231 protein-coding genes, 3 tRNA genes and 4 pseudogenes (1 of these 238 only partly in view) are annotated in these 230,686 nt (G+C 33.2%); 129 read left to right on the top strand and 109 right to left on the bottom strand.

What is annotated here, in order from left to right:
• The first annotated feature begins 200 nt into the window (after window positions 1-200).
• From cfrA to DQN38_RS08040, 3 genes are all read left to right on the top strand, one after another.
• Window positions 201-2,291 (top strand): TonB-dependent ferric enterobactin receptor CfrA, encoded by a 2,091-nt coding sequence (gene cfrA, locus DQN38_RS08045; protein ID WP_011732299.1) that lies wholly within the window; start codon window positions 201-203, stop codon window positions 2,289-2,291.
• 121 nt (window positions 2,292-2,412) lie between these two features.
• Entirely contained in the window at window positions 2,413-2,577 is a 165-nt protein-coding gene (locus DQN38_RS08955) for a hypothetical protein (protein WP_002850726.1), read from the top strand.
• A gap of 10 nt (window positions 2,578-2,587) precedes the next feature.
• On the top strand, window positions 2,588-4,087 hold the full coding sequence (locus DQN38_RS08040) for a disulfide bond formation protein B (protein ID WP_002850725.1): 1,500 nt from the start codon (window positions 2,588-2,590) through the stop codon (window positions 4,085-4,087).
• 70 nt (window positions 4,088-4,157) lie between these two features.
• Here the strand turns inward: DQN38_RS08040 and DQN38_RS08035 are convergent, their stop codons facing one another.
• The 6 genes from DQN38_RS08035 to DQN38_RS08010 all read right to left on the bottom strand — a co-directional run bounded on the left by DQN38_RS08035 (window position 4,158) and on the right by DQN38_RS08010 (window position 12,281).
• A complete protein-coding gene (locus DQN38_RS08035) occupies window positions 4,158-5,795 on the bottom strand; it encodes a methyl-accepting chemotaxis protein (RefSeq protein ID WP_011732298.1) in 1,638 nt (545 codons plus the stop codon).
• A 343-nt stretch (window positions 5,796-6,138) separates the two neighbouring features.
• The gene (locus tag DQN38_RS08030) at window positions 6,139-7,476 is read right to left on the bottom strand and encodes an anaerobic C4-dicarboxylate transporter (RefSeq protein ID WP_002850723.1); all 1,338 of its coding nucleotides are present in this window, start codon (window positions 7,474-7,476) and stop codon (window positions 6,139-6,141) included.
• A gap of 141 nt (window positions 7,477-7,617) precedes the next feature.
• The gene (gene aspA / locus DQN38_RS08025; protein ID WP_011732296.1) at window positions 7,618-9,042 is read right to left on the bottom strand and encodes an aspartate ammonia-lyase; all 1,425 of its coding nucleotides are present in this window, start codon (window positions 9,040-9,042) and stop codon (window positions 7,618-7,620) included.
• Window positions 9,043-9,294: 252 nt separating this feature from the next.
• Window positions 9,295-9,945, bottom strand: a complete 651-nt coding sequence (locus DQN38_RS08020; RefSeq protein ID WP_002850721.1) for a potassium channel family protein — start codon at window positions 9,943-9,945, stop codon at window positions 9,295-9,297.
• Window positions 9,942-11,270 carry a TrkH family potassium uptake protein gene (locus DQN38_RS08015; RefSeq protein ID WP_011732295.1) on the bottom strand — a complete coding sequence of 443 codons (1,329 nt, stop codon included), beginning with the start codon at window positions 11,268-11,270 and terminating at the stop codon, window positions 9,942-9,944. The genes DQN38_RS08020 and DQN38_RS08015 overlap by 4 nt, the downstream gene beginning before the upstream one ends.
• The gene (locus DQN38_RS08010) at window positions 11,271-12,281 is read right to left on the bottom strand and encodes an AI-2E family transporter (protein ID WP_002850719.1); all 1,011 of its coding nucleotides are present in this window, start codon (window positions 12,279-12,281) and stop codon (window positions 11,271-11,273) included.
• Window positions 12,282-12,428: 147 nt separating this feature from the next.
• On the opposite strand from DQN38_RS08010, the gene DQN38_RS08005 reads away from it, so the two are divergent.
• From DQN38_RS08005 to DQN38_RS07985, 5 genes are all read left to right on the top strand, one after another.
• The gene (locus tag DQN38_RS08005) at window positions 12,429-13,103 is read left to right on the top strand and encodes a hypothetical protein (protein ID WP_011732294.1); all 675 of its coding nucleotides are present in this window, start codon (window positions 12,429-12,431) and stop codon (window positions 13,101-13,103) included.
• Window positions 13,104-13,193: 90 nt separating this feature from the next.
• The gene (locus tag DQN38_RS08000; RefSeq protein ID WP_111738242.1) at window positions 13,194-15,179 is read left to right on the top strand and encodes a motility associated factor glycosyltransferase family protein; all 1,986 of its coding nucleotides are present in this window, start codon (window positions 13,194-13,196) and stop codon (window positions 15,177-15,179) included.
• 13 nt (window positions 15,180-15,192) lie between these two features.
• Entirely contained in the window at window positions 15,193-16,758 is a 1,566-nt protein-coding gene (locus DQN38_RS07995) for a class I SAM-dependent methyltransferase (protein WP_065844020.1), read from the top strand.
• Between the two features lie 197 nt (window positions 16,759-16,955).
• Entirely contained in the window at window positions 16,956-18,512 is a 1,557-nt protein-coding gene (locus DQN38_RS07990; RefSeq protein ID WP_111738241.1) for a flagellin B, read from the top strand.
• Between the two features lie 198 nt (window positions 18,513-18,710).
• Window positions 18,711-20,270 carry a flagellin B gene (locus DQN38_RS07985; RefSeq protein WP_011732290.1) on the top strand — a complete coding sequence of 520 codons (1,560 nt, stop codon included), beginning with the start codon at window positions 18,711-18,713 and terminating at the stop codon, window positions 20,268-20,270.
• Between the two features lie 196 nt (window positions 20,271-20,466).
• Here DQN38_RS07985 and pseH read toward each other — a convergent pair whose 3' ends face one another.
• From pseH to DQN38_RS07750, 49 genes and pseudogenes are all read right to left on the bottom strand, one after another.
• A complete protein-coding gene (pseH, locus tag DQN38_RS07980) occupies window positions 20,467-20,916 on the bottom strand; it encodes a UDP-4-amino-4,6-dideoxy-N-acetyl-beta-L-altrosamine N-acetyltransferase (protein ID WP_002850707.1) in 450 nt (149 codons plus the stop codon).
• Between the two features lie 34 nt (window positions 20,917-20,950).
• Window positions 20,951-21,946, bottom strand: a complete 996-nt coding sequence (gene pseB, locus DQN38_RS07975; RefSeq protein WP_002850705.1) for a UDP-N-acetylglucosamine 4,6-dehydratase (inverting) — start codon at window positions 21,944-21,946, stop codon at window positions 20,951-20,953.
• A 40-nt stretch (window positions 21,947-21,986) separates the two neighbouring features.
• Window positions 21,987-22,730, bottom strand: coding sequence for a phosphocholine cytidylyltransferase family protein (locus DQN38_RS07970; RefSeq protein ID WP_065844067.1), 744 nt, complete (start codon window positions 22,728-22,730; stop codon window positions 21,987-21,989).
• Window positions 22,727-23,311 (bottom strand): gamma-glutamyl-gamma-aminobutyrate hydrolase family protein, encoded by a 585-nt coding sequence (locus tag DQN38_RS07965; RefSeq protein WP_065844068.1) that lies wholly within the window; start codon window positions 23,309-23,311, stop codon window positions 22,727-22,729. The genes DQN38_RS07970 and DQN38_RS07965 overlap by 4 nt, the downstream gene beginning before the upstream one ends.
• Complete coding sequence (locus tag DQN38_RS07960; protein WP_065844069.1) at window positions 23,308-25,572, bottom strand: PEP-utilizing enzyme; 2,265 nt, start codon at window positions 25,570-25,572, stop codon at window positions 23,308-23,310. The genes DQN38_RS07965 and DQN38_RS07960 overlap by 4 nt, the downstream gene beginning before the upstream one ends.
• Window positions 25,569-26,344: pseudogene (locus tag DQN38_RS07955) on the bottom strand (class I SAM-dependent methyltransferase). Before DQN38_RS07955 ends, DQN38_RS07960 begins: the two are co-directional and overlap by 4 nt.
• Window positions 26,345-26,468: 124 nt before the next feature.
• Window positions 26,469-27,230, bottom strand: a complete 762-nt coding sequence (locus tag DQN38_RS07950; protein WP_065844070.1) for a class I SAM-dependent methyltransferase — start codon at window positions 27,228-27,230, stop codon at window positions 26,469-26,471.
• A gap of 22 nt (window positions 27,231-27,252) precedes the next feature.
• A pseudogene (locus DQN38_RS07945) lies at window positions 27,253-27,771 on the bottom strand (adenylyl-sulfate kinase); the annotation flags it as partial.
• 20 nt (window positions 27,772-27,791) lie between these two features.
• A complete protein-coding gene (locus tag DQN38_RS07940; RefSeq protein ID WP_228600391.1) occupies window positions 27,792-28,976 on the bottom strand; it encodes a hypothetical protein in 1,185 nt (394 codons plus the stop codon).
• A 20-nt stretch (window positions 28,977-28,996) separates the two neighbouring features.
• Entirely contained in the window at window positions 28,997-29,152 is a 156-nt protein-coding gene (locus DQN38_RS08950) for a hypothetical protein (protein ID WP_164468612.1), read from the bottom strand.
• Window positions 29,153-29,161: 9 nt separating this feature from the next.
• A complete protein-coding gene (locus tag DQN38_RS07935; protein WP_111738240.1) occupies window positions 29,162-30,508 on the bottom strand; it encodes a hypothetical protein in 1,347 nt (448 codons plus the stop codon).
• Window positions 30,505-31,869 (bottom strand): hypothetical protein, encoded by a 1,365-nt coding sequence (locus DQN38_RS07930; protein ID WP_002850692.1) that lies wholly within the window; start codon window positions 31,867-31,869, stop codon window positions 30,505-30,507. Before DQN38_RS07930 ends, DQN38_RS07935 begins: the two co-directional genes overlap by 4 nt.
• A complete protein-coding gene (locus DQN38_RS07925; RefSeq protein WP_025370400.1) occupies window positions 31,866-33,224 on the bottom strand; it encodes an SGNH/GDSL hydrolase family protein in 1,359 nt (452 codons plus the stop codon). Before DQN38_RS07925 ends, DQN38_RS07930 begins: the two co-directional genes overlap by 4 nt.
• A 10-nt stretch (window positions 33,225-33,234) precedes the next feature.
• A complete protein-coding gene (locus tag DQN38_RS07920; protein WP_042960238.1) occupies window positions 33,235-34,470 on the bottom strand; it encodes a hypothetical protein in 1,236 nt (411 codons plus the stop codon).
• Window positions 34,463-34,633 (bottom strand): hypothetical protein, encoded by a 171-nt coding sequence (locus DQN38_RS08945; protein WP_170117950.1) that lies wholly within the window; start codon window positions 34,631-34,633, stop codon window positions 34,463-34,465. The genes DQN38_RS07920 and DQN38_RS08945 overlap by 8 nt, the downstream gene beginning before the upstream one ends.
• Window positions 34,630-36,075 carry a hypothetical protein gene (locus DQN38_RS07915; protein ID WP_065844035.1) on the bottom strand — a complete coding sequence of 482 codons (1,446 nt, stop codon included), beginning with the start codon at window positions 36,073-36,075 and terminating at the stop codon, window positions 34,630-34,632. Before DQN38_RS07915 ends, DQN38_RS08945 begins: the two co-directional genes overlap by 4 nt.
• A complete protein-coding gene (locus tag DQN38_RS07910) occupies window positions 36,068-37,456 on the bottom strand; it encodes a hypothetical protein (RefSeq protein ID WP_011732281.1) in 1,389 nt (462 codons plus the stop codon). The genes DQN38_RS07915 and DQN38_RS07910 overlap by 8 nt, the downstream gene beginning before the upstream one ends.
• On the bottom strand, window positions 37,447-38,100 hold the full coding sequence (locus tag DQN38_RS07905) for an O-methyltransferase (protein ID WP_002850689.1): 654 nt from the start codon (window positions 38,098-38,100) through the stop codon (window positions 37,447-37,449). Before DQN38_RS07905 ends, DQN38_RS07910 begins: the two co-directional genes overlap by 10 nt.
• The gene (locus tag DQN38_RS07900; protein ID WP_038454205.1) at window positions 38,087-39,157 is read right to left on the bottom strand and encodes a DUF354 domain-containing protein; all 1,071 of its coding nucleotides are present in this window, start codon (window positions 39,155-39,157) and stop codon (window positions 38,087-38,089) included. Before DQN38_RS07900 ends, DQN38_RS07905 begins: the two co-directional genes overlap by 14 nt.
• The gene (asnB, locus tag DQN38_RS07895) at window positions 39,154-40,905 is read right to left on the bottom strand and encodes an asparagine synthase (glutamine-hydrolyzing) (protein WP_057040817.1); all 1,752 of its coding nucleotides are present in this window, start codon (window positions 40,903-40,905) and stop codon (window positions 39,154-39,156) included. Before asnB (DQN38_RS07895) ends, DQN38_RS07900 begins: the two co-directional genes overlap by 4 nt.
• Entirely contained in the window at window positions 40,893-41,969 is a 1,077-nt protein-coding gene (locus tag DQN38_RS07890; protein ID WP_065844034.1) for a glycosyltransferase, read from the bottom strand. Before DQN38_RS07890 ends, asnB (DQN38_RS07895) begins: the two co-directional genes overlap by 13 nt.
• Entirely contained in the window at window positions 41,966-42,691 is a 726-nt protein-coding gene (locus tag DQN38_RS07885; RefSeq protein ID WP_002850681.1) for a methyltransferase domain-containing protein, read from the bottom strand. Before DQN38_RS07885 ends, DQN38_RS07890 begins: the two co-directional genes overlap by 4 nt.
• Complete coding sequence (locus DQN38_RS07880; RefSeq protein WP_065844033.1) at window positions 42,691-43,299, bottom strand: hypothetical protein; 609 nt, start codon at window positions 43,297-43,299, stop codon at window positions 42,691-42,693. Before DQN38_RS07880 ends, DQN38_RS07885 begins: the two co-directional genes overlap by 1 nt.
• Window positions 43,296-44,708: a hypothetical protein gene (locus DQN38_RS07875; RefSeq protein WP_035169327.1), complete on the bottom strand. Its 1,413-nt coding sequence runs from the start codon at window positions 44,706-44,708 to the stop codon at window positions 43,296-43,298. The genes DQN38_RS07880 and DQN38_RS07875 overlap by 4 nt, the downstream gene beginning before the upstream one ends.
• Entirely contained in the window at window positions 44,708-46,114 is a 1,407-nt protein-coding gene (locus tag DQN38_RS07870) for a hypothetical protein (protein ID WP_143297891.1), read from the bottom strand. Before DQN38_RS07870 ends, DQN38_RS07875 begins: the two co-directional genes overlap by 1 nt.
• Window positions 46,115-46,158: 44 nt before the next feature.
• Window positions 46,159-47,265, bottom strand: coding sequence for a glycosyltransferase (locus tag DQN38_RS07865; protein ID WP_111738238.1), 1,107 nt, complete (start codon window positions 47,263-47,265; stop codon window positions 46,159-46,161).
• Window positions 47,262-49,064, bottom strand: coding sequence for an asparagine synthase (glutamine-hydrolyzing) (gene asnB, locus DQN38_RS07860; RefSeq protein WP_002850679.1), 1,803 nt, complete (start codon window positions 49,062-49,064; stop codon window positions 47,262-47,264). Before asnB (DQN38_RS07860) ends, DQN38_RS07865 begins: the two co-directional genes overlap by 4 nt.
• Complete coding sequence (locus DQN38_RS07855) at window positions 49,057-49,920, bottom strand: class I SAM-dependent methyltransferase (RefSeq protein WP_024305311.1); 864 nt, start codon at window positions 49,918-49,920, stop codon at window positions 49,057-49,059. Before DQN38_RS07855 ends, asnB (DQN38_RS07860) begins: the two co-directional genes overlap by 8 nt.
• Entirely contained in the window at window positions 49,917-51,149 is a 1,233-nt protein-coding gene (locus DQN38_RS07850; protein WP_002850677.1) for a glycosyltransferase family 2 protein, read from the bottom strand. Before DQN38_RS07850 ends, DQN38_RS07855 begins: the two co-directional genes overlap by 4 nt.
• 3 nt (window positions 51,150-51,152) lie before the next feature.
• The gene (locus DQN38_RS07845; protein WP_038454184.1) at window positions 51,153-52,010 is read right to left on the bottom strand and encodes a glycosyltransferase family 9 protein; all 858 of its coding nucleotides are present in this window, start codon (window positions 52,008-52,010) and stop codon (window positions 51,153-51,155) included.
• Window positions 52,011-52,103: 93 nt separating this feature from the next.
• On the bottom strand, window positions 52,104-53,438 hold the full coding sequence (locus DQN38_RS07840; RefSeq protein ID WP_111738237.1) for a hypothetical protein: 1,335 nt from the start codon (window positions 53,436-53,438) through the stop codon (window positions 52,104-52,106).
• 93 nt (window positions 53,439-53,531) lie between these two features.
• Entirely contained in the window at window positions 53,532-54,515 is a 984-nt protein-coding gene (locus DQN38_RS07835; protein ID WP_002850654.1) for a radical SAM/SPASM domain-containing protein, read from the bottom strand.
• A 26-nt stretch (window positions 54,516-54,541) separates the two neighbouring features.
• Window positions 54,542-54,994: an acyltransferase gene (locus tag DQN38_RS07830; RefSeq protein ID WP_002850652.1), complete on the bottom strand. Its 453-nt coding sequence runs from the start codon at window positions 54,992-54,994 to the stop codon at window positions 54,542-54,544.
• Window positions 54,995-55,068: 74 nt separating this feature from the next.
• Window positions 55,069-56,004 (bottom strand): formyltransferase family protein, encoded by a 936-nt coding sequence (locus tag DQN38_RS07825; protein WP_065843964.1) that lies wholly within the window; start codon window positions 56,002-56,004, stop codon window positions 55,069-55,071.
• Window positions 55,989-57,056, bottom strand: coding sequence for a DegT/DnrJ/EryC1/StrS family aminotransferase (locus DQN38_RS07820; RefSeq protein WP_065843963.1), 1,068 nt, complete (start codon window positions 57,054-57,056; stop codon window positions 55,989-55,991). The genes DQN38_RS07825 and DQN38_RS07820 overlap by 16 nt, the downstream gene beginning before the upstream one ends.
• 2 nt (window positions 57,057-57,058) lie before the next feature.
• Entirely contained in the window at window positions 57,059-58,330 is a 1,272-nt protein-coding gene (locus tag DQN38_RS07815) for a class I SAM-dependent methyltransferase (RefSeq protein WP_111738236.1), read from the bottom strand.
• An 8-nt stretch (window positions 58,331-58,338) separates the two neighbouring features.
• Window positions 58,339-58,785, bottom strand: a complete 447-nt coding sequence (locus tag DQN38_RS07810) for a WbuC family cupin fold metalloprotein (RefSeq protein ID WP_065843961.1) — start codon at window positions 58,783-58,785, stop codon at window positions 58,339-58,341.
• A 55-nt stretch (window positions 58,786-58,840) separates the two neighbouring features.
• Complete coding sequence (locus DQN38_RS07805) at window positions 58,841-59,800, bottom strand: radical SAM/SPASM domain-containing protein (RefSeq protein ID WP_002850644.1); 960 nt, start codon at window positions 59,798-59,800, stop codon at window positions 58,841-58,843.
• The gene (locus DQN38_RS09165; RefSeq protein WP_080582783.1) at window positions 59,787-60,119 is read right to left on the bottom strand and encodes an SDR family oxidoreductase; all 333 of its coding nucleotides are present in this window, start codon (window positions 60,117-60,119) and stop codon (window positions 59,787-59,789) included. The genes DQN38_RS07805 and DQN38_RS09165 overlap by 14 nt, the downstream gene beginning before the upstream one ends.
• A gap of 10 nt (window positions 60,120-60,129) precedes the next feature.
• Window positions 60,130-60,501 (bottom strand): SDR family NAD(P)-dependent oxidoreductase, encoded by a 372-nt coding sequence (locus DQN38_RS09160; RefSeq protein ID WP_050981968.1) that lies wholly within the window; start codon window positions 60,499-60,501, stop codon window positions 60,130-60,132.
• A complete protein-coding gene (locus tag DQN38_RS07790) occupies window positions 60,501-61,562 on the bottom strand; it encodes a radical SAM/SPASM domain-containing protein (RefSeq protein WP_024305316.1) in 1,062 nt (353 codons plus the stop codon). Before DQN38_RS07790 ends, DQN38_RS09160 begins: the two co-directional genes overlap by 1 nt.
• Before the next feature lie 53 nt (window positions 61,563-61,615).
• Window positions 61,616-62,275 carry a class I SAM-dependent methyltransferase gene (locus DQN38_RS07785; protein WP_011732257.1) on the bottom strand — a complete coding sequence of 220 codons (660 nt, stop codon included), beginning with the start codon at window positions 62,273-62,275 and terminating at the stop codon, window positions 61,616-61,618.
• Entirely contained in the window at window positions 62,272-63,138 is an 867-nt protein-coding gene (locus tag DQN38_RS07780; protein ID WP_065843960.1) for a transketolase family protein, read from the bottom strand. Before DQN38_RS07780 ends, DQN38_RS07785 begins: the two co-directional genes overlap by 4 nt.
• Complete coding sequence (locus DQN38_RS07775; protein WP_065843959.1) at window positions 63,135-63,896, bottom strand: transketolase; 762 nt, start codon at window positions 63,894-63,896, stop codon at window positions 63,135-63,137. Before DQN38_RS07775 ends, DQN38_RS07780 begins: the two co-directional genes overlap by 4 nt.
• A gap of 8 nt (window positions 63,897-63,904) precedes the next feature.
• On the bottom strand, window positions 63,905-64,999 hold the full coding sequence (locus DQN38_RS07770) for a radical SAM/SPASM domain-containing protein (protein WP_024305318.1): 1,095 nt from the start codon (window positions 64,997-64,999) through the stop codon (window positions 63,905-63,907).
• A gap of 30 nt (window positions 65,000-65,029) precedes the next feature.
• The gene (locus tag DQN38_RS07765; protein ID WP_025370394.1) at window positions 65,030-66,100 is read right to left on the bottom strand and encodes a radical SAM protein; all 1,071 of its coding nucleotides are present in this window, start codon (window positions 66,098-66,100) and stop codon (window positions 65,030-65,032) included.
• Window positions 66,097-67,029 carry a radical SAM protein gene (locus DQN38_RS07760; protein WP_002850638.1) on the bottom strand — a complete coding sequence of 311 codons (933 nt, stop codon included), beginning with the start codon at window positions 67,027-67,029 and terminating at the stop codon, window positions 66,097-66,099. The genes DQN38_RS07765 and DQN38_RS07760 overlap by 4 nt, the downstream gene beginning before the upstream one ends.
• On the bottom strand, window positions 67,017-69,239 hold the full coding sequence (locus DQN38_RS07755) for a tetratricopeptide repeat protein (RefSeq protein ID WP_011732252.1): 2,223 nt from the start codon (window positions 69,237-69,239) through the stop codon (window positions 67,017-67,019). The genes DQN38_RS07760 and DQN38_RS07755 overlap by 13 nt, the downstream gene beginning before the upstream one ends.
• Before the next feature lie 68 nt (window positions 69,240-69,307).
• A complete protein-coding gene (locus DQN38_RS07750) occupies window positions 69,308-69,754 on the bottom strand; it encodes a copper chaperone PCu(A)C (RefSeq protein ID WP_002850636.1) in 447 nt (148 codons plus the stop codon).
• Between the two features lie 281 nt (window positions 69,755-70,035).
• On the opposite strand from DQN38_RS07750, the pseudogene DQN38_RS07745 reads away from it, so the two are divergent.
• The 3 genes and pseudogenes from DQN38_RS07745 (at window position 70,036) to DQN38_RS07735 (ending at window position 72,126) form a co-directional block, all read left to right on the top strand.
• A pseudogene (locus tag DQN38_RS07745) lies at window positions 70,036-70,847 on the top strand (L,D-transpeptidase family protein).
• A 12-nt stretch (window positions 70,848-70,859) separates the two neighbouring features.
• On the top strand, window positions 70,860-71,120 hold the full coding sequence (gene cmeU, locus DQN38_RS07740; RefSeq protein ID WP_002850634.1) for a CmeU family protein: 261 nt from the start codon (window positions 70,860-70,862) through the stop codon (window positions 71,118-71,120).
• A complete protein-coding gene (locus DQN38_RS07735; protein ID WP_065844180.1) occupies window positions 71,113-72,126 on the top strand; it encodes an alanine racemase in 1,014 nt (337 codons plus the stop codon). The genes cmeU and DQN38_RS07735 overlap by 8 nt, the downstream gene beginning before the upstream one ends.
• Window positions 72,127-72,135: 9 nt before the next feature.
• Here DQN38_RS07735 and htpX read toward each other — a convergent pair whose 3' ends face one another.
• Genes htpX through ribA form a run of 5 tightly spaced genes read right to left on the bottom strand, consistent with a single transcriptional unit; the run spans window position 72,136 to window position 74,620 of the window.
• Window positions 72,136-73,002 (bottom strand): zinc metalloprotease HtpX, encoded by an 867-nt coding sequence (gene htpX / locus DQN38_RS07730; protein WP_065844179.1) that lies wholly within the window; start codon window positions 73,000-73,002, stop codon window positions 72,136-72,138.
• Complete coding sequence (locus DQN38_RS07725; protein ID WP_002850622.1) at window positions 73,002-73,316, bottom strand: hypothetical protein; 315 nt, start codon at window positions 73,314-73,316, stop codon at window positions 73,002-73,004. The genes htpX and DQN38_RS07725 overlap by 1 nt, the downstream gene beginning before the upstream one ends.
• Window positions 73,313-73,507 (bottom strand): PP0621 family protein, encoded by a 195-nt coding sequence (locus tag DQN38_RS07720; protein WP_065844178.1) that lies wholly within the window; start codon window positions 73,505-73,507, stop codon window positions 73,313-73,315. The genes DQN38_RS07725 and DQN38_RS07720 overlap by 4 nt, the downstream gene beginning before the upstream one ends.
• Window positions 73,501-74,049, bottom strand: coding sequence for a 16S rRNA (guanine(527)-N(7))-methyltransferase RsmG (gene rsmG / locus DQN38_RS07715; protein WP_065844177.1), 549 nt, complete (start codon window positions 74,047-74,049; stop codon window positions 73,501-73,503). The genes DQN38_RS07720 and rsmG overlap by 7 nt, the downstream gene beginning before the upstream one ends.
• Window positions 74,033-74,620, bottom strand: coding sequence for a GTP cyclohydrolase II (ribA, locus tag DQN38_RS07710; protein WP_065844176.1), 588 nt, complete (start codon window positions 74,618-74,620; stop codon window positions 74,033-74,035). Before ribA ends, rsmG begins: the two co-directional genes overlap by 17 nt.
• Window positions 74,621-74,731: 111 nt before the next feature.
• Between ribA and hemB the strand changes: the two genes are divergently transcribed.
• The 7 genes from hemB to DQN38_RS07675 are packed head-to-tail and all read left to right on the top strand — an operon-like array spanning window position 74,732 to window position 81,289.
• Entirely contained in the window at window positions 74,732-75,709 is a 978-nt protein-coding gene (hemB, locus tag DQN38_RS07705; protein ID WP_111738235.1) for a porphobilinogen synthase, read from the top strand.
• Window positions 75,710-75,717: 8 nt separating this feature from the next.
• On the top strand, window positions 75,718-76,647 hold the full coding sequence (gene argF / locus DQN38_RS07700; protein ID WP_002850612.1) for an ornithine carbamoyltransferase: 930 nt from the start codon (window positions 75,718-75,720) through the stop codon (window positions 76,645-76,647).
• The gene (locus DQN38_RS07695) at window positions 76,640-77,077 is read left to right on the top strand and encodes a DUF2603 domain-containing protein (RefSeq protein WP_038454159.1); all 438 of its coding nucleotides are present in this window, start codon (window positions 76,640-76,642) and stop codon (window positions 77,075-77,077) included. The genes argF and DQN38_RS07695 overlap by 8 nt, the downstream gene beginning before the upstream one ends.
• The gene (hemN, locus tag DQN38_RS07690) at window positions 77,077-78,438 is read left to right on the top strand and encodes an oxygen-independent coproporphyrinogen III oxidase (protein WP_002850606.1); all 1,362 of its coding nucleotides are present in this window, start codon (window positions 77,077-77,079) and stop codon (window positions 78,436-78,438) included. Before DQN38_RS07695 ends, hemN begins: the two co-directional genes overlap by 1 nt.
• A 20-nt stretch (window positions 78,439-78,458) precedes the next feature.
• Window positions 78,459-79,283: a DUF5718 family protein gene (locus DQN38_RS07685; protein ID WP_002850604.1), complete on the top strand. Its 825-nt coding sequence runs from the start codon at window positions 78,459-78,461 to the stop codon at window positions 79,281-79,283.
• Window positions 79,280-80,026 (top strand): pyrroline-5-carboxylate reductase, encoded by a 747-nt coding sequence (locus tag DQN38_RS07680; protein ID WP_065843786.1) that lies wholly within the window; start codon window positions 79,280-79,282, stop codon window positions 80,024-80,026. Before DQN38_RS07685 ends, DQN38_RS07680 begins: the two co-directional genes overlap by 4 nt.
• The gene (locus tag DQN38_RS07675; RefSeq protein ID WP_002850600.1) at window positions 80,027-81,289 is read left to right on the top strand and encodes a (Fe-S)-binding protein; all 1,263 of its coding nucleotides are present in this window, start codon (window positions 80,027-80,029) and stop codon (window positions 81,287-81,289) included.
• 63 nt (window positions 81,290-81,352) lie between these two features.
• Here the strand turns inward: DQN38_RS07675 and pseC are convergent, their stop codons facing one another.
• Window positions 81,353-82,474: a UDP-4-amino-4,6-dideoxy-N-acetyl-beta-L-altrosamine transaminase gene (gene pseC, locus DQN38_RS07670; protein ID WP_065843785.1), complete on the bottom strand. Its 1,122-nt coding sequence runs from the start codon at window positions 82,472-82,474 to the stop codon at window positions 81,353-81,355.
• A 7-nt stretch (window positions 82,475-82,481) separates the two neighbouring features.
• Window positions 82,482-83,042 (bottom strand): dCTP deaminase, encoded by a 561-nt coding sequence (dcd, locus tag DQN38_RS07665; protein ID WP_002850597.1) that lies wholly within the window; start codon window positions 83,040-83,042, stop codon window positions 82,482-82,484.
• A gap of 295 nt (window positions 83,043-83,337) precedes the next feature.
• On the opposite strand from dcd, the gene accB reads away from it, so the two are divergent.
• A complete protein-coding gene (accB, locus tag DQN38_RS07660) occupies window positions 83,338-83,790 on the top strand; it encodes an acetyl-CoA carboxylase biotin carboxyl carrier protein (protein ID WP_002850595.1) in 453 nt (150 codons plus the stop codon).
• Window positions 83,787-85,124, top strand: coding sequence for an acetyl-CoA carboxylase biotin carboxylase subunit (locus DQN38_RS07655; protein WP_002850590.1), 1,338 nt, complete (start codon window positions 83,787-83,789; stop codon window positions 85,122-85,124). Before accB ends, DQN38_RS07655 begins: the two co-directional genes overlap by 4 nt.
• A gap of 38 nt (window positions 85,125-85,162) precedes the next feature.
• Here DQN38_RS07655 and DQN38_RS07650 read toward each other — a convergent pair whose 3' ends face one another.
• On the bottom strand, window positions 85,163-85,990 hold the full coding sequence (locus DQN38_RS07650) for a peptidylprolyl isomerase (RefSeq protein WP_002850588.1): 828 nt from the start codon (window positions 85,988-85,990) through the stop codon (window positions 85,163-85,165).
• A 73-nt stretch (window positions 85,991-86,063) separates the two neighbouring features.
• Here DQN38_RS07650 and gltX point away from each other — a divergent pair, with 73 nt between their 5' ends.
• The 6 genes from gltX to gdhA all read left to right on the top strand — a co-directional run bounded on the left by gltX (window position 86,064) and on the right by gdhA (window position 92,688).
• Complete coding sequence (gene gltX, locus DQN38_RS07645) at window positions 86,064-87,446, top strand: glutamate--tRNA ligase (protein ID WP_038454139.1); 1,383 nt, start codon at window positions 86,064-86,066, stop codon at window positions 87,444-87,446.
• A gap of 135 nt (window positions 87,447-87,581) precedes the next feature.
• A complete protein-coding gene (locus DQN38_RS07640) occupies window positions 87,582-88,013 on the top strand; it encodes a MarR family winged helix-turn-helix transcriptional regulator (protein WP_065843784.1) in 432 nt (143 codons plus the stop codon).
• Window positions 88,014-88,261: 248 nt separating this feature from the next.
• The gene (locus tag DQN38_RS07635; protein ID WP_011732242.1) at window positions 88,262-89,509 is read left to right on the top strand and encodes a malic enzyme-like NAD(P)-binding protein; all 1,248 of its coding nucleotides are present in this window, start codon (window positions 88,262-88,264) and stop codon (window positions 89,507-89,509) included.
• A 386-nt stretch (window positions 89,510-89,895) separates the two neighbouring features.
• Window positions 89,896-90,525, top strand: coding sequence for a uracil phosphoribosyltransferase (gene upp, locus DQN38_RS07630; protein ID WP_065843783.1), 630 nt, complete (start codon window positions 89,896-89,898; stop codon window positions 90,523-90,525).
• Window positions 90,526-90,532: 7 nt separating this feature from the next.
• A complete protein-coding gene (locus tag DQN38_RS07625; RefSeq protein ID WP_002850579.1) occupies window positions 90,533-91,216 on the top strand; it encodes an MqnA/MqnD/SBP family protein in 684 nt (227 codons plus the stop codon).
• 107 nt (window positions 91,217-91,323) lie between these two features.
• Window positions 91,324-92,688: an NADP-specific glutamate dehydrogenase gene (gene gdhA, locus DQN38_RS07620; protein WP_002850577.1), complete on the top strand. Its 1,365-nt coding sequence runs from the start codon at window positions 91,324-91,326 to the stop codon at window positions 92,686-92,688.
• 54 nt (window positions 92,689-92,742) lie between these two features.
• On the opposite strand, the gene pseI is transcribed toward gdhA, so the two are convergent.
• The 10 genes from pseI to selA form a co-directional block, all read right to left on the bottom strand.
• Window positions 92,743-93,765, bottom strand: coding sequence for a pseudaminic acid synthase (gene pseI, locus DQN38_RS07615; RefSeq protein WP_002850575.1), 1,023 nt, complete (start codon window positions 93,763-93,765; stop codon window positions 92,743-92,745).
• Entirely contained in the window at window positions 93,728-94,414 is a 687-nt protein-coding gene (locus DQN38_RS07610) for a class I SAM-dependent methyltransferase (protein WP_011732241.1), read from the bottom strand. Before DQN38_RS07610 ends, pseI begins: the two co-directional genes overlap by 38 nt.
• Window positions 94,415-94,423: 9 nt before the next feature.
• Window positions 94,424-95,107 carry a class I SAM-dependent methyltransferase gene (locus tag DQN38_RS07605; RefSeq protein WP_065843782.1) on the bottom strand — a complete coding sequence of 228 codons (684 nt, stop codon included), beginning with the start codon at window positions 95,105-95,107 and terminating at the stop codon, window positions 94,424-94,426.
• Window positions 95,104-95,907: an ATP-grasp domain-containing protein gene (locus tag DQN38_RS07600; RefSeq protein ID WP_002850573.1), complete on the bottom strand. Its 804-nt coding sequence runs from the start codon at window positions 95,905-95,907 to the stop codon at window positions 95,104-95,106. Before DQN38_RS07600 ends, DQN38_RS07605 begins: the two co-directional genes overlap by 4 nt.
• A gap of 190 nt (window positions 95,908-96,097) precedes the next feature.
• A complete protein-coding gene (locus tag DQN38_RS07595; RefSeq protein WP_011732238.1) occupies window positions 96,098-96,307 on the bottom strand; it encodes a phosphoribosylglycinamide formyltransferase 2 in 210 nt (69 codons plus the stop codon).
• A complete protein-coding gene (locus DQN38_RS07590; protein ID WP_170117949.1) occupies window positions 96,304-97,080 on the bottom strand; it encodes a TIM barrel protein in 777 nt (258 codons plus the stop codon). The genes DQN38_RS07595 and DQN38_RS07590 overlap by 4 nt, the downstream gene beginning before the upstream one ends.
• Complete coding sequence (gene pseF, locus DQN38_RS07585) at window positions 97,070-97,747, bottom strand: pseudaminic acid cytidylyltransferase (RefSeq protein ID WP_002850570.1); 678 nt, start codon at window positions 97,745-97,747, stop codon at window positions 97,070-97,072. Before pseF ends, DQN38_RS07590 begins: the two co-directional genes overlap by 11 nt.
• Window positions 97,748-97,816: 69 nt before the next feature.
• Window positions 97,817-98,557, bottom strand: coding sequence for a thioredoxin domain-containing protein (locus DQN38_RS07580; RefSeq protein WP_002850568.1), 741 nt, complete (start codon window positions 98,555-98,557; stop codon window positions 97,817-97,819).
• A gap of 45 nt (window positions 98,558-98,602) precedes the next feature.
• Window positions 98,603-100,408 carry a selenocysteine-specific translation elongation factor gene (selB, locus tag DQN38_RS07575; protein ID WP_065843780.1) on the bottom strand — a complete coding sequence of 602 codons (1,806 nt, stop codon included), beginning with the start codon at window positions 100,406-100,408 and terminating at the stop codon, window positions 98,603-98,605.
• A complete protein-coding gene (gene selA, locus DQN38_RS07570) occupies window positions 100,401-101,729 on the bottom strand; it encodes an L-seryl-tRNA(Sec) selenium transferase (RefSeq protein WP_002850566.1) in 1,329 nt (442 codons plus the stop codon). The genes selB and selA overlap by 8 nt, the downstream gene beginning before the upstream one ends.
• A 131-nt stretch (window positions 101,730-101,860) precedes the next feature.
• On the opposite strand from selA, the gene DQN38_RS07565 reads away from it, so the two are divergent.
• From DQN38_RS07565 to DQN38_RS07415, 31 genes are all read left to right on the top strand, one after another.
• Window positions 101,861-103,522: a 4Fe-4S dicluster domain-containing protein gene (locus DQN38_RS07565; protein WP_065843779.1), complete on the top strand. Its 1,662-nt coding sequence runs from the start codon at window positions 101,861-101,863 to the stop codon at window positions 103,520-103,522.
• Window positions 103,519-104,196 (top strand): molecular chaperone TorD family protein, encoded by a 678-nt coding sequence (locus DQN38_RS07560; RefSeq protein WP_065843778.1) that lies wholly within the window; start codon window positions 103,519-103,521, stop codon window positions 104,194-104,196. Before DQN38_RS07565 ends, DQN38_RS07560 begins: the two co-directional genes overlap by 4 nt.
• Window positions 104,197-104,325: 129 nt before the next feature.
• Window positions 104,326-104,529 carry a twin-arginine translocation signal domain-containing protein gene (locus DQN38_RS07555; RefSeq protein ID WP_002850560.1) on the top strand — a complete coding sequence of 68 codons (204 nt, stop codon included), beginning with the start codon at window positions 104,326-104,328 and terminating at the stop codon, window positions 104,527-104,529.
• A gap of 10 nt (window positions 104,530-104,539) precedes the next feature.
• Window positions 104,540-107,497 (top strand): formate dehydrogenase subunit alpha, encoded by a 2,958-nt coding sequence (locus DQN38_RS07550; RefSeq protein WP_080512724.1) that lies wholly within the window; start codon window positions 104,540-104,542, stop codon window positions 107,495-107,497.
• Between the two features lie 14 nt (window positions 107,498-107,511).
• A complete protein-coding gene (gene fdh3B / locus DQN38_RS07545) occupies window positions 107,512-108,066 on the top strand; it encodes a formate dehydrogenase FDH3 subunit beta (protein ID WP_002850557.1) in 555 nt (184 codons plus the stop codon).
• A 408-nt stretch (window positions 108,067-108,474) separates the two neighbouring features.
• Window positions 108,475-109,509, top strand: coding sequence for a cytochrome-c peroxidase (locus DQN38_RS07540; RefSeq protein ID WP_038454119.1), 1,035 nt, complete (start codon window positions 108,475-108,477; stop codon window positions 109,507-109,509).
• A 208-nt stretch (window positions 109,510-109,717) separates the two neighbouring features.
• A complete protein-coding gene (gene rplU / locus DQN38_RS07535; protein ID WP_010402549.1) occupies window positions 109,718-110,026 on the top strand; it encodes a 50S ribosomal protein L21 in 309 nt (102 codons plus the stop codon).
• Window positions 110,027-110,036: 10 nt separating this feature from the next.
• A complete protein-coding gene (gene rpmA / locus DQN38_RS07530) occupies window positions 110,037-110,294 on the top strand; it encodes a 50S ribosomal protein L27 (RefSeq protein ID WP_002850554.1) in 258 nt (85 codons plus the stop codon).
• A gap of 85 nt (window positions 110,295-110,379) precedes the next feature.
• Window positions 110,380-111,414 carry a GTPase ObgE gene (gene obgE, locus DQN38_RS07525; RefSeq protein ID WP_002850553.1) on the top strand — a complete coding sequence of 345 codons (1,035 nt, stop codon included), beginning with the start codon at window positions 110,380-110,382 and terminating at the stop codon, window positions 111,412-111,414.
• Between the two features lie 166 nt (window positions 111,415-111,580).
• Window positions 111,581-112,345 (top strand): glutamate 5-kinase, encoded by a 765-nt coding sequence (gene proB, locus DQN38_RS07520; RefSeq protein ID WP_065844172.1) that lies wholly within the window; start codon window positions 111,581-111,583, stop codon window positions 112,343-112,345.
• On the top strand, window positions 112,342-113,256 hold the full coding sequence (gene fmt, locus DQN38_RS07515) for a methionyl-tRNA formyltransferase (RefSeq protein WP_002850551.1): 915 nt from the start codon (window positions 112,342-112,344) through the stop codon (window positions 113,254-113,256). The genes proB and fmt overlap by 4 nt, the downstream gene beginning before the upstream one ends.
• Window positions 113,237-113,872 carry a biotin--[acetyl-CoA-carboxylase] ligase gene (locus tag DQN38_RS07510; RefSeq protein ID WP_002850550.1) on the top strand — a complete coding sequence of 212 codons (636 nt, stop codon included), beginning with the start codon at window positions 113,237-113,239 and terminating at the stop codon, window positions 113,870-113,872. Before fmt ends, DQN38_RS07510 begins: the two co-directional genes overlap by 20 nt.
• The gene (locus DQN38_RS07505; RefSeq protein ID WP_002850548.1) at window positions 113,869-114,651 is read left to right on the top strand and encodes a ParA family protein; all 783 of its coding nucleotides are present in this window, start codon (window positions 113,869-113,871) and stop codon (window positions 114,649-114,651) included. Before DQN38_RS07510 ends, DQN38_RS07505 begins: the two co-directional genes overlap by 4 nt.
• A 2-nt stretch (window positions 114,652-114,653) precedes the next feature.
• On the top strand, window positions 114,654-115,499 hold the full coding sequence (locus DQN38_RS07500; protein WP_065844051.1) for a ParB/RepB/Spo0J family partition protein: 846 nt from the start codon (window positions 114,654-114,656) through the stop codon (window positions 115,497-115,499).
• A 73-nt stretch (window positions 115,500-115,572) separates the two neighbouring features.
• Complete coding sequence (locus DQN38_RS07495; protein ID WP_002850545.1) at window positions 115,573-115,995, top strand: FoF1 ATP synthase subunit B'; 423 nt, start codon at window positions 115,573-115,575, stop codon at window positions 115,993-115,995.
• Between the two features lie 9 nt (window positions 115,996-116,004).
• Window positions 116,005-116,523 (top strand): F0F1 ATP synthase subunit B, encoded by a 519-nt coding sequence (locus DQN38_RS07490; protein WP_002850544.1) that lies wholly within the window; start codon window positions 116,005-116,007, stop codon window positions 116,521-116,523.
• Complete coding sequence (locus DQN38_RS07485) at window positions 116,523-117,053, top strand: F0F1 ATP synthase subunit delta (protein ID WP_065844052.1); 531 nt, start codon at window positions 116,523-116,525, stop codon at window positions 117,051-117,053. Before DQN38_RS07490 ends, DQN38_RS07485 begins: the two co-directional genes overlap by 1 nt.
• A gap of 14 nt (window positions 117,054-117,067) precedes the next feature.
• A complete protein-coding gene (atpA, locus tag DQN38_RS07480; RefSeq protein ID WP_002850542.1) occupies window positions 117,068-118,585 on the top strand; it encodes a F0F1 ATP synthase subunit alpha in 1,518 nt (505 codons plus the stop codon).
• Between the two features lie 9 nt (window positions 118,586-118,594).
• A complete protein-coding gene (gene atpG, locus DQN38_RS07475) occupies window positions 118,595-119,482 on the top strand; it encodes an ATP synthase F1 subunit gamma (RefSeq protein ID WP_002850541.1) in 888 nt (295 codons plus the stop codon).
• Window positions 119,483-119,499: 17 nt separating this feature from the next.
• The gene (atpD, locus tag DQN38_RS07470; RefSeq protein WP_002850540.1) at window positions 119,500-120,897 is read left to right on the top strand and encodes a F0F1 ATP synthase subunit beta; all 1,398 of its coding nucleotides are present in this window, start codon (window positions 119,500-119,502) and stop codon (window positions 120,895-120,897) included.
• Window positions 120,898-120,914: 17 nt separating this feature from the next.
• On the top strand, window positions 120,915-121,304 hold the full coding sequence (gene atpC, locus DQN38_RS07465; RefSeq protein WP_002850539.1) for an ATP synthase F1 subunit epsilon: 390 nt from the start codon (window positions 120,915-120,917) through the stop codon (window positions 121,302-121,304).
• Window positions 121,305-121,904 carry a MotA/TolQ/ExbB proton channel family protein gene (locus tag DQN38_RS07460; RefSeq protein ID WP_011732235.1) on the top strand — a complete coding sequence of 200 codons (600 nt, stop codon included), beginning with the start codon at window positions 121,305-121,307 and terminating at the stop codon, window positions 121,902-121,904. It abuts the gene before it with no gap.
• The gene (locus tag DQN38_RS07455) at window positions 121,891-122,283 is read left to right on the top strand and encodes a biopolymer transporter ExbD (protein WP_002850537.1); all 393 of its coding nucleotides are present in this window, start codon (window positions 121,891-121,893) and stop codon (window positions 122,281-122,283) included. The genes DQN38_RS07460 and DQN38_RS07455 overlap by 14 nt, the downstream gene beginning before the upstream one ends.
• Before the next feature lies 1 nt (window position 122,284).
• On the top strand, window positions 122,285-123,097 hold the full coding sequence (locus DQN38_RS07450) for a TonB C-terminal domain-containing protein (RefSeq protein WP_002850534.1): 813 nt from the start codon (window positions 122,285-122,287) through the stop codon (window positions 123,095-123,097).
• Window positions 123,094-124,359: a Tol-Pal system protein TolB gene (tolB, locus tag DQN38_RS07445; protein ID WP_002850531.1), complete on the top strand. Its 1,266-nt coding sequence runs from the start codon at window positions 123,094-123,096 to the stop codon at window positions 124,357-124,359. Before DQN38_RS07450 ends, tolB begins: the two co-directional genes overlap by 4 nt.
• An 86-nt stretch (window positions 124,360-124,445) precedes the next feature.
• Window positions 124,446-124,967, top strand: coding sequence for an OmpA family protein (locus DQN38_RS07440; protein WP_002850529.1), 522 nt, complete (start codon window positions 124,446-124,448; stop codon window positions 124,965-124,967).
• A 3-nt stretch (window positions 124,968-124,970) separates the two neighbouring features.
• Entirely contained in the window at window positions 124,971-125,852 is an 882-nt protein-coding gene (locus DQN38_RS07435) for a tetratricopeptide repeat protein (protein WP_002850527.1), read from the top strand.
• A gap of 20 nt (window positions 125,853-125,872) precedes the next feature.
• Window positions 125,873-126,445 carry an FKBP-type peptidyl-prolyl cis-trans isomerase gene (locus tag DQN38_RS07430; RefSeq protein ID WP_011732234.1) on the top strand — a complete coding sequence of 191 codons (573 nt, stop codon included), beginning with the start codon at window positions 125,873-125,875 and terminating at the stop codon, window positions 126,443-126,445.
• 8 nt (window positions 126,446-126,453) lie between these two features.
• The gene (gene fabD, locus DQN38_RS07425) at window positions 126,454-127,371 is read left to right on the top strand and encodes an ACP S-malonyltransferase (protein ID WP_002850523.1); all 918 of its coding nucleotides are present in this window, start codon (window positions 126,454-126,456) and stop codon (window positions 127,369-127,371) included.
• A complete protein-coding gene (locus tag DQN38_RS07420) occupies window positions 127,368-128,054 on the top strand; it encodes a 5'-methylthioadenosine/adenosylhomocysteine nucleosidase (protein WP_065843787.1) in 687 nt (228 codons plus the stop codon). The genes fabD and DQN38_RS07420 overlap by 4 nt, the downstream gene beginning before the upstream one ends.
• Complete coding sequence (locus tag DQN38_RS07415; RefSeq protein ID WP_002850519.1) at window positions 128,051-128,803, top strand: tRNA lysidine(34) synthetase; 753 nt, start codon at window positions 128,051-128,053, stop codon at window positions 128,801-128,803. The genes DQN38_RS07420 and DQN38_RS07415 overlap by 4 nt, the downstream gene beginning before the upstream one ends.
• Window positions 128,804-128,875: 72 nt before the next feature.
• Here the strand turns inward: DQN38_RS07415 and fliY are convergent, their stop codons facing one another.
• The 9 genes from fliY to aroQ are packed head-to-tail and all read right to left on the bottom strand — an operon-like array spanning window position 128,876 to window position 135,961.
• Window positions 128,876-129,706 (bottom strand): flagellar motor switch protein FliY, encoded by an 831-nt coding sequence (gene fliY, locus DQN38_RS07410; RefSeq protein ID WP_065843788.1) that lies wholly within the window; start codon window positions 129,704-129,706, stop codon window positions 128,876-128,878.
• Entirely contained in the window at window positions 129,699-130,790 is a 1,092-nt protein-coding gene (gene fliM, locus DQN38_RS07405; protein WP_002850515.1) for a flagellar motor switch protein FliM, read from the bottom strand. Before fliM ends, fliY begins: the two co-directional genes overlap by 8 nt.
• On the bottom strand, window positions 130,790-131,494 hold the full coding sequence (locus DQN38_RS07400) for an RNA polymerase sigma factor FliA (protein ID WP_002850513.1): 705 nt from the start codon (window positions 131,492-131,494) through the stop codon (window positions 130,790-130,792). The genes fliM and DQN38_RS07400 overlap by 1 nt, the downstream gene beginning before the upstream one ends.
• Window positions 131,466-131,816: a membrane protein gene (locus DQN38_RS07395; RefSeq protein ID WP_002850511.1), complete on the bottom strand. Its 351-nt coding sequence runs from the start codon at window positions 131,814-131,816 to the stop codon at window positions 131,466-131,468. The genes DQN38_RS07400 and DQN38_RS07395 overlap by 29 nt, the downstream gene beginning before the upstream one ends.
• A 13-nt stretch (window positions 131,817-131,829) precedes the next feature.
• Complete coding sequence (locus DQN38_RS07390; RefSeq protein ID WP_011732233.1) at window positions 131,830-132,693, bottom strand: P-loop NTPase; 864 nt, start codon at window positions 132,691-132,693, stop codon at window positions 131,830-131,832.
• A complete protein-coding gene (gene flhF / locus DQN38_RS07385) occupies window positions 132,677-133,984 on the bottom strand; it encodes a flagellar biosynthesis GTPase FlhF (protein WP_010400968.1) in 1,308 nt (435 codons plus the stop codon). The genes DQN38_RS07390 and flhF overlap by 17 nt, the downstream gene beginning before the upstream one ends.
• Window positions 133,984-134,475: a 2-amino-4-hydroxy-6-hydroxymethyldihydropteridine diphosphokinase gene (folK, locus tag DQN38_RS07380; protein ID WP_065843789.1), complete on the bottom strand. Its 492-nt coding sequence runs from the start codon at window positions 134,473-134,475 to the stop codon at window positions 133,984-133,986. Before folK ends, flhF begins: the two co-directional genes overlap by 1 nt.
• Before the next feature lie 3 nt (window positions 134,476-134,478).
• Window positions 134,479-135,501 carry a M24 family metallopeptidase gene (locus DQN38_RS07375; protein WP_002850507.1) on the bottom strand — a complete coding sequence of 341 codons (1,023 nt, stop codon included), beginning with the start codon at window positions 135,499-135,501 and terminating at the stop codon, window positions 134,479-134,481.
• Window positions 135,494-135,961 carry a type II 3-dehydroquinate dehydratase gene (gene aroQ, locus DQN38_RS07370; RefSeq protein WP_161780550.1) on the bottom strand — a complete coding sequence of 156 codons (468 nt, stop codon included), beginning with the start codon at window positions 135,959-135,961 and terminating at the stop codon, window positions 135,494-135,496. The genes DQN38_RS07375 and aroQ overlap by 8 nt, the downstream gene beginning before the upstream one ends.
• Before the next feature lie 100 nt (window positions 135,962-136,061).
• Here aroQ and mqnF point away from each other — a divergent pair, with 100 nt between their 5' ends.
• From mqnF to DQN38_RS07355, 3 genes are read left to right on the top strand one after another with little or no spacing between them, the layout of a single operon-like run.
• Window positions 136,062-137,282: an aminofutalosine deaminase family hydrolase gene (gene mqnF, locus DQN38_RS07365; RefSeq protein ID WP_065843790.1), complete on the top strand. Its 1,221-nt coding sequence runs from the start codon at window positions 136,062-136,064 to the stop codon at window positions 137,280-137,282.
• Complete coding sequence (sppA, locus tag DQN38_RS07360) at window positions 137,270-138,133, top strand: signal peptide peptidase SppA (RefSeq protein WP_002850501.1); 864 nt, start codon at window positions 137,270-137,272, stop codon at window positions 138,131-138,133. Before mqnF ends, sppA begins: the two co-directional genes overlap by 13 nt.
• Window positions 138,134-138,799 (top strand): MOSC domain-containing protein, encoded by a 666-nt coding sequence (locus DQN38_RS07355; RefSeq protein ID WP_002850500.1) that lies wholly within the window; start codon window positions 138,134-138,136, stop codon window positions 138,797-138,799. It abuts the gene before it with no gap.
• A 27-nt stretch (window positions 138,800-138,826) separates the two neighbouring features.
• Here DQN38_RS07355 and bamA read toward each other — a convergent pair whose 3' ends face one another.
• Complete coding sequence (gene bamA / locus DQN38_RS07350; protein ID WP_065843791.1) at window positions 138,827-141,100, bottom strand: outer membrane protein assembly factor BamA; 2,274 nt, start codon at window positions 141,098-141,100, stop codon at window positions 138,827-138,829.
• Between the two features lie 172 nt (window positions 141,101-141,272).
• Here bamA and DQN38_RS07345 point away from each other — a divergent pair, with 172 nt between their 5' ends.
• The 10 genes from DQN38_RS07345 to rimP all read left to right on the top strand — a co-directional run bounded on the left by DQN38_RS07345 (window position 141,273) and on the right by rimP (window position 150,335).
• The gene (locus DQN38_RS07345; RefSeq protein ID WP_002850498.1) at window positions 141,273-142,103 is read left to right on the top strand and encodes a prephenate dehydrogenase; all 831 of its coding nucleotides are present in this window, start codon (window positions 141,273-141,275) and stop codon (window positions 142,101-142,103) included.
• Window positions 142,104-142,163: 60 nt separating this feature from the next.
• Window positions 142,164-143,534, top strand: a complete 1,371-nt coding sequence (gene pgp6, locus DQN38_RS07340) for a peptidoglycan metallopeptidase Pgp6 (protein ID WP_002850497.1) — start codon at window positions 142,164-142,166, stop codon at window positions 143,532-143,534.
• Window positions 143,535-143,588: 54 nt separating this feature from the next.
• Window positions 143,589-144,491: a PhzF family isomerase gene (locus tag DQN38_RS07335; RefSeq protein ID WP_065843792.1), complete on the top strand. Its 903-nt coding sequence runs from the start codon at window positions 143,589-143,591 to the stop codon at window positions 144,489-144,491.
• Window positions 144,492-144,563: 72 nt separating this feature from the next.
• Window positions 144,564-145,448, top strand: a complete 885-nt coding sequence (lpxC, locus tag DQN38_RS07330; RefSeq protein WP_065843793.1) for a UDP-3-O-acyl-N-acetylglucosamine deacetylase — start codon at window positions 144,564-144,566, stop codon at window positions 145,446-145,448.
• 38 nt (window positions 145,449-145,486) lie between these two features.
• Window positions 145,487-145,891: a hypothetical protein gene (locus tag DQN38_RS07325; RefSeq protein ID WP_002850492.1), complete on the top strand. Its 405-nt coding sequence runs from the start codon at window positions 145,487-145,489 to the stop codon at window positions 145,889-145,891.
• Between the two features lie 8 nt (window positions 145,892-145,899).
• Window positions 145,900-146,781, top strand: coding sequence for a homoserine kinase (thrB, locus tag DQN38_RS07320; protein ID WP_011732230.1), 882 nt, complete (start codon window positions 145,900-145,902; stop codon window positions 146,779-146,781).
• Window positions 146,782-146,805: 24 nt separating this feature from the next.
• Window positions 146,806-147,048: a DUF448 domain-containing protein gene (locus DQN38_RS07315; RefSeq protein WP_023385890.1), complete on the top strand. Its 243-nt coding sequence runs from the start codon at window positions 146,806-146,808 to the stop codon at window positions 147,046-147,048.
• The gene (gene infB / locus DQN38_RS07310) at window positions 147,035-149,551 is read left to right on the top strand and encodes a translation initiation factor IF-2 (protein ID WP_065843794.1); all 2,517 of its coding nucleotides are present in this window, start codon (window positions 147,035-147,037) and stop codon (window positions 149,549-149,551) included. The genes DQN38_RS07315 and infB overlap by 14 nt, the downstream gene beginning before the upstream one ends.
• Entirely contained in the window at window positions 149,548-149,916 is a 369-nt protein-coding gene (gene rbfA / locus DQN38_RS07305) for a 30S ribosome-binding factor RbfA (protein WP_002850488.1), read from the top strand. The genes infB and rbfA overlap by 4 nt, the downstream gene beginning before the upstream one ends.
• Window positions 149,913-150,335 (top strand): ribosome maturation factor RimP, encoded by a 423-nt coding sequence (gene rimP, locus DQN38_RS07300; RefSeq protein ID WP_002850487.1) that lies wholly within the window; start codon window positions 149,913-149,915, stop codon window positions 150,333-150,335. The genes rbfA and rimP overlap by 4 nt, the downstream gene beginning before the upstream one ends.
• 1 nt (window position 150,336) lies before the next feature.
• Here the strand turns inward: rimP and DQN38_RS07295 are convergent, their stop codons facing one another.
• Window positions 150,337-150,588 carry a hypothetical protein gene (locus DQN38_RS07295; protein WP_034959798.1) on the bottom strand — a complete coding sequence of 84 codons (252 nt, stop codon included), beginning with the start codon at window positions 150,586-150,588 and terminating at the stop codon, window positions 150,337-150,339.
• 171 nt (window positions 150,589-150,759) lie between these two features.
• On the opposite strand from DQN38_RS07295, the gene DQN38_RS07290 reads away from it, so the two are divergent.
• From DQN38_RS07290 to DQN38_RS07265, 6 genes are all read left to right on the top strand, one after another.
• Complete coding sequence (locus tag DQN38_RS07290) at window positions 150,760-150,966, top strand: hypothetical protein (RefSeq protein ID WP_002850481.1); 207 nt, start codon at window positions 150,760-150,762, stop codon at window positions 150,964-150,966.
• 56 nt (window positions 150,967-151,022) lie between these two features.
• Window positions 151,023-152,033 carry a bifunctional diaminohydroxyphosphoribosylaminopyrimidine deaminase/5-amino-6-(5-phosphoribosylamino)uracil reductase RibD gene (ribD, locus tag DQN38_RS07285; protein WP_065843795.1) on the top strand — a complete coding sequence of 337 codons (1,011 nt, stop codon included), beginning with the start codon at window positions 151,023-151,025 and terminating at the stop codon, window positions 152,031-152,033.
• A 138-nt stretch (window positions 152,034-152,171) separates the two neighbouring features.
• Entirely contained in the window at window positions 152,172-156,569 is a 4,398-nt protein-coding gene (gene gltB / locus DQN38_RS07280) for a glutamate synthase large subunit (protein WP_111738234.1), read from the top strand.
• A 1-nt stretch (window position 156,570) separates the two neighbouring features.
• Window positions 156,571-157,929: a glutamate synthase subunit beta gene (locus tag DQN38_RS07275; protein ID WP_065844157.1), complete on the top strand. Its 1,359-nt coding sequence runs from the start codon at window positions 156,571-156,573 to the stop codon at window positions 157,927-157,929.
• Window positions 157,930-158,030: 101 nt separating this feature from the next.
• Entirely contained in the window at window positions 158,031-158,558 is a 528-nt protein-coding gene (locus DQN38_RS07270; protein WP_065844158.1) for an LOG family protein, read from the top strand.
• A gap of 56 nt (window positions 158,559-158,614) precedes the next feature.
• A complete protein-coding gene (locus DQN38_RS07265) occupies window positions 158,615-159,127 on the top strand; it encodes a hypothetical protein (protein ID WP_011732226.1) in 513 nt (170 codons plus the stop codon).
• 60 nt (window positions 159,128-159,187) lie between these two features.
• On the opposite strand, the gene DQN38_RS07260 is transcribed toward DQN38_RS07265, so the two are convergent.
• Window positions 159,188-160,141 (bottom strand): formate dehydrogenase subunit gamma, encoded by a 954-nt coding sequence (locus DQN38_RS07260; RefSeq protein ID WP_002850470.1) that lies wholly within the window; start codon window positions 160,139-160,141, stop codon window positions 159,188-159,190.
• A gap of 272 nt (window positions 160,142-160,413) precedes the next feature.
• Here DQN38_RS07260 and mnmA point away from each other — a divergent pair, with 272 nt between their 5' ends.
• Window positions 160,414-161,430 carry a tRNA 2-thiouridine(34) synthase MnmA gene (gene mnmA / locus DQN38_RS07255; RefSeq protein WP_002850468.1) on the top strand — a complete coding sequence of 339 codons (1,017 nt, stop codon included), beginning with the start codon at window positions 160,414-160,416 and terminating at the stop codon, window positions 161,428-161,430.
• 140 nt (window positions 161,431-161,570) lie between these two features.
• On the opposite strand, the gene DQN38_RS07250 is transcribed toward mnmA, so the two are convergent.
• The 4 genes from DQN38_RS07250 to DQN38_RS09090 all read right to left on the bottom strand — a co-directional run bounded on the left by DQN38_RS07250 (window position 161,571) and on the right by DQN38_RS09090 (window position 163,322).
• Window positions 161,571-161,903, bottom strand: a complete 333-nt coding sequence (locus tag DQN38_RS07250) for a hypothetical protein (protein ID WP_170117948.1) — start codon at window positions 161,901-161,903, stop codon at window positions 161,571-161,573.
• Complete coding sequence (locus DQN38_RS07245) at window positions 161,879-162,109, bottom strand: prepilin-type N-terminal cleavage/methylation domain-containing protein (protein ID WP_052121984.1); 231 nt, start codon at window positions 162,107-162,109, stop codon at window positions 161,879-161,881. The genes DQN38_RS07250 and DQN38_RS07245 overlap by 25 nt, the downstream gene beginning before the upstream one ends.
• Window positions 162,110-162,131: 22 nt before the next feature.
• Complete coding sequence (locus tag DQN38_RS07240) at window positions 162,132-162,608, bottom strand: hypothetical protein (protein WP_065844159.1); 477 nt, start codon at window positions 162,606-162,608, stop codon at window positions 162,132-162,134.
• 195 nt (window positions 162,609-162,803) lie between these two features.
• Entirely contained in the window at window positions 162,804-163,322 is a 519-nt protein-coding gene (locus tag DQN38_RS09090) for a type II secretion system protein (RefSeq protein ID WP_111738233.1), read from the bottom strand.
• A 428-nt stretch (window positions 163,323-163,750) separates the two neighbouring features.
• Between DQN38_RS09090 and DQN38_RS09085 the strand changes: the two genes are divergently transcribed.
• Entirely contained in the window at window positions 163,751-164,251 is a 501-nt protein-coding gene (locus DQN38_RS09085) for a type II secretion system GspH family protein (protein WP_081303797.1), read from the top strand.
• Window positions 164,252-164,365: 114 nt separating this feature from the next.
• On the opposite strand, the gene DQN38_RS07225 is transcribed toward DQN38_RS09085, so the two are convergent.
• Both DQN38_RS07225 and DQN38_RS07220 read right to left on the bottom strand, forming a co-directional pair.
• Window positions 164,366-165,646 (bottom strand): dihydroorotase, encoded by a 1,281-nt coding sequence (locus DQN38_RS07225; protein WP_038454053.1) that lies wholly within the window; start codon window positions 165,644-165,646, stop codon window positions 164,366-164,368.
• A gap of 3 nt (window positions 165,647-165,649) precedes the next feature.
• Window positions 165,650-166,582 carry an aspartate carbamoyltransferase catalytic subunit gene (locus tag DQN38_RS07220; RefSeq protein WP_002850456.1) on the bottom strand — a complete coding sequence of 311 codons (933 nt, stop codon included), beginning with the start codon at window positions 166,580-166,582 and terminating at the stop codon, window positions 165,650-165,652.
• Window positions 166,583-166,693: 111 nt separating this feature from the next.
• Here DQN38_RS07220 and DQN38_RS07215 point away from each other — a divergent pair, with 111 nt between their 5' ends.
• From DQN38_RS07215 to DQN38_RS07100, 23 genes and pseudogenes are all read left to right on the top strand, one after another.
• Entirely contained in the window at window positions 166,694-167,623 is a 930-nt protein-coding gene (locus DQN38_RS07215) for a ribose-phosphate pyrophosphokinase (RefSeq protein WP_002850454.1), read from the top strand.
• A 211-nt stretch (window positions 167,624-167,834) separates the two neighbouring features.
• The gene (lepA, locus tag DQN38_RS07210; RefSeq protein ID WP_011732221.1) at window positions 167,835-169,625 is read left to right on the top strand and encodes a translation elongation factor 4; all 1,791 of its coding nucleotides are present in this window, start codon (window positions 167,835-167,837) and stop codon (window positions 169,623-169,625) included.
• Window positions 169,626-169,655: 30 nt separating this feature from the next.
• Complete coding sequence (locus DQN38_RS07205; RefSeq protein WP_002850445.1) at window positions 169,656-169,871, top strand: tautomerase family protein; 216 nt, start codon at window positions 169,656-169,658, stop codon at window positions 169,869-169,871.
• Window positions 169,868-170,539, top strand: a complete 672-nt coding sequence (locus DQN38_RS07200; protein WP_002850443.1) for a hypothetical protein — start codon at window positions 169,868-169,870, stop codon at window positions 170,537-170,539. Before DQN38_RS07205 ends, DQN38_RS07200 begins: the two co-directional genes overlap by 4 nt.
• Before the next feature lie 9 nt (window positions 170,540-170,548).
• Complete coding sequence (locus DQN38_RS07195) at window positions 170,549-171,097, top strand: YajG family lipoprotein (RefSeq protein WP_002850441.1); 549 nt, start codon at window positions 170,549-170,551, stop codon at window positions 171,095-171,097.
• The gene (locus tag DQN38_RS07190) at window positions 171,097-171,666 is read left to right on the top strand and encodes a ComF family protein (RefSeq protein WP_011732219.1); all 570 of its coding nucleotides are present in this window, start codon (window positions 171,097-171,099) and stop codon (window positions 171,664-171,666) included. The genes DQN38_RS07195 and DQN38_RS07190 overlap by 1 nt, the downstream gene beginning before the upstream one ends.
• A gap of 9 nt (window positions 171,667-171,675) precedes the next feature.
• Window positions 171,676-172,951: pseudogene (locus DQN38_RS07185) on the top strand (DUF4910 domain-containing protein).
• Window positions 172,948-174,432, top strand: coding sequence for an amino acid adenylation domain-containing protein (locus tag DQN38_RS07180; protein ID WP_065843882.1), 1,485 nt, complete (start codon window positions 172,948-172,950; stop codon window positions 174,430-174,432). Before DQN38_RS07185 ends, DQN38_RS07180 begins: the two are co-directional and overlap by 4 nt.
• Window positions 174,419-175,156 (top strand): GNAT family N-acetyltransferase, encoded by a 738-nt coding sequence (locus tag DQN38_RS07175; protein WP_002850435.1) that lies wholly within the window; start codon window positions 174,419-174,421, stop codon window positions 175,154-175,156. The genes DQN38_RS07180 and DQN38_RS07175 overlap by 14 nt, the downstream gene beginning before the upstream one ends.
• 137 nt (window positions 175,157-175,293) lie before the next feature.
• Entirely contained in the window at window positions 175,294-175,518 is a 225-nt protein-coding gene (locus tag DQN38_RS07170) for an acyl carrier protein (RefSeq protein WP_065843881.1), read from the top strand.
• Window positions 175,515-176,297 (top strand): AAC(3) family N-acetyltransferase, encoded by a 783-nt coding sequence (locus tag DQN38_RS07165; RefSeq protein ID WP_011732216.1) that lies wholly within the window; start codon window positions 175,515-175,517, stop codon window positions 176,295-176,297. Before DQN38_RS07170 ends, DQN38_RS07165 begins: the two co-directional genes overlap by 4 nt.
• Window positions 176,298-176,411: 114 nt before the next feature.
• Window positions 176,412-179,000, top strand: coding sequence for a DNA gyrase subunit A (gene gyrA / locus DQN38_RS07160; protein ID WP_011732215.1), 2,589 nt, complete (start codon window positions 176,412-176,414; stop codon window positions 178,998-179,000).
• A 41-nt stretch (window positions 179,001-179,041) separates the two neighbouring features.
• A complete protein-coding gene (locus tag DQN38_RS07155) occupies window positions 179,042-179,527 on the top strand; it encodes an LPP20 family lipoprotein (protein WP_002850428.1) in 486 nt (161 codons plus the stop codon).
• Window positions 179,503-179,892, top strand: coding sequence for a hypothetical protein (locus tag DQN38_RS07150; protein WP_010398974.1), 390 nt, complete (start codon window positions 179,503-179,505; stop codon window positions 179,890-179,892). The genes DQN38_RS07155 and DQN38_RS07150 overlap by 25 nt, the downstream gene beginning before the upstream one ends.
• A 4-nt stretch (window positions 179,893-179,896) precedes the next feature.
• The gene (locus DQN38_RS07145; RefSeq protein ID WP_011732213.1) at window positions 179,897-181,039 is read left to right on the top strand and encodes a sigma-54-dependent transcriptional regulator; all 1,143 of its coding nucleotides are present in this window, start codon (window positions 179,897-179,899) and stop codon (window positions 181,037-181,039) included.
• A gap of 64 nt (window positions 181,040-181,103) precedes the next feature.
• Window positions 181,104-182,138: an aspartate-semialdehyde dehydrogenase gene (locus tag DQN38_RS07140; RefSeq protein WP_011732212.1), complete on the top strand. Its 1,035-nt coding sequence runs from the start codon at window positions 181,104-181,106 to the stop codon at window positions 182,136-182,138.
• 74 nt (window positions 182,139-182,212) lie between these two features.
• Complete coding sequence (locus DQN38_RS07135) at window positions 182,213-182,722, top strand: YqhA family protein (protein WP_002850421.1); 510 nt, start codon at window positions 182,213-182,215, stop codon at window positions 182,720-182,722.
• A 20-nt stretch (window positions 182,723-182,742) separates the two neighbouring features.
• The gene (gene hemE, locus DQN38_RS07130) at window positions 182,743-183,774 is read left to right on the top strand and encodes a uroporphyrinogen decarboxylase (protein WP_002850419.1); all 1,032 of its coding nucleotides are present in this window, start codon (window positions 182,743-182,745) and stop codon (window positions 183,772-183,774) included.
• On the top strand, window positions 183,771-184,697 hold the full coding sequence (locus DQN38_RS07125) for a radical SAM protein (protein ID WP_002850418.1): 927 nt from the start codon (window positions 183,771-183,773) through the stop codon (window positions 184,695-184,697). Before hemE ends, DQN38_RS07125 begins: the two co-directional genes overlap by 4 nt.
• 200 nt (window positions 184,698-184,897) lie before the next feature.
• Window positions 184,898-184,972 (top strand) — tRNA-Asn (locus DQN38_RS07120).
• 626 nt (window positions 184,973-185,598) lie between these two features.
• On the top strand, window positions 185,599-185,820 hold the full coding sequence (locus tag DQN38_RS07110) for a hypothetical protein (RefSeq protein WP_038454038.1): 222 nt from the start codon (window positions 185,599-185,601) through the stop codon (window positions 185,818-185,820).
• A gap of 225 nt (window positions 185,821-186,045) precedes the next feature.
• Entirely contained in the window at window positions 186,046-187,308 is a 1,263-nt protein-coding gene (locus DQN38_RS07105; RefSeq protein ID WP_189376015.1) for a replication endonuclease, read from the top strand.
• Entirely contained in the window at window positions 187,265-188,191 is a 927-nt protein-coding gene (locus DQN38_RS07100; RefSeq protein WP_223261854.1) for a tyrosine-type recombinase/integrase, read from the top strand. The genes DQN38_RS07105 and DQN38_RS07100 overlap by 44 nt, the downstream gene beginning before the upstream one ends.
• A 14-nt stretch (window positions 188,192-188,205) precedes the next feature.
• On the opposite strand, the gene DQN38_RS07095 is transcribed toward DQN38_RS07100, so the two are convergent.
• Window positions 188,206-188,280, bottom strand: a tRNA-Met gene (locus DQN38_RS07095).
• Between the two features lie 12 nt (window positions 188,281-188,292).
• Window positions 188,293-188,367: transfer RNA gene (locus tag DQN38_RS07090), tRNA-Gln, on the bottom strand.
• Window positions 188,368-188,800: 433 nt separating this feature from the next.
• On the opposite strand from DQN38_RS07090, the gene DQN38_RS07085 reads away from it, so the two are divergent.
• Window positions 188,801-189,508 (top strand): hypothetical protein, encoded by a 708-nt coding sequence (locus DQN38_RS07085; protein WP_111738231.1) that lies wholly within the window; start codon window positions 188,801-188,803, stop codon window positions 189,506-189,508.
• A gap of 92 nt (window positions 189,509-189,600) precedes the next feature.
• Here DQN38_RS07085 and DQN38_RS07080 read toward each other — a convergent pair whose 3' ends face one another.
• From DQN38_RS07080 to mnmG, 4 genes are all read right to left on the bottom strand, one after another.
• The gene (locus DQN38_RS07080) at window positions 189,601-190,626 is read right to left on the bottom strand and encodes a c-type cytochrome (RefSeq protein ID WP_065843833.1); all 1,026 of its coding nucleotides are present in this window, start codon (window positions 190,624-190,626) and stop codon (window positions 189,601-189,603) included.
• The gene (locus DQN38_RS07075) at window positions 190,623-191,870 is read right to left on the bottom strand and encodes a cytochrome b (protein WP_002850415.1); all 1,248 of its coding nucleotides are present in this window, start codon (window positions 191,868-191,870) and stop codon (window positions 190,623-190,625) included. Before DQN38_RS07075 ends, DQN38_RS07080 begins: the two co-directional genes overlap by 4 nt.
• Before the next feature lie 10 nt (window positions 191,871-191,880).
• Window positions 191,881-192,387, bottom strand: a complete 507-nt coding sequence (petA, locus tag DQN38_RS07070) for a ubiquinol-cytochrome c reductase iron-sulfur subunit (RefSeq protein WP_002850414.1) — start codon at window positions 192,385-192,387, stop codon at window positions 191,881-191,883.
• Between the two features lie 384 nt (window positions 192,388-192,771).
• Complete coding sequence (gene mnmG / locus DQN38_RS07065; protein WP_065843834.1) at window positions 192,772-194,637, bottom strand: tRNA uridine-5-carboxymethylaminomethyl(34) synthesis enzyme MnmG; 1,866 nt, start codon at window positions 194,635-194,637, stop codon at window positions 192,772-192,774.
• Between the two features lie 102 nt (window positions 194,638-194,739).
• Here mnmG and DQN38_RS07060 point away from each other — a divergent pair, with 102 nt between their 5' ends.
• From DQN38_RS07060 to DQN38_RS07035, 6 genes are all read left to right on the top strand, one after another.
• Complete coding sequence (locus DQN38_RS07060) at window positions 194,740-195,363, top strand: riboflavin synthase (protein ID WP_065843835.1); 624 nt, start codon at window positions 194,740-194,742, stop codon at window positions 195,361-195,363.
• Window positions 195,347-196,036 carry a peptidoglycan editing factor PgeF gene (gene pgeF / locus DQN38_RS07055; protein WP_002850407.1) on the top strand — a complete coding sequence of 230 codons (690 nt, stop codon included), beginning with the start codon at window positions 195,347-195,349 and terminating at the stop codon, window positions 196,034-196,036. Before DQN38_RS07060 ends, pgeF begins: the two co-directional genes overlap by 17 nt.
• Window positions 196,033-196,254, top strand: coding sequence for a hypothetical protein (locus DQN38_RS07050; RefSeq protein ID WP_002850405.1), 222 nt, complete (start codon window positions 196,033-196,035; stop codon window positions 196,252-196,254). The genes pgeF and DQN38_RS07050 overlap by 4 nt, the downstream gene beginning before the upstream one ends.
• 152 nt (window positions 196,255-196,406) lie before the next feature.
• Complete coding sequence (gene rpsB, locus DQN38_RS07045; protein ID WP_111738230.1) at window positions 196,407-197,183, top strand: 30S ribosomal protein S2; 777 nt, start codon at window positions 196,407-196,409, stop codon at window positions 197,181-197,183.
• On the top strand, window positions 197,183-198,247 hold the full coding sequence (tsf, locus tag DQN38_RS07040) for a translation elongation factor Ts (RefSeq protein ID WP_011732208.1): 1,065 nt from the start codon (window positions 197,183-197,185) through the stop codon (window positions 198,245-198,247). Before rpsB ends, tsf begins: the two co-directional genes overlap by 1 nt.
• Before the next feature lie 2 nt (window positions 198,248-198,249).
• Window positions 198,250-198,894: an ABC transporter ATP-binding protein gene (locus DQN38_RS07035; RefSeq protein ID WP_065843836.1), complete on the top strand. Its 645-nt coding sequence runs from the start codon at window positions 198,250-198,252 to the stop codon at window positions 198,892-198,894.
• A gap of 36 nt (window positions 198,895-198,930) precedes the next feature.
• On the opposite strand, the gene DQN38_RS07030 is transcribed toward DQN38_RS07035, so the two are convergent.
• Entirely contained in the window at window positions 198,931-200,997 is a 2,067-nt protein-coding gene (locus tag DQN38_RS07030) for a TonB-dependent receptor (protein WP_065843837.1), read from the bottom strand.
• Window positions 200,998-201,181: 184 nt separating this feature from the next.
• Between DQN38_RS07030 and fliR the strand changes: the two genes are divergently transcribed.
• The 5 genes from fliR (at window position 201,182) to argS (ending at window position 206,154) form a co-directional block, all read left to right on the top strand.
• Window positions 201,182-201,955, top strand: a complete 774-nt coding sequence (gene fliR / locus DQN38_RS07025; RefSeq protein WP_038454022.1) for a flagellar biosynthetic protein FliR — start codon at window positions 201,182-201,184, stop codon at window positions 201,953-201,955.
• A 63-nt stretch (window positions 201,956-202,018) separates the two neighbouring features.
• Window positions 202,019-203,692, top strand: a complete 1,674-nt coding sequence (locus DQN38_RS07020; RefSeq protein WP_065843838.1) for a hypothetical protein — start codon at window positions 202,019-202,021, stop codon at window positions 203,690-203,692.
• The gene (gene gmk / locus DQN38_RS07015; protein ID WP_011732205.1) at window positions 203,689-204,300 is read left to right on the top strand and encodes a guanylate kinase; all 612 of its coding nucleotides are present in this window, start codon (window positions 203,689-203,691) and stop codon (window positions 204,298-204,300) included. The genes DQN38_RS07020 and gmk overlap by 4 nt, the downstream gene beginning before the upstream one ends.
• Before the next feature lie 43 nt (window positions 204,301-204,343).
• Window positions 204,344-204,559, top strand: a complete 216-nt coding sequence (gene tatA / locus DQN38_RS07010; RefSeq protein WP_002850316.1) for a twin-arginine translocase TatA/TatE family subunit — start codon at window positions 204,344-204,346, stop codon at window positions 204,557-204,559.
• Window positions 204,559-206,154 carry an arginine--tRNA ligase gene (argS, locus tag DQN38_RS07005; RefSeq protein ID WP_065843839.1) on the top strand — a complete coding sequence of 532 codons (1,596 nt, stop codon included), beginning with the start codon at window positions 204,559-204,561 and terminating at the stop codon, window positions 206,152-206,154. The genes tatA and argS overlap by 1 nt, the downstream gene beginning before the upstream one ends.
• On the opposite strand, the gene DQN38_RS07000 is transcribed toward argS, so the two are convergent.
• Window positions 206,126-207,007, bottom strand: coding sequence for a LysR family transcriptional regulator (locus DQN38_RS07000; protein ID WP_002850312.1), 882 nt, complete (start codon window positions 207,005-207,007; stop codon window positions 206,126-206,128). The two genes, argS and DQN38_RS07000, sit on opposite strands and share 29 nt — an antisense overlap.
• A 99-nt stretch (window positions 207,008-207,106) precedes the next feature.
• Here DQN38_RS07000 and DQN38_RS06995 point away from each other — a divergent pair, with 99 nt between their 5' ends.
• On the top strand, window positions 207,107-208,135 hold the full coding sequence (locus DQN38_RS06995; protein WP_065843840.1) for a YeiH family protein: 1,029 nt from the start codon (window positions 207,107-207,109) through the stop codon (window positions 208,133-208,135).
• Between the two features lie 22 nt (window positions 208,136-208,157).
• On the opposite strand, the gene rsfS is transcribed toward DQN38_RS06995, so the two are convergent.
• Both rsfS and nadD read right to left on the bottom strand, forming a co-directional pair.
• A complete protein-coding gene (gene rsfS / locus DQN38_RS06990) occupies window positions 208,158-208,475 on the bottom strand; it encodes a ribosome silencing factor (RefSeq protein ID WP_002850309.1) in 318 nt (105 codons plus the stop codon).
• Window positions 208,465-209,010, bottom strand: a complete 546-nt coding sequence (gene nadD / locus DQN38_RS06985) for a nicotinate (nicotinamide) nucleotide adenylyltransferase (RefSeq protein ID WP_010399947.1) — start codon at window positions 209,008-209,010, stop codon at window positions 208,465-208,467. Before nadD ends, rsfS begins: the two co-directional genes overlap by 11 nt.
• 59 nt (window positions 209,011-209,069) lie before the next feature.
• Between nadD and gap the strand changes: the two genes are divergently transcribed.
• From gap to fabI, 4 genes are all read left to right on the top strand, one after another.
• Window positions 209,070-210,062, top strand: coding sequence for a type I glyceraldehyde-3-phosphate dehydrogenase (gene gap / locus DQN38_RS06980; RefSeq protein ID WP_011732203.1), 993 nt, complete (start codon window positions 209,070-209,072; stop codon window positions 210,060-210,062).
• Window position 210,063: 1 nt separating this feature from the next.
• A complete protein-coding gene (locus tag DQN38_RS06975) occupies window positions 210,064-211,269 on the top strand; it encodes a phosphoglycerate kinase (protein WP_011732202.1) in 1,206 nt (401 codons plus the stop codon).
• 114 nt (window positions 211,270-211,383) lie between these two features.
• Entirely contained in the window at window positions 211,384-212,052 is a 669-nt protein-coding gene (locus tag DQN38_RS06970; RefSeq protein WP_111738229.1) for a triose-phosphate isomerase, read from the top strand.
• Window positions 212,053-212,069: 17 nt separating this feature from the next.
• The gene (fabI, locus tag DQN38_RS06965; protein ID WP_011732201.1) at window positions 212,070-212,894 is read left to right on the top strand and encodes an enoyl-ACP reductase FabI; all 825 of its coding nucleotides are present in this window, start codon (window positions 212,070-212,072) and stop codon (window positions 212,892-212,894) included.
• Between the two features lie 64 nt (window positions 212,895-212,958).
• On the opposite strand, the gene DQN38_RS06960 is transcribed toward fabI, so the two are convergent.
• Window positions 212,959-213,210, bottom strand: a complete 252-nt coding sequence (locus DQN38_RS06960; RefSeq protein ID WP_002850301.1) for a helix-turn-helix domain-containing protein — start codon at window positions 213,208-213,210, stop codon at window positions 212,959-212,961.
• A gap of 104 nt (window positions 213,211-213,314) precedes the next feature.
• Between DQN38_RS06960 and DQN38_RS06955 the strand changes: the two genes are divergently transcribed.
• Genes DQN38_RS06955 through DQN38_RS08930 form a run of 3 tightly spaced genes read left to right on the top strand, consistent with a single transcriptional unit; the run spans window position 213,315 to window position 214,503 of the window.
• Window positions 213,315-213,725: a hypothetical protein gene (locus DQN38_RS06955; protein ID WP_065843842.1), complete on the top strand. Its 411-nt coding sequence runs from the start codon at window positions 213,315-213,317 to the stop codon at window positions 213,723-213,725.
• A complete protein-coding gene (locus tag DQN38_RS06950; RefSeq protein ID WP_065843843.1) occupies window positions 213,722-214,150 on the top strand; it encodes a hypothetical protein in 429 nt (142 codons plus the stop codon). Before DQN38_RS06955 ends, DQN38_RS06950 begins: the two co-directional genes overlap by 4 nt.
• On the top strand, window positions 214,120-214,503 hold the full coding sequence (locus DQN38_RS08930; protein ID WP_035169262.1) for a hypothetical protein: 384 nt from the start codon (window positions 214,120-214,122) through the stop codon (window positions 214,501-214,503). Before DQN38_RS06950 ends, DQN38_RS08930 begins: the two co-directional genes overlap by 31 nt.
• On the opposite strand, the gene DQN38_RS06940 is transcribed toward DQN38_RS08930, so the two are convergent.
• The 3 genes from DQN38_RS06940 to DQN38_RS06930 all read right to left on the bottom strand — a co-directional run bounded on the left by DQN38_RS06940 (window position 214,500) and on the right by DQN38_RS06930 (window position 218,052).
• Entirely contained in the window at window positions 214,500-216,113 is a 1,614-nt protein-coding gene (locus DQN38_RS06940; protein WP_065843844.1) for a DNA polymerase III subunit gamma/tau, read from the bottom strand. The two genes, DQN38_RS08930 and DQN38_RS06940, sit on opposite strands and share 4 nt — an antisense overlap.
• 9 nt (window positions 216,114-216,122) lie before the next feature.
• Entirely contained in the window at window positions 216,123-217,457 is a 1,335-nt protein-coding gene (rho, locus tag DQN38_RS06935) for a transcription termination factor Rho (protein WP_002850294.1), read from the bottom strand.
• A gap of 484 nt (window positions 217,458-217,941) precedes the next feature.
• Window positions 217,942-218,052, bottom strand: a complete 111-nt coding sequence (locus DQN38_RS06930) for an SEL1-like repeat protein (protein ID WP_144686099.1) — start codon at window positions 218,050-218,052, stop codon at window positions 217,942-217,944.
• 442 nt (window positions 218,053-218,494) lie between these two features.
• On the opposite strand from DQN38_RS06930, the gene DQN38_RS06920 reads away from it, so the two are divergent.
• Together DQN38_RS06920 and ccoS are read left to right on the top strand one after the other, a co-directional pair.
• Window positions 218,495-220,864 (top strand): heavy metal translocating P-type ATPase, encoded by a 2,370-nt coding sequence (locus DQN38_RS06920; RefSeq protein ID WP_002850290.1) that lies wholly within the window; start codon window positions 218,495-218,497, stop codon window positions 220,862-220,864.
• A gap of 2 nt (window positions 220,865-220,866) precedes the next feature.
• The gene (gene ccoS, locus DQN38_RS06915) at window positions 220,867-221,097 is read left to right on the top strand and encodes a cbb3-type cytochrome oxidase assembly protein CcoS (RefSeq protein WP_010390783.1); all 231 of its coding nucleotides are present in this window, start codon (window positions 220,867-220,869) and stop codon (window positions 221,095-221,097) included.
• Window positions 221,098-221,100: 3 nt separating this feature from the next.
• On the opposite strand, the gene DQN38_RS06910 is transcribed toward ccoS, so the two are convergent.
• A complete protein-coding gene (locus tag DQN38_RS06910) occupies window positions 221,101-221,415 on the bottom strand; it encodes a c-type cytochrome (protein ID WP_002850288.1) in 315 nt (104 codons plus the stop codon).
• 227 nt (window positions 221,416-221,642) lie between these two features.
• On the opposite strand from DQN38_RS06910, the gene DQN38_RS06905 reads away from it, so the two are divergent.
• On the top strand, window positions 221,643-225,131 hold the full coding sequence (locus DQN38_RS06905) for a S8 family serine peptidase (protein ID WP_111738228.1): 3,489 nt from the start codon (window positions 221,643-221,645) through the stop codon (window positions 225,129-225,131).
• A 62-nt stretch (window positions 225,132-225,193) separates the two neighbouring features.
• Here DQN38_RS06905 and DQN38_RS06900 read toward each other — a convergent pair whose 3' ends face one another.
• Complete coding sequence (locus tag DQN38_RS06900; protein WP_002850286.1) at window positions 225,194-225,508, bottom strand: c-type cytochrome; 315 nt, start codon at window positions 225,506-225,508, stop codon at window positions 225,194-225,196.
• A gap of 130 nt (window positions 225,509-225,638) precedes the next feature.
• On the opposite strand from DQN38_RS06900, the gene gmhB reads away from it, so the two are divergent.
• From gmhB to gmhA, 5 genes are read left to right on the top strand one after another with little or no spacing between them, the layout of a single operon-like run.
• Window positions 225,639-226,145 (top strand): D-glycero-beta-D-manno-heptose 1,7-bisphosphate 7-phosphatase, encoded by a 507-nt coding sequence (gene gmhB, locus DQN38_RS06895; RefSeq protein WP_010404164.1) that lies wholly within the window; start codon window positions 225,639-225,641, stop codon window positions 226,143-226,145.
• Complete coding sequence (gene rfaD, locus DQN38_RS06890) at window positions 226,142-227,110, top strand: ADP-glyceromanno-heptose 6-epimerase (RefSeq protein ID WP_002850283.1); 969 nt, start codon at window positions 226,142-226,144, stop codon at window positions 227,108-227,110. Before gmhB ends, rfaD begins: the two co-directional genes overlap by 4 nt.
• A complete protein-coding gene (gene rfaE1 / locus DQN38_RS06885; RefSeq protein WP_011732197.1) occupies window positions 227,103-228,479 on the top strand; it encodes a D-glycero-beta-D-manno-heptose-7-phosphate kinase in 1,377 nt (458 codons plus the stop codon). The genes rfaD and rfaE1 overlap by 8 nt, the downstream gene beginning before the upstream one ends.
• Before the next feature lie 5 nt (window positions 228,480-228,484).
• Window positions 228,485-229,174, top strand: a complete 690-nt coding sequence (locus DQN38_RS06880; protein ID WP_011732196.1) for an aspartate/glutamate racemase family protein — start codon at window positions 228,485-228,487, stop codon at window positions 229,172-229,174.
• Window positions 229,175-229,183: 9 nt separating this feature from the next.
• Window positions 229,184-229,744, top strand: coding sequence for a D-sedoheptulose 7-phosphate isomerase (gmhA, locus tag DQN38_RS06875; RefSeq protein ID WP_002850280.1), 561 nt, complete (start codon window positions 229,184-229,186; stop codon window positions 229,742-229,744).
• Here gmhA and waaF read toward each other — a convergent pair.
• Both waaF and DQN38_RS06865 read right to left on the bottom strand, forming a co-directional pair.
• A complete protein-coding gene (waaF, locus tag DQN38_RS06870; RefSeq protein ID WP_002850278.1) occupies window positions 229,710-230,654 on the bottom strand; it encodes a lipopolysaccharide heptosyltransferase II in 945 nt (314 codons plus the stop codon). The two genes, gmhA and waaF, sit on opposite strands and share 35 nt — an antisense overlap.
• On the bottom strand, window positions 230,638-230,686 hold the 3' portion of the coding sequence (locus tag DQN38_RS06865) for a glycosyltransferase family 4 protein (protein ID WP_002850277.1). It continues 983 nt past the right edge of the window; only the last 49 of its 1,032 coding nucleotides appear in the window; its start codon lies off the right edge, out of view — the gene reads right to left on this strand; the stop codon is at window positions 230,638-230,640. The genes waaF and DQN38_RS06865 overlap by 17 nt, the downstream gene beginning before the upstream one ends.

Genomic DNA, 230,686 nt, shown 5'->3' with positions numbered 1-230,686 from the left:
ATATTTTTTGTAATTCGAGCATTATAATAAAAACAAACTAAATTTATAATTAATATCATTATATTATATATAGGCATAATTTTGATTTTATTTTTATAGTAAATTAATTTTAATATTTATTATTGTAATTAAGTATAAATTAATAGATATTTTTATAATATTATATTCTTATTTAATTAATTTTATAATAAAGGATATATATGCAAAAAACCATATTGAGTTTTTGTGTTGCTGCTTATCTATGTAATTCTCTAATAGCAGATGATATAAAAGAATTAGAACATTCTATTATTAGTGCTTCTGGATTTTCCCAAGATATCAAAGAAGCGCCGGCTACTATAAACGTTATTGATAAAAAAGCACTACAAAGCAAACCGTATCGTGATATCGCCGAAGTTATATCGGATATTCCGGGAGTTGATCTATATGCTAGTAAAGGTAAAACCGGAGCTTATAATATCACTATGCGCGGGATAACTGGCTATACGTTAGTTCTCATAAACGGCAGACGTCAAAGCGTTGGCGGCGAGATAGGTCCAAATGGTTTTAGTGAAGTTTCAAATGCTCTTTTACCGCCGCTTTCTAGTATAGAAAGAATCGAAGTCATAAAAGGTCCTATGTCTACTTTATATGGATCTGAGGCTCTTGGCGGCGTTGTAAATATAATTACAAAAAAAGTAGGCGATAAGTGGGGAGCATCTTTTAGCCTAGATACTATGATAAATGAAGATAGTAGCTGGGGAAATACTTATGGAACCGGTATTTATGCTAGTGGTCCATTATTAGATAATAAATTAGGATTAGATCTTCGTTTTAGAAACTCATATAGAGAGCAGTCAAAGGTTGAATTTACAAACGGTTCTGGTCAAAGAGTAGCAGGAGATCAAGCTCAAAGTCCTACTAGGGCAAATACATTTAATATAGGAGCTAAATTTAACTATTTAGTGGACGATAGAAATAGTATTATATGGGATATAGACTACTCTAAAAATCACTATAATAATAAAAATAGTGAAATAGGAACTCTCACGAAAAAAAATCCAAACGGAAGCCTTACTGGCGGATATACGCCTACTATGGATATATCAAAGATAGTTACATATCTTGCTCACGAAGGCATATATGATGCATTTACTTTAAATTCGGCTGTGCAGTATAATCGCGTTACAAATGACGGAAGAGAGGTTGTGGGTCAGCCAACTCAAGCGTTTCTCGGTCAAAATAGAGATATAAAAGCCGAAGATTTTATGCTAGATACTAAAGCAGTTGTTCCTATAGGAAATAGAAATATATTAAGTGTCGGCGCCGAGTATCGCCTTGAAAAAATGCATGATAAAATAGCAAATCCAACGAGTTTTGATCAATATATGCTCGCTGTTTATGCAGAAGATGAGATAACAATCTTAGAAAATTTGCTTTTAACTTTAGGCGGTAGATATAACCATCATGAAATATTTGGCAATAACATATCTCCAAGAGCATATCTAGTTTATAACGCTACTGATAATTTAACGTTAAAAGGCGGCGTTTCTACTGGTTTTAAAGCTCCATATGCAAATAGACTAATTGCCGGAGAGTATAACTTTAGCGGTCAAGGAAAATATCCCGTATATGGAAATCCGAATTTAAAAGAGGAAACTTCTGTAAATTATGAATTTGGTGCAATTTATGATACTGGAATATTCAGCACGTCTTTAACCGGATTTTTAACCACGTTTGAAGATAAAATTTCAAGTAAAACTTATAAAACAGGTCAATCCGTTCCTAGTATAGGAGTGTGTGGCGCGGCTCGCTGCTTACAAGCTATAAATCACGGTGAAGTAGAGTACAAAGGTTTAGAGTTTGCAGCAGGAGTAAAGCCGATAAAAGATTTAAACATTGATCTTTCATGGACATATACAGACAGCGAAGTTAAAGATAGCATAGATAGTACCAGCATAGGAAAACCAGAGATCAACAGTCTAAAACACAATATAGTCGCAAAAGCATCTTATATGATATTTAATAAATTTACGCCTTGGATAAAAGGCGAATATCAAATAGACAGATATATGGGAGATTCAAATTTAAATCGAGAATATTATAAAAATATATTTTTAGCTTCGGCAGGTATGCGTTATGATATAAATAAAAATTGGAATGTAAATTTAGGTATTTATAATCTGCTAGATAAAGATTTTACGGATAGTTACGAGTCTTATACTAGTGCAAATACGCAAACGTGGGTAAATACTTATAATAGAATAGAAGAAGGCAGAAGATTTTATCTATCTTTAAACGGTAATTTCTAGATTTTGCGTTATTAAAATTATATTAAATCAGACATGTTTGGCTTGTTGTTAAATTTAAGCCAAACTTTTATTGAATTTAAAAAGTGTAATTATGATAATATCTAAACATAAGGAGAAAGTAATGGAATTTCTAGGACTCATTCTAGCATTTATTGCTGTATTTTTGATCTACAAAAAACCGCAAAAAGAGAAATTCGCTTTTGGAATTTTTGTTGTTGCTTGGGCTATGGCTGCTATTATGTATATAGCTCATGTTTCGAGTATTTTACCAAATATTAATCTCTAAAGGAGCAACTATGCGAAATACAAAAACATTTTATCTGCTATTTTCATTAGCGGCAATAGGTATTTTAGCGCTTCCGGTCGGGATTGCTAATTTTATTTTCGGATATATTCTTGGCGATTCGCCTTGCACACTTTGTTGGGGTCAGCGTCAAAGCATGATATATATCTCGGTTGCGGCTTTGTTTGTTTTGAGATATGGATTTAAGCCAAAATATTTAGCTATGATACTTATTATCACTGCAGTTGGTTTATGGGAGAGTTTTTATCATTTAGGAAATCACGCATTAGAAGATGTTGGACAGGGATTTGGCGTAGCGATTTTAGGTTTGCATACGCAGTTTTGGGCTGAAGTTGTATTTTGGGCTGTAGTGTTTTTGTTGGGAGTTATATTATTTTTCGCTCCAAATTTAAAAGAATTTGAAGATGAAGCCTATAAATTTAGAAAATTAACAAGTGCAAACATAGTCGCCTTTTGGGTATTTTTTATAGTTATCGTTTCAAATATCGTGCAAGCATTTATTTCTACAGGACCGCCGCCGTTTTTAGGTCAAGGAGATCCGGTTCGATATAGTTGGAATAGCAAATATACAATTTGGTCTGCCGATGGATGGAAAGATATGAGATTCCCGACTAATTTTCTTGGAAAAAGAGATGTCAATTTTCCTGATCTCGCTCTTGACGCATCTGAGGATTTTGAATTTGATAGCGACTACTCAAATTCGCCTCTTGTTGTAGAAGAGGAGTTAGAAATCATCGATAAAAAAATCAGCTCTTTAAATTTAAACTCACCTATAAGTGATTTAAATTATCAAAATGATAATATGCTCGTATCTACAGAAGAATACGGTTTATATATAACAGATAAAGATCTTGCGAATATAAGCTCGCATTTAGTTCTAGATAAATATTTTTCTGCTACTGTTGAGAAATTTGCCGGAGCAAATTTCGTAGGCGATAATATACGCATTATGGGAATAAACAAAACCAGCGTTGATGTCAAGCCAAATCCATCTGCAAATAAAGTAGCAAATTTTCGATATTTTTTAGAAGGAGCAGATAAATTTGATGAAATCAGTAGATATAGACTCAAAACTAGCAGAGCTAAAAACTACTATGTGTTAACATCTAGAAGTGATAAAAAACATACGTACATGATAACTGTGCCAAATAACAAGTATAAAGAACTAATAGTTGTTTCCGCTTTAAATAGCGATAAAGGATTATCTGCTGAGTTCATTCCCGAGCTTGGAGATAATGTGAAATTAAAAGATGCAAGAAGCTTAGGTGAGCTCTATATTTCGGCATTAGCCATAAAAGACGATATGCTTTACGCCGCAAGTAAAGCTTACAATACTTTGTTGTTAATAGACCCAAAAGATCAGATCATAACTAAAGCTTATGGTTTTCCAAAAGATATTTTAAATATCCGTGCTATGACGTTTGTAGATGATAAAATTTTGATTTCAAGTTATGAAAACGGTAAAGATGTTCTTTATACGTTGGAGTTTTGATCTCTGATAAGATTAAGAGATAAAACCGGATAATAAATTTGAGCTTAATAAAAGCTCAAATTTAACTCGGTTAGAATTTCTTTTTATTGACTTCGTTAAATACTTCGTTTGCTATACTCTCCACCTCATTAGTTATCTTATTACTATTTTGAGCTATAGTGACATTTTGTTTAGTCTGCTCATCTACTGTAGCAACAGCTTCATTTATCTGGTTAATTGCTTCAGTTTGCTCATTTATGCTTTGACTCATCTCATTGATTCCTTGAGATAATATGTTTACGTTTGCTTCAATTTCTGCTAGAGATTTTCCGGTTCTTTCAGCTAGTTGTCTTACTTCATCTGCAACAACAGCAAATCCTCTACCGTGCTCTCCGGCTCTGGCTGCTTCTATAGCTGCATTTAATGCTAGTAAGTTTGTTTGATCTGCTATATCTCTGATTATTGTTATAATACTTTTTATATCTTCTGATTGTTTTATAACATCTCCTGCTCTTTCATTGATAGAACTCATAGAACTACTCATCTCTTCAACGGCTGCTGCACTTTCTTGAAGTGAGTTAGCTTGAGAGCTTGCGCTTTCATTTAGATTTTCTACGTATCCTTTTAGGCTATTTGCTTTTTCTTTAAGATTATTAGCTTGAGCTAGATTATCTTTTAACATCTTAGCTATCTCATCTCCTAAAAGATTTGTTACTCTTTCGACTTCACCTTTAGCGTTTGGAATTCTTGATGTAAAATCTAACTCTTTGAAACTATCAAATGTTTGTTGAATAACATTTATATCGCTTCCTATTTTTCTTTCTAACGTATCTAACATCTTATTTAATACTTGTCTTAACTTCTCAAGTCCAGGTGAAGATGGTATAGTATTTATCCTAGCTTTTAAATTTCCATTCTCAACTTCATTTGCTTTTTCTAAAGACTCTTTTACTGCTTTATTGTCTTGTTCCATAGAATCTTTTATATTAGATGTATTATCGTTTATAAGTTTAGCCATAACTCCAAACTCATCATTAGATTTTAAGCTTATAGCTTTAGGATTATCATTTTTATGGTTTAAGAAGTCAAAGAAGTCTTTGAGACCGTTTTCTATAGATTTAATAGCTTTTAGAAGATATGATTTGCTAATTAATAGTATCAAACTTGAAAGTATGATGATAGTGATGATAAATACGGTAAATCCCATAGTAAGTACATTAACATCATTAGCAAAACTATCTGATGTACTTTTATCTCTAATCACCAAACTAGCTAGCTGTTTTTCTAGCAGATCTCTATATTCTCTCCATATAGGCGTTATTTCTTGGACGTCTTCTATGGTAATGTTTTGGTTATTTTTTGCTTTATTTATAGAACTTCTATAAAACGACGTTAATTTGCTAAAAATTTCATCTGTTTGCAGCTTAGTAGTACCTAATAATTTTTTATATTCTTCTCTGTTTGTAACTAGATCATTAACGCTATTTTCTAGTATTGTCAAGGTATTTTTATCTTCAGGAATAATATATAAATTCCTTATATTAAGTCCCGCTCTTTCACCATCGATAATATTTTTATATATTAAAACATATTCGTTCTTGGTCTCTTCTGACTCGTTAAACGATGCATTTACTTTAGAAATAAAAATTTCAACTACGACAAAACATGCGATTAGCATTGCCATTATAATGGCGATAATCGCCATAACCTTACTATTTATAGATTTCAACATACATCCTTTTTTTATTAATTTTTTTAATCTTTATATTTAAAAATAATTATACATATAATATAATTCTATATAAAATTATTAATAATGATTATAACAAAATATTTATAAATATCGCTTAAATATTAAAAAATTCGCTATATAGTTAGCATCTGGTAATAAATTTAAAATATCTTGTATTAAATTTATTACCAATTTATTTTTTGGATATATTTTAATAATTATGAATAATTTATAACGCAGTATATATAAAATCGTAATATTTTATTATTTTTAAATTTAGAAAAATGGTGGATAAATTTAATATATTTAGATAGTCCGACTTGTTGTCGGACTAAGAAAATTAAAGCATCATAGGAGCAACGATAAATCCAAGAGCTACTGATATAGCTATGGCTAAAATTCCAGGAACTAAGAAAGCGTGGTTGAATATATATTTTCCTATTCTTGTTGTACCTGTATCGTCCATTTGAACAGCACCTAACAATGTTGGATAAGTAGGGAGGACAAATAGAGCTGAAACTGCTGCAAATGAAGCTACAACGATATAAATTTGACCGCTGTTTTCAGGAGTAATTCCTAGAGCTAAAATAACTGCAGGGATGATCGCTTTTGCGGTTGCTGCTTGAGAATAAAGTAACATTGAAGCAAAAAATAGTGCAACTGAAAGCAAGAACGGATATTTACCGACTAGCTCAGAAGCAAATCCTTTAATTCCTTCAATGTGTCCACTAACAAAAGTATCGCCAAGCCAAGCCACACCAAGTACGCACACGCAAGCTACCATACCTGATTTAAATACGCTTGATTGAACTAAAGTATCTGTTCTAACTTTGCAAATTATAACAATAAGCGTAGCTATAGTAAGCATAAAGCTGATGATAGCGTGATCTCTACCAAGTATAACAGGGTCGATTAATCCTACGTTTTTTGATATAGCAGTTGCATAGAAAACTACTGCTAAAACGCCGATTAAAAATATAGCAACTGAAGTTTTGGCAGATTTTGATATCTCTTTATACTCAGCACCTTTTACTTCTTTGACAAGACCGTCTTTTAATCTTTGTTGATATACGGGATCTTTGTCAAGGTCAAGATTCCAAAATGTACTAACGATAAACGAAGTAATCATACAACCGATGAATGTTGTAGGAATACAAATAGCTAAAAGCATAGGATATGAGCAGCCAAGTGGTTCAAGTACGCCGCTCATAAATACAACCGCAGCCGAAACCGGACTTGCTGTGATAGCGATTTGGCTTGCAACAACTGCTATACTAAGAGGTGCTGCAGGTTTTATATTTTGACCTTTTGCAACTTCAACAATAACTGGTATCATAGAAAATGCAGTGTGACCTGTACCGGCAAATATAGTTAAAAAGTAAGTAACTGTAGGAGCTAAATAGTTGATATATTTTGGATTTTTTCTTAATAATTTCTCAGCTATTTGAACTAAATAATCAAGTCCACCTGCCATTTGCATCGCTGTGATAGCCGCGATAACCGACATAATTATAAGTATAACATCCCATGGAATACTACCTGGCTTCATACCTAAAACAAGGGCTAAAACAACAACACCAAGACCTCCGGCGTAGCCTATACCCATACCTCCGAGCTTAACACCCAAGAATATCGCTCCAAATAGAACGATAACTTGTAGAATAATCATAATGTCCATAAAAAGATCCTTTTTATTTTTTATGCTTTATGACGACTGTTTAAAGTCACCTAAAGCAACAAATACCAAAATTACTACCTTGCAAAAGCAAGGTAAATTCAATACTTTTAGCGTAAAATCGCTATTTTAAAATTTAAAAAATTAGTTTTTAAATTTGCTTTTATCTTCATTTGTCATATGAGGATTTAGCATATTTTCCGGACGTAAAATATCATCTATTTGATCTTGAGTTAAAAGTCCTCTTTCAAGTGCGATAGATGCTACGCTCTTTCCTGTACTTAAAGCTTCTTTTGCTATGCTAGCACTGTTTTCATAACCGATATATGGGTTAAATGCTGTAACGATACCGATTGAGTTATAAACAAAATCAGAACAAACTTTCTCATTTGCAGTGATGCCGTCAACGCATTTTGTAGCTAGAGTACGGCAAGCTTTTTTAAGCATTGCGATAGAGTTAAACAGACTATAAGCGATAACTGGTTCAAATACGTTTAGTTGAAGTTGTCCGCCTTCGCTAGCTAGAGTTACAGTTACGTCATTACCGATAACTGCGAAACAAACTTGATTTACTACTTCAGGGATAACAGGATTTACTTTGCCTGGCATAATGCTTGAGCCCGGTTGCATTTTTGGTAAGTTTATCTCGTTTAGTCCGCATCTTGGGCCGCTGCTTAAAAGTCTTAAGTCATTACAAATTTTGCTTAGTTTTGTACTAACTCTTTTTAAAACGCCTGAAATTTGAACATAAGCGCCTGTGTCTTGAGTAGCTTCTATAAGGTTACCAGCAGTGATGAATGGACGTTTTGTTACTTCTTGAAGTTTTGTCTCGACTACTTTTGGATAGTCTGGGTGAGAGTTGATACCTGTACCGATAGCTGTTCCGCCTAGGTTTATCTCGCGTACTAAGTTTCTAGCTTCTCTTACACGGTCGATATCTTCGCCAAGCATGATAGCAAAAGTTTTAAACTCTTGACCTAAAGTCATAGGAACTGCGTCTTGAAGTTGAGTTCTGCCCATTTTTAAAACGTCTTTAAACTCTTCTGCTTTTTTTTCAAAGCTGTCTTTTAAGAGATGCATAGCTTCTGTTAATTCACAAAGTCTTTCATAAATAGCAACTCTTAAAGCTGTTGGATAAGCATCGTTTGTACTTTGACTTAAATTTACGTGATCGTTTGGATGGCAGTATTGATACTCGCCTTTTTTGTGTCCCATAAGCTCAAGTGCGATGTTAGCTATAACTTCGTTTGCGTTCATATTTGTACTTGTTCCCGCGCCGCCTTGTATCATATCTACTACAAATTGATTGTTGTATTTTCCACTAGCAACAAGGTCGCAAGCCTCACAAATAGCATTTTTGATCTTTGCATCAAGTAAACCAAGATCGAAGTTTGCAAGTGCTGCTGCTTTTTTAACTTGAGCAAGAGCTACTATAAAATTTGGAAAGTTGCAAATGCGTTCGTGAGTAATATTGAAGTTCTCTACAGCTCTAAATGTTTGAACTCCATAATAAACGTCTTCTGCTATTTCTAGCTCGCCTATGAAGTCGTGTTCTTTTCTTGTACCCATGATATGTCTCCTATATTTTTTTTATCAATGACATTATAATGTTGATTGAATGAATTTAATCTTAAATATTAAAAAACATAGTAAAAGCGCGACAGATTCATAGTTATGTATTATTATTTAATGTTTTAAAAGCAGGTTGTTCATAAACTTTAAATATCGAAAATAGGGCTTTTGATAAACAATTTAATATTAAATTTATAAATAAAATCTTAAATATATAACATAAATTCATAATTTAAATTACAAAATTATCTATATATTTGAGACAAATATTTCAAGTTCTTTTGAATTACCAAAAAGCAAAACTACATCATCATTTTTTAAAACTAAAAACTCGCCTATTTCATATTCCCATCTATTTTCTCGTTTAAAGGCTATTATTTTTAGATCTGATTTTGATCTGCTTAAAAGATCGCCGGCGGCTATATTTGCGTATTGCGCGGTAATTTTAAATCTAGCTATTTTCATAGTATTTGTTACGTCTATGACTTCAAATTTAGGATTTAAAGAGAAGCTTTTTACAAGCCTTTTTGCTGCGTCCCTTTCAGGATAAATAACTCTATCCGTGCCTATTTTGGATAGAATTTTGCCGTGAATTAGAGTGTATGCTTTTGCGATAACCTCTTTTACTCCTATTTCTTTTAAAGCCATAACGCTTAGTATAGAAGCTTCTATGTTTTTTCCTATACTTACTATGGCTGTATCTACTTCTGCGATACCTGCGTCTTTTAAAGAATTTATATCGGTAGTGTCGATGATAAATAAATTCTCGCAAATTCCTCTAAATTCTTTTATGCTATCTTCATTTTTATCTACGGCTATGACTTGCTCACCGTTTTCTATAAGTCCTTTTGCCACGTGCGATCCAAATTTACCAAGGCCGATAACAGCGTAAGTTTTCATAATACCACTCCTTCTTCTGGATATTTAATACTATTATTTTTACTTTTTCTAAAAAGAGCCATGCTAAAAACCAACACCCCGACTCTTCCCATAAACATCAAGACTATTATATAAAACTTACCAAAATCACTAAATTTAGCCGATAACGATAAGCTTTCGCCATCTCCGGTGCTTACTCCAACAGTGCCAAATGCAGAGCAAATTTCAAATAATAAAGGCAAAAAATATCTATTTTCTTTATCATCTGTAGTACTTAGTATGATCGTAGAAATAATAATATAAAATACCGCTATAATGAAGATCAAAAATGATTTTTTTACGATATTTTCCGGAATAGTTCTTTGAAATATAACAGTTTCTTTATCTCTTAAAGAGCAGTAAGCATATATAAGAAGCACTGCAACCGTAGTTATCTTTATACCTCCAGCAGTACCTCCTGGAGCTGCTCCTATGATCATCAACAAAGATGAGAAAAATAGACTTTGATCATGCAAAGAGCCAAGATCTATCGTATTAAATCCTGATGTTCTAAGATTTACCGATACAAAAAACGAACTAAGTAGCTTATGAAACCAGTTTAAAGAGCCTATGCTTTTTGAATTTTCCCATTCAAATATCAGCAATACAGCCATACCGAGCAATATGCAAATAATAGTTGCTATTAAAACTATTCTTGTATGTATGCTTATCCTAGAACTCTTTTTATAGTAGTTAAAACACTCGCTAAGCACTAAAAATCCAAGTCCGCCTAGTATAACTAAAAAGCATATTGTGATATTTAGTACAAAATTATCTCTGTACTCTGCAAGATTGTATTCAAATATACTAAATCCGGCATTATTAAACGCTGAAATGGAGTGAAATACTCCTGCCCAAACCGCTTTTTTGAACGGCATATCAAGCATAAAATTTAAAGTAAGAATCACGGCCCCTATGATTTCTATGCAAGCAGTAAAAACAAAAATCTTTTTTAGATATTTTATAATACCTTGCATATTTGGGTAGTCAAGCGACTCTTTTAGCAGCATTTTACCTTTGAAATCAACTTTTTTACCTATAAGTAAAAATAAAAATCCGGCTAAACTCATATAGCCAAAACCGCCTGCTTGTATCAAAGCTAGTATAATCCCTTGTCCGTATCCGCTAAAATCTGTCGCGGTATTTGCAGTTATAAGACCTGTTACGCAGACTGCAGAAGTAGCCGTAAAAAGTAGATCTATAAATGATATAGGTTTTAAACGCATGATATCAAAACTCAGAATTATAGCTCCTATAAAAGCTAAGAGTATGTAGCTTGCTAAAATAGTGCTAAATATTTTATTCACTTACTGCGCCTTATCGCTGAGTAGCACCGCTATAAATTTAGTTTTAGGACTTTCGTTTAGGGCTATTTTTATGCTCATAGTAAGAGGAACTGCCAAAAACATTCCGCCGATACCGAGCAAAAATCCCCAAAAAAGTAGACTTAAAATTACTACAAGAGTTGATATCCCAAGTCCGGCGCCTAGAAATTTCGGCTCTATAAAGTTACCTATGGATATATTTACTACTAAATATATAATACTAAGCCACAATGTATCGCTTAAATCATTTACTAAAAGCGACATTAAAATAGCAGGAATCGCCGCTATAATAGATCCTATAGTAGGAATATAGTTAAATATAAACGCCAAAACAGCCCACAAAGGTGCGTAAGGTACTCCAAAATATACTAAAAACAGCCACAAAATAAGACCAGTAGCGATAGAAGATATGGTTTTTATAGCAAGGTATTTTTTTAAATTTGAAATAAAGCTATTTGCTATATTGTGCATAGACATATGTTTTTTGGCAAAATACTCAACTTTATCTTTAAAAACTTGAGTTTCTACGAGCATAAAAACTACTAGCAAAAAGACCAAAAACGACTTTGTGACTATTTCGCTAGTTTGTCTTAAGATAGTACTTGTTGTAGAAAATATCTTATTTGTATCTATGCTTTCTAACACAAAACTATTTATTTTTATTATTTCATACGAGTTTAGCCACTCTACTGTTTTATCTATAAATATCCTAAATTGCATTTGATACTCAGGCAGTGAGCTGCTAAATCCGTTTAGCGCACTTGATACCACATTTCCCAAAAACCATAAAATTCCTATAAATATAGCTATAAGCAGTATAAATGAGATTGTTCGGCGTATCTTTAATCTTTGCATAAACTCAAGTACGGGCGAAATAGCTATAGCTATAAAAACAGCAAGAAAAAACGGCACTACGATGGCACTTGCTGCTGCAAGACCCGTTGCTATTATTACAAAGCTTGCTATAGATATTAATGTTAGCTGGTATTTCAAATTTTATTCCTTTAAAAATGCAAAAATCCTACCTGCATTTAGCTTAAGAAATAATTAATACATTAAGGCGGCGTTTGTCTATTTTAAAAGCATTACATAAACATTTTTAGATATAATTAGATAAATTGCCATATTATAAGGAATAGCATGAAAGTTCTTAGTTTAGCAAGTATTCTATCATTTCAAGCACCAAATTTGCTAGAAACTTTTAAAAATGATGATATTTTAGTTATTAGTCCATTAGACGATGATATAAACGCTAAGTTTGTTAAGTGCGAGATAGGAAGCCTTAGTTATGTTTTAGCACTTATTTGCAAAGACTTGTTTGACGATGAGTTTTTTGACTCTCTTGATGAGGGTTATTTAAGCGGCGAGAGTAACGTCGGGGAAGAGGAACTTCCTAGTATTTGCGATTTTATAAAAAATTGTAGAGTCATCATCGTTTCGCCAGAGGTTTTAAATAGTATAAATTCTCAACAAATACGAGCTATGTTAAATTTGTTAAGCAGTTCTTTTGGCATTAGAATTATAAATTTAAATGGCGATGATTTGAATTTAGACGGCGTTTTAAATGAATTTGATGAGCTTTCTAATTTTGATGGAGCCGTGATTTTTACTCATTCTAAATTTAATGAGTTTAGAGGCGGAGAGTATTTTAAAGTAGCCGCAAAGTTGCGCGATGGCGATAGCATAACTGTAAAAACGATTAAAAAAGATGTAAAAACTCAGTTTAGATTAGATAAAAATATCAAAGGTACGGTTGGATTTTTAGGAAGCGATGGGCTTGATTATTCTTATGAAATTTTAAATATTACAAAATAATTTTCAAAAGATCTGTTTTAAGGAAAAACTATATAGCCGATATAGGGCTTAATATAGCATAAATTTATATACACAAATTTAAGGAAAACTATGAAAGATAAAGAGCTAAATCAAGATGAAAAACAGTTTCTAAAGCTAAACGATAAATTGGCAGGTCAAATCACTGAGCGCAAGGAAATAACAACTTTTGATAGAAATATAGTAGCTATTATGAGTTATAGTCCACGTCTTGCTCAGATGCTTTTTGACCTAAAAGAGAATAAAAAATTCGGCGTATTTATGGGAAAAGATCCTCTTGATATAAATATCATAAATTTGGAAACCAAAAAATATCTTTATGAAAGTCCGGCAAAAGAGGTTGAAGAGAAAATTATTAGTTTTGAAGAGGATCATAGTCGTTATAAAGCTCTTTTCTTCTACGGTATAGGAAATGGAATATTTTTAAAGTCTCTTTTGGGTAATCCGTCTCACACTAGAATTATAGTTTTTGAACCTGAGATTGAGATACTTTTTATAACTCTTAGTCTTATAGATTTTTCTCAAGATATTTACAGTGAACGATTTATAATATTTTATCCCAATCTCGTGAGATTTATAGAGCTTTATACTTTATCTAAATTCGGAGATGTTATGACGAGTTCAAGACTTTATAATCTTCATATCACAAATAACTTTTATAACCAAAGCCATTATGCGAATGATATTATAAAAATAAATAAAGAAATGATAAAAGCGATAAAACAGGTATTTTTAGAACAAGGAAATGATTCTAGAGATACTCTTATAGGAATAAAACATACTACAAAACATATACCTATAGTATTTGATAGTTTTCCTATAAAAAATGTGATAAAAAAAAGAAAATCTAAAGTAAAAACAGCTGTTATAGTAGCTACCGGTCCGTCTCTTTTTAAACAGCTCAAAACTCTTAAAAAAATCGCTCCATACGTAACTATCATATCTATAGATGCTTCTTATCCTATACTTAAAAAGCATGGCATAAAGCCGGATTACGTCTCTTCTATAGAACGCGTAGAGCTTACATCTAAATTTTTTAAAGATCCAGTAAGTGAATTTGATGATGGAATTTTATTTGTTACTGCATCTTTAACGCATGAAAAAACAATTGAAAATTTAAAAGGTAGAGATACTTCTTATGTATTTAGACCTTTGCACTATGAAAAAGGATTTAAGGACGAAACATTTGGCTATATTGGCGGTGGACCAAGTGCAGCTCACTTAGCTTTTGATATAGCCCTTACTTTAAATCATGAAAATATCGTTCTTATAGGTCAAGATTTAGCTTTTGGAGATGATGGAACTAGCCATTCAAAAGGTCATATATTTAGGACAACCGAGATAGACCCATGTGATACAAATGCTGAATTAGCGCCAAAATATGGTGGAGTCGGCGAGGTGATTACGACTACCGTTTGGAATCTTTTTAGAAATTACTTTGAACACTTTATACAATCAGCATCAAGAGCGGCTAAATTTACGGTTTATAATTGTACAGAAGGCGGTGCAAGGATAGTGGGTACAGTGGAAACTCCATTTAATGAAATAGCAGATATAGTTTTAAAAGAGGGTATAAAAAAGAAATTTATTCCAATTTACAAATTAAATGAGATTGCCAAAGAGCGTCATTTAAAGAAAGCTAGAAAACATATATATGCTATTATAAACTATGGAGAAAGATTGCAAAAAAAATCCGAAAAACTATTTTTAAAGATAGCTAAAGAGGTAGAAAAAGCAAAAAAATTAAAAGCAAAAAATCAAGCAGATAAGATAAACTATACAAAAATGCAAAATCTCTCTTTTGCTTTAGACGAGCTTAAAACAAATCTTAATGATGAGATATTTTTATCAGCTTTTTATGGATGTTGCGGAGCAGTACTTTTGCATCAAGAACTGGAATTAACAGTTATTGCAGTTAAAAGAGCTGACACCGAAGAAGAAAAAAAAGATAAGCTTTTTGAATGGATTTCATCTCAAAGCTACTGGTTATTTAGTTTAGCAGGAAATATCAACTTAGAGTTAGAAGAGATTAAAAAATCAGCCAAAGAGTGGCTATAACCAAAGGAATTTAATGATAAACGATCTTATAAAAGCATCTTATGATGAGGTTTTATACCGTTCAAATTCATACAATATGACTTGCATAGATAGGCTTTATGAATTAGCCAAAATGCATGGACTCTCACCTAGAAATCCAGACAATGCTAGAGTTTTGGAGATCGGCTGCGCATCTGGAGGAAATATCATGGGTCAAGCTATAAATCATCCTAATTCGCACTTTATAGGTATCGATCTAAGCGATGAGCAAGTAAAGATAGGCAAAGAGGCTATTTGCTCAATAGGCATAAAAAATATCGAGCTTATCACTATGGATATCTGTGATCTTATAAGTATTTATAAAGACAAATTGAGTTTTGATTATATTATAGTTCATGGGGTTTATAGTTGGGTGCCAAATGAGGTAAGAGCTGCTATTTTAGAGAGTTCGCGCGAACTTTTAGATGATGATGGCGTTGCGCTTATTAGTTATAATACATATCCTGGTTGGAAGATAAATGAGATAACAAGAGATTTTATGCGTTTTTCAGCTGTAAATTCAGATAAACAAGATAAACTTCAAGCTGCTTTAAACGCTCTTAAATTTGAAAAAGCAGCATATGCTAGTACTAAAATATCTCCCGAACAAACTTATCAGATTCTAACAAGAGAGTTGAAATTAGACACTATAAACCAAATAGAAGAAACTAAAGACAAAGCCTATTTATACCACGAATATCTTGAGATTTTCAATCAGCCGTTTTATCTTAGTGATTTTGTGGCTGATTTAGAGGATTTTTCGCTCTGTTATATAGCAGATATGCAGTTTCACTTCTCATATGATGAATTTGTAAACCAAAGCGTAAAGGAGTATGCTAAATTGGCATATCCCGATCGTATATCAAAAGATCAGATGTTTGATTTTCTAAATTCAACCAAATTTCGCTCATCTCTTATCACAAAGAAGCAAAATGAGCAAAAACTTGTATTTGACGATGATAGTATTTTGAAAAATATATCTGATTTTCATTTGGTGTTAACTTCACAAGCTCCGCAATTAGCAGATAGAGCTAAAGGTCTTAGCCTTGAACCATTTGCAAAGACATTAGTAGAATCTTATCCAGGTAGTATTAGCGTAAAAGATGCCTTAAATCTTGTTGCGCCCAGTGAACTTATAAGGCACATATATGATATTATAGCTGTCACAAATTCTCTCATTGTTTCGCATAAGAGTATCTGTGATATATATTATAAGCCTGGAATTTCAAAGTTAAAAGAGGAATATATTGCGTATATTGGCTATTTTATAAATACTAATAGCGAAGCTTTATCATGCGCTACTCCTATGAATTTTATTTTAGGATTAAACAATATAGAAATGGAAATTTTGTTAATGTTCGATGGTAAAAATAGCCTTAAAGATATAACTAAATTTTTGAGTTCTAAATTTAAAAAGTTGAAATTAGTCCCTACCATAGAAAAAGATGGAATTACAAAAACTTTAAAGGAATCCAAAGAACAAGAACAATACTTTAAAGATGCAGTAGAAGCATTGGCGAAATATGCTAGAACAAACTATTTGCTAGAGAATATTTTATAATAACAATACAATAGCGAGTTTGTAACAATAATATTAATAAGTACATTTTGCCGGTTCTTTTTGTTGCTCGTAGTCGTAAAGCTTTTTACATAAAAATAAAAATTATTTAAAAGCTATAAACTTTTTAAGCCAAAGTGCGATATAGTTATTGAAGTTTTAGCAAGGACGCTAAAAATATTTAACTAAAAGGATTTAAGATGAGTTTTAGAATTAACACCAACATTGCCGCTATGAATGCCCATGCGAATGCAGTAGGAAACAACAGAGATTTATCAGGTTCATTAGGAAAACTTAGTTCAGGTTTAAGAATTCAAACTGCGGCTGATGACGCTTCAGGTATGACTATCGCCGATTCTCTAAGAAGTCAAGCTAATGCATTAGGTCAATCTATAAAAAATGGTAATGATGCTATCGGTATCGTTCAAACAGCAGATAAAGCTATGGATGAGCAGATCAAAATTCTTGATACTATCAAAACCAAAGCTGTACAAGCGGCTCAAGACGGTCAAAATGCAGACTCTAGACGTGCGCTTCAAAGTGACATAACTAGACTTCTTGAAGAGCTAGATAACATAGCAAACACAACTGCGTTTAACGGTCAACAACTACTAAACGGTAGTTTTAGTAACAAAAATTTCCAAATCGGTGCTTACTCAAATGAGACAGCAAAAGTAAGTATAGGTGCGACTAATTCAAATACTATAGGTCATACTAGATTTGAAACAAGCTCTAACGTAGTTTACACAAAAAATCTTGCTATAAGCGGTAATTCAGGTAGCTTTGTTTTCACTTTAAAAGGTATTGACGGTATAGCAGGAGGCGAGTATAAGTTTCAAGCTATAAGTTCTGGTACCTTTGCTTCTCAAGGTCTTGCAGCCGTAGCTGAACAGGTAAATGCTATTGCAGATAAAACAGGCGTAAAAGCTAGTGTAAATAATACACAAGTATTTAATGGAACTAAAGGTGTCGGTATCCAATCTGCAGCCGTAACAGATCTAAAGATAAACGGTGTTTCTATAGGTAATATAAAAGTTTCAAATTTAGATGCTGATAATGTTTTAATCGGTGCTATAAATAAAGTAAAAGAACAAACCGGAGTAGAAGCTAGTAAAGAAAACGGTAAATTGACTCTTACTGCTAGGGATGGTAGAGCTATACAAATTAACGGCGGTAATATATCAAGATTAGGTATAACACAGGCTAAAGGCGGTGCTAACGTATCATTTTTAGGTCAAATTTCATTTACTAGACAAGATGCTAGAGATATAATTATGACTTTTAGTGCTACTGGCGGACAAGCTAATACAAATGGGCTATCTGTTGCATTGTCTGCAAACCATATCAAAGAAGCTAGCGTTAGTTTAAAAACTATAAACGATAGCGTAATTTCAAGTAGTGTTGCAGCTGCTATGGGCTTTTTCAATGCCGGTGAGACTCAAGTGGATCAAAGAAACTCTGGTGTAAGCACTTACGCTGGTGCTCAAGCTATGATGAGCATTGCTGAATCAGCTAGAAAAACTCTAGATAGCATTAGATCTGACCTGGGTTCTGTGCAAAATCAACTAGTTAGTACTATAAACAACATTACTGTTACTCAAGTAAATGTTAAGTCGGCAGAAAGTCAAATCAGAGATGTCGATTTCGCTGAAGAGAGCGCAAACTTTTCTAAGTTCAACATCCTTGCTCAAAGCGGTAGTTACGCTATGAGTCAAGCTAACGCTGCGCAACAAAATGTTTTGAGATTGTTACAATAATCTCAAGCATTTCCTTGAAATATTCTTAGACTACTTCGATAGTTTAAGCTTATCTCTTCTAGGGAGGTTTCTCCCTAGATTCTATCAATTATTCTAAACAAGTACTTTTTATACTCTTTTACCGCTCTCGATTATACATATAAATTTTTGGAACGCATTTTGCTTTAATAGTCCAAACTAATTTTAAAAGGACTAAAAATGAGTTTTAGAATAAACACTAATATCGCAGCTATGAATGCTCACACAAATGCTGTGGTAAATGACAGATCTCTATCGGGTTCGCTCGGTAGGCTTAGTTCTGGTCTTAGGATCCAAACTGCGGCTGATGACGCTTCTGGTATGAGTATCGCAGATAGCCTTCGAGCTCAAGCTGCTGGTTTAGGTCAATCTATAAAAAATGCAAATGATGCCATCGGTATCGTTCAAACAGCAGATAAAGCTATGGATGAGCAGATCAAAATTCTTGATACTATCAAAACTAAAGCTATCCAAGCAGCCCAAGACGGTCAAACATCTGATTCAAGACGTGCGCTTCAAAGCGATATAATTAGACTTCTTGAAGAGCTAGATAACATAGCAAATACTACAAGTTTTAACGGTCAGCAACTACTAAACGGTAGTTTTAGCAATAAAGAATTTCAAATCGGTGCATATTCAAATGAAACGGTTAAAGTAAGTGTTGGTGCGACTAATTCAAACACTATAGGTCATACTAGATTTGAAACAAGCTCTAACGTAGTTTATTCAAAAGGTCTTGCACTAAGTGGAAATTCGGGCGGATTTACTTTTACATTAAAAGGTATTGACGGTATAGCAGGAGGCGAGTATAAGTTTCAAACTATAAGTTCTGGAGTATTTGCTTCTCAAGGTCTTGCCGCATTAGCCGCTCAAGTAAATACCGTAGCGGACAAAACAGGCGTAAAAGCCAGTATAAATAATACTCAATTATTTAATGGCGTTGATGGAAAAGGTATACTATCTGCTTCTATTACAGATCTAAAGATAAATGGAGTTCCGATAGGTGATTTGGCTATAAAAAATGGCGATTCTGATAAAGTATTGATCGGTGCTATAAATAAAGTAAAAGAACAAACCGGAGTAGAAGCTAGTCTAGAAAACGGTAAATTGACTCTTACTGCTAGGGATGGTAGAGCTATACAGATAAATGGAGGCGGTATATCTAGGATAGGTATAACTCAAGCTAAAGGCGGTGCTAACGTATCATTTTTAGGTCAAATTTCATTTACTAGACAAGATGCTAGAGACATAGTGATGGTTATGTCTGTTGCGGGAGTTGGACAAGCTATCACAAATGGTATATCTATGGCTTTGTCTAATAATCATGTTAGACAAGCTAGTGTTAGTTTAAAAACTATAAACGATAGCGTAATTTCAAGTAGTGTTGCAGCTGCTATGGGCTTCTTTCATGCTGGCGAAACTGCAGTAGATCAAAGAAACTCTGGTGTAAGCACTTACGCTGGTGCTCAAGCTATGATGAGCATTGCCGAAGCTGCTAGAAAAACTCTAGATAGCATTAGATCTGACCTGGGTTCTGTGCAAAATCAGCTAGTTAGCACGATAAATAATATTAGCGTTACTCAAGTAAATGTTAAGTCGGCAGAAAGTCAAATCAGAGATGTCGATTTCGCTGAAGAGAGCGCGAATTTCTCTAAATATAATATATTAGCTCAAAGCGGTAGTTACGCTATGAGTCAAGCTAATGCTGTTCAGCAAAATGTACTTAAATTATTACAATAATATAAGTCGTTTTTTGAGAAACTTTTTTAAGTTATTTGAGTAATTTATTTGAAGTATAGCGCATTTGTAGTCTCGTAAATATAACTCTAAAGTGGTATGTAAGTTCATTTTAGGGTTTGAGCATATTAAACTTACAAAACTCATTTAGAATTTCTAAAGTCCTTTTATCCCCATTTTATGGGGATATTTTGGTATTTTAATCTATAATGCGCTTTATATAAAATATCTCTTTATCTTCGTAGTAAATTTCAAAACCAAACTCTTTATATAAATTTATCGCTTTAAGATTATGCTTCAAAACTTTAGCTTTTATGGTTTTTAAATTTAAAGAATAAGCTAGTTTTATCATCTGATTCATTAGAACTTTCCCTACGCTTTTCGTACCTGGAGTTTTGTATAATCCAAACTCTGCTTGATTAGCGCTTATATCTACAAACGATATTACTGCGATAAAACTCTCATCATCGTATATCATAAAATACGCTTTGTCGTTTCTGAATTTCAAAGAACGCACAAAACTCAAGTGTTCATCAAAATTAAAATTGTTTCTTATGCAAAAAGCAGTAGTTCGTGGATCTGTGCGAGCTTTGAAAACAGCTAAAATTTCATCATTATTTAAATTTATAAAGTTTTTAACCCAGATCATAAATAGTCTTTAAGCGCATGTTTAAACAAAAAGTTCATTGTACGCTTTCTAACATCGTGTTTAGCCCATTAGCATCTAGCCACGCTTCATTTTTATCTGAACTATACTCAAACTCATCATCGACTTTTATGCCTTTTTCAAGAATTAAATTTTGACTGAAATTCGGTTCTGTTAAAAATTGTATAGATGGAGTAATCACATAATGATCGCTAAATTCATAAGTCAAGTGAGCATCGTCTTTGCTTATCATAGTTTCATGTAACTTTTCACCAGGCCTTATCCCGATAACTTTGATGTCTAAATTTGGAGCCAAAGCTTTAGCTAAATCGATCATTTTCATAGATGGAATTTTAGGTATAAATAATTCTCCGCCTTGCATTCTCTCAAAGTTTTTCAGTACGAATTTTACGCCATTTTCAAGAGTGATCCAAAATCTAGTCATTCTTGTATCTGTTATGGGAAGTTCTTTTGCGCCGTTCTTTATCAGTTTTTTAAATAACGGCACGACTGAGCCGCGTGATCCAACCACATTTCCGTAACGAACGACACTAAAACGAGTCGGTTTACTTCCTGCTATGTTATTTGCAGCGATAAATAGTTTGTCACTTGCAAGTTTTGTCGCTCCGTATAAATTTACCGGATTGCAAGCTTTATCTGTACTAAGAGCAATGACTTTTTGAACACCGCATTCAAGGCTCGAGTTTATAACGTTTTGCGCTCCGCTTATGTTTGTTTTGATACATTCCATAGGATTGTACTCAGCTATAGGAACATGTTTCATAGCAGCAGCGTGAATAACGTAATCCACACCGTTCATCGCAGTTTTAAGGCGTTTTTCATCTCTTACGTCTCCGATAAAGTAGCGCATGCATTTTTGACCAAATTCACTTGCCATTTCGTACTGTTTTAGTTCGTCTCGTGAGTAGATTATTATTTTATTTGGTTTGTAATTTTGTAGCAATATTTGCGTATATTTTTTGCCAAAACTTCCGGTTCCGCCAGTTATCAAAATATTTTTGCCATTAAACATTTTTATTCCTTTATTTCATTATATCAAATTTAGAATTAAATTAAAAAATATCTATTTCAAGGTCAGTTTTTTGGTCGATTTCCAGCCAATTTTTAGGAGCAAATATTGCTTTGGCGTTATCAAATTTGTTTATAATTTCTGTTAAAAAAGATGTCATATATATATTTTTCCAATTTTTAGAATCATAATATCTATTTTTATCAAGATTGTCCCAAACGTCAAAAACACTGCTCAAAAAACTTTTGTTAAATTTAAAAAGTCCTATGTACTGAGCATCTATTTTATCTATATGCGTTACTTTTTTACCAAGCTCTTTTATAAATCCATCTTGTATTTCCATACTTTCAGCGTCGCTTAAAGGGTCGCTAAATCTCTGTTTCCAAAGTTCCAGCCAATTTTTATCCACCATAACAGAAAGTTCGTTTTTGCATGCTTTTAAAAGCTCTATAAACTCATAATCATAAATTATATCCGAGTAGCTTATAATTGTATCATCATCCATAAATTCCCTAGCACAAAACATTGTATAGGTCATATTTGAACTAGCAAAATCCGTATTTTCATAGAGTTTTACTTTTTTAAAATTTGCATTTAAATAGTTTTTCAAAACTTCAAATTTATACCCTCCAACAACAGCTATATCGTTTATTCCGGCTTTTAAAAACGCGTTTAGTTGATAGCTTATAAGAGGCATATTTTTATATTCTACCAAACATTTTGGCTTATCTTTTGTTAGTTCTTCTAATCTGCTACCGAGTCCTGCTGCAAGAATAATCGCTTTCATTTAAGCTCCTTAAATATTTTAAAAATTTCCTTACTAGCCGCACTTAGAGTCTCTTCTCTCTCAAAATGCCACATGGCGCCGATTATTTTTTTATCGTTATTTATAAATGCTTCTACCGTATTGTCGCTACTTGTTGCGAGTATTTCACCGTTTAAGTTATATTCTATAGCCCAGTTGTGATATGAATTTACTTCAAATTTTTTTCCGTTTCGCCATAAAATTTCATGGACTCCTACGTGATTATCTATTTTTTTAAATTTAGCTCCTAATATATTTGCTAAACTTTGAGCACCTTTGCAAATGCCTAAAATAGGTAAATTTAGTTTCAAACACTCATTTAAAACTATTGTTTCAAACTCATCTCTAGCGGCGTTTATATCGTTTGATATCAAGCTATTTAAGTCATTTCCGCCACTTATTATAACTGCGTCAAGCTCTTTTAAATTCGGAGTTTTTCCATATATAAACAAATTAGTTTTAAAACCGTTTTGTTCCAAAATAGGGCAAAATCTTAAATCTATAGCTTGCATAGTTTCGCCGTAACTGCTTTTTATAAGTTTTGAAATTACGCCTACTTTCATACTATTATCCTTTTATTCAGACAATCTAGCGTTATAATTTTTGCTTTTTTATATATGTTAAATCTATCCTCGCCGACTCCTATCGCCGCGGGTAACCCGAATTCATTTGATCGTACCGCCATATGTGAGTTTGCTCCTCCATAAGCTGTAATCAGGCCGGCTATTCCTTTACTAAATATAAAGTCATATCCGGGATCGGCTGAATTTATACAGACGATTTTACCGTTTAGATCACTATCATTTATTGAAGCGGTCATTGCTTGTACGCTCTTTTGAGTTATAAAATTTGGCTCATTTTCACCTAGAATAAATTCATAAATATCATCTTTATTGCAAATGAGCGGAGGCAAGTTAAGTGATTTTGTTATTTCAAATTCGGCTTTGTTTTTAGCGATGTTTGATAGTATTAGCTCTTTTGCAGACAAACTCTCAAGAGTCGTATAAAATCCAAGCAGTGTTTTTATATCTAAAAATGCAGCATCATCATTGCTAATTCCTAGTTTTAAAGCGTACTGCTTTATCTCATTTAGTGCAAGGCTGAGTGCTTTAGTAAATATAAACTTAGAACTCTCTCTGCTTGTTATAGCAAGAGCTAAGAACTCAAAAAGTTCATTGGCGTCTATGTTAAATCCATGCTCTTTAAGCAAGGTATTTAGCGGCTTTGTATTTTTTAATTTAAACGGTTTTTTCTTTGAGACATTTTGGTTTGTTATTTTACTGTTTTTTGTAAAATACTCATCAAAACTCTCATCATATCTAGGGCTCGTGATATCATACGTATTTACTCTAAGATGCCCGTAGATTTTTAAAAAATCATCTTTTGTAAGTAAATTTATATCTCTTGCTAGACTGCTGCTTACCGTGCTAAGCGAGTTCAAGAACTCGTTTTTTTCACGTTGCGATATAGCTCCTACTCTAGCTATGGAGTTCAAAACAGAAGTTGCTATAAATGCAGCGCGCGCTATACCGGCAAAACTAAGAGTTCCGTATCTTTTGCATTCTTCAATAAGCCAATAAATTTTATCTATACTTGCTAAATTTGAGCTTTTAAGCTCTTTTACTCTTTTGTCTAGTTCATTTATGCGCTCTAAATCTTTGTAAAATCTACTTTTTGGGCTTATTATATCAATCGTAAGATTTTTTAGAGAGTTTTTGATTTTTGTCTTTTCATCTGCCGAGAAATTATCCATATCTTTAAGTTTTTCATCTATATCGAATTCGTATGAGCTTAAAATAACCTCAAATTCGATTTTATCATGGTTTTGCGGACTGTTTTCTAACTTTTTTAACCAGTGATTTACTAGTTTTTCGCCTAGTTTATCGTCTATACTTTTTGGTAAAAATGAGTTAAAGCTAACTCTTGTATCTATATAGCAAAGTCCCGCAAAATCTATCATTAACGGAAATGAACGTAGATTTTTATAGCCGTAATTGTCTCTACCGTATGCCCAGATATTATCAGTGATAAGCTCCTTATAAAGGCTGATAGCAAGGCGTTTTGGGCGGAGTCCTAGGATTTCGGCCGGATTCCAATCTGGCATAATGCCAAAAATAGTTTTATCTCCTAGCAAATGAGGGCGTTTTAAGCTAAGTTTTTCAAATTTTTTAGCTATCATATCATGGATCAAGGTTAAATCATGCAAATTTTTGCTTTCATTTTTGACTATAGGACGTACTTGCAAAAGATAAAGCTCGTTTTTGCTAAAAGCAATTTCGATATCTATAAAAGCGTTATTATATAGATTTTCAAGTTCGTTTATCAAACAGATTATTTTTTTAAATTTAGGATTTTTGCTTACGTGGGATTTTAATATAACGGCCGTTCTAAAAAGTCCGTTGCCGTTTGTTAAATTTTTACTATCGCCGCTCTCATCATAGCTTATAGTGATGTAATTTGCATAGTTTAAAGCGCTCATGCAAACTGCAAAAAATTCTATATTTTCTAGCATCGGCTGGATAAAAATTTCATCATCATCATTTAAATAGCTAGATACGTCTAAAAGAGCAGTTTTTAAATTTGAAGCAGTAACGTTTTGGAGAGTTTCAAACTCTCCTGCGTGAGACGAGCTGCTGCTATCTTCTAAACAAGATGAACTTCTTACGATCAATTTTGTGTTAAATTTAGATAAAATTTCATTCATAACAAAATCTAAATTTGACATTATATACTTCTTCTTGTAGATTATAAGCGGAAGTATTTTAGCTGATTTTAAAATCGGTTTTAGGATCTCTAAATTTCTAGCTTTGGTTTGAAATTTCATCTTACTTTTGTTACGCTCCAAGCTCTTGTAGTATAGCGTATGTCAAACTCTTTTGGAAGTTCGCTTCTAAGTTTAGAGCAGATGCGTTCAAATAGTTCGCTTCCTTCTTTTGTTTCTAAATCCCAAAAGCTATTTTTTACGCTTTTCCATGCTAAGATATAGTTTTCTATGCTTTGATGAAAGTAGAAGTCTTGCTCTATGTAAAATATATCTTTAAAAAGCTTAGAATGGGCTTCTAAAATCGGTCTTTGATCTTCACGCCTAACTCCGCCGCTATAATCTTTGATAAAGTTTTTTATAATATCTTGCGCTATTTTTTGTATAGGGTCATTTAGATCTCTGTGATTCCACATGGCGCTCATAACTCCGTCTTTTTTTAGGATTCTGTGTGCTTCTTTTAGTGCTATGTTTCTGTCCATAACATTAAAGCTAGATCCAAAAGTAACCCAATCAAATTTATCTTCCATTAGCGTCGTATCGGTGCCGTTTGCTCTTACCCACGTTACATTTGGCAGACGTTGTTCGCCTATACTTCTCATGGCGTCATTTGGTTCTACTGCAGTCACTTTTAGTCCTATTTCATCTAACATAAGACTTAAATTTCCGCTTCCAGCACCGATATCAGCTACGCTCATATTTCCATACCCCCCCCATTTTGGCACGCATAAAATGCTAAAATATCAATTGCTTGTTTTGCGTAATTTGGTCTATATGAGTAGAATTCTGCGTGTTTTGTATAATCCCAATTTTGTTCTATTAGATCTTTTTGCATATTTTTTCCTTTTTTTATTTTTATTTGCTTTAAACTATATTTTAAACTCGTCCAAAGCAGACTGTTTTGATATATGCGGAACATAATACCAAGGGCAAATTTGCCTAAATTTTCATTAATTCCGTTATTTGGTACTTTTTGCTAGATAGGCTTTGATAGTGTATTTTACTTTTAATTCATCTAAGCCTGAGATTTTATCTTCTATCATTTTTAATATCTCATTCCACTTAGACTCTCCTCCAGCTTGCGCTTGTATATCATTTACACTTTGCCAAGCTCCTATATAGCGTTCTTTACTCATATTTTCTATATAAGGCATCGCCATGTACATACAATTTTTGAAATCTTTTGTGCTTTGTATAACTTCTATCCAATTTTTACTGTTTTGAGTGCCTGAGCTAACACGATTTAGATTTGGTAGTATATTTTTTATCTCGCACTCTATCTCATCAAAAACGGTTCCTTTTTCTATCTCTCTAGGATTCCATAGCGCACAAAAATATCCATCTTTTTTAAGTATGCGTTTAAACTCAGGAAGACTAAGAGTAGGGTCGGTCCAGTGAAAACTGCTAGCCATAAATAGTATATCTGCGCTATCGTTTTGTAGCTTTGTATCTTCACCGCTTCCTTTTATCCAAGTTACGTTTTCTACGGTTTTTTGTCCTATATCTCTCATCTCATCGTTTGGCTCTACTGCGACTATTTTTGCTTTTGGCGCTAACTCTTTTAAAATAGCAGTTAATTTTCCTGTTCCGGCTCCTACTTCTGCGATACAAAAATCATCTTTGAAATTCGCACATTTTAATATATTTTTGATAAGTTCATAGTTGTAAGCCGGTCTATTGTGATAGAACTTTGCTACTTCGCTAAAATCTCCTTGTTTCAATACTAATCCTTTAATTTAACGGTTAATTACTTTGTAATTTTTCACTTTTTTGACGTTTTAGTAAAGTTAATATTTTATCTAAATTCGCCTGCAAATTTGAAAAATCTGAACTGTCCAGCGTAATATCGGCATTTGGCTCATCATACTTGATATCTACGCCGACTACGTTTTTTATCTGTTTGCTAAGCGCACCGGTATAAAGCCCTTTTTGATCGCGTTTTACTAGTTCCTCAAATTCACATTTTAAATAAATTTCGATATATTTTTCATCTAAGCGTCGGTTGAAATTATAATTTTGCTCAAACATAGAAATAGCAGTGCAGATTACCGTAAATCCTTGTTTTGATAGCGCATTTGCGAGTCTTGCTTTTTGCATTGCGATTTTGATACGAGAATCTTTATCATAATTAACGCTTCCAAATACCTCTCTAAATTCGTCACCGTCTATATAAATGGAGTTTTGCAGTCGATTACGCAACTCTTTTGCCAAAGTCGTTTTTCCGCTGCCTGCTAATCCCATTATCCAGATAATCACCGGTTCTCCTTTGTTTTTATACTATTTTATGGTTTTATTTTATCAAGTATAAACTGAGCAATAGCTTCACTTGAGTGCCCAAGGTTGTAAATTTCACTATTTCTGTAGTTTAAAATACGCTCCTTCCATTCATCTAAATTTAGATTTTCTATGTTTTGTATCAGTTCATCTGCGGTTCTAGATACTATATGCAAGTTTTTATCTGCCAAACTCAGTGTTTTACCATTTATGGTTTCTATTTCAAATTTATCTCCCATTATATCTGTTGGATAAAATAACAAACAAGGTCTAAGCGTGGTAAACGGAAAACTAAATATGGTTGATGAATAGTCCCCTATAGCGCACATAGATTTTTGTAGAGTTTGGTTGGATATTTTTGGATCGGTATCGTAGGTAAAGTTTTTGCGACCTAAAAAGTGGTTTTTTATTTCTAAATTGTCGCTATTGTTTTCAAAGGTCGGGACAGGGCGAAATATAACTTCATATCCTAAATTTAAAAGTTTGTCCATAACTTCAATGATTTTTTCGTACGCTTTAGAATGTCTAAATAGCACCAAAACACACTTTTGAGGATTATTCGGAATGTATGATTTTATCTGTTCATCAATACTCGGATAGCCTAAGTTTAAAAGTTTAGCTTTGCTATTTAGGGCATTAAAGTATTTGTGATCGCTTTTCATCATCGCCACGTAGTAGCAATCCACTGCACTGCCAAAAGTATCTATACTCTCTTGTTTTGAGATATAGCAAATTTTATGCGTGAAAATAAAACTTCTAAGCATGGTAAGATGATGCGAAAATACCATTGCAAATGAGTTTTTATGAGTAAAACATACGTTTTGATAGCTTAGATTTACGCTTGAAAGAACGATTTTAAATTTATAGTATTTTAGAGAGTTGGTCGGTATCAAAATGTTTGAAAGCCCCATAAATCCTTTGTCGTTTTTATAATTTTGTATGTAGCTATTTACTATGAAGGTATTTACTTTATTTTTTAACAAAATATCAAAAATACTGCCGTAGTGTCTATTTTTAAATAGCGCTGTAGTAAGGATCGCCACGCTATTTTCTAAGTTTATATTTTCAAATTTTAAAAGTTCATCTGCTATAAACTCAAATCCGTCAGCCCATTTTATATTTAGATTTTCTAAATTTGAAATGAGTTTTTTTCTAACGGCTCTAGTCTTATGTGAGCAACTATCGCAAGCCAAAAGAACAGGGCTATTTTGCTCTATACCCCCCCATTGGCTTTTATGAATTTCAAATTTGATTCTAAACTCATAGAATCTTTAAAATCATCCAAAAAAGTATATGAATGACCTAACAGATCAAGATTGTGAGCGAGCATTTTTGAATGTCCACCGTTTGGGTATATGAAATAGTGCATTTGTCTCCTTTAATCTAATAAATTTTTTCTTAGTTTTAACTGCTTTAGATGATAGTTTTGTATGAATTCTAGTATATCATCATAAGAGTACATTTCATTTTGTATGTAGTATTCTATCATTTTTTTATGTAATTTTTGAACATTGCTATCATTTTGTAAAATTTTTACCATTTGTAAAGCGCTGTTTAGATCGGTTAATTCGATATGTAGGTTTTTATTATAAAAGTTGTTTTTTAAGTTTGTTCTATTTTTAGTTATACTAGGCGGAATCAATAATATACTAGGTTTTTTAGTTATCAGCGCGTATGTGTAATTCAAGCTGCTTCTAAATTCAACTAAAGTTATACTTCGTTTAAGCTCATCAAGACTTAGATGCGGTTTTGTGTATAGAACGAAGTTTTGATATTCGCTAAGATTTTGTATATCTTTTTCATATGTATTTAAAAGTTCTTTATGCTGATAGTGAGCTTTAAAAAGAACTCTAAATCCGTTTTCTAAAAGTATTTTGGCAAATTTTACTAACATATCTTTAAAACCATAACGTTTATTTTCAGTAATAGGAATGATGATTGTATCTGTATGTTGCGTCCAAGAGTAATTTTTCATATCGTTTTCTATACTTTTATACCCTAATTTCAGCAACCCCCCCCCATTGTTAAATTTAGAAAAAGCAGGCTTTAGAGTTTCGTAAAATTCTTTAGCGTGAGCTAGCGTAAAGCTGTCCATTCTACTAGCCATAAATCCTATTTTTTCATAAATATCTTCTTTGCTATGATAAAAATCATGAAATGCTCCAACATAATAATAGTTTCCAAGAACAAATGTTTTAACATCTGGCATATTGTATCCAAGTTGATAATCACTAGATATATAGCATGTTACAAAATCAAAATATGAAAGCCACCAAGAGCTAGCCATAACTACATTTTTAAATCGCTTTTTAGCTTCTTTATATGCTGTTTGATTTTGGGTAAAATATACTATTTGCGAGTTTAGCTCATATCCGTTATATGGGATATTTAGGTATTTGTCATTGATATTTTTTTCAAGAATTACTCCTATAGAGTATCCAAACTTATTTTTATAAATTTCATTTAGCTTTTTGGCTATAAGAGATATACCATCACAGTAGTTTGCGATAGCAAATTTTTCTAAATTTGATATAAGGTTTTGCTCATGAGTTTTACTAGCTAGCAAAATAATATCATCTTTTTTAATAATTTTTTTTCTATTTTCTAGACTAGTTTCATAATCACTGTCATCTATAAAAATAGGCTGTTTATTATATAATTTTTCTATATGGAATGCTAGAATTTTAGCGTTTATGCCGCTTGGATAGATAAAAATTTTACTCAATTTATCTCCGATGTTTTTAAGCGTTTTATTATTACTTTAGAAATTTTTTCATTTGCATACTTTGTGCAGTGCAGCCAATGGTCATAAAAACAGATTTCAGACTCATCTTTTATAATCTCATTTAGATCCGTATAATTTTTTAAATTTAAACTTGTTTTGTTAAACTCATCTATAAAATTATTTGTTGTTTTTAAAATTTCATTTTCTATGCTATGTGGTTTATTTAGCTCTTGCTCACTAGACGTTAAATACTTTTTCTTACTTAAAAACGGTTGTAAAAATCCTAAAAATAATCCACCATTTGCATTTACCACACTATAAAATTGAACATATCTATCATAAAGCGCATTGCAAATTTCTTTTAAATTTGGTGGCTCTTTAACTAATTTTTTAAGACTATAAGTATAATCCAGATATAGAGGTAAGCTACTTTTAAATAGTTCTTTAGTATCTACTTCGCTGATACTTGTGTTGTAGATGATAGAATGATTTTTTAACAGTATTTCATCTCCTAACATAGCATGAAAGTAGTCCGTACCTCCAAAAAAACTCATGACCACATCAGGTTTGAGCTTATAAAATAGAGCATTATAAACAAGCAGTTGTTCGTATAAAGTTGCACCATGTATCGCAGCGTTGATCACTATTTGGTTTTTTAAATTTACTTTTATAAAATCACTAATTCCACCTTTGTCCGTTTTTAGCCAGTCATGTCTTATAAAGCTATTTCCAAACAGCACAATTAGTTTTTTATCTCTATTTTGCAGCTTTTCAAAGTCTATTTTATCCTTAAAATAAAAGCTTCTGCTATCACAATTAGCATTATAAGATACGCTAAATCCCGGATAATTTATATTAAAAGTTTTTGTATTTATAGATGATGTTTTGTAGAGTTTTCCAAATATATCTAGATCTGCATATTTTTCATCTATTGATTTTCTTTTATTTAACATCTCTTTATCGAAATTTGCTCTAAATTCAAAATAGATAGTTTTTAGTTCTTTGAGTCTATTTTGTATCTTTTCTAAGTCGAAATTTTTTATCAAATTCAGATCAAATTTATTTGAAATAAAGTTTAAAAACAGATCGCTCGGTTTTTCCATAAAAATAGGTGCAAAATGTATGATATTTTCAGGAAATATTTCGCTGAGATTATCTTTGATATTTTTATAAGTATTTTTATTTGCCACGCTTACTAATATAGAATCAAATTTACTGTTTTTGAGTGTTTTGATAAACTGTTTTTGATAGTTTAACTCACTTAACATATCATCGTACACATAAACTTCATCAACAAATTGTTTCATAAATTCGTAGTTATTTTTGCCTATAAATCCATATGCGTATATCAAAATTCTCATTTTATTTCCTCAATTTTTTTGCTTATAAATTTAGCTATTTTTTCGCTTGCATATGGAGTATAATGCAAAGATGTACCATAAAAACATCTATTGATTTCATCACATAAGCATTTATTTAGATCAAAATAGTATGATAGGTTTTTGGTTGTTTTATTAAATTCATCGATGAATTCATCTGCTTCTCTAGCTATTATTTCATCTAAGCTATCTTTAAGTAGTATAGTTTTTTCATCTTCGTCTAAATTAATTTTTTTAATGGCAAATGGTTGCAACAAAGCGATAAATTTACCGTTATTGCTATTGACTATATTATAAAATTGAATCAGTCTTTCATACAATGCTTTGCATATTGCCGAATTTTCTGGATTAAACCTTTTTTTTATCGTATAAACAAAGTCAGAATGTATAGGAAGATCGCTTTTATACAACTCTTTTGCGGTTGTCTCATTGTTCATAGCAGCGTAAATGATAGAGTGACGTTTTAACAATATTTGATCTTGAACAAAAGCTTCTATATATTCTGCGCCTCCAAAAACCGTAAGAACAAATTCCGGTTTAATTGTATAAAATAGTGCATTATATATATTTATTTGTTCAAATAATGTAGATCCGTTGATTCCAAGATTTAAAACAGTATAGTTTGGCAGGTATTTTTGTAAATATTGTACAATATTTCCGCCTCCGATTTCATCTAAATAATCAGCTCTTAACCCGCAGTTGCCAAACACTATCACTAATTTTTTATCTCTATTTTGCAGTTTTTCAAAGTCTATTTTATCCTTAAAATAAAAGCTTCTCTCATCGCATCCAGATGAGAACATTACATTAAATCCCGGATATGAGATTGTTTTGCATTTTGGGAGTATTTTTCCTGTTTTGTAAATTTTTTGAAATATATCTAAATTCGGGCATTTTAAATCAAAATCTTCTCTTTTTTGCAGTGCGGATCGATCAAAATTTATCCTAAATTCACGATATTGATCTTTTAATTGCTCTATGTGCTTTATAATGTTATCTAAATTATAATTTTCAATAAGTTTTTTGTCAAATTTATCGGCGATAAAGTTTAAAAACAGATCGCTCGGTTTAGTAAGGATTATGGGCGCAAACTTTATTATATTTGATTCAAAATGCGCAGATAACTTATTTTTGATATTTTTATAAAGTTTTTTATCTGCTACGCTTACTAAAATTATATCAAATTTTATTTCACTGTCTAAATTTTTGATAAAATGTTTTGACAATCCTGACATATTTAACATATCATCATACACGTAAACTTCATCAAAAAATTGTTTCATAAATTCGTAGTTATTTTTGCCTATAAATCCATATGCGTATATCAAAATTCTCATTTTATCTCCTTTATAAATTTGTTATAAACTCAGCTATAAATTTGCTCGAGTTTTTTATATTGTATATCTCATCATTTCTATAATCTAAAATTTTCTTTTCCCACTCTTCTAAATTTAGATTTTGCACGGCATCTAAAACTTCATTACCCGTCTTTGCTACTATGTGCAATCTATCGTCGTTAAATTTATATATTTTATTATTTATTTTTTCTTCTAAGCATTTTTGTAAAATGGTATCTGGATAAAATAGTATTGCTGGGCGAAGGTTTGTAATCGGCAAAGTATAGGCAAAAGAAGAATAATCAGTTACGATACATATCATTTTGCTTAGTGTGTCCATAGAAAATTTACTCTGCTTTATGCCTTTGTAATTCATATCTATTGTAAAATTTTCTATGTTTTCAAACTCAGAAGCAAAATCTTGAAATTCTTTATGACCGCAGTCTTGAGGATGGGGTCTAAAATGCAGCTTATATCCTAAATTTAATAGTTTTGAAGCAACTGGTTTTAGCAGATGCAAAACTCTTTTGCTTCTAGTTGCAAGAAGAATAGTGTCTGGCGTCTGTTTTTTAATCGCTTCATAGTTTTTTATATTTTCATCAAGAGGCGGATAACCGGCTTTTATAAATTTATTTGTCTCGTATCCATAAAGCTCTTTAAAATAATCCATGGCCATTTGATAATTTGTTTTTGATGAGACGAGTATGTACGGCATATTCTCGTTTATGTTGAATTTAATAGCGCATTTTTTATATTTGCTATTTATATCATCGTATGCTAAATAACCGTTTGGAAATGTGTATGCATGAGCCATTACGATAATCTTATGATTGAGAGAAAGTAAAATTTTACCATCAGAAGTTTTATTAGTTGTAGATAGTATAATCTGCAAGCTGTTAAGATATTTTATATGTTCAAAAGGCATAGCGAATGTATTGTTTAAAGATTTGTTATTATTTAATTCGTCATAGGTAGAAAAAATATAAACGATATTTAATTTGCCCGATATACTGTTAAGATATAAGCTTGAGTATCGTTTGTCTACCCTTCCATACATATGCAAACCAAGAGTTTTATTTTTAGGATTTGTAGCGCTTTTTATATATGAATTTAGCTCATCCATGATATATATAAAACCATCTTCGCATGCCAAACCAAGGTTTTCCACTTTCGTTCTTAGTTTATCTTTTAGCTCTATAGACTCTTGACAAAGTGAGTCACAAGCTAGAAGTATCGGATTACTCATCGACCCCCCCCCCATTGTCTTTTATGAATTTTAAATTTGATTCTAAACTCATAGACTCTTTAAAATCATCCAAAAAAGTATATGAATGGCCTAACAGATCAAGATTGTGAGCGAGCATTTTTGAATGTCCGCCGTTTGGATATATGAAATAATGTTTTGTCATCTGTTTTCCTTGATTTTTCGTGTTATAAACTCAGCTATAAATTTGCTCGAGTTTTGGTAATTATACATTTCATCTTTTATATATTTATCTACTAGACTATTATCAAACTCAAAAGCTTTTCTAGCGGATTTAACCATATCTCCATTATATAAAATATGTAGTCTTTTGTCAAAAAAACTGATATCTTCATATTTTTGCGTCTGTTGTACGCATAAAATAACTGGATTTTTAAACGTTATCGCATACGTATAAGATAGACTCGAAGTATCGCTAAAACAGCAAAAAGTACTATTGGTGAGAGGATTTATGACATTTTTGTTATCGTCATAAAAGAAGTTTGGATGATTTTCTAATTCTTTTTTTAAATTTAAAAACTCTTTGTCAAAAATTTGAGCAGGATGAGGTCGCAAAATAACTTGAAATTTATTTAATAATTTTTCTACCTGCACTTTAAATGTATATAAAAATTCTGTATTATTTATAGCCAAGAGTATTTTATTTTTTGGATCTTGAGTTTTTGAATTTAAGTTGGGTAATAGATCAAACATAGGATATCCGGCTTTTAAACATCGATTTTTAAAAGCAGTTTTTAGAATTTTATAGTTAGATTTTGTGCTTGCGCAGACAATCAGATTGTTATTTCTAGCTAGTTTGTTAAAAAAATGTTCATCAAGAGGTCGTTTTCTCTGCGCCAAACTAGCAATCGGGTATATAAAAGCATGTGGAACTATGAGCTTTTTATGTGAACTTTTCAGTGACATACAAACCGTGTGGGTAGATATGAAAATTTTGCAGATATTCGTATTTAACATATAGTAAAACGGTGCTATAATCGGGTTTAAATTTTTAAACATACCCCCCCCCGAAGCGTCATTTTCATCTACAAAATAAGCTATTTTCAACCCGTTTTGTTTCATAAATTTATCTATATTGCCAAGATGTTTCGAGTTCGCAAACGAGCTTAAAAAATATATGACGTCCGGTTTTTCGCCTAGCATTTTTATATAGTAGCTGCTTAGTTTTGAGACCAAGTTTTCTAAGTTTGCATTTAGCATTTTATATGCATTTGATCTATTTTTAAAAAACGAGATAAAAAATAGGGCAAGTCGTAAAACGCTTGATTTCAGCAGATAATTAATATCATTTAGCTCATTTAAATTTAAAATTTTATTAAAAAATGAGCTTATAAATGTTGTAAAATCATATCTTTTAAAGCCTTTTGCATTATCAAAAAGCTTTTTAAAAAGAACTTTATCAAAACAAGATATCAATATAAAGCTGTTTTTATTAGGTGAGATTTTACTTATCTCGTGACCTGGTATATTGTCATCCAAAATACTTATAAATTCAGCTTTTAAACCATATTCATCTATAAGCTCAGTGAGTATATATTTAGCATAAAAAGCATCTTCATTGTTTGGATAGATGTAAATTTTATTCAATAGTTAAACCTTCTATCTCTTTTGCGATTGCTTCTGAGCTTTTTCCAAGATTATAAATTACCGTTTTTAGATAGTTTTTTATCTTTTTGGTATCGGCATATTTTGCTTCTTGAACGGCTTTTAATCCAGTATCTAGATCATACGCTATTAAATGCAAATTTTTATTATAAAATGGATTGCTTGATTTTAAGTAATATTTTTTTGGATCAAAGATTAAAGCTGGTCTATTTGTGGCAAATGCGAATGTAAATAGCATCGATCCATAATCGCTAATTAGTAAAAAACAGTTTAGTAATTCATCCATATCTACAACGTCTTTACGGTCTATTATAAAATTAGTATATTTTTTAAATTTTGATATAAAATTTGTATTTAGATTATTACTAATGTGTTGTGGTTTGGGTCGGAATATTATAGTTTCGTTGTTGTCTAATAGACTTTTTATGAGAGGCTCTATGCTTTCATATATAAGCGCATTGTTATCTATGCTTAAAAATATATTTTTAGGATTTTTCGGTATATTTTTTATCTGAGATAATTTACAATCCAAACTCGGATACCCAACTTTAGCTAGTTTAACCTTGTATTTATCAAGCCCGTACTTTTTTAAATATTCTAAAGCTATAGTGCTGCTGATGCTTAATGTACATTCAAGTTTTTTAAAACATTCCGGGTTCATTCCGCTCAAAAAAGCATGACTGATAAAGAACTTTTTTGAGTTACCTCTTGTAAATACTCCTGCGCTTGGCGTTACAAAAACTTTACAAATCGATAAATGATGCAGTATATGCCACGGCAAACAAACTTTAGGATTTAAACTTTTGTACTCATCCGGACAGCTTCCATCAATGCTGCTTATGCAGTAAATTATTTTTAAATTTAATTTATTTATATTGTCAGCGATACCATAAGTATGGCTTTTGTAATCTCTTTTGTGATATAAAATTCCCACGTCAAATATCTTTTTACCCATTTTATTTATGTAGTGGCTGTTTATTTTATTTAAGGCATTATCGCAAATACGCATAAGTTTTTTAAATTTAGGCTTTTTGGGCTGGAAAATTTCACTAAAGAATAGGCTTATTTGTAGGGCTTTATTAAACGCTAAATCCTCATCTTTATAGTCATCTATATTATCTTTTTTAAGGGTACTTAAGAGAAGTTTTATTGTAAATAGATGCGCATTTTTCAAATTTATATTTTTCAAATTCGGTTTTTTATCTATATATAGTATAAAAGCTGTTTTATCTATAATTTCACTAGATTTATTTATATATCCCAGCAATATTATATTATTATAAATATCGCTAAGCCATTTTAAGACATAATGTAGATTTTGTTCATAATATCCGTTTTTGTAGATATAGACTTTTATAGCCATATAATCCCTATTTTACCGTCATCTTTACTATTTTTATTTTGTTTTATAACATCCCATGCTCTAGTCATATTTCTATTATAATTTATATCATCGAATGCTATTACTGAGCCTTCATTCATAAATGGTAAAATTTGTTCAAAATACCCTATAGTAGCATTTTTATCGTGATGACCATCTATAAATGCAAAGTCTATTTTGTCTATTTTTGGAAGCAGTTTAGGCAAAGTGTCGCTAAATTTACCTACAACTATTTTTATATCGTTAAATTTAAAAAAATCAAAGTTTTCTTTAGCAAAATTCGCTAAGTTCAGATCTCCTTCAAGAGTATAAATACTTGCTTTATTAAACGCAGCTTTAAATAAAATACTAGAAAATCCAAGACAGCATCCAAGCTCCAAAATGATCTTTGGTTTTAAATCTCTAATTGTGTCAAAAAGCAGTTTTGCATTCTCATTTTTTACACCGATATATGCAAAATCTTTTAGTGTTTTTGTGCATTTCACACCTATATCCATCATTTCAGGACTTCTATTTTCATCTCTTGCCCCGGCACCATAATCATTAAACACAAACTCATCGGCGCGAACAAAAAGCTCGTCTCTCCTAGCATTTATTTGTTGCAAAATATCTTCAAATAGAGTCATCTAAAATAGCCTTTGAAATTTGATCTATATTGAATTGCATATCACCAAATATCGCCTTAGATGTTTCATTTCTTTTAGACGTTATGCTAAGTGCGATATTTACTAGTTCATTTACCGAATCCGCTTTTTGCATAAGACCCTTATCCATCAGCCATTTATCGTAGTGGCTTATAAAACTTCTAGTTGATATCGTAGGCGTTCCAAAGTAACAGCTTTCTGAGTTAAGTGTTCCGCCTCCGCCTATGAAAAGATCACTAAATGCCAGCAGATGCTGAACTTCTATCTTTTTATCGATCACGCAAGCATACGGAAACATATCTTTTAAAGGCAGACTTTCGTAACGGGGAATTATAATTATATTTGCATTTATTTTATCTTTTATACTATCTAATCCGTCATAAAGTATAGGAAATTTTGCTTTTACATATGATGCTTTAAACTCCTCTTCTCTTACTACGATAGTTGGTAAATTTATATCAAGTCCATGCGAATTTAAAAAATTATCAAAAAATTCTCTATCTGGCTTAAAATCTTTTAACCACGCTACGACATCTAAAAACGGATATTCAAAAATCTGTTTATCCTCAAGCCCAAATCGTAAAAATATCTCGTTTGGCACCATAAATGGACGAAATGCACGATTTGATAGAGGTAAAGTAAGACGAGCTTGAGGAAGAGCTTTTGTAAAGTCTGTGTTATAGTCAGATAGCGGAATATCATAAAAATTTATTATCGGAATACCAAGCCCAAATGCTACGCGGTTAGCATCTACGCTACAAAGGCAGACTAATTTTTCTATATTTTTCTCTGCTATAAACTCCATAAGTTCATTTTGCCTATTTAAACTAGCTTTTAGTTTTCCATGCAGACTTTCACCACCAAAGCCTCCTCGATTTGTGAATTTAATACCATGCAGCCTTAAAAGTGCCGCTACTTCATCATATCCCAAACTTTCTCTAGCGGTGATTAATACTTCGCGCCCCATGCTTTCAAATTTTTTTATAAGCGGTTTAAAAAACATAACCGATTTTGGGGTAACAAGATCAAACCATATCATATTTTGTACCTTTTTTTTAGCCAAATAGCAAGATGTAAAAGTGTCCATAAATGCTGTTTAAATCTACCGCCAATGGCTTTTTGGTAGAGTATTTTAACAAAATCTTCATTAAATAAAGGTATAAATTTATTTATGCTTAAAATTTCATTTACTATATTATCACCCATTTCGTCTATTACCCACTCTATAAATGGAGAGCTAAAACCTTTTTTCTTGCGTTCTATAGTCTCTTTTGGAAGATAATTGTATGCGATAGATTTTAGAATTTCTTTATTTGTTGTTTTAAATTTGATCCTATCTGGTATGCTAAGACTAAATTTGACTAAGTTTATATCGAGAAACGGTGAGCGAATTTCAAGAGAATTTGCCATGCTGGCTCGATCGATTTTAGTAGTTAAAACCTCACTAACCCATATTTTAAAATCAATATAACTCATCTGTTTTAGACCATCATAGCCGTTTTTATAATAAGAAAGTTGTTCGTAAATAGTTTGATTTTTCAACAAGTTTTCTTTTTGGTATTTCGTAAAAACCTCTCCGGCTGAGCCGTAAATAGGCAAGTTTAACTCTTTTCTGCGCAGGTATTCATAATCTTTACTGATAAGCGGATAACTCTCTTTGTTGAGATTTTTTTGGTAAAACTCAAGAACTCTAAAATATAGATCATATCCCATAAAACACTCATCGCTACCCTCGCCACTCAATGCTACTTTGTATCCATTTTCATGTATTTTTTTGCTCAAAAAATATGTCGGGATAGTCGCAGAGTCAGCCAAAGGCTCATCAACAAAATCGTAAAATTTCTCAAATATATCAAAAAAATCTTTTTTCCCAAGCTCGATTCTATGATGATTAGAACCTATATATTTGGCTACGTTATTTGCCCAGCTTGTCTCATCGTAAGTCTTGTACTCATTAAATCCAAGGCTAAATGTATCAAAATTATTGCCGTACTCTTTTGCATATAGAGCACATAGAAGTGAGCTATCAAGTCCTCCTGAGAGCAAAAACGATACAGGAACATCACTTCTAAGTCGAATTTCAAGTGAAGTTTTAAGTAAATTTAAAACTTTATTTTTAGCTTCATCAAAATTTATATTTTGCGTTTTAATGTCATCTAACGTTTCAAATTTATAACTATTTAACTCGCCGTTTTTGTATGTAAATGCGCTTCCTGCTTCTATCTTAAATATATTTTTATAAAAAGTTTGTGTTTTAGTTGGACTCATAAAACTAAGATAGCTATCAATCGCATCCAAATTTGGCTCCGGAGTAAAATCAAGCAGTTCTAAAATAGCATTTATACGGCTGGAAAATATAAAATTCCCGCCATAATTATAATAAAACAGAGGTTTTTTACCGAATGTATCTCTGGCACCAAAAAAGCTATTATCGCGCTCATCATATATCACAAAAGCAAACATTCCATTTAGTTTATTTAAAAATCCTTTTCCATACTTTTGATACATATGAAGCAAGATTTGCGTATCGCTTGTAATACTTATATTTTCACTATTTGCCAATTCTTTGTAGTTGTAAATTTCACCGTTAAAAACTATGGTTAAGTTATCTTTTTTCATCGGCTGAGATCCACAAGAGCTAAGGTCGATTATACTAAGTCTTGTGTGACCTAAAGTAGCATTTTTTGCTCTGTAAATTCCGCTGTTATCAGGACCTCTGTCTTTGAGTAAATTCAGAGCCTTTTGCAAGTTTTTATTTTTAGAGTTTATACCGATTATTCCGCACATTTTAAGACTTTGGCTATTAAATTTTCGTATTGTTGCATTGTAGTTTTTATATCGAATTCCTTTACTTTTTCCCACTGTTTAGTTTCTAAATCGTTTAAAATTTGAGGCGAGTTTAAAATTTCTTTTAATTTTAATGATAATGCAGCTATATCGCCTTTTTTTATCAAATCATTTTTATCAAATATCTCATCTGCGCCGTCATAATCATACGCCAAAACGGCTTTTTTTGCAGCCATTATCTCTAAAACTGAGTTTGAAAATCCTTCATAATAGCTTGGCATTATCGCCATTTTGCACTCATTTATGTAGTCTTTTGGGTTGATAAAACCTGTTAATTTCACTCTGTTTTCTAAATTTAGACTTTGGATTAAGCTTTGCAGCTCTAGCTTTAGTACACCGTCACCTATTATAAAAAGGTCCTCTTTTATATCGTCTTTTATGAGTGAGTAAGCTTTTATAAGATCTTTTTGACCTTTTTGAGGATGTAGACGACCTAAGTTTATGATGAAGTTCTTCTTGGGATTGTTTATTTTTGGATTTATAGTAATTCCATTGTAAATATGATAAGCTTTTATACCTAAATCCATCAACTCTTTTTGTATAAATTTGCTTACGCATATGACATAATCGGCATTTGAATAGAGATTTTTTATATTTTTTATATAGAAATTTTTATCTAAAAGATGAATTTTGTTGTTATAATTACCTGAAAAACTAACTCTCGAAGAGATAACCTTTTTGCATTTAAATTTAGTTTTTAAAGCGATTATATTATTATAATCCTCAAACGATATAAGCAAATCCGGTTTTAATTTTGATAGTATTTTATCAAGTTCATTGGTTCTGTATTCAATAAGCCACTGCCCGATACTAGACTTATTAATATCTATTTTTACGCTATTTATCTTTAAAATATTTTCAAATTTATAAAATTCGTCTTTGTCGCTTTCGCATAAAATAATAACTATTTTAAATATATTTTTAAAATGATTCGCTAATGTTATAACCGATTTTTGAACGCCTCCAGCACTTAGATTTTGCGTAAATATAGCTACGGTTCTCATATGCCGCAAACCGCATAAATTTCGGCCGAATTTCTTGGAAGCAGTGAGCTAAGTGAGCTTAAGGCATCTTTAAATTCCGGCTTAAATGCTGTAAGTTGAGAATCGGTAAGCGGTTTTAGCTGTACTCCTTCCATACTGATTAGTTTTAACCCTGATTTTAAAATATCGCTTTTTAAAGTATCAAAGTCATACACTTTTTCATGGCCGCTTGAAATATCGTTTTCATTGAATTCATAAGGAGAATTTAAAAAACCCATTTTTACACCGATTAGCCTATGTAAGGAAAGCGCATTTGGAACTACAATGTGTAAAAATCCATCCGAACTTAGCCAATTTTTAATGATAGATAGCAGCTCACTACCATCTTTTATATGTTCTAAACTATCAGTGAGTAGTATATCGCTATATAAATTTTGCGGCTTGAAATCTTGCCAAAGAGATTTTATAAATTTAGCTTTTTTAAGATACGGATCTTCTTCTATCAGATGTGAAATTTTGTCATTCATATCCACTATATCGAGATTTTCACTCCATCTAGCCAAGATCGCCGATGTAGCAGCTCCGTCACTGCCTAGCTCTAGAACATTTTTGCCCTTGAAGTTTTTTAGTATCATTTCATAGGCGTATTTTTTTGTACGTAAGTACTCGCAGTAGGCGGGTCTTGAGCTATGTTTTTTCATATATTCGGTGATGCAAATTTCTAAAATTTCTCTTTTATCCACTACTTTTCCTTTAACTTTTCTAATATAAAATTCGCTATAAACTCACTTGAATGCCCGAGATTATAAACTTCATTGTTTCTATAAGATCTAATTTTTTCTTGCTCATATAAATCATCTTTTTTGGCTTCTAACTCTTTTAAATTTAATAATATTTCATCAAAATTTGTAGCTTTAAGATGTAAATTTTCATCAAAAAATGTTTTACCATAAATTTCTTTATCTAAAATACTGTTAGGCATAAATAAAATAGCTTTTCTAAGCGTAGTTAAAGGGTAGGTGTGAGCTATACTAGAATAATCTGTTATAAGAGTAAAAGAGTTTTCAAATGAATGAATTACGTCATCTGAGCCGTCATCGTATATTATGCTTTTATTATCAAGCTCACTATAACATTTAAAGTCATTTTCTCCCGGTTTTAGTCTTATAATGATCATATATCTGTTCTTGATCAAGAATTTAACTAACTTTATAGTATCTTTGGCTACTGCATTGCTTTGAAAAAATGATATTAGTATATATTTTGGGTTTTGTTTGTGTTTGTATTTATCTATATTTTTATCTAAACTCGGATAACCGGCTTTTATAATTTTCATATTAAAATTACTCATTCCCCCCCCCATTTGCCAAGTATAAATCCAGCTATAAACTCACTTGAATGCCCGAGATTATAAACTTCATTGTTTCTATAAGATCTAATTTTTTCTTGCTCATATAAATCATCTTTTTTGGCTTCTAACTCTTTTAAATTTAATAATATTTCATCAAAATTTGTAGCTTTAAGATGTAAATTTTCATCAAAAAATGTTTTACCATAAATTTCTTTATCTAAAATACTGTTAGGCATAAATAAAATAGCTTTTCTAAGCGTAGTTAAAGGGTAGGTGTGAGCTAGACTTGAGTGATTTGTGATAACAGTAAAAGAGTTTTTAAATGACTCTATAGGCGAACTAGATCCATCAAAAATAAAATTTAAATTTGATATTGAATATAGTTTTTTCATATTTTCTTTGAAAGCTGGATGAACTCTTGCTATGACTTTATATCCATTTTCTAGTAGTACTTTTGCAAGATTAAACGCACTGTTTTCATCTATTGCGTCATCAACAAAGGCTATCATAACCCACTCTTTTTTACAGTCGTTGCTGTAGTTCTCTAAGTTTTTATCTATGCTTGGATAACCAGCTTTGACGATAATTGAATTATATATTTTTTCGCATATTTCATAATCTTGCTTATTTCCTATTAAATTTATATTATTTTTATTTTTTAGTAAATATCCATTTAGCTCTTGCTTTGGATTATCAGATATTATAGGTAAAACTCTGGGCGTACAATAGGCGTGCTCTATAAAATAAAGTTTTGTATTGTTGGATACTTTCATATTTGCCGATGATAGTATATTTGGTAAGAAATCTAAAAAATGCCATAGATAGTAGTTTAATATTATAATAAATTTTTTATTCGGATCTTCTTTGTAGTATTTTGTCTGGAAAATATATATCAAATTTAGCCCATTTTGTTCCAAAATAGATGGTATTTTGTATAAGTGTTTCATATTTGAAAAGCTAACATCTATTCCGCCCCATATTTTTATATTTTTGAATTTATTTTTATAGTAGTTGTTTATAAAATTTCCATATTGATTAAAAAATTTGACAAATTCGGATCTTGAAGTACTATTTTGATCTAGACAGTTTGTTATTCCAAATAATTCAGCTAGAATGTCTTCATAACTATGATTTGGTTTATCAAATTTAAACTCAGTTTTTAGTATATCCAAACAGTATAAAACGCCATCTATGTGATTAAAATTACCTTTTAAATTTAATTTGTCTATTATTTGATTTGGGTTTTTTGCTATGCATATCAATACTATATCGTTTTTGCTATCTATATTAGTGTGATTTAAAGAAATTTTATTATTACTATCATCTATAATGTCATATTGTAAATTAAATAATTTTAAGCATTTTTCTATGCTTTTGCCAAAATTTCCATATGGATAGATATATATCACTACTTTTCCTTTAACTTTTCTAATATAAAATTCGCTATAAACTCACTTGAATGCCCGAGATTATAAACACTTTTATCACGGTAAATTTCTAAACTTTTTTCATTGCTACTTTGCATAAGATCCGCTATATTTTCCACTAAGCTCTCTTTAGTAAAGCATTCTATTTGATAAGAAGTATCTGGCCAGCTCACGCTATACCCCCCCCCATTAAAATATCTGCCAAATGGAGCAAAAATAACACTTTTTCTAAGATATGTTAGAGAAAAAGTGTGAGATATGCTAGATAGATCGCTTACTAAAACTTTTGTTTTGTTTAGAATATCGTAATTTGTCATATCGTCTATTAACAGATTAAATTTTAATTTTAATTTATTCAGCTTTTGCATCATATTATGATTTTTATAGTATGCGTGATATCGGAGCGCAACTTTTAAATTTCGCTTTTTGAGATCATTTAAAATCCATTCCAGGTCGCTATGATTTAATAAATCATCTAAAAAACTATAAGCGAATAGAACTATATCTGCATTTTTGCTTGTTTTTTTATTTGCAATATTAAAATCAAGACTAGGATATCCGGCTTTTACTACTTTTTGTAATTGGTCAAAACTATCATTTAAATTATCTTTTAAAATCTCATTTTCCAAATTTGAGCTAATAAATATATAATCCAAATCTCTAAAATATACGTTTTGTATATACTGTTTATAGCTATCGTTACTTCTGAAAAATCTAGTTGCTACTAAAAATGGGTGAAAAGAGTGTGGTAAAAATGCTACAGTACTTTTATAAGTGCGAAAACTAGGGTAGTTGAGAGTAAGTATAAAGTCGCTATTTGCTACTAGTTCAGTAAGTACGCTAGGCACTATTAGACCGTTTTTTATGGAGTCTTTATTTGTTTCGTAATCTTTTTGCGAGTTAAAAATATATAAAATATCTATGAATTTATTATCAATATTTCCTAGATGCTTGTTTTTTTTGCTAAAGCATAAATTTATACTTAGTTTTCTTTTTGGTAAAGGAGATTTGAAAGATTTAAATTTGGAGTCAAAACTTGTATGTAAAATCGTCAATATTTGATTATTTAAAAACATTGAGTAAGTTATGTAAAACTCGTCAAATAGCGTTATAACAGGATTTGGCTTGAGTTTGATAATGTTTTGCTCTTCTATAAACTCAAGCTTCGTATTTTTAAGATTATTTGCTATAAATTTGGCAAAATACAAAAAAGCGTTTTCGTAGTTTGTTATACCACATTTTTTTACGTTTTTTTCTAAAATATCATATATTTCACCATTGCAAATTAATAAAAGATTATTTTTTATATTTTTTTGCATAGATATTAAGCTAGTTTTTGGATCGCTATCATCAATAGCTGTAAACTCAAACTCAAATTCTTTCAGCATTGAAATTAATTTTTTAGTGTAGTAACCGTTGGGATATATATAGATCATTTAAATATTCCTAACAGTGTTTTTTCAAAGTTTTCTATACTAAATTTAGTTAAATTAGGATTAAATTTAGTAGAGTTTTCATTTAATTTTCTTATAGAGTTGCTAAGAGATGTTATATCTTTACACGGCACATAGCAGGCATCTAAATTGTAAATTTCTCTATTTTGCGGGATATCGCTAAGAATAGCTGGAACACCAAGCGCGTAGCTTTCTAAAACGGAGTTTGATGAGCCTTCAAATAGACTTGTTTGAATGAAAAATTTTGCATTTGCAAGATATGTTATTACGTTTTTTTTGTATCCTAAAAATTCTATATTCGCTCCTTTGGCTAGTTCTAATAGAGAATTTTTCAGATCGCCTTCTCCAAGAATTATCAATTTTAGGTCTTTACAGTTTGCTTTTTTAAATGCTTTTATCATAGTTTCGTAGTCTTTTTCTTTGCTTAATCTTCCTACTGCTAAAGCGTAATTTTTATTTAAATTTAGATTGTTTTCTATATGTTTTGGTAATATTATAGGATTATTGAGTAATAATGGGTTTTTTATCCCAAATTCAAGTAGTTCTTTTTGACATTCGATACTGTTTGCTACTACTTTATCTGCTCTAGAAAGGCTGAGTTTAGCTAAGTCTAAATTTAGCTCTTTCAAAGCAAAGCTTTGAGATAGGAAAGAGAGCTTGTTACGCACAAAACAGATCAGTTTTTGGTCTGTTTTGTGCGTAACAAGCTCTCTTGACTCAAGAGCTTGCTTCGCATTTGCGTTTTTGCTAACGCAAAAACAGTTTAGTTCAATAGCCAATGCAACATAATAAGTTGTGATAAAATCTATAAATGTACAAACTATATCAAATTCACGCATCAAATTTCTTAATTTTTCTAATATAATAAATGAGTTCGGAAGTAGTTTATCATCTTCATTTAATACGTAATGCACTCTAAACTCGCTAAAATCAAGCTCTTTATTCGATCGTTTGAGTACTATTAGTTCAGTTTCAAATCCATTTTTTTTAAGTGTTTGCATAGCGATTTTTAGTACTTTTTGAGCGCCGCCTCCACCTTTTATAAGGTCGATTACAAATAGCACTTTTTTGCCGTTTTTTATCATATGTTCCACCTTTTTTTCCACATCAAAAATAGTAAAATATGCCAAATTTTAGCAAAATTTACTCTCTTTTTATCTCTAAAATCTTGAACTAAATTTAAAATATATTGCTTATCAAAAAAATCTTGATTTGTTAAATATTCATCTAAAAGATATCCCAAATCAGTATGAAACCACTCTTCAATAGGAAGAGCAAATCCCATTTTTGGTCTCATTACAAGCTCTTTTGGAAGATGTTTTAAAAGATATGCTTTAAATAAAGCTTTATTTTTACGTAAATTAGGATCTGCTTTTATCATAAAATCCACAAATTTATAGCTCAAAAGCGGCTCTCTCACTTCTAAGCTCACGCTCATTGCCGCGCGATCGGTTTTAACAAAAATATCATCACTTAAATATGTTGAAATATCACTAAAACTCATACTTTCATATTCATTTTCTAGTTCAAACTCACTTAGGTTGGGTTCATTTGAAATTCCTAAAAGTTTTGCTTCGTCATTTTTAAAATGTCTAAATTCAAGAGCATATAATTCCATGAATTTATTGGTTTTAAAACTATCTTTAATACGGTAATATCTGTCTACACCTAATGTTTTTGAATTTAACTCAAATGCTTTTTTTAAAAGAGGGTAGGGCAAATTTAAAAATATATGTTTTAAAAACGAGAATTTTTTATAAAATTTATATCGTTGATAATTTAAATCATACCTTGCATAGCCAAAGTTTATCTCATCTCCGCCATCGCTAGATAGCGCAACCTTTGATAAACTCCTTGCTTTTTGGCATAAAAATAGAGTAGGTATCGCCGAACTATCTCCAAAAGGCTCATCATATACGCTTGGTAGTTGTAAAATTATATCTTTGGCGATTTTTGGAGTAAGAGTGTAATTTATGTGCTCCAAACCTAAGTTTTTTGCAACTGCGGCAGCATAATCGCTCTCATTGAATTTATCGGATTCAAATCCTATTGAAATAGTTTTAAACTTAAATCCGTTTTTAGCCAACACCGTAGCCGTAACACTACTATCAAGACCACCGCTTAAAAATGAGCTAAACTCGACGTCGCTTATTGTTCGTGATATGATGCTGTTTTCTAGCTCATTTTCAAATTTAGTTAAATCGACACTTTTTTTAGTATTGAATTTAGATCGCAAGTCGTAGTATTTTGTGATTTTTAACTCTTTTTTTACGTTGGAAAACTCTAAGAAATGTGCAGGGGGCAGCTTTTTTATAAATTTAAAAATACTTTGTTCGCCTGGCATATATCCTGAGTTTAGATAGTGTGAGAAAGCTGTTTGATCTATACTTTTATCAAAGTTATCGTAAGCAAAAAATGCTTTTAACTCACTTGCAAATATAAATTTATCATCTTTAAAATAGTAATAAAGAGGTTTCACGCCTAGTCTGTCTCTAGCTAGAAATATGCTTTTTTCAAATTTGTCATAAATACAAAATGCAAACATTCCATCAAGTTTATCTAAGCAACTTTTACCCCATTTGCTATATGCTGCTAGCAAAACCAATGTGTCGCTGTTTTTAAATTTATCATCTAATTCAAGATCTCGCGCGATCTCTTTGTAGTTGTAAATTTCTCCGTTAAAACAGAGTACGAAACGCTCATTTTGCACCGGTTGATCTGCATTATGGCTAAGGTCTATTATGGCTAATCTATTATGAGAAAGTGCAAAATTTTGATCAAAATAAAACCTAGCTTCATTTTCACCGCCATTTCTTAAGGCATAGGCAATTTGTTTGATCTTGTCTTTTAGATCTGTAGCAAAACCGCCCGCTATTCTACACATTTTTACTCTTAAATACAAACTCATTGCAGCCGGTTCCTACTTGTTTTAGATACACAAAATATTTATAAAAAAAGCTTTTTGGATAGATCGGCTCACGGTATTTTGTAGGAGCAAATTTTGTGCATTCAAAACCTAGTTTACCCCAAAAATCATTAATTTCATTAGCAGTTGCGGGCTCATAAGGATATCCGCCCAACCAGTCGATAACATCTGTAATTTTATGCATTCCTCTGCTTTTGTCTTTCATATTTAGTCCGCGTCCTTTTCTGATATCTTCAAATGTTAAAAATATCGTATAAGCGCTTACCATAAGGAATTTCATAATTATATTCGTACTATTATAAAATTTTTTTATTTTTAACCAAAAAGGACTAGCTTCTGTTTTATTATAAATTGCTATGTATGCCATACCCCCCCCTAATTTGGCTAAGTTTGCAGCATTTAACATAGCCGAGTTTAGATCATCGGTATGATGTAAAACTCCCCATGAATATACTATAATTTGTTCATTTTTTAATGCTAATTCTAAATTTTTTAAAAAATTTAAATCCAAAATGGAGCCTTGTAAAATATCCCAATTTGTGCTATCGGGAGCAAATTTTTGCTTACATAAATTTGCCGCTTGTACTGAGTTAAGGTCCATGTCAAAACTTATAACTTTTTTTGCCCCCAACCTTAATGCGCAAAGTGAAAACAGACCGCTTCCGCATCCGATATCTATAAAAATTTTATTTTTAAATTCGCTATTAGAAATAAATTTAGTTAGTGAATTTGATGCGTTTTGGATAATATCCTCATTTAATATATATTTTACATATCTAAGCCAGTTTTTTCCAAATGAAAACGTTTTTTTCATAGTGAATCATCCTTTTCGTGCAGAGTTAAAACTTTGCCTTTGTATGGTTGCAGATTGTTTATTAAATCGCTCATGAGTTTCGGTTTTCCGGTAGCTATAAATACAAAATCCGGCTCTAAACCGCTTTTCAAAAATTCAGCGCAACTCATGGAATTAGCGTCATCTATAAATCCCAAGCACTCCAAACCTTGTTTTATAAACTGCTCTTTTATCTGTTTCCCCCATTCGTTTTGGCAGTATATCATAAATGTTTTTGAGTTTTTTATAATGTCATTTCTTTCCTCGTATGTGTATAATTTTGAGTTTAATTTATGATATGTTTCGTCAAATGAGGGTTGAAAGCTATCTTTCATAAATGTTGCGAATTTATCCAAGATATCATAAAAATTATCTTGATCTATAAATCTAGAAAGGTATTCAACCACAACATTTGCTGGAAATGCATCAAATGATGATAGAAAATTTCCTTCACAGTTTATTCTTAGTAATAAGTTTGATTTAAATATATTTTTAGCTTCTTTTTTATTGTTTATAAAATTAATTTCTCTGTAACAAAGTTCGCCTAAAGCCATTATGTAGTTTTTAATATCTAAATATTTTTCCCTATTTTCACTTGATATATCAAATATATATATTATATTTTTTGAATAACCTATTTTTTTATTTTGATACATTTTATAGTACGGTACTTCATATGTTGCTGTTTGATTATAATCATACATGTCTGTTTTATAGTTTAGATTATTATGATACATAAAGCGATATTTTGACAATGCTTTATGCGAATTTTGATCACTGAACTCAAAGTATTCGGAAGTAGAGCCATCATCCGGACTTTGTACTATTATATCGCCGTAATTAAATGATATTTTGCATAAAATTACATCTATGTGTCCGTATTTATTGATGAGGTTATATGATTCTAATAGAGAATTTTTATCTAAAAAATCATCATCTGACATATACAATATATATTCATACTTATTTAATTTTTGCTTGACTATGTATTCGTTGAATATTAAATTGCTACTGCCATAGTTTGACTCTGCTTTAAAATACATAAATTTACTATCGTTTGTGTATTCTTTAACCATCTCGCTTGTATCATCACTAGAGCAATCATCCAAAATTAAAACCTCGTATCGGTTAAAAGTCTGATTTTTTATGCTATCTAGACATCTTTTTAGAAGCTTTGATCTATTATAAGTAGTTATAACTATAGAAAACATTTTTTAACCTTTGATTAAATTTAAAATATCTTGCAAATTCAAACTATCCATGCTCGGATTTTTATAGCTCCAATCCACATTTATGATATCTGTTTGCCCATATGGGTAAATTTCCATATAGTTTGTAGGCCCAAACAGAGCTATTACTCTTTTGTCTAATGCCATAGCTATGTGCATTCCAAGGCTATCTTGCGTTATGATAGTTTCGCATGAGTTTATCCATTCAATATACTCTTTTAAATTTTCTTTTCCTTCTTGCCAGGAAAAATTTATATTTAGCTTATTAAGAATATTTGCTAATTCATTCCATTTTATTAAACTCATAGCTTTTGTCGGCCATTTACTACCTACTAAATAATTAAGCCCAACTTCGTGCAAAATACCATTTTTTGGTTTATAACCAAGATTATACTTTTGGTTTTGCCATTTTAAACCAAGCATATCAAATATAAGTTCCTGCCAAACTCTGCAGCTACCGCTTTCTTTTATATATTTTAAAATTTTATCGTTTTTCGGACTTATATTTAAGCAGTTATTTTCTTTGATAAATCCAACTATTTGTTTAGATTTTATACGTTTTAGCAGCTCAAAAATTTCATCGAATTTCTCCAAATTTATAACCATATCAAACTCGCCGCTAAATTTATCATTATAAATTATTGTTTCACTTAAAAATTTAGCGCCGTTTATAAGCGTAAAAGCCTCTTGGCTAGTTAGCCAACTGATCTTTGCATTATTATATTTTTGATGCAGAGCTTCTATGATAGGAGTTGCTCTTAGCACGTCTCCTAAACTAACCACGCGCGAATTGTCGTCTATAAATGTTTCTGAGTACCCAAGCTTTATGATAAGAATTTTCATAAGCTTACTTTATGTGTTAATTTTTTTTCCATATATTAGTATACTTTAATTTCAATTAAAAATTTATAGTATATCGTTCAATAGATATATTTTTTAATGTTTTAGTCTGATTATTTCATCTATAAAATTTGCTATTTTTTTAGACGTACTGTCTTGAGAGCCTATATCGTTATAAATATTTTTGGATCTAAAAGACGATATATCGCTTTTAAAGATATCTTGATTATTGTATATTTTGTTTATTAATTCAATACATTCGCTTGGATTTTTGGCATGAATTTGAATAGGATTTCTTACAATTTCATCAATATTTTGATAAAAATTAGACTCATCATCTATATATATGATAGCTGGTTTTAGCGTTGTAAGCGGAAATGTGTGAGCCATGGAACTCACATCTGATATTATAGTCGTAACTTTTGATTTTAGTTCATTTGAGAATTTTACAGTACTATCAAATATAAAATTTCTATCATTTTCATACCTATTTTTAATATATATTGAAATACTATGTTCTTTTAAAACAGGATGAGGTCTAAAATATACCTCTATATCTTTTTGCAAAAGAGCGTCTATAAGTTTGATAATGGAATTTGGATTTTCATATGTAATGATGTTGAACGATAATAATACGACTTTTTTCTCTGTTTTTTTGAAATCTCCGTAAGATAATATGCTTTGTTCTAGACTCGGATTTCCAAACTTAAGTAGCTTGTGTGACATATCTTCGCTTCCAAATATCTCTTTTGAGAGATTTTGTATATAATCATAGTCTTGTTTTGATGAAATGACTATAAAGTCGGAGTTCATCATATACCTATAAAATTGTGATTTATAAATTTTTGGATTTAAAAAATTATTTTCTGCTAAAGATATGGTGTGCGCTATATAAAAAGTTGTAACTCCTGGAGCAAAAGTTTCTCCGCATTCAGTTATAGCTAAGCTTATTGAATTTAAGTATTTAAATATCTCTCTTTCATAAAGCCACATTACCCATTCGTTTTGTATTTGATCTTTTGAGTCGTTAATTTGTTGTTTGCTAGAAGCAAAGAAAAATAGCTTATACCCCCCCCCGCCTTTAATTAAGTTATTAAGTACGCTTCCTCGGTGTTTATTTCCGGCAGGACCTGCTAATATTACCCCGATATTTTTATTCATAGGGCTAATTGTAAGTATAAATTTATTTAAAATATCAGCCGCAAATTTTATTCCATTTGTATATTTCAAATCAAATTTAGTGCATTTTTTTGCTATATCAAAGTAGTATTTTTGCGATGATATGAGAACTATTCCATCTTGCATTTCTTTATGGTTGTTCTTTACAAATTCATCATTTACTTCTATAAATTCTTTATCAAAACCTGTTTTTTCAAGTATTCTTTTTATATCTTGTCCAACTTTACCGTTTGGGTATATGTAATATTTCAAGTATCTACCTTTATTTAACATAAAATTGTATATATAGTTTTAATTATATCAAATTATGTAAAGTTTTTTATCTATATAAAATATTTTTTAATTTTACTTTTTATTTGTATTATTTGATGTGTAGCTCTTGTCCCAAATCATGCATCCTTTGCATATATTTATTTTATTTCTTTCATTATTTAAATGCATTTCTCTAATTGTTTCATATTTTTTGCTAGTCCAGATATCATTTATCGTTTTCTCATTTATATTGCCTAAATCGAATATAGAATTGAAATCAGAACAACACAATACGACTCTTCCATCATAGTCTATCGACATACTGGAAAATAGATAGCTGCATGCTTTGTTGCTCATAAACTCTATTTTTGATTGTGTTTCATTAAATAGTCTATTTCCCCATGTAAGCAGAGGCATTGTATATACTTTATCATTTTTATCTGTTTTGCTTGTCCAAAAATTTATCCAATCGTCAATTTCATGAAGATTTTGCTCTTGTTGAGTTAACCTTACTCTTATAGATGTGCGATACCCCCCCCCATCTCTCATATTTATAAATTGAATAGTGTTTTTATATACATTTTCATGTTTAAGACCTATTCTTATGCCTTCATATACTTCTTTGCTTAGCCCGTCTATGGATACGTTTAATTCATCTAACCCAGAATCTAAAAGTTTTTTCGATATGTTTTCATTTAGAAGAGAAGCATTTGTAGTTATACTTACATTTTTTATATTTAACTTTTTTAGATCTTTAATTCTATCTTGGATTTTAAAATCCAACAAAGGTTCTCCCAGTTTAGTTAAAGAAATTTTTTCTATCCATTGTGAGTATGGTGTTATGTATTGTACAAATTTACTCCATGTATCATCACTCATAATTCTTTTAAATTTATTTTTATCTCGATATCCTTCCCAATGTTCTATACTGCACATTTTACAATGAGCATTACATGCATTGACGGTTTCTACCTCAAAATATTTTGGAAATTTGATATAATCATTGAAATTTTTTAGTGAAAATCTGTTTTTGATAATTTCTTTTTTTGCATCTAAATCTTTATTGTCTATTTTCATATATTTAGATATCTCCTGTATGTGTATTATTCATAATTATACATTTTATTACTTGATGTTAACTTTAATTTTCTAATGACTTTTGCCGGAACTCCTACTGCTATAGAAAAATCATCTACATCTTTTGTGACTATAGATCCTGCTCCTATAATGCAAAATTTGCCTATTTTTACTCCGGGTAATATAGTGGTATTAGCTCCTATCCATGTGTCATCCCCGATTGTGATAGTTGATTTTTTAATCAAATTTTCTTTTACATATGAAATTTCTTTTAAATTTACAGAAAAGCTAGGTTCGCTGCAGCACACAAACGTTGCTCCAGCAGCTATTGATACATTTTTGCCTATTATGAGTTGGCATTTTTCATTATCAGAGTCGTCTATAACATGCATTCCCATTGCCGCTTCTGAGTTGTCGCCTATTTGCACTCTTGAAATTTTCCAAAAATGCAACCTTACATCTTTGTTAGGATAATGCATTGCTATCCATCTTCTATATCGTATACATATATGGTTGCTAAATTTTATTAAAAGGTATGATATAAATTTTTCCATTATATCATACCTTTTTTTGACAAATTCGAGCTATAGTTTGATGGAATATTTTTGGATATAAAAACTTGGAGTTTGTATCCACCCCCCCCCATATAACTATATTTTGATCCACTTTCTAAAGATAGTTTAATCACGCTATCGCTGCATTGAAAAATTATAAAATTAGTACTTTCTTTTAAGATTTTTCCGTAGCCTAATTTATCTCCTTTTTCAATTAAACAGCATTTTTTTATATTTAAAATTTGATTTTCTACTATTAGCTTAGCGCATGGATATGGACTAGTAAATGACCTTACTATGCGGTCTATTGTTTTATACTCCATTCTAGGATCTATTAAGCAGTCATGTATATTTCTAGCTCTTAGATAGTTTGTATTGCCGCTTTGAGCTATCTCTTTCATTTTATTGCGAGATAGAAGTTTATTAATTCCAGTTTTTGCTAATTTTTCTATTTTGTGATTTAATGAATTTATATCATCATATTTTGAAATAGCATATTTTAGTTGAAGCAGTAAATTTCCGCTATCTACGTTTTTATCCATTTTAAAGAAGCTTAGTTTAGATTTTTTAATACCTCTTATTATATTCCAGTGAAGCGGATGTCTGCCTCTATCTTTTGGTAGGTTGGTTGGATGAGTTCCTATAACATAAGCTAAATTCAAAATTTCATTTTTAATAATTTTTGGCCATGATGATACTATGAAATTAGGATTTATCTTTTTTATCAAATTTATAGCTTCTGCTGAATTTATATCTTCGAATTCATAATATTTAATCCCAAACTTATTGCAAATTTTTTTTAGATCATATGGGTTATTAGGCTTACTAGTATCAGGCATAGAAATGACGCAAGATACTTCATTTAAGCTATCTATAATACCGTATATGAGACTCGCTGTAAATTTGCTAGTTCCTAAAACTATACACCTAGCCACTCTAAAACCTTATTTGCTACTTTATTTATATCTGATATTTTTTGACTAGGACCAGATGGAAGTATCAAAAGCTCTTTATGGAATTTATTGCTTATAGGATATTTTCCACTTATATTTAAATGCGGACATAGATTAAGAGAAGGTGCATCAAGAGAAGAACCGATACCTTGATTCATAAGCCATTCTTTCAATTCTTGATTTCTTTGATGCAATACCAAAAATCTCATAGGCATAGTTGATTCTAAGTTACATTGAACATAGTTGATTTTTCCATCTAACTTCTCTTTATAAGTTTGATAAATATCTTTGCATGTTTCTATTTTTTCATTAATTTTTGAAAGTTGAGCTAGACCTATTGCGGCTTGCATATCATTGAATTTAAAGTTAAATGCTTTAATACCATAGTTTTGCTCTTTTCTTACATCAAATACGCCTTGATTTCGTATTTTTTGTAATAGCTTATAGTCTTCTTCGTTATTAGCCGTTACAACTCCGCCTTGTCCAGTACTAAGAACTTTGGCTATACCCAAAGAAAAACATCCGAATCTGCCAAATGTGCCTAAGAATTTTCCGTTATATTTTGATCCAAAAGCTTGACAAGCATCTTCAACTATTGTTATTTTATTATCATCTGCAATTTTGCTTATAGCTTCCATATCGTTTGCTATCCCATTTAAATGCACCGGAACTATAAGTTTAGTTTTATTTGTAATTTTGTTTTCAATTAAATTATAATCTATGCTCATATCGTCTTTTACATCTACTGCAACTATTTTAGCGCCAAGTATTAAACCGGCGTGAGCCGTGCCTATAAAAGTTCTATTTGATGTTATGATTTCATCGCCATATTCGATTCCGCACGCCATAAAGCTAAGTGTTATGGCTTGAGTTCCGTTTGGCACACATATGCAGTATGGAACTTGTAAAAATTTTGCCAGTTCTTTTTCGAATTTGTCTGTTATATCTCCTTGAGAGATGCATTTTGATAATATGGCATCACTCACAGCTTTTATCTCTTTTTCATCAAAATTATTGCTCCACCAGTTAATCATTTTTATACCTTATCGATCTTTAGATTTTTTAAATTTATATTATAAATTGTACCGCCATTTTCTAAAAATTTTTTATTTTTTTGTTTTATAGGCTCACAAAAACGCCATGCTAAATTTATTACATTTTTTACTCCTGATTGCAGTAAAAACTCACTTGATTTTACTTCTATAGCTCGGCTAGGACTAAATTTCCCTATCTTAAGTTCATTGTCATCTATGAGATAATCTATCTTTTCTCCAAGCTCAAACTGCTCTATCATAACTATACAGCCTATACTAGCCCCATAAACTAAGAGTTTTTCTTTATCTTTTATCTGTTTAGCTAAATTCTTTACCTCTACTTTAAATTTACTCAATCTGTTTAGGAAGTCTTTGAATATATTTTGGTTTGAAAAAAAGTTATTTTCCATATCCATTATTATTTGCACGCTATTTTCCAAAGCTATTTTGGCCTCATTTTTGCATACCCATACGCGCAATGCACCCCCTTTAGCAGTAGTATTTTCGGCTCTAAATATACGCAGTCCAAACTTTTCTAAATACTTTTTTAAAGAGCTTAAACTATAGTAGTTTAGATGTTCTGGGTATATCGTATCTATAAGATTAAATCTTAATATATCGCATAAATATCCAGTTTCAAAAACAAAAACACCATCTTTATCTAACAGTTCATTTATAGACTTAGCTATAGAGTACATATCTGATATATTTGCCATAACAAAATTTGCTACTATTAGGTCTGCTTTGCCTTTTTCTAAGCTGATTTTTTTAGCTAAATCTTGATTAAAATAATCATTTATAGTAGGAATACCTTTTTGATTAGCCATTTTTGCCGCCATAGGGCTGGGATCTATACCTAGTATTTCCCATGTTTTTGTAATACCCCCCCCCATAGATGTTCTTGTTAGTTCTTCATTGATTAGTTCTAAAAGTAGTCCTTCATTGCTACCAAATTCAACTATAAATGCATGTTCTTTTTTTAATTCATTTACTAGTTTTCCGCTTAATGCTTTATAATGATTTTGTAAATCAACTGATGTGCTAGAGATATATATATAATCTTTATAAATATTACTTGTCGGATCTATTGATATTTGCACATTATTGCACTGTTTGCAATGCAGTAAATTATATTCGCATATTGTTAGTTTGGCTGCTTCTTTTTTTGTATCTTTAAAAATATCGCCTATTGGGCTAGGAGATAACTGTACAACTTCTTGCATTTTTTCTCCGCATAACCTACAAATATCTGTTTTATATGGTTTTTCTGACATATTATTCCTTAAATAATTATTTGATTTTCTCTTTTAAAAGGCCCATTTCTAATTTCTATGAAAAGCAGTTGATCGCTTATCATTTCCATTTTGTAGAATGTATTTTTTGGTATTCTTACTGTTTTATTTAATTTTTTATTTAATACAAATTCTTTATTTATACTCATATCATCATTATATAGAGTAATGCTGAAATTCCCATCCAGCGCCATATATATTGAAGATTGTTCTATAAATTTTTGGCATTTGATATCTTTTTTATAGGGATGAAAAATTAACATATATTGCAATAAATCCGTACTATCAGAAAATAGATTAAGTCTTGCTGTGGTGTTATTTTTCAAAGCATATTTTTTTAGTTCATTAATATTTTGCTCGGATATAGAGCCGCATTCACCAATAAAAAATGTTGGAGTTTTTGCATTTTTATCTGCCGTTTTTTCCGAAAGTATCAAGATCTTACCCTCTGTTTTTTTGGCTGATTATATCAAAAACTATCTTTTATAGCAATTATTTTTTATATACTCTATCCCAAAGATTGCAGCCTTTGCATAGTTCATAAGCATTTCTATTAGAGTTTAAATGATTAGATCGTATAGCACTGAATATTTCACCGCGCCAAATTTCTTCTATGCTATTTAAATTTAAATCCCCTGTTTTGTATTTGCAGTTAAAATCTACGCCGCACATTCCAACTCTTCCATCAAAATGTATAGCCATTGATGAAAAAGGCGATATGCATGCTTTTTTACCCCACTCTTTAACTTTTTCTTCATTTTCTTTTATAAGTTGATTTCCCCAGCTATGGAGCGCCATTGAATATACTTGATCGCTGCTTCTTGTATTATTTTTCCAAAATTTAATAAAATTATCTATCTCTTTCATATTTTCTTTTTGTTCTATTAGCCTAATTCTCATTGTCGTGTTAACACCTAGCTTTTCTCTTATTTTGATAAAATTTAATGTGTTTTGAAGTACTTTTTCATATTTTAATCCTATTCTTATACTTTCATAGGTCTGTTTCGTAAAACCGTCTATAGAGATCATTATTTCATCTAATCCAGAGTTCAATAGCTCTATACTTTTTTTCTGGCTTAGTAAAGATGCATTGGTTACAATTACTACTTGTTTGATACCCGCCTTTTTAAGCTCATTTATACGATGTGCAATTTTGCTATCCAAAAGAGTTTCACCATCTCTTGTAAGCGTAATTTTTTCTATCCATTTGCTGTACGGTTGTACGTTTTTAACAAATTTATTCCATAACTCGTCGCTAACCACTCTTTTAAATTTGTCCTTTTGATCGTATCCATCCCACTGAGTCACGGTACACATTTTGCATCTTGCATTACATGCATTGACTGTTTCGAACTCAAAGTATTTTGGAAATTTGATATAATCTTCAAATTTATTAAAATTAAAACGTTCTTTTATCTCTTTTTTCTTTTGTTCTAAATTATTCTCCGCCATTTATGATAAATTCTCCGCCATTTATAAATTTATTATTGCTGTTTAACATACTTAATACGAAATTTGCTATATGATTAGGTGTTGCAAATTCTTTAAATATGCTATTTTGTAGTTTTTGATTGAATGTATTTGGATCGGTTTGTTTTTTCTTATCCCATGCGCTATTTTTAAAATATACGATGCCCGGTAAAACACTAAAAAATACTATATTATCTTTAGCATAATACCTTGCGCAGGATTTCATATATGCATTTAATGCTGCTTTGCTAGCTACGTACGCCGGAGCGGCTCTACCGTTTTTAGCACTATCTGAAGAGATAAATACTACACTACCCCCCCCCTATGGAAGAATTTTGTATTTTAGGTATTAAAAGGCTATTTATATCTACTGCTATTCCTAAATTAAAATGAATGCTGTTTTTTAGTGCCTGACTAGTTAGGGGTTGATTATCTTCGTTAATTTTTCCGCCAAGATTATGAATTATGGTATTTATATCATAGTCTTTTATCTGTGCTTTTAGCTCATCTATTGCACTATTTTTCATAAGATCTAAGCTTATGCATTTTTGATTTTGCATTGTTTTTGTATCATTGTCAAAATTTCTAGCTATCGATATAACATAATAACCTCTATTTAAAAGTTCATTTGCTATAGCTCTTCCTATGCCCCTGCTGGCTCCTGTAACTATTGCTGTTTTCATTATACAAATCCTAGATGTTCTTTGTCCGCGCCTAAATACTCAAGCAAGATCTTGTTTTTTTCATTTGATACGCAGTGATGATTGCATACTTCACACGGTTTGATTTTGTAAAAACTACTTTTGTCTGCACTCCATGCCTCTTTAAAGCTTCTATTTTTTATGCTAAATAATAGTCCGCTATCAAGATTATAAGCCTTATCTTGGCATGCATATACGTTTTGATCTGCTCCTATAACCATAAGAATTTGCAGCATTGGGCACCAGTCGTAATCTTTTTTAAATTTAGTATCTAAAAGGTGGTATGAATTGTAAATTTCAAAGTTGCCGTCGGTTAAATTCATAGACTTATATATCTCTTTTTGAACATTATCAAATATTTTACTATGATATTCATTATTTTTAGCAGCATCATTTGATACTATGCAAGGACTTAATTTCACGCTTCTTACGCCTATATCTTTAAATAAGTGTAAAACATCATATATATGAGAGTAGTTTTTGTCGTCTATTATGAAAGACACTCCTAATAAACATTTCCCCCCTAACTTACTAAACTCGCTCATATTTTTAATTACTTTACTAAACTCTCCGACTTTTACATTTCTATATTTTGCATAGCTCTCATCATCAAATCCGTCTATGCTTACTCTCAACCAAGTTCCGAATTTAGAAAATAGATTTGCTATATCTCCATTTAGTTTTGAACCGTTTGTTAGGCTTGCAAATTTGATATTTGTTTTGCTTAATTTTTCTAAAGTTTCAGTCATATATCTATAAGATAGAGGCTCTCCACCTCCGCTAAAAGTTATACTTTTTACACCCATACTATCAAGATCATCTATTATTTCAAACATCTTATCTTTTGGTATATAGTCTTTAACTATCATATCTTTTCCGAGTTGAAGATTGCTAGCTTTATATGCACAGTACCAACAATCATGATTGCAAGCATTGGTAGGTTTGATTCTTACTTGAAGAGGAGGCAATATCTCATCCGTATTCAAAGAGTCAATCTTTTTTGGATAGTGGAACATTTTGTATTTTGTATATAATAAACCCATTAATTTACTCTCTTTAGGCTGCTATTATTTTTCATAATTTTATTATTAAATTCCTACTCAAAATATATAAATTCATAATCGCCATTATAGCCGAATTCTTTAAATAACCATTCCCACTCGTCTTTGCTAAAAAAGCTTTGACAAGTTAGCGCCCAGCATTCAAGATTAAAAAGTTCTTTTTCATTTCGGTAACTTTCTACTACTATAAATTTATTTTTTGCGACTAAATTTATGTTTTGTAGCGCATTTTTAAGATCGTAAATTTTAAGATTATGCAAAGTTGTCAACGAAATAGCAAGATCAAATTCTTCTTGTTTAAAAGGAAAATCATCTTTTGCATCATGGTAAAATAAACAGTCTTTTACCTCTTCTTTTGCATTTTTTAATGCGTATTTTGATATATCAAATCCGGTAATTTGTAAATTTGGAAGCAGCTTTTTTAACTCATATAATAAAAATGCTTTTCCGCATCCAACATCAAGCACTTTATCTGAATCTTTTAATCCGTAAATTTCTATTAATTTTTTAGCTACTGCTTCCCACCTACCATCGTATTTGTAGCCTCCATAGCCAAATTTTCTATCTCCATCCCAAAAATCAGCTTCAAATTCTTTAGCTTTTATCATACAATTTACTTTATCATCGCACATTCTAGGAAGATATTCTCTACTGGTTTTTTTATGTAAATTTGTGAAAATATCAAGTTCTTTCATATATTCTCCTTTATTTGCTTTTCTATAGCGCTTTTGTCCAAACCATATAATTTTCTTAAGAATTTTCTATCTCCTATGTCATGAATATAATGGTTTTTCAGTCCTATTGAATGAATTTTTTTATCTGTTTTGCTTTGCAAAAATGTAGCTAGACCTCCAAATTTAAAATGCTCTTCGACTACAAAAATATTTCTAAATTTAGATATTTGATCTATAATATTCTTATTTGCAGAGTTTATAAAAGGTGCGGTTGCAACGCTTACATTAGAGATACCCAAGCATTCATTTACTATGCTTCCGTGCGCTATTATCAGATCTTCTCCGCCGATTTGAATAAAATTTAAATCTGTTATATCTATATTATTTTTATGTATTTCTACCTCGCCAGATTTTTCTATTCTTATATAGCTTGGATTTTTTGATTTTAGAGCATTTTCAAATGCTAATTTTGCCTCAAGAGGACTAGCTGGCGAGTATATATCTAAATTCGGTAAAGATAATGCAAGAGCTATATCCTCAACGCTATAGTGCGTCATACCAGATGGAGCGTATGTTATCCCGGCTCCAGTACCTACTAAAATCACGGGCAATTCTTGATAACAAATATCGTTTCTTACTTGCTCGAAAGGACGCATTATCACAAATGGAGCTATATTATAATATACTACTTTTTTCCCGCTTAGTGCCATTCCAGCAGCCATTCCTACGCATAATGCTTCATTTATCCCGGGATTTATAAATTGATTAGGAAGCTCTTTTTGATATTCATCCCATACGCCAAGCCCAGCATCTCCGCTTATTAGAAAAAAATCTTTATTTTTGGTGGCGTATTTATAAATTTCATTTGCTAATGTATTTCTCATTTTAGCACCTTTAATGCGCTGTTTAAAATCTCATCCATAACAATGTAATAATGCCATTTTAGTTCATTTTCCATAAACTCTACGCCTTTTCCTTTGATAGTTTTGCATACTATGCAAAGCGGCTTATCTGTTTTTATGCTCATGGCCTTTTGCAAAGCTTGTACATCATGGCCATCTACTATGACGCATTCCCAGCCAAAACTCTCCCATTTTTTATCTATGGGCTCAAAACTTGTTATTTCCCTAGCTCTACCATATCCTTGAAGATTGTTATAATCTATCAAAACACAAAGATTATTTAAATTTAGTTTAGGAGCTAGCATCGCTGCTTCCCAAATGCTACCTTCTTGCGTTTCTCCATCTCCGATTAAAACATATACTTTTCGATTTTCATTTTTTATGCTCATTGCCATTCCTACTGACATAGGAAGTGCATGCCCAAGGCTTCCTGCCGAGATCTCCACATACGGGCTACTAAATCTATCTGTGTGTGCAGGTAATGTACCGTTATTTTGATAATATCCTAGTATTTCTTCATTGCTCATAAATCCTTTTGCGTTTAAAGTAGCGTAAAGAGCCATTGCCGCGTGCGCTTTTGAGAGTAAGAAAATATCTCTTTGTTCATAGTTTTCAAGTTTTAAAATTTTAAAATACAACGTATATAAAATATCAACGCAAGATAGAGCCGAGCCTATATGCGGACTTTTGGCTCTATTTGCCATTTTAAGTATATTTTTTCTTATCTCTGCTTGAGTCATAATAGTTCCTAAATAAAATTTACATGTTCATTTGGATTTTTAAGTTCCCAAAGGTATGAGTTGATAAAATCCATTCTGCAATTAACTCTGCATTGACTGATGTTAAGAGAGTTTTGAACAAAATCTATATTTTGCTTTCTTTTATCGCTCTGCCAAAGTTCACGGAAACTTTTATCATTTATGTTACCAAATTTAAACTTATCATCTCCTAAGTAGCAACTGCAAGAGTACAAATCCCCATTACTTGACACATATGCCCAAAAGTATGGTGTTGAGTAACATTTTTTATACTCATGTTTGTTAGAATCTTTTTTTTGCATAGTTTTATATCGAAAAATAATTGAAAAATTATCATTTTGCAACTCATCTAAACTATTTGCTAGCGACTCTAAATTTATGTATTGAAATGCATTATGCTCTTTTGTTATGCTAAAAAGATGTTGTGAATACGGCTTAATGACAAAATAATCAACATTTATATCTCTTAATATTTTAGCCAAGTCTAAAACATAGTCTATATTTTCTTTTAGCAGCAGTAGTTGAACTCCGATTGAGCATTTAAATTTATTTTCTTTTCTTATTTTTACGGCTTCTTTTAGATTATTTATTACTTTGTCAAAATCGCTTGCCTTAGTTTTGTGGATCATAGCATAGTTTTGCGCATTTGCACCATTTAGACTAACTTTTATCCAAGTAAAATTTTTAAGCAAAGACTTGGAAATATCAGTGTTTGTTAGTGCAAAATTTGTAGTAAGTCCAAGATCTATTCCTTGCATTTTTGCAAACTCTGCCATTAATGGCAGATCTTTATGAAGTAGTGGCTCACCTTCTCCTGCGAACATTATGCTTTTTACACCGCATTTTGCCATATCTTTAGATGTTTTTTTAAACACATCTAGACTGATTTTTATATTTTTATATCCCATATAGTCCAAACCGCAAAATGTGCATCTGTGATTGCATGCCCCGCATGGACTAAACTCAACATAGATCGGGTATATCTCTTTTTCTTTTTCCCAGTTTCCAAATGCATCTAAGAAATTAGATACTCTTTTGGGATGAAAAATTAGTTTATGTGAATCAATTCTAAATTTATCTTTCATAATATCTCCATAGCCCGCTAGGCTATAGAACTATATGAAATTTATGTGTTTTACATCGGGATTTAAAATCTCATTTAAAAACTCATTAATAGCATTTGGCCTACAGTTTGGCGGGCAATTTTTTGTGTTTATCTTATTTTCTAACAACTCTTTTACGCGCTTACGTCTAACCCCCCCCCATATCGCTTCAAAACTTTGTTCATTTATATTTCCATAAACAAACTCTTTTTTATCCCAATATGGCAAGCAACTAGCCAAATCTCCAGCTGAGTTTAACACGGTTATAAAGCTGCATCCGTAGCAGTGAGAGTAGTCTCTTTGACCGTATTTAAAAAAAGCGTTTTGCCTAAAAATCACTTTAAAATCATCACTCTCATAACTTTTAGCTTCATTTATAAGTGTTTCAAGCTGATCTGTTTCAAATTTAGAGTTATTTTTATATAGTTGATTTTCATTTTGTAACACAAACGGTTTTACGCTAATGTAATCCACGCCGCACTCTTTCATAGTTTTTACTGCATTAATAAGAGAGTTTTTATTTTCTTTTAAAAGAACGAACTGAGATCCAAGATCAACTTTCAAGTTCTGCTCTTTTCTGTAATCATTCGCAAATTTGATATTTTCTACCACTTTTTCAAAATCACTTGATTTTTTGTGCGAAGTATGAATTTTAGAGTAAGTTTGACTATCTCCGGCGTTAAATGAAAACCTTAAAAAAGTTAAATTCGGAAGCAGTTTTTTAGCCAGATCGGCTTTTAAAAGTGCTGCGTTACTAAACATTCCGCAGTCGATGCCGCACTGTTTTGCGTGAGCCACCATTTTATCTATGTCATTATGTATCAAAGGCTCGCCTTCACCTGCAAATAGCATGGATTTTAACCCGGCTTTTGCTACTTCTGTGGTAAATTTGATAAAATTATCGGTATCGAGTTTTCTATTTGGATAAGCTATATAATCATACGCACAAAACAGACATCTGTGATTGCATGATCCGCACGGACTTACTTCCATATAAATGGGCGCACAATCCCCTGTTTGTTTAAATTCTAAAACTCTATCTAAATGGTGGTGGAGCTTGTGTGCGTCGAGGCTAAATTTCATAAATTTAAAGCTCCTTTAAAATCGCTGTTTTCGAGTAAAATCCGCTCTTTTTCGTTTAATTCTCTGATATTTTTTATCTCAACAGACGTATGACCGAAATTCTGAAATCTATTTGTTTTGACTTTGATATCGCATGGATTGCAGTGTCCATAAACTATGCAAGGTCTGTAAATATCTTCAAATTTATAGTTTGGATCACTTATATCTGCTACTTCGGCTCTTTTTTCATAGAGATCTGAGTGGCAGCGATATACTAGACCTGCTGGGCTGATTAGTAATTCTGTTGTTTTGCAATCACAGTATTTATTAACATTTCCGCTTATAGCTTCTGGAAATTTATAGCTTCCGTGCCACTTTTGCCCATCAAATCCAAGATACTCTTTAACTCTAAAATCAATTCCTAAATCTTTGCATTTTTTCATTACTTCTTCTATATGAGATTTATTCTGAGGGGTTAAAACAGAGTAAATTCCTACGTAAAATCCTGCATCTTTCATCTTATCATGTTTTTTTATAAGCGTATTTATGTCATTTTGATTTGGGTGATAGCTTACTCTTATGGCTGCATATTTCGCATCGCGTGTAAATTTTGAAGGATTTATACGTCTTATAAACTCATCCTCGTCAAACATAAAGTTTGTAAGCAGATCTAGTTTAAATTTATCGTCTATACCATTTACAAGTTCGTAAAAGTACGGATACAAAGTTGGTTCGCCGCCTTGAAGAGTAAGTGGTAAATCATCACTTTTTATATCTAAGCGGTTTATGAAATTTAGCCAAATATCTGGTTTTATAACGCCCCTAACAACACTTTTTCTACTAGCTCCGTTTTCATTTAAATTTATACAATACGGACATTTTAAGTTGCAAGACAGCGTTAAAAACAGAGCTATGTAATTATAATGATCTGGTATGGTTATTTTTTGCATATTATATTCTCAAAATCCTTAAGTATATTTTTACTAGTAATCTCTTTACAAGCATTTAGATAAACCGAGTTGAACTTTTTTAACTGAGCTCTTACTTTTTGGTTTTTTATTAGCATAGTTGCTTTTTTTATGTATTCATTTGTATTAAACGCCGTAAAATATCCATATATATGGTCGTTTTCATTTATGAGACAAATATCTTTATTTTGTAATATCCAAGTGCATATTTCATAATCCCTCTCATACCAAGCGTTTTCTTTGAAAAACGGCTTATATATGAAAAATTTACCATCATACCCTATTATTTTTCCATCTTCTATACGCACTCTAACATCATATGCCGATTTATCGCCTATTATAGATTTTGCTTTTAAAATGCTATCTTTTATCGGTTTATCATTTAAAATTATATAGTACGGATCAGAGATAAACTCATCATAGCCTTCGGTCTGTTTATCAAAATCCTCTATGTTTTCTATATAAACTAGCAGCTTTGAGCTGTCGTATTTGATTTGTTTAATGTTTTCATCATCTATATCAAAGATTTGCGGCTCATAATATCCTAATATAGCACCGCCTTTTGACATATACTCATTTGCGCTTTCGCCTTGAACGTGGGGTGGAAATGTATTTAGCCAAAGATCTATTATGTGACCATAAATATGCGGATTTATCATCCCTGTAAAGTAAAATCTATCTAAAACTCCAAATTCATCTAATTTTGCTTTTATTCGATTGATATTTCCGCCGTCTCCACAAGCTAAATATATAGCTTTTGGATTTTGTTTTAAAATTTCACTTATTGAGTGAAGATAACGATCATCGTCTATCTTTACTAGTCTGCTAATTACGCCTAAAATGAAAGCATCTTTTGGATATTTGCTTCGTTCATTTATGATCAATTGCTGGTCGATAGGGGGATTGTAGAATTTATTATCCATAGGCACGCTTATAATTTTATATTCGCTAGTAGGCTGAAAGTGACTGACTTTTAAATCGATCGATTTGATATCGTATTCTGTATTTCCATGTGACCAGTATATCTGCTTTTTAGCAGATCTTGTTACAAATAAAAACTCAGCTAGAGGATTGCTCCCGGTAAAATCTATCAAAATATCTATTTCGTCTCTTATTATTTTATCTCTAATCAAAAGTGATTTTTCTAAATATGAATAGTAAAATCCTTGAGCTCTAAACTGTTCAAAAGAAGGAGCTTCGACTTTCACCCCTAAATTCAAAAGTTCTTGAACCGTATAATCATCGTCTAAAGCTTTTTCGGTCGTCGAAAACGAGTATATATAAATTTGATATTTTTTTCTAAAATCATCATTTTGCATAAGTGCTTTTATAAGTGAATATTCAACTTTATACGGTGAGTTTGCAACTATACGATCTTTTAAAAATCCTATGCGTTTTTTAGTATGTCTTTTTGTATGGTACGTCGGTATATTTACATGATTTAAAAATCTTTGATACATAGATTCAAGAGGAACTATGATATCATTTTGTATGTTTCCGCCGCCTTGATTGGTATTTGAATAAAAATGTATCATACTAAGTGTTATGTGCATAGCTTTTTCATATTTATCGTTTTGGACAAAATAGTTGAAAATTTTTAGCATAAGATCATATATTTTTATAATTTGTCTATTTACAAATACGTTTGTAAATTTCCAAAATATTATGAGATTATTATTTAAAATATTTCTTTGCTGAGCATTATCAAGCTTTAGATAGTAATCGGGATCAAAAAGCTTTTTGCATACGTCATAATACAACTCAAAACTAATATCTTTGCAGTATTTTTCAAAAAACTCAAGATAGTTGGCTAAATTTGGAATCTCAGAGCAATTAAGCAATGCAAAGTTCAGTATATAGTATTCCATAGCCTCTTTTGTCTTAGAGTTTAGTATCAAACAAGTTGTTTTTAAATGCACCAATAGAAGTTTTTGATTTATGTCATCACAAGAATCAAGGTAGTTGTCGGCTGTTTTTATATAGTTTTCAAACTCTTTTTTATCTTCTAAATTTAAGTCTTTAAAAACTTTTATAAGCCAAAGATACTCTTTTGGAGGCAGATCGTTTTTATTTAAAACAAAGTCGTAAAATGCGTTTCTAAGTTCCAAAAGCTCATCACGGCTCAACTTTGGTATATCTCCAGAAGCTATTTTTTTGACTAAAATATCTATATCAATCTTACTTTTGAACAAAGTTATCCTCAATGATTATTAATTTAAAGTAAAAGCCCTAAATTAGGGCTAAATTTTGTAATAGCGGCTTACATCGACCCTTGAGGTTTCATCATGGGTGCTAGTTTTTTGACCTCGACGTCTTTTAGGTCTATTTTACTAGAGTCGCTAAACTCAAGAGTTAAATCGACTTTATCTGTGATTTCTAAAGGTTTATTTATATCAATTAGCATTATATGAAGTCCGCCTGGTTTTAATTCAACGCTGCTGTTTGCAGGGATATCTATTTTTGGAATTCTAACCATTTTTTTCATTCCGTTTTCATTTAAATGAGTATGAATTTCGAAAACCTTACTCGCATTGCTGTTTCCAGATACTAAAGATACATCTTTGTTTGTGTTATTTTTGATAACCATAAATGCGGCGCTGGTTTTAGCATTTGGAGGTGTAGCCTTTACGAAAGGAGACTCTATATCGATGTTTGCAGCTAAACATAGCGAACTTAGTAAAGCGCATGAAAGAGTAAATTTAAACACTGTAAATCCTTTATGGTTTAATGTAACAAAGATTGTATAGCAATTTTGATAAAAGATAACTGAAAATTTAAAAATCTTAGGCTATAATAACGCCTTAAAAATACTAAAAATTAAGGGTCAAAACATTGAAAAAGTTTCTAATTTTTGTTTTGTGTTTTTTGAGTTTTTTATATTCAAAAGACCTCGAAAAAATCTATTTAGAAAGTGGTATCGAAGCGGTACAAAAAGCTATAGAGGCAAATTTGCAAAGTAAAGATTATTGGCAAAAACATTTAAGCCAAATGGACTTAAAGTATGGCTATTACGATAGTGATATATTTATCGTAGTTGTGGATAAAAAGGCGAAAAACTTCTATTTAAACGAGTATAAAGATGGAAAGTTGGACTCTAAAGCAGATCATAAAGTTTTAACTGGTCTCATGGGCGATAAGCTTTTAGAAGGAGATCTAAAAACTCCGGTTGGAGTATATGAGATAACAAGGCGTTTTGTGCCTGAAGATACTTATTATGGACCAGTTGCGTTCAATCTTTCATATCCAAATCTTTTTGATAAGCTACGAGATAGAACTGGCGGGGGTATCTGGATACATGGATTTCCTCTAAATGGAAATATTAGAGAAGACGTATATAAAACAAAAGGCTGTGTTGTAATGCCAAATGACTTGCTGTTAAATTTAGAAAGCATTTTAAAGGATAATGGCGGTATGGTTTTGATAAATGAAAGCGGTATTTTAGAAGCTAAAAATGAAGATATAGCTCTTATATTTGCAGAATTATTTAAATGGAAAGAGGCTTGGACAAATAGTGATATCGATAGATATCTTAATTTTTATGATAAGAAATTTAAAAGATACGACGGAGTAGGTTTTGATAAATTTAAAGAGATGAAAAAAATATTTTTTCTAGAAAAGAGAACAAATTTATACAATTTACTAAATTTAGTATAACTCCGTATCCTACGATCGATGATGAGAATATTTTTAGAGTTAGTTTTATGGAGAAATATCGTGCTTCGGCTTATAAATTTGATGGTATTAAAACTCTTTATGTTAAACTAGATGGCGGCAAGATGAAAATCTTAGTAGAGCAATAATAAGGAAAAATTATGCAAAATACAGACGTTACGGAAGAAGAAAAAGAGTTTATAAAATCTCAGATTGAAGAGCTTTTAAAGGCCAGAGACGGTTTTTTTGAAGTTTTAGATGCAAACGTACCGAAAAAAGGAAATACAAACGTTTTTGATTTTGACGCTTGCAAAGATAAGAGTTTAAAAGAGCTTTATGCTAAGTTCTACTCATATGACTACTCTATAAGAAAAATACTTCCTTATATTTATAAAAGATTTGGCGTAAATTTCAGTGTCTAAGATAGTTTTGAGCAAAACAGCTTATATCCATAATTTAACCCAAATTTCAAGTAAAATAGGATCAAAAGATCGAATTATAGCGGTTTTAAAAGATGATGCTTATGGGCACGGAGCTGTTTTGATGGCAGGTATAGCAAGTGGTTTTGGTATAAAATGGGCTTGCGTAAAAAGCATAGACGAAGCTATAGAAATATCCCCCTTTTTTAAAAATATTATTATTTTATCTCATATACCAAACGGTAAGGAGAATGACGAGTTTATTTATGCTATAAATGATCTTAGCGGTTTAGATGTTATAAAAAGCGGAATTAGCGTTCATCTTGCTATTGACACTATGATGCACAGAAACGGTATTGGCATCGACGAGATTGAAACTGCTTTTAATATAGCAAAAAACCGTTCTATAAGAATATGCGGCGCTTATACTCATTTTAGAAGTAGCGACGAGATAAGCGGAGATTACTACGTACAAAAAGCTAATTTTTTAAAAGCTAAGATCAAACTTAAATCATTATTTAAAAAAAATGGCGTTGATAAACCTATGTTTCATTCGCATAATTCAGCCGCCATCGAAAGAACAAACGGTTTTGACGATGAGTTTGTACGCGCCGGTATAGTTCAGTTTGGTTATTCACAGTTTGATGAGAGTTTAAATTTAAAAAAAGTTTTGAGTCTCTGGGCGGATAGAATCAGCAAAAGAGTATTAAAAGCAGGTCAAAGCGTAGGCTATGGCGGAGCTTTCACGGCTAAAAAAGATATAAATATCGCAACGTATGATTTAGGATACGGAGATGGACTTTTAAGATATAACGGTAAAGGCGATCTGCGCTTAGCAAACGGTGAAAAAATACTTGGCAAAATGTCTATGGATAGCTTTAGTTGCGCTGATTCGGGTGATCAGATATGTGTTTTTGATGATGCTAGAGTATGGGCTAAGTTTTTCGATACGATAAGTTATGATATTTTAGTTAAGTTAAGTTCAAAGATTAAGAGAGTTGTTGTTTGATTTTTGAACTTAACTATTAAAATATCTGTAAGCCGCGCTTTGTGAGCGTTCTTTTAAATTTAAAAGCCTATCTATTCTCTGTTTTGTAGATGGATGTGTACGGAATAAATTTGAAATACCGCTTTTTACGGAACTAAATGGATTTATGATAAACATATGCGCTGTTTGTTCATCCGCGTTTTTTAATACGCTTTTTGAGGCGTAACCTTCTAGTTTTGAAAGAGCGTTGACAAGATAAATAGGGTCTGTTAAATTAGCTGAAAATCTATCTGCTTCAAATTCTCTTGAGCGAGATATGCTCATTTGTATTATTGTAGCGGCTAATGGCATAATTATGGCTAAAATTATTACTATAACAATATTTGCTTTATTTTCGTTTTTATTTAGTCCGACTCCGAAATGAGCAAAATTTGCTAAAATTGCTATAGCTCCGGCAAAAATAGCTACTATAGATCCAGTAAGTATATCATAATGTCTTATATGACCTAGTTCATGAGCGATTACCGCTTTTATCTCATTTTCATCAAGTAAATTTAAAAGTCCGTTTGTTAAAGCTACCGCCGAGTTATGCGGGTTTCTGCCAGTAGCAAACGCATTTGGAGTATTATCCGATATAATATATATTTTTGGTATAGGAATATTTGCTTTTTTACATAACTCACTTACTATCTTATAAAGCGTGTTTGAGGGCTCTACAAGCTGAGCGTTATAATGTTTTAATATAAGTTTATCACTATAAAAATAGCTAAAAAAATTAAGACCTAAGGCTATTAGAAATGCTATGATCATTCCATTCAAACCACCTATATATCCTCCCACGCTTATAAATAGCAACATTAAAATAACCATTAAACTAACAGTTTTTAAAAGCTCCATCAAAATCCTCTTATTACACTTTTATATATGCTAGCGTCTATTCTAGCGTCTATAGCAGCTTCTAACTCAAAGTCGTCACATATCAAAACTGCTATTTTAGAATCAAATATATAGTCATTTGCTAGTGCTTGTAATTGTCTTGCAAAATTCAAATTATCGCAAACTATAAATTTAACTCCGTTGGCGTTGGCAAAAATAGCCTCTTTTTTTGATTTTACCCTTAAAAAATCCGGCTTTTTTTGCAAACTGTAACCGCTAAAATCCTCTAAAACAACCTCATCATAAGGTACGAACTCACTGCCAAAAACTATCATTTTAGACACTCCTTGCAAATATATTTTCCATTTCTTAACATGGTTTCATTTATACTTACAAATGTATTGCACTTATCGCATTCAACGAAGTTTTCGCTACTGTTTGAAGTTTTATTTTTTCTAAATTTAGGAAGTATAAAAAAGTATATCGCGGCTATAATAAGAGCAAATATTATGATTTTTCCTAGCATTTTACACCTTTTAAAAATAGATAATTTCTTTTTCCGGAGCTTATTATACTATTTTTGCATTTTAAATTTGAGATTTCTTCTTTAGCTCCGTCTCCTTTATATAATAAAAATGTTGTATTTTCGTCGTAAAATCCCCTGCAAATTTCTATAAGAAATAGAGTTTTACTAAGTGCTCTTGAAGTTATAAGATCAGCTTTTATTTTTTGACAAGACTCTATTTTGGAGGGATGAACGGTTATGTTTTTTAAATTTAAAGCTGCGCCTACGTATGATAAAAAGCTTGATTTTTTCGCGATCGGCTCATAGAGATGAAATTCGCTGGAATTTAAAATCAAACTTAAAAAAATAGCCGGAAATCCGGCTCCACTACCTACGTCAATTACAATTTTTGGATTAAAATCCAAAAACTCGAGAGGTTTTATACTATCTTCTACGACAGGTTTTATATCGCGGTAATTTGTAAGACTATGTATTTTATTAAATTGTTTTAAAATAATTTCAAATTCGCTTACTTTATTCCAAAAATTATCTGGTAAATTCATCTAACATATGCCCCATCTGCTCTTTTTTCACCTTTAAATAATCTTTATTAAATTCATTAGATTCTATCTCTATGGGAATTCTTTTTTCTATATTTACGCAAGTAAGACTAGCTAGTTTTAGAGGATTATTGGTGAGTAAATTTATACTTTTTATACCAAAATCTTTTAGTATAAAATCTACTATTTCGTACGTTCTTTCATCGGCTTTAAAGCCTAATTGATGATTTGCTTCTATTGTATCAAGTCCATTATCTTGCAAAGCGTAAGCATTTATTTTATTTAAAAGCCCTATATTTCTACCTTCTTGACGTAGATAAATTACCATTCCTCCGTGTTTGTTTATATATTTTAAACTAGCTTCTAGTTGGTCGCGGCAGTCGCATTTTAAACTTCCTATAGCGTCTCCGGTTAAGCATTCTGAGTGAATTCTGACATTTACTGTCTTTGTTACGTCTAAATTCGGAGAAAATATAGTCAAATGCTCTTTGCAGCAGCCTTCTTTGTATGATTTTATTTGAAATTTGCCAAATCTGCTAGGTAGGTTTGCGATATTTGATTTTATTATTTCCATAATTGTTTTCCTTTGGAGTAAAGTTTATCAAAAATCTTTAAATTTTAAAGAAATAGATATATTTTTAATTAACTTAAATTTAGATATAATTGCTCAAAATAAGGAGTTAATATGTTTAAAAGATATAGAAGACTTAGGATAAATCCGGCTATTCGTGATATGGTAAGAGAAAATAAATTAAATATAGAAGATTTTATATATCCACTTTTTGTAGTTGAGGGAAGCGGTGTAAAAAAAGAGATAAGCTCGATGCCAGGCGTATTTCAGCTAAGTATTGATGAAATTTTAAAAGAGTGTGAAGAAGTCGTAAACTTAGGTATCAAATCCATACTTTTGTTCGGCATTCCAAATTTAAAAGATAGTATAGGTAGTGACGCGCTTGATGAAAATGGACTTATAGCAAGATCTTTAAGAGCTATAAAAGCTAAATTTCCGAATTTAGTTATTGTGACTGATCTTTGCTTTTGCGAATATACGGATCACGGACATTGTGGTATACTTGATCATGTTCATGAAACAGTCGATAATGACGCTACGCTTGAGATCTCCGCTAGACAAGCTTTAGTTCATGCAAGAGCAGGTGCAGATATGATAGCTCCAAGCGGTATGATGGACGGCATCATAGAAACTTTAAGAAACGCGCTTGATGAAAATGGATACGAAAATCTTCCGATTATGGCGTATTCGACTAAATTTGCTTCTGCGTATTACGGACCGTTTCGCGACGTAGCCCAGAGTTCGCCAAGCTTTGGAGATAGAAGAAGTTACCAAATGGATTGTGCAAACCGCTTTGAAGCCATAAACGAAAGTCTTGAAGATGAAGCACAAGGTGCAGATATTTTGATGGTAAAACCGGCTTTGGCTTATCTTGATATCATTAGAGATATAAAAGAAAGAACTCTTCTTCCTCTTTGCGTTTATAATGTAAGTGGTGAGTACGCTATGTTAAAAGCATCCGCAAAAGCTGGAGTAATAGACTATGAAAGAGTTATGATAGAAACTATGATGAGCTTTAAAAGAGCCGGTGCGGATTTGATCATTAGCTATCACGCAAAAGAGGTAGCAGAGTTTTTAAAAAGAGAAAAATAAGGATTTATATGAGACATTTTTTGACACTTAACGACTTAGATAAAAATGAAATCTTAGATATTTTAAGTTTAGCAAAAGATATAAAAAAAGAGGCAAAAAGTAGAAATTATATCTCATATCTCAAAGACCAAACTTTAGCCATGATATTTGAAAAAAGCTCGACAAGGACGAGAGTTAGCTTTGAAGTAGGCATTCATCAATTAGGCGGCAAAGGATTATTTCTAAGCAGTCGCGATATACAGTTAGGGCGCGGAGAACCTGTCAAAGATACGGCTAGAGTTCTTGGGAGAATGGTAGATATGATAATGGCTAGAGTTTATAAGCAAAGCGATCTCGAAGAACTTGCTAAATTTAGCGGAGTGCCTGTTATAAACGGTCTTAGCGATGATTTTCATCCTGTTCAGCTTATGTCTGATCTGCTTACTTTAAGCGAGCTTGGATTAAATTTACAAACTATGAAAGTAGCGTATGTGGGAGATGGAAATAATATGACCAACTCATGGCTCATGGCTGCATCTAAGCTTGGATTTGAGCTTAGAGTAGCAACTCCAAAAGGCTATGAAGTGCCACAGTGGGTTTTAGACATCGCTAAACAAAACTCCAAAATAAGCTGTGCGAATTTGATTATCACAGATAATCCTAAAGCAGCAATTAGCGGCGCAGACGTCGTCACGACCGATACTTGGGTCTCTATGGGACAAGAGGATGAAAAAGAAAAGCGCATTAATGATTTTGCAGGATACTGCGTTGATGATGATATGATGAGCTTAGCGGCCAAAGATGCTAAATTTTTACACTGTTTGCCTGCTTACCGCGGATATGAAGTTAGTGAAGCGGTTTTCGAAGCTCACGCGGGGGAAATTTTTAGCGAGGCTGAAAACCGTTTGCACGCCCAAAAAGCTGTTATGGTCTGGTGTGATAGGAAGAGATATGAATAATGAGCGTTTAGATAACATAAGCAACTCTCTTGGCATCTCAAAAAGGAAAAGAACGCTTTTCGAGTTAGAACAGATAAGCGATAATGAGATGAAGTTGATTATTAAAAACGGTAAGTTAAATTTATCTGTTCCTTGGTTTGGTATGAGTGGAAATACTCCTTGTGCTCTTGTTCCAGCAGGACTTTTCGAGGCCATCATAAATACGCTTAAAAATGCGCAAAAAGAGAATTTCGAGCTAAAACTAGAAAAATCTATTTGGCAGCATATTCCAGTTGATTTCGGTGATGTTTGGAGCGTGGCCATAGATGAGATAAAAAAGTCTAAATTTAAAAAAGAGCCAAATTTAGATAGAGTTGTAAAAAAGATTAAAAAAGAGCATCCAAATTTATTTGTAGATATGCAAAGTTTGATACAAAGTAAGGAAAATTGATGGTAGATTTTGAAGCGTTTGTGCAGTATTCAAAGCCTGGACCTAGATATACTAGCTATCCAACAGCACTTGAGTTTAGCGATAATTTCAACTATGATGAATATATTAAACGTTTAAAAAACGGTGATAAAAATAGAAAATTATCTTTGTATTTTCATCTTCCGTTTTGTCGCTCAGCCTGTTATTTTTGTGGTTGTAACGTAATTTATACGAGTAAAAGTGATAAAATGAGCAGATATCTTGATTATTTAAGTAAAGAGTTAGAGATATTAAGCGAAGTTTTAGATACTAAGCGTCAAGTAACTCAGATGCATTTTGGCGGCGGAACGCCTACTTTTTACAGTGCAGATGAGCTTGATAGACTTATAAAAGAGATAAAAAAACATTTTAAGAATTGGAGTGATGATGCTGAGATAAGCTGTGAGATTGATCCGAGATTTTTAAATGAAGATCAACTCGATGTTTTAGTGGGTCATGGATTTAACAGAGTGAGTTTCGGCGTGCAAGATTTTGATGAAAAAGTTCAAACCGAAATCCATAGAATCCAGCCATTTGAAATGACTAAAAATGCTGTAGATATGGCAAGATCCAAAGGTATTACCAGTATAAATACCGATTTGATTTACGGTCTTCCTTATCAGAGTTTAGAGAGTTTTAAAAAGACTTTAGAGCTTGGTGTTAGTCTAAATCCCGATAGGTTTGCGGTATTTAACTATGCTCACGTACCTTGGATTAAAAAAAGTATGAGAAAATTTGATGAAGCTACTCTTCCAAATCCAAAAATAAAACTAGAAATTTTAAAATATACGATGGAGTTTCTAACTTCAAACGGATATAAAATGATAGGTATGGATCATTACGCAAAAGAGGATGATGAGTTGTTTAAGGCTTTAGAAAACGGCAGTTTACATAGGAATTTTCAAGGATATACAACTAAAGGCGGAGCAGATCTTATCGGTATAGGTTTGACTAGCATAGGCGAGGGCGATGATTATTACGCGCAAAATTATAAAGATATGGTTTCTTACGAAAAAGCCATAGACGACAACAAACTTCCAAATTCAAAAGGAGTTTTGTTAAATAACGAAGATAAGCTTAGGAAAGCCGTTATAATGGATTTGATGGCAAATTTTGCACTTGATATAAAAAAGATCGAATCTAAATTTAATATTAAATTCTTTGAGCATTTCAAAAATGAGTTGAACGATCTTGAAGAGTTAAAAGACTTTGTTGAAATTTCGAATGATAAAATAAAGATAAATGAAACCGGAACACTGCTTATAAGGAACATTGCTATGTGTTTTGATGAGTATATGGTTAAATTTAAAGGTATAAAAAATAGCTTTTCAAAGACAGTGTAATTTTAAATTTAGGGATGATAATGAGAGATTTTTTAGGTTTTGGGATAGCCGGAAATTTTGCTTTGCATTTAGAACAAGCAGGCGAGTTTAAGGATTTTGTAGATATTAAAACAGAAGAAAAGTACGCTCCAAAAGGTATTTTTCCATTTTATAGTCCAAAATCCTCCAACCATCTTAAAAATTACTGTTTCGATAATGTAAATTTAGTTCTTCCAAACGAGTCTAGTTTAAATGTTCAAGCAGAGCCTGAAATAGCTCTTAAATGTGAGATAGAGTACGAAAATGGTAGTGTGAAAACCATAAAACCGCTTGCATTTATGGCATTTAACGATGCTTCTGTAAGAAACGACAAAAACGCTACAAAAATATCTCAAAAGAAAAACTTTTCAAGCGGCTCAAAAGGCTTTGGAAATGAGATAGTTATAGATAAATTTGATAAAACAGGAGTTTGCGAACGCTACTCTTTAGTATCTTTTTTGCGTAGCGAAGATGGATTTTTTAGATATGGAGAGTGTGCTAAATTAAGCGGTTATAGCTACTTTTATGAAAAATTATTAAACTGGATGAAAAAGATTTTTAATACCCAAAAAGATTTTGCCGTACTTGAGGATTTAAGTAAAATTTTAAAGCAAAACGGATACAAAAAAGACGTCATTATCACTATTGGAGCTACAAGATATGAGCCTAAAGGTGAAAATCGCTTTTTAAAACGAGGAGATGAGATCTATATAGTGGCTTTTGATCATAATAAGCATAGTTTAGAAGATATAACCGAGTTAGCCAAAACAGACAGTGATTTTTCTAAATTTAGTGATATTTCAGTTTTAAAACAGGTTGTAAAATGAAAATATATATTTTAGGTGGTGGAAATATGGGAACCGCCATGGCTTATGGACTAAAAAATAGCGGCTTTGACGTTATTATAGTATGTAGAGACAAAGAAAAACTTGCGAATTTTAAAAAAATCGGATTTTGCGCAGAGATTTATGGCAAGAGTTATGATATAAAAGATAAAAATATAATACTTGCAGTAAAGCCTTACGCTCTATCTAGTGTTTCTAATTTACTTAGCGGCGAGGCAAAAGTCTGCATAAGCGTACTAGCTAGAACCGGTATTGAAATGTTAAATAGTTCTATAAAAGCTAAAAATTACGCTGTTTGCTTGCCAAATATCGCGGCTAAGTTTAATTCCAGCGTAACTCCGTTTATAAGTGATGGCGATGATAATACGATAGTAGAAATATTAAATGGTTTTGGAAAATGCGTAAAGCTTGAAACTAAAAATGAGCTAGATGCTGCTAGTGTGCTTGCGGGTTGCGCTCCTGCTTATCTTGCGCTCGTAGCCGAAGCTTTAAGCAACGCTGGAGTTTTAGAAGGCCTTAAAAAAGATGATGCAAATTTTCTTGTGAACGGACTTTTTGATGGATTTGCCAAGCTTTTAAAAAGTTCTCATCCGGCACTGATAAAAGAGTCTGTTTGTTCTCCGGCAGGAACTACCATAGAAGGCGTAGCAAAACTTGAAGAATGCGGTGTTAGACACGCATTTTTACAAGCTGTAAAAGCAAGTGCGAAAAAGCAAAGAAGTTAAATGCAAAAGTATAATTTTAATACCGTTTCAGACGCATGTGTTAAGTGTGGTAAATGTAAACCAAATTGCACTATTTTCAAGATTAGCGGTGATGAAGTTAGAAGTCCTCGTGGTTTTTTGGATCTTCTTGGAGCTTATAATAGAGGTGAGCTTGAATTAGATAAAAATGCAAAAGATATATTTGAAAGCTGCTTTTTATGTACAAATTGCGTAAGTGAATGTCCTAGTAGCCTTGCAACCGATACTATGATTGAAAATGTAAGGCGGGATATCGCGCTCAAATTTGGAATAGCATGGTACAAAAGACTGTTTTTTTGGCTTTTAAGACATAGAAAAGTTATGGATATTTGTGCTAGTCTTGGTTATGTTTTTCAAAGCTGCGCTTTTAAAGTAAATAACGGTGAAATGCGCCCTAGAATGAGTTTTCCTATGGTTAAAAAAGAGCGTCTTTTACCGACTGCTAGTAAAAAGAGCTTTTTAAATTCGCATCCTGAGTTTATAAATAACGGAGGAGAAAAAGCCGTTGGAATTTTTATAGGATGTATGGGAAATTATGCATATATCGGTATCGGCGAGGGATTATTAAAAATTTGTAAAACACTAAATTTAAATGCTCATTTAATGAAAGATCAAAGTTGCTGTGCGGCTCCGGCGTATTTTACCGGGGATTTTAACACGGTTGAGGTTTTGGCTAAAAAAAATATCATGTACTTTGAAAAGGTACTTGAAAAAGTAGATGCGATCATTATCCCTGAAGCCACCTGTAGTGCTATGATAAAAGTAGATTATGAACATTTTTTTGCAAATAATGAAGAGTGGAGAGAGCGTGCAAAAAACGTGAGCAAAAAGATATTTTTGGCTACCGAGTATTTTGAGAAATATACGAATTTGGGAGAAATTTTAAGTAAAATAGGCTTAAATTCAAACAAGCAAACTATAACTTATCACGATCCTTGTCACGCTAAAAAAATGCAAGGAGTTTTTAGAGAACCAAGAGCGTTGCTAAGTAAAATTTATAATATCAAAGAGATGAATGATACTACAAGTTGCTGCGGATTTGGCGGTGTGACTATGCAAAGTGAGAAATATCATCTTAGCCGCGCGGCCGGACTTAGTAGAGCAGAAACGATAAGTGCGACTAAAGCGCAATGTGTTAGCGCAGAATGCAGTGCTTGTAAAATGCAGCTAAATAATGCGCTTCATCTTCGCAGTTCGGATATGAGATGTGAAAATCCTATCGAACTGATAGCAAAGGTTCTGTAAAGAAAGACTAAATTTACTCAAATTATCATTTAAATTTGAGTAAATTTGATATCGAAGCAGGGATTAAAACTTACACCCTTTATACTTTACTAAAATTTCATTTAGCTTTTCTACCACGAATTTAGCGTCTTCTATACTCATTAGTTGATGACAAGGCAAGCTTAGCTCAGCTCTATAAAAATCCTCCGCATTTGGCAAACTTATCTCTGCGTAAAGATTTTTGTAAAAGCTAAATTGATAAGTCGGTTTATAATGCACTTGTACGCCGATACCTTTTGCATGAAGTTCTTCGTAAATACTCTGTTTATCGCACCAAAAATCTCTAAAAAGCAAGACCGGATAGAGATGATGAGAACTTTTTACACCTTTGGGTATTTTTATAGTGCTTAAATACGGACTTTTTTTAAATGCTTCATCGTAAAATTTGGCTATCTCATCACGTTTTGCTATAAAAATATCCAACTTTTTCATTTGCGAAGCACCTAAAGCACACGCGACATCGCTTAAACGGTAGTTATAACCAAGAGTTATCATATCTGAGTTCCAAGCTATTTTTTTGATAATTCCGTGAGAGCGGATCAATCTAGCCTTAGCGGCGATCTCTTCATCGTCGGTTAAAAGCGCGCCGCCCTCAAGCGTGGTTATCGGTTTGATAGCATGGAAACTAAATACGCTAGCGTCTGCGAATGTGCCGACTTTTTTACCATTTATGCTACTTCCAAGAGCGTGAGAAGCATCATCTAGTATCTTAAGACCGTGTTTTTGGGCTATCAAATTTAATGCGTCTATATCTACTGGAAGTCCACCAAAATCAACCGGAGTTATAACTTTTGTTTTTGGAGTTATGAGTTTTTCTACGCTTTTTGGATCGATATTTCCATTTGGTAATATGTCGGCAAATTTAACTTTCGCACCGCACATCAAAGCCGTGTTTGCAGTAGCCGCAAACGTAATAGGAGTCGTGATGACTTCATCGTTACTTTCAAGATTAAACGCTAGATATCCTGCGTGTAAAGCAGAAGTAGCCGAGTTCATCGCTACTGCGAATTTAGCTCCGGTGTAATCACAAAGCGCTTTTTCAAACTCATCTACTTTCTTACCGCAAGTTATGATATCGCTTTTTAAAGCCTCACTGACTGCTTTTATATCATCATCGTCTATGCTTTGTCTGCTGTAAGTCATCATTTTTCCTTTACTTTAGTATGCGCGGTAAGGTTATGCCTTCTTGATCTTGATATTTACCTTTTTTATCGGCGTAACTTGTTTCACACGGTTCATCACCTTGTAAAAATAGAACTTGCGCTATGCCTTCATTTGCGTAAATTTTCGCAGGTAGAGGAGTGGTGTTTGAGATTTCTATAGTGATGTGGCCGTTAAATCCTGGTTCAAATGGAGTAACATTTACTATTATTCCGCATCTTGCGTATGTTGATTTTCCAAGACAGATCGCTAGAACGTCGTGAGGCATTTTGAAGTATTCAACTGTTCTTGCAAGTGCAAATGAGTTTGGCGGGACTATGCATATGTCTCCGATAAAATCAACTACGTTTTTTTCATCGAAGTTTTTTGGATCTACAACAGTACCGCCTATATTTGTGAAAATTTTAAACTCACAACCGACTCTTATATCGTATCCGTAGCTAGAAAGTCCGTAGCTAACGACACCTTTACCTATATTTTCTTCACAAAACGGCTCTATCATTTGGTTTTCTATACTCTGTTCGCGTATCCATTTATCGCTTTTTAGTCCCATAATTACTCCTGATTTAAATTTATAAATTATATCATATTGTCATAAAGATGGATTTAAACATTTATTAAATTTTTAGGATATATTTTTTAAATTTATATTTTACAAATATATAAAATTGGATTATAATTAGATTAAATACCGTAAAAAGCTATAAATTATGTAACTTTTTGAGGATTTGTAATTGTTTTATTGTAATTTAATTAAATTTGAATTAGATATTTTTTTAAATTTGTACCAAATCTTTACATAAATTTGCTAAAATGCTATGTTTTGAATAATTTATAGGAGAATTCTTATGACAAGAGATGAAATTAAAGAGCTTATGACTTTCTTTGATGAGACTAACATCAATAGAATTAAGATAAAAGATAAAGAATTTGAGATTGAACTTGAAAAATATGAACCAGAAGCAACTCCGGCTCCAGTTGTTTGTCCTCCGGCACCTGCTCCGACTCCGATAAACGTGAATGTGGTAAATGAAAAAGGTTCTAGCAGTCAAAATTTGAGCGGAGATACTATAAACTCTCCTATGGTAGGAACATTTTATGTAGCTCCAAGCCCTGGAGCAGCAGCTTTCGTAAAACCGGGTCAAACTATAAGAAAAGGTGATTGCATAGGTATTATAGAAGCTATGAAAATTATGAATGAGATAGAAGCCGAGTTTGACTGTCGTATTATAAAATCTCTAATAGCAGACGGTCAGCCAGTAGAGTTTGGTATGGCTTTGTTCGAGGTTGAAAAAATATGAGAGAAATAAAACGAATTCTCATCGCAAATCGTGGGGAAATAGCTTTAAGAGCTCTTAGAACAATACAAGAAATGGGAAAAGAAGCCATAGTAATACATTCTACCGCAGATAAAGACGCGCTTTATGTAAAATATGCAGACGCTTCTATTTGTATAGGAAATCCAAGAAGCACCGATAGTTATTTAAATATACCAGCTATCATCACAGCATGCGAAATCAGCGAAGCTGATGCTATATTTCCGGGATATGGATTTTTGAGTGAAAATCAAAATTTTGTTGAAATTTGCTCTAAACATAATATCAAATTTATAGGTCCTAGCGTAGCGGCTATGGCTCTTATGAGCGATAAAAGCAAAGCTAAGCAAGTTATGATGAGAGCTGGAATTCCAGTAGTTCCAGGAAGTGATGGTTCCATACAAGACATAGATGCGGCAAAGAAACTAGCTCGTGAAATCGGATATCCTATTATAGTGAAAGCTGCTGCTGGCGGAGGCGGTCGCGGAATGCGCGTGGTTGAGCGTGAAGAGGATCTAGAAAAAAGTTTTTGGTCTGCCGAGAGTGAGGCTATGAGTGCATTTGGCGATGGTACTATGTATATGGAAAAGTATATCTCAAATCCACGTCACATTGAAGTTCAAGTCTTAGGTGATGAGCATGGAAATGTAGTTCATATAGGCGAACGCGATTGTTCTATGCAAAGACGTCATCAAAAACTTATCGAAGAGAGTCCTGCCGTAATTTTAGATGATAAAACTAGAGCTAATTTGCATGAAACCGCAGTTAAAGCTACTAAAGCTATAGGTTACGCTGGAGCTGGGACATTCGAGTTTTTGTACGACCAAAAAGATAATAAATTTTATTTTATCGAAATGAATACTAGACTTCAAGTCGAACACTGCGTAAGTGAGATGTGTAGTGGGCTAGATCTTATAGAGTGGATGATACGTATCGCTCAAGGTGAGAAGTTGCTTAGTCAAGATGAGATCAAACTAAGAGGACATGCTATAGAGTGTCGTATAACAGCCGAAGATCCAAAAAGCTTTACTCCAAATCCGGGAAAAGTGACAAAATACATAGCTCCTGGAGGCAGAAATGTTCGTATGGATAGTCATATTTATGAAGGTTATAGCGTTCCACCATACTATGATAGTATGATAGGAAAATTAATCGTTCATGATAAAGATAGAAACAGAGCAATAGCTAAAATGAAAGTAGCTCTTGATGAAATGGTTATACAGGGCATTAAAACCACAAAAGATTTTCATCTTCATATGATGAATAATAGCGATTTTATAAATAACCTTTATGATACGAATTATCTATCTAAGCATTAAAATTTAAATTTGGTATCAAAATTTGATACCAAATTTATCTATCTTTTTATAATTTCTATGTTTGCTTTTACTCTTAGTTTATTAAAATAATCGGCTACCGCTATCTCTTGTTCTTGACTTGCCATAGCTGCTACGACTTCTTTTTCTATACTGTTAAAATCAGGCAGATAAGATCCTTCTTTTGAATATACATAAAACATCTCAAATCCATCTGCTGTTTGAAATATAGGCGTGAAAGAGCCCTTTTTTGTGTTTAAAAGTATATATCGTAATTGTGGATTTAACTCTTTTGACTCTAATACCACATTTTCTATGCTTACTCCTGGCTGTACGCTCATAGGATTTTTCGATATTTCATTGAGGCTTTGCCTATTGTTTGTTAAATATTTTGTAACAGATATTTTTTCAAATTGTACAAACATTTTCGGATTTGCTTCGTAAAATCTTCTAGCATTCTCAGGAGTTATATTTTGACTAGGATTATTTAGTATTCTAGCGTATAGTTTTTCTTTTTTAATACCGGTTTTAATATCGTTTTTAAAGTCTTCACTGCTAATGCCTCTTGACTCGATAACGTTTTTAAATGTGGTTACGTCTATGCCATTTGCTTGTGCTAATGCTGCTATCTTTTCGTCTGCTTCGTAATTATCGGCACTTATCCCAAGAGTTCGTATCTGTGCATCTTCTAATCTCTCTCTTATAAGTACGCTTAAAGCATCGTTTGGAGATATATTCATCTTAGTCATCACTTGCTGAATTTCATAGTCTGTTATAGGCTCATTTTCTACTATGGCAACTAGACCATTTACGTACTCTGCGTGTAATATACCGAGTAAAAAAACAGTTAGAAAAACGATTTTTTTCATAAATAAAACCTTTATTAAAGCAAATTTGAGTTAAAATTATACCCAAATTTAATAAATTAGGAATAAAACAGTTATGCTTACAACTAGATTTGCTCCAAGTCCGACTGGTTTTTTACATGTCGGAGGTCTTAGAACCGCGCTTTATAGCTATCTTTATGCTAGAAAAAACGGAGGTAAATTCGTACTTCGTATCGAAGATACGGATCTAAAAAGAAACTCTGAAGAAGCGGTAATTGCTATAAGAGAAGCATTTAACTGGTGCGGACTAGATTACGATGGTGAAGTAACTTACCAATCAAAAAGATTTGACATATATAAAGAGTATATAAAGAAGCTTTTAGATGAAGGCAAAGCATATAAATGTTATATGACAAAAGTAGAACTTGATGAGCTAAGAGCCGCGCAAGAAGCTAAAAAAGAGCGTCCAAAATATGATGGCAGATATAGGGATTTTACCGGCACTCCGCCAGCAGGCATCGAACCAGTTATCCGTATCAAAGCGCCTCTTAACGGAACTATAGAGTTTAAAGACGGTATAAAAGGCGACGTGAAGTTTAACTGCGCCGATATACTTGATGATTTTATCATAGCAAGAAGCGATGGTACGCCGACTTATAATTTTTGTGTGGTGATAGATGATGCTTTGATGGGAATTACTCATGTTATAAGAGGAGATGATCATCTTAGCAATACCCCAAAACAGATCATACTTTATGAAGCGCTCGGATTTAACTTGCCTGAATTTTTTCACGTGGCTATGATAAACGGAAGTGATGGTTCAAAACTATCTAAAAGACACGGCGCAACCGATGTTATGGAGTATAAAAGTATGGGTTATCTCCCTGAAGCGCTTTTGAATTTCCTTGTACGTTTAGGCTGGAGCCATGGTGATGATGAGATCTTTTCTATGAGTGATATGTTAAAATACTTTGATCCGCACGATATAAATAAGTCTGCTTCTACGTATAACCTTACAAAACTCGATTGGCTAAATGCGCACTATATAAAAACTCTGCCTTATGAGCGTTTGGCTGATGATATGAAGTTTTTCGGTATCGATTTTAGAGCGTTTGATAAAGGAGAGCTACTTTTAAATTCGCTTAGAGAGAGAAGTAAGACTTTAGTGGAGCTTAAAAACTCGGCTTTAAATATTATAAATTCACCCGAAACTTACGATGAAAAAGCTGTTGCTAAATTTATAAATACTGAATCAAAAGAGCTTTTAAAAGAGTACGCCGCTAACCTAGAAGATAAGAATATCTCAGCTAAAGATTGTGAAGATATTACCATAGCATTTTTAGAAAAGCGCGATAAAAAGCTAAAAGACATAGCGCAGCCTATTCGTATCGCCATAACAGGCAGCGCAGTTAGTCCTAGTATATTTGAAGTTATAGAGGTGATAGGTATAAAAGAGCTAAAATCTAGAATAGCCGCTCTTTTAGAAAAATTAGATTAAGCTTAAAATTAAAGATATATTTTGCTAATATAAATTTAGATTTTAAATTTAAGTTTGGTTCTGATTTCTTTGTTTTTAAAGATATCAAATTTAATATATTCGTATATTCAAATAAATAAAAAAGTTGGATTTAATATGGTAAATTATCTCGGTGCTTGTCTGTTTTTTAGCTCTCAAGCCTTTTCAAGAATTTCTGAAGAGATTGCAAAAGAGTATTTTATGCCGACAACTCTTTCGCCATCTCACGCTTATTTGCTGCATGCTATAGTTCTTAGCGAAGGCATAAGTCCTAGCAAGTTGGCTAGTATAATGTGTTTGTCTCCATCTACCGTAACAAGACTTGTTGATAAACTAGTTTATAGAGGTCTTGTTGAGCGTGAATTTATAGGAAAAACTTCGAATTTAAAAGCTACAAAAAGCGGAGTGGAGTTAAAAGATATTATAGAACAATCTATGCAAAAATTAAATTCTAAATTTATAGAAATTTTTGGCGAACAGAAAATAGAGAGTCTAAATTTAGATTTTAAAGAGTTTATTTTAAAATTAAATTCAAAAGAAAATTTATAAATATTGTATTTATATTTTTTATTTAATCTTATAAATGTATAAAATTATCAAATTTATTTTTTAAATTTAAATATATATTATAATAATTTGTTAGCCTAAATTTTCAGGTTTTATCTTGTAAAATTACAAAAAGTAACACAAAATTTAAATTTTCAGATATTAAATTCAGATTTAATTATAATTCATGCTAATTTAGTTATAATCCGTAAATTACAAAATTTATCAAAGATAAAATTAAGGAAGTGAAGATGGATTTAAGACAAAGGGCTTTGGACTACCACGAAGGCGGCAAAATAGAAATAAATGTTAAAAAACCTTGCAAAACTGCAGATGACTTAAGCGTGGCTTATAGTCCAGGAGTTGCAGAGCCTTGCAAAGAGATAGAAGCGGATAACGAATTAGCTTATAGATATACGAATAAAGGCAACCTTGTTGCAGTTATCACAGATAGTACAGCCGTGCTAGGTCTTGGAGATATAGGCGCTGTTGCCGGAAAGCCTGTTATGGAAGGCAAATCCGTTTTATTTAAAAAATTCGCAAACGTGGATGCGTTTGATATCGAGCTTGATGAGCACGATCCAGACAAGATAGTTGAGATCTGCAAAGCTCTTGCTCCAACATTTGGCGGTATAAATTTAGAAGATATCGGCGCACCAAAATGTTTTTACATAGAGAAAAAACTTCAAGAGAGCGTAAATATCCCAGTTATGCACGATGATCAGCACGGAACTGCTATTATAACGACTGCAGGACTTATCAATGCTCTAAAAATCACAGGCAAAAAAGTTGGCGAGATAAAAGTCGTAGTTAGCGGAAGCGGCGCGGCTGGAATCGCATGCGCGAAAATGTATAGAAATCTTGGTGTAAAACATATCGTAATGTTAGATAGCAAAGGCGTTATACATACTAAAAGAGAAAATTTAACTCCTGAAAAAGCTGATTTTGCTATAGATACGGACGCTAGAACTTTAGCTGATGCGATGAGAGGTGCCGATATGTTCCTCGGTCTTTCAAAAGCCGGTGTTTTAAGCAAAGATATGGTTGCTAGCATGGCATCAAATCCTATAATATTTGCCTTAGCAAATCCAACTCCTGAGATCATGCCTGAAATCGCTCACTCCGTAAGAGATGATATAATGATGGGAACAGGAAGAAGCGACTATCCAAATCAAGTAAATAATGTTTTGGGATTTCCGTTTATATTTCGCGGTGCGCTAGACGTAAGAGCTACAAAAATTACTGAAAATATGAAAATAGCGGCAGCGCATGCTTTAGCCGAGCTCGCCGAAGAATACGTACCAGATAGCGTTTTAGAAGCTTATGGCGAAAAAGATATTAAATTTAGTAAAGATTACATTATACCAAAACCATTTGATCCTAGAGTTCTTTTGGTAGTAGCCCCGGCAGTTGCCGAAGCAGCCGTAAAAGACGGAGTTACTTTGGTTAAAGATTTTGATAAATCGGCTTATATAGAAAAGCTTAAAAAATTATTTTAATTAAGTAAATTTGATAATAGCTATCTTAAAAATAGGTAGCTATTTTTAATATTTGTATATCCAAAATAGAGTAAAAATTTTATTACGAATCCGAATAAAACTAAATTAAAATTACTCAACCGGTGCAAACTAGCACTAAAAATTATAAATAAACTACTCAAAAATTCAAAAAATAGATTTTTCGAGATAAATTTAGTTTTTCTAAATATTCTTTATAATATGCAGATGAACTAGATTTCTAAATTTTCAATTATTCTTTACTTTCTATATGATTTAGTATAAATTTTCTTAAATTATTCATTTGCTAAATTGCGTTTGAAATTGTCAAATTAAGTAAATTTACAGTATAATTCAGGCAAGAAAGTAAAAACAATAAAGGAAAAAGAATGCAAAATATAAGGCTAATATCGCATCCTCTTATTGAACATAAACTTACCATTTTAAGAGACAAAAATACCGATCCGTTTCAGTTTAGAATGTTAATTGATGAGATAACTTATCTAATGCTTTTTGAGGCAAGTAGGGATTTTGAGTTAAAAGATACTGAGGTTATAACTCCAGTTGCGACTACAAAATCAAAAAAATTAGCTCAGAAAATAATGATATGTCCGATTCTAAGAGCTGCTCTTGGTATGCTTGGTAGCGTATTTAAACTACTTCCTGATGCTAGCGTAGGATTTTTAGGATTTCAAAGAGATGAAAAAACATTAAAAGCAGAGTTTTACTATGCAAAACTTCCAAAAGATCATGCTGAACGCATTGCAATAGTTATAGATCCTATGTTTGCTACAGGCGGTACTGCTATAGACGCAGTTCGATTTTTAAAAGAAAAAGGTGTGAAAAAGATTAAATTCATATCTATTTTAGCGGCTCCTGAAGGGCTTAATAGATTTAGCGAAGTCTATCCCGATGTTGAAGTTTATACAGCTGCGATCGATAGAGGCTTAAATGAAAAAGGTTATATAATTCCGGGTCTTGGAGATGCTGGAGATAGAGTTTTTAACACTGTTTGTTAGGAAAAATATGGTTTTTGGCAAAATTGATTATCTAAATTTACTTCCGTTTCATGTGTTTTTGAAGTCTTATCCTCTACAAAACGCTGCTAAAAAAAGTATTGAATTTAAAAAAGGCGTACCTAGCAAATTATGCAAAGATCTCTATTATAGGCGTATAGATGCGGCTGTTATCTCAAGTATAGAAAGCAGACGAAGCAAATATAAAGTGCTTGATTTTGGAATTTGCGCGAAAAAAGATGTGAAATCGGTCTTAGTCCGTAAAAATACAAAAAGAAGTTTAGATCCGGCATCAATGAGTTCAAATATGTTAAGTCGAATTTTAAAACTAGATGGAGAGGTTATAATAGGAGACAATGCACTTATAGAGTATTTGAAGTGTGGAGAAGACGAGTTTTACGATATGGGCAAGATCTGGAATCAAAGAACTGGCTTACCGTTCGTATTTGGCAGATTTACTTATATAAAAAATAAAAATAGCTATAAAAAAATTATTAAAATTTTTTTAAATAGAAATATAAAGATACCAAAATATATTCTTGATAATTATGCAATTAGCAGAGGCGTGAAATCTAATGATATCATATGGTATCTTAAATTTATAAGCTACAAAATAGGTGTAAAAGAGAAAAAATCTCTTAAAATATTCTTAAATAAAGCCAGAAATCTTAAATTTAATCCAAACAGTGTTTAAATTCGTAACATTATTGAAAAAATAATTGGTATAAATTCTAAAGTTAAACGAAGCTTTAAATATTTTTTTATATAATAGATTACAAATTTTTAATATAGGAGCTGTAAATGGGAGTGCACGAATACATCAATCACACACTTGAACACATCAAAAAAACAAGTCCGGGGCAAAATACGTTTTTACAAGCCGCGACCGAAGTTTTACATAGTCTTGAACCTCTTCTTAGCGCAGAAGATAAGTATCTAAAACATAAAATCATAGATCGTATCGTAATGCCGGAGAGAACAACGATGTTTAGAGTAACTTATATGAATGATAAGAATGAGCCGTGTTCTCACTTTGGTTATCGTGTTGAATTCAACTCAGCTCTTGGACCTTATAAAGGTGGTTTAAGATTTCATCCATCAGTTTGCTTAGATATAATTAAATTTCTTGGTTTTGAGCAAATTTTGAAAAATTCGCTTACTGGGCTTAATATGGGCGGAGGAAAAGGCGGAGCTAATTTCGATCCAAAAGGGAAAAGCGACGGCGAAATAATGAGGTTTTGTCAATCGTTTATGAATGAACTTTATAAGCTAATAGGCGACGTAAAAGACGTACCTGCTGGCGATATCGGAGTAGGCGGTCGCGAGATCGGATATATGTTTGGTCAATATAAAAAATTAACAAATCGATTTGATGGAGCCCTTACTGGCAAAGGTTTGAGCTGGGGAGGAAGCCTTGCTAGAACAGAAGCTACTGGATACGGTTCTGTTTATTTTGCGAATGAAATGTTAAAAAAATCAGGCGGTTCTTTAGAAGGTAAAAAATGCTCAGTTAGCGGAGCAGGAAATGTTGCTATATATACTGTAGAAAAGCTGTATGAATTTGGAGCGCTTCCTATTACTGTTAGTGATTCAACCGGATTTGTTTACGACAAAGATGGAATCGATACTCAGCTTTTAAAACGCTTAAAAGAGGTAGAGAGAAAAGGTCTTAGCGACTATACTGATTTTAGAAAAAATGCGGTATTTACTCCAGTGAAAGCATATAAAGAAGGTACAAACGGTGTTTGGAGCGTACCTTGCGACGCAGCTTTTCCTAGTGCTACTCAAAACGAACTTCATTTGGTGGATATAAAAACTCTTTATAATAACGGTTGTCGCTTGGTTTGCGAGGGTGCAAATATGCCTAGCACTCTTGATGCTATAGATTTTATGATTAGCAAAAAAGACTTTTTATTCGGTCCTGCTAAAGCGGCGAACGCAGGTGGCGTTGCTACTAGCGGTTTAGAGATGGCTCAAAATGCAAGTATGCAAAAATGGAGTTTTGAAGAGGTCGATAAAAAACTACATGATATAATGAGAAATATATTTAATGAGAGTTACGATACATCAGTAGAGTTCGGAGATGCCGGAAACCTTGTTCTTGGAGCAAATATAGCAGGATTTAGAAAAGTTGCTGACGCTATGATAGATCAAGGATATGTTTAATAGATATCTAAATTTGGCTGATATTCAGCCAAATTTTTCCTCGGCTTCATAAGTTTATCTTATATCGTCTAAGCTTAAAGGATATCCGAATTCCAGATCTTTCTTTGCTGTTTTTCCTAAAATTTCATCATAAAATTTAGGATGAAGTCCGTTATTCGGGCGTATTGAGCGGATATTTTGCGGCGTTAAAATTTCACCCTTTTTAATACGTTCTACTACAAAAAGCGATCTAGCGCTTCTTCTATTTCTTTCATTTATACTATAATCCACGCTTCCAAGAGCCTTATAAGTATTTCTAACTGCGCTACTCATAGCTTTAAACTCATCTTTATTTAAAGAAAATCCACTATCCTCTCCGCCTAAAGCGCGGTCTATAGTAAAGTGTTTTTCTATCATGCTAGCTCCTAACGCGACTGCTGTTATCGGGACTTCTAAGCTCATAGAATGATCGCTGAGCCCGACTTTTACGCCCATAGGGGAAAATCTCTTAAGCATATCTTTTATAGTGATTAGATTCATATCTTCTATCTTTGCAGGATAGCTTGAAGTGCATTTAAGTATAGTTATGTCATTGTTTCCTACGCTTTTGCAAGCATCTATTGCTTCATAAATTTCTTCTAGGCTTGAAATTCCGGCTGAGATTATCATAGGTTTTTTAAATTTAGCGGCGTATCTTATGAGCGGATAATCTATCGCCTCAAAAGAGGCTATCTTATACATAGGAACGTTAATGCTCTCTAAAAAATCCACTGCACTATAATCAAACGGAGTTGAGAAAAAGTCTATCCCGATCTCATCGGCGTACGCTTTTAGCTCGCTTTGCCACTCCCAAGGAGTGTATGCTTTTTTGTATAGATCATATAAGCTTTGTCCTGCCCAAAGACCGCCTTCTTGAGTCATAAATATCTCATCTTTGCAATCTATCGTGATAGTATCGGCCGTGTAGGTTTGCACTTTTAGGGCGTCGGCTCCGGCGTCTTTTGCCGCTTTTATGATTTTAAAAGCTAAGTTTTTATCTCCGCAGTGATTAGCAGACATTTCAGCTATTATGTACGGCCTCTGTGATGTAGAATTCATTTTGTATATCTCCGTTGTTTTGTGAGAAAGTCTCTTTGTCTATACTTGATATTTTCAAATCGGCTTTTTCAAATAGATCTTTAATCATATCTAGAGTATAAAACGTATATAATAGATCTTTATGAGACTCTTTCGTTACTTTATAAACATTCGGTTCTAAATTTATAGCGTCATTTTTCAAACTATCGTTTTGAGTCCTAAAATTTACTAAAATTTTACCGTTTTTATTTAGATGATTTTTAAACTCGCTTAGCAAATTTACTACGATATTTGGGGTAAATAGATGCAAAACTCCCCAAGAGAGTATCGCGTCTACTTTGGTGCCACCGATTATATCTTTTAAGCTTTTATTTTTATTATTTAAAAGTATGAGCCTACCCCCCCCCATTTCTACGCACTCATTTAGTCTTGCAAAAGCTACTTCAAGAGGCTTTTGGTTGATATCTACGCCGATTATTTTCTTTACTCCGGCTCTATTTAAGCATTCAAGATGTCTTCCTGTAGCGCACCCAAAATCAAGCGCACTTTGAAATTTATTTTTAAAAATAAAACGCACGACATGCTCGTTTGGATATATTAAATCGCCATTTAAAACAAGTTCTTCCCATTTTGCTAAATTTGTTTCGTAATCTTTAAAACTATTTTTCATTAAATTTCCTTAAACCTTTTTAGCTTCGATAATATGCCATGAATTTATTATATTACCATCATTTGTACTAAATTCTTCATAATCTTTGCTGGTTATTTTTAAGCCGACACTCTCATAAATTTTTTCTATTTCATCTAAATTTGGGAAGTAATAAAGCATTCCTTTGTGAGACTCTTCATCTATGATAAACGTATCTTCATCTATCTCTTTTCCTCTTTTATATAAAGAGTCTTTTCTGGTTCTCCAGTTGGCAAATATGCTTCCGCCTTCATTTAAAATAGACGCAAACTGTTTAATGAAATTTGAAGTTATCTCTCTTGCGTTTAGATGTGTTATACCCCAGCAAACTACGCAATCAACTTTTTCTCCGCCTAATATCTCGTTTAAATTTAAAACTTCTCCGCTTTGAAATACTTCGCATTTTACGCCGTTTTCATTACAGCGATTTTTAGCTATTTGTAAAACGGATTTATTATAATCCACGCCGATTATATGAGGAATCTTTGCTTTACTCATCATTTCAAGGTGTCTTCCATCGCCGCACCCAAAATCTAAAATGGTTTTAAACGACCTTCTGTTTGCAAAAACATATCTTGTAAGGTATTCGTTCGGATATAATAAATATCCAGTAGATACGTGTTCTCCCCACAGTTTGTAAGCATTTTCTTGAGCTTGTTTTACACTTTCGTTCATTTTATCTCCTTTTTAAATTTTTTTATAAGAGCGTCCGTATTTGTTAGACACTCTTGCTTGTTGCTAGCTACTATGATGGCATATCCTCTATTCATAATGCTTGCACCGTTTATCACTTTGCCTAAGATTCCATTTATGTTGCACTCATATTTTACAATTCCAAGCTCGTTTTTTAAAATTTCGAAATTAGGCGGAACAACTCTACCTTCAAAATCAAAATACCTGATAATCGCATGTTTTGTAAATTTAGGCTCAAAACTAAATGGTTTGCCTAAAATCATATTTATCCACTCTTTAGTCATATTTACGCCAGTTGATATCTCTACGAACGTACTTGAGAGATAGTGACCGCTTGGACGTGGAGCTAGCTCTATGATGAACGGCTCTCCTTCAGGCGTTATGATGAGATCCGCGTTTATAAGGCAGTTTTTTAAATTTAGCCTAGTAGCGACTCGCTGCATATAGCGTGTGACTTCCAAAATCTCCGGAGCACTCAAATTTCCTATGCTTTGCCGATAAGGAAGCGGCGTAAGGAGTTTTTCTCTTATAAGTATGTGAATATATTTTCCATTTATCACTGCCCCACTTAGTCCGTATTCCGTCCCCTCTACTAATGTTTCAGCTAAAAAATCTTCTTTGCTTAAGTCTATTTTTGCTAAAGCATTTTTGAATTCATGTTGATCTTTTACCGCTATGACGTCTCTGCTTCCGCTTCCAAATCGCGGTTTAATGATAAGTGGAAATTTAAGTACTCTTAAATCTAAATTCGGAGTGATCAAATGACATTCTATAGGTCTCAAATCCCCTTCCTCACTTGGAGGGAATACCCCCCCCCCATAGTTTCGTTAGTTAGATTTCTTAATTTTTTATGAAATAGAAGTTTATCCGTGCATAAATCAGCGGCTTTGTAGCTAACACCGCCTAGTTTGTAGTAGTCATTTATACTTCCGGTCGTTATCAAGTATCTACCGATGGGAACCGGTAAAATCGTTATAGGCTCGTACCCCCCCCCGTAAGTTTTTCTATGATGTTTTTTGGATCTCTTATATCAACTACGTAAGATACGTCGGCAAGCCTTAGTCCGATTGCGTCTTTATTTCCATCAAAAGCTACGACTTTAAGTCCGGCTTTTTTGGCTTCATTGATGGCAAAAACACTCTCGCTACTAGCACCTATTACTAGAGCGACTTTTTGGTTCATTTTAACTCCTTTATAAATTTAGAATCTTTTATAAAATCATCTAAATTTTCTTTGCTATCTTTTATGGTTTCTATAGCAAGAAATTTATCTTTATCTATGATAGAGTGGATTTTTTTAAAATCAATATTTCCATCTCCAAAATGCAAATGCGCGTCATAAATGCTTGTGCTATCGTTATCGCTTATATGATATACAAGCGGATTTAAAGAGTTAAATTTGGCAATGTACTCGTAAATACCCAGTTTTTGATAGTTTGCGCTTACTAGGGCGTGACCGATATCAAGGCAAAATCCATGTCCTGTTTGGTCTATTATTTTTTTTATCATTTCAAAAGTTGAACCGATGCAAAATGCGTCTGGAGCGTTATCCATAGGTACTACGTAAGGCTTGTTTTCTATTATAAATTTAAAATCTTTTATACTATTTATCTGTCTTATACTTTCATCAACATTGCCGCCGATACCAGGATGAAAAACAGTGTAAATAGCGTCAAGCTCAAGGCTATAAGCACGAGCGAGTTCTACTAGTTTTAAATTTGAACTAAATTTATCTTTATTTGAAAAATCTAAACCGCTGCTAAAATGCGGAGCATGAATAGCAAATGGAATACCGAATTTAAGTTTTAGATCCGCCCAAATTTTGATTTTGTTAAGAGAGTTTGGCACTGAGTAAAGCTCGATATAGTCATAAACTCCACTTTCATAAAGATTTGCCGCACTATTTATATAATTTTCATTCAAAGACCATAGTTTAAGACCGATTTTATAAGCCATGTAACACCTTGTATTTAAGCTCTGCCATTTTCCAATCGTCCATAGTATCGATATCTTGTGTAACATTTTCACTTAAGATGAATGGTACTCTATCATCAGAGTTTAGCGCGTTTGCTTTATAAAAATAGAACATTCCGGCGTCATGATACGTTGGTTTTAGATCTTGAGATCTTTTATTTGCGTTAAGCGGTTCGCGGTATTTTAAAAAACCTTTTTCATCTACTATAAAAGCTCTTTGCACGGGAAATGAAAATTTGACTACTGGAGTTAATTTGCTCGCATTTGTAGATACAAATGTTTCATACGCTTCTTTTAAAAGTTCGCCGCTTATAAACGGTGCGCAAGGATAAATGCAGCATATATTTTCGATAAGAGTTCCTAGTTTGGCGTATTGGCTTAGTACTTCTTCTATAACGTCGTTTGTAGTAGCAAAGTCATCCGCTGTTTTGGTGCTTCGCAAAAACGGAACTTTTGCGCCTAAATTTTTAGAGATACTAGCTATCTCTTCATCTTCGGTTGAAACCATAATCTCATCAAAAATTCCGGCATTTATAGCGGCATTTATAGCGTAATATATCATAGGTTTTCCCATAAAATCTTTGATATTTTTACGCGGAATTCTTTTGCTTCCGCCGCGCGCTGTTATAATAGCTATATTGTTTATCAAGTTTTGTTCCTTGAGAATTTTATCTGCAATGATAGCATAAATTTAGGATAGGGCTTTATAAGCCCCATGTTATTTTAGATCGCTCTCGTCGATCATTGCAGGTACGCCTCTTATAGCACCTGTTTCAAAGTATTTCATTATATTTGCTTGTTCTGTTTTTACTTGATCGGCAGTTATATTAGTTGGAGCGGATGCGTCTTTGGCATAGTATTTTCTTAGAATTTTTATCTTTGTGGCATCGTCTTTTACGCCTTTTACCTCTTTATATATCGCGATTGATTTTTTTATCGCATCTTCGCCGTGGCTAGGAATTGGAGCCATGATAACTTTTAAATTTGATTCTTCTAAATCTTTTTCAATTCTGTCAAGTTCGATTCTGCAATATGGACAGTCCGGATCGGTAAATAAGTATTTTGTAGGTTTTTTAGGGTCATTTCCTAGATTGATAATTTTTGATTTATCAAGATTTTTTATAAGTGCTGCTAATTTGCTATAAGCTTCGCCCATAGAGGCTTTTTCTTGTATATCGTTAAATTTACCTAGATAAGATACTCTTTTATTTACGTCTATGATATCTGGAAATACATATTTGCCATCTGTAAATAAAACTTGTTTTTGGCTCTGTTTTCCATCTGTGATATTTACTATAATTTGGTCGAAATTTGTACCTTCAAGCTTTGATTTTGACTCTATTTTTACTTGCAAACCCTCATTTGAAGCAGCTTTAAAGAGATCTAAAATCTCCGCATCGTTTATAGCAAACATGGAAGTAGCCGCTATTAGAGAACTTATAATTAAAACATTTTTCATCTGTTACCTTAAAATATAAAATTTCAAACATTATAGGCGTTGTTTTTAAACAAAAAGCCTATCGTTTTCAAATTTCTTGATATCGGCAAATTTATCAAGATATTCTAAATACGCCAACGCATATTTTCTACTTAAATTTAGATGATTTTTAGCGCTGGTTATGTTTACTTTACCTTCATTTTTTATTATATCTCTTAGCATATTTATCACTTTATTTAATGCATTTGAGCTTATAAAAAGGTTGTGTTCTAGTCTTACTACTTTTTTTGCTTTTGTGAGCTTTTTTAGAGCCGCGTCTCCTACTATTTTATCGATATCAAGCTCATCATATATGTTATACGGTGCTTTTGGAGTAATATATCCTTTTTCTAAAATATCATAAATTTTACTTTCTACCGTTGTATTTAATTCATCGAAATTAGTTCCGAATTTAGTATAAATACTTCCGTTTTTTTGGACTATTTTATTTGTTTCTAGCTCATTTAAAACAGCTTCTATAAAATCCGTACTTGCCCAAGACAGCTTTGTATTTATGCTAGATGGAGAGAACATGGCGTCTTTGTTTTTGTTTATTATAAATTTGATAAATTCTTTAACATCGCTATAGCCGTCATTTGTGTAGATACAAGCCGCTTTTTTATCCACAAAAACATTTTTTAAATTTGAAGCTATATCTAGTGCCGTGCTTGTACTCATTCCAAATCTTTGCAAAGACGATATAAGTCCAAAACCATGTCTATGTGATCTGCTTAAAATCTCAAAAGCTTGTACGAAATCCATATTATTGAGCGCTGAAAGTAGATCTGACTTAACATCTTTTTTAAGAGGTTCGCTTACTGGATTTAGAACAAATCCGCCGCCTATAACTCTGCTATTTTTCAGTAAAATAAACGGCTCGTTAAACTCTAAAAACATCATTTTATTAAATTTAAATGTAAAAAAATTGTCTTTTAAAAGAGCGGCTTTTGCATTGACTTGTTTAGATCCGACGCAAAAAACGACTTCACTATTGTGAGTCAAATCTCCGCTCACAAAACAATCAGCTTCAAAAAATCCTCTCCAAAATCCCTTTTTGCTTAAAATTTGCCCTTTTTTTAAAGCGTAAGTTTTATCTCCGCTTAAGTTTAACGCGGCTCTATTTGGAGCTTCTACCGTCTTTGCGCTCCTAGAATGAACCTCTAAATTTCTTAATATAAAACTTTCATTTAAATCCAAGTTTAAAATTTGCTCCCCGACTTTTAGAGTGCCTTTTAATACGCCTCCTGTGACGACCGTGCCATGACCTTTTACTTGAAAAACTCTGTCTATGTAGTAGCGAAAAACAGAGTCTTGATCATGCGTTTTTCTTTGGATCGTAAAAAGATAATTTTTTAGCGCATCTATGCTGTTTTTATCTTTTATACTGACGAAAAAACTTCTTAAAATTTCTAAATTCGAGAAATCTTTTATAAAATCCAATACACTGTTTTTGACTTCTAATTGCTCATTTTTACCTACCAAATCACATTTTGAAAATACTAAAATTATATTTTTTACATTTAGTAAATTTAATATTTCTATATGCTCTTTTGTTTGTGGCTTAAGTCCTTCGTTGGCTGCTATTACGAGCATACAAGCGTCAAATTGAAATGCTCCGCTTATCATAGTTTTGACTAAATTTTCATGACCAGGAACATCGATAAATGCTATATTTTTAATTCCGTTATTTAAATTTGAAAAACTAAGATCTATCGTAATACCGCGTTTTATCTCGTCTGATGTTTTGTCGCCTTCATAGCCGTTTAAAGCTTTGATAAGTGCTGTTTTTCCGTGATCTATATGACCTGAGGTTCCTATTATTATGCTATTCATCACTCATTCCGTTTATAATTTTTATGATGTTTTCTATATCATTTTCAAAAATAGAACGAAAATCAAGCAAAAACTCCGCGTTTTCAATTCTGCCTATGATTCCGTATTTTCTAAATTTAAACTCATTTTTGTTTGCGTTTCCTTTGAAAAATAACCCGATTGATGGATAGCTTTTATTTGGCATTGTTCCTCCGCCGACAAAAGTTTTAGTCTCTTTTATGCTAGCTTCTAGTTTGATGTTTTCTAAAACTTTCTTAGCTTGTACTTCTAGTTCGCTTAGTGTTTTATAAATTTGATTTATAGGTTTTATGAGATGAAAATCTTTGTTTAAGTACGCTTTTATCGTTTCATTTAACATGCTAAGCACCATTTTATCGACTCTTAACATTCTTAAAATTTGATTGTTTTTAAGCTTATTTATAAGCTCTTTTTTACCAAGTATTATGCCGCATTGCACACTGCCAAAAAGCTTATCACCGCTAAAACTTATTATATCAACTCCACTTTGTATCAGTTTTTTTACGTTTGGCTCATCTTTACTTAGAGAATACGGAAGCGTATTTACATATCCGCTACCAAGATCGTAATAGTTTAGAATTCCTCTTTTTTGGGTTAATTTCGCGATATCATTTATAGAAACTTCGCTGGAGAACCCGACTATATCATAGTTTGATTTATGTACTTTTAAGATCATGGCGGTGTTTTCATTTATGGAGTTTTCATAATCGCTTAGATGGGTTTTGTTTGTAGTGCCAATCTCTTTTAATATAGCTCCGCTGTTTTTCATTACTTCTGGTACTCTGAAACTTCCACCGATTTCTACTAATTCACCGCGACTAACCAGTACTTCTTTCTCGTCGGCAAAACTATTTAATATGAGAAAAACCGCGGCTGCGTTATTATTTACTATAAGAGCGTCTTCACAACCAAATAGCAGTTTTAAAAGATAGCTTGTATATGCGTATCTATCGCCTCTTTTGCCGCTGCTTAAGCCGTATTCTAAATTTGAGTATGAAGTCATAAGATGAGTTGCTTGTTTAATTAAATCTTCGCTGATAGGACTCCTGCCAAGGTTGGTATGTATTATAACTCCAGTTGCGTTTATAAGCGGTTTTGGCTCGATATTTTGAAACTTGGCGTATGCGTTTTTTATCAAATTTATAACATCTTGCTCTGATATAGTTTCATTTTGATTTTTACTTCTTATCTCTTCTAATACTGATTTAGAGATGTCTAAAAGTGCTGGTTTAAAATAGTTTTGAAACTCTTTTAGATTTGGAATTTTATCTATTTTTGGAAGTTTATTCATAGCTTTTCTCATTTAAATTTAAACTCAGTATATCATTTTTTAGTTTTGATTTTCCTTTTAAGTTAATTATTAGTTATAAATAATCAGCCTAAATTTATACAAATGATTATAAAATGAGTATAATATTTTAATCAAGGAAAATTATGCAAGAGTTTGCATTTTTATATGACAATAGCGAAGAAATAGTTCTTGACGATAGTATAAAAACTCTAAATTTGCCAAATGATGAAGAGTTTTTAGTTTCTAATTCAAAGTCCTTAAATGCTCAGATATATGCTCCGGAGATAAATTTTTATCTAAATAATACCAAAGAGAATATGCTATTAAAAGCTAAAAACTCATTGAAGCTTTATGAAGCTAGAGCTACCGCGTTTGATTTTGCTTTAGACGCTGATTTATCAAAGAGCGTCGGTAAAAATATTTTACTAATTAGCGATGAGTTGGAGTTATCTGTAAAAAAGCTGGAAAATGCAGGATTTAAGGTAATTTGCTTAAATCATAATGAAGTTAAGTTTTTATATGGAGAGATAGGTGAATTAGTAGCTATAGTACTGCAAAAAGATGGTGAGTTTGAGATAGAGTTTGATATTTTGTTAGTCAGAAATGCTAAAGATTATATGCTAAAACAGAGCGGTTGTTTTGAGATCGACGGTTTAGAAGATTATGAGATTTTAAATCTTGCAAATAAAGTAAGTCCCGTGTTTAATTATAAAAAAATAATTGCTTATGACGCTCAAACCTGTCAATACAAAAGTAGAAGAACAAAGCATTGCGCTAAATGTGTAGATGCCTGTCCTACCGTTGCTATAATGAAAGATGATGAGATAAAAGAACTTGAGTTCTCAGATATCGACTGCATAGCTTGCGGAGTCTGTATAAGCGTCTGTCCGAGCGGATCGCTTGAGTATAATTCGATGCCAAGAAATGGATTTTATGAAGTTGCTAAAATATATGCGGATAAAATAGTTTTGGCGTTTGAGGAGTGTTTGGATATCTCAAATTTAAGTATAAATTTAAAAGAAAACATACTTCCTTTTCCTCTAAAATCAGTAAATTTTTTAGATCAGTCTTATCTTTTGACTCTGCTTCAAACAACAGGCGCCACCGTGGTTTTATATGCAAAACAGATAACAAGCGGCACAAAAGAGAGTCTTGAGCTGGTTAATGAAATTTATGAAAAAATATATGGAACTAAAGGCATAGAAGTAGCAAATGACGAAGAGAGTTTAAAAATAGCTTTGGATAGAGCGTCATTTATATCAAATAGTAAATATGATCTCAATGAGACAAATCTTAGCAAAAGAGAAATTTTTTCTAAAAGAGTTTTACATATGTTAAATGGTAAAAACCATGGTAAAACAGGCTGTGGTGAGTTAGTAAGATATGGAAGAATCGTTGTAAATGAAAGCAGCTGTACTCTTTGTTTATCGTGTGTGGGAGCTTGTAATGTTGGAGCGTTATATGCTGATAAGAGCGATAATTCGCTTAAATTTAACGCGTCTATTTGTACTACTTGCGGGTATTGCGAGACTAGCTGTGCCGAAAAAGATACGTTAACGGTCATAAGAGACGGAATGAGTCTTGAGCCGAGCTATTTTGAGTATAAAACTTTGGCTAAAGATGAGTTATTTAAATGCGCGGAATGCGGCAAAGAATTTGCAACCGTGAAATCCGTTAAAAAGATAGCTTCCATGCTTGAGCCTGTATTTAACGGAAATGATTTGAAGATTAGGACGCTTTATTGTTGCGCTGATTGTAAAGCAAAACTTATGATGATGAGTGATTTAGAAAAGGAAGATTTATGAGCGATTTAGATATTGGAAGAAGTTATTATTATGAATTTTTATCTTATCCGCTATTTTACAGTGAAGATAGAAAACGTTATGAAGAGTTTATAGAACAAGCCATTTACCTTGCTAAAAGTCCTATAGATCCATCAAATGATGTTGATTTTGCAAATATTATTAAATTTAGTTTTGATGAGTTTAAAAAAGAGCAAAATTCTGTTTTATTTGATCTTAGTTATACAAATATTCCTCTAAGTGCTAGCTTTTATGATGAGGGAAGAGATGATGGCAATAAGCGTTTGAAAGTTATAGAAATCTTAAAAAGAAGCAATTTTAGAAGAGATACGAATAAGTGCAGCTGCTCTGAGGATTATTTGGGCTTTATTTTCAAGTTAATGGCTACAATATTAAAAAATAATTTAGCTCTCTCAAGAGAGCTTTTTGAAACTTTGATAAATGACTTTTCTGATGAGTTTGCGAAGATGACAAAAGAACATGAAGCTGCAGATTTTTTTAGATCTTATGCTAATATTTATATAAATTTTATTAGTCTTGAACGTGCTATTTTAGGATTTAAAGCTCCTAAATTTGAAAAAAGTATAGCCGAAGAGTCTTTACATAAAAAACCATTTCAAACTAAAATGGCAACTCCAAAAAGCAAGGTTATGTGGGACGAATTTACTAAGATATAAATTTATATATTTTGAAACTTAAATAAATTTAAATTATTAGTATTAACTTATTATTCGATTTTGATACTCTTTAAAGTAGAATAAAACAAATAAGTAAAATATATTTTACTTATGATACAAGGAGTTGCTTTGAAAAACAGAAGAGAATTTCTTAAAAAAGCTTTGCAAGTAGGCGCAATAGCTGGTGTAGGAGTAGCCGCCACAGGAGCTTTTGCTTCTAAAGAATACAACGAATCAAATCAAAATGGCGTTGTAAGCGGTAAAACAAAGAAAAAAGAGGTGCTTTACTACAAAAGTGAAGCTTGGGAAAAATTTTACAAAATAGCGTATTGAAAGGCTTAAAATGAGTGAAGCTCACATAGGTAGACGCTCATTCTTAAAGCTTGCTGCTCTTGGTGCTGGAAGCACTATGGCGTTTGGTAAAGAGAATGAGACATTAAGAACCGCTACAAACGAAGAGATAAAAAACCCATTTCCCGGCTCAAAAAAAGTTCGCACTATCTGTACTATATGTTCAGCTGGTTGTGGTATAGAAGCTGAGGTAAAAGATGGCGTTTGGATAAGACAAGATATGGCGATAGATCATCCTATATCTCAAGGTAGCCATTGCTGTAAGGGTATTGATCAAATAGATCTTACGAAGTCAAAACAGCGTGTAAAGTACCCGATGAAAAAAGTAAATGGTAAATGGGAAAGAATCAGCTGGGAAACTGCTATCAATGAGATCGGCGATAAGCTTCTTGAGATTAGAAAAGAAGACGGACCAGACTGTGTTGAGTTTTTGGGTTCGGCTAAATTTAGCAATGAGCAAGCATTTTACTTTAGAAAATTTGCAGCTTTTTGGGGAACGAATAATATAGATCACGTAGCACGTATTTGACATAGCGCAACAGTGGCCGGTGTGGCCAATACTTGGGGTTATGGCGCGATGACGAATCACTTTGGCGATGTGACAGCAAATTCAAAAGCAATACTTTTGATCGGAGCAAACTCGGCAGTTGCAAATCCTATTGGCTTTAAGCATATGCTTCAAGCAAAAGATAGAAATAACTGCAAACTTATCGTAGTTGATCCTGTTTATACAAAATCTGCCGCAAAGGCTGATTATTTCGTAAGACTTAGACCAGGAACAGATATAGCATTTGCTTATGGAATGCTTCATTTAATATTTAAAAACGGCTGGGAGGATAAGGAGTTTATAAAAACTCGCTCTTACGCAGTTGATGAGATAAGAAAAGAAGCCGAACATTGGACTCCGCAAGAGACTGAGAATGTTACTGGAATTCCAGCAGAGCAGCTCATAGAGATAACTAGAGTTTTTGCTACGACAAAACCCGCGACTTTAGCATGGGCTTTAGGCGTAACTCAGCACTCGGTGGGAAGTTCAAATACTAGAATTTATGCACTTTTGCAACTGATATTAGGAAATGTAGGCAAAGCCGGTGGCGGATGCAATATTATCCGTGGTCACGATAATGTTCAAGGTGCGACCGATATGAACAACCTTGCGGATTCTCTTCCTGGGTATTATGGCTTGGGCGATGCTGCATGGAAACATTTCTGTAAAGGTTGGGGGCAAGATTATGATAAATTTATAAAACGTTTTGCAACTAGCGTAAAAGAACCTAGAGAAAAGTTAGGCGATGATGTTGAGGGAACTAAATTTAAAGAGTATTTTTATCATGATCCAAAAACCCCAGAAGATAGAAACTGGAGAAACGAAAAAGGTTACTCTCTTTCAAAATGGTGGCAAGGTGTTTTAAAAGAAGAAAATACATTTTCAAGCGGAAATTTAAGAGTTCTTTGGGTGCAAGGCACTGGTATCACTTCTATGGCTCACCTTACTAAGATAAAAGAGGCTATAGATAAGCTTGATATGCTTGTTGTCGTAGAACCGTTTGTAAATGAAGTCGCAATTTTGAGCGATAGAAAAGATGGAGTATATATATTGCCTGCTGCAACTCAGTTTGAAAGTAGCGGATATGTTAGTGCCACAAATCGTTCAGCTCAGTGGAGAAGTCAAGTTATACCTCCGATTTACGAGTCAAAAGAAGATCAAGAAGTAATGATGCTTTTTGCTAAAAAATTCGGTTTTTATGATGAGTACGTAAAAGGTATGATGATGGATGTTGTAGACGGAGAGCTTAAAAAAGTAAAAGATAGCTTCGTATGGCCTGATGATGCTACAAACGAGATAGCAAGAACTACTCAAAGTATCGGCAACAACGGTCGTACTGCAGATCGCCTCAAAAAGCATCAAGAAAACTGGATAAATTTTGATCCAGACACTCTTATGGGAAAACCGGGCAGTCCTGTAGCAGGTGAGTATTACGGTCTTCCATGGCCTTGTTGGAATAAAAATCATCCTGGAAGTCCAGTGCTTTATGACGTGACAAAACCTGTATGGAAAGGCGGTATGGGATTTAGAAACCGTTTTGGACTTGAGCATAATGGCGTAAGTCAATTAGCAGATGATTCTATAACTATTCCTGGCTCAAAAGTAAAAGGCGGATATCCGCAAATTACCAAAGATAACATAGAAAAAGTTTTGGGTATTACTTTGAGCGAAGAAGAAAAAGCTAAAATGGGTAGCGGTTGGAATATGGATTATAGTGGTATAATTGCTAAAAAATGCGAAGAAGCGGGCGTAAGCCCTTGCGGAAATGCAAAAGCAAGAGCTATAGTGTGGGAATTTATAGATCAGTATCCAAAGCATAGAGAGCCGATCCACTCTCCGCGCAAAGATTTAGTTGAAAAATATCCTACTTTCGGTGATCAAGCTAAAAATTTCAGAGTTTCTACTAAATTCGAAAGCGAGCAAAAAGCGCAAGATTGGAGTAAAGATTTTCCAACTATTATAAGCTCAATGCGTTTAGTAAATTTAAGTGGTGCCGGTATGATAGAAAGAACTAGTAAATATTTAGCTCATATAACGCCAGAAATGTTTGCTCACGTAAATCCGGAACTTGCTTTGAAATATGGCATACAAGATGGAGAAATGATGTGGATACATAGCCCCCAGGGTACAAAGATAAAAGTAAAATGCATCCATTCTCATAGTGTAACACCTGATAGAATTTGTCTTCCGTATAACTTTGCTGGAGTTATGCAAGGAGTAGATCTAAGTGCTAGATATCCGGAGGGTACTAAGCCATATACTATAGGCGAGAGCTCAAATACTATCACTAATTATGGATTTGACATCGTTACTCAAATTTCCGAGTTTAATGCCGGACTTTGTAGATTAGAGCGTGCAAGTGATCAAAGCACATTTAAAACAGCGTTTTTCGATGAAAAATGAGCTAAGGAGATAGTATGGCAAGAATGAAATTTTATGTAGATAAAAATAGGTGTATAAGCTGTTTTGCTTGTCAAGTTGCTTGTAGTTCGGCTCATGAAGTTCCAGTCGGAATAAATCGCCGAAAAGTTATCACGGTAAATGACGGCATAGAAGGAAAAGAGGTATCAAGTACGATTGCTTGTCAGCACTGTACTGATGCACCTTGTGCTCAAGTTTGTCCAGTGAGCTGCTTTTACATAAGAGCCGATGGAATAGTTCTTCATGATAAGAATAAATGTATAGGCTGTGGATACTGCTTATATGCTTGTCCATTTGGTGCTCCTCAATTTCCACGCGACGGTGCTTTTGGTATCAAAGGTGAGATGGATAAATGCACAATGTGTGCTGGAGGTCCTGAGGAGACAAACAGTGAAGCCGAGCGTCATCTCTACGGTCAAAACCGAATTGCCGAAGGCAAGGTACCTATGTGTGCCGCAGTTTGTTCTACAAACGCTCTTTTGGTCGGCGATGCAACTGAGGTTTCAAATATTTATCGCAAAAGAGTACTTATAAAAAATGCAAATATTTGATTAAATTTATAGAATTTGCCAGATTAACTTTTGTTAATAACTGGCAATTCTATTAATATTTTCTTATATTAAAACTACTATGTAATACAATATTTCAAATTTACCATCAGATTGATTTCTAAATTTAATAAATTTATCGTAAAAATATTTTAAATTTAGTATTTTTTGTAATTTCTGTTAATATTAGAAAATTTAATTATATAAAATTTACTTTCTATTAAATTGCCGATAATAGTTTAGTAAAAGATAAAAAATATCTTAAAATTCATAAGTAAAAATTATAATAGTAGAAAAAACGGCTAGTTATACTTAGCTGATAATATTTTAAATTCAATAAAATTTATTTCAATTTAATTTTAGTTACTATAACATTTGAGTTATATTTTATCGCTTAAAGGAGACGAACATATGAAAGGTTCATTTTTAGTTTTAAGTTCTTTATTGGTTGCAAGCTCAATGTTTGCTATTAGTGATGCTGATTTATTAAAAGAAGCAAAAAATGCAGGATTGGTAGCTTTGCCATCTGATCAAAAACAAGTTGATGCTATGCTTAAAGAGATAGGCGTTGAACCAAATAAATATACAGACGCTAAAGCAGAATTAGGTAAAAAGTTATATCTTGAGCCGCGTTTGTCAAAAAGCGGTATCATTAGCTGTAATACATGCCATAACCTAGGGCTTGGCGGTACTGATGGCATAGCTGCTGCGGTTGGTCATAAATGGACTGTAAACCCACATCATTTAAACTCTCCAACTGTTTATAACTCAGTATTAAACACAACTCAATTTTGGGATGGTCGTGCTATGACTTTAGTTGATCAAGCAAAAGGACCAATCGAAGCTGAGCCAGAGATGGCTACTCCAGCGGCACTTGCAGTTGAAAGAATTGCATCTTTACCTGAGTATGTAGCTGAGTTTAAAAAGATATATGGCGATAGCGGCGTAACTTTTGATAATATAGCTGATTCTATAGCTAGTTTTGAAAGAACTCTTCTTACTCCATCAAGATTCGACAAATTTATAAAAGGCGATACAAAAGCTTTAACAAAAGCTGAAAAAGCTGGTCTTAAATTATTCTTAGATAAAGGCTGTTCTGCTTGCCATACAGGAGTAAATCTTGGTGGTTCTATGCAAGCATTTGAAGTAGCTGGAAAATATCAATTCGCAAATATAGGCGACTTCAAAGGTGATGCAAACGGTATGGTTAAAACTCCTACTTTAAGAAATGTAGCAGAAACTGCTCCATATTTTCACAATGGTGCTATATGGAAACTTGAGGACGCTGTTAAAACTATGGGTAGCGTTCAACTTGGTATAGAGATAACTGATGCAGAAGCAACTAGTATAGTTACATTCTTAAACGCTTTAACTGGTGACAAACCAAAAGTTGTTTATCCAATGTTCCCAAAAAGCACAGAAAAAACTCCAAAACCTGAGCTATAATTTTTAAGTCCCATTTTAAATGGGACTTCTTACACTTTATCACAACATATTTTATATTTACAATCCATATCTTGCATAAATTCAACTAAATTTTATATAAATTTGAGTATAATCCACATTCCATAGCCAAATCAGCTCCCAAAATTTTCTATATTTTTTTAATCTTAGAAATGCTTTTTGGTCTACCAAATTTATAAAGGATAGTTTGATGTACGCGATTATCAAACACGGCGGAAAACAGTATAAAGTTAGCGAAGGCGACTTCCTAAATTTAGATCATTTTGAAGCCGAAGCAAAGTCAAATGTCGAAATTGACGAAGTTTTAGCAGTCAATGACGGTAGTTTAAAGGTAGGTGCGCCGTTTATAAAGGGTGCAAAAGTTGTCTTAGAAGTAGTCGGCGAAGGCAAAGATAAAAAAGTTGTTATCTATAAAAAACGCAGACGTAAAGACTCAAAATTAAAACGCGGTTTTAGAAGACAATATACTCGCGTTAAAGTTACAAGTATAAAAGCCTAAGGAGTAAAGTATGGCACATAAAAAAGGTCAAGGTTCAACCCAAAATAACCGTGATAGTATAGGTCGTCGCTTAGGTGTTAAAAAATTCGGTGGCGAGTTTGTAAGAGCTGGAAATATTATTATTCGTCAAAGAGGGACTGCAACTCATCCGGGAAATAACGTAGGTATCGGAAGAGATCATACTATATTTGCCCTTGTTGACGGTTTTGTTAAATTTGAAAGAAAAGACAAAGATAGAAAAAAAGTTTCTGTCTATCCAGCAGCTTAATTCATAGCCCTTTTTTGGGCTATTTCTCCTATTTTAATTTCAGCAATTTTTTATTATAATTTCTCCTAAATATAAGGATAATCATATGTTTGTAGATAGTGCAAGTTTTAGTGTAAGTAGCGGTAAAGGCGGTCCGGGATGTGCTAGTTTTCGCCGTGAAAAACATGTTCCGCTAGGCGGACCTGATGGCGGAGATGGCGGAAACGGCGGAGATGTTTATTTTATAGTAGATAACAATACTCACACTCTAGCCAACTACAAAGGCAAAAGAGCTATGAAAGCTGCAAACGGCGTACCCGGGCTTCCTAGAAATATGACAGGAAAAAAAGGAGATAATCTCGAGCTTATAGTTCCTCCAGGAACTGCAGTTTATGACGCCGATAGTAATGAGCTTTTGCTTGATTTGATTAGCGAAGGACAAAAAGAGTTATTTTTGAGCGGCGGAAAAGGTGGGCTTGGAAACGTTCATTTTAAAACAAGCGTAAATCAAGCTCCGACTAAAGCTCAACCAGGACTTCCAGGCGAGACAAGAAACATACGTTTAGAGCTAAAACTCATAGCAGACGTAGGGCTTGTAGGATTTCCAAATGTTGGCAAATCAACTCTCATCTCAAGTATATCAAACGCAAAACCACAGATCGCAAATTATGAATTTACAACTCTTACGCCAAAACTAGGACTTGTAGAAGTTGATGAGTTCAGCGGATTTATCATGGCAGATATTCCGGGCATCATAGAAGGCGCAAGCGACGGAAAAGGACTTGGAATACAGTTTTTAAAACATATAGAAAGAACAAAAGTCTTGCTTTATATGATAGATTTGGCAAATTATCGTTCGCTTAAAGAGCAGTTTGAAACCCTAAAAAGTGAAGTTTTGAAGTTTTCGCCGAATTTGGCAAAAAGAGATTTTGCTATAGCTTTAACAAGGCTTGATGCTGCAGTAGACGCTGATGAAAAGATAGAAGAGTTTTTAAATGAATTTAAATTTGATAAAAAACAAGATATTTATGAATACGACCGCCAAAAGCCGTTTTTCGTACTTCCTATATCAAGCGTCGCCGGAGATGGCTTAAAAGAGCTTAAATTCGGACTTTTGGAAATTTTAAAAGGCGAAAATTAATTTCAGTCGTTAGATATCTCAAAAATCATTAAAGTGTCTTTTCAAAAGTGCGACAAAGACACTTCTTCAAATACCTTAATCTTATCTATCTACGTTAATATCTGAGTTTAAGTAGCAAAATAGTATAATCATCAAATTTATTTTTAAATTTAAAGGCGATTTCTTTATGAAAAGAGTGGTTATAAAAGTAGGCTCTCACGTGATCAGCGACGAGCATAGTATAAGCGAAAAAAGAGTAGCTAGTTTATGCGAATTTTTATATGATTTAAGCTTAAAATATGAAGTGATTTTGGTAAGTTCTGGTGCTATAAGTACGGGTCAAACAAAGCTTGATATCCCAAGAACTACTGTTGTTAATAAGCAAATTCTCTCTGCTATAGGACAACCGTATTTAATGGAAATTTATAGTAGGGCTTTGGCTAAATTTGGTAAACAAGCTGCTCAGCTTTTACTTAGTGCTGGCGACTTTGACTCGAGAAAAAAGACAAATCACGCACTAAATGTTATAAATGGTCTTTTGAAAAACGGTATCATACCTATCGTAAATGAAAATGATGCTATCGCTATCAGCGAGATAGTTTATGGTGATAACGATAGACTTTCAAGTGCCGTTTCGTTTTATTTTAACGCCGATTTGCTAGTTATATTAAGCGATATCGATGGTTATTACGATAGAGATCCAAGAGAAAATAAAAACGCAAAAATCCGTCATCTAGTCACTAATTTAAGCGATGAAGAGCTAAATAAAACTAGCGATACTGGAAGCAAGCATGGTACAGGCGGCATTACAACAAAGCTTTTGGCCGCTAAGTTTTTGATGGACAATAAAAAAGATATGTTTTTAGCTAGCGGATTTGATCTTAGTGATGCAAGAGCATTTTTACTAGACAATAATCAAATAGGCGGTACGATATTCAAAGGCGAACAATGAAAAATATAGTTTTTATGGGGACTCCTGATTATGCTAGCGTCATTTTAGAAGCTATCTTAAAAAATGGCGGTTATAACGTAGTTGCAGTATTTACGCAGCCCGATCGCCCAGTAGGAAGAAAGGCAATCTTAACTCCTCCAGAGGTAAAAAAAACAGTTTTGCAAAGTGGGCTTGATATCCCTATTTTTCAACCTTTAAATTTAAAAGATAGTAGCACGGTAAATGATATTAAGGCTTTAAAACCTAATTTTATCGTAGTTGCGGCTTACGGGCAAATTTTACCAAAAGATATTTTAGATATTGCGCCTTGTATAAACTTGCACGCTTCATTACTCCCCAAATTTAGAGGTGCAAGTCCTATCCAAGAAGCGATTTTACGTGGTGAATTGCTTAGCGGTGTAACTGCTATGAGAATGGGAGTGGGGCTTGATGATGGAGATATACTCGGCTTTAGCGTGATCGAAATACCCAATTTAAAATCAAGCCAACTTTTTTGTGAGTTAGCAAAAATGGCTGCAAAACTTACTATAAAAATTTTAAATGAATTTGAAAGTATATCTCCTATAGCTCAATTTCATGCTTTAAGTTCTAAGTGCGGCAAAGTCCATAAAGAAGATGGTCTAATAGATATTAAGCTTCAAACTCCAAAAATCATAGAATCTAAATTTAGAGCATACTATCCATGGCCGGGATTATATCTTGAAAACGGAGTTAAAATTTGGGATATGGAGATTTCAAATTTAAAAGGCGAAAATGGATATGTGTTAAGTATAGATTACGACGGTTTTACGATCGGAGTAAATGGCGGTAGTATAAAGATAAAATCCCTTCAAGAATCCGGAAAAAAAATGGTAAATGCAAAAGACTATATAAATGGTAAAAGGTTAGGTGTTGGTAGTAAGTTTTGTTGATGAGTGTAGTTCTACTCAAGAAGATCTTATAGCGTCATTAAGACTCGGTGTTATAACTCCTCCTTATACTTTAGTCGCTTCTAGGCAGACTAAAGGAGTTGGAAGTAGGGGAAATAGATGGGAAAGTATGGACGGAAATTTATATTTTAGTTTCTGTATAGATAGTTCTAGTTTGACTTCTGATCTGCCTTCAAGCTCTGCTAGTATATATTTTGCTTTTTTAATGAATGAGTATTTAAAGAGTTGTGGATCAAAAATATGGCTTAAATGGCCAAACGATTTTTATCTCGATGATAAAAAGATAGGAGGAGTTATAACAACTAAGATAAAAAGCGTTTATATATGCGGAATGGGTATAAATTTAAAAACATCTCCACGGTATTCAAACGTACTTGATATAGACCATGGAGCTACTCAGATAGTAGATGGATTTTTAAAATCTTTAGAACTTAATCCTTCATGGAAGCAAATTTTTAGCAAATATTTGTTAGAATTCGAAAAATCAAAAATATTTAGTGCTCACGTCGACGGTGAGCTTATGAGCCTTGAGAATTCTGTTTTGTTGGACGATGGCTCGATAATAATAAATAACAAAAAGGTATATTCTTTAAGATGAGTGAAGTTATAACCATTGCCAACCAAAAAGGTGGCGTAGGAAAGACGACAACTGCTGTAAATTTGGCTGCATCTTTGGCTGTAGCTGAGAAAAAGGTACTTCTTGTAGATATCGACCCTCAGGCTAATGCTACAACCGGTCTTGGTTTTAGCAGAAGCGATTATGAGTTTAATATATATCATGTATTAACAGGTAGAAAAAAATTAAGCGAAATTATTCTTAAAACAGAGATTAACACCTTGCATCTTGCGCCATCAAATATAGGATTAGTAGGTATCGAACAAGAATTCAATGAGCAAAACAGAGACTACAAAGCTATTTTAAGAAATAAAATTTCCGAACTTAGAGACGACTACGATTTTTTAATCATAGATAGCCCGCCAGCTCTCGGAAGTCTTACAATAAATGCTCTTAGCGCGAGTGATAGCGTTATAATACCTATACAGTGCGAGTTTTATGCTATGGAAGGGTTAGCTCAGATATTAAATACGGTAAAAGTTATTAAAAAGTCTATAAATCCTAAATTAACTATAAAAGGTTTTTTGCCTACTATGTATAGTGCACAAAATAATCTATCTAAAGAGACAGTTGCTGATTTAAAGAAGCATTTTGAAAATAAATTATTTAAAGTTGCAGACTCCGAAGAGGGATTTGTTATCATCCCAAGAAATGTAAAGCTTGCCGAAAGTCCTAGTTTCGGCAAACCAGTAATTCTTTATGATATCAAATCAAGCGGAAGTATAGCTTATCAGAATTTAGCTTATTCGATAATGGGGTAAAAATGGCTTTAGGAAGAGGACTTAGTGCGATACTTGAAGATGTAGAAAATGCGTATGACAAAGAGTTAAATAGGGATCTTATATCAGATATTGATATAGATAAAATAATTCCAAATCCATTCCAGCCAAGAAAGCATTTCGATCAAGAATCTCTTAGCGAACTTAGTGCAAGCATAGAAAAACATGGCTTAATCCAGCCTATTATAGTTATAAAAAAAGGAAACGGATATACTCTTATAGCCGGCGAGAGAAGGCTTAGAGCTACAAAACTTTTAGGCAAAGATAGTATAAAAGCTATAGTAGCAAATTTAGAAGATCAAAATCTAAGAGAGTTAGCTTTAATAGAAAATATTCAAAGAGAAAATTTAAGTCCTATTGAGTTGGCAAATTCATATAAAGAGCTTATAGAAGAGTATAAAATTACTCAAGAAGCACTATCTAATATTATAAAAAAAAGTCGTACAGTTATCACAAATACTCTTCGTTTGCTTAGCTTAGATGAATCCACAAAATGTCTTATAGAAGACGGTAAATTGACTCAGGGCCATGCGAAAGTTATAGTAGGACTTGATAAAGATGATGAAAAAATGGTTGTTGATACTATAGTCGGTCAAAGATTAAATGTAAGAGATACTGAAAATTTGATAAAAAGAATAAAAAACAAAGCAGACAAATCCTCAAATTTAGTATCTATGCAACAAAATTATAATGAGAATTTAAATATTTTAAAGGATACGTTTTTAAATTTGGGATATGAATGTAAAATTAATGGCAAAAAAATGATATTAAATTTCGCTGACGTGGAAAAAATTCAAAATTTAATTCAAGTAATTCAAAAAATTCAGTAAAATTTAGCCTTTATTGTTGTAAAATATTCAACTATTATTTATGTCTGTGAATGAAATTTACTAAGGAGAATTAATGCTACAAATTGACCTGCCGCTTTTGCTTATTACGGTTGTGATCTTTCTAGGGCTGATTTTTGTTTTAAACTCTATATTATATAAACCTCTTCTTAAATTTATTGATGATAGAAATAGATCAATAAAACAAGATGAAGATAGTGTTAGCAAAAATGCAAATGATGCTAGCGCGTATAAAGCCGAGATTGAGAGAATCATTCTTGATGCTAGAGCTGAAGCAAATGCAAAAAAACAAGCTGCTTTAGCTAGAGCAAAAGAGGAAGCCGCAAAAAAAATAGAAGCTAAAAAAGCGACTATAGAGTCTGAATATGAGATTTTTGCAGCTGGATTGGCTGCTAAAAAAAGCGAACTAAGAAATATGCTTTTAGAAAAACTCCCTGAATTTAAAAATAGCCTGGCCGGCTCATTGTCAAAGATATAGGAGATTGTTATGAATATTAAAATTTTATTGCTGTTATTAGCTCCGATCTTTGTTTTTGGTGCGACTGCTAGTGGTGCAGAGCGTGACTATGATATAGTTGCTAGAACTATAAACTTTGTTATATTTGCCGGTATTTTATACTATTTGATAGCCGAGCCGGTTAAAAAAGCTTATAAAGGTAGAATAAATTCGATAGCTGCTAGACTTGATGCTATACAAGATAAACTAAGAGCTTCAAAAGCGCAAAAAGATGAAGTTTTAAAAAAAGTTGAAGATGCAAAAAACAGTGCGAGCGGTCTATTAGAGTCTACGGACAAAGAGATAGAAATTCTAATATCAAAAATAGAAAAAGATACTCAAAATGAACTTTTGTTACTTCAAAAAAGCTATGAAGAACAAAAAGATTTTGAAGAAAGAAAGATTGTTAGATCTGTAGTCGGTGAAATTCTAGATGAAGTTTTTGCCGAAGATACCCTAAAAATCGATCAAAGCGAATTTGTAAATTTAGTACTTAAAAAGGTAAGCTGATGAAAGAAGTAGTGGCTAAAAAGTATGTAAAAGCGCTTATTTTAAGTTTAAGCTCAGATGAATTTGATAAATTGGGCAATGAACTTAAAGATATATCAAATGCTTTTTTACTCCCTAAACTTAAAGTAATAATTGATTCTCCAGATATCAGTTCTAAACAAAAAGCTGATTTTTTATTTTCTTTATTAGATAATGCTTCTAATAAAATTCATAATTTTTTATTACTTTTAGCAGAGAGAAAAAGACTCGGTTTGATCCCGGAGATTTCAAAAGAATTTGAGTATCAACAAGCTGTAAGAGACGCTAAATTTAGCGGTCTAATCTCTGGTAATTTTGAGCTAAGCGCTGCTCAAAAAACTGAGCTTGAAGAGAGATTTTCTAAGAAATTTGGTGCAAAAATAGAATTTGAAAACATAAAAAATAACTATAACGGTATCAAAATAGAGCTAGATGACCTTGGTGTGGAAGTTAGTTTTTCTATTGATAGATTAAAGGCTCAAATGAGCGAATATATTTTAAAAGCAATTTAATAAGGAGTAAAAGCGTGAGTGTAAAATTAAAAGCTGATGAGATTAGCAGTATCATCAAAGAGCGCATCGAAAATTACAACTTAAGCGTTGATATTGAAGAAACTGGTAAAGTAATATCAGTCGCTGATGGTGTTGCAAACGTTTATGGACTAAAAAATGTTATGGCCGGTGAGATGGTTGAGTTTGAGACCGGTGAAAAAGGTATGGCGTTAAATCTTGAAGAGAGTAGTGTCGGTATAGTCGTTCTTGGTAAATCAAGCTCCATAAAAGAAGGCAGTAGCGTAAAAAGACTTGGAAAGCTTCTTCGCGTTCCAGTGGGCGACGCTTTAATAGGACGCGTCGTAAATGCTCTAGGCGAGCCTATAGATGCAAAAGGAGCTATAGAAGCTACAGAGACAAGATTTATTGAAGAAAAAGCAAAAGGTATTATGGCTAGAAAATCTGTTCATGAGCCGCTTCAAACAGGTATTAAAGCTATAGACGGTTTGGTTCCGATCGGCCGTGGTCAAAGAGAGCTTATTATCGGTGATCGTCAAACAGGTAAGACAACAGTTGCTATAGATACTATTATCAACCAAAAAGGTCAAGACGTAATCTGTATTTATGTGGCTATAGGTCAAAAGCAATCAACAGTAGCTCAAGTTGTTAAAAAACTTGAAGAGTACGGTGCTATGGACTATACTATAGTAGTTAATGCAAGTGCAAGCGATGCTCCGGCGTTACAATATCTTGCTCCATATGCAGGTGTAACAATGGGTGAATATTTCCGTGATAACTCACGCCATGCTCTTATTATTTATGATGATCTAAGCAAGCACGCTGTAGCTTACCGTGAAATGTCATTGATTTTAAGAAGACCGCCGGGTCGTGAAGCATATCCAGGAGATGTTTTCTATCTGCACTCAAGACTGCTTGAGAGAGCTAGTAAGCTAAGTGATAAACTAGGAGCGGGAAGTCTTACGGCTCTACCTATTATCGAGACTCAAGCAGGTGACGTTTCAGCGTATATTCCTACAAATGTTATTTCTATAACTGATGGTCAAATTTTCTTGGAAAGCGACTTGTTTAACTCAGGTATTCGTCCTGCTATTAACGTTGGTTTGTCTGTTAGTCGTGTCGGCGGATCAGCCCAGATAAAAGCTATTAAAAAAGTTTCTGGAACACTAAGGCTTGATCTTGCTCAGTATCGCGAACTTCAAGCTTTTGCTCAGTTCGCAAGCGATCTTGATGAGAGTAGTAGAAAACAACTTGAGCGCGGACAAAGAATGGTCGAAGTGTTAAAGCAACCTCCTTATAGCCCGCTCCCTGTAGAAAATCAAGTTATCATAATCTACGCAGGTAGTCAAGGATATCTTGATGATATTCCAGTATCTGCAGTTACTAAATTCGAAGCTGAATTATATCCGTATATAGAGGCTAAGTATCCTGAAATTTTTGAGCAAATTAGAAATAAAAAAGCTCTTGATAAAGATATCGAAGAAGCACTAAGCAAAGCATTGAATGAATTTAAAGCAACGTTTAGCGCTGAATAAGGCTAAGATATGTCAAATTTAAAAGATATAAAAAGAAAAATTAAGAGTGTTCAAAACACGCAAAAAACTACAAAAGCAATGAAACTAGTTTCTACTGCAAAGCTTAAAAAAGCAGAAGAAGCTGCTCGTCATTCTCGTGTTTATGCTCTTAAAATTAATGAAGTTTTGAGCGAGATAGCTTATAAAATAAATCAATTTAAGATCGTAGGCAAAGACGATAAGTTTTTTGACTTAAAAGCCTCTATAAACAAAGTTGATATTATTTTTGTTACTGCAGATAAAGGACTTTGTGGAGGATTTAATATTTCTACTATAAAAACTATAAGAAATATGATAGAAGAGTATAAATCAAAAAAAATCAAAGTCAGACTAAGAGCAGTTGGTAAAAAAGGTATAGAATTCTTTAATTTTCAAGGTGTAGAAATTCTAGAAAGTTATAAAGGAATCAGCTCTGCACCTACTTATGATAAAGCAAAAGGCGTTATAGCTTCAGCGATCAGTGATTTTGTAGCAGGAGCTACCGATAAGGTTATTTTGGTTCATAATGGTTATAAAAATATGATCTCTCAAGAGATAAGAATAAACACTATAGTTCCTGTAGAAACCCCGTCGATAGAAAATGTTGAGCACTCTAGTTCCCTTATGGAGATTGAACCAGAAAATGATGAGAAGATATTAGAAGAGTTGATGAAAAAATATTTTGAGTATAGTATGTATTATGCTCTAATAGACTCTTTAGCAGCTGAACATAGCGCTAGAATGCAGGCTATGGATAATGCTACAAACAACGCAAAAGCAAGAGTTAAAGAGCTTCAGCTTGCTTATAATAAGGCAAGACAAGAGAGCATTACGACAGAGCTTATAGAGATTATAAGCGGTGTCGAGAGCATGAAGTAAATTTAGAAGGAGAGATAATGAAAGGTATTATTAGCCAAGTTATGGGTCCTGTAGTTGATGTTGATTTCAAAGACTACTTGCCTAAGATTAACGAAGCTATTGAAGTAAATTTTACAGTAGAAGGCAACACGCATAAACTTATTTTAGAGACTGCTGCACACCTTGGAGATAATCGTGTAAGAACTATCGCTATGGATATGAGCGAAGGACTTACAAGAGGGTTAGATGCTATAGCGCTTGGGTCGCCTATCAGTGTTCCTGTTGGAGAAAAAGTTTTAGGAAGAATATTCAACGTAATTGGTGATCTTATAGACGAAGGCGAAGAAGAAAAATTTGATAAAAAATGGTCGATTCATAGAGATCCGCCGGCATTTGAAGATCAAAGCACAAAAAGTGAAATTTTTGAAACAGGTATAAAAGTCGTAGATCTTTTGGCTCCTTATGCAAAAGGCGGTAAAGTTGGACTATTTGGCGGTGCCGGCGTTGGTAAAACAGTTATCATTATGGAACTTATCCACAACGTTGCATTCAAACACAGCGGCTATTCGGTATTTGCCGGTGTCGGTGAAAGAACAAGAGAGGGTAACGATCTTTATAATGAAATGAAAGAATCCGGCGTTTTGGATAAAGTTGCCTTATGTTATGGACAAATGAATGAACCGCCGGGTGCAAGAAACCGTATAGCGCTTACTGGTCTTACAATGGCTGAGTATTTTCGTGACGAGATGGGACTAGATGTTCTTATGTTTATCGATAACATCTTCCGTTTCTCACAATCAGGCTCAGAGATGTCGGCTCTTCTTGGACGTATCCCAAGTGCGGTTGGTTATCAACCAACGTTAGCTAGCGAAATGGGAAGACTTCAAGAAAGAATCACATCAACTAAAAAAGGTTCGATTACATCTGTTCAAGCCGTATATGTACCGGCTGATGACCTTACAGACCCGGCACCTGCGACAGTTTTTGCACACCTTGATGCAACAACGGTTCTTAACCGCGCCATTGCCGAAAAAGGTATCTACCCGGCGGTCGATCCGCTTGATTCAACTTCAAGAATGCTAGATCCTCAAATTTTAGGTGAAGAGCATTACAAGATTGCTCGTGGCGTTCAAGCCGTGCTTCAAAAATACAAAGATTTGCAAGATATTATCGCAATTCTTGGTATGGATGAGCTTAGCGAAGAAGATAAACTTACAGTTGATAGAGCTAGAAAGATAGAAAAATACCTATCTCAACCGTTCTTTGTTGCAGAGGTTTTTACAGGTAGTCCTGGTAAGTATGTAAGCCTTGAAGAGACAATTGCCGGCTTTAAAGGTATCTTAGAAGGCAAATACGATCAATTACCAGAAAATGCGTTCTATATGGTAGGAAATATTGATGAGGCGATCGCAAAAGCTGAAAAAATGAGAGCATAAGCTAAAAAGGAAGCGATATGAATACAATACATTTAGAAATAGTAACTCCTGAGGGGCTTATATTTTCAAATGATGCTAAAATGGTAGTACTTCCTGGTAGTGAAGGCGAGTTCGGTGTGCTTCCTGGGCATGCCTCACTTGTTTCGCTTTTAAAAATCGGTGTTGTAGATATAGAAAATGTTGATGGGACTCACGACGCTGTTGCCATAGACTGGGGTTATGTTAAAATAGATGAAAATAAAGTAATCGTTTTAGTCGATGGTGCCGTGTATGTAGCTGGAAATAGCGAAAGTGAGATTGCTCAGTCTATTGAAAATGCAAAAACTCTTGTTAAACGTATGAGCGATGGTAATGGTATATTAGCCACAGCTTTAGCAAGAATCGAAAATGCTGCGAGGGCAAGATAAGTGCTTGGTTTTTTAGATCTTCTTCTAAACTATTTATCAAAAAGCAGTTTAGTGACAATCATCGTTTTAAGCTGGTTGTCGCTATACTTTGTTATTAGTTTTACAATACTTTTTTCAAGATATATCGGACTTAACAACTGGATAAAAAAAGAACAAGTTGCTCTTGAGTCTATTTTAATGGGAACAAAATCCGATCTTGTTGATTCATCACTTAAAAAGTGTGCGTCTGGCAGAATTACAAAAGAAAAATTAGACGTTTGCATTAGTTTGGCTGAAGCAAACGCTACAAGTGGTCTTACTATGTTATCAATTATAGCTTCTACATCGCCGTTCATAGGTCTGTTTGGAACGGTTATAAGTATACTTGAAACTTTTGCAGGACTTGGTCAAGGTGGTGGAAGTAGCTCGCTTAGTGTGATTGCGCCAGCTATCTCAGAAGCTTTGGTTGCTACTGGATGTGGCATATTTGTGGCCATCCCGGCTTATAGTTTTAATCTTCTTATAAAGAGAAAAGCATATGAAATTATCAGCATCATAAGAAGAGAAGCAAATATTTTAGTTAGTATAAAAGAAGATTATAGCCAAAATGATAAATTTTGATGAAAATCCAGAGTTAAATATTACTCCTCTGGTTGATATTATGCTAGTTTTATTAGCTATACTTATGGTTACAACTCCGGCTATCGTCTATGAAGAGCAAATAACACTTCCTGATGGTTCAAAAAGCAAAGCAGTATCCCAAAATTTAAAAACTCTTACTGTAAGAATAGACGCTCAAAGAAAAGTCTATATAAATCAAAGCGTAATGAGCTTACCAGAATTAGGCGATAATTTAATTCTTATCTCTCAAAAGTACGATAAAAATTCCCCGGTATACATAAAAGCCGATAAAAGACTAATTTATGATGATGTAATGTATGTCTTAAAAACTATGAAAAATGCCGGATTTACTAAAGTCGCACTTGAAACCAACGGATAAAATGTCAAGAAAAATCGGTGCAAAATATCCTACTTTAAACTCTTTTGTAGTAGCGATTTTTATCTATGTTTGTATAATTATATCTTTATTTTATAAAATTTATACAGCAGAAGACCCAAAAAAATATACAAATCAGCAAGATGCTTTTATGGATGTATTTGTAGTGCAAACCGAGGTTGCAGATACTATAACCGCTCCAAAAAAAGCAGAAGAAAAAATAGAAGCTAAGTTAACAGAAGAAAAAGAGCAAGAAGAAGTAACAAAAACTACAAATAAGCAGAATCCAAAACCAGTAGAGGAGCCAAAACTAACTCCTGTATTAGATCCAAAACCCGCTCCTAGCGTAAATTTAAATGAGCTTTTTAGCGATGTAAAAGTAGAACAACCAACCCCAAAACCAAAAGAACAAGCTGTTCAAAGCAATAAAAAGAGCGATAAAAAAACAAGTTCATCATCAAAAAGTGCTACTGATATATTAAATGCTTTACAAAAAGATATCACTGCAAAAGCACCTCCAGCCGGTATGACCGGAGAATATAATAAATTTATGGGTGATATTACAGAAATTATTCAAAGAAAATGGGTATCATACAAAGCTGATACAAATAACGATGCTAAGGTTCAAATTTTCATAGATAAATTTGGAAAGTTTAGTTACAATATCATCTCCTTGTCGTACAACAAGGAATTTAACAGCAAGGTAAAAGAATTTTTAGAGAGACTTAAAGAGACTCAGTTTCCTACGCCTCCTACAAATACTACAACTTCTGTTGCTTTAACATTAAGAGATCAAATTGATACGGAGATACAATGAGAAAATTGTTTTTGCTAATTGCCTTTTGTATAGGGCTTAGTGCGGCGGATGCGACTATAGAGGTCGTTAACAAAGGATTAGTTTTACCTAGAATAGTAGTTCAAGATGCGACTACGAACTTTGCTAATAACACACTTAAAAATAGATTTTTTAAGCTAATGATAGGAGATTTAAAAGTAGGTTCATCTTTTGAAGTAATTGAAGATTATTATACTAGTAGTTATGATGGAGATTTCAGAACAAATTTAGCTAATGACAAAAATCCAGAACTTATACTAAGATACGCTCTTGGGGTAGAGGGAAATGGATTAACTCTAAAAGTTAAGTTGTTAAATGCGAAAAACGGCAGTGTGAGATTTGAAGGTACTTTTAGTCAAGCAGAACTTGCCAAATTCCCGTTTTTAGCACATAAAAGCATTGCTACGATAGCTAGAAATTTAAATTTATCTCCTATTGATTGGATGGATAAATCTATTATAATTTCACAATACACATCTCCTGGCAAAAGTAATATTATAGTTGCCGATTATACTTTAACATATCAAAAAGTAATTCTTAGCGGCGGGTTAAATATATTTCCTAAATGGGCAAACAAAGATCAAAGTGCATTTTACTATACAACGTATATAAATTTAGTTCCTACTTTGTATAAATATGATTTAGCTACTGGTAAAAAAACTAAAATTACGCAAAGCGGAGGTATGTTAGTCGCATCTGATGTTAGCAGCGATGGAACTAAAGTTTTACTAACTATGGCGCCAGACGATCAAAGCGATATCTATATTTATGATACTACAACTAAAAAAAAGAGTAGAATAACTGATTTTAAAGGTATTGATGTTAATGGAAATTTTGTAGATAATGATACAAGAGTTGTATTTGTAAGCGATAGATTAGGTTATCCAAATATATTTGCAACTAGTATCAATGGTGGTGCAGTAGAACAAATGGTATTTCACGGTAAAAATAATAACTCCGTAAGTACATATCAAAATTACGTTGTTTATTCAAGTAGAGAGAGCGTTGGCGATTACTCTGCTAAAACATTTAATCTATATCTAATCTCTACAAAAAGTGACTATATAAGACAGCTTACATCAGGAGGAGTAAATACTTATCCTAGGTTTTCAAGTGATGGAGGAAGCATTGTATTTATTAAAAATGCTGGCAACGAGAGTGCCGTAGGCATAATCCGTGTTAATGAAAATAAGAGCTTCCAATTTCCATTAAGAATAGGTAAATTGCAATCAATAGATTGGTAATTTTTTTGGAATTTTTTAAATTTAAATGACGCAAAAATTGTAAAATATGATATAATTGCGACAAAATTTTTATTCAAAGGTAGGAAATGAAAAATTTAGTTTTAGTTTCAGCTGTTGCTGCTGCTTTATTCATAGCTGGTTGTAGTTCAAAATCACCAGAAGTAGATATGAATGCAGATGCAAACAAAATGTCAAACAATAATGGTATGTCAAATACTGACACAATGAGCGATGCAGAGAGATTAAATGCTCTAATGAATCAAATTCAAAGCCAAGTTAAAAATGTTTATTTTGATTTTGATAAATTTAATATACGCCCTGATATGCAAGGTGTTGTTGGTACAAATGCTTCATTATTTAACCAAAATGGTGCAGATAGCCTAAGAATTATGGTTGAAGGAAACTGTGACGAGTGGGGTAGTGATGAGTATAACTACGCTCTAGGCGTAAAAAGAGCTAAAACTGCTAAAGATGCTTTAGTAGCTCAAGGCGTAAGTGCAGATAGAATCGAGATTACAAGCAATGGCGAGAGCAAACCTGTATGTACTGAAAGAACAAAAGCTTGCGACGCTCAAAATCGTCGTGATGAGTTCAAAATTCTTCCATAATTTATGAGAAGAGATCTTTTTATAGCAGCCTTTTTATGGGCTGCATCTTCTTTATTCGCTGAAATTTCAGTATTTGATGCAGGTAATTTAAATCAAGATAATCCGTATGGACTTACAGATAATGAAAAGATTCTACTAAAAAACAAAGAAAAAGTTGAAAAATTAAACCAAAATATCGGCTCAGTTCAGTCTGATATAAATGTAGCACAAGAGAATATCGAAGGCTTAAGAAGTATCTTAGATGGCTTAAATCAGACAAATTTAAAACTAGAAAACAGAGCCACCGATCTAGAAAACAGAGTAAATTCTATAGATCTAAATCTTACAAAAGAGATTACAGAGTTAAAAAGTATAGTAAAACAAAATAAAACTATACAAGATGAAAATTATAAAAAAATAACTAAAGCCATATCTGAGCTAAGCGCATTGATAGATTCGGTAGTTGCAAATCAAGCAGCGGAAAAAAATAGTAGTTCCACTATAAAAGATAACAAGATCGAAGATACGAAATCGGTAACTAAATTTGATGATATGAATCTCGCAGATGTCTTAAAAGACGCCGATACTTCTTATAATAATAAAGAGTATTTAAAAGCTAGTGAAGCATATGCTTTTTTAGTAAAGAAAAAGCATAAACCTGCTTATTCAAATTTTATGCTTGGCGAGATAGAATACACAAATAAAAACTATAAAGATGCTATACCGTACTACCAAAAAAGTGTTGAACTGAGTCAGAAAGGCACTTATATGCCAAAACTTTTGTATCATACCGCAATTAGTTTTGATAAAATAGGCGATACAAAAAATGCTAATAAATTTTATAATGCATTGAGACAAGCATATCCAGATAGTAAAGAAGCAAAAGCTTCACCGGTACGTAAATAATTCAACCTTAGGAGAAAATAATGTCAAAAGTAATAAAAATGTTTTATGAGCTTAAAGATGCAAAAACAGGTGAGCTTTTGGAGTCAAATATAGATGCACAAGAAATCGCATTTGTTACAGGGAAAAATCAAGTTTTAGAAGCTTTGGAAAACGGAGTTATAAATCTTAAAGTAGGCGAAAATGCTACCGTACGCATACCTGCTAGCGAAGGTTTAGGTGAATATGATGATAGCGCTCTTCAAGTACTTCCAAAAGAACAATTTGCAGGAATAGAGTTAAATGAAGGTATGGAGCTCTTTGGCGAGGGCGAAGACGGAAGCACTGTTAGAGTTACTGTAAAATCAATCAGCGATAATGATGTTACTGTGGATTTTAATCATCCATATGCCGGTAAAGACCTTGAGTTTAATGTAAAAATTACTGAAAATAGAGACGCTGATGCAGATGAAGAGCTAACTGGCGTAGTTGTTATGCCTCACGTTTGCGGTTGTGGCGGAGGAAGTCATCATCATGATCACGATGGCGAAGGATGTTGTGGTGGAGGTCATCATGATGAGCATGGCGGCGGATGCTGCGGAAAACATCATCATTAAGAGTATATATGATGAGCGATGTTGCCTTTTTATTTCCCGGTCAAGGCTCTCAAAATTTTGGTATGGGGGCTGAAATTTATGAAAATTTCAAAGCCGCAAAAGATCTTTTAGATAGCGCTAGTGATTTTTGTAAGATTGATTTCAAAGAACTTATGTTTAAAGAAAATGATCGCTTAAGTATATCTGAATTTACTCAGCCTGCTATTGTTTTAAATTCTTTTATGTGTTTTCTTGCTTTCAAAGAAAATATCGATATCAATGCTAAATTTACATTCGGTCACTCGCTGGGCGAGTTTTCTGCTATTAGCGTTAGCGGCGGTTTTGATATGCTAAATGCTATAAACCTTGTTCATCTAAGAGGTAAATTTATGAGCGAAGCTTGTCAAGGTAAAAATGCCGGAATGATGGTTATCCTCGGTTTAAATGATGATATCGTAAAAGGTATTTGCGAAAAATCATCAAAAAGCGTTTGGGCTGCAAATTATAACTGCGATGGACAAATAGTCGTAGCCGGAGTAAAAAGCGATCTTATAGAGCTTGAGCCAGTATTTAAAGAAGCCGGTGCTAAAAGAGCTATGCTTTTAGATATGAGCGTAGCTAGTCACTGTCCGCTTCTTGATAGTGCTAGTATTAAACTTTATGATGAGCTTAAATCTATTATAAAAGATGAGTTTTCTCCTGTTATATCAAATGTTACAGCTAAAGTTTATACTAGTAAAACTGAAGCTTTGGAGCTCCTAAAACTTCAGCTAGTAAAACCTGTTTTGTATAAACAAAGTATTAAAAACTATGAAAACGATGTTGATTGTTTTATAGAGTTTGGTTCTAGCGTACTAAAAGGACTAAACAAAAAAATAACATCAAAACCTACTTATAGCATTTCAAATTTAAGCTCTTTAGAAGAGAGTTTGAAGGAGTTGGCATGAAAATAGCAATTCTTGGCGCTATGCCTGAAGAGATCGCTCCGCTTTTAAATAAGCTGCAAAATTACAAAACACTAAAATATGGCAAAAACGAGTTTTATCTAGCTAAATATAAAAATCACGAGCTTGTTATTGCTTATTCAAAGATAGGTAAGGTAAACTCTACCTTGACTGCTACTTTGATGATTGAAAAATTCGGTTGTGAAATACTGTTATTTACAGGAGTTGCCGGAGCATTAAATGAAAAATTAAAGATAGGCGATATCCTTTATGCTACAAGTACTGTTCAGCATGATCTCGATATAAGCGCGTTTGGTCATCCTTACGGTTATGTTCCTGGTATAAACGTGTATGAAAAAACAGATGAAAAACTAAATAATATAGCAAAAAAAGTTGCTGCTAACAACGGCGTAAATCTTGTTAGTGGAGTTATAGCTAGCGGAGACCAATTTATATGTGATCCTATAAAAAAAGAGTGGATCAAATCTACTTTTGATGCTGATGCCGTGGAGATGGAAGGTGCTAGCGTGGGTCAAGTATGCGCTACTCTTGATATCCCATATTTTTTGATGAGAGCCATAAGCGATGAAGCAGGCGGCGGTGCTGAGATCGACTTTGATAAGTTTGTAGTAGAAGTTGCAAATACGTCTGCTAAATTCGTACTTGATATGGTTGAGTATTTATGATAGATCTGAGTAAAAAACTCATTCGTCAAGTAGGTCAAACAAACGCCAAATATAAGATGTTTGAGAAAAACGATAAAATACTTCTTGGGCTAAGCGGCGGTAAAGATAGCTTGGCTTTAGCTCATATACTAAAGCATTTTCAAAACGTTACTCCCGATAAATTTGAGTTTGAAGCCGTAACGCTTAGTTATGGTATGGGTGAGGACTATGCATATTTAACTGCTCATTGCGAGAAACATGGCATAAAACATAGCGTTATCGATAGCTCTATATTTGAAATAAGCAAAGATAAAATCAGGAAAAATTCGAGTTTCTGTAGCTTTTTTAGTCGTATGAGACGCGGATATCTTTATACTTATGCGCTTGAACACGGTTTTAATAAACTAGCGATCGCTCATCATCTTGATGATGCGGCAGAGAGTTTTTTTATGAATTTTACTTATAACGGCGCTTTAAGAACGCTTGCCCCAAAATACAGAGCAAAAAACGGACTAGTGCTGATACGACCTCTCATAAATGTTAGAGAGCGTCAGCTTAGAGATAATGCTACTAAAAACAATCTTTTTGTGATAGGCGATGAAGCGTGTCCCGCAATGAGATTTGACGTGAAAATGCCTCACGCAAGGCATGAAACAAAACAGCTTTTAGCAGGGCTTGAAAAAGAAAATCCAAAACTATTTACCAGCTTACAAGCTGCGTTTGAAAATATACATAGAGATACGTTTTTTGATTTGAACGAGCAGCTGTAATAGTCTTTAAATTTAAATATATTTAGTGCGATTTCTATTATATCGGATTAATAAATTTATTAAATTTAGGAACTATTTTAATTGCTCTAGTCTCTCTTTTTTAGTTCCTATCTCAGTGATCTGAACTCCAAAGTTTCCATCTACTATAACAACTTCACCAAGAGCGACTTGCTTATCTCCTATCAGCACCTCTAAAGGATCATTTGCTAGTTGATTTAGCTCTATAACCGATCCTATATCCATAGATAAAACATCTTTTAGCAGCATTTTTTTAGATCCTATTCTAACTCTTATAGGGAGTCTCACATCCATGATAAGACCGATATTTTTTATTTCTTCTGTTATATCTGCTTTTAGATGCGGTATCTCTTTTGTATGTTTTTCATCTGATTTATTGAAGTATTTGTTGAATGCAAAATCAATAACTAAGCCGATATGTTCATTTATATCACTCATTGTAACGGGACATAAAAATAGTTTTTCATATGAACTTAAATCTAGAATTTGATTTTCATCTAGGTAGACTACTTTTTGAATTTCAAAGCTTAGTTTTGGCATATCTTTAGCAGCCGTTAAACTAGTAGAAATTGCACTTAAAATATTAGAAAATATCTCTTTGCTAGCATCTAGTTCATCGTCGCCTATATTTAAGTTTTTAGTAGGTTCTTCTTCACCTAACATAAGATCATTTATGGCAGTTATTAGAAGTGGAGTAGCTATGAAGATTATCTTGCCGTTTATATCTCCGCTGACGTTGATATTTGCTACTACTATAGGCGTTTGAATACCGTTTTGAGTCGCAGCGTCAAACTCAGCTGTTTCACCTATTGCCGGTGAGTTTCCTGTAAGTCCTTCTATAGTGGCTTTGCATTCATTTTTAAATATATCTAAAAATCTATTCATCGTCCTCTTCTTCCTCTGTTTCTTCAGTTTCTTCTTGATATGCCATAAGCTTTGCTTTGCGCTCTTCTTCATACTGTTCTAAGATATTTTTTATTTCATCTTTATCTGTTTTTATAAGCTCTTCTATTTTTATAGATTTTCTAAATCTATGAAGTCCGATTTGAGCTAAAAATACATCTTTTTTATCTATACAAACTATAGCTTTGTCATCAGCGCTTTTATCGAGCCTTAGTATATCACCTTCTTGTAAATTTAAAAACTCGTTTACACTTATAACGGTTCTTCCAAGTATAGCTTCATAAAGAACTTCAGCGCGCCCTATCAATGTTTTTAGCTCTTTGTTTCTACTTTTTTTAGCGCTTGTTTCTCCTAGCATTATATCACGGTTTGCAAGGCGACTAAGGATTGGTTCAAGATAAATAACTGGATAACATATATTTATCATACCGCTAGAGTTTCCGATTATAATCTCCATAACAACCATAATGACAATCTCATTTTGACTTACGATTTGTACGACGTTCGGGCTAGATTCTTTGGCTTCTACGTTTGGATACATATCAGTTATCATCGACCAACTCTCTTTTAAGCGTTGCATCATTATGCGAAGTATCGCATCAAGTAGGTTTATCTCGATATCGGTCAACTCTCTATTGCTTTCAAAACCGTCCCCGTTTCCGCCTAAAAGACGATCTATCATAGGAAAAGCAATACTTGGATTTATCTCCAAAACACAATTTCCATCAAGTGGTTTTATTGAAAATACGTTGAAACTAGTCGGACTTGGCAAGCTCATCAAAAACTCTCCATAAGTCATTTGATCAACCGAGTGAAGTCTAATTTCTACTATACTTCTCATTATACTAGAAATTTGAGAAGCCAAATTTCTAGCTAACTTATCGTGAATTCCTTTGATAGCTCTTAGTTGTTCTTTGCTGACACGGTTAGGCCTTTTGAAGTCATAGATTACTACTTGTTTTTGATCTTCTGGGTGCGGAGTAGTATCTACTACTGCCGCATCGCCGTCTTCATCTACGACTTGAAGTAGGGCATCAATCTCTTCTTGACTTAAAATATCTGCCATTAAAAGCCTAGCCTTTCTCTAATTTTTGTAATGAGTCTTTTATGAATTTGACTAATTCTAGATTCGGTAATACCTAAAATATCGCTAATCTCTTTTAAACTTAGTTCCTCATAGTAGTAAAGTTGTATTATCATCTGTTCTCGTTCGCCAAATTCGTTTAAAACGTCCGTGATCTTTTGTATGAGTTCGTCTTTTTCTATTTTGCTTTCGGTATCTGATTCGCTAAGAAGCTGAGATTGTTCATCTATGGGGAATGTAGCGGATACATCACTAAGATTTCTAGCCTCTCTTATCTTTGCTTCATCTTCACCTAAAATCTTTGCTAAATAAGCATCGTCAGGTTCGCACTCAAATTTATTAAAATACTCGTTTATAGCGTTGTCTATATCTTTTACTAGTTTTCTATTTCCTCTACTAAGAAAATCAAGACCTCTTAAATAATCGATCATAGAACCATAAACTCTTTGTTTTACATATCCCCAGAAGCTATCGTTCTGCTCTTTATCGTATGTTCTTGATAGTTTTACCATAGCAGTAGCGCCTACGCTTATTAGATCATTTACTTCTATGGAGCTAGGAAGTCTAGATTTAAGTCTAAAAGCCATAGCTCTAAGAGCAGGCATATATGATAAAACGAGTTCATCTTGGCTTTTTTTTATCTCTTTTTGATAAGCGTCAAGCTGCTTTTGCTTTAACTCGTTCATGTTTTTTACCTGATTTTTTTAGTATGATGTTTTCATTTGTTTTTTGTATCGCACCTTCTAGTTTCTTTTCCCTTAAAGCTAATTCTGCTATTAGATAGTCATTTACTTCTTCATACCTGTCTTTGTTAAAATACCTTCGACCTATTCTATTTGCATCAACATAGTTCATGATAACTATATGAATAACCAAATAGAAGAAAAATGTAATTAGTAAAGTATATAAAATAAGCTCCATAGGTTCATTAGTTTTTACAACTACAAACATAAGACCTATGAAAAATCCACAAACAGTGAAAAAAGCTATAAAGTTTTCTGCTCTCACATAATTACCTTAATTAAAATTGTTCTACAAGACGTTTAAAAAATCCACCAAAGCTTCTATCTTCTTTATCGTCAAGCACTTTTCGTTCCAACTTATAAAGCAGCCTACTAGCAGCTTTTTTGAGTTGTATACTAGGACTTATATGTGGCACATCATCGCTAAAAAGCGTCCTTTGTTTTATACTTTTAGATACCAGTTTATCTGCTTCTAAATATCCTAGTAGTTCTAGATCTAGTTCACTTTTTATATTTGTTTTGGCTACTTTTTTTATATTTTCATATATTCTGATAGCTTCATTTTCATTTTTGACCATATTTAATATCATAAATATATCTTTTTTCATCTTTGATGTTACTTTTATTGTTGCGTAAGCATCAGTTATAGCAGCTGGATCAGGAACCGTCACAACTATAATCTCATCACACGCTTCTAAAAACACCTGAGTACTAGCTCCTATACCCGCTCCGGTATCTATTATCATAAAATCAATACCGTTTAGTATGCTAGCTTCTGAGATAAACTTTTCTAGCACGAACTGATCATTAAATTTAAATATATCATCACCGCTTTCACCTGGAATTAATATAAGATTATCTTTTACTTTGACTAAGATATCTGATAGTTCGCATTCGCCCTTTAGTACGTTTAAAAGATTTTTTTGAATTTTTACATTTAAGATGACGTCTAAATTCGCAAGACCTATATCTGCATCAAAAAGAGCTACTTTGTATCCGTTTTTTGCTAAAATATTTGCTAAATTTGCACTTATAGTTGATTTACCGACTCCGCCTTTGCCGCTTGTTACGGCTATAAAGTGAGTTGATTTTTTTATTTTGTTTGATATCATAAGCTCTCTTAACTTATCTGCTTGATCCATCTTCATCTCCTTTATTAAAGCCATCTAAAACACACTGAACTAAAAACTCGCTTTTTGCCTCCATTATGTCATCTGGAACGTTTTGTCCGGTTGAGAAGAAGCTAACTGGAGTATTTGTGTCATATACTAGTGAAAAAACATTTCCAAAGATTTTTGTTTCATCAAATTTAGTTATGATTAACGTATCGATATCTAAAAATGAGAAATTATTGTAAATTTCAATCAAATCTTCAATTTTTGAACCTGCCGATAAAACTAAATTCACATCTATTTTTGTTCCGCATCCTTTTAAAAAGCCGTTTAATTTTATTAGTTTATCTTTGTCGTATTGACTGCTTCCCATAGTATCTATAAGAATAAGATCACAGCTTGCTAAACTCTTTAATGCTGATTTAAAATCCTCTAGTTCTATAGCGTCAAGTATCGGTATACTCATTATCTTAGCATACTGAAATAGCTGCTCTACTGCTCCTAATCTATATGTGTCAAGAGTTATAATGCCTGTTTTATATCTTATATCTCCTGAATGAGCAAATTTATAAGCTAGTTTTGAAAGAGTCGTGGTTTTACCGACTCCTGTTGGTCCTACAAACATCATAATTCTTTGCTTTTTGCTTTCTAAACTTTCGCTTCTGCAAGGCAACATATTTCTAAGAAGCGAGTAAAAATATCTTTTTACCGCAGATGGATTGTTTTTCATAGAAGCGGGCATATTTTGTATAGTGGTTTGCATAATGGCTTTTAGATGCTCGTTTTTCATACCGCTTTGTTTTGCTAATTTATATATGGTAGAAAATTCAGGCGGTATAGTGATATCGCCTCTAGCTTCAGCTTTATCATCCCATATCATATCTGCTATCATAGATATTTTGTCATTTAGTTTATTTACCTGTTTTGCTACGTCATCTATTTTTTTATTGTACTCTTCATTTTCGGTTTGATTTTGGATCGAGATATCTGGCAAACTTGCTACTTTGCTTATCTCTTTAGCTGCTTTTGATATATTTAAAAGTACGCTTTCATCTATGCTAGGAGGGGCTAAAGGAGGTTTTTCGTAAGCCTTTGTGTACGCCGATATCTGCTGTTTTATCTCTTTTATACTCTCTTTTGTAGGAGATTTTGTCTCTTCTTCAACGCTTACTAAAATCTCATAAACAGGTTTTTTGTTCAGAGTTTTTGGCTGAATTTGCTTTGTGGTGACTAACATAGCACTCTCACCGCACTCTTCTTTCGCCTTTTTAAGAGCTTCTATAGCGCTTTCTCCAGTGAAAGTTTTAAGTACTGTGGCCATCATATTCCTTTCATTAGTCCAATTGGGATTATCACGCTAATTCTCTCTTTAGCCCCGATATGTGGAACTGTGAGTTTAGCTGATTTTCTTACTTTTTTACTAAAATATAAAATATCAAGATCAAGTGTTCGTGGTGCATTTTTAAATGGTCTTTGTCTTTTAAATTTAAACTCATAATACTGCATTATCTTAAGTATCTGCGTTGCATATAGCGACGATTTTATCATTATTACGGCATTTAGATAGTCCTGGGACTCATATCCAAAAGCTTTATTTTTTAGTATGGGCGAACACTCTTTGATACAAAAACGTCTATCTTTTTTTAAATTTAGTAAAAAAGTTTCAAAACGTTTTTTTGTATTTCCTATATTTCCGCCAAGACCTATAAAGGCTGTATATTTAAATTTAATCTCTTTATCAAGCCTGTTAAATAACGGAAAAAACTTAGATCTCATAATACACTTTGCGTCATCTAAATATATAGTTTGCATCGTTTATAAAACTTCGCATCCATCTTTTGTTACTACAACAACATCTTCGGTTCTTATGCCAAACTCGTTTTCTATATAAATTCCTGGTTCCACGCTAAATACCATTCCTTCTTCTAAGATAGTTTGACTATTTTTGCTGATTATAGGAAGTTCGTGTATATCAAGACCGACTCCATGTCCTGTTGAGTGAAAAAACTCTTTTTCATATCCAAACTTAGCTATATAATCCCTAGCGGCTCTATCTACTTCATAAGCTGCTATACCGGGTTTTACCGCTTTTATAGCCTCTGCTTGAGCCTCTTTTACTATGTTAAAAATCTCATCTTTTTTGCTATCTTTAAATTTTTGATTTTTATCAAATTTAAAACCGTTTTCAAAATTTATAGTTCTTGTTCTATCTGAACAATATCTTTTAAATTTAACTCCGGCATCTACTAATAGCAGATCTCCTTTTTGCAATCTCAGTTTTGTAGGCATGGCGTGAGCCTTTGCCGCGTTGGAATTTATAGCGGTTATAGGCTCAAAACTAAGCCCTAATTTTCCGCTGTCTTTTAAGATATTTTGTGTGTGAAAATTTATTTCTTCTTCACTCAAATTTAAGTTTTTATTTAAAAAATTTGCAAGTTCATCGAATTTGTAAGCCCCCGTTCGCGCAGCATTTCTTAAAATATCTATCTCGAAATCTTTTTTTATCATGCGTTTTATCTGCGAGAAGTTTGGCTTTGCTATGAAGTTTATATCTAAATTCGAGCTAAGAGCGCTATATTGCATAAAAGTAAAATCATTTGGGTTGAAGTATAAATTTTTTACGCCAAGTTTTCTTAAAAGTAGCCTAGCTTCTTTTATGAGAGAACTTTGTATCTCTATCACTTGAGCGTTTTTTATATTTTGTCTGGCTTCTATTGAATAACGCGCATCGGTGATGAAAAAGTTTTCACCGCAAATACTTATATATATCTCATTATCGCAGCTATAGCCGCATTCATAAAATACGGCATTTTCATCTTTTAAGATAAAATTACGCATTTTGCTGTCTAGCTCTTACTGCTTTTATTTGTTCAAAAATTTGAAGCATCCCCATCATTGCTAAATGATAACCTACTGGACCAAAGCCTATTATTTGTCCTGCGCAAACTGGTGCTATTAAGCTTTTTTGTCGGAATTCCTCTCTTTGATATACGTTGCTTATATGTACTTCTATAACAGGAAGTTTCACCGCAGAAATAGCATCTCTAATAGCTATAGATGAGTGCGTATAAGCAGCCGGATTTATAATTATACCGTCAAATTCACCAAGACATTCTTGAATTTTATCTACTATTTCGCCCTCAAAGTTGCTTTGAAAAAACTCGATTTCTACTCCGGCTTGATCGGCAACTGTTTTCATCTGTTCATGAATATTTTCCATTGACATTGAGCCGTAGATATTTGTTTCGCGTTTGCCTAACATATTGATATTTGGACCTTGTATAACCATAATTTTCATTTGAGCATCCATTTACAATCCTTAAAAAATATTTTAACTACGATTGTACAGAAATATTGCTAAATTTTTGCTATAATTGCCTTCTTTTAAGAGGTAAAAGATGAAAATCATAAAAGCAAAATATATATTAACTTGTAACGATAATTTTGATATTTTAGAAGATAGCGCTATAGCTTTTGATGAGCATATAAAACAAATATCTAGCTTTGATAATCTTATAAAAATTTATCCGGATGCTCAAATAATGGATTTTAAAGATGATATAGCAATGCCTGCGTTTATAAATCCGCACGTTCATCTTGAGTTTAGTTCAAATGTTTCAAGTCTTGATTATGGTGATTTTATAGTTTGGTTAAAAAGTGTGATAAAAACTAGAGATAATCTTAGCGAGCAAGCCAAAAATAAGATAATCAAAAATGCTATAACGACTATGCTAAAAAGCGGTATTAGTACGATGGGAGAGATTTCTAGTTTTGGAAATGAAGCCGAAATTTGCGCCGATTCTGGGGCGAGATTTATATTTTTTAATGAAATTTTGGGATCAAATAGCGAGAATTTATCCGACAATTGGGATAAATTTATAACCAAATTTAATAATAGTTTGAAATTTAAAAGTGATAAATTTATCCCCGCCGTTTCTATACATTCGCCATACTCTACTCATCCTAAACTAGCTAAAAGAGCTCTTGATCTAGCAAGACAAAATAATCTTTTAGTATCAACCCATTTTTTAGAAAGTGAACATGAAAAAAGATGGCTTGAAAATGGCAACGGAGAGTTTAAAATATGGCTTGGAAATTTTAGTAAAGACGTGAAGCCTTTTTATACTCCAAAGAGTTTTTTAAACTATTTTGATGGCATTCGTACTCTATTTATTCACTGCGTTTTTGCAGACGAGTATTTCGAGTATTTTGATAAAAATCTCCACTGCATAACTACTTGTCCTGTTTCAAACAGATTGTTGTCAAATAAGTTAAATTTAAAAAAAGTTTTTGATAGTAACATAAGTCTAAATATCGCAACCGACGGACTTAGCTCAAATATAAGTTTAAATTTCTTTGATGAGCTTAGAGCGGCGCTTTTTACTCATAGTGATTTTGATCTTTTGGAGCTGTCAAAGATACTTTTATTTAGCTCGACAAATGCGGCTGCTAAGAGTTTGGGTTTGGAGCTTGGTGTTATAAAAAGCGGTAAAATCGCTGATATATCTATTATCAAAGGTATAAGTGTGAATTCTAAAGAACAGCTTGCTTTGGAGATTTTGCTTCATACTAAATTTGTAAAAAAACTATATATAAAGGGAAATGAATGTCTGTTTTAAAATTTATATTTTCAAAAATCGGAGCTATTTTTAAATTTGTTAATGAATATTTTAAGAGTTTTGTATTTTTATTAATTGTTATTTTGATTATTGTAAATAGTGGAAAAAGCGAGATCGCAAATTTAACCGAGATAAGCTTAAAAGGTGCTATAATCGATGAAAGCGAGATACTTAGTCAAATTTATGAAGCTAAAAACGATAGTTTTATCAAAGGTGTTTTGTTAAATATAGATAGTCCAGGAGGCTCAATGGCTCCTAGCGTACAGATAAGCGACGCTATAAAAGATTTGGCGAGTATAAAACCAGTTATTGCATATGCTAGTGGTACAATGGCAAGCGGAAGCTACTATTCGTCTATTTGGGCAAATAAAATATATGCAAATCGCGGTAGTTTTATAGGTTCGATCGGAGTTATCGTACAATCACCAAATGTTGAAGAACTTGCTAAAAAATTAGGCGTAAGCACTCAAACTATAAAAGCCGGAAAATATAAAGAAGCAGGAACATTTATAAGAGGCTGGAATGAAGATGAAAAAAACGAGCTTCAATCTTTAGTAAATAGAAGTTACGAGATGTTCTATACGGATGTAGCTATGGCTAGAAATCTTGATATTGATAAAAAAGATATTTGGGCAAATGCCAGAGTATTTTTAGCTCCCGATGCTAAAAGCGTCGGGCTAATCGATGACGTAAAAAGCTATTTTGAGGTTAAAAGTGAACTAGAACTATTAAGCGGTGTTGCTAGTCCAAGCTGGAAACAACAGCCTATTATGGATAAATTTATCTCAAATTTAGCAAAAGAGAGTACAAACTTAGCTTTAAAAATGTTATTTGTCAACGAGGCTAGATAGATGACGCTTCATTCTTTATATACCGGAAAGATAAAAACGATTACCGGAGCCGGAACTTATTTTGAAACCGGTATGTTAAAAGAGCCTGTTTGCGAAGAGATATATTGTGATAAATTAGGGTTTAAGGGTGATGAGATAAAAGATACAAAGCATCACGGCGGTTTAGAAAAAGCGGTTTTTGCAAATAGTTTGCAAAACTACGTGATATGGTCTAAATACTTAGAAAAAGATATGCAAAAAGGTTTTATGGGTGAAAATCTTTGTATAGACGGTATGCACGAAAGCAATGTTTGTATAGGCGATATACATAAAATAGGAACTCTTGTTTTGCAAGTTTCTCAGCCAAGAAAGCCATGTTTTAAACTCTCAGGAGTTTGGGATAATAAAAGTTTTACGAAATATATATTTGAAACCGGTCTTACTGGGTGGTACTACCGCGTTTTAGAAACGGGAAGTTGTAAAGCCGGAGATGAGGTCATAATAGTGCAAACAGATAAAGCAAAGATGAGCGTTTTTGAATTAAATATGCTATTTTATTCTCCAAAAGATAACCTAAACTTAGTATCTAAATTTGAAAAAGTAACTACCATAACCAGCGGTTGGGATATAGCTATAAAGCAGAGATTAAAAGGAATTTATGATAGCTCATATATGAGCGGAATTTAACCAATTATCTGGTTAAATTCAAAAATACTAAAATCTTCTTCCTATAGAGAATTCGAAACTACTTGTGTCATCTCCTGGTTTGTCATTGAGAGGTCGAGTGTAAAATATTTGAAGCGGACCTATAGGTGTTAGCCATTCTATACCAACACCTGTGCTATAACGCTTGATCTCATTTAAACTATCATCGCCTATCATACCGTAATCAAAAAATACAAGTCCACGCATTTTAAGACGATCTATAATAGGAAAGCTTACTTCGACTGAGTTACTAAACGATATTTTACCGCCGGTTTCTATATCTTTACAAGCATTTATGACGCTGCCATCGCTTCTTTTTGGATTGCATATATGTTTTTTTGGAGTTACGCTTCTATTTTTATATCCTCTTACGCTTCGTATGCCGCCTAAAAATAATTTTTCGTTTATAGGTAGTTTAGCTTCGTCGCTATTCCATAAGTATCCAAATGCCGCTTTATATCTTAAGATAAGATCATAATCTATATAGTCGCTTAATCCAAGATAGTAATTAAAACTAGTTTTATTTTTAACAAACTCTATATCTCCGCCTGCTCCTGCGTATTCAAAGCTAGTAGATGCTATTATACCGCTTCTTGGGATATAATAATCATCCGTATTATTAAATGTTATACCAGGAATTATCGAGCTTTTTATATTTGTTCCGTTTAGATATCCGGCGTCTCTATAAAACTCATCAAGTCCAGTGATTTTGCTGTGTTCTATCTGATATGTTAAAAATGCGTTTGTATATCTTCCTATTTTTCTGCCGCCCGTTAAACTAAAGCCGTAATTTTTCTCATTATACTCGTTCCAGTCATAATCGTTTGCATAAATATTTCCGCCAAGGCTATATGCAGAGTCCATAACGCGAGGGTTTGTAAGTCCTATATTTCCGCTTAAAGTATCATCGCTTTTATCTACGCTCACGCTACCTTTATATCCGCTACCAAATACGTTTGTATCGCTTATCCCGGCATTTAATAATAAACCATCACTAGTACCGTATCCTATACCGCCCGTGACGCTTCCTGTTGATGTCTCTTTAACTACAACTTCTAGATCGACTTGTTTTTTATTTACTCTATTTTCTTTTATTTCTACATCTTCAAAATAACTACTTCTTTTAAGTGCATTTTTTGAGTCGATTAGATCCGTTTTATTATATAAATTTCCTTCTGTTAAGTACAATTCGCGTCTGACAACCCTATCGACTGTTCTATCATTTCCAGATATGATAACGTTTCTTATATATACTTTATCGTTTGGTACTACTTGATATGTAATATCTACTGTGTGATTAATCTCATTTTTTTGTGTTTGAGGATAGACTTTTACATAAGCGTATCCTTTATCTGCGACTATATTTTCAAGATCACTTATATCTTTTCTGAGCCACGCTGAGTTTAGTCTGTCTCCTTTTGATAGTTTAAATTTTTTAATAATGTTTTCATTATCAAGTTCAAGTTCGCTAGGAGCGTCTATAGTTATATCATTTACGTTATAAGGTTCGCCCTCTTCTATGTAATAAGTAAGATCTGCCGTATAGTTATCAAAATATGTATTTAGATACGCATCTGAAATCGAAGCGTCTAAATAACCTTTTTTAAGATACTCTTCTTTTATTTTTCCAGAGTCTGTAGGGAGATCGTAAATTTTAACTTTTCCATCATTTCTTCCCCACATCCAGCCCATGAATTCACGTTGTTTATTTGATACCGCGGGTTCAACATCTGAGTAATCAAGTACTTTTGAGCCTACTAAATTTACATTTTGTATTATAATGTTTTCGCCTCTATTTACGGTCATTATTATATGAAGTGAGCTATCATTTCCATTCAATGGGATCTTTTCAACATCGACGACTGTATCAAAATATCCTTTTGTTTCGTAAAACTGTCTTATTCTATCTTTTGCGTTATTTATACTTAGTTCGTCATACATCTGACCTTTTTTTACACTAAGTATGCTATCTATAGCTTTTTTATCATTTGTAACAACGCCTTGTATATCAAGCCTCGCAATGATAGGTTTTTCTTTTAAGGTTACTACTACATTTCCATCGGTTTCTTCTATATAAATATCTTTGAAATAACCTTGTTTGTATAAATTTAAAATAGCTTTATTTGAGTTTTTTTCTGTTAGCTCATCTCCTATTTTTAGTCCTGAAATATCGTTTGCAACTTCATTTGAGAGATGCATAAGCCCTTTGTAGGTCACTGATTTTATAGTTACAGCATTTAATGCTCCAGCCACCGCTAAACTCAAAAATAATATTTTTTTCATATAATGTTACCTAATGCAAAGTGTGATTGGCTATAGTATCATAATTATTTTTAACATATTATTAAATTTAAACACGTTACGTTTTCTAAATTTATCGGTCAAATTTAATGGAAATTGCTAGAACTTTGATTAAATTTAAAGTATAATAATCCACAAAAAATAAGGAATTTATATGAACGTAGGCATAATAGGTCTAGGACTTATCGGAGGTTCTTTAGGTCTTGCTTTAAGAGATATGAAACTTATAACAAAAGTAAGCGGATATGATCTTAATAAAGAAAACGAGAGTGACGCTTTGAAGCTCGGTTTAGTCGATGAGATAATAGGCTTTGAAGAGATGAAAAAGAGATGCGATATGATATTTTTGGCTATTCCTGTGGAGGCCATTATCAAAATACTTCAAAATTTAAAAGATATACCAAAAAGCACGACTATAATAGATCTTGGTTCAACCAAAGTAGAGATATTAAAATCATGTCCGGATGAGATAAAAGAGAACTTTGTGGCTGCTCATCCTATGGCAGGAACTGAAAACTCAGGACCTAAAGCGGCATTTAAAACTCTTTTAAACGGTGCCGTAGTTGTCGTATGCGATGATAAAAATGCAGGTGAAAATCACGTAAAAAGAGCAGTTGAGATACTATCTCACGCAGGTATGAAGATAGTTTTTATGGATTCAAAAAGCCATGACCATCATGTAGGAATTATATCTCATCTTCCTCATATCATCAGTTACAGTCTTGTAAGCTCAACTTTAAAAGAAGAGGATAAAAGAAATATATTGCTTCTTGCTGGAGGTAGTTTTAGCGGAATGGCTCGTATAGCAAAGTCAAGTCCGCAAATGTGGTCAGATATATTTAAGCAAAATAAATCCAACGTGTTAAACGCGATAAATTCTTTTAAAAAAGAGCTTGAAATTTGTGAGAATATGATAGAAAACGATCAGTGGGATGAACTAAAAGCGTGGATGCAAACTGCTAGAGGATTGAGAGATATTTTATAGTTAAATTCAAAATATTTTGATATAATCACGATCTAAAAAATATATTAATAAGGTAGCATAATGAGAAAAAATTCAGGTTTTAAAATTATTATTATAGGTATTATTATAATTTTGTCTATATTTATAGTGGTAAGTATTTCAAATTTAAATATACTTGAGAAAGAACCTCCTAACATAGCTTTGGAAAATGAAACTCATTGGAATTTAAAAGCTCCTATTCCTCTTAAAATCACAGATAATGCAGGTATTAAATTTATAAAAATAGTTTTAAACGACGGTTCTGCGAGTCAAGTTCTGTTATCTAAAGAGTTTAATGATAGCCAAACAGAAGTAAATTTAAACATAGCTTTTCCTAAAAATGCTATATTTGATGAGAAAAAAACTTATACTTTAATAGTGGAAGCGATAGATACTAGCAAATGGAATTTTTTTGGCGGAAATAAATCCGTGAAAAATTCAAAACTTTTAGTAGATACAAAAAGACCGGAGATATATATACTAAACCAGTCTTATAAGATATCAAAAGGCGGCGCGGCAGCTGTAGTATTTAGGGCTAGTGATGATAATATAAAAGATGTATATATACAGACTAACTACGGTAAAAAATTTAAAGTCACACCGTTTTACAAAGACGGTTATTATTCATCTTTAGTAGCGTGGCCTAGTTCTGAAAATGAGTTTAGCGCAGATGTAGTGGCTGAAGATATGGCCGGAAATAAAAGCAATATGCGCATAAGATACTTTTTGCAAGACAGAAAGTATAAAATCTCAAAAATAGCTTTGAACGATAGATTTTTAGATGGTAAAATACTAGATCTTGCAAATCAATATGCAACAGATCCTAATGCTATGGATAAGCTTGCTAGATTTAAATTCGTAAATGAAACGCTTAGAATTTCAAATGAGAAAAAAATAGCGGAAATCACGTCAAAAGTGCCTGAAAAATCAATGAATGGCTTTTATATAGATCCTTTTTATCCTCTTAGAAACGGAGCGGCGGTAGCTAGTTTCGGAGATCATCGTTTTTATACTTATGGTGGAAATGACGTAAGCGAAAGTTGGCATTTAGGTCTTGACTTAGCTAGCACAGCAGGAGCCAAAATAGCAACTAGCAATCCTTCGGTAGTAGTATTTAACGAAGAAAACGGCATATATGGTCAAAATATAATTTTATACCACGGATTTGGGCTTTATACTTTGTATGGTCACTGTAATAGCACAAATGTAAATGTTGGAGAGCAACTAAGTGTAGATGCTTTTATAGGAACTACCGGAACTACCGGACTTGCTCTTGGAGATCATTTGCATTTTGGAGTTTTAGTTCAAGGTATAGAAGTTAGACCTGAGGAATGGATGGATAATAAATGGATGAAAGATAACGTATACGATGTTCTCGAGCTTTCAAAAAAGGTTATTGATAAGAAAATTTGAAGTGATTTGATTTAAATCAGTAAATTTATAGTGGTAAATTTAATAAGGAGCCAAATGAAAAAATACCGCATTTATCAAGTCGATTCATTTACTACTCAAAAGCTTTATGGTAATCCGGCTGGAGTAGTAACAAACGCCGATGGACTTAACGATGAGCAGATGCAGCGCATAGCAAGAGAGCTAAATAACTCAGAAACGGCGTTTATCTTATCTCCTAAAGACGCGAGTCATGATGTTTGGGTACGCTTTTTTACTCCGACAAGTGAAGTTCCTATATGCGGTCACGCTACTATAGCCGCTCATTACGCTAGAGCTATAGAGCTCGGACTAGATTCTACTAAAGTAGTGCAAAAAACAGGCGCCGGAAATCTTCTTGTAGATATAAACAGATGCGGCAATGATTATTCTATAGTGATGACTCAAGGCGAGATCAAAATCGGCGAACCATTTTCTTGGCAGATCGTACAAAAGCTTACCGAAGCGCTTGGTATCAAGAGCGATGATTTAAACTCAAAATGTCCGGTTTGCATCGCATCTACCGGACATTCAAAAGTAATGATAGCTATCAACTCAAACTCTGTTTTACACTCTTTAAAACCGAATTTCGAACTTTTAATATCACTTAGTAAAGAGATAGGTTGTAACGGGTATTATGTTTTTACGCTAGATCAAAATGCTGAATTTCTAGTGCACGGACGTATGTTTGCTCCTGCTATAGGTATAAATGAAGATCCAGTAAATGGAAATGCAAACGGACCTTTAGGGGCGTACCTTGTGCATTATGAACTTTTTGGCAACAGTGATTTGCGAAGTTTTAAATTCAAAGCAATGCAAGGCGAAGCGATAGGACGCACAGGCGTGATGGAAGTAAATGTAACTAAAGAAGGCACGAGACCGACTCTTGTACAGATAACAGGAAGAGCGGTAATTGTTTTTAGCGCTGAGCTTGAGGTTTAAGTTTTGAGCCGATATTTACCAATTTTTAACCGATTTTTGATATAATCGGTCTAGATTACTTAAGGATTAAATTTGAAACAAACAACAATATCAAAAAAGGTTGAGGGCGTAGGTATAGGACTTCACAAGGGTGAGCCTATAAAACTAATACTTGAACCATTAGAAGCAAATATGGGTATAGTTTTTTATAGAAGTGATTTGGGAAGTAGTTTTAAAGCCGAGCCAAAAAATGTTATAAATACGCAAATGGCTACCGTAGTAGGAAATGAAAAAGGTTCCGTATCTACAATAGAACATCTTTTAAGTGCTATAAATAGTTACGGAATTGATAATATAAGAATAGTTCTAGACGCAAACGAAGTTCCTGTGATGGACGGAAGTGCGATAAGTTTTTGTATGATGCTAGATGAAGCCGGAGTCATCGAACTAGAAGCCGATAAAAAGGTAATATTAGTAAAAAAAGAAGTTGAAGTGAGGGATGGGGATAAATATGTAAAAGTCACTCCTAGTAAAAATCCTAAATTTAACTATACTATCAAATTTGAAAATCCTATTATCGGTAAGCAGAGTTATACTTTTGAATTTAGTAAAGAAAATTTTTTAAATGAGATAGCGCGCGCTAGAACATTTGGATTTTTAAAAGATGTTCAAAAACTAAATTCAATGGGCTTAGCACTTGGCGGAAGTCTGGATAATGCAGTAGTTATAGACGATAGCCGTATTTTAAATCCAGAAGGATTGCGGTTTGAAAATGAGTTTGTAAGACATAAAATACTAGATGCTATCGGTGATATAAGCTTACTTGGAGCGCCTATGGTCGGAGATTATGAGGCTTACGCAGGAAGTCATGACTTAAATCACAAGCTCACTGTAGCTCTTTTAAGCGACGAAAAGAACTATGAAATGGTAACATTAGATGAGCAAAAAGCCAAAGAGTATGCAAAGGCTTTTGCATAAAAAAAGTTGATATTTTAGTAGCAGCGCTCTCATCGCCGTTGCTTATTGGTATATATGAAAACGATACTCTTATAAAAGAGCTTTGTAGCGATCAAAAAGCTAGTGAATCTTTAATAGCATTTTTAGATGAAATCAGTTCAGAGTTTGTAATATCGAGCATAACTTACGCAAATACTCCTGGAAGCTTTATGGGTCTTAAGGTAAGTTATGTGATATTAAAAACATTTTGTATAGCCAAAAATATCGGTTTTTGGGCTGTTAGCGGATTTGAACTAAATGACTTTGGCGCTATACGCGCAAATAAAAATTTAAGTTTTGTATATAGCAAAGATGGTATTAGTTTGCAAAAAATAGAACAAACAGATTTTAAACTCCCAAATAATTTATCAAATTTAAATAAAAAGTGTGATACTCTTCCGGAGTATATTATAGATGCAATTTAGGAGAGAATTTGAAAATACTAACGCCAGCCACAAGTGCGAATTTAGGACCGGGATTTGATTCATTAGGACTTTCGCTTAAACTATACAATGAAGTTACTATAACAAAGCAAAATTTTACGTCAGTTTGCATAAGCGGCGAAGGAAGCGATAAAATAGGGCTAAAAAAAAATAATACATTTGTAAATATTTTCAACGAAACCATGCTTTATCTTACCGGTAAGACGCCGAATTTTAGATTTAATTTTATAAATAATATTCCGTTTTCTAGAGGTCTTGGAAGTAGCTCATCGGTAATAGTAGGAGCTATAGCTTCTGCTTATCATATGGCTGGATTTAAAGTAGATAGAGCTTTGGTATTAAATCAAGCTTTAAAATACGAAAGTCATCCGGATAATATCTCTCCGGCGGTATGGGGAGGTTTTACGTCAAATATCGTGCATAAAGGCACAGTATATACGCAAAAAGCTGATATTAGTAGCGATTTAAGAGCCGTTGTAGTTATACCCGACAAGCCTACTAGTACAAAACAATCAAGAGGAAAACTACCAAAAACATATCCTATGGCCGATGTAATCAGCAATGTCTCTCACGCGGCTTTTCTTACTGCTTGTTTTATAAAACAAGATTATGAGAATTTAAGATTAGCAAGTATAGATAAAATGCACGAAATCAGACGTATGCATGGACTTAAAGAGCTTTTTAGGGTAAGAGAGATAGCTTATTTAAGCGGTGCTTTGATGAGCAATCTTTCTGGTAGCGGATCTAGTTTTTTAAATTTAGCACATAAAGATAGAGCTCAAACTTTAAGAGATATATTGCAATTAGAATTCCCGGAGTTTAAAGTAGAAATATACGAACTTGATAATAACGGTTTTATATTGCAAAGCTAAAAATAAAGAAAATTAAGATATAATATGAACAAATTTCATAAACCAATAAGAATGTGCGTGGTTTGCAAAGGCAGATTTTTTCAAAATGAGCTTTTTAAATTTGCTTGTGTAAATGGTGAAATACAAATAAACTCAAAAAATACAAGGTCATTTTATCTATGCAAAACCTGTATCCAAAAAGACAAAAAAGACCTCAAAAAACCACTCTCACGGTTTAGTAAAAATAGTGTAAACTTAAAGGAGATACTCGCCGATGGCAAACATTAGAATCCATGAAATAGCAAAAGAACTTGGCTATTCCAATAAAGAAATTTTAGAAAAAGCAAAGGAGTTAGGATTTAAGGTTACAACTTCATCTAGCGCAGTAACTCCAGAAGATGCAGCACAACTCTATGATTATGTCCAATCAGGTAAAAAACCAGAATCGCTGGAGAAAAAAGATATAAAACAAAATACTCAAAAAGAAGCTCCAGAGACACAAACGCAGCAAAAACCTATAGAACAAGAGGTGGAAACCAAACAAAATGTTGATAGTACGCCAATCAAAGTAGAGCCAAAACAAGAGAGTTTGGCCAGTTCTACTTTATCTAAAAGGCGAGGCTTAGTTATAGTCAAAAAGAAAAAAGTGGAAGTTCAACCTATACAAAAACAGCAGTCTGAACCTATAAATAAAGGTTTAGAGGCGATTTTTGGCAGCAGTGATGAAAATCTAAAAAAGAAGAAAAAAGAGAAAAAGCCTATTATAGCTACTAAAAAAGAGAACTCGGCTAAGATAGACTTGTTATCCGCAATTAGTTTTAGCGATGATATATCTATAGATGATGAAGATGTTGTTGTATTGCCAGATCTTACTGTAAAACCTATAGAGATTGAACGTCAAAATACGGTTAAAAAGCAGATAAATGTTTATAAAACATCTCAAAATAATAGTTTTAGTTTTGAGGGCGGAATACAAAGAAACAGTAGAAAAAAACATAAAAAAGTCGTAAAAGACAAAGATAATGAAGATATAAGTAGCGTTGATATCCCAAAAGAGATTCGTCTTTATGAATTTGCCGATAAGATAAAAAAATCTTCAAGCGAAGTGATAGCAAAGCTATTTATGCTAGGAAAAATGACTACTAAAAATGATTTTTTGGAAGAAGATGAGATAGAAATACTAGGCGCCGAGTTTGGTATAGAAGTCAATATAGTGGATACTAAAGAAGATTTTGACTATGTAAAAGCATATGAAGATGAAATTTTAGAAGATAATAGCGTATCAAGAGCTCCGGTTGTTACTATAATGGGTCACGTAGATCACGGTAAAACTAGTTTGCTTGATTATATAAGAAACTCGCGCGTAGCTAGCGGTGAGGCCGGTGGTATCACTCAACACGTCGGCGCTTATATGGTAGAAAAAAGCGGTAAAAATATAACCTTTATAGATACTCCTGGGCATGAAGCTTTTACCGCTATGAGAGCAAGAGGAGCTAGTGTTACTGATATAGTTATTATAGTTGTAGCTGCCGATGATGGTGTAAAACCTCAAACTAAAGAAGCTATAAATCATGCAAAAGCCGCAGGAGTGCCTATCATTATAGCTATAAATAAAATGGATAAAGAAAGCGCTAATCCAGATCTTGTAAAAACAGGACTTGCCGAGCTTGATATTCTTCCTACCGAATGGGGCGGCGGCTATGAGTTTGTGCCTATTTCGGCTAAGACCGGAATTGGGATCGAAGATTTACTAGAAATAGTTCTACTTCAAGCCGAACTTTTGGAACTTAAAGCAAATCCCGATAGAGAAGCAAAAGCGACTATTATAGAAAGTTCGCTTCAAAAAGGTCGCGGACCAGTAGCAACTGCTATAGTTGAGAACGGGACGCTAAGAGTAGGAGATACTATCGTTGCTGGTGTGGCTTATGGCAAAGTAAGAGCGTTGCAAGATGACAAGGGAAATAGTTTAAAATCTATAAAACCTGGTGAATGCGGTGTCATCATAGGGCTTAGCGAAGTTCCAGATGCGGGAGAAACGTTGATAAGCGTAAAAACAGATAAAGAAGCTCGTGAATATGCTCAGAAAAAATATGATTATTTAAGACAAAAAGAGCTTAGTAAATCCACAAAAGTAACTATAGATGAGCTAAGCGCTAAGATAGCAGAAGGCGAGTTAAAAAGCCTTCCAGTTATCATAAAAGCCGATGTTCAAGGCTCACTAGAAGCCATAAAAGCAAGCCTTGAAAAATTAAAAAATGATGAGATAAAAGTAGATATAATTCACTCTGGAGTAGGCGGAATCAGCCAAAGCGACATAACTTTAGCAAGTGCAAGTTCAAACTGTGTTATTTTAGGCTTTAATATAAGACCAACTGGAGACGTAAAAGAAAAAGCTAAAGAGCGTTCTGTTGAGATAAAAACTTACAATGTTATATATAATTTAATTGATGATGTAAAAGCTCTGCTTAGTGGTCTTATGAGTCCTATTATAAGCGAAGAAGAGCTTGGTCAAGCCGTCATTCGTCAAGTTATTAATGTGCCAAAAATAGGACAAATCGCAGGTTGTATGGTGACTGATGGAAGTATAAATAGAGGTGCTAAGATACGTGTAATCCGTGATGGAGTTGTTGTGTTTGAAGGAAATGTAAGCTCATTAAAACGTTTTAAAGATGATGTAAAAGAAGTAGCAAAAGGGTATGAGTGCGGAGTCGGTATCGAAGGATATAACGATATGAGAGAAGGCGACTATATAGAAAGTTACAAAGAAGTAGAAAGCAAGGTTGAGTTATGAATGCAGCCGAAGTAAAGCGCCTAAGAACAGAAAGCGTGCTAAAAGAGCTTATTCCAGAAGCACTAAGCAGCTTAGATGATATCTATTTAAAAGGGCTTTGCGTAACTGATGTAGAGTGTAAAAAAGGCAGATATGATGCTTTTGTATATCTTGATAAAATGATGCTTGACGACAAAGAGCAATCTTACGTTTTAGAGCATTTAAAAAGAGTAAGTAAGCATATACAAAATCACTGTATGAGTGCCGAAGGTTGGTATAAAGCTCCAAATTTTCATTTCAAATTTGATGATAGGCTAGAGTATCAAAATCATATTGATAAGCTATTTAGTAAGGTTTCTGATGAGCTTGATAAGGGTAAAAAATGACGGATTTATCAAATTTAGTATCGCAATGCGGAGTTGATCTGTATGATGCAGAAGTCGTAAATGAAAATGGTAGAGTTATATATAGAGTTTATATAACGAAAAACGGTGGTGTAAGTTTAGAAGAGTGCGAAGCAGTTAGTAAGCTTCTTTCTCCTATTTACGATGTAATGCCGCCAGTAAGCGGAGAGTGGATTTTAGAGGTTTCAAGCCCTGGGCTTGAGAGAAAACTTAGTAAAATAGAACATTTTACGCTTAGTATAGGCGAATTTGCTAAAATTATACTAAATGATAAGACCGAGATTAAAGGTAAGATAGTATCCGTAAAAGATGATAATATATGTATAAATATCAAAAATAATGAATCAATTGAAGTCAAATTTGAAAATATAAAGAAGGCTAAAACCTATATGGAGTGGTAGTTTACCACTCAACTTTTTGCCATGAATTTTTCTCTGCATAAAGAGTGTTTATATCGTAAAAAAAGCAGTTTGGGTGGTAAACCTTTTCCATAATTTCATTTTCTATATTTTTTTCGTTTATTTTCATGTATTTTATTACTTTATATATGATTCCGCTATTCCTTACTATGTATGGTAAAGTGCTAAATTTGTCTTGAATCATAAAGTATCTTTTTTCTCCACAGATACTTTCGCAATATATTATGTACTCCATAATTTTGCACCTTTTTTCTAGTCTCAATTTTTTATAAATATATACATTTGTCTATTAAAATAAAACATAGTAATATTTCTATGGATTTATTATAATATATAGTAATATTTTCTTTGTTGCAAAAGATGGTAATTTTTGATAAATTTTGTTTTTATATTTCAAGGAACGATTATGGAAAGAAAGCTAAGCAAAAGAGATATGGCAGGTATCCTTAAAATTGATGTAAAAACTTTATATAATTGGAAGAAAAACAAACCAGAGCTCTATCGTATAGTTATGCTTGGATTTAAATTCGACGAACTTTTATGGTTAAGTAAGCAGAATTTTGAAGAGATGCAAAAATTAGCTAGAGAGAATCAAAACTACCGTTTAAGGTAGCTTTTAATTGCAAATTGACTATAATAAGGAATTGATTTTATAAAAGAAAGATTAAGATGTGTAATGAATATTATATGAATATAGCTATAAATAAAGCATGGGAGTTTCAGTTTCTTACGTATCCTAATCCTGCCGTGGGATGTGTTATAACAGGTAAAAATGGTGAAATTTTATCGATAAATGCTCATGAAAAAGCAGGAATGCCGCATGCTGAATTAAACGCTATAAAATATGCTTTAGAGATGAAAAATCCGGCTTTTAAGCAAGATTTTGACGAGATAAATGATACAAACGAACTTTATAATTTCATAATGCAAAATCATTCAAATTTACTAAATGGATCAACTGCTTATGTGACGCTTGAACCTTGCTCACATCAAGGACGTACTCCGCCTTGTGCGAATTTGTTAAAAGAGCTTGGTTTTAAGCAAGTTATTATAGGGGCAATTGATAGTAGCGAAAATGCAAAAGGCGGTGAGCAAATTTTAAAAAATAGCGGTATAAAGACCAAAATAGGAGTTTGCAAAGAGAAAGCAGATGAACTTTTAGAGCCTTTTTTGGCTTGGAGTTTGGGAAATTTTAGTTTTTTTAAGATCGCTTTAACACAAAACGGTATTGCAAGCGGTGGAGTTATCTCAAATTTACAAAGTCGCACTCATTCCCATAAGCTTAGATCATTAGTAGATATGCTTGTTATAGGAGGGAATACCGTAAGAACAGATCGTCCTTTACTAGATACAAGACTTGTAAAAAACGGTAAAAATCCGGATATTCTTTTATACTCAAAAGAGTCTAAGTTTGACACGACAATTCCTCTTTTTAATATTTTAGATAGAAGAGTTATAGTTTCAAATTCGTTAGATGCGGTATTTGGGCGTAAATTTGTTATGTTTGAAGGCGGAGAAAATGCGCTTTTAAATTTAGATAAAAGAGTAAAATGGCTTTTGATTTATCGTTCAAACGAGTTTAAAATAGGCAAGGCTATCAGTTTGAATTTAAAAATTAAGATTATGCATACTTCTAAATTTGAAAATGATGAACTTTTATGGTGTAAAATATTAGATTAATTTTATTAAAATTTAAGCTAAAATATATTATATAAAGTAGTATTTTATCTATTAAAAGCCTTATTTACCATATTTATAATATCTTAAGTAAAATTTTTATATAATAGCACAATTTTTTATTTAAAAAAGGTCGAAAATATGGATAGATTATACTCATATAAAGATAATTGCGGTTTTGGTTTGCTTGCAAATTTACATAATGTTTCTAGCTATCAAAATACAATTGATGCCATAACGGCTCTTGAGCGAATGATGCATAGAGGCGCTATAGCGAGTGATGGCAAGAGTGGAGATGGCTGTGGTCTGCTTTTTTCGATGCCTACTTCATTCATGAAAAAGGCTGCTAAAGAGTGCGGCGTTCTACTTCCTGAACAGTTTGGCGTAGCTATGGTTTTTTTAAAAACCGACGAGCATATGGAAAAATTTGAGGAAATATGTCTGAAAAACGACTTAAAAGTTATTTTTAAAAGAGATGTTCCTATAGATGAAAGTGCATTAGGAGAGCTTGCTTTAGAGACTTTACCGCGTATAGTTCAGTTTTTTATCACCCCTAATAGCATAATTGCTAAAAAATATTTTAGCTCTTTGCTCTACCTTGCAAGACGTGAAATTCAAAAATACTTTAAAGAAGATGATGATTTTTATGTCTGTTCATGCTCGGATAAAGTTATAGTTTATAAAGGTCTTATAATGCCTACTTATATAAAGACCTTTTTTAAAGATTTGAGTGATCAAGAGTTTTGCAGTAGTTTTGCGCTTTTTCATCAAAGATTTTCTACAAATACACTTCCTAAATGGCGTCTAGCTCAACCATTTAGAACAATAGCTCATAACGGAGAGATAAACTCAATTTCTGCAAATAGAACAAATTTAACTATCCAAGAAAAATGCTTAAAAAGCCATAAATTTACAAATGATGAGTTAAATATGATGATTCCTATCACTGGAGACGATAGAAGTGATAGTGCTAGTTTAGATAATATGTTTGAGTTTCTTATACAAAATGACGTGGATTTTTTTAAAGCCGTTAGATTAGTTCTTCCTGCTCCATGGCAAAATAGTCCATATACGGACTCAAAAATACGTTCATTTTACGAATATACGAGCCCAAATTTTGCTCCATGGGATGGACCTGCGGCAGTATCGTTTACAAACGGTAGATTTATCGCTTGTTGTTTAGATAGAAACGGACTCAGACCCGCAAAATATATCATCACAAAAGATTCAAGAGTCTTGATTTCTAGTGAGTACGGCGTTCTTGATATAGATGAGAGCAATATACTTGAGCGAGGACGCCTACAAAGCGGTCAAATGATAGGTCTTGATCTGAAATACGGTAAGGTTATGAAAAACGATGAGATAAATGATTATATCAAAAATAGCCAAGATTATACAAAATGGTTAAATGATAATATGGTTCATTTAGAAGAATTCGTAGAGATCGTTTTTGAGAAGTTAAGCGATTATAAGTTAGACAATCTTCACGCTTTGCAAAGAAATTTTAGTATAACAAACGAGTTTAAAGAGATGATTTTATCTCCTATGATTACAAGCGGCAAAGAAGCAACCGGCTCTATGGGTGATGATACGAGTTTGGCTGCATTTAGTGACTCTCAAAGAAGATTTAGCGACTTTTTTAAACAGAAATTTGCCCAAGTAACAAACCCTCCTATAGATCCACTTCGTGAGATGGTTGTAATGAGTTTAAACGTAACTTTCGGTGAGTTTAGAAACTTTTTAGAAGAGAGTGAATTTCATGCAAAACGTATCAAAACAACATCTCCGATTTTAATGCAGGATAAATTTGAAGTTTTGAAAAGTTTCGGAGATGAAAATAGTCCTAAATTTCAAAGCGAGTTTAAAAATCAAACATTTAGTACACTGTTTAGCGAAAACTTAAAAGGTAGCCTAGAAGATCTTGTTTATGATGTTATAAATGCTATAAAGAACGGAGTTCATATTGTTTTGCTTGATGATAGAGGAGTAGATAGTTCTAACGCTTCTATGCCTATGGCTATGGCAGTAGGTAGAGTTCATCAAGCTCTTATAGAAGAGGGACTTCGCCATAACGTGACTATTATAGCAGTTAGCGGTGAGATATTAGACTCTCATAGCTGTGCTATGATGATAGGATACGGAGCAAGCGCAGTATATCCGTATCTTCTTTTTGCGAGTGCTTATGAGATTTTGAAAGACAAGGATGAGACGCAGATAAAATCAGGTTTAAAAAATATCCATCATGCTTTAAACACCGGACTTTTGAAGATAATGTCGAAAATGGGTATATCGACTGTAGGAAGCTATAAAAACTCAGCTTTATTTGATGTCTTAGGTCTTAGTCAAACCGTAGTTAATGAATGTTTTGCAGCTTCTAGCGTGCTTATACCAGGACTTGAATATGACGATATAGAAAAAAGAATTTTAAAATATCATAAATCCGCTTTTAATTTCGGTGATCACCTTATACCTTTGAATTTAGGCGGATTTTACAAATACCTTGATAGAGATGAGTTTCATGACTATACGCCATTTATAATAAACCAAATTCATAAAACCAGCATAACGGGCGATATGAATGATTTTTCTAAAATCAGAGATGCCATAAAAGGTCGCGGACTTAGAATGGTTAGAGATTTTCTTGATATAAAAAGCGATAAAGAGCCTATAAGCGTAGATGAAGTGGAGCCTGCAAGTAGTATATTAAAACGTTTTAATTCAGCTGCTATGAGTTTAGGTTCTATAAGTCCAGAAGCGCATGAAGCTCTAGCTTTAGCTATGAATAAACTAGGAGCTATGAGCAACTCAGGTGAGGGAGGAGAAGCCAATCAGAGATTAAAAAGTCCTGCTAATTCACAGATAAAGCAGATTGCAAGCGGAAGATTTGGCGTAACTCCGGAGTATTTAGCTAGTGCTACCGAAATTCAAATAAAATTAGCTCAAGGTGCAAAACCAGGAGAGGGCGGACAACTTCCAGGATATAAAGTAACGGAACTTATAGCAACTCTGCGTTATACGACGCCAGGGGTTACTCTTATAAGTCCTCCTCCTCATCACGATATCTATAGCATCGAGGATTTAGCTCAGCTTATTTTTGATTTAAAGCAAGTAAATCCAAAAGCTACTATCGCAGTAAAACTAGTTTCAAGTGCTGGAGTAGGTACTATAGCAGCTGGAGTTGCTAAATGTTACGCTGATAAAATAATTATAAGCGGAGGAGATGGAGGTACCGGAGCTGCTGGTTGGAGTAGCATCAAATTTACCGGAAATCCGTGGGAATTAGGTCTTATAGAAGCACATAATGCTTTGAAAGTAAATAATCTAAGAAGCAGCGTTCATCTTCAAACAGACGGCGGATTAAAGATCGGTCAAGATATCATAAAGGCTGCGTTATTAGGAGCCGAAAGCTATGCTTTTGGAACTTTGGCTTTGGTTATTTTAGGCTGTAAAGTATTAAAAATATGCCATTTAAATCGCTGTACCGAAGGAGTTGCTACTCAAGATCCGGCTTTAAGGGGTAAATTTAGCGGAAGCGTAGATAGAGTCGTGAATTATTTTACTTTATTGGCTGAAGATGTTAGGCTTGAGTTAGCAAAAATGGGATATAAAAGCTTAGATGATATAATAGGTAGAAATGAGCTTTTAAGTCCGGTAGAGAGTAAATTTGATATGAGCGAACTTCTAAGGGTTATTGATGGAGATAATAAAAGTAGCGGCAAATCAAATAATCCTTTTGATAAGAATGAATTTGAAAAAAGCGTATTAAAAGAAGTTTATAAAACTATACAAAATCCTGATGAAAAGATAGTCGTCGATAAGCAAATTTGTAACCAAAATAGAAGTTTTGGCGCTCTTATAAGCGGCGAGATAGCAAAATATTACGGTAATGAAGGCTTTGTTAGTCAGACTATCAGGATAAATTTAAACGGTATAGCCGGACAGAGTTTAGGAGCATTTTTGGCTAGCGGAGTAGCTTTGTATCTAAAAGGCAGTGCAAATGATTATGTAGGCAAAGGAATGAACGGAGGACGCATAGTTATAAGCCCAAATGATCCAAATAACTATTTTGCCGTAGCCGGAAATACCTGTCTTTACGGCGCTACTGGAGGCAAGCTTTTTGCTAGTGGAATCGTAGGAGAAAGATTTTGTGTGCGAAACTCGGGAGCTACTGCGGTAGTAGAGGGCGTTGGTGATCATGCTTGCGAGTATATGACGGGCGGAGTCGTAGCTATACTCGGAAACACCGGTATAAACTTTGGAGCAGGAATGACCGGCGGAATTGCCTTTGTATGGGATGAAAAAAGAGAGTTTATAGATAAATTAAATCAAGAATTAGTCATTGCTTTACGTATAGATACTGATGAAATGGACGAAGCAAGGCACTTTTTAAAGCGTCTCATTAGAGCTTATTATAACGAGACAAAAAGTGTTAGAGCTAAGTATATTTTAGATAATTTCAGAGATTCTATAAGAGAATTTTGGATGGTAAAGCCAAAAGATATGACTAAACTTCCATTAAATCCAGCCGACGGAGATTAAAATGCAAGAATTTACAAATTTAACAAGATTAAAAACCATAAAAAGAGATGAGGGTGAAAGAAGCACGGACTTTAAAGAAATTTATCAAATTTTTAGCCTTCAAAGTGCAAAGGAGCAGTCTAGTCGCTGTGTGCAGTGTGCAAATCCATTTTGTCATAATGCTTGTCCTTTACATAACTACATACCGTTTTGGCTTTTAAATACGGCTAATTTAAATTTAGAAATGGCTTTTAAGCTTAGCAATGAAACAAATCCATTTCCTGAAATCACAGGTAGAGTATGTCCGCAAGATAGACTTTGTGAAGGAGCCTGTACTTTAAATGATAATTTCGGTGCTATTACCATAGGATCTATAGAAACATTTATCACAGAATCAGGACTTAATAGCGGTTTTAACCCATTTGGCGATATAGTATTTACTGATAAAAAAGTTGCTATTATAGGTTCAGGTCCTGCTGGATTAAGCGTTGCTACATATCTTATAAGAAACGGCGTAAGAGTTGAAATTTATGAAGCAAATCATAGAGCCGGAGGACTTTTAGCATATGGAATTCCCGGATTCAAGATAGAAAAAAGTGTTATAGAACGTCGTATAAATATACTAAAAACCGCAGGTTGCGTGATTCATACGAATAGCTTTGTAGACGACTTTAAATTTGAAAGTTTGATGAGTGAGTTTGACGCTGTTGTTTTAGCTTACGGTGCAAGAACGGGGCGCGCCGTAGGACTTGCAAACGAAAAAGCTAAAGGTGTTTATAACGCTCTTGATTTTTTAACTATTTTACAAAAAGAACAGTACAAAGAGAGTGACACGAGTATAGACTTAAACGGTAAAAAAGTAGTTGTTATAGGTGGTGGAGATACGGCTATGGATTGTTTAAGAAGTGCTATAAGAAAAGGCGCACTTAGCGCAACTTGCGTATATAGAAGAGATCTTGCTAGTATGCCAGGAAGTAAAAAAGAGTTTGTAAATGCTACTGAAGAGGGAGCAAATTTTATATTTAATGCCGCTCCAAAAGATATCGTAGTAAATGATGAAAACAAAGTTATTGCTCTAAATATATCAAAAACACTTACGAAAGATGGTAAAGTCGAGCTTTTAAAGGGAGGAGAAACAATTATAAACGCCGATATAATTATACTCGCTTTAGGATTTGATGTAGAAAATTTAGGCTTTTTAAGCGCAAACGGTATTGAGTTTGATAAAAAAGGTAGGGTTGCTACAGATAAAGAGTTTAGAACTAGTAAAAGCGGTGTTTATGCATGTGGAGACTGTAATAGAGGAAGCGATCTTGTCGTTACCGCAGCCGCAGATGCAAAACACTGTGCAAAAACTATACTAAAAGATCTTGGTTTATAAAAAACTCAAATTTACCCGCTAAATGCTTATTTTTTAGCGGGATTCATTTAATTTATCATTTTTAAATTCGGTATAATTATGCAAAAAATAGGGGAAGTATTTTGGAATTTGTAACTATTTTTGGGTCGGCTAGACTTGATAGCGGTAGTAAATTTTATAAAATAGCGTTTGAGCTAGGCAAAAAATTATCACAAGCGGGATACGGTGTAGTAACAGGCGGCGGCGGAGGTATCATGGAAGCCGCAAATAAAGGAGCTTTTTTAAGCGGCGGCGTGAGCGTAGGTATAAATATTATACTACCTTTTGAGCAAAAACTCAATCCGTACTGCACGGAGTCGAAAACCATTGATAATTTATCAAAAAGAAAAGATATGCTTATAGAAAAAAGTTCCGCATTTATTTTGATGCCGGGTGGATTTGGAACGCTTGATGAGATTTTTGAAGTTATTACTTTGGCTCAAACAGGACTTAGAAAACATAAAATAGTGTTTTGTTGTAAAGAGTTTTGGCAGCCTCTTTTAGACTTTTTTGATAATACTCTCGCAGCTGAAAAACTAATTACCGATGATCACTCTGTTTATGCTGTTATAGATGATTTTGATGAGATAATCAGGTATTTGAAAGATTAATTACTCTTTATTTATATGATTTTGGTATATTTATACCAATATTTTAAGGAAATGTTATGAATATGCTATTTAGATTTTTAGGTAGTGATAATATCGCTTTTAGAGAGCTATTTTTTACTGATGCAAAAATTGATATAGAAGTTATAAGAGACGATGAGAGTGGTTTTGTAGCTCAAAAAGCGATATACGACTGTAATAAAAAAAATTCAGATACTTCGGGCAATTACGTTGAGAACTGTGAGCTTGTGTTTGTACCCGTATATACTCAAAAAGTCAGAGTAAAAATTCAAGGTTGCATAGAACAGAGTTTTAACTTTGAAGTTATGCTTCCTTTTGATTCTACTCATTTCAAGATACTTGCAAAGTATAGTTCGGAGTATAGAGCCATAGAGCCGACAAGTCAAGATAACGATGAAGGATACTATATAAGCTTATTTGAGATAATTCAAAATTTAATGAAGTCTTCAAGGCTCATCATAAATTACTGGTCTGGAGAGTTTGAAGGTTCAGAGATATCCGGGCAAAAACTTCATATTATGACCGATAGTAATAATATATATTTGAATTAATACAACTTAAAATCATCTTAAGCTAGCTCAAACTAGCTTAATAAATTTATCTTTGAGAAATTATTTCAAATTTGAATGATATGCTTCAAATTTAGATGGCTTTATGAGACCCTTGTTTACAAGTTCTTGATACCAGTAATGGTGCAATATATAAACCTCTTCTTCCTCTTTATATCCTGTTATGATCGAGTGTATAGCGCCTTTTATAGCAAATGCAGCCATATAGATATGAACTAGTAAAAACACGGCACATACTATGCCAAGAACATTATGAATTATAGCGCTTAGTCTTAAAATTTCTATCTGAGTTAGTCCAAATGTGCTGGTTAAAATCGGGGTATTGAAATCCAAAAAGTACATAGCCGCACCGGTTAATATCATAACAAAACCGCCACCCACTGCTACCCAAAACCATGATTTTTGTCCTGCGTTAAACTTTCCTGCAGGAACGGGATGTTTTTCTTTTGAAAGATATCCGCCGACTATCATCATCCATTTTATATCATAAATAGACGGAAGCATTCTTTTACCCCACATTAAAAGCATAGGAACAATGCTAATAGCAAATAAAATAGTAGCTAGACCGTGTAAATTTTTTACCAATCTTACGAAAAATCCTCCGCCAAAACTATCTCCCCACATCATTATAATTCCTGTCGGTACTAAAACTATCCAAGATAATGCTGCTATAAGATGGATTACGCGTACGTATTTTGAAAAAGCGTATATTTTTCCGCCGTGATGGTCAAAATGTTTTGGACCTACTACCATATAATGAGCTAAAAATGCAAAAATCACAGATAGCATTGCTATTGCCACGCCATAAGAGAAGTACTCGTTACCTTGCAAATATGTCCATAATGATCCAAATCCGCTATCGTATCTAGTGATATTTGCTATGCGATCATCTCCCCAGATAGCGCTCATTTGCTGGTTTGTTCCTTCTAGCTGATTTATTATATCTTTACTCATCAGCGGCAAAGAACAGGCAAATAATAAAAGAAATTTTCTCATCAAAAATCCTTGATCAAATTTTGATTTATTCTACATTAAATTTACTTATAATTCACTTGCTGTTATGTTTAGTTTTAGAAATTAATAATTTTATCAAAATATATTTTAATAATGGCAAAAATGCCGCTTTTGCTACTTTCGCCCTGAATTTTATAAATAACTATTTTAGTATATTTTTAAATTTAGTTTATCGAATTTTTATTTACTATAAATTTTATTAAATAAAGATATGTATAATATAGCCCAAAAATAGAATAGATTAAGGAATAAATTTGAAAGTTCTAGTTGCATTAAGTGGAGGAGTAGATAGCTCAATGAGTGCAAAATATCTACTAGAAGCGGGATATAGTGTAGTAGGTTGCTATATGAAGTTGCACTCAAAACCCGGTTACCATGAAGAAAATATAAGAAAAGTTAAGAAAGTAGGTGAGTTTTTAGGCATAGAAACTCATATTTTAGACCTAGAAGAAGAGTTCAATGCTAAAGTTTATGAGCCTTTTGTGAATGCTTATAAAGAGGGTCTTACGCCAAATCCCTGCGCACATTGTAATAAAAATATCAAATTCGGAGCATTATGGAAATTCGCTCAGACTTTAGGTTGCGATAAAATGGCAACGGGGCATTATGCGCGCATAGAAGACGGTCTCATAAAAGTTGCTAGCGATCTTAGCAAAGATCAAAGCTACTTTTTGGCAAATATCTCTCCTGAAATCCTACCTTATATCATATTTCCTCTTGGAGATAAATTTAAAGTAGATATAAAGGCCGCAGCTGCGCAAATACCACAAATTGCCGAGCTTGCGAGCCAAAAAGAGAGTAGCGAGATATGTTTTGTGGAAACTACTTATATAGATATTTTAAACAAACATTTCAATACTCTAATGCCAGGAGTAGTAAGAGACGTAAGCGGAAAAGTAGTAGGCAAGCATGATGGATATATGCGTTATACTATAGGAAAAAGGAAAGGATTTAGTGTAGACGGAGCTCACTCGCCTCACTATGTTTTAAAGATAGACGCGGCTAAAAATGAGATCGTAGTAGGCCTTAAAGATGAGCTTTCAAGTTTTTCATTCACAACTACGAATTTTAACAACTTCACGGACAAAAACGAACTTGAATGCTTTGTAAAGATACGTTACAGAAGCACTCCTATACCTTGTTTAGTAAGTAAGCTTGATGATGGAGCAACAGTAAAGTTAAAAGATAACGCAGGCGGAGTCGCAAGCGGTCAATTAGCCGTATTTTATGATGAATTTGATAGAGTATTAGCCAGCGGATTTATAAGATAATCCGCATCTAATAATTTTATAATAAACGCCCTTAGTATAAAGAGCGTTTATTTAATTTAATGTTTGATTATAAATCGATATAGTTATAACTAATCAAACAATCTTAAATGAGTAAAAAGATGATTTCGTCTTTTATAAATTTATTTTCTAAATACTCTTGAGTTGCCGACTGTAACACCGTTTTGTATCCATTCTTTTATCGTTGGATGTGCAAAGAAAGCTGTGCAAAATGATACGTATTGATTGTATATATTTGATAGCGGTTGTTGTTTGAATCTTATCAAGCCGTTGCTGTTATCTGCATTTGGTATGAGACATTGACCCCAAATGTACTCTTCGTTACTACAAAATTCTTTATTGTATTTATAATCATCTTTTCCTACTATTGCTTCATCATCTCCTATTTGTGTTTTATCGCCTTCCCATTTTCTAACCATATTCCAAAAGTTTATAGCAGCGCTATCGTCTTGCACCCCCCCCCAGAGCTTGAGGTTGCGAATTTACCGTTTATAGTATAGTAAGCAGATACTTTGTTTATGTGCATTTTCATATTTATTACTGCTTTGGCGACTTTGGCATCGACTTTTGTAGCTACTAGTTTAGGTATCGCCAAAGACGCTAAAACGCCTAAGATGATCATCACCATCACAATTTCTATAATCGTAAAAGCTTTTTTCATGTATTTTCCTTATTTTGTTTGTTTAAAATACTTTGCCGTCTATGAGCGGTATTTCATTTTTGTATGTGCCGTCTGTTTTATTATCGTCGTCGCTTAGTTTTAGCCATTCTTGCAACATTTGTGAGTTTTGTACGTTTTGGCAAAATTCATTTTGCGTATCTGTTTTAGCGATATATATCCTAGCAGGTTTGTCGTTTTGTGAGTTTATAGGTTTGATATATATGCATTTGTCCCATCTTTCGCTACTTCTTTGCGTGACTTGAGCATATGTAGTAGAGATATTTTTTAATACGAGATTTGTTTGATTAGCATCTTTTGTGTTAGGAAATGAACCGTTTCTTATGTGGCACATAGTTATCTCATTTAATACTTGTTTTATCTCAAATACCGTTTTGGTTATAGCGGCTCGGTTATTTTCGCCGGTGACTCGCGGTAAAAAAACGAAAACAAATATTATCACCGCTGCAATCAGAATAAATATTTCGATTATCCTTGTCATAACTTGCCTTTTTTTGCATTTGGAACAATCTATTTTTAGATATTTTTATATTTATCTGTTTTTGAATTTGTATTTTAGCATTAGTGAGAATTTATTGCATTTTTGGTTTAGTAAAAATTTGCGGTAATGTAAATTACCGCATTCTGCTTTACAAATTTATTTCGGCATTCATACGCCGCAAACAGATTTCTATAGCTATTTATAAATTCCCGAACCACCTATAATTATACCTGTTGTTTTACCTAACTCTATCCAATCCTTAACCGCAGGAACTAATCTAACGGTATTACAATAAGATGTTGCGTCAGCTTTAGCTGCTATAACGATATTTCCGTTAGTATTATTTGGAGTTATAGATATACAAGCATCCCATTGATCAGGTGCATTTCCGGTTCTTCCTAAAACCGCATTTAAAGTACTAGATAAATTAGATAAACCTTTATCTGTTGCAGAATAAGTAGCGCCGGTTATATCTTGACCGCTTGTATTTATTATCGCATCAGCTCCTGTTCCAGTAACTGCTGCTTCTGCCCATTTACCGTTTATAGTATAATAAGCCGCTACTTGAGTTATCACGTCTTTTATCTCCATAGCCGCCTTTGTAGCACTTGCATCGTCTCTAGTTGCTGCTAGTCTAGGTATAGCGATACCTGCTAATATTCCTAATATAACAATAACGAACACTAGTTCAATCATAGTGAAACCTTTTTTCATAGGTCGCTCCTTTTTTTAAATTTTTGTTATGTTTTATATACATCTATATAAAAACTTTCGGTAGTTTATTATTTTTTAAATTAAACAAATATTAAATTTATATGAGTTAAATTAAAAAAAGAGATTAATTGATGAAAAAAGTTTAAAAGTTAAATTTAATATTCATTTGCATGATAATTAAATAAATCCAGACTTATATAAGCAAAGTTTTGTGTTTTGCTGGATTGTCAAATTTGGTTGTTCTTCAGTTCTAATGTTTATGCTTCGCAGTGACAAATTTTTTTGTCACTGCGAACGCTCCTAAAATAGATGGTAGAATTTATTCTTAAATTTTAACCCGCACTCTTCGGAAAAATTATAAAGAGAAGTTTTGAGAGATTTTTTAATTACTACCAAAAGATAAGATTGATAAATTTGGATAATCTACTATGATTGAACTAGTGTTCGTTATTGTTATATTAGGAATATTAGCAGGTATCGCTATACCTAGACTAGCAGCAACTAGAGACGATGCAAGTGCTACAAAGGCGGCTATGGAGATAAAAGACGTGATAACTCAAGTAGCGGCTTATTATACTATAAACGGTAAATGGGCAGAAGCAGCAGTTACTGGAACAGGAGCTGATGCGATAATAAATACAAGCGGTCAAGATATAACCGGCGCTACTTATTCTGCAACAGATAAAGGTTTATCTAATTTATCTAGTACTTTAAATGCGGTTTTAGGAAGAACCGGAAATGCACCTGATCAATGGGATGCTTGTATATCTATAACTCCAAATAATACTAACGGAAATATCGTTATAGCAGCTAAAGCTGACGCAACATCTTATTGTAATACCGTTAGATTAGTTCCTGCGGTTAAGGATTGGATAGAGTTAGGTAAAACAACAGGTATAATTATAGGTGGTTCGGGAATTTATAAATAGCTATAGAAATCTGTTTGCGGCGTATGAAGTGAAATTTATAGCGAAGCAAAAAGGTTTATCTTGTAAAATTAGATTATTTCGCTTCGCTAACAGCGTTGTAACGCGGATCTAGGCTTATCCTACGACGTTTGGAAAGTCAAATACGACTTTGCCTGATTTGATAGTCACTACGCTAGCGCCTTTTAGCTTTTTGCCAAGCAGTGGAGAGTTTTTCGACTTTGATTTGTTTAAATTCTCGTCATAAATATACTCTAAATCAGGATCTATGATAGCGATATCAGCTAAAAATCCCTCTTTAACCTCGCCTTTGTTTTTTAAATTTAGTATTTTTGCAGGGTTGAAGCTCGTGAGTTTTACCATTTGTTCGTAATCTATGACGCCCTCACGAACTAAATTTAAAGTAAGCGGAACAAGCGTTTGAAGTCCTAAAATTCCAAATGGAGCTTTGTCGAATTCCAAAAATTTCTCATCGGTGTGATGCGGGGCGTGGTCTGTGCAGATAACGTCTATAAGCCCGTTTTTAAGCCCGTTTCTCATGGCTTCTACGTCGTTATTCGTACGAAGCGGCGGAGACATTTTGAAATTCGTATCGTAATTTATAAGCTCATCTTCGCTAAAGGTAAAATGGTGCGGTGTGACTTCGCAAGTGATATTTACCCCTTCATTTTTGGCTTGTTCTATGAGCTTTAGGGAGTATGCGCTACTTACGTGTGCGACGTGTATATGACCGCCTGTGAGTTTTGCTAAAAGCATATCTCGTGAGATCATTATCTCTTCTTGCTCTCTTGGCATACCTTTTATACCTAAAAGCATAGACATTTTTCCTTCATTCATATGACCGCCGCGACAAAGCGAGCAGTCTTGAGAGTGATTTATGATGAAACTTTTGTGAAATGCAGAGTAAAGAAGAGCGGCTCTCATAACATCGCTTGAGCTAACAGGAAGTCCGTCATCGCTAAATGCGACGCAACCAGCTTCGCTCATATCTCCCATCTCGGTTATACCTTTACCTTCCATGCCTTTTGTGATGGCTCCGATAGGAAGTAGGTCTATAAGCCCTCGTTTTTTAGCTTTTGCTATCATATCGCGGGTTACGACGGCGTTGTCATTTACCGGATTTGTATTTGCCATAGGACAAGCTGTGGTTACGCCCCCGGCGACTGCGCTCATACTTCCTGTTATGATATCGTCTTTGTACTCAAGTCCCGGATCTCTAAAATGTACGTGCATATCGATGAGTCCTGGCATTACTAGTTTATTTGTGGCGTCTATGACAAGATCGGCTTTTGGCTCTTCTGCGGTTATGGATTTGATCATCTCGCCGTCTATCAAAACGTTTGCTTTTAGTGTGCCGTTTTGATTTATGATAATTCCGTTTTTTATAAGTGTTGTCATAGTTTAAGCCTTAAATTTATTTTGATAAATGGTTTTTAAAACCGCCATTCTTATAGCTACGCCGTTTTCTACTTGGTCAAGTATGCTTGAAAATCTAGCGTCGTCAGCCACGTCCGAGTTTATCTCAACGCCTCTGTTTATAGGTCCCGGGTGTAAAATTATGACATCGTCTTTAGCTTTTTGCATACGAGTTTTAGTAAGTCCGAAATACTTACTGTACTCTCTAATGCTTGGAAACGCTACTTCGCCATCACTCCTTTCGAGCTGAATTCTAAGCATGATGATAGCGTCGCTTCCCATAACCGCTTCGTCCATATCTTTGCATATATGACAGCCGAAAACTTCAGCGTTTTGCATAAACATAGGAGGTCCAAAAAGTTTTACTTTTATACCTAAGGTTTGCATAGCGTATATGTTTGATCTAGCAACTCTTGAGTGAAATATATCGCCTATTATAGTGACGCTAAGACCTGAAAAACTACCTTTTGCCTCGTATATCGTAAGAAGATCAAGAAGTGCTTGAGTCGGATGTTCATTGCAGCCATCCCCCGCATTTACCACGCACGATGGAGTATTTTTTGTTACAAATTTAGCCGCTCCTGAACTATAGTGGCGAACTATGAAAATATCTGTTTTCATAGCTTCTATGTTGTGTATTGTGTCGATGAGAGTTTCACCTTTGTTCGTGCTAGAAGTGCTTGAACTAAAGTTTATCGCGTCGGCTCCTAATCTTTTTGCCGCTATTTCAAAACTAGTTCTTGTGCGAGTCGAGTTTTCAAAAAACGCATTTACGACCGTGACGCCTTTTAAAATAGGGTCTTTTTTTACAGGTTCTAAATTTAGAGCTTTGTAATCTTTGGCTAAACTTAAAATGGAAAAAATATCATCTTTGGATAGGTCTTTTGTGGAGATCAGATCTTTTTTTACGTAGGACATTAGAGACTCCTTGAGGCTTTAAATTTGCAATTTTACAAAAAAGTAGCTTAATTTCTAAATTTAAGCAACAATAAGTTAAAATTGTAGCTAAATTTTTTGCGAAGGTATGTGATGCGAGGTTATAAAATTTTTTCTGGTACGGCAAATGTCGAGTTTTCCAAAATGGTGGCTAAATACTTAGGAATTCCTCTAAGCGAAGCTAGTATAAAGCGTTTTAGCGACGGTGAAATAAGCGTACAAATCGGCGAAAGCGTGCGCGGTAAAGACGTATTTGTTATCCAGCCGACTTGTGCTCCGGCAAATATAAATTTGATGGAGCTTCTTATATTAACTGATGCTTTAAAAAGAAGTAGTGCAAGTTCGATAACTGCCGTTGTGCCGTATTTTGGATATGCAAGGCAAGATAGAAAAGCAGCTCCGAGAGTTCCGATAACGGCAAAACTTGTGGCAAATATGATGCAAACCGCAGGAATCGACAGAGTCGTAACTATGGATCTTCATGCAGGACAAATTCAAGGATTTTTTGATATTCCGGTTGATAATTTATATGGCACGATAGTGTTTATGGACTATGTTAAGAGTAAAAATTTAAAAAATCCTATAGTCGCAAGTCCGGATGTCGGCGGTGTAGCGCGTGCTAGAGCTTTAGCAAAAACTATGAATTTGGATATGGTTATAGTGGATAAACGTCGTGAAAAAGCAAATGAAAGCGAAGTTATGAACGTTATCGGCGATGTGAGCGGTAAAGATGTCATTTTGATAGATGATATGATAGATACCGCAGGAACTATCGTAAAAGCCGCAGAGATATTTAAGAAAAAAGGCGCTACTAGCGTTATGGCTTTTTGCACTCATCCGGTTTTATCTGGTCCTGCATATGAGAGATTAGTAAACGGATCTTTAGATGAGCTTGTAGTAACCGATACGATACCTTTAAAAGAGCATCCAAGCTGTATAAAAGTGCTCAGCGTAGCACCGCTTTTTGGAGAAGTGATAAGGCGTGTTTATCATGATGAGAGCGTCAATAGCTTATTTTCTTAGTATAATTTTTGCGATAAATCGATGAGTTTTGATTTATCGCTTGGCGGACTTTTTGTCTAGCCTTTGCTCTAAAATCTACAATAACATCGATTTTTCATCAAAAATATTTTAGTTTTTTATATCGCTTATTTATATAGGGCGTTTTTAAATTTAATCAAAAATCCAGCTAAAATTTGATAATATCTCTCTACAAAATTTACTCAGGAATTTTATGAATAACATACGAAATTTTAGCATTATAGCGCATATCGACCACGGTAAAAGCACATTAGCAGATCGCATTATCAGTGAATGCGGAGCGGTAGATAGTCGCGTGATGAGCGCTCAAGTTATGGATACTATGGATATAGAAAAAGAGCGCGGTATCACTATAAAAGCTCAAAGCGTAAGGCTAACTTATAAGCTTGAGGGGCAAATTTATATATTAAATTTGATAGATACTCCAGGACACGTCGATTTCAGCTATGAAGTTTCACGCTCTTTAGCAAGCTGCGAGGGAGCTTTGTTGGTTGTAGATGCAAGCCAGGGCGTCGAAGCTCAGACTATAGCAAACGTTTATATCGCGCTTGAAAACAACCTTGAGATAATTCCGGTTATAAATAAAATCGATCTCCCAGCAGCTGAACCGCAGAGAGTTAAAAACGAGATAGAGCATATCATCGGGCTTGATTGCAGTGAAGCTATAGAAGTGAGCGCAAAAACAGGAGTCGGCATAAAAGAGCTGATAGAAACTATAATTCGTAAAATCCCACCGCCAAAACCGGGTGAAAACAATCCGTTTAAATCTCTCATTTACGATAGCTGGTTTGATAATTATTTAGGAGCTTTGGCTCTTGTGAGAGTTTACGATGGTGCCGTAAAAAAAGGCGATGAAGTTTATGTTATGGGAACGGATAAAAAACATACTGTTCTTGATCTGATGTATCCAAATCCGATAGCTCCGATAAAAACAAACGAACTAAAAACCGGTGAAGTCGGTATCATAGTTTTAGGTCTTAAAAACGTAAGCGACGTAAGCGTCGGCGATACGATAACCTTAGCTAAAAATAGAGCTTTGGAAGCGATCGGAGGATTTGAGAAAGCAAAACCGTTTGTATTTGCCGGACTTTATCCTATAGATACGGATAAATTTGAAGATCTAAGAGACGCTTTAGACAAGCTTAAGTTAAACGATAGTTCTATAAGCTATGAGCCTGAGACTTCGGCGGCTTTGGGCTTTGGTTTTCGCGTGGGATTTTTAGGTTTGCTCCATATGGAAGTCGTAAAAGAGAGACTTGAGCGTGAGTTTGGATTAGATCTGATAGCTACTGCTCCGACCGTGACTTACGAAGTCGTGCAGACTGATGGCGTGAGCGTAGAAATTCAAAATCCTAGCGAACTACCTCCGGTAAATAAAATAGAGTTCATAAAAGAGCCTTACGTAAAGGCTACTATCATCACGCCGAGCGAGTTTTTAGGAAACATTATCACACTGCTTAATAACCGCCGAGCCGTTCAAACTAAGATGGATTATATCACTACTACAAGAGTTTTGCTTGAGTATGATATACCGATGAACGAGATAGTTATGGATTTTTACGATAAATTAAAAAGCGCGACAAAAGGTTACGCTAGTTTTGATTATGAACCAAGTGATTATAGGGTTGGAGATTTGGTTAAACTCGATATAAAAGTAGCAGGTGAAGCAGTCGATGCTCTTTCTATCATCGTGCCTGAAGAAAAAGCAATGAGCAAGGGCAGGGATTTTGTAAAAACCATGAAAGAGTTGGTTCCAAGACAGCTTTTTGAAGTTGCTATACAAGCAAGCATCGGAAATAAGGTTATAGCTAGAGAAACGGTAAAATCTATGGGTAAGAACGTAACGGCAAAGTGTTACGGCGGCGATATAACCCGTAAAAGAAAACTGCTTGAAAAACAAAAAGAGGGTAAAAAACGTATGAAAGCCATAGGTAAGGTAACGCTTCCGCAAGAGGCGTTTTTAAGTGTTTTAAAAATAGATTAAAATAGAACGAAATTTGCTTTAAGGAAAAATATGCCATACGTAAATATAAAAGTGACAAAAGAAAACGGTGAGCCGACAGTAGCTCAAAAAGAGGAGCTCATAAAAGGCGTGACCGAGCTATTGCACACTGTTTTAGGTAGAAATAGAGCAAGTACGGTCGTGATAATCGATGAGATAGAAACTGAAAATTACGGTCTTGGCGGTGAAAGTATAAAAATAAAAAGAAAGAGAGAGGAAAAGAGATGAAAGGATTTTTGTTTGCGCTATTTGCCGCGCTATTTTTTATAGGTTGTTCTAACAAAGCCGTTTTGGATCCGTATACAGATACGAGTGCGGCGAAGTCGTATGAGACTATTATGAAGATAACTCTTAATTGTGAGCCGTGCGCAGATACAAACTATGAAACAACAATCAACGGATATACTTATAGAAGCGACGTAGCGATAAATTGCTGCACAAATTTGCGTAAGATCGATGCCGGAGCCGGCCTTAAAAAAGTGTACTTGCATAATATTTCAGATTTAAGAGAAAATAGTAAGGTCATTAAAGCAAACGGAAAAGCGTATAGTTTAAATAAAAGACTCGATACGTTGTTTTATCTAGCTATGAAAGAGGAGCTTACAAATAGAGGAATTTTAGTAGTAGATACGGAAACTTCGCCATATACTCTTAGGGTGGATTTTGGTTTTACCGATTTTAAAGGTGTTTATAGTCCAGGCGCTAGTCAGCTAAACTCAAGACTTCAAGGTATTTTGCGCATCAAAAATATAAATTACGACAAACGCATACAGATAAATACAAGGCAGAGCGTAAGCGGCTTAAATGCAAATGATGTGAGTGATTTTGGTTTATATATGGATTTGCTTGTAAAACAAGCCGTAAATAAAGCAGCTGAGCAGATTAGTAAATTTTAAGGATATAATATGATAAAATGGGCTTTTATTTTTAGTTGTTTGATTTTATTTGTCGGTTGTTCCAACACAACTTCGGTTTTAACACTATCTCCTTATGAAGCAAAAGGAGTAAATGTCCGTTCAAATTCAAATATTATTATAAATAGTATCCTTGATAAAAGGAAAAATCAGAGTGTAGTGGCTACTATTACCGATAAAAAAGGCACGGTAAGCGAGTATATCACACTAGGAAATAATCTAACTAATTGGTTTAGCGATGCTTTGATAAAAGAGCTTAAGAAAAACGGAGCCGTATTTGGCGGTGATGATGCAAAAGTCGTAGATATCACTATTACTGAACTTAAAGCAAATTTAAGCGGATATTCAAAAGACAATATGCAAGGTACAAGTGAAATTTACATTAAAATTTATAAAGACGGCGTTACGACGACAAAGCGCATAGCTCAACCTCAGACCGAATTTGTTCCTATAGCAACTGGCGGTGCTTTTGAACCGTTTATTAAAACTCTTTTAGACGATATGATAGCTAGAACGGCTAAAGCTATCTTGGCAAATTAATGCGATGTCTTAAATGCGGCTCATTTACGTTTAAATTTATATGTAAAAACTGCAAGAGAGTTTTAAGTGAATTTGAGAGTGGATGTAGAGATATTGACGGATTTAAAGTGTATAGTTTTTACAAATATGACGATATAAAGTCTCTTATCCACTCTAAACACCGCATGCACGGGCATTTTGTATTTCGCGAGTTAGCAAAGCTTAGTTTTTCTAAATTCGCAGATACTTTTAAATTTGATAGTAATGTAAATGTCGTTTCAATAGATGATCAAATCAGTAGCGGATACTCTCACACCGCAGTTCTTGCTCACGCTATGAAAAGGGAATTTTTAAAGCCGATATATGGTGCATTAAGAGCTACAAACAAAGTAAAATATTCGGGAAAAACTCTTGAGTTTAGAAAAAACAATCCGCGAAATTTCAAACTTTTAAAAGAAGTTAACAATCCAGTAATTTTAGTAGACGACATCATAACGACCGGATCTAGTATGAAAGAAGCTAAAAATTTACTTCTTAGTTGTGGTAAATTGCCGCTTTTCGGATTAGTTTTGGCTGACGCTAGAGAATAAAGGATAAAAATGTACGAACTTGCAAAAAAGCTATTTAATATCCCAAGAAGTATAACCGGAGACGGTTTTAGGCGTAGTTTGGATATCTTAAATTTAGCTGCTGGGGGGGGGTATAACGAAATTTAGTATCCCAAGTGGTACTAAATGTTTTGATTGGATAGTTCCTGCTGAATGGATAGTAAGGGACGCCTATATCGTCGCTCCTAGCGGCGAAAAGATCTGCGAATTTAAAAAACATAATCTTCATTTACTAAACTACAGCGCGCCGGTGCATAAAACACTGAGTCTAGAGGAGCTCCAGTCTCACTTGTATTCGCTCCCGCATTTGCCAGATGCCATCCCTTATGTTACTAGTTATTATGAAAAAAGATGGGGATTTTGTATCGGTCATAATCAAAGGACATCCCTAAAAGACGGGATTTATGAAGTTTTTATAGATACCGAGTTTAATTCAAAGGGAGAACTAAATTACGGTGAAATTTTAGTGCCAGCCTCATCTTGCTCAAAAGATGAAATTCTAATCTCTACTTATCTTTGTCATCCGCAAATGGCAAACAACGAGCTAAGCGGACCCGTAGTTTTAACTGAGCTGATAAAATGGGTAAAAACTCTAAAAAATAGAGAGTTTAATTACCGTTTTATCATAGTTCCTGAGACTATCGGATCGATTTGTTATATCAGTAAACATTATGAAGCTTTAAAACAAAATGTAAAAGCCGGATTTGTGCTTAGTTGCATAGGAGACGAGAGAGCTTACAGCGTGGTTTTAAGTCCTGATGAGGATAGTTTAAGCGATAAAGCCGCACTTCATACGGTTAAATTTCTTAGTAAAAATCCACAAATTTACTCATTTTTATATCGTGGAAGTGATGAGAGACAGTTTAATACTCCTGATTTAAATTTAGGTATCGTAACACTTTGTAGGAGTAAATTCGGTGAATACAAAGAGTATCATACGAGCTTAGATGATCTTAGTCTTATAACTAAAAAAGGGCTTGAGGAAGGCCTTCTTTATGCTAAAAATATGATTTTAAATTTAGAAATAAACAAAACCTACCGACTAAATACGACTTGTGAACCAAATTTAGGTTCGCGCGGACTGATATCTACTATAAATAAAGGTGCGTATCCAAGCGATATGACGTTAATACGTGATTTTTTAGCGTATTGTAACGGTAAAAGAAGCGTTATAGACATAGCTGATAAACTCGGCGTAGAAGCTAAAAGCTTAAAAGATTCGGTAGAAAATTTGCTTAAATTTGAGCTTATAAAGGAAGTAAGATGATAAGAAATGTTTGTGATTTTTTAGATATTTCAGTAGCAAAAAATCCTTTCAAAAAAGCATTTGTGTTTGGAGATGAGAGTATAACTTACGCTAAATTTGATGAGATCGCGGATAGATTAGCCAGTGAAATTTTAAAGTTAAATTTAAAAAATGAAGCGGTTTTAATAATTTTGCCAAAGTGTATTTGGACTTTGGTTTCGTTTTTTGCAGTGGCAAAAAGCGGGAATTTCTATACTTTACTAGATATCTCAACGCCGCTTGAGCGCATAGATCAAGTTATAAAAATCCTAAAGCCAAAAGTTATTATCACGCAAAAGGATTTTAAATTCGATTTTGTGAATACGGTAAAGATATTTTGCGAGGATTTTAGTAAGTTTAGCGTGAATAAAAGTGCGCTAAAAGAGTCTAGAAACGCCCATATAGATACAAATTTACTCTATGTATTTTTCACTAGTGGAAGCACTGGAGTGCCAAAAGGAGTAAGTATAAGCCATAAAAGTGTGATTGATTATACTTTTTGGGTTTGCGAGACTTTTGAGCTGAACTCAAGAGAAACCATAGCAAATCAAGCACCGTTTTACTTTGATAACTCTATTTTGGATATTTTTTCTTGCGTTAAAAGCGGTGCTACTTTGCACATTTTGCCGACTTCTATTTTTGCTTTTCCAAATAAAGTATTAAGCTATTTAGAAGAGCATAGTGTTAGTATGATTTTTTGGGTGCCTTCGGTGCTTACGTATTTTGCAAACGTGAATGCGCTCCAAAATTTCAAACTTGAGCATCTTAAAAAAGTACTGTTTTGCGGAGAGATAATGCCAAATAAACAGTTAAATATCTGGCGCAAAGCTCTTCCTCACACTCTTTTTGCAAATCTTTACGGACCGACTGAGATAACAGATGTTTGTGCTTTTTATGTTTGCGATAGAAGTTTTGGCGACGATGAACCGCTTCCTATAGGAAAAGCTTGTCAAAATACCGAGCTTTTGGTTTTTGATGATGAACTGAATTTGATAAAAGAGCCGTTTATTAAGGGCGAACTCTATGTTAGGGGGACAAGTCTTAGCCTAGGATACTTTGCAAATAAACAAAAGACAAAAGAAGCTTTTATCCAAAATCCTCTACATGATAATTATCAAGATATCCTTTATAAAACAGGCGATATAGTGGCTTTTAACGAGCGCGGCGAACTGATTTGTTATGGTAGGAGAGATAATCAGATAAAATTTATGGGGCACAGAATAGAGCTTGGAGAGATCGAGATCGCGGCTAACTCTCACTTGCAGGTTTTAAACTCCGTTTGTATATTTAAACAAGGCGAGATAGCCCTTTTTTACGAGGCGAAAGAGAAGTTAAATTTGAAAAGTTATCTTTTAGAAAAATTACCGAATTATATGGTGCCAAAAAGATTCATTTTAGTGGATAAATTTGTGCTAAATCCAAACGGTAAAATCGATAGAAAAGTGCTTTATGAGCTTATTTAACGAGTTTTTAAATTCGTATAACAATGGATTTAAGTTTAGCAATAGCGCGCTTAGCATAGATAGTATCAAAAATAAATTAGAGCAAAATATTGCTTGTTTAAAGCGGAGTGAAGATAACTTTTTTCTAATGCAAAACGGTTTTATCACGTATTTTATAAACGATATAACAAGTTTTGATATGCAAGGAACTTATATAAAACTTATACGTAAAACGCCTATTTGTGAGCTTGAAAATAGATTTTTGAGTATCAATAAATTTAGCGTTTTTGATAAATATATTGGTATGAGCTTAAAAAATAGCGGTTTTAGTTTTCAAAGTTATGATGAGGTTAAAAAAGCTTTGCTTGATGATATCGATGAGATTTACGGCTTTTTTATAAATTATTTTGATAAAGAGTATCTTTTTATAAGCAAAACCGAACTTAGAAATAGAATACAAGAGGGTCAAGTACTTCTCATAAAACAAAATAATAAAATAATAGGCGGTTTGATATATTTTTTAAATTTGAACTCGGCTCATTTGGATTTTATAGCAGTTAGTAAGGAATTTAGGCGAAGCGGTACTGGACGTAAATTGATGAGTTGTTTTTTGGGATTAAACGCTGGGTATTTCAAACTGTTCGTAAGAGATACGAATATAAAAGCCATAGAGTTGTATAAAAATTTCGGTTTTGAGTTTAATGCTATAAAAATTTCGTTTTATAGGAGGAAAAATGGGATTTAAAAACGTATTTGTCGTAGGTAAAAATCGCCTCTGTTTTTAGATGATTTTATAGATATTTTGTATTATGAGATAGGGGACGGATTTATAAATTTGAGTTTGGGAAACGATCAAAAATTAAATATTATAAAGGAGCAAAAATGAATGAGATCAAAGAACTTTTTAATCAAATAGGCAGAGATGACGTAAATGAGAGTATGGAGGGGCTTTTAAGCGGTGGAATTATCGATAGCATGGACATAATGGCTCTTGTCGCGGCGATCGAAAAAACGTACAAAAAACCATTACGCGCAGAGTTTATAACAAATGATAGTTTTGAGAGCTTTGCTAGTTTAAAAGATATGATAAATAAAGCGATGAGATGAAAGCTATTTTAGAAGCAAACGGGAAGCTTGTTTATGAAAGAGATTTTTTAGGGGCTTTGAAGCAAATCGGTATAAAAAGTGGCGACTCTGTTTGCGTTCATACCGAGCTTTTTACTCTTGGGAAACCGCTTTTACCAAAAGATGAGTTTTTGAGAGTTTTATTACACTGTTTTTATGAAGTTATCTGTAAAAATGGAACTCTTATTATGCCTACATTTACATATAGTTTTTGTAAAAATCAAATTTATGATAAGCTAAACTCAAGGAGCACTATGGGCGTTTTGACTGAATTTTTTAGGCAACAAAATGGTGTTGTTCGTACAAATGATCCGATTTTTTCTTTTGCAATTAGTGGAGATAATCAAGACGCTTTTTTAAACGATACGAAAAGTTGTTTCGGCAAAAATTCAGTCTATGACGTGCTTAAAAGGATGGATGGAAAAATAGTGCTTTTTGGTACTCAAAAACTCGGCTATACATTTACTCATTACATAGAAGAGCAAGCAGAGGTGAGCTATAGATATTTTAAAGAGTTTAGCGGTATTTTAAAAGATGAAAATAAGAATATAAATTATAAAAGTATATTTTATTACGTTAGAGATCTTGCTAAGAATAGCGATTTAAGTGTAGATAAAATAGTAAATTTATTACAAAAATCCGGTAATTTTTTAGAATGCGAGTTCGGATCTTCTACTATAACTGCGATTAACGCAAAAGACTATTTTAACGAAGTTCTAAAAGTTTTAAAAATAAATGAAACCTCGCTTTTAAAACAGTAAAAGCTTATTTTGATTTTTTTATGCAAATAATGTTTGTAAATTTAAAAATTGTCTATTTAGCAAGTTTTTATCAAATTTTAGCTACAATCGTTGTAGCTATTTTTAAGGATAAAAATGGAAGAAAATATTTTCAGTTCAAATCAAGATATCGACGCTATAGACGTTGAAGACTCTATAAAAGCAAGCTACCTAGATTACTCTATGAGCGTTATAATAGGTCGTGCTTTGCCAGATGCAAGAGACGGTTTAAAACCGGTTCATCGTCGCATACTTTATGCTATGAACGATCTTGGCGTAGGTAGTCGCAGCCCATATAAAAAGTCTGCTCGTATAGTAGGTGATGTTATCGGTAAGTATCACCCGCACGGCGATACTGCGGTATATGACGCTTTAGTTAGAATGGCTCAGAACTTTTCTATGAGAGTTCCTGCAGTAGATGGTCAAGGAAACTTTGGCTCAGTCGATGGCGATGGCGCAGCCGCTATGCGTTATACTGAAGCTAGAATGACGGTTTTGGCAGAGGAACTTTTAAGAGATTTAGATAAAGATACGGTTGATTTTATACCAAATTATGATGATAGTTTAAGCGAACCAGATGTTTTACCCGCGCGCGTACCGAATTTGTTGTTAAATGGATCGAGCGGTATCGCTGTTGGTATGGCGACAAATATCCCTCCACATAGTTTAGATGAGCTAGTAAATGGATTACTCACTCTTTTAGACGATAAAGAAGTTGGTTTAGAGGATATTATGACTCATATAAAGGGTCCTGATTTTCCAACCGGCGGTATAATTTTTGGGAAAAAAGGTATTATCGAAGCTTATAAAACAGGTCGAGGACGTATCAAACTAAGAGCTAAAACTCATATTGAAAAAAAACCAAATAAAGATGTTATAGTAGTCGATGAACTTCCATATCAAGTAAATAAAGCCAAGCTTCATGCAGATATAGCCGATCTTGTAAAAGAGAAGCTCATCGATGGTATAAGCGAAGTAAGGGATGAGAGCGATAGAGACGGAATTCGTCTTGTTATAGAGCTAAAACGCGATGCTATGAGTGAGATCGTGTTAAATAATTTATTTAAATCTACTCAAATGGAAGTTACTTTCGGCGTTATAATGCTTGCTATAAATAATAAAGAGCCAAAAGTATTTTCTCTTTTGGAGCTTTTAAAGCTGTTTTTAAATCATAGAAAAACAGTTATCATCAGGCGTACTATTTTTGAACTTCAAAAAGCAAGAGCAAGAGCTCATATTTTAGAAGGTTTAAAAATAGCGCTTGATAATATAGACGCGGTTATCAATCTGATAAAAACCAGCGCCGATACAAACTCTGCAAGAGACGGTTTGATGGCTAAATTCGGACTTTCTGAACTTCAAAGCAATGCTATTCTTGATATGAGGCTTAGTAAGTTAACAGGACTTGAGAGAGAAAAATTAGAAGCCGAACTAAAAGAGATTTTAGAGCTTATAGAAAAACTAGACGCAATATTAAAAAGCGAAACTTTGATAGAAAATATAATAAGAGACGAGCTTTTAGAAATCAAATCTAAATTTAAATGTCCGCGCATCACCGACATAGTCGATGATTATGATGATATAGACGTAGAAGACTTGATACCAAATGAAAATATGGTAGTTACCATAACTCACCGCGGATATATAAAACGCGTTCCTAGTAAGAGCTATGAAAAGCAAAAACGCGGTGGTAAAGGCAAGGTTGCAGTAACTACGTATGATGATGATTTTATAGAGAGTTTCTTTACTTGCATGAGTCATGATACGCTTATGTTTGTGACTGATCGCGGTCAGCTTTACTGGCTTAAAGTTTATAAAATTCCAGAAGGCAGCCGAACCGCAAAGGGAAAAGCGGTTGTAAATCTTATATCGCTTCAAGCAGACGAAAAGATAAAAGCTATCATACCTACAACGGATTTTGATGAGAGCAAATCTTTAGCTTTCTTCACTAAAAACGGTATAGTAAAACGTACGAATTTAAGTGAGTTTAAAAATATTCGTTCAATAGGCGTGAAAGCTATAAATTTAGATGATAATGATGAGCTTGTGACTGTTGTAATCGCTAATAGCGAGCCTGATGAGAGCTATGATGATAGCTTTGAAGATGGCGAAGGTGTTTCAAATTTGCAAACCATAAGCGAAGATAACTCCGAAAACAGTCTTGAGAGCGGAAAAATGCTATTTGCTGTTACTAAAAAAGGTATGTGTATCAAATTTGCTTTAAATAAAGTAAGACAGATAGGAAGAGTTAGCCGTGGCGTAACCGCTATAAGATTTAAAGAGAATTTAGATGAAGTTGTTGGAGCAGTCGTTATAGAAAATGATTCTCAAGAAATTTTAAGCGTGAGCCAAAAAGGTATAGGAAAACGCACAACGGCTGATGAGTATAGATTGCAAAGTCGCGGAGGTAAAGGCGTCATTTGTATGAAATTAACTCCAAAAACAAAAGATCTTGTTGGTGTAGTAATGGTAGATGAAGAGATGGATCTTATGGCGCTAACATCAAGCGGCAAGATGATAAGAGTAGATATGCAAAGCATCAGAAAAGCAGGGCGTAATACAAGCGGAGTCATAGTCGTAAATGTAGATGGCGATGAGGTTGTAAGTATAGCAAGATGCCCTAAAGAAGAGAGCGATGATGACGATATTGTTGCAGATGATACTCAAGAACAAGATATGGAATAAGTTTTGCTTAGAATACATAATTTAAATTTAAGGTAATAAATATGAAATCATTAATTTTTGCATTACTAGTAGTCGGTGTTTTCGTAGGTTGCGCCGCATTTACTCCAGAGCCTAAAACACAAGATGTTGTGGTTCAAAAAGTAGATAAAGACGACCTAAGAGAAATAATCAAAAACGATAAAATGTTAGCCGGTATGGAGATAAATCCAGAGGCTATTTTTTCAGCAGTCGGCGAGGGAATTCCTCCTATAGATACAGTTAGTCCTGCTCAAGCTAGAGCTCTTGCTAAACGCTCAGCAGTAGCAGATGCCTATAGACAGCTTGCGAGTAAACTTTATGGAGTTAAGATAAACGCTAAAGATACTGTAAAAGATGCTATGCTAAGAGACTCTGTTATAGAAACAAGGGTGACTGGTCTTATCAAAAATGCTGCTATTATAAATCAAGATTTCAAAGACGGACTTTTCCGTGTTGAGATGGAACTTAAGATAGATAAAGACAAGTGGCAAGAGCTTTTTGCTTACTAGTTATTTCTACACTTTTGTTTGGTGGTGAGGAGTTCATATTTTGGGCTAAATACTCATCATCAAACAGCCTTATAAAATACCAAAATATATCTATTTCAAAAGCTATGGTTCTTAGCAAAGAAAAAGGTAGTAAAATATGCGATATACAATCTTCTAAATTTAACAACGAAACTACTTTAAATTATCTCAAACGCCATCAGGAGCAGCTTTTTGAATGTTTTATAAATCAAAAAGTTTTGTTAAAAGATAGCTCTAAATTTAAAGGAAATAGTGCAAACTTAAAAACTAGCGTTACGCTTGTGCCAGTGCGGTTTATAGTGGAATTTAAGCCTCTTGGTGCTACAATAAGCAAAATAAATAGGTGAGATAATGAATGTTGTAATTGTCGAAGATGATATAAATATGAGAAAATCATTGGAAATCGCACTTGGCGATTACGATGAGTTCAATATAAAAAGTTATAAAAGCGCGACTGAGGCACTGAAAAAACTTGAAGATAACACGGATATCATAGTTACAGATATAAATATGCCAGGAATTGATGGACTTGAGTTTATAAAAGAGCTTGGCGGTAAATTTGATGTTATTATAATGACCGGAAACGCAACTTTAAATAGAGCTATACAAAGCGTTAGACTCGGAGTCAAAGATTTTCTTACAAAACCTTTTGATGTAGAAACTTTAGTAACTGCTATAAAAAGAACAAAAACATTAAGCTCAAAACAATCTATAAAACAAGACTCTGCAGCCGTTCAAGAAGGTAGTTTTTTATCAACATCTCCAAATTTACAAAAAGCATTAAATATAGCTAAAAGAGCGGCAATAACGGATGTGAGTGTTATGATAATGGGAGAAAGCGGCGTCGGAAAAGAGTTGTTTTCTAAATTTATCCATGAAAACTCAAAGCGAAAAAACGAGCCTTTTATGGCTATAAATATGGCAGCAATTCCTGAAAATCTCCTTGAAAGTGAGCTATACGGTTATGAAAAAGGTGCATTTACCGATGCAACCGCTACTAAAAAAGGATTATTTGAGTTAGCAAACGGAGGAACTCTTTTTTTAGATGAAATCGGTGAAATGCCGCTAAATTTACAGCCAAAATTATTAAGAGCTATCCAAGAACGCGAAATCGTACGAGTAGGCGCTAGTAAGCCTATCAAAATTGATGTTCGAATCATATCTGCGACAAATGCAAATTTAGAAAAAAAGGTAAAAGAAGGCGAGTTTAGAGAGGATCTTTTTTATAGGTTAAATACAGTTCCGCTTTTTGTGCCTCCTTTGCGCGAAAGAAAAGATGAAATTTTAGGTATAGCAAACAGTGTTTTACAAAGAGTTTGTATTGGATACGAACTAGGCGAAAAGTCATTTAGTGATGAGGCTATGAGTGAGCTTTTGAGTTATGATTATCCAGGAAATATAAGAGAGCTTATCAGCATAGTCGAAAGAGCTGCTATATTAAGCGAACAAACAAATATATCAAAAGACGATCTATTTATATATGCAAAGAGATAATTTTACTGAATTTAAAGTAAATTTTTGTTAAAATAATAGCCTAAATTTCAGATTAAGGCTTAAAATGAAAAAGTATAGCGTAGCAGTAGTCGGTGCGACAGGTGCTGTTGGAGAAGAAATATTTAGAGTGCTTGAAGAGGTTGATTTTCCTGTTGGAAATTTACTTCCTTTAGCTAGTAGCAGAAGTGCCGGAAATATCGCAGAATTCAGAGGCAAAGGCTATGAAATAGTTCAGCTTACCGACAGCGTTTTTGAAGAAAACGAGATTGATATAGCATTTTTTAGTGCAGGAGGAAGTATATCAGCTCATTTTGCACCTCTAGCAGCTGCAAGCGGCGCTGTTGTTATAGATAATACAAGCCATTTTAGAATGGATCCAGAAGTACCTTTAGTAGTCCCAGAATGCAATCCCGAAGATATAAATTTATGGACAAACAAAGGCATAATAGCAAATCCAAACTGTTCTACTATACAGATGGTACAAGTCTTAAAACCTCTTGATGATCTATTTGGTATAGAAAGAGTCGATGTAAGCACATATCAAGCTACAAGTGGAGCTGGAAAAAAAGGTATGGAAGAGTTGATTCTTCAAATGCAGAAGTTTTTTGAATTTAAGTTAGATGAGTGTGAGCCAAGCGCATTTAAACATCAAATAGCACTAAATGTTATACCACATATCGACGTATTTTTAGACAATGACTATACAAAAGAAGAGATGAAAATGGTCAATGAAACACAAAAGATATTGCATAAAAATATAGAAGTAAGCGCCACTTGTGTTCGTGTTCCGGTACTTAGGAGCCATAGCGAGAGCATAACTATCAAATTTAAGACAGATATCAACGTAGAAAAAGCCTTAAATGTTCTAAAAAATGCTCCTAGCATAGTAATTCAAGATGATCCAGCAAATAATCTTTATCCGATGCCGATCCTAGCTAGCGATACAAATGAAACATACGTCGGCAGGATCAGAAAAGATAATTATAGAGATGATATACTGCATCTTTGGTGCGTTGCTGATCAGATACGTGTCGGTGCAGCTACAAACGCAGTGAGAATAGCTCAAAAATGGTGTCAAATACAAGAATTAAACCATTAGCTAAAAAATAGATTAAATTTAATATTTAATCTATTTCCATATAATTATTTTTTAAATTTATATTAAGGTTTTTAATGCTTGAAAAATTTTTTGAAATGATGCTTTGGAAGTCGCGTTACGTGACTATTTTGCCCGTCATCTTTGGATTAATCGGTTCTTTCGTTATGTTTATAGTAGCTAGTTATGATATTATAAAAGTTATAATTTATGCATGGCAATACCTTATTTTGGGCGATCACAGTATAGATCTACATAGCGATGCAGTAGGTCTTATTATAGGTGCGATTGATTTGTATTTGATGGCGCTAGTATTTTTTATATTTAGTTTTGGAATTTATGAACTTTTCATCAGCGAAATAGATAGTATAAAAAACTCAAAACAAGCCAGAGTTTTAGAGGTGCATAGTTTAGATCAGTTAAAAGATAAGATCGGCAAAGTTATAGTTATGGTTTTAGTAGTAAATTTTTTTCAAAGAGTGCTGCACGCTAAATTCTCAGCTCCACTTGAGATGGTTTATCTAGCGGTTTCTATTTTGGCTTTATGTCTTGGACTATATTTTTTACATAAAAGTTCAAGCCATTAAATTTTTATAAAGGATAATATATGATTTTTATAGATGCATGTTTTGGTAAGCCTACGCCTTATACGCCTATTTGGATGATGCGTCAAGCAGGAAGATACCTACCTGAATATATGGCTGTGAGAGACGCTGCAGGCGATTTTCTATCTCTTTGTAAAGATTATAAAAAAGCAAGTGAAGTAACTTTACAGCCAGTTGATATTTTGGGTGTTGATGCTGCTATAATGTTTAGTGATATCTTAGTAGTTCCTCTTGAAATGGGAATGGAGCTTAAATTTATAAAAGGCGAAGGTCCTGTTTTTGAAAATCCTATTTTATCAATGGATAGTTTAGATAAGCTTAGTGTTGAAAAGGCGGTGAAAAATTTAAGTTATGTTTATGATACTATAAAGCTTACTCGGGAGAAATTGAGTTCAGATAAAGCTCTTATAGGATTTTGCGGAGCTCCTTGGACGATAGCTACATATATGATAGAAGGCGGCAGTACAAAAACGTATAATATTAGTAAAAAGATGCTTTATGATAATCCTCAATTTCTGCATGCTATACTTCGTAAAGTTACAAATGCGCTAAAACTTTATTTAGAAGAACAGATAAAAGCCGGAGTAAATGCGGTTCAGATATTTGATAGTTGGGCTAGCGCACTTGAGCAAAACGCATATCTTGAGTTTGGTTTTAGTTATATAAATGAGCTGGTTGATTACATAAAATCTCAATATCCCGATATACCAGTTATCGTATTTCCAAAAGGTATAAGCGGATTTTTAAATAAGATTGGCGGTAAATTTGATGTATTTGGAGTTGATTGGAGTACTCCTCTTAAAATGGCTAAAGAAACTTTAGGATCTCGTTACGTATTGCAAGGAAATATGGAGCCTACAAGACTTTATAGCAAAGACGCTATAGACGATGGAGTAGATGAAATTTTAAGTATTATGAGAGGTCATAGGCATATTTTTAATCTTGGTCATGGGATACTTCCGGATGTGCCTGTTGAAAATGCAAAATATTTTATAAAATCCGTTCAAGAAAAATCAGCAAAATACTGTAAATGAGCTACGATAAAAAATCTTACAAATATATATTTGGTCCAGTAAGCAGTAGACGCTTTGGCAGTTCTCTTGGAATCGACCTTAGTCCGGATAAAAAATGCTGTAATTTTGACTGCCTTTATTGTGAATTAGAACGAGCTAAGGCAGTTACAAAGATAGAAAATCCACCTTCCGTAAAAGATATAATCGTTGAGTTAAAAGAGGCTCTGATCGAGTTTAAAAATGTAGAAGTAATAACTCTAACCGCAAATGGCGAACCTAGTTTATATCCAAATTTAAAAGAGTTGGTAGAGCAGGTAAACAGAGTAAAATATACTCAAAAATCGCTTATTTTAAGCAACGGAACCGCTGTTTTGGATAAGGATAAATTTGAAGCTATTTTGGATTTGGATATTGTGAAATTAAGTCTTGATAGTGCCGTGCAGCGCACTTTTCGCCGTATCGACAGAGGTATAGATAAGATAGATATCTCAAATTTAGTATCAAAAATGTCTGATTTTAGAAGAGTTTTTTTAGGAAAACTTGTCATGGAAGTGCTCGTAGTAGAAGGTTTTAATGATACTAAAGATGAGTTTTTAGCCTTGAATGAAGCGTTTAAAATTATCCGCCCCGATAGAGTCGATATCAGCACTATAGATAGACCTCCCGCTCATAATGCAAAAGGCGTTAGCACTGCTATTTTGCACGAGTTATCTAGCTTTATAACTTCTGCACCTATAGCTCTTGCTAGCAGAAAAGGACTTGCCGATAAGCTTGATTTTAACCTTGATGAGCTAAGAAAGCTTTTAAAACTTCGCCCTCAAAGTAAATTCGATATAGAAAATAATTTTACTCAAAGCTCAAAGCTTGTATTGCAACAACTAATTAAAAATGGAGAGATAAAAGAGTTTGATTTAGCCGGATCCGCTTTTTATAAAATTAAGTAGAGACTATTTTTTAGCTTAAATTTCGGTTTTTTGCATTGTGTATTTTATTGATTTTTAAATTTATGTTATTTTATATTTTTGACTCATTTGACTCAAAAATATAATTTTTAAGTTTACTAAGTTAAATTTAGTGCTTTTTTATTGACAAAAATAGAACTTTTAGGTATAATTTCAATTCTTTTTTAATAATACATTTTTATTCCGGATTAGCTCAGCGGTAGAGTAGTCGGCTGTTAACCGATTGGTCGCTGGTTCGAATCCAGCATCCGGAGCCACTCTATTTTTCATTTCTAATAATATTAAAATAATTTAGTATAAATTACACATATAAAATTAAAATTTTAATAGCCTTGTAAATTTTATTTCAAATTCTGGAAATTTATGTTGAGCGATATAAATAGGGTTAATTATTGAAATGATGATTTTATAGATTTTTGGTTGCGAGAGAAGGACTTGAACCTCCGACCTTCGGGTTATGAGTTTTATGGACTTATTTTAAGTATCTATTAAGATGTATTTTGTAATGCTTGTATTATAAATAATACAAATTATTTAAAATTACTATATCAGTAAGGCTTGATGACGATTTATTTAATTCTGTCGATTTACTTTTCTAAAACAACTAATAGAAATAAATCTTTTTATATAAAAGAAGCTCTAAAGGATTATTTAGCTACTTTTGATAATAGGAAATATGAGTTAAATAACGATACTCTAAAATCTATCAATAATATAGAAAAGGTTGTAAATTTATCTAAAAAGTTTATCCCCTTTTTTTGTTTTGTAATGTAATTATATAATAAGTATACTTATTATATAATTAATAATATAATGTTTAATTATATTTATTTTAAATTAAGTAATTTTACATTATAATTAATAAAAATAAAAAAGGAAAAATATGAATAGAAATGTTTTTAAGTACTATCTTAGGATTAGCGGTTTAAATAAAAAGGATTTAGCTTCTATTTTGAATTTATCTTATGGTAGCGTAAACAATTGGGGTACTAGTACTCCTTACCCTGTTTGGCTACCTGTTTTCTTTGAATTATATATAAAAGCTAAAAAGTTTGATTCTATCGTTAAAATGCTTGAAGAATCTAAACTAACTAAGCAAGTTTAAATATAATTCGCTTTGCGGAGCAAAGTCGGGCTTATTCTCCCCGCTTCGCTTATGCAAGGCTTTTAGAGCAGAAAATAAGCCCTTTTTAACTAAAAAAACGAAGATAGCTCCTCTTGTCAATTTAATAAAAAACTCTCATCTTTAAGCTTAAGCGCAGCGAAAAGCATAAAGCCATACGTCAAAATGCCTTTTGGAATATCTAAAAATGATTTAATATTTTCAAATTTGAAATTACAAAAACAAAAGGATTGGTTGAAAAAACAAATTTATAAAATCGATGAAAAAACTGGCGAAATAAAAACTCTTTTGGATTGTTCTATGTCTGCAAATCTTAGTCCTAAGTATTATGCAGAGCTTAATAATAGAGTAAACACTATTCAAGATTTTTCATTTAATAAGGGTTTAAAATCATCATTTCTAACAATAACTTTAAATGGCTGTTTTCGCGATGCTCTAAATGGCGATTTTAGCCGTTTCAAGCCAAAAGATAGAAGTCTTTTGAGTTATGATTTTAAATATAAAATTATGTTTAGTCCTTATAGTATAGGTATAAAAGATTTAATTGATTTACTAAATTATCAATGGAATATTTTTGTTAAACGCATTCATACAAAATTTAAAGGGCTTGAAAAGTACTATATACGTGCATTTGAGCCACATAAAAGTGATGGAGTTCCGCATATTCACGCACTTTTATCTTATCCAGAATATGCTCATGAGTATATATATAAAACCTTTAAAGATATTTTTTACGCTCCACAAAATTTAAAAGTTAATTATCTCACCAAAGAACAAATCAAAAATGGCGAGATTAATGGTTTTCAATGGACTTTAAGTAATCCAACTGGATACGTTTTAAAATACATTAATAAAAGCTTTATTAATTTTGATAAAAATGATAAATTAGATCCGAATTCTGCTTGGTACATAAAATATAAAGTTCGCAAATTTCTTAGCTCACGTCACCATATTCCTTTATGGATATATAGAAAAATTAATTTCTTTTTTAAAGATTTTTACAATCTTTGCACTCTTCGCGATAATCCTGATTGGATTTGCGAGTGGAGTTATAAAGAGCAATATTTTCGACTTGAAAATATTGAAACTTCTGAAACTATATTTTTTGAAAATGGTGTTATAAAACATACTATTAAAGGTCATATTATCCATTTTTACGAAAAGGAGATTAAAAAACAAAATCCAACTCCTTATAAAATTTTTGATAATCCTATTATAAGAACTAAAAAAGAGTATAAATTTATTAATCTTAAAAATTTGCCTGTTTCTAGAATGAAGGATTATACTCTTATTACTTATTACAAAAATCTTGATACTTTTAATGCAAATTTGCAGCATCTCGCTTACGTAGAAAATTTGCTTATAAAACGTGGCTTAAGCTTTATAGTTGGTACAAAAAAGTTGCATAATCTTAACAACTTATTTGATGATGATTTTATTGAAAGGAACAAAAGAAAATATGATTTTTAATTTAACTTTAAATGATGTTTATTATAAATATTTTGATTACATTTATATAATTGTTGCAAAACATACTTTAGAAGTAGATATTAGCTATTTTAATAAACATATAAAAAATAATATAGGTTTAAGAGATATTAAGGATTTAACTTTTTTAGATTTACAACTTTTTTGTAATAATCTTATAAAACAAGAATATAAAATAAAAACTGTATATAATATACTTAGTAAGTTAAAAGTCGTTTTTAAATTTGCTATAAAACTTAAAATTATAGATTCAAATCCTGCAAGCGATGTTATTCTTCCTAAATATGATAATCGTAGATATTTTTCTTTTTCTGTTGAATTACAAGAAAAATATATAAAAACTATACGCGATAATAAAAGAGATTTAATAAGTAGAGATATTTTTATATTTTTGCTTCATGGTCGCAGATTCTCTGAAGTTTCTAAGTTAGAATTTAAATATGTTGATTTTGAAAATAAAATATATACTGTTCCTTGCAAAATTAATAAGGCTAAGCGTGATATGATTTATAAAATGACTGATGAATTATATAAAATATTACTAAAATATTATGAAAAAGCTAAAATAGCACAAAATACTAATAGCCCGACGGGCTTTATTTTTATAAATAGTGTTACAAATAGCCATTTTACCGACATTAGAAGGTCGTGGAAAAACCTTTTAAAAACAAATAATTTGCCTTATATAAGGTTACATGACATAAGACATCTTATCGGTACTTATTCTATAAATACTTTAAAATTACCAATTGAACATGTTCAGATCGCCCTAGGTCATACAGACATAAAAACAACTCAAAGGTATATTACTTCTAGTTGCGATATATCTAAAAATGTTATTGATAATTTTTTGAATTTAAAGTAGTTTTTATAGATTTTTGGTTGCGAGAGAAGGACTTGAACCTCCGACCTTCGGGTTATGAGCCCGACGAGCTACCACTGCTCTATCTCGCGACAAATAGAAGTTGGATGGGGTAAGAGGATTCGAACCTCTGAATGACTGGACCAAAACCAGTTGCCTTACCGCTTGGCTATACCCCAACCTCAAAATGAGCCGCTATTATATAATTTTTTTGCTTTTTTGTCAAGGTTTTTTTGTGAATATACATAATTTTATAAGTAAAATGAGCTGGATTTAAAATTATGGGTTTTTAGATATATTAAAAAAATAAGATTAGCGTAATAATATTAAAATATTAGATATATATAACCAAATTCATAAAAAGCATTATAGTCAAATGCGTATTGTATGCATATATAAAATAATTAAAATTAAACTTAAAATTTATAGTTTTTAATATATAATTGTATTTATATAGGACTAAATATGAATATATGGGATAGCAATTTATAAATTTAAATTTAATTAGTTACGTAAATACACATTTTATTATAATATTATAACTTTTATGTTAAATAAACACTTTTTTTTCTAATTATCTGCTACTATGTAAAAAATCATAAAGGATTTATGATGATTGTGTTAAAAATTTTATTGCAACTTAAGAGCGGTTTTCATCTAAGAAAAATGCCTGATTTTTTATTTAAAAATGTTAATTTGCCTCTTTTAAATAATGACGAGATTCCAAAATTTACTTATAACGAAGAGATAAATCCATATAGTTTTGGTTTTTTATATCCTTTAAAATTTAAAACAAAACTCTATGAAGCTGGAGATTTGTATAATTTAAATATAAAATGCAATTCAGATAGCGTTGCAAACCATATAAAGCAGGTGCTTACAAAAAATCTTAATAACGGTTTTGTTCTCATAGATATAGAAAAAAAGTTTATAAATAGATCATCTTATATACATAGTATCTATACGGCTAGTCCTGCGGTTTTTGCATTTTCAAATTTAGAAAATCAGTTTTGGACTATGAAAAATTCAAATTTAGATGCCCTTAAAACTCTTTGTATCGATGATTTGGTCAAGAAGTTAAAACATTTTGAGTCAAAAAATATAACCGCTAATTTAAATGATATATTATCGATAGAAATTTTATCAAATAAACCTCTTGTCTTTGAACATGAAAAACATACTGTTTTTTCTCACAAGATGAAGATATATTTTTCGCAAAGTAGTAGCGCCGGCGAGCTTTCAAAAGCTGCTATGAAATACTCAATAGGAGACAAAAACTATCTTGGATTTGGGTATTGCGTACGAGGTATGAGTGATTGATTTTGATATTTTAAATTTATAGATTAAGATAAATTAATTTTCGGTAGTGTTAAATTTAAGAGTGAATTTTGCCCTTTTTAGGGGCAAAATTCTTAATGGAGTTTAGACCAAATTTTCTTTTTCCAAAGTAGAGCAAATCCACCTAGTATCAAGAAATATATCATTATATATATACCTGTACTTTCGCGTTCTGCTTTTTTGCTATCTCCAGCTTCGTTCATATATGCCATAACTTGCTGTTGAGCTTCTTTATTTAGTCCTACACGAGGCATTGAAGTACCAGGCAACATCTTTTGAGTGTCATTAATAAAGTTATTTAGATAATCCACGCTTCTTGATCTTATATACATAGAAAGATCAGGAGGGGTTGTACCTAAATATGTTTGTATGCTCTGTTTATTGCCATTTGCAAATATGTTTGTATATTTCATATCATGACATCTTGCACAAGCATTTACAAATACGTCTCTATCGCTCATCTCTTTTGGAGCTATACTTTTAAAGTAAGCCACAAGGTCGGCTATTTCTTGATTCAGATCGCCGCCAGCACCCATAAACGGAGTCATAAGAAATGGTTGCTCATCGCTAAATTTATGGCTTAGTTTCAGTGCTAATACCGGATCTTTTATAAGTGCGGCTAGGAATTTTCCATCATATAGATATCCTATATCGCTAAGATCTGGAGGCGCTACTCCAAAACTTTCACTAGCTGTTTTGTCATCCATAGGAGCCGGCATATTTGCGGATTTTATCCCGTGACATGCATTACACCCGGCAGCAGCGATTAGTTCTTCTCCTGTTTTAGCACTGCCTTTTGCTAGATCAATAGAGTTTATATCCGCCCAGAAGTTGCTGTATTTTTCTAAATTTGCTTTAGCAGAGTCTAGTACTTTTTGCGCTGATTCTATGGCTTCTGGATTATTTCTTGATTTTGCAGTTTCTAGTGCAGCCTCAGCTTTAGCAACATCAACTTTTGCTAATCCTATATCTTCAGCAGCAAAATCGAAATTTGCAGGTTCTACATGCGGGTTCATAACTGAATGTGCATAAGGCTCAACTCCCCAGTAGATTACGCCAGTGACTATAACTACTACAATAAACGCCTTTAACTCTTTCATTTATTCCCCTTTCTTTCCATAATAGTAACAATAGGAAGTACTACTAAAAGCAATAGTAAATATGCTATAGAAGAGAAAAATCCTATCCAAGCATTAAATCCCGTTGGAGGAAGTTTTCCGTATACTGTTAGGATTATTAGGTCGATTATTAGCAGCCAAAACCATATAAAAAAGCCTTTTCTTTTATGTGCTGGAGCAACAACATCGCTTCTATCATAAAGAGGCATAAAAAATAGTGAAATACCAGCAAATGAAAATGCAAGCAATCCTATATCAGCAGCTTTTAAAGGTCCAATATCAAAGAAAAACCCACGTAAAATTTCATATTGCCATAAGAAATACCACTCAGGATATATATGAGGTGGAGTTTTTGCAGCGTTTGCCGGATCGAAATTTATAGGATCCATAGCAAAGCCGAAGTGGAAGCTTACTAAGTAGAAAAAGAATATCATAAAAAATGATATATACATAAAATCTTTACTTAAAAAATCTGGCCAAAATGCTATAACTTTTGATTCTTTTTTATTTCCATTTAGATATTTTTCTGCTTCAAGTTCAAAATCTATCTCTTCGCCTTCTAAGTTATTTACGTGAGGTATTCTTAAAGTATAAAAGTGGATAGCTATAACCATTATGATGACTATAGGAAGCAAACATACGTGCAGCATAAAAAATCTAGTAAGCGTAGGATCGCTAACCGCGTAATCGCCTCTTATCCATTCTACAACAGCGTCTCCAATGATCGGAATACCGCCAAATAGCTGAGTGATAACTTGCGCAGCCCAGTAACTCATTTGACCCCAAGGAAGCATATATCCGCTAAATGCTTCAGCTGAGAATATAAGGAAAAGCAACATTCCGCTTATCCATATCATCTCACGCCCTTTTTTATAAGAACCGTAATAAATTCCAACAAATGCGTGGATATAAAGAATTAAAAATATAACCGAAGCCGCTACTGCGTGCATATGACGCCATAGCCAACCATACTCAACTTCTTTCATGATAGTATAATTTACGCTATCAAATGCTAAATTTGCATCTGGTTTATAGTACATAACTAGCAGAAGTCCGGTTATAAATAATATAGTAAATAGTACCGTGAGTATAACACCCATAGCCCAAAGAAAATTTATATTTTTCGGAATCCAATACTGACCAGCAAGAACATTCCATAATTTCGTAATTGCGATTCTTTGATCAAACCAATCGCGAACGCTTGTAGCTTTTGTAATATGTGCCATTTTATCCCCCTTACGCTATGCCGACAAGTTTCTTGTATTCAGGACCTTCTTCGCCTAAAACAAGTTTTGTGCCGTCTATTTTAAATGGCGGGATATCTAATGGACGAGGTGGCGGTCCAAAAGTATTAACTCCGCTTGAGTCAAACTCTCCACCGTGGCACGCACATTTAAATATCTTATCGCTCGCGCTCCAGCTAGGAATACAGCCAAGGTGTGTGCAAAGCCCTATAGCCAACATATATTTATCTTCCCCGATAACTACATCTCTAGCCGGGTTTGCTTTCATCTGTGCATCTTTTTTGATGATGAAAATCGGTTTTTTACGCCACTCGACTTGACGGAACTCTCCGGCTTGCATAGGGCTTAAATCTACAATCGTAAATCCAGCTGCTTTTACGCTAGGAAGCGGATCCCAAGTCTTTTTCATACCAACAAGAGCAAAGACACCGCCTACTGCAGCAACGGCACCAAATGCCATGCCGATGAAATCCCGTCTTTCTTGCTTGTCTACAGACATTTCTTTCCTTTCAATTTGATTGATATATATTTTTTAATCAAATTTAAAAATATTTGATGAGTAAGTGGAGAGCTTAAATTTAAGTTTTTTATTTAGCATAATAGTTTGCTAAATAAAGAAGCGAAAACCACTTGACAACTTGTAATTTTATCATTTTAAAATTAAAAATTTATTTAACCGTATTAATTCACTCTTTTATGGGTATAAATTTATTATTCAATATTTTTTGTATTATTGTGAAGTTTTGTCTTTTTTATCAAAAAATGCGGTACAAGATGTTCATAATCTAAAAATAGCCAATAGAGTGAATTTGTTTAATCTAGGTCAAAAAAGATTTTTGCATACCATAACTCCTATAATCTAGGATATAGAAATCATACTAATTTACTTTGTTTTTTGACAATGATATTTTATGGCAATATGCAAAATATCTATGGCGGCCGGAGTTATACCGCTGATGTTCGAAGCCGCCGCAAGTGTCGGCGGAGCAAATTTATTTAGTTTTTCTACGACTTCGTTGCTTAGTCCACTTATGCTTTTGAACTCAAGACTCTTAGGAATTTTAATATCCAAAAGTCCTTTCATTTTTTCAACTTCTATTTGTTGTTGAGCTATATAATGATAGTATTTTGCCTCTGTTAATATCTGATTTAGCGATTTGTCATCTAAATTTAAGAAAAACTCGTTTAATTTGCGTAATTTTTCTATTGTAAAAGATTTTCTAGCGGCTATCTTTTGAAGCGGAACTTTTTCATTTATAATATCCTCATCTATGCTAGCTAGAAACTCTAAATTTTCCTTGTTTGGACTCATATCTTTTGTTAATAAGATCTCCATTCCTTTTTCTAAATTCGATTTTAACTTAAGCATCTCTTCGAAAGCCTCTTTTGGTAGCAATCCTACGTTGTAGCCATATTTGCTAAGTCTTAAGTTTGCGTTATCTTCTCTTAAAAGCAAACGATACTCGGCGCGACTAGTAAACATTCTATAAGGCTCTTTTGTGCCTTTTGTAACTAGATCATCTATAAGAACGCCGATATAACTCTCATCTCGTCGCAAGATCAGCGGCTCTCTCGTTTTTAAATTTAAAGCCGCATTTATACCTGCCATAAGTCCTTGAGCGGCCGCTTCTTCGTATCCGGTAGTTCCGTTTATCTGACCGGCTAGATAAAGACCGTTTATTTTTTTTGTTTCAAGAGTATGTTTGAGCTCTGTCGGAGAGACATAATCATACTCTATAGCATATCCGTGACGGACTATTTTGGCATTTTGAAAACCTTTTACTGAGCGAAGCATTTCGACTTGAGCATCATATGGTAAACTAGTTGAAAAACCATTTATATAGTATTCTGTAGCTTCTCGTGTTTGAGGTTCGATAAAAAGATGATGGCGCTCCCTATCTCCAAATCTATTTATTTTATCTTCGATACTTGGACAATATCTTGGACCTATACCTTCAATCTGACCTGTAAATAGCGGTGCTCTATCAAAATTCGAACGTATTATTTCATGAGTTTTCTCGTTCGTATAGGCGATGTAGCAAGGTAGTTGGGTTTTATTAAATTCTTTTGTACGAAAACTAAATGGAGTTGGATCTTGATCTCCATCTTGTCTTTCAAGTACGCTAAAATCAATACTTTTTGCTAAAACTCTAGGACAAGTTCCGGTTTTTAGCCTGCCCATTTCTAAATTTAAACTTTTTAGAGACGCGGAAAGAGATTTGCTGCTTAGTTCTCCGACGCGTCCGGCTTCAAGTTTATTGAATCCAACATGGATAAGTCCGTTTAAGAAAGTTCCTGTTGTTATAATGAGTTTTTTTGTGCCGTAGTTATTATCAAGGTGGGTTTTTACGCCGATTATGTTATTATCTTTTGTTAAAATCTCTGTTGCGATCTCTTGAGTAACCTCTAAATTTGGAGTATTTAACAAAAGATTTCTCATATAAACTCTATATCTATCCATATCGATTTGCGCTCTGCTTCCGCGCACGGCCGGACCTTTGCTCTCATTTAAAAGACGAAACTGAATTCCGCAAGCATCTGTAGTAAGCCCCATTTGACCGCCGAGCGCGTCTATCTCTTTTACTAAATGACCTTTTGCAAGACCTCCTATTGCAGGGTTGCAGCTAGCAGCTCCGATTTGCTCGGCTAGTATGGTTATAAGCAGAGTTTTAGCACCCATTTTTGCAGCTGCTAAAGAAGCTTCTATACCAGCGTGTCCGCCGCCTACAACTATTACATCATAATTCATAATTTCAAACCTTGTTATTTGTTGGAGTCAGGGATTGTATCAAATTTAGAGTAAAAAAAGTATAAATTTCGTATAATTGCTACATTAAATTTAGGATAAATTATGTTTAATGGATTGATCAGGGAGATAGCTGAGGTTATTAAATTTGATGGAAAAACATTAACTCTTAAAGCGAACTATAAGCCAAATTTAGGAGATAGCATTGCCGTAAACGGAGCTTGTTTGAGTGTGACTAGCGTGAGCGAAACCGGATTTAGCGTAGAGCTTAGTAGCGAAAGTAAAGAGCATTTGGCACTGCAAAACTATAGAGGAAAAGTACATATAGAGCCTGCTATGAAACTATCTCATAGGGTTGATGGACATCTTATGCAAGGTCACATTGATGCCGTTGGAGAGATAATAAAAATTGAAACATTGCAAAGCGGAACGAATTTCTACATAAAACTTCCCTCAAACGTTATGCATCTTGTTTCAAACAAAGGCAGTATAGCAGTTGATGGCGTGAGTCTTACGATAAATGAAGTTTTTAAAGATAGTATAAGGCTTACGATTATTCCATTAAGCTTGAAAGATAGTCTTTTTGGCGAGTTTAAAGTCGGTCGTAAAGTAAATGTAGAAACCGATCTTTTGGCTCGTTATGCAGATAGAATTTTATCTATGAAAGATAAAAAAAACAGTGGCGATTTATCGTGGCAAGAGGCGGATTTTTATGCTAGTTTGTATTGATGGTAATGATGTTTTAGCCGGATTTAGCACCAAAGATGGTGGTGTTTCAAGCGGCATTTATGAAAGTTTGAATTTGGCTACTCATGTAGGCGATGATATAAAAAACGTGTTTGAAAACAGAGAAATTTTAAAACAAAAAATCGGTGCGAAAAAGCTTATTTTTATGGATCAAATTCACTCTGATATAGTTTGTGAGATATCTAGCATTGATGATGAAATTTCTCCTTGTGATGCTATTATTACTAAGCTGAAAAATGTGGCATTATGCACTATTACGGCTGATTGTTCGCCTGTTCTTGTTTATGATAAATTCACAAAAAAGATAGCTGCTATCCACGCAGGTAGAGCCGGAGTAGTCTCACACATAGTTTCAAAAACTATCAAAAAAATGGGTTCGGAATCACTAAATTTAAAAGTGATAATCGGTGCAAATATAAGCGGAAATTGTTACGATATAGGGGATTTGGATTTGGGAGAGTTTAACAAATTTAAAAATAAAACTAAATTTGATATGAATGCAGCATTAAAATACGAACTTGATAGTTTGGGCGTGAGAGATTATGAGTTTAGCGGGATTTGCACCCATTGCGACGAGAGATTTTTTTCATATAGAAAAGACGGCGTAACCGGTAGATTTTGTGGATTTATAATGCTTAAGGATGGATTATCATGATAAGTGCGTACAAAGAGTTTAAACAAGAAGATCTAGAGTTATACAATATATCTTTAAACGCGAAAAAATTCAGTGTGGATTTTACCTCAAATATGCGGATTTTAGAGATTTTATTTGCTCCAAGAGAGATTATTATAGATGAGTCAAATTTAGAAAAAATAGCTGAAATTTTTACTGCTTTAGAAGAGATAAGAGATAATTCTCAGCTAAGCAAGTAGCTCTAAATTTAAACTAATTTTTATGAAATAATAAGCTTGATTTAGATAAAATACGAACTTCATTTCACATGTGCTAATCCTTTTTTAGTTGTGGTAAAAACGCCACTAAGGAGCACAGAGGAAGAAACTAAATATTTTTTAAGGAGAAACTCATGGTTACTATGAGAGATTTATTAGAGTGTGGTGTGCATTTTGGCCACCAAACAAGACGCTGGAATCCAAAGATGAAAAAGTTCATTTTTGGTGAGAGAAAAGGTATTTATATAATTGACCTTCAAAAGACTATAAGATACTTTAGATATACATATAACATTGTTAGAGACGCTGCAGCTGAGGGTAAAACCGTATTATTCGTAGGAACTAAGAAGCAAGTGGGCGTTGCTATAAAAGAATACGCCGAAAAATGCGGAATGCCATATGTAAATCACAGATGGCTTGGCGGTATGATGACAAATTTTGGAACAATTAAACAATCAATAAGAAAATTAGAAGTTATAGAAGCCATGGAAGAAGACGGCTCTATAAATTTACTTACTAAAAAAGAAGCTTTGATGCTAAGACGCAAAAAAGAGAAGCTTTTAGCAACTTTAGGCGGTATTAGAAATATGAAAAGCCTGCCTGATATGGTTTTTGTTATAGATACCGTAAAAGAGAAAATTGCAGTTGCTGAAGCAAATAAATTAAGAATGCCGGTCGTTGCTCCTATAGATACTAACTGCGATCCTGATATAGTTGATTTTCCAATTCCGGGAAATGACGATGCTATAAGAAGCGTTCAGCTATTTTGTCAAGAGATGGCTGAGGCTATAAACGAAGGAAAAGCTTTGAGAGACCAAGACGAAGCAGAGCAAGTAGAGCCAGTAAGTCAAGAGGAAAAAGACGAAGTAGTAGCTGAGGCTATGAGCGAAGCTGACTTTGAGGAGCAATAATGGAAATAAGTGCAAGTATGGTAAAAGAGCTTCGTGAAAGTACCGGAGCCGGTATGATGGACTGCAAAAAAGCGCTTCAAGAATCAAACGGAGATATGCAAAAAGCAGTTGATATATTAAGGGAAAAAGGTCTTGGCAAAGCGGCTAAAAAAGCTGATCGTTTAGCGAGCGAAGGACTTGTCAGCGTAGTCGTAAGTGAGAATAATAAAACTGCAACTATAACTGAGATCAACTCAGAAACGGATTTCGTAGCTAAAAATGCGACTTTTGTTGATTTAGTTAAAAACACTACCATTCATGTTCAAACAAACTCTATAAATACGGTTGAAGAGCTAAAAGAGAGTTCTATTAATGGTGTTAAATTTGAAGAGTATTTTCAAAGCCAAATCGCAACTATCGGCGAGAATTTGGTTGTAAGAAGATTTGAAACTATAAAAGCAGCAAAAGGTGGCATCGTAGCTGGATATATCCATTCAAATAGTCGTGTTGGTGTTTTAATAGGCGCAGCTTGCGACAGTGAAGAAACAGCAGCGAAAATTCATGATTTTTTAAGAAATCTTTGTATGCACGCAGCTGCTATGAAACCTCAAGTTATAAGCTACAAGGAGTTTGATGCCGATTTTGTAGAAAAAGAGTATCTAGCACTTAAAGGCGAGCTTGAAAAAGAGAATGAAGAGTTGGTTCGTCTTAAAAAACCGCTTCACAAAATTCCTGAGTTTGCCAGTCGCGCTCAATTAACAGATGATATCATAGCAAAAGCAACTGAGAATTTAAAAGCGGAGCTTAAAAAACAAGGCAAACCTGAGGCTATCTGGGATAAAATTTTACCCGGACAAATCGATAGATATATAGCAGATAATACTCAACTTGATCAACGCCTTACTCTTTTAGGACAGTTTTACGTAATGGATGATAAAAAAACAGTAGAGCAAGCCATTGCGGATGAGGCTAAAAAAGTAGGCGGAAAAGTAGAAATCGTAAGCTATGTTCGCTTTGAAGTAGGTGAAGGTTTAGAGAAAAAAAGTGAAGATTTTGCAGCTGAAGTAGCAGCTCAAATGGCTTAATAATGCTAAAAGCGGTAAATTTATCTCATAAATTTGATTATCCGCTTTTTAATGATTTAAATTTAGAAATTTTTCCTTCTACCACGACAGCCATAACCGGCGTGAGCGGTAGCGGGAAATCTACTATCTTGCACATTCTTTCCACACTTTTAAAGCCTGTTGGCGGTGAAGTTATATATAATGAAAAATCGATTTATAATATAAATGAAAGTGAACTTTTAAAAATTAGAAGGCTTGATTTTGGGATAATTTTTCAAGCACATTATCTTTTTAAAGGTTTTAACGCTTATGAAAATATCGAACTTGCAAATATCTTAAGTGGACATAAAATCGACACCGAGCTTTTAGAAAAATTAAAAATAGACCACGTGATAAACCAAAAAATCGGCGAACTTAGCGGCGGACAGCAGCAACGAGTTAGCATAGCAAGAGTTATGAGCAAAAAACCGCGTATCATATTTGCAGACGAGCCAACTGGAAATTTGGATAAAAATACGGCAAACGAAGTTATGAATGTTATATTTGATTATGTTAAAAATGAAAATGCGGCTTTGGTGTTAGTAACTCATGATGAAAGCCTTGCAAGCAGATGTGATGATATTTTTTTGCTGCAAGACTTTAAATTAAATAGGGTTTGTTCACATTGAAATACTTATCAAATATCATATATATCGGTAAAATAACTAAAATTTATAAGATATATTTGCCATAAAATTTCTAGGTGTACCGGGCATTGCCGAACTTCTCCAGTATTTTTTATCAAATAAATTCTGCACGGCGAAGCTTAAATTTAGATTTTTATAGTTATAGCCGACTAGAGCATCATATCTAGTAAAACCATCTAAATTTATCTCTTTTCCATCGCTGCTATAATAAAATTTTTTAGACGAATGTACTGCGCCAATCTCCGCATATAGATCTTTGATAGGTATGTATCTTATAAATACATTTGTATTAAAATTCCCTGTTCCACTTAGGTGACGACCTTCGTTTAAAGGATTTTGTTTATCTTTTTTTACTCTAGCTTTCATAAAACCAACCGAGCTTCTTATATAAACATTGTCTGATATTTTACCGATCGCACTAAATTCCACGCCTTTAGACTGTTCTTTACCTCTAATTGCGTATGTGAACGGATCATTTATCGGATCTGGTCTATATCTTATGTTGTAATGCTCTAGCACATAAGTTGATAGAGTTGTACTTATAGAGTTATTTAACCAGTCGCTTTTTATACCTACTTCATATTGCTGTGAGTTTTCAGGTTTTGTATTAAATCCTTTTGGATCAGTTGTGGTAGATATACCAACATAACCATTGCCTCCATATGGAGAAAAACTTTTATTATACGCGGCGTAAGCTGTGTGCTGAGAATTTATATCATAAACTAATCCATAATTATAGCTGAAATTGTCTCCTTTATACTCATTGCTTTTATTCTTGATATCTTTTGAACTAAATTTATACTCGTCTAGCCTACCTCCTAAAGCAAATTTTAAACTATCTGTGATATAAAATAACTCTTGCACAAATACTCCGTGATTCGTGGCTTTATGCTTGTTGCTAATGCTTGCTGCTGGAGTATTTATCCTGCCCCAACTTATTCGCGGACTAAATGGATCTATATTTTGATTTCTTTTTATACCAATTAGCGGCTCTCTTTTTTCTATTTGGAAATCATAGCCTAAAAGTAGTTTATTTCTTTTTTCAAATGTGTCAAAGTCGAAATTTGCGCTAATTGAATTTAAAAACGTGCTATTATCTGTATTTTGCCAAGCATAACTTTGAGATAAAAGTTTAGTTTTTGGGTCGTATTTACCACCAAAATAGTGATCAAAGCTTTGATTAGCTTTTCTGTAAGCCAAAACCCATTCAATATACATTTTGTCGCTAAAATCATAATTCAGTTTTGATCTATACATTTGCAGTCTATCTTCTACAATGTCCCCTTGCCTAGCAAAAGTTTTTTTGTAGTCTATACCCATTTGTTCATACACGTCTTTGGTCGGTCCTCTGTCTGGAACTCTTTTTGCGTAATCATAAGTATATTCCAAAAGGTGGCTAAAATTATCTTTATAATAGATAATACTAGGCGATATCATTTTACTTTTTTCTTCTATATAATCTCTATAAGAGTTGCTATCTCTTAGATCTCCAACCACTCTGGCTGCAAAATTTTCATTGAATACATGATTCATGTCTAGTCCAAAGTATCTATTATCGTATGATCCATAACCTACGGTGGCCAAGCTTTTAGAGTTAAAATTTGCCACTTTGCTTACCATATTTATGACTCCACCGCCCGCACCTCTTCCATATAATACGGAATTGGGTCCTTTTAATATCTCTATCCTCTCGATATTTGCCGTACTTCTTCTAACTTGTCCGCTATCTCTAACACCGTCTCTATAGATATCTCCGGCATCTGCGTTGAAGCCTCTGACAAAAATGTTGTCTGCTCTCATATCATAAGTCGTGTCTATCCCTGCAGTCCCTTCAAGGATCGAGCTAAGGTCGTTTTGTCCATAACTTTTATTTCTACTGATATCTAATATATCTATAGTTTGAGGCGTCTCTTTTAATAACAAGTCTGTTCTGCTTCCTTGAGCTCTATCGTAGCCTACGTAACCTTTTAGAGTATCGACGTCTGACTTACTTTCTATCTTAGTGGGTGGCAATGTTGCATTGTATTCATCATTTGCAAATATAACCACCACCGCTAAAATACTAAAAAATACGAATTTTTTCATTATTTATATCCTGATTATGAATTTCAAAATATAATATTGTATCAGAAATATATAAAATTATTATTAAAATAATTTATATTATTAAACTATATTAACTGGACAAGAATGTAATTATCTTTAAAAATAATATTAAATTTAGACCAATTTAAGTAAAATATCAATCATAAAATCAAAAAGTTTGGATATGGAATTTGTAAATTATCTAGGTCAAAATAACGTAGTTACATTTTTTTTGCTTCTTGTAAGAACAGGTGCGCTTATGGTTTTTTTCCCGTTTTTTAACCATATGCAAATTCCTGTCATTATAAAAGCGGCTCTTTCGTTTATGTTTGCTATATTTTTATTTCCTCTTGCTCATGCGCCGGTCGGTCTTGAAAATTTGAGTGTAGAATATCTGATTTTAGAAACATTTTCGGAGTTGATGTTTGGTATGTGTGCCGGAGTGCTTTTAATGCTTGTATTTGGTGCTTTACAGCTAGCTGGAGGACAAATTTCTATGATTATGGGATTTTCTATGGCAAGCGTGATCGATCCGCAAAGCGGAGTTAATATGCCTCTCATCTCAAATATGCTAAATTTTATCGTATTATTAGCATTTTTACTTTTTGATGGTCACCATATAGTGCTACAATTTATAGCTTATTCACTACAATTTATCCCTTTAGGCGGCTTTTATCCCGACGAAAATATAGTGAAATACACTGCAAAAGGCGTGATAAATTTATTTTTATTTGGATTTATCATATCGTTTCCTATATTAGCTTTATCATTGTTAGCCGATCTTATTTTTGGAATGCTTATGAAAACTATGCCTCAGTTCAATCTTCTTGTAGTCGGTTTTCCTATCAAAATCGCAATTGCTTTTGTAGTTATTATGGCTATTATTTCAGCTATGGTTAAGTTATTTACATCGCTTATGATGCAAGTTTTAAATGATTTGCCTGGTTTATTTTTTTAAATAAAGCTATTAATAATGAAAAATAGCGTAAAATATTGAAAAAAGATTCCATAAGGAGCTATAATGAAAGTTGTTTTACTTAATGATAATCCAGCAGTGTCGCGCCTAGTAAATGTAAGCCTTGCAAAACTCGGTTATGAGTTTATAGAGGTTGCAGATACCGATAGTATTAATGGCGTGGATTATGATCTACTTATTTGCGATAGCGCTCTTTTTGATGAAAATAGTAACTACTCTTTATATGCAAAAGATATTTTATATCTAGTCCCTAGAAATTATGAAAATATATCAGGAAAAAATGTACTTGAGAAACCGTTTTTGCCAACTGACTTTATTGATGTTGTAGAAAATATATTAAAAAAACCTCTGCCTTATATGGGCGATAAAACAGATGATTCAAATTTAAATAATCATAAAAAAGATATAAATGATGAAGATAATGTAAAACTTGGAAATGAATTTGGAGAGCTAAGAGATATAGATGATATAGATTTTAGTAAACATTTAAATGATGAATTGCTTGACGCAAATAATTTGGATAGTGAATTACTTGATAATCTTGATCATACAGACGATCATAAAAATTTAGACGAACAGCCAATAGACGAAGAAATTGATACTAATGAATTTGTCGATGATTTAGCTTTTCAAACCAATGAACAAGACGCAGATAACGAACAAAAAAATAGCGCACAAGACGATGAAATCATGCCATCTAGCGAAGATTACGAAGTAGAAGATAGCATTAAAGAGATCACTCAAGATGAATTAAAAGATGCTATAAAAGAGACCGGAGATACGCAAAATATAGATAATATATCTAGCTTTGATGATGATTTGAATTTTAAAAATGACGTTATAGACGAGATGAATAATGAATCAAATTTAGAAGATGACGTTAGTGAGAATGCGAATTTAGATAATGATGAAAAAGAAGAATTTACTGAGATAAAAAGCGATGAGCTCGATGAGCTTAGTAGTATGATAGAAGAGATCGATAATATGCCTATAGATGATATAGATAAAGCGGAAAATGAAGATGAATATATGAATTTAGATGAGCAACCAAGTGACATAACAAGCATAGACGAAGCTCTAAAAGAGATCGATAATGTAGACGTAGCCGATAACTTAGACGAAATGCAAAACATTACTGAAATAGAAAATCAAAGTGAAAATTCAGATGGCGATTTAGAGGAATTTACAGACGATATTATTGAGACTGAAAATTCAGATAAAAATATGGACGCAATACAAAACAGCGTTGAAACCGATAAAGTAGATGAAAATTCAATTAATAGTTTAGATGAAATTACAAGTCATAGTGATGAAGTGAATGTTTTGGAAAATGAAATATCGGTTAACGAGTCTGATAATGATGAACTTGAAGATATAAATGAGAATACTATAGTAGATGAAGCATCTTTACAAAATGACGCTGTGCATGATGAAGATTTAAGCCAAGAATCAGTTAGCATTAACAGTCATGAAGCTACAAATATAGATGAGATAAGCGAAAAAGATATCAAAACGGCATTAAATGAAGAAATAAGCCGAAGTTCAGATGATGTTAAAGAAGCGCCGGTATCTAAAATTATTGATGATAGTGAGCTAAAAAGTGAATTAGCTAAGAAAATCAGTGAACAGATAACGGAGTCTTTAAACTCAAGTACTATAAAAGATGCATTAAAAGATATGAATATAAAGATAAATATAAGTTTTGAGGAAAAGGCGTGAGCGGACAAATTTTGATAATAAGCGGACCTAGTGGAAGTGGCAAAAGTACGCTGCTAAGTAAGCTTATGCGAGATTTTGATAATATATATTTCTCGATCTCAAGCACCACAAGATCTATAAGAGATGGCGAAAAAGATGGAGTGAATTATCATTATATAAGTGAAGATGAGTTTAAAACCGGTATAGAAACAGCTAAATTTTTAGAATGGGCTTATGTGCATAAAAATTACTATGGAACTAGCCTTGAACCGGTTGAAAAAGCTTTAAAAGATGGAAAAATAGTAATTTTTGATATCGATGTTCAAGGATTTCATTTGGCTATGAAAAAGTATCGCGAGATCATAACATCGGTTTTTGTAACTACAAAAGATAGAAATGAGCTAAAAAGACGTCTTGAGATCAGAGATGCTGATTTAAAAGATGCTATAGAAAATAGACTATTTAATGCTGCAACCGAGATGGGACACATAAACGAGTATGATTATCTGATTATCAATGATGATCTTGATAGGTCATATTCTAGTTTAAAATCTATCTTTGAAACTATGAGCGTAAAAACAAAAAATTATGATATAAACGCCGTGATAGACAGCTGGAACGTTTGCTAAATTTATAAATTTGTGTTAAAATATTTAAAATTAAGGAGATAATATGGGTAGTTTTAGTATGGGACATTGGCTGATAGTTCTTGCCATTATAGTGTTATTATTTGGCGCTAAAAAGATACCAGAGCTTGCAAAAGGCGTTGGAAAAGGTATTAAAACATTTAAAAAAGAGATGGAGGATGAAACTCCGGTAGAAAAAATAGAGAAAGCAGATAGCGAAACCCAAAGTACAAAACAAAACGAAACAACAAAGAACGTTTGATGAAAAACAGTGTTAAGAGCGAAATTTATAGAGTTTTGGGGCGTGATTTTATCCTTGAGAAGCCAAAGGATAAAAATCTTGCTCATTACGCAACTCCTTTCGCATTTTCTCTTGCTAAAGAGTTCAAAAAATCACCCGCAATTATAGCTTCCCAGCTTGCACTTAAATTTGAAAATCATGAACTTTTTGACGTTTTTAGTATAAACGGATATTTAAATTTTAAATTAAAAGGTGAGTTTTTAAATTCTCTTGCAAATAACGCTTTGAGTCTTGCAGAGAGTTTTGGAAGCAAAAAACCCCAGAGTCAAAAAGATATTTTTATCGAATATATCAGCGCAAATCCGACCGGACCTCTTCATATCGGACACGTAAGAGGAGCAGTGTACGGCGATACGTTAGCTAGAGTAGCAAGGCACATTGGACTTGATGTTTTTACTGAGTACTATATAAATGACGCAGGAAATCAGATAGATTTGCTTGGGATTTCTATAAGTCTTTTTGCGCGCGAAGCCTTGTTCAATGAAAATGTACAGTATCCAGATAAATACTACAGAGGTGAATATATCGAAGATATTGCTAAGCTTGCTCTTGGTAAATTTGGAAAAGATATCTTTTATGACGAGAGTAGAAATCTCGAACTTGCGGAATTCGGTAAAGATGAAGTTTTGAAGATTATCAAAAAAGATCTGCAAGACGTTGGCATTTTTATAGAGAGTTGGGCTAGTGAAAAATCACTTTATGATGAGCTTGAAGGAACGATAAAAAAGCTTGCCTCAAGCGGACAGATGTATGAAAAAGACCAAACTACTTATATAGCTTCAACTATGCTTGGAGATGATAGCGATAGAGTTGTTATAAGAAGTGACGGCAGACCTACTTATTTAGCTGGAGATATAGTTTATCATGATGCTAAATTTAAAAAAGGATATAAACATTATATTAATATTTGGGGTGCTGATCACCACGGATACATAGCTCGCATTAAAGCAGCTATAAATTTTCTTGGATATGACGAGAGTAGACTTGAAGTAATTTTAATGCAGATGGTGAGTTTGTTAAAAGAAGGCAAACCGTTTAAGATGAGCAAACGAGCTGGAACTAGTGTACTTATGAGCAATATATTAAGCGAGATAGGAAGCGACGCTCTTAGATTCATATTTATCTCAAAAGCAAATACAAGTAGCCTTGAGTTTGATATAGACGAACTCAAAAAAGAAGATAGCTCAAATCCTATATTTTACATAAATTACGCTCATGCAAGAGTAAATCAAGTATTCGCAAAAGCAAGTAAGCTTCCAAATGACGTGGTAGGTGCCGATCTCTCAAATTTAGATGAGAGTGGTAAAAATTTACTTTTTGAAGCACTTATTTTGCCTGAAGTACTAGAAGACGCCGTTACTTCAAGATCGCTTCATAAAATACCTGAATACCTAAAATCTTTAAGTGCTAGTTTTCATAAGTTTTATAATGAAAACAGAGTAGTAGGAAGTAAAAACGAAGATGAACTTTTAAAGCTATTTAGCGTGGTCGCTCTTAGCATCAAAGTAGCTTTAAATTTGATCGGTATTAAAGCAAAAGATAAGATGGAACATTGAGTTTATATATAGCAGCTAGCTTACTTTGAAGAGCGGTTGCTATGCCTATAAACTCAGAATCTTCTTGTTTTTTTGTGTGAAAAATAATGCTTAAATCTCTTGTGAATTTGATATTTTTGATTTTTATCTGATATAGCGTTTTTGGGATGCAAAATCTCGGCAAAACGCTAAAAAACTCACTTTTTTCTAAACATTTTTTGATAGATTCAGTGGAGTTAAGCTCTAAGGCTATATTTATATTGACTCCGTTTGGAATTTTTGTTAAAAATGTCTGTCTAGTGCCCGACCCGTCTTCTCTTAAAATCCATTTTTTATCTGATATTTCATCTATATAGCACTCTTTATTTTGATAGTTTTTATCTGCGCAAACTACTATTAATTCATCTTCGCAAATCTTTAATTTAGATATATTTTTATTGTGAATATTGCTCTCTATAAAACCAAGATCGCATTTGTGATTTAGTATATTATCTACTATTTTAGCCGTATTTTTTATGCTAAGAGTCATATTAAATTTGCCTAAAAGATCATTCAAAACAGTTGGCAAAAGATAGTTTCCGATATTTTGACTAGATAATAGGTTTAAATTTAAAAGTCCGTTATAACGCATTTTGATTTCTATATTTTTTAAATTTAAATATACGGGTAAAATTTGTTCATAAAAAGCCTTTCCTTTTTGATTTATTATAAGATTTTTTCCTATTCTATCAAATAAATTTCCATTTAACGAGTTTTCAAGCTCTTTTAACGAGTTTGAAAGAGCAGATTGAGATATATCAAATTCCTTTGCGGCAAGACTAACATTATTTAGCTCATAAAGCTTCAGAAAATGCTCTATTTGTTTTATAGTCATGAGATATCCTTATATAAGAAATATATCATTATAACATAAAAAATATATTTTTTATATCAAAAGGTATTTAGGTATAATTGCGATAAAAAAGGAAGATATATGACACATCATAAAAAAATTTATCAAAAAAGACGTATTCAAGCGTGGATATTTATCTGTTTGCTTAGTAGTTTTGCTTATATTTTAGCTAGTACAAGTTTTTTTACTAAATTTGGTATATCTGCGCTTATTATAGCTGTAGTTTTGGGTACATTTTTTGGGAATATGGCTCATTCACTTGTTACTCTTGTGAGAAAAAGCGGAGTTTTGTCTATTTGTACAAAGCAGATTTTGCGTCTCGGGGTTATTTTGTATGGATTTAGAATAACTCTTAATGATGCACTTAGCATCGGTATCGGAGGAATCGTTTCGGCTGCGATTGTGGTTTTTAGTACATTTTTGATAGGTTATTTTGTCGGCATAAAGCTCGGATTAGATAAAAAATCAGCAGTTCTCATTAGCTCTGGATCAAGTATATGCGGAGCAGCAGCTGTTTTAGCTACCGAAAGTATAGCAAAAGGCGGTGCAAACCGTGTTGGAGTAGCTGTTTGCACTGTTGTTGTATTTGGTAGTTTGGGAATGTTTTTATATCCTTTAATTTATGGTTTTGGTTTTAGCGGATTTAGCGAAGTGCAAGCCGGATTTATGAGCGGAGTTAGCTTGCATGAAGTAGCACACGCAGTAGCAGCTGGAAATGCTATAGGAAGTTTGGCATCTGATAACGCTGTTATAGTGAAGATGTTAAGGGTTTTGATGTTGGTTCCTTTTCTTATATTTTTGTCTATTTTTAGTGCATTTTTCATAGGAGATAAAAGAAAAAGTAGTTTAAAAAGCTCTTTTCCATATTTTGCAGTCTGGTTTTTAGTAGCTTTAGTAGTCGGTTCGCTTCCGTTTTTTCCTAGAGAGTTTGCCTCTGTTTATATAAATACAGCCGATACATTTATGTTGTGTGCTGCTATGGGTGCTCTTGGTCTTACTATCACGAAAAATGCGCTTAAAAATAGTGGCAAACTTCCGTTTATTCTTGCTTCCGTATTATTTATTTGGCTTATATTTATAGGATATATTTTATCGAAATTCTTTGGATGATTTGGGTATTTTACCCAAATTTCTATTTTTTTAACTCTTTTAAAAACTCTTCAATGTTGTATTTAGTTCTATAAGTTTCACTCATAAGATGTATCATGATATCTCCTAGATCTATCACGGTCCAATCATCGCTGCTCTCAACACCTAAAAACTCTTCTCCGATAGGTTTTAACTCCGTTTTTAAATCGTCTAAAAGCGCGTAAGCATGGCGTCCCGTAAGAGTTGTGGCTATGATGACGAATTTAGCTAGATAATCTTTGTTTTGCATATCTATAATTTCAATATTTTCCGCTTTTTTTTCATCAAGTAATCTTGTAATTTTTTCTATTCTATCTTGCATTTTTTTCCTTGTAAAATTTAATAACATCTTCAAGTACGGCTTTAGGAACCTGGCAGAAGTCAAGCTCATTTCTAACTTTTGTTGATGAGATTTTAACATTTATATTTAGTTTTTGCAAATTTGAAGGAATTTCGATATCGTCTCTTGAAGCTACTACGAAATTCACTAGCTTTTTTAGTACTTTGAATTTATACCATTTTTCTAAATTTATAAGTTGATCTGCACCGATAATGAGATAGACAATATCCGGATTATAAATTTTCTTAAAATGCAACACACTCTCTAAACTAGGCACGGCTCTGTTTTGCTCTATCTCAAATTTACTTATTTCAACTTTATCTAAATTTTGCCAAAGGGCTTCACACCAAACAAGGCGTTTTTTAGGGTCTGCGCCGAATTCTGTTTTGAATGGATTTAGATATGTTGGTATGATTATTAATTTATCTATTTTCAAATTTAAAAGAGCAGCTTTTACTATGGCGTCATGAGCATTATGCGGCGGGTCAAAACTTCCGCCAAAAATTGCAATATTCAATTTTTTTTAACCTTTTTTTTAGTAAAATTAAGTCTAATTATACCCAAAAAAGGAATAAAATGGCACTTAAAATTGCAATCAATGGTTTTGGAAGAATCGGTAGATGTGCTGCAAGAATTATTTTGAACAGTTCTGAGTATGAACTTGCTATTATAAATGATACGGCAGAGCGAAATATGACTAGATATCTGCTAAAATACGATACCGTTCATGGTGAGTTTGATAAAGAAGTAAATGTTATAAACGATGATTATATCGAAGTAGAAGGCAAAAAAATAAGAGTTTATTCTACTAGAGATATAGGAGAACTTGATCTAAACGGTATAGATGTAGTTTTAGAATGTACCGGAAAGTTTTTAACCACTGAAAAATGCGAAGCTTATTTAAAACAAGGTGCTAAAAAAGTAGTTATGAGTGCACCTGCAAAAGACGATACTCCTACTTTTGTTTTGGGTGTAAATTCAAATACTTATAAAGGTGAAAAAATAATATCAAACGCTAGCTGTACGACAAATTGTTTGGGTCCGGTTACTAGAGTTTTGGAAGATTTATACGGTATCCAAAAAGGTCTTATGACTACAATTCATGCTTATACGAACGGTCAAAGTTTGGTAGATGTAAAGTGCCGTGATTTTCGTCGCAGCAGAGCAGCCGCGCAAAATATAATCCCTACTAGCACAGGCGCGGCAAAAGCTATGAAACTTGTTATGCCGAGTTTAAATGGCAAACTTCACGGACAAAGCGTTAGAGTTCCCGTACCAAATGTTTCTATGGTTGATCTTACTGCGGTTTTGGGTAAAAGCGTTAGTAAAGAAGAGCTTAACGAAGCTTTTATAAATGCTAGTAAGACAAGCTTAAAGGGCATTATGGCTGTTGATTTTGATGAGAGAGTTAGCAGTGATTTTAACTCTTCAAGCTACTCAAGTATAGTTGCAGCGGATCTTACTCAAGTAATTTGCGGCGATATGATAAAAATCATGGCGTGGTATGACAATGAGTGGGGTTATACTTCAAGACTTATAGAGATGGCTAAATTTATAAGCGAGAGATGATATGAGCGAAATAATTTCCATAAAAGATATAAATTTTAAAAGCGGCAGCAAGGTTTTCGTAAGATGCGATTTTAATACTCCTATGGATGAGTTTTATAATATCACGGATGATAGAAGGATTCGCTCGGCTATTCCTACTATCAGATACATTTTAGATCAAGGTTGCTCGGTTATACTTGCAAGCCATCTGGGTCGTCCTAAAAACGGTTATGAAGAGAAGTTTTCTTTGCTTCCCGTAGCAAAGAGACTTAGCAGACTTATTGATCGCGAGATAATATTTGCTAATGATGTTGTTGGAAACGATGCAAAAACAAAAGTAGCAGCTTTAAAGCAAGGTGAAGTACTTTTACTAGAAAATATTCGTTTTGAAAAAGGTGAAACAAAAGACGACGTAGCTTTAGCAAAAGAGCTTAGTGAGTATGCAAATTACTATGTAAATGACGCATTTGGAGTTTGTCATAGAGCGCACTCTTCAGTGCATGCTATAACTAAATTTTATGATGAAGAGCATAGAGCGGCTGGATTTTTACTGATTAAAGAGATAGAATTTGCCAGAAATTTGATAAAAAGACCTATTAGACCTTTTGTAGCTGTTGTTGGAGGAAGTAAGGTCAGTGGCAAGCTTCAAGCACTTACAAATTTACTTCCTAGAGTCGATAAACTCATCATAGGAGGTGGTATGGCATTTACTTTTTTAAAAGCAATCGGTGAAAATATCGGAAATTCGCTCCTTGAAGAAGATCTTATAGAAGAAGCTACAAATATCCTTAAAAAAGGACGCGAGCTAGGCGTTAAAATTTACTTACCGGTAGATGTGGTCGCAGCTCAAACATTTAGCGCCGAATCAGCTATAAAATACGTCTCTACTCAAGAAATTCCAACCGGCTGGATGGGGCTTGATATAGGTCCTGCTAGCGTTAGATTATTTCGCGAAGTTTTGAGCGATGCTCAAACTATATGGTGGAATGGACCTATGGGCGTGTTTGAGATGGATAAATTTAGTAAAGGTAGCATAAAAATGAGCCACGCGATTGCAGAGAGTTTTGCTACTACAGTAGTTGGCGGAGGCGATACTGCCGATGTTGTAGAGCGCGCCGGAGACGCTGATGAGATGACGTTTATCTCGACTGGCGGAGGAGCTAGTTTGGAGCTTATAGAAGGCAAAGAACTTCCTGGCGTTAAAGTGTTGCTCAAAGCTGAATCGTGAGATTTTATCGTAGCACAAAGCAGTTGCATACACAAATAAAGGATTGTTTAATAATATATGATAATAATATATCTATTCTTACTAAATTTAAAAGTAAGCATTAAAGGGTTATAAATGATATACGCGGCAAATTTAAAATGTAATCACACAAGAGGCGGTTTTTTGGAGTATGCAAAAGAGCTTGATAATAAGATGAGCGGTGAAAATGTGATAGTTTTTCCGCCTTCAAGTGCATTTTTAGAAGCTAAGTTTAAATTTGTTCAAGGCGCGCAGAACTTCTATCCGTGCGATAACGGCTCATTTACCGGAGAGATCGGTGCAGCGATGTTTGATGAGTTTGGTATCACTACTGTTTTAATAGGACATATTGAGAGAAGAACTTTGGGCGAAGACGAGCCGTTTTTAAAGGCTAAATTTGATTTTGCGAAGCAAAAAGGATGGGACGTTATCTACTGCATAGGCGAAGATGATATAACTCATATGAACGGGAGTACAAAAGAGTTTTTAACAGAGCAGCTTGAAAATATCGACTTAGAATACGAAAATTTAGTTATAGCTTATGAGCCTATTTGGGCTATCGGCACTGGAAAAAGTGCTAATTCTGTTGTTATAACAGATATTTTGGATTTTATATCTACAAAAACAACTGCGCCGCTGCTTTATGGTGGAAGCGTAAATGAGAAAAACATATGCGATATAAAAGCTATAAAAAACTGCAACGGAGTTTTGGTAGGAACTGCAAGCTGGGACGTAAAAAACTTTATAAATTTGATAAAAGCTTAAATAAAAAGGAAAAAACAGTGGTAATGAACGGCAAAAAAGGACTTATAGTCGGTGTAGCAAATAAAATGAGCATAGCTTACGGTATAGCAAAACAGTGTAAAGAGCAAGGTGCGTCTCTAGCTTTTACTTTCGTAAGCGATGCTATCAAAAAGCGCGTGGAACCAATAGCAGCTGAGCTTGGAAGTTCACTTGTATATGAGCTTGATGTAAACAATAAAGAGCATTTAGACTCATTAGCAAGTAAGATAAAAGCTGATTTTGAGGGTATCGATTTTATCGTTCATGCTGTTGCTTACGCTCCTAAAGAAGCCTTAGAAGGCGAGTTTATAGATACTACGAAAGAAGCCTTTGACGTGGCTATGGGTACTAGTGTGTATTCGCTTATAAGCCTTACTAAGGCTGTTCTGCCTGTGCTAAAAGAAGGCGGTTCCGTGCTTACTTTGACTTATCTTGGTGGGGCTAAATTTGTACCGCATTACAATGTAATGGGAGTTGCAAAAGCGGCTCTTGAGAGTAGCGTAAGATACCTTGCGCGTGACCTCGGAAAGAAAAATATCAGAGTAAATGCTATATCAGCAGGTCCTATAAAAACATTAGCTGCTAGTGGAATAGGCGATTTTAAAATGATACTTAAATGGAATGAATGCAACGCACCGTTAAAAAGAAACGTTAGCATAGATGACGTTGGCAAAAGCGGAATGTATCTTTTAAGTGACCTTGCTAGCGGTGTTACAGGTGAAATTCATTACGTTGATGCAGGGTATAATATAATGGGAATGGGCGACGCCGTAGTAGGCGAAAACGGCTCTACGGTTCTTGCGTGGGATGAATGCAAAGAATAAGCTAAATTCATAGCTAAATTTATAGTCAAATTTGAGTAAATTGCTTAAATTTGACTATCTGCTTTTACTTAAAAAAATCACAAATATCACAATCAAAAAGTTTAGAAAGTTTAAAAAGATGAAGCAAGTTAAAGTGCTTTCCATGAGCATTGTTTTCCATATTGGCATAAAATCCACTAGAAGCTTGACCTATACTAAGAGCAGTTTCAAGCTGACTTAAACCAAGATTTTGTCTTATTCTTTTTACATTTTTTGCTACTAAATCAAAAAATTCTTCATTTTCTTGCTCGGTTGTTACTTCTGGTAAATTTAGCATTATTATTCCTATAGAAAACTTTTCTATAAGTTTAATTAGTATATAATATCTTTACAATCTGTTATAGAAATCATTTCTATAGAGATAATTTATAAGGAGAATATATGGAAACTAGTAGTTATTTTACACTATCAGAACAATTACAGATAGCTATAAAAACTCTTCAAAAAGGCAATATAGAAAAGTATTCAGATGTTGCATTACATCTGTGCAAGAAGCTTTGCAGACTTTATATTAATGAATTAAAAGATCTTATGGGTCATAGTTCATATAATTTAGATTATAGCGATCAAAAATTATTTCACGATTTACATAGTATTGATGATAGTAGTGAGTATATAGCAACTTTGGAGATTTTTGCTGAGTTTGCTAATGAGCTAGAGAAAATAGATGAAAATTCAATAAGTGAAAATAATCAAATTTTAGAAAAATATGGTACAGAATGGCTAAAAAAATCAATTGGTGATATGAGTTTAATCTCTGATTATATTGAAACATTAAGGAAAAAAGCATGAAAAAAATAATATTTTATCTGCTTAGCATGATTTCTTTTGCTTTCGCAGATATTTATAATGAGATCGAAAACAAGGTTTTGCAATTTGTCAAAAACGATGAATCTCTTTATAAAGATGAAGATGAATTTGGTTTTAAAATAGAAAATAAAGATGAAGTTGCTATATTTAAAATAGAAAATTATGTGGATAATGAATTCAAACCTCATAGTGATATTTTAAATTTAAAACTATCAATAATAAATAAAAAAATAAACAAGATCAATCCGAAGTCTATCGCATTTGATGAGCTAAGATTAAATAAATTGGAATTACAAAATGAAATTAATAAGCTACAAGAAAACCGAGCAAAACTAAAAAAAGATGCTAGTGGCGAGTATTATAAAAAAATTTCGCAATGGCCCATAAGGCAGCTTTCGGTAGTATAGTTCCTATAGATCACTCCAGCCCGATTAAAGATTATACAACAACTGGTGCATTTTTGGATGGATATTATAGTTTTTGTATGTATATTTTTATGTGGTCTGATTCATTACATAATAATTTTAAAGAAAAGAAATATAAACTGAATTATACTGAATTATTTGATGCTAATACTTTAAAAAGGATTGCAGAAGAAGAGGGTGGGTTTAGTTATGTGTATATTAAATGTCTATCATATCACTTTAGAGACATGATTGTAAGAAATTTCTTTATAATTTTATCTCTTATAACTTACATTTTTGTAGTGGCATTGATAAATAAAAAAATTAAATCTAAATATCCAAACAAAAATAATTAGTAGTCATTTTTTATAATCTCAGGTTCGCCAAAAAGTCTTGAAAGCTCTTTTATATTTGATTTCAAAGCAGAGTTTTCATCGTTTTTAATATTATCTAAGCTAATTTTAGCTGGATCTTTTGCTGGTGTTTGTGTGTTTTGCAAATTTGCTTCTAAATTTGTGGGTTCTACATCGTTTTTACTTACTTCCAAATTTACAGACGTTGCTAAAAGCTTTTGCATACCGCTAGTTACTTTTTCTTCGACGCTTTTTGGCTCATCTGCTTTTTTGATTTGGATTTTGGCGTCTTTGCCAAATATTTTTCTAAGAATTTCTAAGATTATTTTAGATGATTTTCTTAAAATCTCTTGATTTTGGCCATTTGCATTTGAACTTAAAATCAAAGAATTATCACTAAAATCCACAAACTCTATGCACTCATCAAAGCACTTTCCAAGCTCATAATCTCTATCATAAATCCCAGCTACAAACATCTCATAAGGAGATTTTTGGGCTGGTTTTTGAGGTATTATTTGGGCTGGTTTTGGTGTCAAAACGTTGCTTATGGATATCGGTTTTGGAGCTAAATTTTCATTGATGGCGTCATTTATATCTGTTAAATTAAACGCTTCAAGCATCATAAAAAGTGCTATATACAGTGTAAATTCCGAGTCGCTTCCAGATCCTAACATACTTTTTGCTTCAGATAAAATTCTGAAAAATCTCTCAAAAATAAGAATCGAAAATTCCGAGTTTTGATTTATAAATTTATCTTTTAAATTTATTATAAGTTCGTCTATTATAAGTTCGGCGTCACTCCCGCTTAACTCTTTTAATAAATTTAAAAGAGCATTTCTATCTCTTGAAGCTACTATCGATAAAACTTCTTCTATCTTTGATGGATCAAGCAGACCGAGCATATCTGCTACTGCTTTTTGCGTCACGAATTCGTGAGAAAATATTATGGCTTGATCAAGCAAAGTAAGGGTATCTCGCAAGCTTCCGGATCCACTTCTTGAAAGAATTTCTAGTGCTTTTGGCTCAAATTTTATGCCCTCTTTGTTCATTATGAACTCAAGATGTTTTAAAATATCATGTTTTGATATCGGTTTAAATCTGAAATGCTGAGTACGCGATAGTATGGTAGCAGGTAGTTTTAAAGGATCTGTTGTAGCTAATATAAACTTTACATATTCAGGCGGTTCTTCAAGTGTTTTTAGCAGAGCATTGAACGCTTCTCTAGTTAGCATATGAACTTCATCAATGATAAAAATTTTAAATCTAGCACTTGAAGGAGAGTATTTCGTATGTTCTATAAGCTCTCTTATATCATCGATTTTTCTATGACTTGCGGCGTCCATTTCTATAATATCTAAATGTCGCCCCTCATTTGCCATTACGCAGTTTGCACATATTTCACACGGATGAGATCCAATACCTTGTTCGCAAAGCAGAGCCTTAGCAAAGATTCTAGCGCTACTTGTCTTACCGCTACCTCTAAGTCCGGAAAATAGGTACGCGTGTCCTATTCTTCCTGAGTTTAGAGCGTGAGATAGACTATTTGCTACTATATCTTGACCAATTAGCTCATCAAAGCTTTTTGGACGGTATTTTAGTGCTAAAGCTTTCAAATTTTAGTCCTATTCGTTCATTATACTAAGAAGTTCTTTGTTATCTCTCGTTTTTAACATTTTTGAATATAAAAATTTAAGTGCTTCTATATCATCCATTGTCGCGATAATATTTCTTATAGCCCATATTTTACCAAGATCATCTGGTCCTTGAAGAAGTTCATCTTTTCTTGTTCCGGATTTAAGTATATTTACAGCCGGATAAATTCTTCTATCGCTGATAGTTCTATCAAGCACTATTTCACTATTTCCGGTACCTTTAAACTCTTCAAATATCACATCATCCATACGTGAGCCGGTATCTATAAGGGCTGTTGCGACTATGGTTAAGCTTCCACCGTTTTCTATATTTCTTGCTGCTCCAAAAAATCTTTTTGGCTTATGCAGCGCGTTTGCATCTACTCCTCCGCTTAGTACTTTTCCGCTACTAGGAGTGACCGTATTATAAGCACGCGCAAGACGAGTTATGCTATCAAGAAGTATAACCACGTTTTTCCCCATCTCTACTGAACGTTTTGCCTTTTCTATGACTAGCTCGGCAACTCTTACGTGATTTATAGCCGGCAGGTCAAAAGTAGAGCTAAATACCTCTCCTTTTACTGAGCGTTGCATATCGGTAACCTCTTCTGGACGCTCATCTATAAGAAGAACTATTAGTTCCATCTCGGGATGATTTCTTGTTATACCGTGAGCAAGCTCTTTCATAAGCTCTGTTTTACCTGTTCTCGGAGGAGCTACTATAAGACCTCTTTGACCTTTCCCAATAGGAGTAAATAGATCCAAAACACGCCCTGTTAGTTTCATAGGGTCATATTCGAGTTTTATTTTTTCATTTGGAAAAAGCGGAGTTAGATTGTCAAAAAGTGGTCTTTCTTTTGCTTCTGCTATGGATTTGTAATTTATCGCTTCTATTTTTAATAAAGCGTAATATTTCTCTTGCTCTCTTGGTTCTCTTACTTGTCCGGTAATGATATCTCCTACTCTAAGAGCGAATTTTTTAATCTGGCTTTGGCTTACGTATGTATCGTTTGCCGAATCGCTTAAATTCGCATCAGTAGCTCTTAAAAATCCGTATCCGTCACCTACTATTTCTAAAATTCCTGTAAATAATATAAAACCGCCTTGCTTTGTTTGAGCCTTTAAAATTTCAAAAACAAGCTCTTGGCGTCTAAATTCTCGTGGATTTTCAACGCCGACTTCATTTGCTATGGCTACTAAGCTATCAAGATCAAGTTGTCTTAATTCTTCGATTTTATATCCATCAACTGGAATGTGTGTACGAGTGTGCTGTTTTTTTGCACCCGACGAACTTTGGTGGGATTGGGCATTATCTTTATTTTCCATTAAACCTCTTTAAATTTGTGATAATATGCAGTCACAATGAATAGTAATTATGTAGTTTTAATACTGGGATTTTATACAAAAATTATAAACTTGTCAAGATCATCAATGCAATTTAAATTTTACAAGCGTTTATAAATTAAGTATTTTTCTTGTAAAATATTTTTTATTAATTATGATTAGATAAAAAAGGAATTCGATATGAAAATACCGACCTTTGATATAGGAATTACTAGTATTTGCTGGTATTTATGTGAGCAAAATGATAAAGAGTATAGGATGATCGATTGCGGCGTAAGGATATAAATTCTCTCCAAAATTCAAAGAAAAAGTTTTGGCTATAAACCGACTTTTATAGTAAGCACTTTTATACTAGTGCTTTCAAGCCTAGTTTTTTACGACTTATAAACACTCTAAAAGATAAATTTATATCATTCAAAAGCGGTATCATACTACCGCTTCGCTTTTATCTAGTAGCCTTTGCTATTTAAATCAGCGTAATTTTCACAGCCAAGTTGCGCTCCCATATCACAGTCTTACCGTATAGCTCTTTTGCTTTTGATCTATTTTGTTTCACGCCTTTACCGTTTTCATACAAAAATCCAAGACCAAAGCAACCACCAGTATCTCTGGAGTCGCAAGACTTTTGATATAGCTTTGCAGCCTTTGTGTAGTCTCCGCTTCTATACGCCTAAACCCGTCTTAATTGTTCCCAGCCATAGCCACTATGGCTAAAGCGACCAAACCAAAAATGATCCTTCTCGCAAACTCTCCTTTTTTTGTTTTGCTATTTATAATGCGTAATTAAAGTAAATTTAAACTTTATTTCATATAAATTTATATTTTAGTTATTTTTTAAAAGACATAAAAAGATAAAGCGATGACAAATATTAGATTCACATAAATTTATGCATTATTTTATACCGATTTTTAGCCTTAAAACTTTCTTTTTTAAATTTATTTGTGACAAAAATAGAACAAATTATATATATTAAGCAATATTTTTATATAATCAAAACAAATTTAAAATATGGACTTTTATGGGTAATTTTGTCTGTTTGCATTGTAAAGGCGAGTTTGATGATAGCGGAGCGATAAAAGATAATGATGGGTGCGAGTTTTGTTGTAATGGCTGCAAAAACGTATATTCGTTTTTAAACTCAAACGGTCTTGGCGAGTTTTACGAGAGACTTGGTAGAGAAAAACACATAAAAGCTTCAAACCAGACTTTAAGCGAAGAACCGTGCAAAAGTTTTTATAAAAATTATGTTAAAAGCGATGGTGGATTTTGTGAAATTTATCTTATTATAGAGGGAATTCACTGCTCTGCTTGTATCTGGCTAAATGAAAAAGTCTTAGCTCATACCGATGGTATCATAGAAGCAGAGTTAAACTCGGCTACAAATAAAGCTCATATAAAATGGGATGACAATACAGTAAAACTTACTGAAATTCTAAATAAAATAAGAGCCATAGGATATAATCCGATCCCATACGATCCAAATAAAGCAGAGCTAAGAGCTAGCACGAAGCGTAGAGAATTTTACGCAAAAATGCTTGTCGGTCTATTTTGTACGATGAATATAATGTGGGTTGCTATCGCTTTGTACGGTGGATATTTTAGCGGAATGAGTCAAGATGTGAAAGATATTTTGCATTTTGCCGAGTTTGTTTTAGCAAGTCCTGTTTTATTTTATACCGGAAGTGAGTTTTACCGCTCAGCGTGGATGAGTTTGAAAAACAGAAGTGCCTCTATGGATCTAAGTGTCGCAGCAGGCGCATCCATAGCATATTTTTACTCCGTTTATGCTATGCTTTTTAGGCAAGGCGAGGTATATTTTGACTCAGTAGCTATGATAATAACTTTTGTTTTTATAGGGAAATTTTTAGAAATTGTTAGTAAAAAGCGTTCAATTGATAATTTAGATAGTCTAAGCTCTATGCTAGTTTCTGAAATTTATGTAAAAAATGGTAATGATTTCGAGCTAAAAGATGTCAATGAGGTAAAAGAGGGCGATATTGTAATGGTTCGCCCGGGCGAGAGAGTTCAAATAGACGGCGAGATTTTAAACGGAGTTGGGAGTTTTGATTATTCTAGTCTTAGCGGCGAGAGTGCGCCTATACTGTTAAAAACCGGAGACAATATAACAAGCGGCGTCATATGCGTGGATGGAAGTGTCGAGTATAGGACATCTAAAAGTTTTGAAAGCTCGGTGTTAAGCAAGATAATAGCTCTACTTGAAAAAGCTAGTTTCAAAAAACCGCGCATAGAGGAGTTGGCAAATCAAATTTCGGCTAGATTCTCATTTGCGATATTAGCGCTTGGATTTGCTACTTTTTTATTTTGGTATATTTATTTTGGAAGTATTCCAAATGCCGTTGTTGTAGCTGTTAGCGTCATCATAATAGCTTGTCCGTGCGCTCTTAGTCTCGCTACTCCTGTTGCTACTTTGATTGGTTTAGGAGTAGGACTGAAAAAAGGTATCGTTTTTAAAGAAGCTAGAATTCTGGAGAGTTTGGCAAAGTGCGAATGCGTGGTATTTGATAAAACAGGAACGCTTTCAAAGGCAAAGTTAAATTTGATAAAAGCTACTAAATTTACCGAATTTGATCAAAATCTTTTGTATTCGCTTTTAAATGTTTCTACTCATCCTGTTAGCGTTGCTTTAAAAAATAGTTTAGACGGTAGTATTTATCAGCTTAGCGATGTGAAAAATATATTAGCGCGTGGAGTAAAGGCTAAATTTAAAAATATATCTTTAGCCGGAGGGAGCAGTGAGTTTATGCGAGAATTAGGATTTGGGGAGTTTGAGAGTGAAAGTTTGAGTTATTATTTTGCTATAGACGGTAAAGTAGCTGCCTCTTTTGAGCTTGCCGATGAATTAAGAGACGATGCAAAAATCGTGGTAAATGATCTTATAAAATCCGGATATAAAGTAGTGATGTTAACTGGAGATAAAAAAAGCGTAGCTAACAAAGTCGCAAATGAACTTGGCATAAGCGAGTTTTACGCAGAAACGACTCCTATTGAAAAGTCACGTATTATCAAAGAATTGAACAATAATATGCAAGTCGTGATGGTTGGCGACGGTATAAATGATGCTGTAGCTTTAAGTAGTGCTAAAGTAGGGATTTGCCTTGGAGGCGGAGCGCAAATCAGTGTTGAAAAAAGTGATGTCGTACTTCTAAATGATAGCTTAAAAAGCTTGAAAGATGCTCTTGATATTTCTAAATTTACATTTAAAACAGTAAAGCAAAATCTTGGATTTTCCCTGTTTTACAATGCTATTACCATTCCTCTTGCTATGGCCGGTTTTATTATACCTTTGTTTGCGGCTTTATCTATGTCTTTTAGCTCTATCATTGTCGTTTTAAATTCTGCTAAAATAAGAATTAAATTTAAAGGATAAATATGGGAATGATAATAGCCATTATGCTTGGGATTTCTACTTTGCTTGGAGCGCTTGCTCTTTTTGGATTGCTTTGGGGGATAAAAAATAGACAATTTGATGATTACGCTAAATTTTTAGACGGTACAAAATATGATAGCGAAGATACGTTAAATGATGCTTATAATATGGAAAAAAGACGAAATGAACTGATAAAGAAAAAAGAAGCGGACGGCTATCGTCCGCCTGATTAAGACTTATTTTAGAGTTGAGATATAGTCATTTACCGCCGCCATATCTTCTTCGCTTAAAGTAGCCATTTGACCTTTCATTATGCCGCCCATTCCGAATTTGCCTTTGCCTGCATTTAGAGTACCTGCTTTATACTCTTTCATATCAGCAAGTCTAGTAGCTGCATCAACTTCAGTCAATACCGGAACTTTATTTAAATATTTTTTTTCAGCTTTTAGACCATGACATGTTGCACATTTTTTATATATTGTTGCACCATCAGCTGCAAATGCACTACACGCAAATGCACCACACGCTAAAACTAGTAAAAAATTTTTCATTTAATATCCTTTAATTACAAAATATCGGTAATTATAATAATAAAAGACTAAATTTTGGATTAATGATAAATTCAATATGTTAATTTATAAAAATAAATTTGTATTAAATTTAGAATAAATTTATACAATAGTATAATAAATAAGATTTAGATATTTATATATTATTAAATTTTAATAATTAGAATTTAGTAGATATAAAATTATTTAAAAGGATTATAAAAATATTAATGAAAAGGTGTATATGTATAGTTGCAGCATCTGTGTTGCAAGTTTGTGCCGTAAGCGATCTTGAGCTTATAAATGCACAAAGCGCTTATGATGACGGGATTACTGGTAGCGGTATAAAAGTAGGCATTATAGATGGCGCTGTTAGAAGCGATCACCCTAGCTTATCTGGTAAGTTGATTGAACAAATTTACTCAAAAGATAAGTATGGAGCTTATACGCCTGATTTTACTATCGATACTCACGGTAGTCACGTGGCTGGAATTATGGCAGGAAAGTATATAAATGCTTCAAATCCTTACGGAGTGGCCTATGATGCTAGTATTTATGCTGCGCAGATAACGGGTCATAATAACATAGGTACTCTAACTCCTCCAAATATATATGACTTTTTTGTCGATAAAGATGTTAGCGTTATAAACAACAGCTGGAATGCAAATATGTATCCGATAGTAAGTATGCAAGGAAGTACTTATTACGTGAAATCGCTAAGCTCTAGGGATGCTAATTTTTTTATTCGTCAAGCTTATGGTAATTCAAAACCGTCTGAAAATCTATCAAGATTATCAAGGGATAAAAACACCTTAGTTGTTTTTGCTGCCGGAAATGAGGGGATTGTTTCTCCCGGTCTTTTTGGTACGCTTCCTTATTACGATGAGTCTTTTCGTTCGTGGTTAGTAGTTGGTGCTTTAGATAGTGCTAATATATCAAAAGATAGTAACGGAAAGATTATTATAAGCTCTAAAGGATCTCCGGAATTTAGCAACGGACTAAAAGGAACGCAAAATTACTCTTTGGTTGCACCAGGAACGAATATCAATAACGTAAATTCTCCATATATGATACGACCTTCTTTTGGTAGAGTCGATAGAAATCTTTATACCAAAAAAAGCGGAACTTCAATGGCTGCTCCTATGGTAAGCGGTGCAGCGGCTTTGGTTGCCCAAAAATTTCCATTTCTAAACGGTAAAGAGATAGCCGATGTGTTATTAAGCACGGCAAATAGAGACTACCAAGCCCCAAAAGTCGTCATAAAAGAGACTAACGGTCTTGATAGCGATAGAAATAGTCCGTATTTTGGCACTAAAAGAAATTATTATGCTATATTTTATATAGATAACCCTATACCAAGAAAAGATGACGGAAGTATCGATAAAGATCAAATCAACATTGATTTGATGAGTGCTGGTTATGACAGAGCGTTAGTTGCGGGATTATCGCAACTTAATAATATCAAATATCCTACTTTGTCATCTCATGTATTAGTTGATGGTGGATACGCCGCAGTATGGGAGATAAAAAAAGAAGATATGTTTGGGCAGGGAATTTTGGATGTTAAAAAGGCAATGGGTGGATTATCCGTTCTTGATGCAAATCGTTTAAGTCATAGTGATATCGTTCAAAATTACAAACAAGAATCCAGCGCCGTGTATTATAAATTAGATACTAAAGGAATGGATGCAGAATTTAGCAATGATATCTCGCAAAGAAAATGGGATAGTTCAACTCACAACGCCGGCGCTTTAAATTTACCTATAGGGCTTGCAGATTTAAATGTTGGATTTATTAAAAACGGAAACGGAGTATTGAAATTAACCGGAGAAAATAGCTATTTAGGTGCAACTATCGTTAGACAAGGTGGCTTAAATATCTCTAAAAGAGCCGACCAAAGCGGAGGATTTATATCAAGCAATGTATATGTAGAAAATACAGCTAGTCTTAGCGGCGATGGAGTAATCGATAGGAATTTATATAACGATGGTATAGTAAGACCGGGAAATCAAGATTTAAGCGATTTAACAGTCAATGGAACTTATGAACAAAGTAGTGCTGGCACTTTGCAGCTGGATTTCGGAGACAAGAAAAACTCAAAGCTAATTGCTGCCAATTATAATATACAAGGAAAACTTGAATATATACCTCTACCTGCTTTTTATACTAGCGGTAGTTATGTTAGTATCGATTTAGGCGGATTAAAAGCGCATTTAAACGATTTTTCAAATGTTGCGGTTGTCGGCAATAACGCTATAAATTTCATAGCGGTTTTAGATGAAGATAAAACTTCTATAAATAAACCAGATCTTCCACAACTAGATATAAATGAGCAAGATAAAGATAATGCCGCAGATCAAAAACCAGATCAAAATCCAGATCCGATTTTGCCTGAGCCTGATAAAGATCCAAATCCGAGTAATCCTGTTCATCCTATAGAGCCGGCTCCAAAACCGTCTGATAAAGAAGATAATATTTCTGGTCCGACGCAAGATGAAGTAAATAAACCGGATCAAAATCAAGATAAAAATCCGGATTCAAATAATAATTTAATTGTAACTCCTACCATAAAACCAGATGCTTATAATAGACCAAATAGCGATATCGGTGCTGCTTTAAGAGAAATTCGTTCTATGGCAAATTTAGATAAACGCTATAAGGATTATTTTGCTTTTTTAGATAATGCGGATTCAAAAAACTTTGATAAGGCTTTAAAAACTATGGAGTCTATAGATTATATGAGTAACACGGCTCAAATAGTTAACGGACATCATCAATTTAATCAAAACAGTATGCTTTTTGCGTTAAATCCTACTTCTCAAGGTTTAAGTTTAGCTCGTAATTTTGAAACCGAACCGATTTTGTTAGCCTCTTTAGCCTCGGATATAGCTATTGATCTTGGCATAAATTCATATGATGAAAAGCGCTATATTTGGTATATGAGTCCTAGTTATAAGAAGATTAACGGAGATAATTATAGCGGTAAATCATATGGTCTTAACTTTACTATAGGGGCAAAACCAAGCGATAATTCGCAGTTAACTTTTAATACTAGTTATTTGGAATCTAAGTTAAATTTTGAAGATTCGAATTCTAAGAGCAAATATGTTAATTTCGGCTCAAATTATATTTTGGATTTAGATAGCGTAAAAGTCTTAAGTGGAGCTAGTTTAGGATTTGGGCGCAATACTATGCAAAGAGGATTGTTGGGTAGCAGCGAGATTTTAAGCGGTAGTTATAATAACTTTTTAGCTTCGGCCGAATTTGGTTTGGCAAAAGATTTAAAAATAAACTCATTTACCATAACTCCGCTTTCGTATTTTAGCTATAGTTATATTTTTCAAGACTCTTTTAACGAGAGCGGAAATGTATTTGCGAAATCTTATGACAAAATCAGACATGATAGCACGTCTATTACCGCCGGAATTAATCTATCGTACGATTTGGATAAATTTGATGTTAATACTAAGCTTTCTGGATTTGTTATTTATGAGTATAGATTGAGCGGTAAGGATCTGAAAAATAGAGTTAAATTTAGAGATTTTCAAAATCAAACTTTTACTCAAAGATATGCTTTAAATAGAGATCTTGTATATTTAGGATTTAGTTCGCAGTTTGATTATACTAACTCATTTTTTATGCGTTTTGACCTTATAAACGAGATTGCTAAAGATCAGTATAATTTTAATATTTTAGCAAATTTAGGTTTTAAATTTTAAAAATTAGTTTTTAGATTTAATTAAATTTAAAAGAAATAGCAGGATTATCCTGCTATTTTGAATTATTTTAATGTTGAAATGTAGTCATTTACCGCAGCCATATCAGCTTCGCTTAAAGTAGCCATTTGACCTTTCATGACACCGCCCATTCCAAATTTACCTTTACCATCATTTACGGTGCCTGCTTTATACTCTTTCATAAGAGCGAGTCTCTCAGCAGCATCTACTGTGGTAAGTACAGGAACTTTGTTTAGATAGCTTTTCTCAGCTTTTTGACCATGACAGGCCTTACATTTGTTAAATATAGTAGCACCATCAGCCGCAAAAATAGAGGTAGTTCCTAAGCCTATTGCTAGTATAGCTAAAATTTTTTTCATAATTTTTCTCCTTAAATAAAAATTTAGTATTTGAAATTATAAACCCGATAATATAATCAATAATAAACAAGAGTATCGTATTTAAAATAAATCATAAAAATTTAATGTAAAATCGTGTAAAATGCACTTTATGAAAAAAATAAAAGCGGTTTTTTTAGATAGAGACGGAGTTATAAACAAAGACTTAGGATATGTTAGCAAAATAGATGATTTTGAGTTTTGTGATGGTATTTTTGAAGCTTTGCGCGGATTTTTGAAGCTCGGTTTTGCGCTATTTATAGTTACAAATCAATCTGGCATAGGAAGAGGATATTACACTAGTGATGATTTTTTAAATTTAACTAAATTTATGCTTGATGAATTTAAAAAAGAGGATATTTATATAAAAAAAGTATATTATTGTCCTCATTCTCCAGAAGAGAACTGCGATTGCAGAAAGCCAAAGCCAGGTATGATTTTAAAGGCTTTGAGCGAATTCGACATAAATTTAAAAAACTCAATTATGATAGGTGATAAAAATAGCGATATGTTAGCCGCAAACTCCGCAGGCATTAATAATTGTTATTTAATCGGTGAAACTAGCAGCCTAAAAACTGCTTTAGACGTGTATAAGTTAGTATTTAAGGAATGTATATGAAAATAGTAGTAACCGGAGGAGCCGGATTTATCGGTTCAAATTTAGCCAAATATTTTATGAATGATAATGAAGTTTTGGTTGTGGATAAATTTAGAAGTAATGAAGTTTTTAGTAATGGAAATTTAAAAAGCTTTGGGCATTTTAAGAATTTAATCGGCTTCAAAGGCGAGATTTACTGCGGCGATATCTGCTCTAAAGATACTTTAAAACAGATAGAGAGTTTTAACCCAGATGTTATATTTCACGAAGCAGCCGTCTCAGATACTACCGTGAGCGAACAAGACGAGATAATAAAAATAAATTTAAACTCGTTCAAAGATCTATTAGAAATAGCTAAAAACTGCAGTTCAAAAATGATATACGCAAGCAGCGGCGCCACATACGGTAATGCTCCAAGTCCTCAAACCGTCGGACGTTTTGAAAATCCCGGAAATGTTTATGGCTTCTCTAAATTGATGATGGATGAGCTAGCTAAAGAGTTTTATGCTAAGTTCAAAACTCATATCGTTGGACTTAGGTATTTTAACGTATATGGCGGAGGTGAATTTTTCAAAAACAAAACCGCATCTATGGTTTTGCAGTTCGGACTTCAAATTTTAAGCGGTAAAACTCCAAAATTATTTGAAGGTAGTGATAAAATTTTAAGAGATTTTGTTTATATAAAAGACGTTATAAATGCAAATAAACTAGCCATAAATGGTATAAGCGGAATTTATAATGTAGGAACGGCAAATCCTAGGAGTTTTCAAGATATCGCCGATATTTTACAGCGTGAAATCGGTGTAAATTTAGGAAACGAATATATAAAAAATCCCTATACTGCTCAGTATCAGTTTCATACCCAAGCAAATATCGCTACTACAAAAAATGGATTAAAATATGAGCCAAAATGGAGTTTAGAAGATGGAATTAAGGATTATTTGCCGGAGATTAGGCGTATTTTTAAGGAAGAATTAAATGGTTAATGTTTTAGTAGTGGGAGATCTGATGATAGATCATTACGTGTGGGGAAGTTGCGATAGAATCTCCCCAGAAGCTCCCGTGCAAGTAGTAAATATCAAAAACGAAACTAAACGCTTGGGGGGTTTAGGAAATGTTGTTTCAAATTTGAAAACTCTTGGCAGCGAAGTAGGCGTTATAAGTGTTGTCGGTGATGATGACGTTGGTGATGAGATACTTGAACTTCTAAAAGATAGAGGCGCTAAAACCGAGCTTATCATCAAAGAAAAAGGACGAAAATCCAGCCAAAAAAGTCGCATTATGGTAGCTCATCAACAAGTACTCAGACTAGATACCGAAAGTGTTTGCGAGATAGGCGTTAGCGATGATATCATATCTAAATTTGAAAATATTTTGAGTGGATATGATATCGTTTTACTTAGTGATTACGGAAAGGGCGTATTAAGTCCATATCTTACAAAAGAGATTATAAGAATCACGAAAAAATCAGGGAAAATGGTTTTAATAGATCCAAAAGGCAAAGATTACTCAAAATACAGCGGCGCTACTTTGCTAACACCAAATAAAAAAGAAGCTAGCGAGGCGCTAGGATTTGGGATAAATGACGAAGATGATTTAAAACACGCTTTAAAAATGCTTAAAGATAAATTTAAGCTTAATTATTCGTTAATTACTTTAAGCGAAGATGGAATAGCGCTTTTAGATGAAGATGTGAAAAAATTTCCGGCACTCGCAAAAGAAGTATTTGACGTAACAGGAGCAGGCGATAGCGTGCTTGCTACTCTTGGATACTGTCTTGCTAGCAAAATGAGTTTAGAAGAGTCTATAGAAATAGCAAATTTAGCGGCTGCTGTGGTAGTCGGTAAAGTAGGAAGTGCGGACGCTAGTTGGGGAGAAATCGAGAATTTGAAGTCTAAGAAAAGCGGCTTTGAACGTAAGATTATAAGTCTTGACGAGTTATTAAGAGTGGATAGAAGCGGTAAAACTATGGTATTTACAAACGGTTGTTTCGATATACTTCATTTCGGACATATTAGTTATTTACAAAGCGCAAAAAAGATAGGAGATATGCTTGTTGTAGGGCTAAACTCCGATAGATCTGTTAAAGAGTTAAAAGGAGACAATAGGCCAGTAAATGCCCAAAGCGACCGAGCAAGTATGCTAGCTGCTTTGGAATTCGTGGATTTTGTCGTGATTTTTGATGAGGATACGCCTTTAAATTTGATAAAAACGTTAAAGCCCGATATTTTAGTAAAAGGCGCCGATTATACAGGTAAAAAAGTTGTTGGAAGCGAGTTTGTTCGTGAAGTAAAGTTGATAGATTTTGTAGATGGAAAGAGCACCACGAATATAATTAATAAGATAAAAGGATGAAACCTGTGAGAGTAGTCGGGCTAATAGGCGGTATGAGCTGGGAGAGTACTCTTACGTATTATAAAGTATTAAATGAAGAGATAAGAGATAGGCTAGGAGGCTTGCACAGCGCTAAATGTATAGTTTATAGCTTAGATTTTCATGAAATAGAAAAATTTCAAAGCCAAAACGAGTGGCAAAAAAGTGGTAAAGTATTATTAGACGCAGCTTTAAATTTAGAAAAAGCCGGTGCCGAGTGTGTGATGATCTGTACGAATACTATGCATAAAGTTGCCGATATGATAACTGCTAGTTTAAAAATACCTTTTATCCATATCGCCGATGTTACTGCTCAAGCTTTGAAGCAAAACGGATCTAAAAAGGCGCTTTTGCTTGGTACCAAATACACCATGACAGAGAGTTTTTATAAAGATAAAATATCTAAAAATTCCATAGAAGTAGTAGTTCCAAATAAGTCTGATACGGATTTTATAAATAGCGTGATTTTTAATGAATTATGCATCGGCAATATAAAACAAAGCTCTAAAATTGAATTTATAAAAATAATAAACGAGTCAAAAAAACTCGGTGTAGATAGCGTCATACTAGGATGCACCGAGATAGGTCTTTTAATAAAAGATGACGATTGCGATATAAAGATATTTGATACGACGCTGCTTCATGCTAAGGCCGCGGCTGATTTTTCTATAAATTAAGGAGTAATTATGAGTATATTTTTAAATGAGTTAGAAGCTCACAAAGAGACTTTAAACATGGTTTATGAGTTAAATGAAAATGTTTTAAAAGCGTGTGAAATGGTGGTTGAAACTTTAAAGAACGGCGGTAAGGTTTTAATATGTGGAAATGGCGGAAGCGCTGCAGATTCTCAGCATTTTGCAGCAGAACTTACCGGGCGTTATAAAACAGAGAGAACTCCGCTTGCCGGGATCGCTCTTAGCACTGATACTTCGGCTCTTACTGCGATCGGAAACGACTATGGCTATGATGAGGTTTTTGCAAGACAAACAGCAGCTTTAGGCAGACGCGGTGATATTTTGATAGGAATTTCTACTAGCGGAAATAGTGCAAATGTTTTAAAAGCACTAAAAACGGCAAGGCAAAATGGACTAAAAACACTTGGGCTAAGCGGTAAAAGCGGAGGCGCTATGAATGATTTGTGTGATCTAAATTTGATAATACCTGCTAATGATACTGCTAGGATTCAAGAGATGCATATTTTAGTGATTCATACTATTTGCGGGGCTGTAGATTTAGCGTATAAATAGCATCTAGCACCATTTTTGGTGTTAGATTTTTCATGCATTCGTGCGAGTTCAAAGGACAAACTCTCTTCATACAGGGCATACAGTCTAAATCAAGATGCAATATCTTTGCATTGTTGTTTTTATATGGAGAAGTTTCTTTGAACTTAGTAGGTCCAAAAAGCGCTATAGTCGGTACCTTAAAAGCCGCTGCTATATGCATAGGACCGCTATCGTTGGTGATAAACATATCAAGACCCGCTATAAAGCTTGCGAGCTCGCAAACGGTGGTTTTGCAACATAAATTTTGGTATTTAACTCCGTTTTTTTTAAGCTCTAATGCTATTTCATCGCAGATATTTTGTTCATTTTTCCCTCCAAAAACGACAACTTCATAACTCTCTTTTAAATTTATCGCTACGTTTGCAAAATATTGCGGATACCATCTTTTCGCACTTCCGTAGCTTGCTCCTGGATTTATTCCTAGAGTTTTGTTTTTAAATTTAAAAGGAGTAAAATATAGCTTTAGCTCATCTGTGCTTTTTTTTAAATTTATACAATCAATAATAAAATTTATATATTTTTGCACTTGATGAATTTCGTTTTTTGTAGGTGTAAAAATAGCTTTTTTGTCTGCTTTTATAAATTTAAAAAATACTTTTGAGTAGAAATGACTTCTGAAACTTATGGCTATATCAAATTTATCTAAATTTAAAGCTGTTTTTAGCAGATAAAATAGTCTAAATCTAGCTTTTTTTGAATTATCGATAATAATATTTTCACGGTTTGGATAAGAGCTGTAAATACTCGTGCTAATCTCTGAGCCAAAAAAAGTTATTTTACAGTTTGGATAGTTTAGAGCTAGACTTTGCACGGCGGCGCTCGCCATCACGGAGTCACCTAGCCATGTTGGCAGTTCAATTAGTATGCGCATTTATGATTTCCATCGTTTTTTTAGCGTTATCT

This window comes from Campylobacter fetus subsp. fetus (assembly GCF_900475935.1).
In the GTDB taxonomy this organism is placed as follows: domain Bacteria; phylum Campylobacterota; class Campylobacteria; order Campylobacterales; family Campylobacteraceae; genus Campylobacter; species Campylobacter fetus.
The sequence above is the reverse complement of the archived record's forward strand: the minus strand, read 5'-3'. Positions and strand labels throughout refer to the sequence as shown.

What these genes read in the sequence shown, in the direction of transcription:
- cfrA (WP_011732299.1), top strand. Translation starts at nt 201, where the DNA reads ATGCAAAAAACCATATTGAGTTTTTGTGTTGCTGCTTATCTATGTAAT.
- DQN38_RS08955 (WP_002850726.1), top strand. Translation starts at nt 2,413, where the DNA reads ATGGAATTTCTAGGACTCATTCTAGCATTTATTGCTGTATTTTTGATC.
- DQN38_RS08040 (WP_002850725.1), top strand. Translation starts at nt 2,588, where the DNA reads ATGCGAAATACAAAAACATTTTATCTGCTATTTTCATTAGCGGCAATA.
- DQN38_RS08030 (WP_002850723.1), bottom strand. Translation starts at nt 7,476, where the DNA reads ATGGACATTATGATTATTCTACAAGTTATCGTTCTATTTGGAGCGATA.
- aspA (WP_011732296.1), bottom strand. Translation starts at nt 9,042, where the DNA reads ATGGGTACAAGAAAAGAACACGACTTCATAGGCGAGCTAGAAATAGCA.
- DQN38_RS08020 (WP_002850721.1), bottom strand. Translation starts at nt 9,945, where the DNA reads ATGAAAACTTACGCTGTTATCGGCCTTGGTAAATTTGGATCGCACGTG.
- DQN38_RS08005 (WP_011732294.1), top strand. Translation starts at nt 12,429, where the DNA reads ATGAAAGTTCTTAGTTTAGCAAGTATTCTATCATTTCAAGCACCAAAT.
- DQN38_RS08000 (WP_111738242.1), top strand. Translation starts at nt 13,194, where the DNA reads ATGAAAGATAAAGAGCTAAATCAAGATGAAAAACAGTTTCTAAAGCTA.
- DQN38_RS07995 (WP_065844020.1), top strand. Translation starts at nt 15,193, where the DNA reads ATGATAAACGATCTTATAAAAGCATCTTATGATGAGGTTTTATACCGT.
- DQN38_RS07990 (WP_111738241.1), top strand. Translation starts at nt 16,956, where the DNA reads ATGAGTTTTAGAATTAACACCAACATTGCCGCTATGAATGCCCATGCG.
- DQN38_RS07985 (WP_011732290.1), top strand. Translation starts at nt 18,711, where the DNA reads ATGAGTTTTAGAATAAACACTAATATCGCAGCTATGAATGCTCACACA.
- pseH (WP_002850707.1), bottom strand. Translation starts at nt 20,916, where the DNA reads ATGATCTGGGTTAAAAACTTTATAAATTTAAATAATGATGAAATTTTA.
- pseB (WP_002850705.1), bottom strand. Translation starts at nt 21,946, where the DNA reads ATGTTTAATGGCAAAAATATTTTGATAACTGGCGGAACCGGAAGTTTT.
- DQN38_RS07970 (WP_065844067.1), bottom strand. Translation starts at nt 22,730, where the DNA reads ATGAAAGCGATTATTCTTGCAGCAGGACTCGGTAGCAGATTAGAAGAA.
- DQN38_RS07965 (WP_065844068.1), bottom strand. Translation starts at nt 23,311, where the DNA reads ATGAAAGTAGGCGTAATTTCAAAACTTATAAAAAGCAGTTACGGCGAA.
- DQN38_RS07960 (WP_065844069.1), bottom strand. Translation starts at nt 25,572, where the DNA reads ATGAAATTTCAAACCAAAGCTAGAAATTTAGAGATCCTAAAACCGATT.
- DQN38_RS08950 (WP_164468612.1), bottom strand. Translation starts at nt 29,152, where the DNA reads ATGCACTATTTCATATACCCAAACGGTGGACATTCAAAAATGCTCGCT.
- DQN38_RS07930 (WP_002850692.1), bottom strand. Translation starts at nt 31,869, where the DNA reads ATGAGAATTTTGATATACGCATATGGATTTATAGGCAAAAATAACTAC.
- DQN38_RS07925 (WP_025370400.1), bottom strand. Translation starts at nt 33,224, where the DNA reads ATGAGAATTTTGATATACGCATATGGATTTATAGGCAAAAATAACTAC.
- DQN38_RS07920 (WP_042960238.1), bottom strand. Translation starts at nt 34,470, where the DNA reads ATGAGTAATCCGATACTTCTAGCTTGTGACTCACTTTGTCAAGAGTCT.
- DQN38_RS08945 (WP_170117950.1), bottom strand. Translation starts at nt 34,633, where the DNA reads ATGACAAAACATTATTTCATATATCCAAACGGCGGACATTCAAAAATG.
- DQN38_RS07910 (WP_011732281.1), bottom strand. Translation starts at nt 37,456, where the DNA reads ATGGCTATAAAAGTCTATATCTACAAAAACGGATATTATGAACAAAAT.
- DQN38_RS07905 (WP_002850689.1), bottom strand. Translation starts at nt 38,100, where the DNA reads ATGACTCTATTTGAAGATATTTTGCAACAAATAAATGCTAGGAGAGAC.
- DQN38_RS07900 (WP_038454205.1), bottom strand. Translation starts at nt 39,157, where the DNA reads ATGATATGGTTTGATCTTGTTACCCCAAAATCGGTTATGTTTTTTAAA.
- asnB (WP_057040817.1), bottom strand. Translation starts at nt 40,905, where the DNA reads ATGTGCGGAATAATCGGTATAAACTCTAAAAATAAAAACTTGCAAAAG.
- DQN38_RS07890 (WP_065844034.1), bottom strand. Translation starts at nt 41,969, where the DNA reads ATGAGAACCGTAGCTATATTTACGCAAAATCTAAGTGCTGGAGGCGTT.
- DQN38_RS07880 (WP_065844033.1), bottom strand. Translation starts at nt 43,299, where the DNA reads ATGAGTAATTTTAATATGAAAATTATAAAAGCCGGTTATCCGAGTTTA.
- DQN38_RS07870 (WP_143297891.1), bottom strand. Translation starts at nt 46,114, where the DNA reads ATGCTGAAAGAATTTGAGTTTGAGTTTACAGCTATTGATGATAGCGAT.
- DQN38_RS07865 (WP_111738238.1), bottom strand. Translation starts at nt 47,265, where the DNA reads ATGATAAAAAACGGCAAAAAAGTGCTATTTGTAATCGACCTTATAAAA.
- asnB (WP_002850679.1), bottom strand. Translation starts at nt 49,064, where the DNA reads ATGTGTAGAATAGCGGGCGGTTTTGCTACAGATCTAAAAGACAAGATC.
- DQN38_RS07855 (WP_024305311.1), bottom strand. Translation starts at nt 49,920, where the DNA reads ATGAAAAAAACGTTTTCATTTGGAAAAAACTGGCTTAGATATGTAAAA.
- DQN38_RS07850 (WP_002850677.1), bottom strand. Translation starts at nt 51,149, where the DNA reads ATGTTTTCTATAGTTATAACTACTTATAATAGATCAAAGCTTCTAAAA.
- DQN38_RS07845 (WP_038454184.1), bottom strand. Translation starts at nt 52,010, where the DNA reads ATGAAAATTCTTATCATAAAGCTTGGGTACTCAGAAACATTTATAGAC.
- DQN38_RS07835 (WP_002850654.1), bottom strand. Translation starts at nt 54,515, where the DNA reads ATGAAAATAGACAATAAAGATTTAGATGCAAAAAAAGAAATTATCAAA.
- DQN38_RS07830 (WP_002850652.1), bottom strand. Translation starts at nt 54,994, where the DNA reads ATGCATTATCCTAACAAAGATGTAAGGTTGCATTTTTGGAAAATTTCA.
- DQN38_RS07820 (WP_065843963.1), bottom strand. Translation starts at nt 57,056, where the DNA reads ATGATTAACTGGTGGAGCAATAATTTTGATGAAAAAGAGATAAAAGCT.
- DQN38_RS07815 (WP_111738236.1), bottom strand. Translation starts at nt 58,330, where the DNA reads ATGTCAGAAAAACCATATAAAACAGATATTTGTAGGTTATGCGGAGAA.
- DQN38_RS07805 (WP_002850644.1), bottom strand. Translation starts at nt 59,800, where the DNA reads ATGGCGGAGAATAATTTAGAACAAAAGAAAAAAGAGATAAAAGAACGT.
- DQN38_RS09160 (WP_050981968.1), bottom strand. Translation starts at nt 60,501, where the DNA reads ATGAAAACAGCAATAGTTACAGGAGCCAGCAGGGGCATAGGAAGAGCT.
- DQN38_RS07790 (WP_024305316.1), bottom strand. Translation starts at nt 61,562, where the DNA reads ATGGGTTTATTATATACAAAATACAAAATGTTCCACTATCCAAAAAAG.
- DQN38_RS07785 (WP_011732257.1), bottom strand. Translation starts at nt 62,275, where the DNA reads ATGAAAGAACTTGATATTTTCACAAATTTACATAAAAAAACCAGTAGA.
- DQN38_RS07780 (WP_065843960.1), bottom strand. Translation starts at nt 63,138, where the DNA reads ATGAGAAATACATTAGCAAATGAAATTTATAAATACGCCACCAAAAAT.
- DQN38_RS07775 (WP_065843959.1), bottom strand. Translation starts at nt 63,896, where the DNA reads ATGACTCAAGCAGAGATAAGAAAAAATATACTTAAAATGGCAAATAGA.
- DQN38_RS07770 (WP_024305318.1), bottom strand. Translation starts at nt 64,999, where the DNA reads ATGAAAGATAAATTTAGAATTGATTCACATAAACTAATTTTTCATCCC.
- DQN38_RS07765 (WP_025370394.1), bottom strand. Translation starts at nt 66,100, where the DNA reads ATGAAATTTAGCCTCGACGCACACAAGCTCCACCACCATTTAGATAGA.
- DQN38_RS07760 (WP_002850638.1), bottom strand. Translation starts at nt 67,029, where the DNA reads ATGCAAAAAATAACCATACCAGATCATTATAATTACATAGCTCTGTTT.
- cmeU (WP_002850634.1), top strand. Translation starts at nt 70,860, where the DNA reads ATGCAAAATACAGACGTTACGGAAGAAGAAAAAGAGTTTATAAAATCT.
- htpX (WP_065844179.1), bottom strand. Translation starts at nt 73,002, where the DNA reads ATGGAGCTTTTAAAAACTGTTAGTTTAATGGTTATTTTAATGTTGCTA.
- DQN38_RS07725 (WP_002850622.1), bottom strand. Translation starts at nt 73,316, where the DNA reads ATGATAGTTTTTGGCAGTGAGTTCGTACCTTATGATGAGGTTGTTTTA.
- DQN38_RS07720 (WP_065844178.1), bottom strand. Translation starts at nt 73,507, where the DNA reads ATGCTAGGAAAAATCATAATATTTGCTCTTATTATAGCCGCGATATAC.
- rsmG (WP_065844177.1), bottom strand. Translation starts at nt 74,049, where the DNA reads ATGAATTTACCAGATAATTTTTGGAATAAAGTAAGCGAATTTGAAATT.
- ribA (WP_065844176.1), bottom strand. Translation starts at nt 74,620, where the DNA reads ATGGAAATAATAAAATCAAATATCGCAAACCTACCTAGCAGATTTGGC.
- hemB (WP_111738235.1), top strand. Translation starts at nt 74,732, where the DNA reads ATGTTTAAAAGATATAGAAGACTTAGGATAAATCCGGCTATTCGTGAT.
- argF (WP_002850612.1), top strand. Translation starts at nt 75,718, where the DNA reads ATGAGACATTTTTTGACACTTAACGACTTAGATAAAAATGAAATCTTA.
- DQN38_RS07695 (WP_038454159.1), top strand. Translation starts at nt 76,640, where the DNA reads ATGAATAATGAGCGTTTAGATAACATAAGCAACTCTCTTGGCATCTCA.
- hemN (WP_002850606.1), top strand. Translation starts at nt 77,077, where the DNA reads ATGGTAGATTTTGAAGCGTTTGTGCAGTATTCAAAGCCTGGACCTAGA.
- DQN38_RS07685 (WP_002850604.1), top strand. Translation starts at nt 78,459, where the DNA reads ATGAGAGATTTTTTAGGTTTTGGGATAGCCGGAAATTTTGCTTTGCAT.
- DQN38_RS07680 (WP_065843786.1), top strand. Translation starts at nt 79,280, where the DNA reads ATGAAAATATATATTTTAGGTGGTGGAAATATGGGAACCGCCATGGCT.
- DQN38_RS07675 (WP_002850600.1), top strand. Translation starts at nt 80,027, where the DNA reads ATGCAAAAGTATAATTTTAATACCGTTTCAGACGCATGTGTTAAGTGT.
- pseC (WP_065843785.1), bottom strand. Translation starts at nt 82,474, where the DNA reads ATGATGACTTACAGCAGACAAAGCATAGACGATGATGATATAAAAGCA.
- dcd (WP_002850597.1), bottom strand. Translation starts at nt 83,042, where the DNA reads ATGGGACTAAAAAGCGATAAATGGATACGCGAACAGAGTATAGAAAAC.
- accB (WP_002850595.1), top strand. Translation starts at nt 83,338, where the DNA reads ATGACAAGAGATGAAATTAAAGAGCTTATGACTTTCTTTGATGAGACT.
- DQN38_RS07655 (WP_002850590.1), top strand. Translation starts at nt 83,787, where the DNA reads ATGAGAGAAATAAAACGAATTCTCATCGCAAATCGTGGGGAAATAGCT.
- DQN38_RS07650 (WP_002850588.1), bottom strand. Translation starts at nt 85,990, where the DNA reads ATGAAAAAAATCGTTTTTCTAACTGTTTTTTTACTCGGTATATTACAC.
- gltX (WP_038454139.1), top strand. Translation starts at nt 86,064, where the DNA reads ATGCTTACAACTAGATTTGCTCCAAGTCCGACTGGTTTTTTACATGTC.
- DQN38_RS07640 (WP_065843784.1), top strand. Translation starts at nt 87,582, where the DNA reads ATGGTAAATTATCTCGGTGCTTGTCTGTTTTTTAGCTCTCAAGCCTTT.
- DQN38_RS07635 (WP_011732242.1), top strand. Translation starts at nt 88,262, where the DNA reads ATGGATTTAAGACAAAGGGCTTTGGACTACCACGAAGGCGGCAAAATA.
- upp (WP_065843783.1), top strand. Translation starts at nt 89,896, where the DNA reads ATGCAAAATATAAGGCTAATATCGCATCCTCTTATTGAACATAAACTT.
- DQN38_RS07625 (WP_002850579.1), top strand. Translation starts at nt 90,533, where the DNA reads ATGGTTTTTGGCAAAATTGATTATCTAAATTTACTTCCGTTTCATGTG.
- gdhA (WP_002850577.1), top strand. Translation starts at nt 91,324, where the DNA reads ATGGGAGTGCACGAATACATCAATCACACACTTGAACACATCAAAAAA.
- pseI (WP_002850575.1), bottom strand. Translation starts at nt 93,765, where the DNA reads ATGAATTCTACATCACAGAGGCCGTACATAATAGCTGAAATGTCTGCT.
- DQN38_RS07610 (WP_011732241.1), bottom strand. Translation starts at nt 94,414, where the DNA reads ATGAAAAATAGTTTTAAAGATTACGAAACAAATTTAGCAAAATGGGAA.
- DQN38_RS07605 (WP_065843782.1), bottom strand. Translation starts at nt 95,107, where the DNA reads ATGAACGAAAGTGTAAAACAAGCTCAAGAAAATGCTTACAAACTGTGG.
- DQN38_RS07595 (WP_011732238.1), bottom strand. Translation starts at nt 96,307, where the DNA reads ATGAACCAAAAAGTCGCTCTAGTAATAGGTGCTAGTAGCGAGAGTGTT.
- DQN38_RS07590 (WP_170117949.1), bottom strand. Translation starts at nt 97,080, where the DNA reads ATGGCTTATAAAATCGGTCTTAAACTATGGTCTTTGAATGAAAATTAT.
- DQN38_RS07580 (WP_002850568.1), bottom strand. Translation starts at nt 98,557, where the DNA reads ATGAAAAATGTTTTAATTATAAGTTCTCTAATAGCGGCTACTTCCATG.
- selB (WP_065843780.1), bottom strand. Translation starts at nt 100,408, where the DNA reads ATGAATAGCATAATAATAGGAACCTCAGGTCATATAGATCACGGAAAA.
- selA (WP_002850566.1), bottom strand. Translation starts at nt 101,729, where the DNA reads ATGAGAAAAGCTATGAATAAACTTCCAAAAATAGATAAAATTCCAAAT.
- DQN38_RS07565 (WP_065843779.1), top strand. Translation starts at nt 101,861, where the DNA reads ATGCAAGAGTTTGCATTTTTATATGACAATAGCGAAGAAATAGTTCTT.
- DQN38_RS07560 (WP_065843778.1), top strand. Translation starts at nt 103,519, where the DNA reads ATGAGCGATTTAGATATTGGAAGAAGTTATTATTATGAATTTTTATCT.
- fdh3B (WP_002850557.1), top strand. Translation starts at nt 107,512, where the DNA reads ATGGCAAGAATGAAATTTTATGTAGATAAAAATAGGTGTATAAGCTGT.
- DQN38_RS07540 (WP_038454119.1), top strand. Translation starts at nt 108,475, where the DNA reads ATGAAAGGTTCATTTTTAGTTTTAAGTTCTTTATTGGTTGCAAGCTCA.
- rplU (WP_010402549.1), top strand. Translation starts at nt 109,718, where the DNA reads ATGTACGCGATTATCAAACACGGCGGAAAACAGTATAAAGTTAGCGAA.
- rpmA (WP_002850554.1), top strand. Translation starts at nt 110,037, where the DNA reads ATGGCACATAAAAAAGGTCAAGGTTCAACCCAAAATAACCGTGATAGT.
- obgE (WP_002850553.1), top strand. Translation starts at nt 110,380, where the DNA reads ATGTTTGTAGATAGTGCAAGTTTTAGTGTAAGTAGCGGTAAAGGCGGT.
- proB (WP_065844172.1), top strand. Translation starts at nt 111,581, where the DNA reads ATGAAAAGAGTGGTTATAAAAGTAGGCTCTCACGTGATCAGCGACGAG.
- fmt (WP_002850551.1), top strand. Translation starts at nt 112,342, where the DNA reads ATGAAAAATATAGTTTTTATGGGGACTCCTGATTATGCTAGCGTCATT.
- DQN38_RS07505 (WP_002850548.1), top strand. Translation starts at nt 113,869, where the DNA reads ATGAGTGAAGTTATAACCATTGCCAACCAAAAAGGTGGCGTAGGAAAG.
- DQN38_RS07500 (WP_065844051.1), top strand. Translation starts at nt 114,654, where the DNA reads ATGGCTTTAGGAAGAGGACTTAGTGCGATACTTGAAGATGTAGAAAAT.
- DQN38_RS07495 (WP_002850545.1), top strand. Translation starts at nt 115,573, where the DNA reads ATGCTACAAATTGACCTGCCGCTTTTGCTTATTACGGTTGTGATCTTT.
- DQN38_RS07490 (WP_002850544.1), top strand. Translation starts at nt 116,005, where the DNA reads ATGAATATTAAAATTTTATTGCTGTTATTAGCTCCGATCTTTGTTTTT.
- DQN38_RS07485 (WP_065844052.1), top strand. Translation starts at nt 116,523, where the DNA reads ATGAAAGAAGTAGTGGCTAAAAAGTATGTAAAAGCGCTTATTTTAAGT.
- atpG (WP_002850541.1), top strand. Translation starts at nt 118,595, where the DNA reads ATGTCAAATTTAAAAGATATAAAAAGAAAAATTAAGAGTGTTCAAAAC.
- atpD (WP_002850540.1), top strand. Translation starts at nt 119,500, where the DNA reads ATGAAAGGTATTATTAGCCAAGTTATGGGTCCTGTAGTTGATGTTGAT.
- atpC (WP_002850539.1), top strand. Translation starts at nt 120,915, where the DNA reads ATGAATACAATACATTTAGAAATAGTAACTCCTGAGGGGCTTATATTT.
- DQN38_RS07455 (WP_002850537.1), top strand. Translation starts at nt 121,891, where the DNA reads ATGATAAATTTTGATGAAAATCCAGAGTTAAATATTACTCCTCTGGTT.
- DQN38_RS07450 (WP_002850534.1), top strand. Translation starts at nt 122,285, where the DNA reads ATGTCAAGAAAAATCGGTGCAAAATATCCTACTTTAAACTCTTTTGTA.
- tolB (WP_002850531.1), top strand. Translation starts at nt 123,094, where the DNA reads ATGAGAAAATTGTTTTTGCTAATTGCCTTTTGTATAGGGCTTAGTGCG.
- DQN38_RS07440 (WP_002850529.1), top strand. Translation starts at nt 124,446, where the DNA reads ATGAAAAATTTAGTTTTAGTTTCAGCTGTTGCTGCTGCTTTATTCATA.
- DQN38_RS07435 (WP_002850527.1), top strand. Translation starts at nt 124,971, where the DNA reads ATGAGAAGAGATCTTTTTATAGCAGCCTTTTTATGGGCTGCATCTTCT.
- DQN38_RS07430 (WP_011732234.1), top strand. Translation starts at nt 125,873, where the DNA reads ATGTCAAAAGTAATAAAAATGTTTTATGAGCTTAAAGATGCAAAAACA.
- fabD (WP_002850523.1), top strand. Translation starts at nt 126,454, where the DNA reads ATGATGAGCGATGTTGCCTTTTTATTTCCCGGTCAAGGCTCTCAAAAT.
- DQN38_RS07420 (WP_065843787.1), top strand. Translation starts at nt 127,368, where the DNA reads ATGAAAATAGCAATTCTTGGCGCTATGCCTGAAGAGATCGCTCCGCTT.
- DQN38_RS07415 (WP_002850519.1), top strand. Translation starts at nt 128,051, where the DNA reads ATGATAGATCTGAGTAAAAAACTCATTCGTCAAGTAGGTCAAACAAAC.
- fliY (WP_065843788.1), bottom strand. Translation starts at nt 129,706, where the DNA reads ATGAATAGATTTTTAGATATATTTAAAAATGAATGCAAAGCCACTATA.
- fliM (WP_002850515.1), bottom strand. Translation starts at nt 130,790, where the DNA reads ATGGCAGATATTTTAAGTCAAGAAGAGATTGATGCCCTACTTCAAGTC.
- DQN38_RS07400 (WP_002850513.1), bottom strand. Translation starts at nt 131,494, where the DNA reads ATGAACGAGTTAAAGCAAAAGCAGCTTGACGCTTATCAAAAAGAGATA.
- DQN38_RS07390 (WP_011732233.1), bottom strand. Translation starts at nt 132,693, where the DNA reads ATGGATCAAGCAGATAAGTTAAGAGAGCTTATGATATCAAACAAAATA.
- flhF (WP_010400968.1), bottom strand. Translation starts at nt 133,984, where the DNA reads ATGGCCACAGTACTTAAAACTTTCACTGGAGAAAGCGCTATAGAAGCT.
- folK (WP_065843789.1), bottom strand. Translation starts at nt 134,475, where the DNA reads ATGCAAACTATATATTTAGATGACGCAAAGTGTATTATGAGATCTAAG.
- DQN38_RS07375 (WP_002850507.1), bottom strand. Translation starts at nt 135,501, where the DNA reads ATGCGTAATTTTATCTTAAAAGATGAAAATGCCGTATTTTATGAATGC.
- aroQ (WP_161780550.1), bottom strand. Translation starts at nt 135,961, where the DNA reads ATGAAAATTATGGTTATACAAGGTCCAAATATCAATATGTTAGGCAAA.
- mqnF (WP_065843790.1), top strand. Translation starts at nt 136,062, where the DNA reads ATGAAAATCATAAAAGCAAAATATATATTAACTTGTAACGATAATTTT.
- sppA (WP_002850501.1), top strand. Translation starts at nt 137,270, where the DNA reads ATGTCTGTTTTAAAATTTATATTTTCAAAAATCGGAGCTATTTTTAAA.
- DQN38_RS07355 (WP_002850500.1), top strand. Translation starts at nt 138,134, where the DNA reads ATGACGCTTCATTCTTTATATACCGGAAAGATAAAAACGATTACCGGA.
- bamA (WP_065843791.1), bottom strand. Translation starts at nt 141,100, where the DNA reads ATGAAAAAAATATTATTTTTGAGTTTAGCGGTGGCTGGAGCATTAAAT.
- DQN38_RS07345 (WP_002850498.1), top strand. Translation starts at nt 141,273, where the DNA reads ATGAACGTAGGCATAATAGGTCTAGGACTTATCGGAGGTTCTTTAGGT.
- pgp6 (WP_002850497.1), top strand. Translation starts at nt 142,164, where the DNA reads ATGAGAAAAAATTCAGGTTTTAAAATTATTATTATAGGTATTATTATA.
- DQN38_RS07335 (WP_065843792.1), top strand. Translation starts at nt 143,589, where the DNA reads ATGAAAAAATACCGCATTTATCAAGTCGATTCATTTACTACTCAAAAG.
- DQN38_RS07315 (WP_023385890.1), top strand. Translation starts at nt 146,806, where the DNA reads ATGAACAAATTTCATAAACCAATAAGAATGTGCGTGGTTTGCAAAGGC.
- infB (WP_065843794.1), top strand. Translation starts at nt 147,035, where the DNA reads ATGGCAAACATTAGAATCCATGAAATAGCAAAAGAACTTGGCTATTCC.
- rbfA (WP_002850488.1), top strand. Translation starts at nt 149,548, where the DNA reads ATGAATGCAGCCGAAGTAAAGCGCCTAAGAACAGAAAGCGTGCTAAAA.
- rimP (WP_002850487.1), top strand. Translation starts at nt 149,913, where the DNA reads ATGACGGATTTATCAAATTTAGTATCGCAATGCGGAGTTGATCTGTAT.
- DQN38_RS07295 (WP_034959798.1), bottom strand. Translation starts at nt 150,588, where the DNA reads ATGGAGTACATAATATATTGCGAAAGTATCTGTGGAGAAAAAAGATAC.
- DQN38_RS07290 (WP_002850481.1), top strand. Translation starts at nt 150,760, where the DNA reads ATGGAAAGAAAGCTAAGCAAAAGAGATATGGCAGGTATCCTTAAAATT.
- ribD (WP_065843795.1), top strand. Translation starts at nt 151,023, where the DNA reads ATGTGTAATGAATATTATATGAATATAGCTATAAATAAAGCATGGGAG.
- gltB (WP_111738234.1), top strand. Translation starts at nt 152,172, where the DNA reads ATGGATAGATTATACTCATATAAAGATAATTGCGGTTTTGGTTTGCTT.
- DQN38_RS07275 (WP_065844157.1), top strand. Translation starts at nt 156,571, where the DNA reads ATGCAAGAATTTACAAATTTAACAAGATTAAAAACCATAAAAAGAGAT.
- DQN38_RS07265 (WP_011732226.1), top strand. Translation starts at nt 158,615, where the DNA reads ATGAATATGCTATTTAGATTTTTAGGTAGTGATAATATCGCTTTTAGA.
- DQN38_RS07260 (WP_002850470.1), bottom strand. Translation starts at nt 160,141, where the DNA reads ATGAGAAAATTTCTTTTATTATTTGCCTGTTCTTTGCCGCTGATGAGT.
- DQN38_RS07245 (WP_052121984.1), bottom strand. Translation starts at nt 162,109, where the DNA reads ATGAAAAAAGCTTTTACGATTATAGAAATTGTGATGGTGATGATCATC.
- DQN38_RS07240 (WP_065844159.1), bottom strand. Translation starts at nt 162,608, where the DNA reads ATGACAAGGATAATCGAAATATTTATTCTGATTGCAGCGGTGATAATA.
- DQN38_RS09090 (WP_111738233.1), bottom strand. Translation starts at nt 163,322, where the DNA reads ATGAAAAAAGGTTTCACTATGATTGAACTAGTGTTCGTTATTGTTATA.
- DQN38_RS09085 (WP_081303797.1), top strand. Translation starts at nt 163,751, where the DNA reads ATGATTGAACTAGTGTTCGTTATTGTTATATTAGGAATATTAGCAGGT.
- DQN38_RS07225 (WP_038454053.1), bottom strand. Translation starts at nt 165,646, where the DNA reads ATGACAACACTTATAAAAAACGGAATTATCATAAATCAAAACGGCACA.
- DQN38_RS07220 (WP_002850456.1), bottom strand. Translation starts at nt 166,582, where the DNA reads ATGTCCTACGTAAAAAAAGATCTGATCTCCACAAAAGACCTATCCAAA.
- DQN38_RS07215 (WP_002850454.1), top strand. Translation starts at nt 166,694, where the DNA reads ATGCGAGGTTATAAAATTTTTTCTGGTACGGCAAATGTCGAGTTTTCC.
- lepA (WP_011732221.1), top strand. Translation starts at nt 167,835, where the DNA reads ATGAATAACATACGAAATTTTAGCATTATAGCGCATATCGACCACGGT.
- DQN38_RS07205 (WP_002850445.1), top strand. Translation starts at nt 169,656, where the DNA reads ATGCCATACGTAAATATAAAAGTGACAAAAGAAAACGGTGAGCCGACA.
- DQN38_RS07200 (WP_002850443.1), top strand. Translation starts at nt 169,868, where the DNA reads ATGAAAGGATTTTTGTTTGCGCTATTTGCCGCGCTATTTTTTATAGGT.
- DQN38_RS07195 (WP_002850441.1), top strand. Translation starts at nt 170,549, where the DNA reads ATGATAAAATGGGCTTTTATTTTTAGTTGTTTGATTTTATTTGTCGGT.
- DQN38_RS07190 (WP_011732219.1), top strand. Translation starts at nt 171,097, where the DNA reads ATGCGATGTCTTAAATGCGGCTCATTTACGTTTAAATTTATATGTAAA.
- DQN38_RS07180 (WP_065843882.1), top strand. Translation starts at nt 172,948, where the DNA reads ATGATAAGAAATGTTTGTGATTTTTTAGATATTTCAGTAGCAAAAAAT.
- DQN38_RS07175 (WP_002850435.1), top strand. Translation starts at nt 174,419, where the DNA reads ATGAGCTTATTTAACGAGTTTTTAAATTCGTATAACAATGGATTTAAG.
- DQN38_RS07170 (WP_065843881.1), top strand. Translation starts at nt 175,294, where the DNA reads ATGAATGAGATCAAAGAACTTTTTAATCAAATAGGCAGAGATGACGTA.
- DQN38_RS07165 (WP_011732216.1), top strand. Translation starts at nt 175,515, where the DNA reads ATGAAAGCTATTTTAGAAGCAAACGGGAAGCTTGTTTATGAAAGAGAT.
- gyrA (WP_011732215.1), top strand. Translation starts at nt 176,412, where the DNA reads ATGGAAGAAAATATTTTCAGTTCAAATCAAGATATCGACGCTATAGAC.
- DQN38_RS07155 (WP_002850428.1), top strand. Translation starts at nt 179,042, where the DNA reads ATGAAATCATTAATTTTTGCATTACTAGTAGTCGGTGTTTTCGTAGGT.
- DQN38_RS07145 (WP_011732213.1), top strand. Translation starts at nt 179,897, where the DNA reads ATGAATGTTGTAATTGTCGAAGATGATATAAATATGAGAAAATCATTG.
- DQN38_RS07140 (WP_011732212.1), top strand. Translation starts at nt 181,104, where the DNA reads ATGAAAAAGTATAGCGTAGCAGTAGTCGGTGCGACAGGTGCTGTTGGA.
- DQN38_RS07135 (WP_002850421.1), top strand. Translation starts at nt 182,213, where the DNA reads ATGCTTGAAAAATTTTTTGAAATGATGCTTTGGAAGTCGCGTTACGTG.
- hemE (WP_002850419.1), top strand. Translation starts at nt 182,743, where the DNA reads ATGATTTTTATAGATGCATGTTTTGGTAAGCCTACGCCTTATACGCCT.
- DQN38_RS07125 (WP_002850418.1), top strand. Translation starts at nt 183,771, where the DNA reads ATGAGCTACGATAAAAAATCTTACAAATATATATTTGGTCCAGTAAGC.
- DQN38_RS07110 (WP_038454038.1), top strand. Translation starts at nt 185,599, where the DNA reads ATGAATAGAAATGTTTTTAAGTACTATCTTAGGATTAGCGGTTTAAAT.
- DQN38_RS07100 (WP_223261854.1), top strand. Translation starts at nt 187,265, where the DNA reads ATGATGATTTTATTGAAAGGAACAAAAGAAAATATGATTTTTAATTTA.
- DQN38_RS07085 (WP_111738231.1), top strand. Translation starts at nt 188,801, where the DNA reads ATGATTGTGTTAAAAATTTTATTGCAACTTAAGAGCGGTTTTCATCTA.
- DQN38_RS07080 (WP_065843833.1), bottom strand. Translation starts at nt 190,626, where the DNA reads ATGAAAGAGTTAAAGGCGTTTATTGTAGTAGTTATAGTCACTGGCGTA.
- DQN38_RS07075 (WP_002850415.1), bottom strand. Translation starts at nt 191,870, where the DNA reads ATGGCACATATTACAAAAGCTACAAGCGTTCGCGATTGGTTTGATCAA.
- petA (WP_002850414.1), bottom strand. Translation starts at nt 192,387, where the DNA reads ATGTCTGTAGACAAGCAAGAAAGACGGGATTTCATCGGCATGGCATTT.
- mnmG (WP_065843834.1), bottom strand. Translation starts at nt 194,637, where the DNA reads ATGAATTATGATGTAATAGTTGTAGGCGGCGGACACGCTGGTATAGAA.
- DQN38_RS07060 (WP_065843835.1), top strand. Translation starts at nt 194,740, where the DNA reads ATGTTTAATGGATTGATCAGGGAGATAGCTGAGGTTATTAAATTTGAT.
- pgeF (WP_002850407.1), top strand. Translation starts at nt 195,347, where the DNA reads ATGCTAGTTTGTATTGATGGTAATGATGTTTTAGCCGGATTTAGCACC.
- DQN38_RS07050 (WP_002850405.1), top strand. Translation starts at nt 196,033, where the DNA reads ATGATAAGTGCGTACAAAGAGTTTAAACAAGAAGATCTAGAGTTATAC.
- rpsB (WP_111738230.1), top strand. Translation starts at nt 196,407, where the DNA reads ATGGTTACTATGAGAGATTTATTAGAGTGTGGTGTGCATTTTGGCCAC.
- tsf (WP_011732208.1), top strand. Translation starts at nt 197,183, where the DNA reads ATGGAAATAAGTGCAAGTATGGTAAAAGAGCTTCGTGAAAGTACCGGA.
- DQN38_RS07035 (WP_065843836.1), top strand. Translation starts at nt 198,250, where the DNA reads ATGCTAAAAGCGGTAAATTTATCTCATAAATTTGATTATCCGCTTTTT.
- DQN38_RS07030 (WP_065843837.1), bottom strand. Translation starts at nt 200,997, where the DNA reads ATGAAAAAATTCGTATTTTTTAGTATTTTAGCGGTGGTGGTTATATTT.
- fliR (WP_038454022.1), top strand. Translation starts at nt 201,182, where the DNA reads ATGGAATTTGTAAATTATCTAGGTCAAAATAACGTAGTTACATTTTTT.
- DQN38_RS07020 (WP_065843838.1), top strand. Translation starts at nt 202,019, where the DNA reads ATGAAAGTTGTTTTACTTAATGATAATCCAGCAGTGTCGCGCCTAGTA.
- tatA (WP_002850316.1), top strand. Translation starts at nt 204,344, where the DNA reads ATGGGTAGTTTTAGTATGGGACATTGGCTGATAGTTCTTGCCATTATA.
- argS (WP_065843839.1), top strand. Translation starts at nt 204,559, where the DNA reads ATGAAAAACAGTGTTAAGAGCGAAATTTATAGAGTTTTGGGGCGTGAT.
- DQN38_RS07000 (WP_002850312.1), bottom strand. Translation starts at nt 207,007, where the DNA reads ATGACTATAAAACAAATAGAGCATTTTCTGAAGCTTTATGAGCTAAAT.
- DQN38_RS06995 (WP_065843840.1), top strand. Translation starts at nt 207,107, where the DNA reads ATGACACATCATAAAAAAATTTATCAAAAAAGACGTATTCAAGCGTGG.
- rsfS (WP_002850309.1), bottom strand. Translation starts at nt 208,475, where the DNA reads ATGCAAGATAGAATAGAAAAAATTACAAGATTACTTGATGAAAAAAAA.
- gap (WP_011732203.1), top strand. Translation starts at nt 209,070, where the DNA reads ATGGCACTTAAAATTGCAATCAATGGTTTTGGAAGAATCGGTAGATGT.
- DQN38_RS06975 (WP_011732202.1), top strand. Translation starts at nt 210,064, where the DNA reads ATGAGCGAAATAATTTCCATAAAAGATATAAATTTTAAAAGCGGCAGC.
- DQN38_RS06970 (WP_111738229.1), top strand. Translation starts at nt 211,384, where the DNA reads ATGATATACGCGGCAAATTTAAAATGTAATCACACAAGAGGCGGTTTT.
- DQN38_RS06960 (WP_002850301.1), bottom strand. Translation starts at nt 213,210, where the DNA reads ATGCTAAATTTACCAGAAGTAACAACCGAGCAAGAAAATGAAGAATTT.
- DQN38_RS06955 (WP_065843842.1), top strand. Translation starts at nt 213,315, where the DNA reads ATGGAAACTAGTAGTTATTTTACACTATCAGAACAATTACAGATAGCT.
- DQN38_RS06950 (WP_065843843.1), top strand. Translation starts at nt 213,722, where the DNA reads ATGAAAAAAATAATATTTTATCTGCTTAGCATGATTTCTTTTGCTTTC.
- DQN38_RS08930 (WP_035169262.1), top strand. Translation starts at nt 214,120, where the DNA reads ATGGCCCATAAGGCAGCTTTCGGTAGTATAGTTCCTATAGATCACTCC.
- rho (WP_002850294.1), bottom strand. Translation starts at nt 217,457, where the DNA reads ATGGAAAATAAAGATAATGCCCAATCCCACCAAAGTTCGTCGGGTGCA.
- DQN38_RS06920 (WP_002850290.1), top strand. Translation starts at nt 218,495, where the DNA reads ATGGGTAATTTTGTCTGTTTGCATTGTAAAGGCGAGTTTGATGATAGC.
- ccoS (WP_010390783.1), top strand. Translation starts at nt 220,867, where the DNA reads ATGGGAATGATAATAGCCATTATGCTTGGGATTTCTACTTTGCTTGGA.
- DQN38_RS06910 (WP_002850288.1), bottom strand. Translation starts at nt 221,415, where the DNA reads ATGAAAAATTTTTTACTAGTTTTAGCGTGTGGTGCATTTGCGTGTAGT.
- DQN38_RS06905 (WP_111738228.1), top strand. Translation starts at nt 221,643, where the DNA reads ATGAAAAGGTGTATATGTATAGTTGCAGCATCTGTGTTGCAAGTTTGT.
- DQN38_RS06900 (WP_002850286.1), bottom strand. Translation starts at nt 225,508, where the DNA reads ATGAAAAAAATTTTAGCTATACTAGCAATAGGCTTAGGAACTACCTCT.
- gmhB (WP_010404164.1), top strand. Translation starts at nt 225,639, where the DNA reads ATGAAAAAAATAAAAGCGGTTTTTTTAGATAGAGACGGAGTTATAAAC.
- rfaD (WP_002850283.1), top strand. Translation starts at nt 226,142, where the DNA reads ATGAAAATAGTAGTAACCGGAGGAGCCGGATTTATCGGTTCAAATTTA.
- rfaE1 (WP_011732197.1), top strand. Translation starts at nt 227,103, where the DNA reads ATGGTTAATGTTTTAGTAGTGGGAGATCTGATGATAGATCATTACGTG.
- gmhA (WP_002850280.1), top strand. Translation starts at nt 229,184, where the DNA reads ATGAGTATATTTTTAAATGAGTTAGAAGCTCACAAAGAGACTTTAAAC.
- waaF (WP_002850278.1), bottom strand. Translation starts at nt 230,654, where the DNA reads ATGCGCATACTAATTGAACTGCCAACATGGCTAGGTGACTCCGTGATG.